This window comes from Nocardia iowensis, from assembly GCF_019222765.1.
Lineage (GTDB): Bacteria > Actinomycetota > Actinomycetes > Mycobacteriales > Mycobacteriaceae > Nocardia > Nocardia iowensis.
The window spans coordinates 2,749,893-2,980,578 of the sequence record NZ_CP078145.1 but is presented as its reverse complement, the minus strand read 5'-3'; the positions used below and the strand labels follow the sequence as shown (position 1 = coordinate 2,980,578).

Here is a 230,686-nt window from a genome sequence, read left to right as displayed (position 1 = left end):
ACCGTAAACGAATCTATGAAAGACATCGACGAGATCTGTTGCACCGGAATCGGACACGAGATACGCCTCAAATTCCGCTGTGCTGACCGGCGTTCCACGACGGGCGCGGTAAAGCTCCCCCATCAGGGCGCGGAGCCGGTCCGCGCCGACCCGTCCGGCGACATCCAGGAAGAAGCGGCTGCCCTCGCCATAGGACAAAGCCGGGGTGGTGCGCTGGAACGGCCGCCGCGAGCAGAGCTCTACCGGCGGCCGGGTGAAATCCGCGGGCTCGGTGCGACTGTCGCCGTCGTCGTGGAAGCTGGTGTACGCCTCGTCCCACCAGCCGTCGGCCTGCGCCGCCGGGCTGATGCCGCGGGCAAACCACGAGTGGAACACCTCGTGATCGAGCGCGTCCGCCGAAGTCGTTGCGGCGGTGGCGTATTCCATGCCGCCGCTGGCACCATGGAAGTAGCACACGAATCTGCGGCCGAGAAATTCGCCATAGGTGTTCTCGAAGTCCGCGAGCAGCGCACGGATCCGAGCATTCAACGCGGGCAAATTCTCCGGACCGCCGACAGGCTTCCAGGTCTCAACCACCACCGAGCGGCGCGACACCGGCAGCACGACGGTCGACGACCGGAACGCCAGCGCGTCGGACGGATGCAATTCGAGCAGCGACGACATCGTGGTGAACCAGGCCGGGAATTGCACCGACCACGCATTGACGCCGACCACCGTCGCCGCACCATTGGTGATGAGCGAATGCGCGATCGTGGTCCCGGTGAGCCGCAGTTCCAACGTCCACGGAAATTGGTCGAAGGGCAGGTTCGACGGAAACCACGCCTCGAGATATCGGCCCGCGTAGAGATCGGACATGCCGAATGACCAGCGGAGCCGGCCGTTCGACCAGTGCAGCACCGGCGGATAGGCACCGCCGAGGTCGGCGGCCGGGGTCGCCAACTGGTAGGTCACGGTGAGCCGGTGCACCGATCCCGCGGCCTGCGTGACGCCGACGACCCGGACCGTACTGTGCGGCCCGGCGCCGACATCGCGCGCGGCGATCTTCGCCGGATCGAGCACCGCGCCGTCGAGCAGACAGGTCCGCACGGATTGGCGCAGATCGAAGATCGGCGACCCGGCATGCGGGCCGACCAGATAGGTCATCGTCGCCTCGACCGATCCGGTGGCGGTCGCGGCGTCCAGGGTGACGACCGCACGCAGGTTCTGAATGTGCATCGGCACCGCGCGTAGGCCGCCGACCTGCGTCGGGGGTGGCGCGTTGGTGAAGTCTGCCAGCATGGTTCCACCATGCGGCCACCACGTGGCCGGGCGCGTCAATATCGCGTAGTCGAGGCGAACTCGGGCAGGCCGACGCGGCGCCGGAGTTCGGCGGACGGCCGCAGCTCGAGTTCGCGCCACAGAGTCGCGGCGAAGACGTCGTATTGCCTGCGGGCCTCAGCGGCGTTGCCCTGGCCGAGATGAGCCTCGATGAGAATCGCATGGGCCGATTCGCGCAATGGCTCCTCGGCGACCACGCGCAGGATCAGATCGATGGCCTGCGGGTGCAGCCGCTGCGCGCAGTACCGGCGCGCCACCGCCTCCAGCGCGTGCAACCGCAGTAGCCGCACCTGTTCGCGGAACAACAGCAGCCAGTCCTCGTCCCAGCCCGGCAACAGTTCGGCGGCGGTGCACAGCATGCGCACGTTCGTCGGCGGGCAGTCGGCGGCGCCGGACAGCAACGCCTCGGCGCGCCGCCGGAAGCAGTCGACATCGACCTCGACATGGTCGGCCAACGTGACCCGTTCGCCATCACCCGCCAGTAGTTCCGGCCCCGCGCGGCGAATCCGCCACAGCGCCGTCCGCAGGCTGGCCGCCGACCGCTCCGGCGACGAGTTCTCCCACAACCGCTCCGCGAGCAACTGCCGCCCGCAATCCTGTCCGGTCATCTTCCGCAGCGCGAGGTAAGCGAGCACGCGTTGCGCGTGCATCGGCAGCACCGCCTTGCGGTCGGCCAGCCGCAGCTCGAATCCACCGAACAAGGACAGTTGCGAGGCAGGCCCGAGCACGTCGACGGGTGCGGATGTACCGCACGGGGGCAGTGGGTCAGGAAGGCTCGGTCGTGCCGCCCATCCCATCATCGCTGATTTCGCTATCCACATTTCCCCCGCCTTTCGGCGAACACACACTCTCGACATCATCAGACCGCACGTCCGGTTTTCTCACCCGAGTAGAGCACTACCTGAATTAGCGGAATCGAGGCGACGGTCTACGATTATCGCTTCCACACATGCGAGCGTTTACGAAGGGGAAATTCGATGGCACGCAAGGTTGTCGTGACACTGGTCGATGATTTCGACGGCAAGTCACCGGCCGAAGAGACGGTGCGCTTCACCTTGGATGGGCTGGCCTATGAGATGGATCTGTCGGCACACAATGCCGAGCGGCTCCGCGGCATCTTCGCGGAGTGGACAGCGGCCGCCCGCAAGGTCGGGCGGGCACCACGGGGTACCAGCAACCGGGTGCGCTCGACGGCCGGGCGGGAGCAGACCGGAGTCATCCGGCAGTGGGCGCGCGAGAAGGGCATCGACGTGTCGAGCCGGGGACGGATTTCGGCCGAGGTCGTCGAGGCGTACCAGAAGGCAAGCCGGTAAGTCCCGGCAAGTCTCAGCCCACGATCCGCCGGATTCGTTCGCGCGCAAGCAATTCGGTCATTTCGGTCAGCGAGTCGGCCAACAGCGGGTGCAGTTCGGCGTGCGCCTGCGCGACGGCGGCGTGGATCACCGCCTGCGGCACCGTCGGGAATTCCGCGCTGAGCCGCTGCGCGGTCATCCGACCGGCGGTCATCGTTTTCGCCCACTGCCACACCAGATCCGGTGCGCTTTTATCTGGCCTGCTCGCCGGCGGCGCCAAGAGACGGATCGCTGCACGACGGTCGGGAAGAGGCATGTATTCCTCCAGAGTCAACATCCGTACGGAGCGAGCCGCGCTTCGGGACCCGAGGAAAGTAGTTGGACTCTACCCCGTCAATGGGACGAGCAAAGATCGATTTCCGCATTTGCTGATGGAATCTCATGTATGGCAACCGGTATCGCAGCACGGTAGTCACAATTGCCCGTTCCCACAGGTCATAGCTAGCGTAGACCGCTGCGCTGCTATTTTCTGATCGCTCGAACTGGACGATTGCCCTATATCTAGATCATGATCATCGTCGGCACTCGGTAAGTCGACGAAGATACTGAATATGCGGCAGCCGGATTCGGCACGTGCCGGATTGTTCATGGCGAGCTGCCGAGGCCCGCGTCTCTCGCCCGGACGATCGCGTTCGCCCGGTCCGCCACGCCGAGCTTCGCGAAGATGCGGGAGAGGTAGTTGCTGATCGTTTTCGGCGCCAGGTTCAGTTCGGCGGCGATCGAGGCGTTCGGCAGTCCCGCGGCGACCAGGGTCAGCACGTCGAATTCCCGGGCGGTCAAGTCCGGGAAAGGGCGAGCCTGGACGGTGGAGCCGGACAGCATGGTGGCGAGTCTGCTGCCGATCTGCGGACTGAAAATCACCCACCCGGCCGACACCGCACAGATCGCGCGCAGGATGTCGTCGCGCTCCGCGGCGTTGCGGAGGTAGCCGCCCGCTCCAGCACGGATAGCGGCGAATACCGACTCGTCGTCCTCGGCCATGCTGAACACGAGTATCGCGACGCCCGGCGCGGACCGCACCAGTTCGCCGATGACGGAACCACTTTCGGGTTGCCGCCACTGACCGAGGATCAGCACGTCCGGCCGGTGCAGCACCGCCTCACGCACCGCACCGTCGGTGCTGGTCTCGGCGACGACGGAGATCCAGTCGACGGAACTGAGCAGCGACCGCAACCCCGCCCGGACGACCGCGTGGTCATCGGCGAGCACCACGGTCAGCCGGCATATTTCGGACAGTGGCGAGCCGATATCGTCGAGTACCGAAATATCGGACCCCAAGGTTCGCTGCTGACAAGCGGACTTGGACAGCACAGTTCATCACCCCCTGGCACAGGCCTCTGCTGGATCCCGGTTCCGTGCACCGAATGAGCGGATCTCTCAGCTGCCTGAGAATGCCCTGGGCAGGGCCCGAAGGGGAAGTTTTCGGACCGCTGACCGAACCCGAAATCGACTGGCCCCCTGCGGCTCTCGACCGACCATTCGGTACAAATAGGTCGCACCATGCTCTTCCCGACGGGTCGGGAAGAATTCCCGGGTCACCAGGGGCCGTACTCCCTGGTCGACCATCGGTGACCGGCACATGCTGACTACTGGAAACCTGACGAAAGGTGAGAACAGTGTCGGTCACAATGGAAATCAAGGATCCATATCTCTTCGAGCGGGTCGCGCTGGTGGAGGACGAGGGCGCAACCGCGGACCGTGTCATGGGCGTACTGCCGTGCTGCAGTTGCGGCGCCTGCTGCCGCTGCTATGCGTGAGTTCGACCTCGGCAGCCTGCCGGCGCTCGGAGTCGGTCTCGGATATCGCAGGGAACTGGACGCCGCGATCATGGCGAACCAGGAGTCGATCGACTGCCTCGAGATCATCACCGAGAACTTCCTCGAGACGCCGGTAGGCGGTCCACTGGACCTACTGCGGGACCGGTTCCCGTTGACACCGCACGGGGTCGAGATGTCGATCGGCACCGAAGGGCCGCTCGACACCGGCTATCTGGACGATCTCGCGGACCTGGTGGCCCGGGTCGACGCACCGTGGTGCAGCGACCATCTGTCGTTCACGCGGGCCGGTGGCGTCTCGATCGGACAGCTGACACCGCTGCTGCGCACGCGGGGAATGGCCGACGAGATCGCGGGCAAAGCCCGACAGGTGCAGGAGCGCGTCGGCACGCCGTTCCTGCTGGAAAACATCACCTATCACCTGGACTTCCCGGCCGAGTTGTCCGAGGCCGAGTTCATCACGCATGTGGTCGAAAAGGCGGGCTGCGGACTGCTTCTCGATCTCACGAACGTCTTCATCAACTCGGTCAATCACCGGTACGACCCGATCGAGTTCCTGAATTCCATTCCGCTGGAACGGGTAGTGCAGCTGCACCTCGCGGGCGGGTACTGGTCGGACGGCACGCTGCTCGACTCGCATTCCGCGCCCGTACCCGGCGAGGTGTGGGAGCTGCTGGATTACCTGGCCGGGCGCGCGCCCGCGGTACGCTGCGTCATTCTCGAACGCGACCAGGAGTTTCCGGACGACTTCGATGAACTCACCGCCGACCTGCGCCGGGCCAGGGCGGCGATCGGTTCGGTGGTGATGGGCGGGTGAGCGGCAGCGGTTTCCAGCGAGCGTTGGCCGAGCTGCTCACCGCCGGAAACGCGCGGACCATGTTGGCTGAGCGGCCCGCTGAGCTCGCCGCCCGGTTCGCGCTCTCCAGGGCCGAGCTGGACCTGCTCGCCGCGGCCGACCGGACTCAGCTGGACGTCAACGTCCGCTCGGTGACCAACAAGCGGCTGGACATGCTGGCGCGGTGTCTGCCCGCGACCCTGTCGGCGGCGGCGCACGAGCACGACTTCCTCGACGAGTTCATCCGTCGATACCCGCCGACCCATGTCGATGGACAGCAGAACCACAAGCGAGTGCTGGCCGAGGGGACGAGGTTTCTCGACTATCTCGTGACCAGTGGCCGAGACGATATGGCCGACCTCGCGAGATACGAGGTGCTGCGCCTGGAGTTGTTGTTCGACCCGGCGGCCACCGTCGCGGCCGAACAGGCGGACGTCACGCTGGGCGGATCGGTGCTGGGCGCGCATGTGCGGCTCGCCGAGTTCGACAGTGACGTGGTGACCCAGCACAACGAGTGGCTGCGCAGTGGCGTCATGCCCGACGGCATACTGGGGGATCCGATTCGAATCGCCTTGGTGAAGATCGCCGGGCGGTCGGCACTGGCGTGCTATCGCCTGGGCGACACGGCCTTTCGCGTACTGCGGTCGGGCGCGCCGTTTCCGCCCGAGGCCGAGGCGGTGGTGCGGTTCGCCCGGCAGGAACGGCTGTTCGAGGGGACGGGCTGATGCGAATCTGCGCGGTGATGAAGTATCCGCCGATCCAGGGTGGGGTGAGCGCGCACTGCTACCGAATGGCTCGGGCGCTCGCCGAACGCGGCCATCAGGTGGATGTCGTGACCAATGCCGACGAGGTCGAGGACGACTATCGGATCTGGTTCGACGACAGCGACTTTCAGCGTTTGGCAGCGACCTTTCCCAATGGCGGTGCGGTGCGGGTGATCGCGTCCGGACAGTGGGAGCGCGCCCGCGCGTACATTCCCGCGGCGAATCCGTTCGCCACCAAGCTCGCCGCACTGGCCACCGAGGAAATTCGGCTGCACGGCGCGGATCTGGTGTTCTCCGCCTATCTGGAACCCTATGGGCTGAGCGCGCATCTGGCCGCGTCGTGGACCGGTGTTCCACACGTCGTCCAACACGCGGGCAGCGACCGGACCCGATTACTCGATCACCCGGAGCTGGGTCAGGCCTACCGGGAAGTGTTGCGGCGCGCGGATCTTGTCGTCGGCGACCGAAATCTGACCGGCCTCGGCATTCCGCCGCACCGGATCGCACCCATGCCGAAGGCTTCGCTGCCGCCGGAGTTCACGCCGGATGGTCCGGCGGCCGACCTGACCGCCCTCGTCGCGCGGTTGCGTGAATCGGCCTGGGTGCGCAACACTTCCCCGCTCGACCCGGCCGTCGCCACCATCGGTGTCTACGGCAAACTCGGCGTCGTCAAAGGATCGTACGACCTGATCGAAGCGCTTGCGCGACTGCGCGGACGCGGGCTGCGGTTCAACTTCCTCGTCATGGCGGGCGGTACCGAGCGCGAGAAGTTCCTCACGGCGGTAGACGAACTCGGGCTCACCGAGGTGACGTGGACACTTCCATTCCTGCCACCTTGGCGAGTGCCCGAGGTGTTGCGGGCGTGCACAGCGGTGTGCGGTTTGGAGCGGAATTTTCCGGTAGAAGTGCACCGGCCGGGGCTTCCGATGGAACTGCTCAGCTGCGGCACCTGCGCGGTGCTGTCCGCGGAAGTGGTTCGTACCCAACCTCATTGGCCGGAGTTGCGGTCCAGTGCGCGGGTAGTCGAAGATCCCCGCGATATCGACGGATTGGCGAAGGTGCTCGCCGAGGTGATCGCGGATCCGGCGGCTGCTGTCGAATTCGGGCGGCAGAGTAGCAAACAGCTTCCGGTGGCGGACGATGACGAACTGGGTGCCGCGTATGCGGCGATGTTCGACGCCGTCGTGCACGGTGGTCCGGCCCAGTCCGCGGACGACGCGGTGCTGCCATTGCTGCGTCGGCACATGCCGATGACGATGGCCCTACTGAACGGACGAGCCGAGCGGCTACTGAGCCGGGTCGCTCCCGTCGGGGTGCAGGATTTCGCGACAATGCTGGCCGAATCGATCGATGACGACGTCGAGCTGGAATATCCCCCCGACACCATTCGCGAAGTTGTCCGCTTCGAGCAGCATCGCCTCTGGCTCGCGGTCGACGCGGACCATGATGCGGTCGATCCTGCCTTTCCCCGCTCGGCGGTTGCTCGGCGACAACCAGACTTCGGCCAGTTGCGGCCGGTTTGCAGCGCGCTGCTCCGGATAGCCGAGTTCGCTCTCGACGTGGATGCGTTGACGGCTCGCGGCGAGATCGTCGACAGCGAGCCATCGGTGTGCGCGTTCCACAAGCGCCCAAGCCTGCGGGGACGCGTATTCCGGCTGACACCGGCGACCCGTGAGCTGCTGCAGCTGTGCGACGGGACACGAACCGTCGAGGAAATCACCGATATCGCCGCGCGTGCGCACGATGCGCCGCCGACCGCCGTACCGGAACTGCTCCGGCGCTTCGCCCTCGATCAGGTCGTGCAGCTGCGGTAGCCGCAGGGCACTCGCGCGGGCGGCTTCCCCAAAGAACGCCACCCGTACCTCACGGGTACGGCAGAATCGGCAGAAGAGTTCCATCTCTATCCGTCGACAATTAACCAGGACTTTGCCCTAACTGGCTTATCCCCCGCTCGTTCCGTTTCGCGCCACAGGGCGTTCACCGCGAATCTATTTTCAACCGAGACCATCGCGGAAGAGTTCTCGCACATTCTCTGCTCTGCACGCCAATCCCATGTCGGATCGAGAGGAATGCTGTGCCCCAGGTAGGTTCGGGTTTCCCCAGAAGGCGATTCATCGGGAGCGCGCTCGGCGCGGCCGCGTTGACCGGCGGGATGCAGGTGCTGCCGTCGGGTATGGCCGAGGCGCTCGCGGCGCCGAGCCGGAAGGGGACCTTGAGTGACGTCGAGCATGTGGTGATCCTGATGCAGGAGAACCGTTCGTTCGACCACTATTTCGGCACGATGCGCGGGGTGCGCGGGTTCGGCGACGCGACCGCCGTCGTCAAGCCGGACGGCCGCAATGTCTACTTTCAACCGGATTCGGGTCGGTCCGACGGCGGCTACCTGCTGCCCTTTCATCTCGATACCGCCGTCGTCGACGGCCAGGACATCGGAGACCTGCCGCACGGCTGGGGCGATCAGCATCGAGCGGTGCGCGGCGGCTGGAACGACGACTGGACCGCGGCCAAAGGCGAGATGACAATGAGCTACTTCACCGCCGCCGACATACCCTTTCACCGCGCACTGGCCGACACGTTCACCGTCTGCGACCACTACTTCTGCTCGGTCCTCGGACCCACCACACCCAACCGGCTCTATCAGTGGACCGGAACCATAGATGCCGCAGGACAATACGGCGGCCCCGCGACCAGCAATCCGGCCAACTACAACCCTGTCTATCGCTGGACCACCTATCCGGAACGTTTGCAGGACAAGGGGATCACCTGGAAGGTCTACGCCAACGACGAGGTAGGCGACGACTCCGGTCGCCACCCCTTCGTCGGCGACTACGGCGACAACCCGCTGTGGCTGTTCGATGCATACCACGACCCGAAGAACACCGAACTCGCCTCGCGGGCAAAGGTATTCGGTGCACAGAACTGGAAGCCCGATTCCGGCCAGGGCAAAAATGTCGCGCACGTGCTGTCGGATTTCATCGCCGACTGCTCCGCCGGGCGACTTCCCCAGGTCTCCTGGGTGGTCGCTCCTTATGGGTACTCCGAACATCCCGCCGCCCGCCCCGCCGATGGTGCCGCCTACACCCACGCCGTGCTGAAAGCGTTGTGGGGGAATCAGAATCTCTGGAACTCGACCGCCCTGCTGATCAACTTCGACGAGAACGACGGGTTCTTCGATCATGTGCCGCCGCCGATGGCACCGCCGGGTACCCCGGGCGAATACGTCAACGGCCAGCCCATCGGTCTCGGACCCCGGGTGCCCATGCTGGTGATCTCACCGTGGAGTCGCGGCGGCTGGGTGAATTCGCAAGTGCACGATCACACCTCGGTGATCCGTTTCCTGGAGAAGTGGACCGGAGTTGACGAACCCAACATTTCCGCCTGGCGCCGCTCCATCTGCGGCGACCTCACCGGGTGTTTCGATTTCAGCGCCGCCGACACCACCATCCCGCTGCTGCCCGATGCCAATGCCCTTCGGGCACAAGCTGATGCGACGCAGAGTTCGCTGCCCAAACCCGCCCCTCCCGCTGCGGGCAGCCAGCGGCCGCCGGAGCAGGAATCAGGGACCAGGCCGGCCCGGCCGCTGCCCTACGCCCCGGTGGTGAACGGAATCCTCGGCCCGGATGGCGCACTGACCACGACGTTCCGCAACACCGGCGCAGCCGATGTGCAGTTGGCGGCGTATCGGGCCGATGGGCGCACCGACGGGCCGTGGCGCTACGACGTGCAGTCGGGAGCCACCGTCACCGATACCTGGAGCGTCCAGAACTACGCCGACAAGAAGTACGGCATCGCGGTACACGGACCCAACCGGTTCCTGTGGCGGCTCGCCGGAACCTCGACGTCGCCACTGGAGGTGACCGCCTCCTACACCCCCGACCTCAAACTGCACCTGTCGATGACGAACAAGGGCAAGGCGCAGGCCACCGTCACCGTGCGGGCCAACAGCTACCGCACCGACGGTCCGTGGACCTTCACGATCGCGCCCGGGCAGACCACTACCGATACCTGGAACGCGCTCCGCTACGGCAGAGGCTGGTATGACCTCTCACTGACCGTGGACGTCGACCCGAGCTATCAGCGGCACTTCCGGGGGCACATCGAGAACGGCCACCCGAGCGTCACCGGCTGATGAGCCACGCGCCCATCGACGGCGTAACTCAGCGGCGGTGCGCCATGTCGTACCACTGGTGTGGCACAGACCAGTCCCAGCACTCCTCCGGCGGATCAGCAGGTTTGGCGGGATTGGCCCGAGACCACTCGAAGTAGGAGCTGGCCGACCCGCCCGCACACGCACCGCACAGGATCAGGCCACGCAGCAGGTGGCGCCATAGCGGGCGAAGTGAGATGTGTCGCCGCATCGCGACCTCCTCGGCAGTGACAGTAGTTCCGCAGAGGCATTGCCTCAGGTGACGGACGATACCGGCGCACTGCTGGGCGCGGACGCAAATCGGTACGACTACCAGAAAAACGCAAAAGCCCCGCACCCAGAGGGTGCGGGGCCTTACCAAGCTGCGTCGATCAGATGGCGCGGACGTCCTGGGCCTGCGGGCCCTTCTGTCCTTGGCCGACCTCGAACTCCACACGCTGTCCTTCTTCAAGGGACTTGAATCCCGAGCCGGACACGGCGGAGTAATGAACGAACACGTCAGCGCCGCCACCGTCTTGTGCGATAAAGCCGAAGCCCTTTTCGCTGTTGAACCACTTCACACTGCCTTGAGCCATGTTTTTACTTCATCTTTTCTGTAGATGAGCCAAGCAAATCACTTCGATAAGCCTGATCTCACTGGACAACCATGTCACGGATCGGCCGGAATCCCTATCGAATACCGCCGTATGTGAGCTAACCGACACTCCACGGCCCGACGCCGAGCCGCCGGGCGACCCTCGGACCCCTCGATCAAGCGATGATCGGGCGGGCCGCACCAATGTGCCAGGGCCGCAATGCTTGCCACGTCATGCGAGCCCGATAACGTTGTGCCCCAGCAATGTTGGCCAGCCAGCCGAATCGGCCGCCGACGACGCCGCCGCGGACGATACTTGGTTGCATGCGGGCCAAAACGCTGGACCAGGTGACTGCGGGCGTCGAGCGTGCCTGTCGCACCGTCTCCGGTGCCGTCGAACTCGAACGCGCTGTCTGCGCGAGCTTGCGCGAGGCCGTGCCCTTCGACGCCTGGTGCGCACTGACCGTCGATCCGGGTTCGGTCCTGCCGACCGGCGGTTGGCATCGCGAGGGTTTGCCGCTCGAGTACATGAATCCGATGCTCGAGATCGAGGCAGGTGGGCAGGACGCCCTCGCGCTGTCCACCATGGCCCGCAGCTGTCGGCGAGCGATGACCTTGACCGCGGCCACCGGCGGACAGCCGGAGCGCAGCAGGCATTATCGGGAGATCCTGGTGCCCGCGGGCATGACGCGGGAGATGCGCGTGCTGTTCGGTGACAATGCCAGTGTGTGGGGTGCGTTGGTGCTGTTTCGCGGCGCGGACGCGCCGGATTTCGCCGACGCCGACGCCCAACTGATCGGCGATGCCACCATTTCGGTGGCAACCGCGATCCGCAGGGAGATGGTCCTCACCGAGATCACCGCCGACGACACCGCCGCCGGACCCGGCCTGGTTCTGCTGGACCGCGACCTGCACCCGACCACCATGTCCTCGGCCGCCGCGCGGTGGCTCACCCAGGTCGATGACGGTATCGACCCGCACCGCGAACTGCCCTTCTGCGTACTGACGCTGGCCCACCAGGCGTGGTCACGTCCAGGCCCCGCCCGCACTCGGATCCGTTCCCGCACCGGCCGCTGGCTCACCCTGCACGCCGAACAGCTCGCCGGTGCCGACGACCAGGTGTCGATCATCATCGAAGCCGCCCGTCCGGTCGAAATCGCCGCCCTCATCGCCGACACCTACCGCCTCACCAGCAGGGAACGCGACGTCGTCGGGCTAATCGCCAGAGGCTTCGCCCGCACCGAGATAGCCCGGCTGCTAACGGTTTCCGCCTACACCGTCGACGACCACATCAAGCGGGTCTTCGGCAAACTCGAAGTCCGCAGCCGGGCCGAACTGACCGCCAAACTCTTCTTCGACCAGCACCTGCCCCGCATCGAGAACGAGGTGCCGATCGGCGGCACCGGTTGGTTCCTGCGCTGATCGCCGTCAGCTCTGCGCCCCGGCGGAATGTCAGGTGGTGCAGTTCTTCTGGGCGTCGACGCGGACCTTGCGGCCGGTGAACTCCTCGAGGATGGCGATGTTCTCCGGGGCGTAGTTCTTTTCGGTGATCTTGTCGGCGTTCGGGCTGCCGAGTTTGCCGCTGTAGGGAGCGGACTTTTCCAGCCAGTAGGCGGTCCGCAGGAACTGGATGAGGACCAGCTCGCGCACCCTGGGCTCGTTCTTGATCTTGGCCCAGTAGTCGGGGTGCCGGTCCTTGGCCACGCGCAAGTACAGCAACAGGTACCTGAGGTTGGTGGCGGCGATATCGCGGGAGTTGCTGGCGCCGATCCCCTTGATGTACTCCTGCACCACGGTGACGGCGGGGAGCCCCATCAGGCCCGCGTTCAGCTCGGCGAGCACGCCCTGCAGCCGGTAGTCGCCTTGCTGCCGGTCCCGCAGGTAGATGTTGTCCATGTCCTGACTGAGTCGGTCCTTGATCAGTGGCAGGATTTCCTTGCGTGGGAAACCACCGTGCAGCGGTATGCCCGTGATCTTTTGCGTCGCATTGATCCACGACGCGGTGTACTTGTCCCATTCGGTCCGCGACCCGTCGAGGTCCCACATGTGGGTTTCCTCGTGGATCGCCACCATCATCGATTCGGCGAACGCCTCGAAACTGCTCGTCTCCACGAACTGGTTCCAGTACGGGTCCTTGGCCTGGGCGATCGCCAACTGCTGCCCGCTCGGCCAGCGCCGTTGGTACATGGCTTGCAGGGTCTGCATCCAGTTCCGGCTGGAGAAGCGCGCTTTCAGGTCGCTGATATCGGCGGTCGGCTGGGAGGGCTCCTCGTAGCAGAAGGGCGCGGCGGTTTGGGCGGGCACGACATCGGCGATGCTCGGCACGGGAGCCGCCATTGCCACGGAACCGGGCCCCAACGACAGCACCAGGCAGGCGGTTACTACGGGCAGACAATACTTACGGTTCACGGGAACCTCATTTCGGAGCAGTCGAGCGGGGGTAGGCAGGCTGTCCTGCTGACGCTGGCTGCGGCAGACATTCCGCTTGCTCGCCGCGCGCGGACGCCGCAGGGCATGACCGAACGAGGAGCGAGAACTGTTGTGCGAGTATGTGTCTCAGCCGACGACCAGAGGGGCCGCCGCCAATTTTCTGAACAACTGACTGAATGATGGCATGAATGCCATCGCCTGCCTCTCCCCAGTGCGAGTGGGGAGAATTCGGCAAAACAGTCAGCGTCAGAAGGTATTCAGCCGGCCCCGATCAGCGCGTCGGCTGGAATGGGCCCGCGGCGTTCGATGGCGAGGTGGGCGGGACAGCCGACGGCGGCTGTGCGCGTAGGACGTTGGCCGCGCCCGCGGCGACAACGCAGAACGCAACGGGCAACAAGAGGGTGACGTTGAGCGGAACGAGGTGGGTCAGCGGTCCGATGATGGCGGGTCCGGCGAGCACGCCGAGGTAGCCGAGTCCGGCGACGCGGGCGACGTTGGCTCCCGCGGCATTTCGGTCGGCATGGCCCGCCGCGCTGAACAGTTGCGGCACGCATCCGGACAGCCCGGCGCCGAACACGGTCCAGCCCGCCAATGCCAGCGGAATCCAGGGCGACAGTGCCGCTGCCGTCAAACCCAGCGCGGCAACGGCGGCCCCGTAACGCAGGACCGCCACCGGCCCGAAGCGGGTGGCGACACGGTCGGCGAGCAATCTGCCGACCGTCATGGCGGTGGCGAAAGCGCCGTAGGCCAAGGCGGCCGTGGCGGCCGACGCGGACAGCACATCTCGCAGATGCAGCGCACTCCAGTCGTTGGCCACGCCTTCACAGAGCATCAGCAGCAGCGCGAGACCGGCGAGCAACCAGATTCGTCGCGGGGTCGCCCGTCGCTGCCCCGCCGGGAAAACCTCGGCGGGACGGGGACTTTCGGGCCGCAGCAGCGCCGGACCGGCCAAAGCGGCACCGGCGAGGCCGAGCAGCGCCGCCGCACCGAGCGCCGCCGCCGGAGTCCAACCCCAGCTGAGGGTGCGGGCGCCGACGAGTGCGGCGAGGACACCGCCGAGCGAGTAGGTGGCATGGAACGCCGACATCACCGACCGCTGGTAACGATGTTCGACCTGGACGGCGTGGGCGTTCATCGCGACGTCCAGACATCCGTTGCCGAAACCGAGCGCGAGCAGCGCGATGCCAAGCGTCCAGGCATTCGGCGACAGCCCCGGCAGGATCACGGCGGCAGCGCACAGTGCCGCACTGACCGGTACAACGACGCGCGCACCGTAGCGATCGGCGAGCGGACCCACCAGCCGCATACCGGTGAAAGCACCCGCGCCGAGCAGCAGCAACAGCCAGCCGAGCGTCGCATGACCGATCCCCACCCGGTGTTCGACGGCGGGGATGTGGACGACCCACATCCCCATCAGGAAGCCGTTCAGCGCGAAAAAGGCGAAGGTGGCCAGTCGAGCGGCCCGCAACGATCTCTGCATGCCTCTGAACATATCGGACATGATTCATGTTCGTAATATTGACTTTCGAACACAGAGAATGTCCAATTGCCCATGTGGCGAGCGTAGATCGACTGAAGCAGATCACCGATGCCGTGCGCGAAGCGGGCCAACTGGGGGTGGCGGAATTGGCCGAGCGCACCGGCGCATCGGAGATGACCATCCGCCGCGACCTGGAGACCTTGGCCGGTCAGGGCGTGCTGGAGCGTTATCGTGGCGGCGCGCGAAGCCTGCTGCTGCGCGGCGACGAGCCGCCCTTCGCCATGCGCGCCCGCGAGGGACTGGACATCAAGCGACGCATCGCCGCCGAGGTCGCCGGATTGATCGCCGATGGTGAGTCCGTCGTTCTCGATAGCGGCACCACCTGTCTCGAGGTGGCCCGCGCCCTGGTGCACCGCCGACTGACCGTGCTCCCCGTGTCGCTGCACGCGGTGAACGCGCTCACCGGCGCACCGCTACTGACGCTGTTGGTACCCGGTGGGACGCCGCGGGCGGGCGAACTCGCGCTGACCGGCCCACTGACCCTCGCGTCGCTGACCGCGCTGCGGTTCGACACCGCGATCCTCGGCTGCTGCGGACTGACCGCAGCCGACGGCCTCACCGCCTACGACCTCGACGATGCCGCCGTGAAACGCACCGCGATCGCCTCGTCGCGTCGGGTCATCGCCGTCGCGGAGGCGGCCAAACTGTCCCGCACCGCCCTCGCGTTCGTTGCCCCCGCCGCCGCATTGCACGCCGTCGTCACCGACGAATCCGCCGCGACCGAGGACACCGCCGCGCTCGCGGCCCTCGGCGTCACCGTCCGGCGGGTGTGAACCCACAGCGCTTGCCTACGCCGCACAGGAGCTACCGGCCCGGTGAACCGTATGGACGTTCTGTGAGAACCGAACGGCGCGGCGCTGTTTGATGCCGAAACCGGAGGGTAGGCGGGGGCCATGACTGTGAGAACGACACATCGCGCCAAGGAGTCGCGTTTCGATCGGGGCACAGCATGGCTCGGATCGCTGGTCTGTGCGGTCCTCACCGCCGGGGTGGTCATCATCAATTCGGTCGGGGCAACCACGACCGCGGGCCTCGGCATCATCTTGGCGCTGGTTCTCGTGCTATGACCGACTAGGCGCGCCACCGGCTTCGGTTCACCGGCCCGCATGGTCGTGTTCACATCGTGTTTACGATGTCCGAATGCTTATTCACGACGCGCCAGGAAGTCAGCCCCCACCCGCGGAGCGAGCGGGTGTGGCGCGACTCCAGGAACGTCGCGTTCGACCGTCGACTATCTGGTGCGGAATTACCGGTGTGGTGCTCGTGCTCGTCGCCGGCGAACTCGTGGCCGCCCACATCAACGCCCTCGGGCCACTGACAAGTCTGTTCCGCGACTATGTCGGCAGACCGAAGTCGGCGAGCACCTCGTGGGCGGGGTTCCTGCTCGCGCTGGTCGGCGTTACGACCCGGGTCCGGGTGATCGCCCTCGCCACGGCGATCGGCATCGACCTGATCTTCGTGGTCATTCGTGCGATCGAAGGCAGGCTGTTCACCGTCGGTAACGGCCCGACCATCGTGCTCACCGCGCTCGCGGTGCTCGCCGCTTGGCGCTGGACCGGGGAACGGCGTCGAACGGCACTGCGCGCCATCGCTTTCGGCGCGCTGCTGATCCTCGCGACGAAAGTCGGCGAGATCTGGCTGGACGTCACCGCGTGGGCCCGGCCGATGGTGCTCGACCCGTATGCGCAACTAGCCGATCACGCGCTCGGCAACCCGGCGTGGTTCGTGGGGCACGCACTGGAGGTGGCGGGACCGGTGCCGCTGAGTGTGGTGCGCTGGGTGTACTTCGAGCTGCCGGTCGCCGCCATCGTCGTTGCCGTCTGGCAGCTGCGCGGCGTGACCACCGGTCCGTGGCCACGCCACCACCTGGTGCGAACGTTCTTGGCGCTCGGCTTGATCGGGCCGCTCTGGTACGTGATCTTCCCCGTGGTCGGCCCGATCCTCGCGTTCGGCCCGCAGGGGCACGGCATGGAACTCGCCGACGTCTGGCCGAATATCATTCCGCCACTGCCGTTCTCGCTCGAACCGATGCCCTTCGACGGCATCACCCCGCGCAACTGCATGCCCTCGCTGCACACCGCGTGGGCACTGTCGCTGTTCATCCACTCCCGTCGCGGCCCGCGATGGCTGCGCTACGGCGGCGCGTTCTGGCTCGTCTGCACCCTCATCGCCACCCTCGGCCTCGGCGCCCACTACGGCGTCGACCTGATCGCGGGCGCCGCACTGTGCCTGACCGTCGAATCCGCCCTGCGCGACCCGGACCGCGGCTGGGGCCAGTACCGCATTCGCGTTGTGGCCCTTGGCATCATCACCTTCGCGGCAACCCTGCTGTCCACCCGCTACCTCGCCCAGCAGATGGCCGAGCACCCCCTGCTCTCCGGCGTCGCTCTCCTCGGCATGCTCACCGCCTTGTCGATCACGTTCTACCTGACCTGGTTCGCCCCGACCCGCCCGTCGAGTTCCCCAGCGCCCAAAGCCGAGTCCGTCGATATGGAGCAACCTGGCCATCCCTGACCAGGTTCCTCGTCGAACTGCCGGAGACAGAAGGATTTTCAGAGTGCGGAGAGTTCGGCGACCAAGTCGTCGAGACCGAGGGAGCCCCGTGACAGCGCGGCCATGTGCCACTTCTTCAGGTCGAAGGTTTCCCCGCGTGCCGTGGCCGCCGCCATAGCCGCCGCTCTACCGCGCAGCCAGGCGCGCTCGCCGAGCTTGTAGCCGATTGCCTGGCCGGGCCAACCGAGGTAGCGGACGAGCTCGCTGTCGAGATGTTCGGGCGGCAGGCCGCAGTAGCGGCCGAAGAATTCCCGCGCGTTGTCCGGCTGCATGGGCTCGCCGGGCCGGTACGGGGAGTCGTCGGGGTAATCGAAGCCGACGTGCAGGCCGATGTCCAAGATCACCCGGAGTACGCGCAGCATTTGCGCATTGAGGTAGCCGAGTCGGTGGCCGGGGTCGGTGAGATAGCCGAGTTCGTCCATCAGGCGCTCGGCGTACAGCGCCCAGCCCTCCATGTTGGCGCTCACACCGCCGATGCTGACCTGATAGACCGACAGTTGGTCGGCCAGGTAGATCCATTGCGCGAGCTGGAGGTGGTGACCGGGGACGCCCTCGTGATACCAGGTGGAGATCAAGCTCCACACCGGGATTCGGGTCCGGCCGAGCGTGGGCAACCAGGTGCGGCCCGGGCGGGTGAAGTCCAGCGAGGGCTGAGAGTAGTAGGGCGCGGCCGCGGTGCCCGGCGGCGCGATCATCGACTCGACCGTCAGCAGCGGCTCGGCGAGATCGAAATGCGTGCCCTGTAGGTCATCGATGGCCCGGTCCATCAGGTTCTGCAGGTAGCTGCGGGCGTTTTCCGCGCCGTCGAGCGCCGGGCCGTGCAGCTCCAGCCACTCCATGGCCTTGATCGGCGTCGCGCCCGGCAGCACCTTGTCGGCCTCGGACCGCATCTGGGCATCGAGATCGTGGAACTGCTCCCATGCCCAGGTGAACGCCTCGTCGAGGTCGAGGTCGGTGCCGTTCCAATAGCGAGACAGACGCTGATAACGCTCTCGACCTACCGCATCGGATACACCGATTACCTTCGGACCGTAGACATCTCGTAGCCAGTCGCGCAGTTCAGCCACGGCGGTCGCGGCGCTGAGGACGGCCGAATTCAGTTCGGTGCGTAGCGATTCCGGGGCTTTGCCGACGAAGTCGCCGAACCAGCCGCCCGGGTTGTCACCCGCCACCCACTCGTCTAGTTGCTGAACCATGGTGCTCACTTGCAAGGGTGCGGCCAGCAGGTCTCGATCGATTCCCTCGGCCAGCGTGGACCGATACTGGGCCAGTGCGAGCGTAACTCGGCTCAGTCGGCGGCCGATAGCGTGCCACTGTGCCTCGGTGTCGGTCGGCAACAGAGTGAACATGTCGCGGACGGCGTGTACCGGGGAGTCCAGGTTGCGGATCGCGCGGAAATGTTCCCCGGCGTCGTACACGGCCAGTTCAGCTGTGAGGCGCTCACGCAGCAGGGTGGCACAGCGCCGCTCGGCCGCGTCCGGAAAACCGCCGACGGGCTCGGCGGCATCGAGCTCGGCGAGAGTCGCACGGGCAAGTGCGGCAGTCGCTTCGAGACCGGCCGGGGAGAGGTCGGGTAGTCGATCGTCGTCGAGGTTGCGTCCCAGCGTAACCGCGACCATGGGATCGAGCTCGGTCAGAGCGTCGACATAGGCGTCCGCGATACCGCGTGCGGTACGGGCCGGATTCGAATCTGTTGTACTCTCGTCCATCTCAACGACTCTGGTCGAAATCTCCGCTCTCTACAAGGTCGGCTGCGCCCGTGTCGGACGGGCCGATCAGTTACCCCGCACCGGCTTTCAGGCTTCGCAATACGCCGCTCGAGCGGCTCAGCCGCACACGGCTCCGTAGGACGCGGAGCCGACGAGCTTCGAATACTTGGCGAGTACGCCGCGGGTGTAGCGGGGCGGCAACGGCTTCCAGCCCTCGGCGCGGCGGGTGAGTTCGTCGGGGTCGATCAAGAGGTCGAGGGTGCCGGCGCCGACGTCGAGGCGGATCTGGTCGCCGTCGCGGACGAAGGCGATCGGGCCGCCGTCGACCGCTTCCGGCGCGACATGGCCTACGCACAGGCCGGTGGTGCCGCCGGAGAATCGTCCGTCGGTGAGCAGCAGCACGTCCTTGCCCAAGCCCGCGCCCTTGATCGCGGCGGTGATGGCGAGCATTTCGCGCATCCCCGGACCGCCCTTGGGACCTTCGTAGCGGATGACCACCACATCGCCCGCGCCGATCGTGCCGTCCTCGAGCGCGTCCATCGCGGCGCGCTCCCGGTCGAAAACCCTTGCCGTGCCAGTGAATACGTCGGAGTCGAAGCCCGCCGACTTGACCACGGCGCCGCCGGGCGCGAGCGAACCTTCGAGGATGGTGATGCCGCCGGTCGGATGGATCGGCGATGTCAGCACCCGCACCACCTTGCCGTCGGGGTCCGGCGGCGCGATCTCGGCCAGGTTCTCCGCAACGGTCCGTCCGGTCACGGTCAGGCAATCCCCGTGCAGCAGACCGGCATCGAGCAGCGCCTTCATCATCACCGGCACGCCGCCGACCCGGTCCACATCCGTCATCACATGCCGACCGAAGGGCTTGACGTCGGCGAGGTGGGGTACCCGGCGGCCGATTCGCGCGAAATCGGCCAGCTTCAGGTCGACATTCGCCTCGTGCGCGATCGCCAGCAGGTGCAGCACCGCGTTGGTGGAGCCGCCGAAGGCCATCACGACGGCGATGGCGTTCTCGAATGCTTCCTTGGTCAAGATGTCCGAGGTGGTGATCCCGCGCCGGAGCAGTTCGACCACCGCCTCGCCGCTGCGCCTGGCATAGCCGTCGCGGCGGCGATCGGTCGCGGGCGGCGCCGCGCTGCCCGGCAGCGACATGCCCATCGCCTCGGCGGCGCTGGCCATGGTGTTAGCGGTGTACATCCCGCCGCACGCACCCTCGCCGGGACAGATGGCCCGTTCGATGGCGTCCACGTCCTCGCGGCTCATCAGTCCGCGCGAGCACGCGCCGACCGCCTCGAAAGCGTCGATGATCGTCACCTCGCGCTCGGTGCCGTCGGCGAGCTTCGCGATACCGGGCAAGATCGAACCCGCGTACAGGAACACACTCGCCAGATCCAGCCGGGCGGCCGCCATCAGCATGCCGGGCAGCGACTTGTCGCAGCCCGCGAGCAGCACCGAACCGTCGAGCCGTTCGGCCTGCATCACCGTCTCGACACTGTCCGCGATCACCTCGCGCGACACCAGCGAGAAGTGCATGCCCTCGTGGCCCATCGAGATGCCGTCGGACACCGAGATGGTGCCGAACTGCATGGGGAAACCACCGGCCGCGAACACACCCTCTTTGCTCGCCGTGGCGAGCCGGGCGAGGGAGAGATTGCACGGCGTGATCTCGTTCCAGGAGGAGGCCACGCCGATCTGGGGCTTCTCCCAGTCGGCGTCCCCCATGCCGACCGCCCGGAGCATGCCGCGGGCGGCGGTCTTCTCGAGGCCGTCGGTGACGTCGCGGCTGCGGGGCTTGATGTCAGGGACGTTCGAATCGTTGGGCACGGTTGCTCATCATCCTCCGGTCCGATCGGCGACACGCCACCGACCAGCCATTGGCCGGTGGTCAGGCGGAATGGGCGGCGGCGAGGAACGGTAGGACGTGGGGAAGTACGTCGGCGGCGCAGTCCCAGGTCGTGACGTGGTCGTTGTCGGGGAGGGAGAAGAAGGGGGTGCCGGTGCGTTCGGCGAAGGTTCGCACCGCGTCGTACCAGAGGTCGCCCGTGCCCGCGTACATGAGCATCGGGACGTCCGAGTCGGCCAGCTGGGCGTGCAGACCCGGCTCGGTGGAGAACGCCGCGTAGTTGGCGCGCAGGGCGGCCGGGTCCGCGGCCTCGATCACCGCGGCCAGCGCCGGGATGGCAGCGATCGAGCCCTGTTCGATCATGGGGTACAGATCCGCGTCGGCGGGGAGGCCGAGGTGTTCGAGCATCAGGGTGGTGGCGGAGCGGTACCCCTCGATGGGGTCGAAGGCGCCTGCGACCAGTCGGGTGAGGCGCTCGGGGGCGTGCACGGCCACGGCGTAGCCGGTCAACGCGCCCAGCGAGTAGCCCCAGTACGCCGCCCGGTCGGCACCGACCTCGTCGAGCACGGCGGTGATGTATTCGGCCCGGCGCGGCAGGGCGTAGGCCGCCGGATCATGCGGCGCGTCACTGGCTCCCAGGCCGAGCGGGTCCAGCACGATCACCGTGTGGGTCTCGGCCAAGGGTGCGGTGTAACCGGCTTCGGTCCAGTGCGCGCCGATCTGGAACATGCCCGGGTGCAGCACCAGCGGCGGTCCGTCCCCGAATACCTCATACGCGATCTTGTGTCCGTTGCTCCGTGCGATGGGCACCCGTTACTCCTTGTCCACTGGCTGGCCGAACTCCTGGACGAGAGTACCGATCTGCGGGCGCTCAGGTCTTGGCATATACCGACCTCGGCGATCCGCCCAATGCCTATCCGATGGGCTGAACGAGATTATTGAATATGCGCTATTGCTATAACAATTCACGACGGTAGGCGGTCGCGCTTAGTGCTCAGCCATTTCCGGATCGGCAAATGGGTAGCTATTAATCCCTGCCCTAGCCCACCAAATCCGCTCTGCGCCAATAAGTTTCACGTCGGAAAACATACCGGTCGCTACTTTTAGCTGGAAACTTTGCCGTGACAATATGTAACCAGGTGGAAATAACGATCCCGGTAAGCTCCGTTTCGAAGAATGGAAAGTCCTTCTTCGAGAACGAGATCGAGATCTGAGGAGAGAACAATGGGTTTGCTCGCCGGTTTGATCGAAGTTGTCGGAAGCGTTCTGCACCTCCTGCTCGGAGGGCTCTGAGTTTCCGGTGCTTGCCCCGTGTTGCGCGGACACGGGGCAAGCCCGCCTCCGCCTTTCCGGCGGGTACGTCAACTATTTCGGCACCCCTGCGACTTCGGTGGGTAGCCCTTCTCCCCGATGGGCGGCAAAAGCTTCGGCGAGGGCCTGGCGATCGAGCTTTCCCCGCGGCGTGCGCGGCAGGCTCGCCAGCGTGAGAACCTGCACCGGCATGCTCGGGCTCGGCAGCGTCACCCGCAGGTGCCGCCAGATGTCCTCGGCGCTCGGCGCGTCGTCGTCCACCACGATCGCGGCGGCGGGCGCCTCGCCCATCCGTGGGTCGGGGACGCCGATGCAGGCGGCCTCCGCGATTCCCGGTATCGCGGTGAGTGCGGCTTCGACGGCGGCGGGTTCCACATTGAGCCCCGCCCGGATCAGCATTTCACTGGCACGGCCGAAGAGCCGCAGTCGATTTCCGACCACCGCGCCACGGTCCCCCACCGACATCCAGCCGTCGACCGGACCGTCGGCCAAGCCGTGCTCGGTGAGATAGCCGTCGAAGAGCATGTCGCTTCGCACGAAAACCAGGCCGTCCCGGATATCCGCTTCGACGCCGTCGAACAGTTCACCCACCGAATTCTGGTCGGTGTCGCCGAGTCCCCGATCGAAGGACACGAAACTCAATTCCGACGCCCCATAGAAATGCACGAGCGACGCGTTCGGCAGAACTTCCTGCAGCGCTTGCCTTCCCGTGCGCGGCCACCGGGCCGCCGAGGACAAAACCTCACGGACACTGCCGAACGGACCGGCACCCGACCGAACCACGTCCCAGGCGATCGTCGGCACCGAATACAGATGTGTCGCACCGTCTTTCAGCGATTGCACGACCGGACGCAGATCCACCGTCGCCCCGCGCGTCAGCGCGTGCAATCCGCCGTACAGGAAATGCGTGTGATCGAGGACACCGGGCACCGAGACGAGATCGCGACAGCCGATATCGAAGGTGGCGTCGGAGCGATCCAGCGTGGTCGCCCACGATCGCTGGTTGCGCACGAATAGTTTTGGCTCACCGGTGGTGCCGGAGGTGATGCCGACCAGCAACTCGGTGTCCGGACCCGCCCGGCCCGCCGTGCCCGCCGATGCCAGCGTGCCCGCCGTCTGGATGGGCCCGTCGAAACCCATTTTCGCCAAGCGGCGGTGTTGCTGCGCCGAAGCCACGACGGCACCGGGCTCGGCGAGCTGGAGCACCCTGGTCAGCTGATTCGGCAACAGATGCCGGTGCAGCAGCACAACACTCACACCGGCGTACGCGGCCGCCGTCACCACGACCAGCGATTCGACATCCGAGGTGGGCAGCACCGCAACGCGATTCATGCCGTCGATACCGGCCGCGACGCGGGTGACGCGCGACCAGAACTCGCCATAGGCGACGCGCTCGCGACCGGACACCACAGCAGTCGACGCCGGATATTCGGCAGCGCGCCGGGCAATGCGCTCGGCAAGCAGCTCACTCATCGTCCACTCCTCTCGCGGCGAGGGCGTCCCCCATCGCGTCCGCGGTGCGCAACGCCCGCACCAGCACCGGCGTCGCCAACGCCGTCATCGACCACTGCAAGCCGCGGGCCCGGCGCGCCTCGCCGACCTCGTGCACGATCCCGGCCAGCAACGGAACGCACCGGATCGCCAGCGCCAGCACGAGGCCGACCCGATCCGGATCGACGCCGAGCTTGCGCAGCGGTCCGAGCGCACGCGTCACGGTATCGAGCAGATCCGTCACCCGGGTGGTCAGCGTGACCAGCGCCGCCAGCGCCACCGAAATCAGTAGCACGCCGCACACGACGACCGCCCGTGCGGGCGAGGTGATCAGCACCTGGAACACGGCGATGATCAGCAACATCCACACCACCGGACGCAGTTGCGCCACAGCGACTTTCACCGGAATGCGGGCCAGCGCGAACAGTCCGGCCACCAGCACGCCGATGATACCGACCTGAATCGGGCTGTGCACGAACACCGTTGCCGCCACGATCGATACGATGAGTAGCAACAGCTTCGCCCCGGCGGGCAGCCGGTGCAGCAACGAGTCCCCCGGGCGGTACAGCCCGATCATTCGACCAGTTCCCGGTAGGCCGGGACGGCGGCGGCCGGGGTGCCGTCGAACACCACCAGACCGTCGTCGATGACGATGACCCGCTCGAAACCGTCCAGCAGCGCCAGCTGATGCGTCACGACGATCACCTGCTGGTCCAGCGCGTCCAGCGCGTCGGCGACCACGCGGGCGTTGCGCAGGTCCAGCAGGGTCGTCGGCTCGTCGGCGATGACCACCTCGGGTTTGCGGATCAGGACCGCGCCGATGGCGAGCAGTTGTTTCTGCCCACCGGACAACAGATGTGAGGGATGGTCGGCGTGCTCGTCGAGCCGGAACCGAACCAGCATCTCCTCGACCCGCGCCGCGACCTCCTGCTTGCTCAGTCCGGTCCGGCGCAGCGAGAAGGCCAGATCCTCCGCGACCGTGGGCATGACGATCTGGGTGTCGGGATCAGTGAATACGAACCCGACCTTGCGCCGCACCTGCGCACCCTTGCGCGCCGCGTCAACGCCGTCCACCGTGACGGTGCCCGACGTCGGCGCCAGCAGTCCGTTGATCATGCGCGCCAAGGTCGATTTGCCGGAACCATTGGCCCCGATGATGCCGACGCGGCGTTCGGAAATACGGAGGTCGATGCCGCGCAATACTTTTCGATCCCCGAAACGGTGACTGACCGAAGAAAAGACGATCTCACTCACGCGATACGCTCCACGAGCATGGCAATCCCTTGCCCGCCGCCGATGGCACAGGCCGCCAGCCCGAGTGCCGGTCCGCCTTCGCGCAGCATCTGACTTGCCAACCGCACCAACAAGATAGCGCCCGACGCACCCCAGGGATGCCCCATGGCGATGGCGCCACCCTGCGGGCACAGCTTGGCATCGTCGAGCCCCAGTTCGTCCGACACCGCGAGCACGACGGACGCGAAGGCCTCGGTGATCTCGATGATGCCGATCTCGGCGAGATCAACTCCGGTTCGCCGCAACAGTTTCCGTATCGCGGGCACCGGCCCGAGGCCTGGGTACGCCGGATCTGATCCGGCCACCGCGGCGCCGACTATCCGTAACGCGGGCAGCCCCGCGGCCAGCGACTCGCTGGTCACCGCCAGCACCGCCGCCCCATCCGAGATGCCGCACGAGTTGCCCGCCGTCGCCGTGCCGTCGGCGCCGAAACTGGGGCGCAGCCGGGCAAGCCGCGCCTCGGTCATGCCGACGCGGATCCGTTCGTCGCGGCGCACCTCGCCGATCGGTACGATCTCCGCCGAGAAATCGGCGGCCGCGGCGAGGGTGTGCGAACGCGCGGCATACGCGTCCTGCCGCTCCCGGCTGATGCCACGAGCGCGCGCGAGATCGTCGGCCGCCACGCCCATGTCGGGATCGGGAAAGCCTTGCGGCGCAAAGGGAGCGCGGGTATAGCGGACCGGCTCGGCGTCCGCGACCGGCGGCCAGAACCGCCACGGCGCGGTGCTCGCCGACTCGACGCCGCCCGCCAGGATGAGTTCGTCGGCGCCGCTGCGCACCCGCACTGCCGCCTGCATCACCGCGTCGAGGCCGGACCCGCACTGACGATCGACGGTGACGCCGGGCACCTGCACGCCGAGACCGGCCCGCAGCGCCGCGATCCGCGCCGGATCGCCACCCGGCCCGAGGCAGTTGCCGAGCACGACATCATCCACTTCGGCGGTAACGCCCGCACCGCGCAGCGACGACAGCACCTCGCGCAGCACCGGGGCCGCCAGGTCGGTCGTCGTCAGCTCGGCGAATCCGTGCTCGGCGTTGCCGATCGGCGTTCGACGCGGCGCGACCAGTACGGGGACCGGGTTCATGCCAGCAAGTCTTTCAGCTGACCTCTGGCCACCTTCCCGCTGGCGGTCTTCGGCAGCGTCGGCAGCGGCACCCAGCGACGGGGCATGGCTTCCTTCATCAGCACTCGGCGCGCCTGCGCACGGACCGCGTCGATCTCGACGCCATCGAGTTGTACTGCGGCCGTGACGATTTCGCCGAACACCGCGTGTGGAGAGCCGATTACCGCCACCGCGGCGACGCCGTCGAGCGTCTCCAGAACGCGCTCGACATCCTCGGCCACCACCGTGGTGCCGCCGACATTGATCGCGGACGTGCCCCTACCGCGGACCGTGAGCTCGCGGTTCGCACCGAGTTCCGCGATATCGCCGACGCCGAACCATTCGGGCGCACCGAGCACGCGGTACGGGGTCCGGACGTAGAGCAGCCCGTCACGAATGTCGGCATCGACACCGTCCAGCAGGCGCAGCGGCTCGGGCACCCGGCGGGCGGCGACGAGCGAAACCTCGGCAGACCCGTAGTACTCGATGATCTCGATGCCGTCCGCGGCCGCTCGCGCACCGTCGTCCAGGGCGATTCCGGCGACGATCGCCGTCCGCAACTTCGGCGCTTTGCGCACCACTTCACGAAGCACCGCCGGTACCGCGTGAACCACGGTGGCCCGCGACGGATCGTCGGTGACGCATGCGCCGCGCCACAGCGCGTGCAACGCACCGAACAGGTGCATCGTCGCGTGTAAGGGACCGGTGATCAGCACCCGGTCCGTGGGTTCGACGCCGGTGATGCTGGTGAACGCGGGGAAGCTGGCGAACCAGGACGCTGCCGTGCGCGCCAGGGGTCGCGGGCGGCCGGTGGAGCCCGACGTCGTCACCAGCAGAAACGCCGACGGCGGAATGCTCACGCGGTCGGGGCGTGCGTCGGGATTCTCGACGATCACCGGGACACCACGGCGCGCCGCGGCGCAGACGCAGATCAGCGCGTCCGGGACCGACAGTGCCGACGCGTCGTAGACCGGCGCGCTCTCCCGTTCGATCCATTGCTCGACGGCACGCTCGAGTTCAGCGTAAGTGTAAGTGCGGCCGTCGAATTCGATGGCAGGCCGATCGCCCGAGCCACCGAGTCCGGGACTACGCACGAATCAGTCCGGGGTACGCCCGGTGCACGCCCTTGGCAACGACCGACGCGACGACAACCTTCGCCAAGTCACCGGGGATGAACGCGAAGTTGGTGGTGACCGCATGCCGGAAGTCGAGATCGGTGCGTAGCAGCAGCCCGATGGTGCCGAACAGGTAGATCACCAGGATCCCGCCGAGCGCGTTGATCAGCAGACCGAGCACCAGCGGGTACTTCGGCAGGATCCGGGCGGTCAGCAAGCCGATGACCAGCGCGGCAGGCACCCACCCGACGAGATATCCGGCGCTCGGTCCCGCCATTGCCGTCAGTCCGGTCCGACCACCCGACAGCAGCGGCAAACCGATCATCGTCAGCGCCAGGAAGACCACTACCGCGGCGGTGCCCTTGCGCTCCCCGAGCACCGCACCGGCCAGGATGACGCCGAGTGTCTGCACCGTGATCGGCACGCCACTGAAGCCGACCGTGATGGCGCCCGGCAGGCCCATCGCCGCGATCAGCGCCGCGAACACCGCGACCTGCGCGATGTCCCGCGCCGAAAAGGCGACCCTCGACCCCCGAGAGTTCTCGACACCGTCCACGACGAACTTCCTCCCGCTACCAGCTTGAACGACGTTCAAGATAGCAGGCGGTCGGACCCGGCTCACCCGCGCACGGCGACCCGATGCCGGTTAATCGTGGGCGTGTATCCGAGCCTGCACCTCGGGCCTGCGCAACGGTGGAACCGACTTCGGCGGAACCCTGCGCTCCGGCAGCTGCGCCAACAGCCTTGTCGTGACCGCCGCGATGTCCGCGACGGCGGCATCGACCGCCGGCTGAGTGGCCGCCGAGATGCTGGACAGCCCCCCGACCTTACGCACGTACTGCAGCGCGGCGGCCTGGATCTCCTCCGGCGTCGCCGCGGGCTCTAGCCCCCGCAGGGCAGTGATGTTTCGGCACATACCTCGAGGCTAATCCGCCACGACTCGCCGCGCCCGCGGAAGATAGCCACCGGTCGGCCTGCTGTCCGCGTTTTCGGAATTCGGCGCGAGACGTTATGCACAGTTGACCCGATCGAACACGTGTCGTAACCATCCGAATAATACTGAACAATCTTCGAATTTCCGCTGCGCCCAACGGGTTCCGCGGCCTACGATCAATATCGATCGAAATGCGCTGTCGTGTAGAAACATTCGCTCGAATGATCTTGCGCCTGGCTTTTTGCCGCCTGCCGACCTGCTTGCACCTATTCCGCCATCGACCGTCCCGAAAGGTCGCGCCATGGCCAATGAGCTGATCCAACTGTTGATCGTGCCCCTCGCTGTCGCGGTCGCGGCGGTCGTCGTCTTGGTGGTCGGCGATCGGCTGCGCCCGGCATCGTGGCGGCAGTCGGCGGAGGACGCGCCGGGCACCATGGTGGTCGACTTGATCAACACCCTCTTCATGGCCGTGGCCGCGTTCGTCGTGGTGATCTGCTGGCAGCAGTACGACAACGCGCACAACCACACCGTCGCCGAGTCCAAGGCGCTCGTCGACGTCTACTGGGCCGCGCACGCCATGCCCGATCCCGAACACCACCGGATACAGGGCCTGGTCCGCGACTACACCGAACAGGTCGTCACCACGGAGTGGGCGGTGATGGACGACGAAGGCACGCTGAGCCAGTCCACGCAGGCCACCCTGGACACCCTGCGGGATGCCGTCATGGCGATCCAATCGTCGGACGCCGACGTCACCGACCTGCGAGCCAGCGCATTGGCCGGCCTCGACACGGTCGCGCAGGCGCGCCAAGACCGCGCAATGGACGCGGAACTCGGCATGCCGGGCTTCCTGTACACGGCGTTGTGGTTCACCACGGTCCTGCTGTTGTTCAGCGCGCTGCTGTCCGGTGTCCCGGTGACCAAGCGCAGTCTCCTGATGATGGCCCTGCTCGGGGTGGTGGTCGGCGCGGCGATTGTCGCGATCTATGGCCTCGATCGACCGTTCTCCGGTGGCAATATCGTCTCGAAAGACGCCTTCGAATTGGCGCTGTCCCGCTACCAGCACATCACCTAGCGGTTCCCCCAGACCGGATATCGACAACGGATGGGAGGCTCGCGGATGGCGCACACCAGAGGACTCGCCCTCGCAACGATGCTGCCCCTCGTCGCGGCATTGCTCGCCGGACGGCCCGATGTCGCGGCCGCCGATCTGTTACCGCCGGAGTGGTCACCCCTCGGCGAGATCGCCACCGGCAGTTCGTCGCCGGGCTCCGCCGCGAACGCAAGCACGTTCGAGGGAAGCTCGTTGGATCTCGGTCCGAGCATTCCGACAGAAAACTATGGCGACCTCGGCACAGGCAGCACAGGCAGTGGCCATACCGCACCGGCGCTCGCTGACGAGGCCGCCGAGGTCGTGGCGGAGGATTCCGAACAGGTGCCGGAACTCGACTCCGGCAGCGTCCGGTCGGCGTGCGCCGGCGGCGTCGCGGTGGGCAGCGCGCTGATCCTCTTCGGCATCGCGACCGGCAGCGGGTTCCGTCCGGGGTCGGCAGGTCTGGGCTCCAGCGCGTCCGGGCTTGGCAGCGCCGCCGTCGGTAGCGCCGTCACCGGTAGCGCGCTGGTCTGCCTGCTGTGGCCGCTCGACAGCGCGCCGCCCGCGCCGGGTCTCCCGCTCCAACTCGATCCGCCGGTTCCCGGCCAGCCGATCCCCGACGTGCCAGTCCTGCCGACTCCCAGCGCGGCCGTCCCACCGGCACCGTCGATCGCGCCGGTGATTCCGGACATTCCGCCCTTGCCGACGCCGCCTCGGCAGACGCGTCTGGAGGCTGCCGAACTGACAGCCGACCCCATTGCCTGGAACATCATGCAACTACTGACGATCATGGTGATAACGATCCTCACCACGGTTCGCGGCATCACCATCGTCAGGCGCAAACATGCCGGATGACGCCGTCAATCGCCGCAACGCCACCATTCGAGGAAACGGGCGAGGGCGGGGGCGTCCGATCCGCGCATCCAGGCGATTCGGATGGCGATTTCGGGCGGATTCGTACCGAAAGGGATGACGACGATATTTTCGTGCGCGATTCGCGTCGCGCGCTTTCGGTCCAGCACGCTGATGCCGGTACCGGTGGAGACCAGGTCGAGGACCTGTTCGGCGTCGGATTCCTCGGCGACCAGGTTCGGGGCGCCGTCGCCCCAGATATGGGCGACGAGTTCGTCGTAGAAGTCCGGACCTGTCCGGCGCGACCAGAGCACTATCGGCTCGTCGACGATGTCGGCGATTTCGACGGTGGCTCTTTCGGCGAGTGGATGCTCCCGCGAGACCACCACCGCGGCTTCCTGAAGCCCGATCAGGTGCGTCTGCACGCGTGGATGCGTGATATTTCCACGCACGAACGCGATATCGACCTCACCCGATTCCAGCAGGTCGAGATTCCACGCGGTCCATCCGGTAATCACCGACACGGCGATGTCCGGGAATTCCTTGCGAAAGTCCCTGATGCGCTGCGAAATATCGCTGTCGGAGCCCGACCTGGTGAAGGCGACCTTCAACTCACCGGCCGTACCGGAGGCGCGAGCACGGACGGTGCGTGCCAACTCGGCGGCCGAGGAGAGAAGTTGCTGGCCACCTGCGTGCAACGCCAAACCGGCCGGTGTCAGCGCGAAGCCCCGGCCCGTACGAGCCAGCAAGTCGACGCCCAGTTCCCGTTCGAGCGCCTTGACCTGCTGAGAAAGAGCGGGCTGGGTGATGTGCAGCGCCTGTGCCGCGCGCCCGAAATGTCGGTGCTCGGCTACTGCTAGGAAGTAGCGCACTCGCCGCAGGTCGTCCACGGGGGCAGCGTAACGAGATAAGAGATGCTTATCAACGCCGAATCGAATACGTATTGGACCTGCCGTTCTCCGCGGCCCGAGACTGTAACCACCGATCAGTCCACATCCGCTACCGCGAGAAGATGCACCGATGCCGACAGTCGCTACCGCCAGAGCCGAAAGTCTTCGTGCCAGGCAAATATCAGATTTCTTCGGGAAACGGGGCCTGCTTTACGCCGTGTTCTTCCTCATGGGCGCCGAAATGTATCTGGTCGCACCGATGTTGCCGGATATCGCCCGATCGTTGCACGCGTCGGTCGCCGCGTCGGCCACCATCGTCACCGCGTACGTCCTCGTCTATGCCGTCGCGGGACCGCCGTTCGGCATCCTCGCCGACCGCTACCCGCGGCGGTGGTCGATCCTCTCGGGTTCGCTCGTCTTCATGCTGGGCAATCTGGCCTGCGCGGCGGCCGGTTCGCTACCGATGTTGGTTGCGGGACGGGGCATTACCGGCCTCGGTGCGGCGATCGCGGCACCCGCGATGTGGGCCTACCTCGCCGAACGCACACCACCACACCAGCGCGGACGGGTGATCTCGCTCGGGGCGAGTGTCTACTCGCTCGGGCAGGTCCTCGGCGTCCCGCTCGGCGCCGCCCTTGCCTCGTCGACCAGTTGGCGGTGGCCGTTCCTCGCCGTGGGCGTGCTGATGATCGCGACGTCGGCGGTGCTGTACGTGCGGCTCGATCACCTGCCTGCGACCGGAACATCGCGCGGCTACCGGGCGCTGGTCGCGCCCTGGGCGCAACCGCGAATCAGCCTGGGACTCATCGCGACCCTGTTCCTGCAGGCGGGCCGCCTCGGCGCGTACACCTTCGTCGGAGTGCTCTTCGCCAAGCGGTTCGGCTTAACTCTCGGCACGCTCGGCCTCGTCGGACTGCTCGTCGGCGCGGCGTCGTTGGTCGGATCATTAAGTGCCGGAACGATTCTGGATCAGCTGCAGCGGCGCGAGACGAGTGGCGTGTTGGTCTCGGTCGTCACCGCCGCGGCATTCGCGCCGTGCGCCGCCGTGGCGTTGAGCACGCAGCACCTGATCGTCGCGCTGGCGGCACTGGCCCTCTGGTGCGTTTTCGGTGGCGCCTTCTACGCCTGCCAGCAGGCATATCTGTCCTCGGCCGACCCGACCCAGCGCGCGTCCGTCGTCGCCTGGAACAACTCGATGATGAACGCGGGCATCGCCATCGGCACCACCCTGCTCGGCACTCTCGCCGTCGGCGGTGCCGCCTTCGCCGGGCTGACCGCCGCCCTCGGCATCGCGGCCGCCCTGGTCGCGGCCGCCCTGCTCGCGCTCCTTCGAAGGGACCGTCAGCCAACATGATTCCCGTGGCCGAGCTACTCGCGGCCGACATCGCGGCATACCTCGCCCTGCGTCAGGCGTATACACAGTAACGGTTTGCCTCGCGTTCATTTTTACGGCATCTTTACGGGAAGGTGTGCCGAAAAGTCTGGTCGGCGAACCGGCCCGGACCGCGGGCCGGGCGGGACGGCTGTGGGGAGATTTCATGTTCGTGACGTTGCGAGACGACAACGGAGTGGGACTCGACTACGTCAACATGGCCCTCGGCTGGGATCCGGTCCGCAAGAACCGATGGTTCGGCGGTGGCAAGGACATCGACCTGAACGCAGCGGCCCTGTTGTTCGCCGACGACAACATCGTGGACGTCGTCTACCACGAACAGCTCACTTCCAGAGACGGCTCGCTGCGGCACCTCGGCGACAGCACCACCGGTGAAGGCGACGGCGACAACGAAATCATCACCGTCGATCTGACCAGATTGACGCCGGAGGTCACCACCGTGTTCTTCATCGTGACCTGCTACACGGGGCAGACTTTCGAGCAGATCGAGAATGCGTTCTGCCGGGTAGTCGACGGCGTATCCGGCGCCGAAATCGCCCGCTACGACCTGACCGGCGGCGGGTCGTACACCGGCCTGGTGATGGGCAAACTGACGCGCTCGGACAATGTTTGGCAGTTCGATGCCATCGGCGAGGGGATCCGGGCGCAGCATCCCGCGGAAGCGGTGGCCCAGTTGAAGACCTTCGTACGGTAGAGCACTACCGGGAATCCACGAACTCATCCGCGCGGGGTGAACTCGGTGAGCGGACGGATTCGGGCTCGACCGGCGAAACACCGCCGAATTCCGTCGCCGGGTTTCTGGGCCGGTGCAGCAGTAGCCAGCCGGTCGCCGCGAGCAGTGCGCCGATAGCGAACAGGGTGTACGCATCGCCGAGGACGAATTGCCAAAGCGCCCAATGGAATTCCCGGCCATCGGTCTGCGGTACGAACCAGACCAGTCCTTGCGGCAGCAGGGGTAGGTCGGGATCCCACGAGCCGACCCGGTCGACGCGCATCGGCCATGCGAACACGAACAGATAGATGACCGCCGGAACCGCGATCCGGATACCGAGCGACCGATGACGCAGCGCATGGACCACCCACATCAGCGCTGGAACGATCCACACCCAGTAGTGCGTCCAGGAGATCGGCGAGGCGAGCAGCATCGCGGTGGCCGCGAGCAGCGCGCCGAGCAATTCGTCGCCGCGTAGATAGGCGATTCGGGCCGCCGCTATCCCGGCGACCCCCAGAATGCCCGCGCAGACGAGCGAGGCGCTGCTGTCCTCCCAGGTAGACCATTGCAGGCGGCCGAACAGTCCGTTGAGCGATTGATTCTGCACATAGGCGAACCCGATCCGGTTCTGCGAGTTCATCGTCGTGGTCCAGAACTGCACTGCCTGCGTCGGCCGATACCAGAAGCCGATGGCGACCGTGGCCGCGAACGCCGCTCCGGCCGCCGCCGCGGCCCGGAACTGACGAGTGATGAGTAGATAGACGACGAAAACCGCGGGCGTCAGCTTTATCCCGGTCGCGATACCGATGAGAATGCCGCGATACCAACGGTTCTTGGGAATGGCGAGATCGGCAAGCACCAACGCCATCAGGATCACGCTGAGCTGTCCGAACTGCAACGTCTGCTGCACCGGCTCCAGCCAGAGCCCGGCGGCGCTGACGGCAATCGTCCTCGCGGCCACACCGAGCCCGCGCCGTCGATGCTGGAGCACGCCGGCACTCCACACGCTAACCGCGAGCGACATCAACGTGAGTACCACGATGCCGGTGCCGACGTAGTTGATCGGAAACCTGGCCAATTCCGCGCAGATCCACGCGGCGAAGACGGGATAGAGAAACGGTAAATTCAGCGGGCCGCGCCCGTCGTACAACAGCTCGGGATGCAACGCCGCCGCCGCGCCGCCCCACAGATAAACCTGCAGGTCGACCTGGTGCCAGTACATATCCCAATTCGGCCGGATGAATTCCAGCCAGGCACCGACGGAAATGCAGGCGAACACGACCGCGGCACCGAGCGCCGTGATCTTGCGCGGGGCACGAGACTTCTCGACCGCACCGGCACCGCGCTGTTCCCCCGTGAGCGGGATGACAGCCATGGAGTTGTTTTTCCTTCATCAGGTGAGGCAACACACGCAGACCAGCAACTGCTTAGCTAAACTAAGAGCAATCATCCTATCACCCACGCCCACCGGTGCGGCCGACCCTGAACAGGCTGACTTGAAAGGTCGCCCAAGGACGCCGCCGACCTGCGCAAACACTGTCGAGGCGGCTCCCCCCACCCCAGTTCTGCGGGCATGACTACGGGCCGTTGCCCAAATATCATCCCGCACAGACAGACTGCTCGTCAGCGCCCCGATAACTGAAGAATGGCGGTCGGCTGGCGAATCGCTCTGACTTCGATGGCGACCACGGGAGGAATCGTCAGTGAACGATGATCGGGCGGGGGAAATTGCGCAACTGGACCACGGACGTGGTGGTTTGCTTGCGTTGGGCACAGCCATGCGATGGTTCCGTGATCCGCTGTCGGTGATGCGGCGGATGGCCGACAACCAGGGACCGGTGGCCGGGTTTCGGATCGGCCTGTTTCCGGCCGTTCTGGTCACCGGGCCCGAGGAGATCCATGAGGTACTCGTCTCCCGCGCCGCGGAATTCCGGCGGGCACGGGTGGTGACGGGAACGCTGTTGCCCGCACTGGGCGAGGGATTGATCATCTCCGAGGGCGAGGTACACCGCACGCAGCGCGCCATGGTCGCGCCGCTGTTCACCGCGCGGCGGGTGCCGAAGTACGTGGACGTGATGGCGACGCGCATGCAGGCGCATCTGGCGCGATGGCAGACGGCGGGCGAGCTGGATCTGCTGGCCGCGGTGCAGGAGATGATGCACGACGTCGTCGCCGGACTGCTCATCGACGAGCCGCTCGATGACCACACCGAGGTCGTCGAGGCGGCGACCAGGATCTTCGACTGGGAAATGCGGGCGATGTCGCGACCGATCGTCGCGCCGTTGAACATTCCGACGAAACGCAACCGCGAGTTCATCCGCGATCTCGGTCTGGTGCGCGACTGGGCCGCGCGGATGATCGACGTGCGCCGCCGTGATCCCGAGGGACGCGACGACATCGTGTCCGCCCTGCTCGCCCGACGCGACCGCGACGGCGCACCGATGAGTGCGGACCGGCTCATCGACGAGGTGATCAACCTATGGGCGGCGGCGCACGAGACCAGCGCCGATGCGATGTTCTGGACGGCGTATGCGCTGTCTCGCCATCCCGGCATCGCCGACCGCGCCAGAGGCGAGGCCGACCACATCCTCGGCGGTGCGACGCCGACGGCCGCCGATCTGCCGCTGCTGCCGTACTGTTTGCAGGTGTTCAAGGAGTCGATGCGTTTGTATCCGCCGTCCCCGGCTTTCCTGCGTGAGGCCGCCTGCGCGACGCGGATCGGGAAGTACGCGATCGACGAGGGCACCATCGTGTTCGTCGCCCCCTACGTGATGCATCGTTCGGCCCGGCACTTCCCGGATCCCGAGGCGTTCGTGCCCGATCGATTCGCTCCCGAGGCGGAGCGGGCCTGGGAGCGACTGTCCTACTTGCCTTTCGGGGCGGGCGAACATGTGTGCATCGGGTCGGCCCTCGCGTTGCTCGAGGGCCAGATCTTCACCGCGCTGCTGCTCAGCGGCGGCACGCTGCACATCGACCGCGACGTTGCGATGAAACTGACGATCAACCTGCGGCCGAAGCGGCGGGTAAGGGCCGTCTACACGGCCAGACCCGCTACGCCGAACCGCGAACTGTCCGGGCTCGAGGCCAGAGAACCGCGATGACCCCACTCTCGCCGTCGCTGTTCAGCCGGACGGCGGCCGCGCTGTCGGGACGACGCGGTCGGGGCTCCTCGGTGGCCCGAGCCGCCGCCGAACAGATCGATCGCATCCTCGCCTTCGCGCTCGGCCTAGGCGTGTGGATATTCGGTGCCGGTGACGCCGCCGAGATCGCCGGGCAGTCGCGGCACTTCCCGGCATGGTGGACCGTGCTGGCCCTGTCCGGTGTGTTCGGCACCGCTCTGCTGCTGGCCGGAACCGCCCTGCGCGCCGCACTGCCCACCGTGCGGAACATAGCCGCCACGCACGCAACGGTTTTCGCCGTGGTCGTCGGGCTCTCCGGATTCGCGGTGCAGCCGGGACAGATCACCGACGACGTGGCGTGGATCTATCGGCTGGTTCCGCTCGGCGGGGTCGCGGCCACGCTGGCCTGGCGGACCCCGGTGACCGCGATCTACCTGGTCGCCGTCGGGGCGCTTGCCGCATCGTCGACCGGATGGGCCACCGGCGACCTCGGCTGGATGGAATTCGCGCTCACCTCGGTGCGGATCATCGGGATCACGATCGCCTTCGTCTACATCACCCAGCTGGCTCGGCGCGCCGCCCGCCTGCTCGACAAGGAGCGGGCGCGAGCACATGACCAGGCAGCGCTCGCGGCGGCGGAGGAGGCCCGCGCCGGCGAGCGGGCGCGATTCGCGGGGGTGATCCACGACAAAGTACTGGCCACCCTGCTCGATACCTCCCGTGGCGGCAGTCCCTCGGTGCTGGCTCGGCAGGCCGATCACGCCCTCGGTCAATTCGCCGCCATCGGACGCGTCAACGAGCTGTGCACCGACCTCGAAGCGATCGAGGCCATCGCACACGAAGCGGGCGCCGCCACCGATACCGAACTGCGCGTTCAGGTCCGGCACGACTGCAACTCGGCCGACCTGCGGATCGACTCCGCCGCGGTGGCCGCGCTCGGCCAGGCCGCCGCCGAGGCCGTCCGCAACAGCGTGCGGCACGCCGCCGTACCCGGGCGCACCGTGGCGCGGCAATTGACCATCGTGGCGCGGGAGTCCGGCATCACCGTTGTCGTCAGCGACGACGGTGCCGGCTTCGACCCGGATCAGGTTGCGGCCAATCGGCTCGGCCTCACGGTCAGCATCGTGGGGCGGATGCGCGAGGCAGGCGGCCGCGCCACCATTGATTCCTGCCCCGGTGCCGGAACCAGGGTCGTACTGGAATGGAACGCCCCCGATGAGACCTGACAACGGCGACCTGAGCCGGCTGCTCAGCGGGCGGCGTTCCACCGTGCTGACGATCATCGCCGTGGTGCTGGCCACCGACGCCGCGGTGATGATCCGCTCAGTGCGCAGGGCCGAGATTCCGATGTCGGTTTCGCTGGTCGCCGCCGCCGCGCTCATCGTTGCCGCCACCGTTGTCGTCGTGCTCGACATGGGGAAACCGATTCACACCTACCCGGCCGTCTTCGTGGCATCCGCGGGGCCGGTCGGTATCTTGATCGCCCATGATCAAGTGACCGCCGAGTTGCACGCGCACACCAGCGTGTGGACCGCTTACATGGCAGGTAGTGCGCTGGCGCTGCTCGTTTTGCGCGGCCGAAATGTGTTGGCCTGGGCGGGAACCGCGGCGACCTGGCTCGCCGTTGTGCTCGCGGCGGGCGGCGAGCCGACCGCGTACGTGCAGGCGGTCGTTCCGCTGGTCAATGTCGCCATTGCCGCGGCGTTCGCCGCGATCATGCGACCGACCCTGCGGTCGCTGCACGAACTCGAGATCGAGTCGACCGCGCGCGCCGCGAAGCACGCCAGGCTCGACGCGCAGAACGCCGAACGCAAACGCCAACTCGACCGGCTCGACCGGCGCGCGCGCCCGATGCTCGAACGCATTGCCGCGGCAGTCCCGTTCCGGCCCGATGAACGGGAAGAATGCCGCCTGCTCGAAGCCGAACTCCGCGACGAACTGCGCGCACCACAGCTGTCCACTCCTGAAGTCCTCGGCGCGGCCCGCGCGGCCCGCCAGCGCGGGATCGAGGTAATGCTGCTCGACGACGGCGGACTCGACGTCGCCTCGTCCCGCATCCGCACCTTGATCCACGACGTCGTCACTCGCGAACTGGACAACACCCACCGAGGACAGGTGACCGTCCGGGTACTCCCGCCAGGACGACCCAACCTCGCCACCGTCCTCGTCGACCAGCCCTGCGGCAACCGCCGAACCGAAATCAACCGCGCCGGAACAGTAACCGTCACCCTCGACCGAACCCCACCCCTGCGAGCAGACGAACACTCCGACGCCCCCAAACCCCGCCGCGCTTGTTGATCGGCACATGATTCCGATTCGGAAATTCGGCGTCGAGGACATGCGGATCATGTTGTCGCAGAACGTCGGAACTGCCGTGATCTTGCCTCGGGCGCTGGGATCGGCTGGAAAAGAACCCGCTAGCCGTCATACCCCTGGATGCGCTGTTAACGAGACATGTTGCGGCTCAACACATCCGGTGCGTCAAATGTTCATCATCGCCGAGCGACTACTGTTGCCAGGTGACCATGTTCACTAGTGGCGCTATTCGGGAATTGGGGAGCGACCCGGAGCGTGCCGTGCTTCGTTTTGGTGAGGAACCGAATCCCAGCCCGGCGCGGGTTGCGCAGCGGGTGTTGTTGGTCGATGGGCAACCTGCTTTCGAGTTGAGTTATTGGTGTGGCACTTGTCCGATGTTGTTCAAGCGACGGGAAGGGGCCCACAAGACGCTGTCGGTGGCAAATCTTGCCGAACAACACGACATCGATCGCCTCACCACCATCCGAGCCGACCTCCCCCGCCCACGCTCGGCACCGCACCATCACCGATCTGGCTTTGCGGACCCGGGCGGCCGTTGATTACGTTCTTACACAACAGGAGACGGCCGCTCGGGCTGCGGCTGCGGCGCGCTCATCGGGGTTGATCGATTGCGACGGCGGTGTAGGGGGTGGTCGGCTCGGGTGGGGTGTTGAAGCGGGCGTTCGGGAGGTACATGCGGCCGCCGAAGGTGGCGACTGTCGACGGTACGTCGAAGCGTGGGTCGGTGATTCGGCGTTGGACGGTGCCGGTCGTGCCTTCGGGGTCGAGGGTGACCATGGCGATCGCGTTGCGGCGGTTCTGCACGACATACAGTGTGCTGCCGTCCAATAGCAGTCCGTCACCATCGGGTACGGCCTCGGTGCCGAGATCGATCTGCCGTGTCGCGCCTGTCGCGGGGTCGACGCGGAACAGGCGGCCGGTCACCGACTGGACGATGATCAGGGCCGTGCCGTCGGGTGTGCGCACGATACCGTTGGCGTTGAATGCTTCTGGCACGTAGGCGATGTCGCCGGTCATCGGAAGTCGCTGCACCGCCTCGAGTCGAGGCAGTGCACCGTCGCTGCCGATGGGCAGGTGGTAGAGCACGGCCGCGCGCGAGTCGGTGAACCACGCACCCGTCGGGGTGAGCACTACATCGTTGACGAATGTGTCCGGCGCCGTTCCGACTTGGTAATTCGCCAACACCGCACCCGTCCAGATGTCCACAACGCGAATGTCGCCACCGGTGCCGCCGGCGACGAACAGTCGACCGCGGTGGTCGATTTGGAGTCCGAGCGCTGGCGTACCCGGGCCGCGGCTCAGGATGTCACCCTGTCCGGTCACCAGGTTGGCGCGATAGATGGAGCCGTCCGCCATGGAGCCGATATAGGCCACCGGCAGCGCCCCGATGGCGATACCTTCCGGCCGGAATCCGGCGGGCAGGGCGATCGTGGTGGGAAACACCGCACCGTCCGCCCTCGCCCGATCCGTGGGTACCAGCACGGTCACAACGAGGCAGGCGAGCGCGAACGAGATACCGAGGACTCGCTTCATTTCATCGTTCTCTCTGTCGTCAGGTCGGCCGGAGTCGGCTACCGGCTCGCGCCCAGCCGCAGGCCCCCCGCGGAACCACCTGCGCTGCTGAGCCTTTCACCCTCGTAGTCTCACCCGCCGCAATCAATCAGTCCAATGCATGTTTGTCACCCCACTGATCTCGATACAAGATTGATCCATGGAGCTCCAGCAGATGCGTTACGTCGTCGCCGTCGCCGAGACGAACAGCTTCACCCGGGCGGCCGAGCGATGCCTGGTGGTGCAGTCCGCCCTCAGCCACCAAATCGCGCGTCTGGAACGGGAATTGGGTGCGCGACTGTTCGAACGCACCAGCCGCCGGGTCCGGCTGACACCGGCAGGTACGGCGTTCCTCCCCGCCGCCCGTCAGTGTCTGGACGCCGCCGAGCGCGCCGCCGCCGAGGTCGCCGCGGCCATCGGCGAGGTGCGCGGACGCCTCGCCGTCGGCGTGATCTCCACCGTGGCCGCGGTCGATATTCCGGCCGCCCTGCGCGCTTTCCACCAGCGATACCCGCAGGTCCGCATCAGCCTGCGCGTCGGCCCGTCCGAGGAGCTCGTCGAGCAGGTCGAGCAGGGCGCGATCGACGTGGCCTTCCTCGGACTGCCGACAACAGCGCGACCCCGAGGCGTCGCCGTCCATGAACTCGCCCGCGACCGATTCGTCGCCGTGGTCGCGCCGGATCATCCCCTCGCCGGGGAACCGGCGGTCGACCTCCGCAGGTTATCCGCCGAGGTATTCGTGGACTTGCCTGCCGACACCGCCGGACGTGCCCATTCCGACCACGCCTTCGCGACGGCTGGCCTCGACCGTGACGTCGCCTTCGAAGTGACCAACGCGGACTTCCTGGCCCGGCTGGTCGGCCAAGGCCTCGGTGTCGCCATGCTGCCCGCCGCGTACGTGCCCCGGCTCACCGGCGTGGTCATCATCGAGGTCACCGACGCACCGGCCCGCGTCGAGTACGTCGCCTGGAGCCGGTCCGGCCCGACGCCGGCGGCGTCCGCCTTCCTCACCATTCTCGACATCGATCAGGCGCGCTAGTCACCCTGCTACGCGCGAAACCCATACGCCTACCGTCGATTCCCCGCCTGGGCGGGCGTTTTGATATCGGTGAGTCCGTTCAAAGCCTGCGGCAATAGGCCCAGATGCAGAACGCCGAGGCGCTGGGTGGCGCGGGTGAGGGCGACGTAGAGTTCGGCCGCGCCGCGCGGACCTTCGGCGAGGATCCGCTCCGGCTCCACGACCAGGACGGCATCGAACTCCAGACCCTTCGTCTCCGACGCCGTCACCGCACCCGGCACACCCGGTGGCCCGATCACCACGCTCGTGCCTTCCCGACCGGCTTCCTCTCGCACGAATTCCTCGATGGCAGTGGCTAGTTCGCCCTCGGTGACCTGCCTGGACCACGGCTGGACGCCACATGCGCGGACTGATTCCGGCGGCTGCACCCCGGGCGCGAACTCGGCCAGCAGCGCGGCGGCGACGGTCATGATCTCCGCCGGGGTGCGGTAGTTCACCGATAGCGACCGGTAGACCCAGCGGCCGGGCACGTACGGCTCCAGCATCTGACCCCACGACGTCGCTCCGGCGGGCGACCGGCGCTGGGCGAGATCGCCGACCACCGTGCAGGATCGGCTCGGGCAGCGCCGCATCAGCACCCGCCAGTCCATTTCGGACAGCTCCTGGGCCTCGTCGACCACGACGTGCCGGTAACTCCAATCTCGGTCCGCGGCAGCACGTTCGGCGAGTTCCCGGGTGTCGCGCTCGACGAAGCGATCCGCCAAGTCCTCGCCGTAGAGCAGATCCTGGGCGAACAGGTGGTCCTCGTCGTCCATCATGTCCTCGCGGCCGACCATGAGGTCCAGCACCCCGGCGGCGTACGCGGCCTCGGCCTTCCGTTCCCGCTCGGCGGCCTGATCGACCGGCTTATCACGGCCGAGTAAATCGATCAGTTCGTCGAGCAGCGGCACGTCCGACACCGTCCACGCGTCGCCATCGGCACGCAACAGCGCTTGGTCTGCGCCTGCCGCCCGCAGCCGTTCGGGGGACGTATATAGCTGTGCCAGTAGGGTTTCCGGCGTAAGTATGGGCCACAGTTCATCGAGCGCGGCGGTGAACTCGTCATTGTCCGCGAGTTCCGCGAGCAGGTCGGCCCGCAACTGCTCCCACGCTTCCCGGTCCGCCCGGGTCAGCCAACCCTGTCCGATCCGGGCTATCGCCCGTTCGGTGAGCACGTACGTGACGATCTCGGCGAACACCGCGCGAGCCTCGTTGTGCGGCCGTCCGCTCCCGCGCGCCTCCTCTCGCGCCCACTCCACGGTCTCGGCGTCGATCCGCACTGTGACGTCGGTCAGTTCGATCGACAGCGGATGCTCAGGAAGCCGCTGCCGATCGGCGACCGCCGCCGCGAGCACGTCCAGGATCTTCAGTGAACCCTTGAGCCGCGCGGCTTCCGGAGTGTCCTCGGCGCTGACGTGCAGCCCGGGCACGAGGTCACCGGTGGTCGTGAACACCACGTTGGTCTCGCCCAGCGACGGCAGTACGTGGGCGATGTGGTTCAGAAACGCCGGGTTGGGACCGACCACCAGCACACCCTGGCGTTCCATCCGCTCCCGCTGGGTGTAGAGCAGGTATGCGACGCGGTGCAGCGCCACCACCGTCTTCCCGGTGCCAGGACCACCCTCGATCACCAGAACGCCTGGGTGGTCGAGCCGGATGATCTGGTCCTGTTCGGCCTGGATCGTCGCGACGATGTCGCGCATTCCGGCACCGCGTGGTGCGTTGACCGCCGCGAGCAGGGCCGCGTCCCCACGCTCGGCGCCATCGGGTCGGCCGAGCACCTCGTCGGTGAAATCGACCACCCGCCGCCCGCGGGTGTGGAACTGGCGGCGCCGACGCATGTTCTCCGGATTCGCGGCGGTGGCGACGTAGAACGCGCGCGACGCCGGTGCCCGCCAATCGAGCAACAACGGTTCGTACTCGTTCGCTTCGTCGAACAGGCCGATCCGGCCGATATAGGTATGTTCGCCCGAAAGGGTGTCCAACCGGCCGAAACACAATCCGTTGTCCGCCACGTCCAGCCGCTTCACCTCTCTGGCCAGCGCGCGCACCTCGACATCGCGCTCCATGGGTGTCCCGCCGTTTCCCCGCAACGCCGCGGTGTACTGACCCTTTACTCGCGCACGCTCGGCGTCGAGCCGCGTGTAGAGCCCGGCCACGTAGCTACGCTCGGACCGCAATTCGTCTTGGTACCGCTGAGTTGGCATGTGCCCCTTACTTTTATCCTGACTCGATGAACCCGCGTGATCACCACCACACGCGCATTCACCACTCCCATTTCCGCAGGTTCTGACCCTAGGCGGGCAATTGTGCGGCATGACCCGGGTCTTGCCGCAAGCCCCCGGGTGCGCTATATGTTGAAAGTGGAAGGAGTAAGCAAACTCCTCTTCCTTCGCTCGTCCGCTCTGGACGGCCCTCAACTCTTATCCTTGCGGCTGACTGCTCGACTTCGAGTAATTCAGCGAACTGCGGCGATCTCGGAATCGGACGCGCGCTGATCGAAAACGACCGCCGACCCCGAGCCTCGCCGAGCCGGATCCCCCGGACGGCGAACGCGGCCCGCAGCACCGAGCTCGCTCCCCCACGGCGACCCTTTTCCCCACTCTCAACTGGGGTTTCACCGAGCCGACGCACCGGCTTAACCTCCGATCATCGGGAGTTTTCCGTCCCTTCGAAGGAGCCGACATGCCCCGCATCTTTCGCGCAAGGGCAGGCCACGTTATCGCGGCCGCCGCCGCTGTGCCTCTCGTTCTATCACTCGCGCTGACCGGGTCAGCGTATGCCGAACCCGGTGCGCCGCCCGGGCCACCGGCCGACTCGAGCCAAGCGCCCGACGTCAAACAGCACCTGGAGAGGTTCCAGGCCATCGCCAACGCCAACGGCCGCACTCGCGCCGCGGGCACGCCCGGCTATGACGCCTCCCGCGACTACGTGGCCGGCGAACTGCGCCGCGTGGGCTACCAAGTGACCTTGCAGGCGTTCACCTTCCAGGCGTTCCGGGAACGGACGACGGCGGTCATGGAGGAGGTCTCGGCCGGGCCCAAGACGTATAAATCGACCCCGCCGGACCGCAGCGAGCTCGGCGACTTCGCCACCGCGACCTACTCGGGCTCCGGCGACAAGCGGGCGACGGCCCAGGGCGTCGACCTCGTCCTGCCGCCCGGCGCGCAGCCGAACACCTCGACCTCCGGCTGCGAGAAGGCGGACTTCGCCAAGTTCACCCGCGGCAACATCGCCCTGCTGCAGCGCGGCACCTGCACCTTCGCCGACAAGGCCCGAAACGCCCAGGCCGCAGGGGCATCCGGCGTGATCATCTTCAACGAGGGCCAGGAGGGCCGTACCGACACCTTCACCGAGCCCCTCGACGAGACCGGCATCACCATCCCGGTGGTCGGCACGAGCTTCGCCGTCGGCAAGGACCTCGCCTCCTCGAAGAACAAGGTCGTCCGGCTGAAGACCGACACCGAAGCCCTGCCCGCAACGACGCACAACGTGCTGGCGGAAAGCAGGCAAGGCAACGCCGACAAGGTTGTGATGGCCGGAGCGCACCTCGACTCCGTGCGCGCCGGGCCTGGCATCAACGACAATGCTTCCGGCAGCGCCGGACTGCTCGAGGTCGCGCTGCAGATGGCCACCACCCAGCCGAAGAACAAGGTCCGCTTCGCCTGGTGGGGCGCCGAGGAACTCGGCCTGATCGGTTCGAGGTACTACGTGTCGAACCTGCCCGCCACCGAGCGCAGCAAGATCAAGCTGTACCTCAACTTCGACATGATCGGTTCGTCGAACTTCGCGTACAAGATCTACAACGGCAGCAGCGGCCCGGCCGGCTCCGCCGCGATCGAGCAGAACTTCAACCGCTACTTCGACTCCCGGAACATTCCGCACGTCCGCACACCGCTCGACGGACGTTCGGATTACGGCCCGTTCATGCGGGTCGGGATTCCGGTCGGCGGCTTGTTCACCGGTGCGGAGGGGATCAAGACACGCCAAGAACAGCAGATGTTCGGCGGAACTGCGGGCCGCCCCTACGACCCGTGCTACCACCGGTCTTGCGATACGACCGCCAATATCAGCGACACGGCGTTGAACGTGAACACCGGTGCGATCGCCGACGCGATGCAGACCTATGCGTCGAGCGATAACCCGCCGAACCGCGGCGCGGCGACGACGTCCGAGCAAACACCTACACACGAGTAAGGATCAGGCTAGGGGGCGGGCGCTTGCCCGCCCCCTAGCCACGTCCGAAACACGGGCTAGCGGGCGACTTGCCGGGCGCGATGGTGATCGGTTTCGCACCGACACGATCCAAATCGTTTGCGGCGCAATGTTTCGGACGGTGATGCGGGGTACTCACTGTAGCGGGTGCAGCGTTGCGCCGACCTGACGTCAACGTCAAAGGACCAGATTCACATGAGCACACGCGACATCACTACCTTGCTGGCGCAGCTGCGCGCCGTCCGCGATCTGACCAACACCGAAATCCAGGTCGCCGAAACACGCATTGCGCAGGCCCGGACGGAGGCGGTGCGCCGCGAGTTGTCCCAGAACGCCGACAACGCTCGCGCCCGCGCCGAAGCCATCGAGGCCGCCATTCGCGAACTGGGCGGCGTCCCGCAGCTGATCGGCCCCTTCCTGGGACGGGCCGCCGCTACGGTCAAGGCGATGGGCGAACAGGCCCAGCCGTTCGACGAGGCCTTGCTCGGCGACCTCAACCTCGAACACCAGCTCCTCGACCGCGCCCGCTACATCAAGGCACTGGCGACCACCGCCCAGCGCTCCGATGTGGTGGCATTGGCGGAGCGGTTGATCACCGCGCACTCGGCGACCGTGGCGTGGCTGACCACTGTCCTGGCCGAGGAGGCTCTCGGCGGCCCGGCCGCATTGCGCCACACCCCACTCCAGACAGCCACCGGCACGGTGGTGAAGCTGGTGACCATCCCGGTCACCTGGTCCGCCCGCGGCCTGGACCGGGCGCTGGACACCTTCCGCTCCACCCCGCCCGCGCTCGGCGAGCTGCTCGCCCGCGGCGCGCACGCGGGTGACGTCGCGGTCAAAACGCTGACCGCCTCCCGCGACGCCGCGCTCCAGACCGCCGAGCAGGTGACCCGTCGCGAAGGTGCCGACGCCGCCGCCGACGCCTTGCATTCGGTCCGCACCGCTACCGGTGTCCTGGAACCGCGGGAGCTGCCGATCGGCGACTACGACGAGCTGAACGTCAACCAAGCCGTCGCCGCGATCCGGGAATTGACCGACCCCGCCGACGTGCGCGCAATCGTCGCGTACGAGGAAGCGAACAAGAACCGGCACGGTGTCGTCTCGGCCGCCCAGACTCGGCTCGCGGCGATCGCCCAGGAGGTCACCGGCCTCAACTGAGGTCTGACCGGCCCGCTCCCCCGGCGTGCGCGCGAAGGTAACTGGGGCATGTGCGGACGTTCGTCGGAACGTCCGCACATGCCGCTGTCCGATTCGCTCAGCGTGCGGCGCTTCGGTATTCCAGCACCAGATCGCGATACTCGGTCGCGAGCCGGTGGCAGTCGCCCGGCCACCTTGCCGAAATGTAGTTGCGGTCCCGGACCGTGAACCCACGGTGCAGGCGAGTCGCGCTATCGCGGTGCGGCAGTAGCGGTCCCCGTTCGAACTGGCTCGGGTCACGCAGTGCGGCAGTGACTTCCGATTGCACGGTCTGCGGATAGGTCCGGTAGTAATCGCCGAGCCGCAACCGCGTCAGATTCCACGCCGACAATTCCAGAGTTGCTGTGACAGCGGTGGTCCGGCGGTCGTAGAGCACCGATCGGCCGGTCCGCGGGTCCTTGGCCCGCGCGGCGAGCAGCACCCCGTGACAGACGGCGGCGACCGGCTTGCCGCCCAGCAGCGCGCGACCGAAAATGCCCTGGGCGACGGTTGATTCGAGCATCGTCTTCATCCCGGGGGCATGCCCGCCGGGCACGACAACGCCCGACACCTCCGCGTCGACGACGTCGGAATACGCGATGGGCGACTGGAAATCGGCATCCTCGCGCATCCGGTCGTAGTCCCGCAGCGCATCCGAACGAGTCATCAGCACTGGCGAAAGCACCGAGAACCCCCGCTCGACCAGCCGCTCATCGGCAAGGGCCACCCGGCCCTCCGGCGTCGCGAACCGGACGGGCACGCCCGCGTCGCGCAGTGCCGCCCACGGCACCGCCGATTCGGTCGGATCGTAATCGCGCTCGGGCAGTAGGAACAGGATCATCTAATGAAGGGTAGCCGTGAAGTTGCCGGTTCAGAGTGGCAATGGCTGCCGACCGGGTCGGGTGCGCCGCCAGGCCACCGCGAGGAAGGCCAGCAGACCGAGTAGCGGCAGGCTGGCGATTGTCCAGCTCAGCGGCAGTGGTGGACCCGGCTGGTCGAGGACTTCCAGACCGTCAAGGGCGCCCTCGCCGTGCCCGAGCGGGCCGTCGAGGGTGAACCGGATGCTGTAGGTGCCTGGATCGTCGATCGCCAGGATGTCCAGCCCCCAGGAGTCGCGTTTGCGGGGATGGCGCACGAACGGCGCGTTGCGGCGCCAGTTCTTGAACGCGGGACCCACCATCCGCAGGGTCCCGGTTTTGTCGGCGATACCCCCGTCCGGCATGAAGGTGAAGTCCAACGACCTCATCGCGCGGATCGGCCAGGTGGAGAACCCGACGGTGAGGTTGTACGGGCCGACCTGGACCCGTTCGGTGTGCACGATGTCGACCGGCGCGTATGCGGAAGCCGGGGCGATCGCGACCAGGGACAGCGTGATCGTGGCGAGCACGGTGATGGCGAACTTACGCAGCGCGATCATCGGACGGCCTCCCTAGCGGGCACCGGCAGCATGCGAGTGAATCGGCCGCCGAGGAACCCGGCGAGCAGACCCAGCGGAATCCCGACGAGGGTGGCGGTGACGACGTCGTTGACCTCGAGGCTCGACATGGCGTGGGTGAGGTGCAGTTGCAGCGGGAAGGTCAGGCCGACCACGACACCGGTCACCAGACCCGCTACCAGCACGATCTTGTTCGCGTCGTAGCCGCGCGTGCGGGCCAACCAGAACAGACCCTCGACGGCGACGGCGGCGACGATCAGGAACATCGGCATGAGGGCGGGCAGCGAAGGTGGCCGCGACCCGAGACCGTCCCGCAGCGGCAGCCCGATCGCCGAGGCATAGGCTTCCGCGGCCCACGGCGAGAACCACCACAGGATCGCCTGCATGCCGCCGAGAGCGACCGCGATGGCGATGGCGGCACCCGGGCGGGCCAGCACCGCCGCGCCGAGGACGAGCAGCATCGGCCCGAACAGCACGATGCCGAGGACGGTCGGATCGACGGGCGGTTCCAGGTTGTTCAACGCCTCGGCGAGGATCGGGGCGAAGGTGATCAGGATCGGGATTGCCAGGACGATGCCGAACTGGCCCCAGCGATGGTCGCGGTGGGCGGCGAAGACCATGATGCTGCCGATCATGGTGAGCGTGATCGAGAGGAACAGTGCCACGTGCGACGGGGTGTTCAGCACCGCGTCGAAGCCGTAGATCGAATGCCACTGCATATCCAGCAGGCCGTACAGCAGGAACAAAGCGGCCCCCGCCCCGGCGACCATGTAGCCGAGCGGTGCGGTGAGGTTACTGCCGAACACGCGAATGGGTGTGCCGCCCATCCGGGGCACCGGCCGTCCCGCGCGTTGCGCGGCGGTGGTGATGAGCACCATGGCCAGGCTGGCGAAACCCGATATGGCGCTACCGGAATACAGGAACAGGTGCGGCAGGGTGAAGAAGGTGTCGGGGCCGACGTCGTTGTGCCACTGGATATCCCAGCTGAGCCCGACCAGCGTGACCGCGGTGCCGAGTAGCACGCCCCATGCGCCGATGCGGGCCGCTGTGCTGTCGTCGGATGTGCCTTCGACGTTCTTCGGTCCGCCACTGTCTGCGGTCGCGTCGGACGGTGCTGAAATATTCATGGCGAGCGGTCCCTCCTGTGTCGTGCTCCTGCGGTTCGTTCTGTGGCGTGTGGTTGTCGGCCGGTCTCAGCCGCCGACCCACAGCGGCAGCGTGAGTTGGTCCACGCCGTGGTGTGCGTCGATCGACAGTCGCAGCTCCCATGGTCCGGTCATCATCAGCGATACCGCCGCGGCACGGAAGCGACCGGACCCGGCGGAGCTCGCGGGAACCGGCGGCCCGGCGTGGCCCATCAGCGGTTGGATCGCCTGAACCTGTACTGCCGCATGGTCGATCGGGGTACCGGCGCGGTCGGTGACGGTGACATCGACAGCAGTGTCGCCGATGCGAAGGCTGTCGATGGTGACGGTGACGAGGTGTTGCGGCGTACCGGCATTCAGTACGACGGGCGCGGGTGAGCGCGGCCAGACCAGCCACCCGATGGCGACGAGCACGAGCACGGCGCCTGCGATGGCGAGAACGCGCAGCGGACGCCGACCGGTGGCGGTCATCGATGGGCCCCCTGCGCCGCCGCAACGTCGAGCACGACCGGAATGGTGAGTACGGTGTAGTTCCGCTCGGCCTGGATCCAGAGCCGGTACCGGCCCGCGACGGGGAACGTGAAGGTGAACGGAACGTCGGGTCCGTACGCGGCCACCGTTTCATCGGGCGGACTCTCGCCGTTGATCGGCGGCATCAGCATGACTCCGCGTCCCGCGGCGGCTTTTCCGCCATCCATCCCCGACATGTCATGGGTGCCGGTCATTTCCGACATGTTGTGCGCGCCGCCCATCCCCGGCATATCCCCCATGGCCTGCATGGTTGTCGGACCCATGGAGTGGGCGTGTCCCCAGATGGCCGAGTTGTGGACGGCCGCGGCGATATCCGTGTCGGCTTCCGGCACCGGGCCCGCCATGATCAGATGGCCGACCATGCCGAGCCACGGTTGCAGATCGGCGGTGTCGCCGACTTCGGCGGTGATGGTGGTGGGTGTTCCGGCGACTGCGGCGGTGGTCCTGACGGTGATGCGGTTGCCGTCGACGACCATCGACGCGCTCGTATCCCCACTCCCGAGATGCAATGGGGCGCTGGGCGACTGGGGCGCGGCCGACGCACCGCCCGGCGTGACCGTTAATCCGGTTGCGGCACGCGCCATTTGGACGCCGCCACCGCGCCGGGCCAACTCGGCCGACAGCGCATAGCGACCGGGCTCCGGCGCTGTCATATGCACTTGGTAGCGGCCGGGCCCGGTCCGAATCGGGTGCAGGTGCGACAGTCCGCCGGACGGGCCGACCACCAGCAGATGCATGAGCGCGCTGTCGTGCACGAGCAGGTCATCCACCAACGCGCCGGTGGCGGCATCGATCAGCACGAGGTCGAAATCGCTCGGCCGTCCGGCTGGCACCGTACCAGCCTCGACGGTGAGCAGCACAGGCGGACGGGAAAAGTCCGAGATCATCGGCTGCGGCACCGAATACGGATCGGTGACGTTGTCCACCGTCGGATCGAGCTGACCGCCGGGCTGCGGCGGCAGCGGCAACGAGGCCGAGAGCAACGCGGCGGTCACCGACACGGCCATCCCCGCCACCATCCCACCGGCCGGAAGCAACGCCCACCCGCTGCGCCGAGCCCGCATCGCCAACAGCACCGAAACCGGAAGCAGCGCACCGGCCACCAGGAAACCCCCGTAGACCAGCCGCTCCGGCGGCGAGGTTACCTGCTCGGGCACGACGAACGGAATCCGCGCCACGCGCACGCCGTCGCCGATCGCGAGTTCCCAAGGGCCGGGCCGATCCATGTCGAGGGTGGCCGAATACATCCCCGGTGTGCCACCGAGTCGCACAACGGCTTCGGCGGTCGGCACACCGGGAGCGGGTAGCCGAGAGCCGGACCCGAGCGCTCCCGTCGGCGTCGCGGCGAGCGTGAGATCGCCTGCGGCAGTGCCAGCGTGGGTGACGACGTCGACGCGCAACGGCCCAGGCACGCTGGTCACCCTGCGGAGCACGATGGTGAGCTCCCGATCGCCGAGGGACTGGGCGACCGAAACATCCGCACCCGCCGCGGCGGAGTCGGCGAACGCGGGTGCCATCCCGGCCGAGACGAGCAGGGTCCACAATCCCGCAACGAGCAGGACGCGACAGCGAACAGCGCGGGCGACAGTCACGCCCGCCATGGTAGGCACCCGAACCGACGAGATCATCACCTCCAGAGGGGATCTCGCCTACCCCGCCGGGGTGATGCGGCTATGGGGATGTTCCCGGACAATACCCCGATCCGAGCCCTCGACCCTGGTCGTCAGCAGCTCGGCGCACCGGATCTTCGATGGAATCCGCTGGGCAACAACCTGATCGGTCACCTTGACAACAGCGTCGCTGTGGCATGCAATATATTGCATGCCGGTCCCGCAGCACGAAGGTCTCGTCGCCAGATCCCTGCTCCGGGAAAACGCCTACCGCGCCATCCGGGACGCCATCGTCGACGGCACCCTCGCCCCCGGCGAACGTCTCAACGACAACGATCTGGTGAAGTGGCTCGGCGTCAGCCGCACACCGGTGCGCGAGGCGCTGATGCGGCTGGAACAGGCAGGTCTGGTGCAGACGAAGCCCGGCCGCTACACCATCGTCAGCCCACTCAACGTGCGCGCGGTCCGCGCCGCCCAGTCGGTCACCACCGCCATGCACGAACTCGCCGTCCGTGAGGCACTGCCCAACCTGTCCGCCGACGAACTGGCCGCCATGCGCGAAGCCAACTCCCGTTTCGCGGATGCCTTGCGCCGCAACGATGTCGATGCCGCGATCACCGCGGACGACGACTTCCATCGCATCCCGGTCACCGCCAGCGCCAACGACGCCATCCGCAGCGTGCTCGAACAGTTCACCCCGGTCTTGCGCCGGGTGGAGCGCCTGCGCTTCTCCTCGCTGAGCGGCCGTAGCTCGGTGACTCAGCACGAGCGCATCATCGCGCTGTGCGAAGCAGGCGATGTCGAAGGCGCGGTGGCAGGCACCAGGGCGAACTGGCAGACGCTGGTGCCACTGCTCGAAAATCTCACGCCCTGAACGCAATAACTCCCCCACCGGCTGCACTGTGAGGAATACCGATGTCTCTCGACACCTTCGAGCGTTACCCCCTGCTGTTCGGACCGAGCCCGGTCCACCCGCTGGATCGGCTCAGCGACCACCTCGGCGGCGCCCGCCTCTGGGCCAAGCGGGAAGACTGCAACAGCGGCTTGGCCTTCGGCGGCAACAAGACTCGCAAACTGGAGTATCTCGTCCACGACGCGCTGAGCAAGGGTGCGGACACCCTGGTCAGCATCGGCGGCGTGCAGTCCAACCACACTCGGCAGGTGGCCGCGGTCGCCGCCAGGGCGGGCCTGAAAGCCGTTCTGGTCCAGGAGAGTTGGGTCGACTGGCCGGACCCCGTCAACGACAAGGTCGGCAATATCCTGCTGTCCCGCATCATGGGTGCCGATGTGCGGCTGGTTCAGGCCGGATTCGGGATCGGCATCAAGGACAGCTGGCGGCAAGCCCTGGAAGACGTTGCGGCGGCGGGCGGTACCCCGTATCCGATCCCCGCGGGTGCCTCCGACCATCCCCTCGGCGGTCTCGGATTCGCCAACTGGGCCTACGAAGTGCAGCGGCAAGAGCGCGAGCTCGGCGTCTTCTTCGACACCATCGTGGTCTGTAGCGTCACCGGCAGTACGCAGGCCGGCATGATCGCCGGGTTCGCGGGCCAGGACCGTCCCCGCCGCGTCCTCGGTATCGACGCCTCGGCAAAGCTCGCCGCGACCCATGCGCAGGTGGCGAAGATCGCCCGTGGCACCGCGGAACTCATCGGCCTCGGCCGCGACCTGCGCGACGACGAGATCATCGTGCTGGACGGCTGGGCCGGTGACCGCTACGGCATCCCAGTCGAGTCCACCCTCGATGCCATCCGGCTCACCGGTCGCCTCGAGGGCATGATCCTCGACCCCGTCTACGAGGGCAAGTCCATGGCCGGTCTCATCGATCTCGTCCGAAACGGTGATATCCCAGCGGATTCCACCGTGCTCTACGCCCACCTCGGTGGACAGCCCGCCCTCAACGCCTATAGCGGCGTCTTCTGTTGATCGCCGCGCTCACCCCGCGCTTGGTGGCGCGGGAACCGGGCACGCGTCCGCGGCCTGCGCCACCACTTGCGCGGCATCAGGGATCGGCGGACGGGCGCCGTCGGCGAAGTCGGTCCCGAGTACCGGTGGTGCCGACTCGAGCGCTTCGTTCTCCGCGGCGGTGAATGCCCGTGCCCTGCTGAGGAATCGCCATCCTTCCGGAGCTTCCACACTGAAGCCCGAGCCCCGCCCCGGCACCACGTCGATGACGAGTTGGGTGTGTTTCCAGGCTTGGAACTGGGTCCCGGATATCCACACCGGTACCGCGTCACGGTCGTCGGACGGCAGGGTGCTCGGCACCTCGCCGACCGCGAGGCGGAGATCGATGATGCCCAGCAGGATGTCACGATCACCGACGATGAACTCCCCCAAGGGATAACACATCGGCGATGATCCGTCGCAGCAGCCGCCGGACTGGTGCATCATCAGCGCACCGTGCACCTCGCGGAGGCGGCGCAACAGCGCCGCCGCCTCCGCGGTCGCGACCAAGCGGGGCGGGGCGACACTCACCGTGTCGTCCGTTCTCGCGGTGCGTGTTCGCCCGGCATCAGAAGAAGCCCATGGCTTTCGGTGCGTAGCTGACCAACAGGTTCTTGGTCTGCTGGTAGTGGTCGAGCATCATCTTGTGGTTCTCCCGGCCGATACCGGACTGTTTGTAGCCGCCGAACGCCGCGTGCGCCGGGTACTGGTGGAAGGTGTTGGTCCACACCCGTCCGGCCTGGATATCGCGGCCCGCGCGATACGCCGTGCCGCCGTCGCGAGACCACACGCCGGCCCCGAGACCGTAGAGGGTGTCGTTGGCGATCGCGATGGCGTCGTCGTAGTCGGTGAACGAGGTCACCGACACCACCGGACCGAAGATCTCCTCCTGGAAGATCCGCATCGAGTTCCGGCCGGTGAAGATGGTCGGCTGCACGTAGTAGCCGCCGTTCAGGTCGCCGCCGAGCATCGCGCGTTCGCCGCCGGTGACCAGCTGGGCGCCCTCGCCCTTGCCGATCTCGATGTAGGACAGCACCTTTTCCAGCTGATCGTTGGACGCCTGCGCACCGATCATCGTCTCGGAGTCCAGCGGATCACCCTGGCGCACCGCCTTTGTCCGCAGCGCGGCCTGGGCAAGGAACTGGTCGAAGATGTCGGCCTGGATCAGCGAACGCGAGGGACAGGTGCACACCTCACCCTGGTTCAGCGCGAACATGGTGAAGCCTTCCAGCGCCTTGTCCATGAAGTCGTCTTCGGCGGACATGACGTCGGAGAAGAAGATGTTCGGGCTCTTGCCGCCGAGCTCGAGGGTCACCGGAATCAGGTTCTGCGACGCGTACTGCATGATCAGTCTGCCGGTGGTCGTCTCACCGGTGAACGCGATCTTCGCGATCCGGTTGCTCGACGCCAGTGGCTTGCCCGCCTCGACACCGAAACCGTTCACGATATTGACCACACCGGGCGGCAGCAGGTCACCGATGATGCTCCACAGGAACAGGATCGAGGCGGGGGTCTGCTCGGCGGGCTTGAGTACTACGGCATTGCCCGCGGCCAGCGCCGGGGCGAGCTTCCAGGTCGCCATCAGGATCGGGAAGTTCCACGGAATGATCTGTCCGACAACGCCGAGCGGCTCGTGGAAGTGGTAGGCCACGGTGTCGTTGTCGATCTCGGACAGCGAACCCTCTTGGGCGCGAATGGCTCCGGCGAAGTAGCGGAAGTGATCGATCGCCAGGGGAATGTCGGCGGCCAGCGCTTCCCGGATCGGCTTGCCGTTGTCCCACGTCTCGGCGATGGCGATCGCGTCGAGGTTCTCCTCGATCCGGTCCGCGATCTTATTGAGGATCACCGCGCGCTCGGCCGCCGAGGTCTTGCCCCAGGCCGGCGCCGCCGCGTGCGCGGCGTCGAGCGCGAGCTCGATATCCTCCGCGGTCGAACGTGCGACCTCGCAGAAGTTCTCACCCGTGATCGGTGTCGGATTCTCGAAGTACTGCCCCTTGACCGGCGCCACCCACTGGCCGCCGATCCAGTTGTCGTAGCGGGATTGAAAGCTCGTCGGGGAATCCGGCGAACCAGGACGTGCGTATACGGTCATCGAAACTCCTTGTGTTCACGGCGGTCCCCCTGTGATCCCCGACACTAGAGTCCCAACGTTGCATCACCGTTGGGAATGACTCACCGTCGGCCAAGCTCCTGATCCAGCATGGCTATCTGTGCGGCCACTTGGGCAGACAGCGACGACTCCGGCTCCAGCGAGGCGAGGTAGGCCGACCATGCGCCACGGTCGTCGCGGCCGTCGACGGTCGCGATCCACCAACCGAGAATCGCGGGGTCCCTGGACTTCAGGACGGCCGCCCGCATCCGCGCCCGCAGCGATTCCCGCACCCGGCCGACCCCAGGTGCCCGCGAAGCGGGCAACAACTGCCCGCGGTACAACGCCACGGCCGCACCGATATCGCCGCGGCGCAAACTCCGCCGCAACTCGCCCACGTCCGAATCGAGTTCCGTCAGTAGCCGATAGGGCCGCGACCCCAGCGCGGTGCCGCCGAGAATCCTGCGGAGGCGCGAGATTTCGGCGCGCACGGTGACCGCGTCGAGATCCCGCTCGTCCAGCAACACGGCGATGTGCTCGGTTGCCAGCCCCTCCGGGTGTTCCATCAGCAGGAGCAAGATCTCCGAATGCCTGCGCGACAAAGCGATTCGCTCGGCGCCGAACAGGAGCGCGGGCCGGGAACCGAGCAGCTCCACCCGCGGCGCCGTACGGACCGACACCGGATGTGCCCGAAGTTCGGACTCGGCGACGGCCACGGTCGCCTTGATGAGCGACAGCACTTCCGGTGCGGCGACGCGCGGACCGCCGGTGATGTCGATCGCGCCGAGTATCCGGCCGGTCGCCGGATCGTGCACCGGGCCCGCCGCGCAACTCCACGGATGGACCAGCCTGCTGTAGTGCTCGGCGCCGAAGATCTGCACGCAATGATCAAGTGCCAGTGCCGTTCCCGGCGCATTGGTGCCGACGGCGGCTTCACTCCAGTCCGCGCCGTCGACGAAGTTCATCCCCGCGGCCCGGTCCTTGGCCGCGGAATCGCCCTCCACCCATAGCAAGCGGCCGTGCGCGTCGCTCATCGCGATCAACAGTCCGGTGTCTCGTGCGTCTTCGACCAGCAACGTCTGCACCACCGGGCGCACCGACGACATCGGATGGGCGCTGCGGTAGCGCTCCAATTCGGTTCCGGTCAGCGAGGTCCGGCCGACCTGCCGGTCCGGATCGATGCCATTGCCACGGCTGCGCAACCAGGACGCCTGGACCACCTGTCGCACCGACGCGTGCGCGTCACCCCGCTCGACAAACGATTCGTGGGCGGCCGACACGTCGGTGCTCACCTGCTCCGCATCCTCGTCCGGACGCAGCGCCACCCACGGATTCGCCCGAGTATCCGTACCGCCGACCACGTATTCCATCCTCCTCGGCAAATCCGCCTCGATCAATGCGCGCACCGCTGCCTGCGATCAAGGGTGCACCAGTTCAGGCGCTTGCGGTCACCGAACGGAGCGAGCCGTCAACGGGCACGTCGAGCCGATGGGGACGGGTTGTGGCGGTCGTGTTTGGCTGTGCGGTGTGAGATCGAAAGTGGTTCGGGTCGGGGTCGACGTCCTCGCGTGGCTTGCCACGCTGACCGGAGCTGCCGGGATCGCGTTGCATTTCAGTCAGTCATCGTCTCGGCTGTTGGTGTTGGTGGCGGCGGGTGCGCCGTACCTGATGAGCTCTGCGCTGGTCGGTGCGGTGGCGTTTGCCGCCGTGCGACGGTGGATCGGTGCGGCGGTCGCGATCGTTGTCGTGGCGGCCGCGGTGTGGACGCAAACCCCGCTGTACACCGGCGACTCCGGCGACTCCGGCGACGGACCCGCGGTGCGGGTGATGCAGGCCAACCTGTTGTTCGACGGAGCTGATCCGCGGGCTCTGGTCGACGAGGTGCGTGCGCGGAACATCGTGCTGCTGACCGTCAATGAGCTGACACCGGCGGGGGTGGAGGATCTCGGCAGGGCCGGGCTCGACCAGTTGTTGCCGCACCGGTATCTCTCGCCGGGCAGGACCGCGACCGGGACCGGGATCTGGAGCAGCTACCCGCTCTCGGAAACCGTCGAGTTCGACGGGTTCGTGCTGAACCAGCTCTCCGCGACGGCAGCCATTCCGGACGTCGGACCGGTCACGGTGTACGCATTCCATCCCGTACCACCCGTGTACGGCACGCACGTCTGGGCCGACGAGCTGTCCCGCCTGCGCGAAATTCTCGACCGATCACCCGCGAGCAGGCCCGCGATCGTCGGCGGCGACTTCAACGCGACCTACGATCACGCGCAGTACCGCTCGATGCTCTCCGGCCGTTTCGGCGACGCCGCCGAACAATCAGGGGCCGGACACCTGGTCACCTATCCGACCGACAAACGCTGGCCGCCCCTGGTCGGGATCGACCACATCCTCGTCGCCGGTGGACGCGCGGTAGCGACAGAGACAGTCGGCCTACCAGGCGCGGATCACCGCGCCCTGGTGGCGCGAATCCACCTGAACCGCGAACGCAAGTAGCCCATCGAGCTCTGGCGACGACTTAGGCTGGTGGTATGCCGATTCAGAAACAGCTCGAACGAATCTTCGTGCGCCTCAACGCATCCCTGTACCGAGTCAGCGGCGGGAAGCTCGGCGGCCGGGTCGGGCAGGCGCCGATCCTGCTGCTGAACACCGTCGGACGCAAATCCGGACAGCGCCGCACCTCACCGCTGCTGTACCGGCAGGTCGGTGACCGCTACCTGATCGCCGGGTCGCATCGTGGCGCCCCGACCCACCCGGCCTGGGTGCTGAACCTGCGCGCCAACCCCGAAGCGGAAGTCGAGATCGGCAAGCAAACCATCCCCGTCGTCGCCACCGAACTGTCCGCCGCCGAGCGCGAGACCGCCTGGCCCCAACTCGACGCCATCTACTCCAGCTACGCCGACTACCGCACCAAGACCGACCGCACCATCCCCCTCTTCGCCTTGACTCCGCGCGCGAACGGCGCTGCCGCCCCGCCGTCCAAGGGCTGAGGGTTCAGCGGTTGTTCGCCAGCCACTGCACGATCTGACGCCAGATCTCGCTGCCCGGGTCGATCACCGCGAAGTGTTCGCCGGGCGCCTCGAGCATGGTGACACGGTCGTTGGCTGCCGCGGCACGGTCGGTGTAATGCCTGCTCATCTCCAGCATGTCCGGCTCATCGTGCAAACCGCACACCACCAGTTGGGGGACGCCGATCGGGAGTCGCGCGATCGGCGATGCCTGCCGGTAGACCTCGGATTCGGGCGAGTAGCGCTGCCCGAGGGCCGCCGCGACCGCGCCGTCGCCCAGGTGGCGATGGTCAGCGGCCCGGAGATCCAGCACGCCCGCCAGACTGACCACCAGCGCGGGCCGCAGGCTCGCGGGCGCGGTGTCGGCGGCAAGGCGGAAAGCCAACTGTCCGCCCGCCGAGTGGCCAAGTACGACGATGCGGTCCAGGTCGAGCCGGCTCGCCTCCGGTGCGGTGGCGATCGCGGCGAACGCGGTCGCGACGTCTTCCGTCGTTGCGGCCCAGTCGGATTCGGCGGGCCGCCGATATTCGACGTTCCAGGTCGCGTAGCCACGCGAGGTGAGGTCGACCGCCATCGCGTCCATCAGATCGAAATCCCACCACGGCTTCCAGTACCCACCGTGGATCAATACGGCCACCGGAAAGGGGCCGGGGCCGGACGGGATTCGCATGTCCACTCGTTGGTAGGGGTGCGGTCCGTAGCCGACCACCGTCGGAGGATGGAACCGATGGAAATACCAGCTGGCCACGGCGTAGCGGAGACCTTCAAGTCCACGCCCGCGGATGTGCACGCGCACGCAGGCGGAACGGTCCAGCTCGCAGCGCCCGAAGTCAACCCGGACGACTCGTCCAGCGGCATCGTCGGGTAATGCGGCCGATCCGGGTACGACAATGAATTCGTCGTCCGGACCGGCGGCGCGAACGGCGGCCGCGAACTCGGCCGCATCCCCGGTCAGCACCACTTCACCGGACACTTCGTGCACGGCGAACGCCTCGGCGAGCAATTCCGCGGCCGTGCGCCAGTGGGTGACCACATCGGGTCCGAAGACGACGTGCAGCTCGCTCACCACGGCCCCATTCTATGACACATACCTAGCGCACGTCACGATAATGTCATACCGTGGGAGCAAGGCAGCACCCGACCAATGGGGATTCTCATGACCGTCGAGCACAATACCCGCGCCCTCGAACACGACATCGTCACCGACTTCAGCTCCCGCATGAGCTACAGCGGCTATCTCGACCTGAACACCTTGCTCAGCGCGCAACACCCGGTCAGCAGGCCGGAGCACCACGACGAGTTGCTGTTCATCATCCAGCACCAGACCACCGAGCTGTGGCTCAAACTCGTCCTGCACGAAACCCGGGCGGCGCGTGCGGGTTTCGACGCCGACGACGTCGGCATCGCACTCAAATGCATTGCCCGCGTGAAGCACATCCAGAAGACACTCACCGAACAGTGGTCCGTGCTGGCGACGCTGACCCCCACCGAGTACGCCCAATTCCGTGGCGTACTCGGGAACTCGTCGGGTTTCCAGTCGGCGCAATATCGAGCCATCGAGTTCATTCTCGGCAACAAGAATGCCTCCATGCTTCCGGTCTTCGAAGCAGATCCCGTGGCGCACAAGGAGTTGCACACGCTGCTGCACGAACCCAGCCTCTACGACGCGTTTTGGCACCATGCCGCGCGAACGGGGCTCGACGTGCCGCGCTCGACGCTGGATCGGGACGTGACGAAGGCCTATGTACTCGATCCCGACCTACTCCCCTTGGTCAAGTCCGTTTACGAAGCGCCCCAGCAACATTGGTCGGTCTACGAGACATTCGAAGAGCTGGTGGACCTAGAGGAGAACTTCCAGCTGTGGCGGTTCCGGCACATGCGCACCGTGCTGCGCACCATCGGCATGAAGCGCGGCACCGGCGGATCCAGTGGGGTCGGGTTCCTGCAGCGCGCGCTCGACCTCACCTTCTTCCCTGAACTGTTCGCCGTACGCACGGAGATCGGACGCTGACACCATGACGACCACACCGCTCGACTTCGCCATGCGCGCACGCGCTCTCGACGAGGCCGATCCGCTGCGTGGATACCCGAGCCGATTTCTGGGCAGCGACGATCCGGAGATCGTCGCCTACCTCGACGGCAACTCACTCGGGCGCCCCACCCGGGCGACCGCCGAGCGGCTCACCGCCTTCGTCGCCGAGGCGTGGGGCGGCCGGCTCATCCGCGGCTGGGACGAGCAGTGGTTCGACCTGCCCGTGACGATCGGTGACCGGATCGGCGCCGCGGTGCTCGGTGCCGCCGCCGGGCAGACCACGATCGGCGACTCGACCACCGTGCTGCTGTACAAGCTGGCCCGCGGCGCCCTCGCGCTGCGGCCAGGGCGCACCGAGATCGTGCTCGACCGCGACAACTTCCCCACCGACCGGTACCTGCTCGAAGCGATCGCGGGCGAGCTCGATCTGACATTGCGCTGGATCGAACCCGAGTTCACCGGCGGCGTCACCGCACAAGACGTCGCCGACGTTGTTTGCGAGCGCACCGCACTCGTCGTGCTCAGTCACGTCGCCTACCGATCCGGATACCTGCTCGACGCCGCCGCCATTTCCGCCGTCACGCACGACGCGGGCGCCATGCTGCTCCTCGATCTGTGTCATTCGGCGGGCGCGGTGGAGATCGAACTCGATTCGTGGGCAGTCGATTTCGCGGTCGGCTGCACCTACAAGTATCTGAACGGCGGGCCGGGTGCGCCCGCGTTCGGGTATGTCCGAGCCGAGCACCTCGCCGATTTCACGCAGCCGATCTGGGGCTGGATGGGTCGGGAGAGTCCCTTCGAGATGGCGCAGGGGTACGTCCCCGCCACCGGCATCCGGCGGATCATCAGCGGCACACCGGCGATCATCGGCATGCTCCCGATCCAGGACACGCTCGACCTGATCGAGGAGGTCGGGATGGCGGCCGTGCGGTCGAAGTCGGTCGCCCTCACCGAATTCGCGCTCGAACTCGCGCGGTCGTCGCTGGTGCCGTTGGGCGTGCGGGTATCCTCACCCACCGACCCAGCCCGCCGTGGTGGCCACGTGACGATCGACCACCCACGATTCAAGGAGATCACCGCGCGACTCTGGCAACGGGGCGTCATCCCGGACTTCCGCCCGCCGCAAGGCATCCGGATCGGCCTGAGCCCGCTGAGCACTACTTTCGCCGAGGTACTCGCCGGAGTGTCGGCTATTCGTGATGAACTCACCACGGATTGACCCCGCCGGGGCCGTCCTCGACGACATCGATTCGCGGCCGGGCAGCGCCACCTCGCTGGCCAGGACCGTACTCGGCGCCTACGTTCGCGACCTCGGCGGATGGATCGCCATCGCCGACTTCGGCGCCCTGCTGGCCGGGCTCGGCGTGCCGGAACAGAGCACCAGGACGGCCGTCGCCCGGCTGAAGAGCAAGGGCGTGCTCGACGCCGAGACGCGAGACGGACGCAACGGATACCGCCTCACCGCCGCCGCCGAAGCGATGTATTCGCGCGGCGACCCTCGAATCTTCGGCTTCCGGCAGATGGCCGATGGCGATGCCTGGCACCTGATTTCATTCGGGATACCGGAATCCCAGCGCCCCGCACGACACCAATTGCGACGCCGCCTGTCCTCGATCGGCTGCGGCACGGTCTCCGCGGGCCTGTGGATCTGCCCGGAATATCTGGCCGCGGAAGCGTCCGCGATCGTCTCGGCACTTGGCCTCGGCGCCTACGTGACATCCTTTCGCGCGACCGATCTTTCGGTCCCCGGCACCCTGCGCGAAGCGGCGACACAGTGGTGGGACCTGCCTGCCCTGGCCGGGCGGCACCGCGCATTCCTCGACCGTCACCGAGGCATCGTCACCCTCGAAAACCTCACCGACCGAAAGGCATTCGACCTATTCGTCCCCCTGCTCGACGAATGGCGCATCATCCCCTATCTCGACCCCGGCCTCCCCGCGACCATGCTCCCCGCCGACTGGCCGGGGCCCGCCAGCGTTCGCCTGTTCGCGGACGCGCAACAGCGTTGTCTGGAGCCCAGCCGACGGTGGGTCCGGTCGAGCATTGCCAGAACCATGGCGGGCTGAGCTCACCAACTTCCCCCCGAAACTGCTGTCTTTCCAACGCCTTTCCGGTCAGCAGGTGGTCGGGCCCGGGTCGGCGCCCGCCAAAACGGCGGTGAGCCATAGCAGCGATGGCTCGTAGCCGATAAGCTCCGCCGAAATATGCTCGGAGGCCGGGATTCTGAAGAAACGAAGGTTTGTGCCCGCGGCGCAGTAGCGCTGGACGACGGGCTCGATGGCGGCGATCGGGACGATCGGGTCGGTGGTGGAGTGCCACATGGCGATCGGGATGTCCGGGGTGTCGGCGTAGCCGAGGCTGTCTTGGTGCAGGACGGCTTGGATGTCGGGGGCGAGGAAGGCTTGCGGGTCCTTCAGGTAGTTCTTCAGTGGGCGCCATGCGCCGGTGGCGGCCGCGGTGTAGAGGCATCGGCGTTCCATATCGTGGACGATGGTCATGCCGTCGTCGGTGAGGTATTTGTCGAGCGGCATCTGGTCGGGGAACTCCCTGGACAAGCCGATCAGCCAGATCCAGCCGACGAAATCGGCTTGCCCCGCAATGCCTGCTCCCGCGTCCATAGCGAACATGGTCATCGCGTGCTTGTCACCGGGCACGCCGCCTTGGGCGCTGCCCTTGATCGGTAGTTCAGGGGCGTAGCTCCGGTGTAGTTCGGCCGCCCAGGCACTGGCGCTGCCGCCGCCGGAATATCCCCACAACCCGATCGCCGAGTCGGCCAGGCCCAAGCCGGCGCGCCGGGTCGCCCGGACGCCGTCGAGCACCATGCGGCCCTCGCTCGGCGCCAGCGTCGTGCTGGTTTTGCCGTTGAAGTCCGGGATCGACACCGCCATGCCCTCGCCGAGGAATTGCAGCAGCAGTTGGGTTTCCTTCATGGTGCCCGCGCGCACGGTATGCGAGGGGTTGCACGCGGGATCCAGACCGTCGATTGCCTCCTGATAGGAGATCACCGGGCGCGACCCCGGTCCCAGCCACGGAATGCCCGGGATCATCACCGTGGTCGCGGTGGTGATCGGCTCATCATGGCTGTTGGTGGAGCGGTACAGGATCTGTTCGGTGTGCACCGGCGGCCACGGCACCCCGAGCAGGTAGCTGGTCACCACGCGTTTGCGGATCACGTCACCGTTGGCGTAGCGATCGAGGTCGGCCGGATCGTCGTACCAGCGGTCGTCCGCGGGCATCGGGACGGGGATGAAGGGGTAGATGTCGGTTTCGCTCGGCAGCGGCGGAAATTGGTTCTCATCGGGCCGGACCGGCCAGGTGGGCTGGCCGCCCACCGGGCCGGAGTCGGGACCGGCGGTCGCCGTCCCGGCAACCGTGAGCGAAGCAGCGAGAGCGAACCCGACAGCGAATGTGGCACAGCGAAAACCGATCACGATCCAGTTCCTTCATCAGGCTTGATGGACAGCAGAGCCAGAAGCCGCCGATAACAGCGGCCGCCAACCGGGACACCATCCGAGCGCCCGATGGACCGGAAGAGTTCCTATTGCACAGGACGGCCGAAGGCCGTGTCACTACGCAACTAGCCAGGATTTGCGCGCCGCCGCTGTGCAAGCTGCATAAACGCGTTGGTAGTTAACTAAGGTGTCGCCGAGCGTAGCGGTTCAACCCGGAACCTAGTCGGGTCAGCCTGTTACGACGGTGCGGGGCGAAACCGCAGATGCTGCCCAGGGCGTAGCTGGGCGAGCAAGTCGACGTCAGGGGTGACCACGACGCCGATCACCGGATAACCGCCGGTGATCGGGTGGTCGGCGAGGAAGACCACCGGCTCGCCACTCGGTTGGACCTGGATCGCGCCGAGCGGCATGCCTTCGGTCGGCAACTCCTTGTCGTTGATCCGTATCAGCGGTGGGCCGTCGCCGACGCGGGCCAGTCGCACGCCGACGCGATCGGCGCGGTCGCTCATCTGCCAGGCACCGGTGAACAGCGACCGCGGATCGGTGAACCAGTCGTCGCGCGGACCCAGCAGAACTCCAACGGTGACAACACCCGAGTTCATCGAAGGCACCGGTGCCACAGCGACATTCGGCCACGGGTACGCCTGCGCGGCGCCGACGCCCAGCGCCACCCCGGCGGTCAACGGATCGGGGCCGAGACCCGCGAGAGTGTCCCTGCTGCGCGAGCCGAGAATCTCATCGACGGCGATGCCACCACGCACCCCGACGTACACGCGCAACCCGGCAGCGGCCATACCGAGCTTCAGCCGCTGCCCGGCCCGCAACGAGATGACCGACGCGTGCGCATGGGCGACCCCGTCCACGGTGATCGGCGCATCGGCACCGGTCACCGCGAGCAGCACCGGCCCTTCGGCCACGAGTTCCAGTCCGCCGAGCAAAATTTCGATGCCCGCAGCATCCTCGGGATTGCCGAGGAGTCGATTCGCCAGTTTCAGTGAACGCCGATCGGCCGCACCGGATACCCCGACACCGATCGAGAACCAGCCGGGCCTGCCGAGGTCCTGAATGGTGCTCAACGGCCCGGGATCGAGGATGCGTAGCGCGGCACGGCTCATTCGAGCGCCGCCTCGGTGAAACGGACTCGGGTGCCCGGCCGCAGCAGGGACGGTTCGGCTCGGCCGAGATCCCACATGCGGACGTCCGTGGTGCCGATGAGCTGCCACCCGCCGGGTGATCGCCGCGGGTAGACAGCGCTGTACCCGTCGGCCAACGCGACCGCCCCCGCGGGCACCGAGGTCCGTGCTTCCGCTCGGCGCGGTACGGCCAGGCCGGGTTCGGCGGTTTCGAGATAGCCGAAACCAGGCGCGAAGCCGATGAAGGCGCATCGCCACAACGCGCGGGTGTGGGCGGTGATTACCTCGCGGACCGTGATACCCAACTGTGCCGCAACACTTTCCAGATCCGGACCGTCGTAACGAACCGGAATCGTGCGGATCTCGTCCGGTTGCGCAGCCGTCCCGATCCCACCGGACGCCTGCGCGCTGCGGAACAGCTCTCGCAGTCGCTGCTCGACCACCCGACAGTCCGCCGTGTCGGTCATCGTGATCAGAACCGTCTGCGCGGCGGGCAGGAAATCGTCTACACCCGAAGGCAACTCGTGGCGAAGCAGGTCGATGAACGCCACCAAGTCGGCGTCGTCATCGGTGGCGACGAGCACCGACCGATCCCCCGCGGGCAGGATCCGCGGCGGCGCCGTCGGCACGGTGATGGCGGACATCCGTTCTCCTTCAGGCTAGTTCGCGACCGCGGGTTTCCGGCAGACCGAACAGCGCGATCACCGCGATCAGATAGCCGAGCGCGCCGAACATCATGGCCCCCGTCAGGCCCAGCGTGGTGGATGCCAAAAAGCCGACAGCAGTGGGAAATATCGCGCCGACCGCGCGGCCGAAGTTGTAGGTGAAGCCCTGCCCGGTGCCGCGCGAGGCGGTCGGGTACAGCTCGGAGAGGAACGAGCCGAAGCTGGAGAAGATGGCCGAGGTGCAGAAGCCGAGCGGGAAGCCGAGGAACAGCACCAAGGTGTTCGCCCCCTCCGGAACCTGGATATAGCCGACCATGAAGATCATCGACAACACGGCGAACAGTTGGATGGTGCGTTTGCGGCCGAGCCGGTCGGCGAGGATGCCACCGGTGACGTAGCCGAGGAACGCGCCGCCGATCAGCAGGAACAGATAACCGCCGGTGCCAACGACATTCAGGTGCCTGCTCTTCTTCAGGAAGGTGGGCAGCCAGGTGGCGAGGGTGTAGTAGCCGCCTTGGACGCCGGTGGCCAGCAGCGAGGCGAACAGCGTCGTCCGGATCAGGTCTCCCCGGAAGATCGTCAGGAACGATCCGGCCCGCTTGCCCGCCGACTCGCGTCGCTGGGTGACCGTCTCGGAATCGGTCAGATTGCGGCGGACCCAGACGATGAGCAGAGCGGGCAGCGCACCGGTCCAGAACAGCACCCGCCAGGCCAGGTCCTCGCTGACGAATTGGAAGACCAACGTGTAGACCAGCACCGCCAAGCCCCAGCCGACCGCCCAGGAGCTCTGCACATAGGCGACCGCCCGGCCCCGGTACTTGGTCTGGGCGTATTCGGCGACCAGAATCGCGCCCGCGGCCCACTCGCCGCCGAAGCCGAGACCTTGTAATGCCCGGAATACCAACAGGGTTTCGAAGTTCGGCGCGAAGCCGCACAGCACGGTGAACAGCGTGTAGGTGGCGACGGTGAGCTGGAGGGTGCGGACCCGACCGATCTTGTCGGCGAGCACACCGGCCAGCGCGCCGCCGAGCGCGGAAACCAGCAGCGTGACCGTCGTCAGCAGTCCGGCCTGGCCGGAGCTGATCATGAAGTACGACGAGATGGCGCCGAGCGCCAGGGGCAGAACCTGGAAATCGAAGGAATCCAAGCCGAATCCGCCGAACGCGCCGATGAAGGCGCGCTTGCCTTTGGCGCTCATCGTGCGGAACCAGTCGAAGGGCTGCGACGTCTCGGCCGGTTCTGCCGGTATGTCCGTGGAAAGGCTCATGGCTGCCTCGCAATGCTCGAGCTCGGTAGAGCGACGTACGTCACAGTAGAGTACGGATCGTAGAACGATTCTGCAATCCTCGAGTGGGATCGTCGGCTGGCAGTTCGATCGGTGGTCTATGCTCGAATGGCGAAGCCACTGGTCCGCGGAGGTTTGGATGACGACACCGGTAGATCGGCCCGATCCCGTCTACGCGGCACTGTCCGAACACAAAGGCCTGCTCGCCCGCTCCAGCCGCAGCTCGCAAACCGCCGACATCGTGCGCGCGAGCATCCTGGACGGATCGTTGCGCCCCGGCACCCGGCTGTCCGAGCCGGATATCTGTGCGGCACTGGGCGTTTCCCGCAACACCCTCCGGGAAGCGTTCCGCTCGCTGATCGAGGAACGCCTGGTGACGCACGAACTCAACCGCGGCGCGTTCGTCCGCATCCCCAGTTCGGAGGACGTCGGGGAGCTCTACCAGTGCCGCCGGATCGTCGAGTGCGCGGCCGTCCACGGCTTCGACCGGGCGACCCAGGACCCGGCCGAACTCGCCGCCGCCCTCGCGCGGGCCGATGCCTGTGCCGCGAAACAGGATTGGACCGGCGTCGGCACCGCCGACATCGACTTCCACAAGGCGATCGCCGCCCTCAACCGCAGCAGGCGCCTGGACCAGATGATGTCGAGCGTATGGAACGAGCTGCGCCTCGTCTTCCATGTGATGGCCGACCCGCTCACGTTCCACGAGCCCTATCTGGCTCGCAACCACGAGATCTACGAGGCACTGATCGCCGGACGGTGCGCCGAGGCCGAGCAGATGCTCGCCGACTACCTCACCGACGCGGAATCCCATATCGGCGCGGCATACGTCAGCGTCGTCGCCTAAACCTCTCACCCATCGAGTGGGTCGGCGCCGGGCTGGACCGGGCTGACACGCGGAGAAAATCTACAGTGGCGACTGTAGACATTCGCGCACAGCTGTTATAAAGTTCATCTCGTCAGTAGAGAAGAAAGTCGCATGGGCCGGGTAGGGGACGAACTTCCCGGAATGAGATGAAGTGACTGAAGGACCCTCCCCTCCGGACGGCTGAAGACAGCGCCACCGGAGGGGAGGGAGACAGACCAGGAAAGGCAGGGAGCGGTGCCCGATTCCGAAGCGCTCTCGGCATTCGGAAATCGCAGTGTTGTTCGATATCGCAGCAGTAGTGGATATCGCAGCGCGTACCGGCATCGCGGCTCCATGAACAGGAGGTGGTCGACAGTCCTGAAGATGCGATCCCCACAGACCCACCTGCAGCATGGGATGTGGGACGACGAAGCCGGTCGCTCTGACCGACATGTGGAATAAAGCCCCCTCACGGCCCCGGCGCTAGCGCCGGGGCCCGATTCTTGTTTCCCAGATAGGTGTTCATGGAACAGACCCATGCCGACCCGGCCACCGCCAACCCCGGTGACAAGCTAGATGACGACGACTACCCCGCCTACAGCATGGGCAGTGCCGCCGATGCGCTCGGCGTCACCCAAGCCTTCCTCCGCGCCCTCGACGCCGCCGAACTGCTGACACCCCAACGCTCCGACGGCGGCCACCGCCGCTACTCCCGCTACCAACTGCGCATCGCCGCCAGAGTCAGAGAACTGGTCGATCAGGGCACCGCACTCGACGCCGCGTGCCGCATCGTCATCCTCGAGGACCAACTCGCCGAGGCCGAGCGCATCAACTCGGAACTGCGCCGAGCTCACGGACGGCAACCCACCGGTGAGGGCCCCGAGATCACCGGCTGACCAGGTAGTCTGCAGCCTCGGCGCCCCGGTCGTATGATCAACTCGGTTACCGCTCTACCCCTATCGACAGCAGCGTAATTGCCACGCCGACATGCGGGTTCGGTTCGTATTGCCAGGCCTGTCGACGGCCGGGAGTTCGAACATCGGGTGGCGCTCCTGCCTCCGGAACGGCTTGTCGCGCAGGTCGTTCAAGGACTCCGAGGAGCATCATGCGTACTGAAGGCGACACCTGGGACATCGTGAGCAGCGTCGGAATGACCGCACTGCAGGTCGCGGCCGCACGCGCGGTCGCGACGCAAGAGCCGGATGCCCTGGTCCGGGACGAATTTGCCGCCCTTTTCGTGGCGGCGGCGGGCGATCCCGACACCAATCTGCTGGTGACCGATCCGACCCGGTGGGCGGACAATCCGCTCACCAGCTTCATCGGACTGCGTAGCAAATTCTTCGACGATTTATTCCTGACCGCGGCCGCGGCGGGAGTGACGCAGGCGGTGATCCTCGCGGCCGGGTTGGACGCCCGCGCCTACCGCCTGGACTGGCCGCAAGGCTCGATCGTGTACGAGATCGACCAGCCCAAGGTGCTGGAGTTCAAACGGCAGGTGCTCGACGAAGCCGGCGCCACCCCCAAGGCGGACCGCCGCGCCGTGGCCGTCGACCTGCGCGACGACTGGCCCGCCGCGCTCATCGAGGCAGGCTTCGACCCGACCCTGCCCACGGTGTGGTCGGCCGAGGGTCTGCTCCCCTATCTGCCGGGCCCCGCGCAGGACGCGCTGTTCGCCCGGATAGATCAACTTTCGGCCCCCGGCAGCAGACTGGCCGCCGAGACCCCGGACAACAGCGTCGATGTCCAGCAGATCATCGACCGCCAGGCGGAACAGTTACAGGGCACGCCCTTGGGCAAGATCGACCTCGCCGCGCTGTTGTATACCGACGAACGCGCGGACCCAGCGGAATGGCTGACCGCGCAGGGCTGGACCACGACCAGCCTGCCATCGATGGAACTGACCGAGCGCTATGACCGGCCACTCACGGCGACCGCCGAACCCTTCGCGCAAATGTTCAACACCATGAGCTACCTGACCGCCGTCAAACCATCCTGAGCCGCTCGGCCAAGGCGGCTGCGCCCGGTCCGGTCAGTAACGGCGCAGCCGCGGGACGGCCCGTCGCCAGCAGAAGCAACGCGCCCGCGGTCCCCTCGACGAGCAGGCCATCGCCGGCGGACCACTCGATGTCGGTCGCGGTAAGGCAATAGCCTGCCAGCCGCTCCTCGATGTGAAACCGACTACCCGTCGCCCACACCCGGTCCAGCGCCGATCGTGCTGCCTCGGCAGGCATTTCGCGGACGACGCCGAGCGGGATCGCGATGTCTTGCCCGTGCACGAGCACGTCCATCAATCGGTCCGCGGGCACCGTGCCGACCGGAGTGAACCGGGAGGCCGCGCCCGCGCGCAGATCCGCGAGCAGCTGATGGGTGGTGACCCGGTCGGCGTGGCGAATGGCCGCGTCCCGCAGGGCACCGTGCACGTTGCCGCGGGCGCGGATCAGGTTGACCAGGATCCAGCCGAGGTTCGCCCGCGTGCACTGCACCACGTGCGCGACGACATCACGGATCCGCCAGTCCGCGCAGAGGGACTGCCGGTCCCAGTCGGACTCGGTGAGCTCGGCGAGCAAGTCGGCCAGGCTCGTTCGCTCGGTGGCGACCGCGCGCCAGATCTGTTCGGTCGTCATGGATTCGGTGTGGTTCACAGGGAGACCTCTCTCGCTCGAGTTCCACTACGGTAGGAACTCCACCCGAGTGGAGGTTCAAGTTCCTGTGACCGAGGACACACATCCCGCTGTCGTGAGTATCGGGGAGCTGTCGCGCCGGACCGGTGTGCCCGTCCGGACAATCCGGTTCTATTGCGACAGCGGGATTCTGGATGCTCGGCGGACCAGCGGCGGTCATCGGAGTTTCGACTCCCCCGCCGCGGTCGACCGGCTGCTGCTCGTGCGCAGGCTGCGCGCCCTGGGTTTAGCGCTGCCCGCGATCATGCGCGTTCTCGACGGGTCCGCATCCATCGGCGCGGTTGCCGCCGCCGAACGCGCCGCGCTCGATACCGAACTCGACACGCTCCGGTGGCGTCGGGCGGCACTGTTCGCTCTCGAGACCGCACCGCCCACCGAGCGCGCCGACCGGCTGGAACTGCTTGCGTCAGTGCATGACCGGAGCGCGATCATCGACACCATCGTCGCTTTCTGGCGGCCGATACTCACCCCACTGCCGCGGCCGGAGTTCGATTCGTTTATCGACATGCACGTGCCGCCGTTACCGAGCGAACCCGGGTCAGGTCAGATCGTCGCCTATGCCGAGCTCACCAGCCTCGCCGCCGATCCTCGCGTCAAAAAGGCGATGGCACAACAGATCTGGCGATCGGACCGCGATCAGGTCGGTGACCGACGACAATTCGTGACCGCACTCGCCGAGGCGTGCGAGGCAGCGGCACCGCTCGTCGCCGCCCGCGAAAAGCCGCGTCCGGGCGCCGAACTCGACCGCTTCGTGCATGCCCACGCCGCAGCTCGGCACCAGCGGGACACGCCGGGGTTCCGCCGCGAACTACTGACCGGCGCAACAGACACCGATCCCCGCCTACGGCACTACTGGCGCCTGACCGCCGAAATCACCGGCACCGAGGAAACAGTGGGCGCGATGCACTACTGGCTGCTCGACGCACTGCGGCAAACAGTCTAGACCGCGGTGGCGCTACCGGTCGCGGCTCGCCGCGGGAGTGGACGTCTTGCGGCTGGTGCGGGCGCGTCGCCGTGCCGCCTGGAGTTCGGCGAGTTCCTGTTCCAGGATTTCGGCGATGCGGAACTGGCCGGTGTCGTGGATTTCCGGAGTCGGGATGACCGGGGCTTCCGCCTTTTCCTCGGTCACGGCCGGTCGCTTGACGGCAGCGGTCGGCGCGGATGCGGTCTGCCGTTCCGCCGACGGCACGGTGAGCTTGTCGGCGGGTGCCGGGGCGGCGGGCTTGCTGGTCTTCGCGGGTGCGGCTGGCTCAGCAGCGACCTTGGTCGAGGTGACCTTGGTGGCCGCCTCGGTGACGGGCTTTGCCGGTGCGCTGGCGGTGCTCGCCGAAACAGGCTTCTTCCCGTCGACATCGGCAGGCGTGCTGCGCTTTTCGGCGTTCGCGGGAGCGCCGGACTTGGTCTTCGCCACAATCGGCGCGCTCTTCGCGACGGTGGCCGTGACGGGCTCATCGGCGGGCACCGGTGTCGCGGCCTTGCGCTCGGAAGTGCTGGGCGCAGTGTCTTTTTCGGTCTTTACCAAGGGCCCCGCCTCGGCCTTGACATCGGCGGCACCGTTCACCGAGCTCACCGTCGCCGCGGCCTTCGGCGGCGCCACCGGCGCGGCGGAACGGAAAGCGGACCGAACCCGAGGACTTTCGGACGCGGCGTCCTCGTCTTCGGGCAGCACCACCGCCGGTTCGATCTCGGGGTCCACCACGGGCTCGTTGGTCGGTCCCGCGTCCAATTCCGCGAGCGGGTCCGGTTCGGCCTCGACGGTCAGTTCGGCAATCGAACTGGACGCCATCACCTCGGCGGCCGAGCGGCGCAGCCGATAGCTGGCGATCGCGGGCAGCGTGCGGCGAATCTGCTCGGCCGGATCGGGCAGGTCGCGGACCTGCTCGGTGGCGCGGTGAATGGCGAGGCCGTAGCGCGCGCTGGCGGCGTCGTGGATGAGCAGCGCGACACCGATCATCACCGGCGCGACGGCATGCACGGCGGCGTCGTACCAATGCTCGGCCCGCAGATACGGGTAGGTGTTGAGGGTGACGGTCAGCGAAAGCAGCGCGACCTCGGCGGCGACCACCTGCTTGCGGTTGTCGACGACACCCCATTCGGCAACCTTGTTCGTGCCGATCATGATGATGATCAGGCAGACGCTGATCATCCCCTCCAGCAGGTAGCTGAACCAGTACAGCGGATCACTCGGCCCACCGGGCGCGATGTTGTGCTGAACATTGACCGCGGACCACAGCATGCCCGCGCCGACGACACCGGCCAGCGCGCGCAGCGACCAGGCCCGGTGCCGATATAGCGAGGCCAATTTGGCATGCGGGCTCGACTCACGGCGCTGAGCGGCAATTGCCTTGCGTGCCACCAGTAGATCTCGCATGTCGGCCTTCTCGATCGCTTCGGTGGTCTGCCTGGCGCGGTCGGCCGCCGCAGCGGCGGCTTGGGCCTCTTTCCAGCGCTGACCACGGTCTTGCCCGCGAATCTTCTCGGCGAGCTCACGTTCGGCTAGCAGCTCGTCCTCGGAGAGCGCTTCGGTCAACGCGGGATCGAATTGGTATGCCAGCCGGCCGCGGGCCTTCTCGACCCGCCTAGCCAGCTGTGTGACCTCGTCCTCAATGGGATGCTGGATGGTCATTTCGGCTCCAGGAGGAGATTCGATGGCAGACAAGTGATCACGCGTGGGAAGGCTACATCGCATTCCCCATCGACGCACCGTTGCCAGCGAAAAGTGTCGATTTGCCGGGTGAATGCGGCGCGTTGCGGCATGTCCACAAGCAGGTCTTCGAACAGGCCGCACGGTCTGTCGCGGCGAGGTAGCGGAAACACGAAATCAGGAACGTTATGCCTTCACTATCACGGGCCTGTCGCGCTCTGCACGATGAAACTCACTGTGGTCGTGGCGCTCCCGCCGATGTTGAGGGTGCCGAATCGATGTGCCCCCGGCACTTGGTAGGCTCCCGCTTGCCCAGTGACCTGTTTGTAGGCGTCGAGCACCATGCGTACGCCGGTCGCGCCAACGGGATGGCCACCGCCGATCAGTCCGCCGCCGGGATTGAGCGGCAGGCGGCCGTCACGCGCAATGTCACCGCCTTCCACCGCCTTCCAGCTTTCGCCGGGTCCGGTGATGCCGAGGTGGTCGATTGTCATGTACTCGGACATGGAGAAGCAGTCGTGCACCTCAACGCCGTCCACCGCGTCGATATCGGGCAGCCCGGCCCGGCCCAGCGCGTCCAGCATCGTCTGTCGCACGTGCGGAAACACATACGGTTCATCGGCGGAGGCGCGCAGCTTCTGCGCCAACGGCAGGCCCGCGGTGCGATGACCCCAGCCGGTGATCACCGCCCGTGTATCGGGTCGTAAGTCGGTGCGCCGCGCCAAGAATCGGTCGGATGCGACAATCAGGGCGGCGGCACCGTCGGTCATCTGACTGCAATCCTGGCGGCGCAGCCGACCGACCACCGGCGGGTTCGCGGTGTCGTCGGCACCGAAGCTGTCCGGGCCATATGTCCAATTTCTGGTCTGCGCAAGCGGGTTGGTGCGCGCATTGGTGATGTTCAGCTCGCTGATCGCGCGCAGGTGCGCGTCGTCGAGGCCGTAGCGCCGGTCGTATTCGTCGGCGACCGCGGCGAACATGCTGGGCCACACGAACTTCGTGTCCACCGCCTCGTGACCGACCCAGGCGGCGGCACCGAGGTATTCCGCGGCCACCGCACCGGGCACGGTCTTCTCCAACTCCGCGCCGATCACCAGCGCGCAGTCGTAGCGGCCGGATTCCAGGTCGGCCATCGCGGCGAGCAGCGCGGTACTGCCGGAGGCGCAGGCAGCTTCGTGCCTGCCCGCCGGGACACCCGACAGCGCGGGCACGACCGTGGCGGGCATGCCGCCGAGCTGCGCCTGGCCGGTGAACAACTGGCCGAACGCGTTTCCGAGGTGGATCACGCCGATCTCGTCCGGAGCGATACCGGTGGCCGCGAGGGTCTGCGCGACTACCACCTCGATGAGGGCGTCGAAGCCCTTGCCGTCTCGGTGCCAGTTGACGGCGAAATCGGTCTGGCTGCCGCCGAGTAGGTGAATGGTGGTGGGGGACATCAGCACTCCTGCATGTCGTCGGTGTCGGTTCGTCAGATCTCGTCGGTGCGCAATGTCGCCCGCAATTCGCGGCGCAACAGCTTGCCGACCGGATTACGGGGCAGCGTCTCGACGATCTCCAGCCGCTCCGGCAATTTGAAGGACGCCACCTCGCGAGCGCGCAGATGCTCGATCAGGTCCGCCAATGTCACTGCCTGGCCGGGTGCGGGAACCACGAAGGCACAACACTTTTCGCCGAGCACCGGATCCGGGTAGCCGACCACCGCCACGTCGGCGACGCCGGGGTGATCGGCAAGCAGCCCCTCGATCTCGGCCGGGGCGATGTTCATGCCGCCGCGGATGATGATCTCTTTGATCCGGTCGACGAAACGCAGATACCGGCCATCCACGCCACACAGCTCGAAAACGTCTCCACTGCACAGGAAACCCTCCTCGTCGAACGGTTCGGACGTCGCGGTTCCCGGCAGATAGCCGCCGAACACCGCGGGCCCCGCCAGCCGCAGTTCGCCGGTCCCGCCGACCTCGGTCACCGTCACACCGGTGCCGACATCGACGAGCTTGACCCTGGTGCTCTCGGCCAGGCGGGTGGACCAGCGGACGCCCGGCGCGCCATATCGCGGCAGGTATTGCGCGCGGATGACCGGATCGGGGAAATCTATTGGCGCCCCGAGCAGGCACACGCCCTCGTTGGAGCCGAAGAAGTTGAGCACCTCGATGCCGAGCTCTTCCTGCCAGCCACGAACCACGCTCGGCGGCAGCGGCGCACCACCGGAACCGACGCGCCGGAGCGAGGACAGCTCCACCGAAGCGCGCAATGCCTCGTTGTGCAGCAGCATCGTCAGCAGCGCGGGCGGCATGCTGGTGTGCGTCACCCGGTGGCGCGCGATCTGAGCGAGGAACACGGGGAGATCCAGCGGCTGGTGTTGCACGAGATGCCCGCCGACGAGCAGCCACGGCAGGAACGACGCCGCGAAGCCTGCCATGTTCACCATCGGAAATGGGTTGAGCAGCACCGACTCCGGGGTGATGTGCAGGCCGTCCTGCACGCCCCACCCCATCGCCACCCAGTCCCCGTGACACCGCGGAATTCCCTTGGGTGCGGCCTCTGTCCCGCTGGTCCAGCAGATGGTGACGCGGTCGTTCACCGAAACGGTCAGTCCTCGAACGTAGGTCCGCAGCCGCTCCCGGTCGGCGGCGGATACCGAGTCGTCCAGCGGGACAGCGTCATCCGGCACTCCAGGACCGAAAGCGAACACGGTGCCTTCGTTGCCCGCCACGGCCAGCGCTTCGCGGGCGAGTTCACGTCCCGACAGCTCGCCAGTGGTGACGATCGCTGTCGCCTCGGCGGCGGTGACGATGCCGGACAGCTCATGCCTGCGGTAGGAGGCGGGCATGGGCGTCGCGACCGCGCCGAGTCGCCACAGCGCGAAGTAGGTGGCGGTCAACGCGATCGAATTCGGTAGCAGGATTGCGACGGTATCGCCTTGGCGGATCCCGTTGCGGTACAGGGCTGCCGCGAGGCCGCCGCTGTACTCGTCGAGCTCACGCCAGGACATGGTCTGGGGTTCGGCTCGGGTCAACGCGGCAAGGTTGGCGGGGTCCGAGATGGCGGGCGCGTCCGGCGCGGCGTCGACTCGGCGCTGGAAGAGCTCCGTCAGTGTGTCGGGTTGCCACCAACCGCGCTCGAGGTACTCGCGCACTTTCTCGGCAGGATGACAAACGTACACAGACGCCCGCTCTTCAGAAGGGGAAACACCTGCGGGGGTCGGGGACTCGGGCATACGCGTTCCTTCAGTTCAAGCGCCGCAGCACCACCGCAGACCCGAGCCCGAGGGCCGCGGGAATGGTGACCAGCGCGTGTTCGCCGCCCGTGCGCTCGAGTGCGTCGAGCGCTTGGACGATCAGGTTGCCGCCGGTCGCCCCGAGGGGGTGGCCGACCGCGAGGGCGCCGCCGGACGGGTTGACCAGCTCCGGATCGATGCCGAGCTGCCTGGCGAGCAGAATCGGTGTGACAGCGAAGGATTCGTTGGCTTCCACCACGTCGAGGTCGGCGGCGGCGAGGCCCGCGCGGTCGAGTGCCAGCCGCGCCGCGGCGGCCGGGGCGGTGAGCAGCGGCGAGCGGACCGCGGCCTGTGCGGTGCCGACGATCCTGGCGATCGGCTGCCGTCCGAGCACCCCCTGCGCACGGCGGCCGCCGACGACCACGGCAGCGGCGCCGTCGGCGAGCTGCGGCGCGGTCGCGATCGTGTGCAGCCCGTCCGCCGGGCGCGGTGCGCCGGGCAGGCGGCGGGCCACCCGTTGCCATGCGGGATCGTCGCCGAACAGGGCGGGCAGCGCGGCGAAGGCGGCGCTGCTCGCGTCCGCGCGGGCGCCCTCATCGGCGTCGAGCAGCACCGTGCCGCCCTTGCGGAACGGCACCACGGACGCCGAAGTCGGTGCGGCGGTGGCCTTCTGGTGGGAGCGCACGGCGTAGGCGTCGAGTTCGGCACGGGTGATGCCGGACGACGCCGCGGTGAGATCGGCGGATACGCCGATCGTGACGAACCCGGTGCGTTCGCCGAGATCGGCGTCGGTGGCGATGGCGGGCCGGTCCGAGAGCATCGGCACCCGGGACATCGACTCCACCCCGCCCGCCACGATCACGTCCGCGTAGCCCGCGGCGACTCTGGCGGCGGCGCTCTCGACCGCGTCGAGGCCGGAACAGCACAACCGGGACACCACGCCACCGGGGACCCGGTCCGGCCAGCCCGCCCACAGCGCCGCCGCGCGGGCAAGGTTCCCGCCCTGCTCCCCCACCGTGGTGCTGATGCCGACGAGGATGTCGTCGATGGAATCCGCACTGATCGAATGGCTTTCGAGGGCGAGGAGCAGTTGCCCGAACAACTCGTAGGGTGCGATCTCGGCGAGGGTGCCCCCAGCCTTGCGGACCCGGGCGCGGGGCAGCCGGATCGCGTCGTAGATGTAGGCGTCAGGCATGGTCGAGCCGCGCGAGGGTATCGAGTGTGTGGTGGCCCGCCGGGTCCTCGGCCGAAGTGGCGGGCACGACGACGATTTCGTCGGTACCCGCCCGGCGATACGCGTCCAGTCGGCGGGCCAGTGCCGCTTCGTCGCCGAACATGCCTACGGCCGCAGGTAATTCGTCGGGCACCGCAACCAGGACTTCGCGCGGATGTGCGCCGCTGCGCGCCAGCCGCACCACCTCGCCGAATCCCGCCTCCTCGAACATGGCGTCGTAGCCGGGTGCGCGCAGGTATCCCACGGCGCCGCGGCGAACACTGGCGAGCAGGTCGGCTGTCGGGTCGGCGGCGGCAGTGACCCAGACCGCGATCGCGGGAGTCGGACGGTTCGCCCGATCGGCCGCCTCGCGCACCAATGTGGCGCACCGCGAAACCTGTTCTGGGGTAACCAAGTTCAGCACCACACGATCAGCGGTCCGGGCGGCCGCGGCCAAGGCGCGGGCACCGAAGGCGGCGACGGTGATCGATGAGTGCGGCGGCGCCAGCCGGAGGCGGTAGCCGGCGGTGCGCTCCACCGCACCTTCGAATTCGACCTTCTCGCCCGCGAGCAGGCCGCGCAGGATGCGGGCCGACTCCGCCAGATGCACTGCGGTGCTGCGCCTTTCCCGACCGTGCCAGCCGCTCACCACGACGGTGCTCGAGCTGCCGATGGCGACATCGACGGACCGGCCGGTGAGCGCGGCCACACTCGCGACCCCCATGGCGATGGTGGCCGGAGTGCGAACATCGACGGCCAGTGGCCCTACGCACAACGGAATTCGCCCCGGGGCCAGGCCGATCGCGGTGGCCACGGCGAAGGCGTCGAACGTCGCCATCTCCCCGACCCACAGCCGGTGATAGCCGAGCTTCTCGGCCGCTTCGGCGACAGCGAGGGCATCCAACGGATCCCGGTCCTGCCAATAGGGCAGGCTGACGCTCAGCAGGTGATCTGTCGTACCCATCTGCGCAGGGGCGCTCACTCGACCGGCTCTGCGGCCGCGCGCATCCGGTCTCCGCTGACCCAGGTGGCGTGGAAACCGAGCGGCACGCGGACCGGCAGGCCGAGCCGGCAGACGGGTCCTGCGGCCAGGTCGGCGGCGTCGTAGATCCAGACCTCGGACAGTTGGGTGTGGCTGTTGAACGCGAACATGGTCAGCCAGGCGTCGTCCTCGTCGCGCGGATCCGGCCGTGGCACTACGGTGAGTTCGCTACCGAAGAATCCGTCGCCGAACGGCTGGGTCTGCTTGGCGCCGGTGTGCAGGTCGTACTTGATCACCGCGTCGAAGAGCATGGTGCTGTCCACCGACAGCCGCATCTGATACGACCAGCGGCCGCGCTGTCCGGTTGTGCCCTGATCGATGGCCGGGAACTCGGTATTGACGTCATCCATGGCCTCTTCGATGGTGGCGCCGGTCCGCATATTGAAGCGGTACCTGTGCAGTGTCGCCTCGGGACGGAGGTAGGCGAGCAATTGCGCAAGCGGGTTGGTGCGGTCCGACACCGGGCTCGGCTTCGACACCCGGCAGACCACCATGACGATCTCGTCGCCGTCCTCCCAGGAATTGACCGTGTGATAGATGTAGCCGGGCGCGGCCTCGAACCAGCGCGCCTGCGCGCCGTCGCCGAGCCGGGGCAACACCGCGAAACGGCTCGGCAGCGTGCGGTCGAAGAACAGCTTGAACCGGCCCGCCGCAGCGGCTTTCGGGTCGTTGTACAGCGGCAGATCCATCAGGATGGAGTAGTTCTCGGTGATCGCCATGTCGTGTGGCAACCGCGGACCGGGCAACTCGAGCCCCGTGTAATGGGTGACCTTGCCGGACGGGTCGGCGACGCCGTAGCGCAGGTACGGCGCATGGATGCCGTAGTCGAAGAAGATGAATTCCTCGGTGCGCTCATCGACTTTGGCATGTGCGGAGACCTCACCGGGCAGTGTGCCGCCGAAGGTGTCGACACCGCGGGTCTCCAGGCTGATCGGGTCCAGCGCATACGGTTTGCCCGCGCGATACCACAGTGCCAGCAGGTTGCCATGGTGGAAGACGACGTCGGTGTTGGCGGAGTTGCGTTCCCGGCGATCGCCCGGCGGGTTGTCGTCCCACGGCTCGATCACACCGCGCCACAACGCCGTTCCGGCGGCGCGCTCGGCCGCGAACTCGGTGGTACGAATGAAGCGGTTGCGGTAAGTGGCCTTGCCGTTCTCGAAATGCACCGCGTGCAGCATGCCGTCACCGTCGAACCAGTGGTAGCGACCGATCGGCGCGAATTGCGGGTTCGGGCCGTTGCGCACATAGACGCCATCGAGATCGGCGGGCAGTTCGCCGTGTAGCACGGCGAGGTCGGTCGCGGTGACCTCCGCGGCGGTGGGGGCGTACGGGCCCGCCAGATACGGGTTGGTCAGCGCTTGCGCGGCCGGTGCGATGAGTTCTTCCTTGAGCGTCACGTCTTACCACCTCCACTACAGTTAATGAAGTGATACGCGTCTCAGCCAGAAGTGTCAAGGATGCCTGGTGGGACGCCTCAGGCGAGGCGGTCGAGTACGGCCCGCGACACCGGTTCGAACCGGACATCGGTGCGCTCGAGCCGGGCATCGCAGCCACGACAACGCAACGCGGGCACCAGCACCGCACCACATTCGCGATGCCGGATGCGCAGGCCCGGTTCGGGCGCTCCTGGATGCGCCAGCTCCGACCAGGCGAGTAGGAAAGCGAATATCGCGAACAGCGCCCGCCCGCGCGGCGTCAACCGGTATTCGCGGCCGGATCCAGTACCGGACCGGCGCAGGATCTCGGCGTCGCAGAGGCGGGACAGTCGCTCGGTCAGGGTGGTCGGTGACATGTCCATGGCCGCGCGGAACGCGCTGAACCGCCGCACACCGGCCAGCGCGAGACCCGTCACGGTGGCGCTCCAGCGGTCCCCGATCGCGGCCATCACCTCATCGAACTGCATATCGGTATGCGCGGAAACGGCGGCACGGGCGCGGCGCCGGCCACTGGACGTGAAGCGCCACAACGCATCGTCGCCGAGGTCGACCTCGGTATCGCGGGCAGTCACCGTGCGGCCGCAGCCGCGGCACATCAGCACCGGCGGTCCCCGATGTCCGCACGCGCCGTGCACCAGGTCCGGATGCAGCGCGCCCTCGGCGGTCCACGCACGCTGCCAGCCCCACACGGAAACCAGGATTTCCCAGGTCGCCAGGCCCAGCTCGGTCAGCAGGTAGTCGAAGCGGTCCGGCGATCCCGGCTGCGGCGTCCGGACCAGCACGCCCGCGTCGACCAGGGCGGCGAGGCGCGCGGTGAGCACGGCGGGCGGAGCGCCGGTGCGTTCGATCCACTGGTTGAACCGGCGGGTGCGGTTCACGAAAGCGTGCCGAAGGATGGTCAGCGTCAGGCGGTCGCCGAGCAGGTCGAAAGTGGCCGCGACGGGGTGCGTGGCGGGTTGCCCGGTGCCGGTCGACTCAGTTGCCATTCGCTCGCACCCCTCCAGCTCTTCGGTCATCTAGTAGCACTTCATTAACTGTAGTGGAACCTGCCCGACTGATACCCCGTCGATCGACACGGTATTTCCTCGCCATCCCACCCTCCTGACCGGGTTGAACCTTGTACCGTCGGGGACCAGATAGCTGACCCTGGACGCGGTGCGATGTGGGTGCGTGCTGCGGACTCGTCATAGACCCGATTACTGCCGAGGAGTCCACATCATGTCCGAAGAGCGCGGCACATTGATCCGCACCGACGTTCCACATTCGGCCCGCATCTGGAATTACTGGATGGGCGGCAAGGACTATTACGAGATCGACCAGATCGTCGGCGACAAAAGTTTGGAGATCTATCCCGACATTCGGACGATGGCTGTGCAGTCGCGGCAGTTCCTGATCCGCACCGTGGGTTTCGTTGCCCACCAAGGCATCAAACAGTTCCTCGATATCGGCACCGGCTTGCCGACAATGCAGAACACGCACCAGGTCGCTCAGGAAATCACACCGGACGCCAAGGTCGTCTACGTCGACAACGACCCGCTCGTGCTCACCCACGCTCGTGCGCTGCTGACCAGCACCACCCGCGAGGGCGTCACGACCTACGTCGATTCCGATATCCACCGGCCGGAGCAGATCATCGCCGACGCCGAGAACATCTTGAACTTCGATCTGCCGGTCGGCGTCATGTTCATGGGCGTGCTCGGCCATGCCGATTCGTTCGAAGAGTCCCAGCGCATCGTGCGCACGGTGCTGGACGCGGTGCCGTCCGGCAGCTACCTCACCCTGTGGGACACCTCGGATGAGAACAAGGCATTCGTGAAACTCTGTGAGGAGTACGCGAAGACCGGCGCCGTGCCTTACAACCCGCGCCCGGCCACGCAGATCAAGGCGGCGTTCGAGGGCCTGGAAATGGTCGAGCCCGGCTTCGTGGAGATCACCGAGTGGCGCGCCGACATCTTTGTTGGCGCGACCACGTCGGTGTACTCATACGGCGCCGTCGCACGCAAACCATGACCTGCTGATCCTCGTCGTGCGGTCGCCGGAGGCGCCTGACAGACTCGCGCGGTGACCAATTCTCGTAATGCGGATGCGAACCAGCTTGCCGCTGATTCGCTGGCGCAAGGTGATCCGACCGGCTGGTTCGAGCGGTTGTACGTGGCGGCGGCCGACGGCGCGGCGGTGGTGCCGTGGGATGCCGCCGAGCCGAATCCATTGCTGGTCGATTGGCTGGAGCGGCATGAACGGGTGGGCGGCGGGATGCGGGCGATGGTGGTCGGCTGCGGGTTGGGGCGCGATGCCGAGCATCTTGCCGGGCTCGGCTTCGACACGACCGCGTTCGATATCGCCGAGACCGCGATAAAGGTTGCGCGAGAACGTTTTCCGTCGTCCAGCGTGAATTACGTGGTGGCCGATCTGCTCGATCCGCCCGCCGCGTGGCTCGGCGCGTTCGACCTGGTCGTGGAGTCGATCACCGTGCAGGCACTGCCGGTGTCGTTGCGCGCCGACGCGACCGCGAACGTCGCGCGGCTGGTGGCCCCCGGTGGCGATCTGCTGGTCATCGCCGGTATCCGCGCGGACGGCGAGCAGATCGACGGCCCGCCGTGGCCACTCACCCGAGCCGAGATCGACGCGTTCGCCCGCGACGGTCTCCAGCCGATCCGCGTCGAGCAGGTAGCCCCCGCCGGACAGCCCGGCTATCCGCGGTGGCGGGCGGTGTTCCAGCGGAGTTGACGTCTCCGGCGGCAAGATGGTGGGGTGACCGATAACGGCGATGGCCGGGCAACGGGCCTGGTCTGGTACGCGGCGTACGGGTCGAACATGCACCTCAGCCGGCTGCGGTGCTACCTCGCGGGCGGCACACCCGAGGGTGGCGCGCGTGCGGTGCCCGGCTGCCGCGATCCGGCCGAGCCCGCGCGCTCGGTGCCGATCATGCTGCCGGGCGTGCTGTATTTCGCCACCGAATCGCTGGTGTGGACCGGCGGGCGGGCGTTCTATGATCCGGACGGGCCCGGCCGGACCGCCGCCCGCGCCTATCTCCTCACCACGGCGCAGTTCTCCGATATCGCCGCCCAGGAGATGTACCGACTGCCCGGCACTGACCTGGATCTGACCGAAGCGATCACCCGCGGCCGCGCGCCGCTCGGGCCGGGTCGATACGAAACGCTCTCGTGCGCTGGGACATTCGACGGCCACCCGATCATCACCTGCACCGCGCCATGGCAGCACACCGACCTTCCGGGTAACTCACCGTCGGCCACCTATCTACGCCACCTGGCCGCCGGTCTGATCGAATCGCACGGCTGGACCGTCGAAGTCACCGCCACCTACCTGGCGACCCGCCCAGGCGCCGATCTCGGCTGGACCCCGGACACCCTCACCGCCCTGCTCACCGGCTGACGCGATCGCCCCTGCCGGGCAGCACAATTCGGCAGGGGCGTCGATGCCCGCGACGACGAGGCAGCGATCACGGCCGAGTCTGATCCGGCGAATCGTCGGGCTGGTAGCCGAGTTTCACATCGTGCTCGACCTCGCCGCCCGCGACGGTGACCTGACTGGTGGCCGGTGGGTAACCGCGGGCGACGACCGTGTACCGCCCCTCGGAAAGATCACTGACGACGTAGCGGCCGTTCTCGTCGGTGCGTGCCGTCGCGGTGAGGTCGCCGGTCGCGTCCAGGATGCTGATCTGAGCGTCCGGGACCACTCGGCCGTCGTCGGTCACGGCCGAGCCGGTGAGTACGGCCATCGGGGCCAGCTCGATGTCGTGGCGGAGCAGACCGGTGTCGGGGACGGTGAGCGTGGTTGCGCTGGGTCGCATGTGCTCGGCCATCGCGACCACTGTGTAGGTGCCGGAGACGATGCCGTGGCAGGTGTACGCGCCGTCGGCGGCGCTGATGGCCGTGCCGACCACTTCGCCGCGCGGGTCGGTCAGGGTGACGGTCGCGCCGGGCAGCGGCGTGCCGCGACCGGCCGACCGGACCACCCCCGACAGCTCGCCGGAACCGAGCAGGGTGAGCTCGATGTGCTGCGCCTCGTGCCCGACCGCGACCGTGACGGCCGCGGGTTGGTGACCATTCGCCGAGACGATCAGCACGTAGCTGCCGGTCTCTGGCACGCCGATCAGGTAGCGGCCCTCGACATTTCCGGTCGCCCGGGACACCTGATGCCCGCGCTGGTCGATCAGCGTGAGCGCGGCGCCGGGCACCGGACGACCGTCTTCGCGACGGATGTGCCCGCCGATCGCGCGTTCGCCGTACTCGCCGAAGCCATCCGACGAGTCGAGCACGGTCACCGTGGAACTGGCTGCCGCCGTGGCGAACTGGTGCGAGCCGTTGCTGTGGTGCTCGACCGGGGCGGGCCTGCCGACGGCGCCTGCCAGCACCGGTTCCGGTTCCGAGAGCACCTGCGCGGCACCCTCCCAGACCTGATCCTCGTCCCAGCTCGACGCCACCACCGGCGGGGTTTTCCGCGCAGCCGCGGGTACCGGATCATCCTGCAGCGGAATCTCTTTCATCAACATCAGCACCAGGCAGGCCAGCAGCGCCACCCCGGCGGCGGCGTAGAACACGCCGTGCATGGCATCGGTGAAGCCGGTCAGGATCGGCACCTGCAACTGCTCGGGCAGGTCCGCGATGCCGCTGGTGTTGCTCTGCATGGCACTGAGTTGCTCGGGGCCGAAGCCGGGCGGCAATTCGCCGCCGAACGCGTCGATGATCTTGTGCGGCAACAGGTTGAACAGAATTGTCAAGAACACGGCGACACCGAGGGTGCCGCCCATCTGCCGGAAGAACGTCGCCGACGCGGTGGACACGCCCATGTCCGACCGCGGGCCAGCGTTCTGCGCCGCGATGATCAACGTCTGCATGCAGCCACCGAGGCCGAGCCCGATCACCGCGCCGTAGGCCAGCGGCTGCCACAGCGGGCTGTCGTAGTGCACCTGCGCGTACAGCGCCGCGCCCACCGCGATGATGAACGTGCCTGCCACCGGCAGGATCTTGTAGCGTCCGGTCTTCTTGGTGATCCGGCCCGCGAGTTGCGAGCCGATGGTGATGCCGAGCACCAGCGGCAACATCAGCAGGCCCGCCTTCGTCGGCGAAAACCCGCGCACCACTTGGAAGTACTGCGGAACCATGGTGATGGCGCCGAACATGGCGATGCCGACGATGAAGCCGCCCGCGATGGTGACGCTGAAGGTCGAACTCTTGAACAGCCGCAACGGAATCAGCGCCGCGTCCTTCATCAGGTACTCGACGAGCACGAACAGCAGCAAGCCGAGCACACCGATGCCGTAGCAGATCAACGCCCGGCGCGAGGTCCAACCCCAGTGTCTGCCTTGCTCGGCGACGACGAGCAGCGGCACCACACAGACCGCCAGCGCCACCGCGCCGAACCAGTCGATGCGATGATGCTGGCGCTGGTGCGGCACATTGAGCACCTTGGCGACCACGGTGAGGGCGAGCGCCCCGACCGGCACGTTCACCAGGAACACCCAGCGCCAGCCGTCGATGCCGCCGAGGGTGTCGTAGTCGGAGAAGAAGCCGCCGAGCACCGGGCCGAGCACGGTGGCCGTGCCGAAGACCATCATGAAATAGCCCTGGTAGCGCACCCGTTCGCGGGCGGGCACGATATCGCCGATGATGGTGAACGCCAACGACATCAAGCCACCAGCCCCGAGGCCCTGGAACGCCCGGAAGCCGGCCAGCTGATACATCGAGGTGGCGAAGGTACAGGCGACCGAGCCGATGATGAACAGCCCGATCGCCGTCAGGTAGAACGGTTTACGCCCGTAGATATCGGCGAGCTTGCCGTACAGCGGCGTGGTGATCGTCGCGGTGATCAGGTACGCCGTTGTGGCCCATGCCTGTTCATCGAATCCGTGCAAGCTGTTGGAGATCTTCACGATCGCCACGCTCACGATGTTCTGGTCGAGGGCGGCCAGGAACATGCCGAGTAGCAGGCCGGACAGGATGGTCATGATCTGCCGGTGCGACAGTGCGGTGCCCTCGACCGCGTCCCCCGGCGGCGCTGCCTGGGTGGTGGAATTCGTCATGTGCGCCCTTATTCTGGTCGGCTGTCTGCCATGTGCCACAAGCGAACTGCTCTGCCAACTGATCTCAGCGTGCAACAGGTCGGCGAGCCTACCGGTGCGCGGCGGACCGGCCAGCGGGCAAGGGGCCGCACCATTTTCACCAGCAGACTGCTTGACCTGCGCAACTAGTTGCTATTGCAAACAATACAGAGCCGCGTCGAGCGGATGCCACCGCGGGTGGGGTTCGCGAAAACCCACGCCGAGATAGCCGCTTGCTATGTAAGGTCTTTCGTGCCTCGCCCCATGCGAGGCGGTTCTGCGGCGCGGGCTGCGGCTCGACGGTCGCAGGCACCGATCCGGCGACAGGGGGAAGCAACGGATGTCACAGAACAGTCCCGCACCGAGCGGTGGCGGGTCGGCTGACTCCACCCACTTCTGGACAAAGGTCGGCGGGGCCGCGGGGGTGGTCGGCGTCGTGGTCGCGGTGATCTTCGGCGTCGTCGCCCAGTGCACGAGTTCGGACTCGCCGTCGACCTCGCCGACCTCATCGATCAACTCCCCTGGCCCCGGTCCCTCCGTGCTGCCGACTACCACCGCACCGCCGCCCCTCGCCTACCGGCAGAACCTGAAGCTGGCCAATGTCGAGGGTATCGACTTGGACACCGGGCAAGTCCACGATCAGAACGTGCTCGGCGTGGACATGAGCCCGTCCAGAACTGCCGACTCCCTCAATGCCATGACCCATGGCGCTGCGCGTTTCGCCATCCCGCGAGACGACGCGGGCAGCGGCCGCGACCGCTGCACGGCGATCCCACCGGCCGCTTGGACCAAAACCCTCGACAACATGTACCACCTGCCTGCCGGCAGTCACCTCTGCGTACAGACCGATCAGGGCAATGTCGCCGACCTCACGCTCACCCATATCCCTTCTGCCGGTGAGCAATACCTCGAATTCGACTTCACCACCTGGCGCACCGGGTAGGCCGTGCCCGGCGCACCAGGTCGAGATCGCCCGGTCCTCGGCCGGATTCAGTGGCCAGGTTCACACACTGCCCGCGTGTTGGCGAGGCAGTCGACCCCGATGTGGCATCGTGACCTGCAAGGTGTCAAGGGTGCTCGCCGGAATTCTGGGTATTCCGCGTAAGTCGTGTCCAGCGACGATGAGTAGCAACGCGGATGAAAGGAGACCGGAGTCGATGCTTTCCGGGCAAAGCGGGCGCACGAGCCTCCTTGGCGGGGGCGGTAGCAAGCCCCTCGACGCCGCGGTCTGGAACTGGCAGGACCTATCGGTGCTGCTGGTCGAGGACGATGAGGCCGATGCCCTGCTGGTCGAGGAGCTGATCGCCGACGGCGCGCCGGGTCTACCGGTGCGGTGGGTGCGGTCGGTCGCCGAGGCCAGGGAGCGACTGGCCGCCGGTCTACCCGACTGCGTGCTGCTCGACCTGCACCTGCCCGACGCCCAAGGACTCGAGGCACTGGCCAGGGTGCGCGAGTACACCGACCAGGTCGCGGTGGTAGTGCTGACCGGCCTCGATCAGGAGCAGATCGGCTTGGCCGCAGTCGCCGAAGGTGCCCAGGACTATCTGGTGAAGGGCCGCATCGAACCCGAGTTGTTCAGCCGCGCGGTGCGTTACGCGATCCAGCGAAAACAGGCCGAGCGCGCCGCCGCGGCGCTGCGGGCCAGCCAGATGCGCGCGCAGGAGAACGCCAGGCTCGAACGCGGCCTGCTGCCGACCCCGCTGCTGCGCGGCGAGCGCTCCGTCGACATCGTCGCGCGCTATCGCCCCGGCCGGGCCAATGCACTGCTCGGCGGCGACTTCTACGACGTGGTGCAACAGGCCGACGGCACCGTGCACGTGCTGATCGGCGACGTCGCGGGGCACGGCCCCGACGAGGCCGCGACCGGGGTGGCCCTGCGCCTGGCCTGGCGCACCCTGGTGCTCAGCGACATCTTCGGTCTTCGGCAGTTGCATCTGCTGGAGGAGGTGCTGCTGGCCGAGCGCACCGGCAAACAGACCTTCGCCACCCTGACCAGCCTGACCCTGCGACCGCACGATCACAGCGTCCTGGTCACCCGGGCCGGGCATCCCGGCATGCTGCTGCGCACCGGCTCGGCGGTGGACTGGGTCGAGGTGCCGGGCGGTCCGGCACTCGGCTTCCTGCCGGGCCGCGCCAACTGGTGCAGCCACGAGATCGCGCTGCCCGTCGACTCGGGCCTGATGCTGTTCACCGACGGCCTGTTCGAGGGCCACACCGACGCGGGTCAGGACCGGCTCGGCGAGGAGGGCCTGCTGGAGTTGGCTCGCACGGTCACCGCTGCCGAGCCCGCCGTGTTCGTCGACGAGTTGATCCGGCGCGCGGAGGAGCTCGCCGAGGCACACGGCGGTTTGGCCGACGACGTGGCGGTCATGTACTTGCAGTGGAATCACCGAAACCTGAATCAGGACAATCGATGACGACGTCTTCCAGAAACCGGTCGCTGGCCGGTCGGCTGACCGTGCAGGGCTGGTTCATGCTGGTCTTGGCGCTCATGGTGATCTTGGTGATCGCCGGCGCCGTGATCGGGGCGCAGCTGCTCACGAAGACCAACAACGTCGCCGACCGACTGGTGGACCGGCTACATCCCGCCGCCGCGGAGACCTACCGGCTGCAAAGTGCGCTGCTCAGCCAGGAAACCGGCATTCGCGGCTACGCGATCGGCGCCGATGCCCAGTTCCTCGCCCCGTATTTCGACGGAAAGCAGGACGAGGCCCGAGCCGCGGGCCGGATCCGCGAGCTGCTCGCCGACCGTCCACAACTGCTCGCCGATCTCGACGCGGTCGAGCGTGCCGCCGACGAATGGCGCACCGGTTACGCCGAACCGCTGGTCGCCAGGGTCTCCATTGGCAGCGCGGTCGACGCCGCCTCGTCGACGCGCGGTAAAACGACGTTCGACCATATCCGCGCGCTGTTCGCCACGCAGAACGCCGACCTCACCGCCGCCGTCGACCGGGACAGCGCGGAGTTGGCACGTACCAGGAACGTTCGCGATACGGCGTTGGGCGCTATGGTCGCCGCCTTCCTGCTGGCCGCGGTGGCGCTGACCATCCTGGTGCGCAAGCTGGTGGCCCGCCCGCTCGACGATCTGGAGGCGGCATCCCTGCGCGTCGCCAACGGCGACTTCGACCATCACATCACCGCGCGCGGACCCGCCGATCTCGCCACCGTCGCGGAGGCGGTGGAGGGCATGCGCCGCCGGGTCGTCGCCGAGCTGGCGTCCTCCCGGGTCCAGGAGGCGGCGCTGGCCGAGCAGACCACCGAGCTGGACGCGCAGACGGTGGAGCTGCGCCGCTCCAATGCCGAACTCGAGCAGTTCGCCTACGTGGCCTCACACGATCTACAGGAGCCGCTGCGCAAGGTCGCAGCGTTTTGTCAGCTGCTGGAAAAGCGTTACGGCGACCAACTCGACGAGCGCGCGATCCAATACATCGCCTACGCGGTGGACGGCGCCAAGCGCATGCAGGTGCTGATCAACGACCTGCTCACCTTCTCCCGGGTCGGTCGCGTCATCGACGGCAACATACCGATCGGTCTTGATCAGACCCTGGACAAGGCGATGACCAACCTCGCGGCGGCGGCCGAGGACACCGATCTGCGGCTGGAACGTCCCGATGAGCTGCCCGAGATCACCGGCGACCCGACGCTGCTGACCATGCTGTGGCAGAACCTGATCGGCAACGCGATCAAGTTCCGCGCACCCGACCGGTCGCCGGTGGTCCGGCTCGATTGTGCCCCGGACGGCGACACCGGTGGCTGGCGATTCTCGGTGTCCGACAATGGGATCGGCATTCCGCCGGAGTTCGCCGAGAAGGTGTTCGTGATCTTCCAACGGCTGCACAGCCGGGAGGAATACACCGGCACCGGCATCGGGCTCGCGCTGTGCAAGAAGATCGTCGAACACCATGGCGGCAAGATCTGGCTCGATACCGAGTACACCGAGGGCACCCGCTTCTGGTTCACCTTGAACTCCCCCGTCGTTCCGGAGAAAACCAGCGCGCCGGACGAAACCAGCTCCCTGGGCGAGAGCAGTTCCTCGGACGAAACCGGCCCGCTTGGCGAATCCGCCCCTTCCGGCGAAACTATCCTGCCGGGCGAAATCAGCCCGTCGAGCCAGCCTGTCTCCCCCTGATCCAGTCTGTCCCCCTGACCCAGCCTGTCTCGCCCCTGACACAGCACCGACCCGCGCAAGGAGATCCCTCTTGACGACCCCCGGCCAGCCCATCGACATCCTGCTCGTGGAGGACGACCCCGGCGACGAACTGATGACCAGGGAGGCCTTCGAGGACAACAAGATCGGCAACACCCTGCACGTCGCCCACGACGGCCAGGAGGCGCTCGACTTCCTCTACCGGCAGGGTGCCTACGCGGACGCGCCGCGGCCGGATCTCATCCTGCTCGACCTGAACCTACCGAAATACGACGGTCGCCAGATTCTCGAGCGGATCAAGGCCGATCCGGAGCTAACGCACATCCCAGTGGTCGTGCTGACCACCTCGGCGGCCGAGGAAGACATCCTGCGCAGCTACAAACTGCACGCCAACGCCTATGTGACGAAGCCGGTGGACCTGGACCAGTTCGTCACGGCCATCAAGCACATCGACGACTTCTTCGTCCAGGTCGTCCGGCTCCCTCGGCAGCGCTGAGCTACCTCCGCGACCTCAGGCCGGGCGGCGCGGTTGCTCCACGGCGAGCGCGTCGTCCACGCTGTTGAACACGCTGAGCAGCTTGTCCAGCCCGGTCACCTCGATCGGCCGACGCACCGGGGTCGACGCCACCACCCGCAGCTGGCCCTGCGGCACCGCCTCGGCGGCGACGAGCAGGACGCTCAGCCCGGCGGAGCCGAAGAACTCCACCTGGGACAGATCCACCACGAGCGTCGCGGGCCGATCGAGCAGCGCCTCGTCCACCGCCGACTGGAATCGCGGCGCGGAGGCCATGTCGATCTCGCCGGTGATGGAAAGAATTCGGATCGAATCTACCGACCGCACTTCGGCTTCCAGTTCCCTGGCCTTCCCGTCGGCGCTCATCGGGCACCCACCCGAATACCCACGCCGCCGAGCACTACGTCCTCTCGGCTCGACCGACCCGAGCTCGCTCCACCAAACCGGTTGCCTGGCATCGCCACTTCGCTACCTCCGACGCGTCGACCCTCCGCCCGCCTGAGCACGGGCCGGAGATGATCCATCGCGTAAAACTACCGTAGGCCGACCCCCGATGCCGCGCCCGCCTCGGCTAGCGGCGCGACTGAGAATTTCGCGGCGAACAGGACTAAGCGGTCATCTGTCGCGGCGATCATGGGGCGCACCTGGGCAGACTCGTCCGGCAATACGCCACGCACGGGTCGCCGAGATCGGTTTCAAGGATGGCAGCAACCGATCAGCGCACTCGGGCGGGCCGTCGATCCTCGGCGAAGTCGAGCTCGAGCGTGACGGGGATGACATCGACCTCGAGCGCCTCGCGCAGCCGGGTCACCGCGTGGCCGAGAATTCTGCGCCGCAATTGGGCTATGTCGGCGGTGGGTTCCGCGGTGACCACCAGGTGCAGTTCGGGCGCGGTGCGCTCGCCGGACAACCAGGCGGACGCCGTCCGTACGCCCTCGTAACTTTCGATATCGGTGGCGACCGGGTCCGCGGCCGTCGACGATTCCAGAATGGTGGTCCCCGCCCATTCGGTGCCGCCGGTACGCCAGGTCACCGACTTGGGCATCCGGAACACCTGCGCCAGCAACCAGCGAAGGCACAGCAGGCCGAGCAGCACGGCGACGGCGACCGCGGCCCACAGCACCCAGGTGGGCGGGGCGGCGGTGCCGGGGACGAGGGTGTCGTCCGACCGCACCCAGCGCAGCCGCCCGTAATGCGCGGCGATGGCCAGGACGCCCGCGGCGAGCAGCAGCAGTCCGGTGAGCCCGAGCATGGTCCGGTTCAATGCGGCCGGGCGGTTGGTTCGGCTCATCCTGTCTCTCCTGTCTTCGGTCCGCGCAACTTGGCTCGAACCCGGCGCACCGGCTGCGGGCCGATCTCCTGGACCCGGCGGGTGAGCGTCTCGCAGATGGCTTCGGGCAGGCCGTCGGATCCGGCCCGGTCGGTCCGAGCGGATACCTTGACCGCTTTGCGGCGCACCTTGATTCGCGCCGCGCTGACGCCGTCCACCGTGCCCGCGGTGCTGCGCAGCGCCGAGCGCAGCCCGCCGCGCGTCACGCCCGCCGATATTCCGTCGTCGGCGGCGAGCGGCAACACCGCCGCCCGGCCCGGCCACAGCGCCAACGCCAGCAGTACGAACCCGAGCGCCGCGGCGGCCACACCAACGACGAGCACCGGCATGTCGTGCCAGGTCAGCCCGTGCAGGTTGGTGGCGACGGTGTCATAGGAGAGGTACTCCCGCGCACCGACCAGACGCTGGATCAGCGACACCGCCACCGCCACGCAGACGGCGAGCACCAGCACGGCGACCACGATCGCCGGGATCGCCCGGCGCGGTCGGCGAATCACCGCACCCTCCTTCCGGTTTCGGTGTCGGTGGTCAACGCGGCCACCACGATGTCGATCCCGGTCACCGCCAGGCCGGTCAGCTCGCGGGTCCGACGGGCCAGGTGCGCGCGGCACGCCTCGGTCACCCGGCCGACCGGTGCGGGGTACCGGATCGGCAGCCGGACATCCAGTGCGGTCCGGTCCGCGAAGACCTCGGCGTCCACCTGCACATCGGCACCAACGCCGGCCACTTCACGGGCGGCCTGCGCGACGATCCGCCGGACCGCGCGCGGCGCGAAGGTGGTGACGCCGGGGTACTCGTCGGCGATCACGGCGGTGGTCATCGCCTGCCCTTGCGCTGTGCCGATTGGAGCAGTCCGGCCAGATCGAGCTCGCCGTCCAACCAACGGCCGACCAGCAGGCCGAGCACGGCGAACAGCAGCACGATGGTGAAGGCGCCGAATCCGCCGAACGCACCGGCGAATCCGAGTGCGAGCCCGACCGCGAGGCAGATCGCTGTGGCACTCATCTACTGCACCCGGCTGCTCGGCGCGGGTTCGTCGTCGTCGCCGGGGATGTACACGTCGTTGACGTTGATGTTCACCTCGACGACGGACAACCCGGTCATCTGCTCGATCGCGTTGATCACATTGCGCCGCACCGCCCGCGCCAATTCGGCGATGGCGACGCCGTATTCGACGACGAGCTCGAGATCGACGGCGGCCTGGGTCTCGCCCACCTCGACCGAAACCCCCTGGCCGATACTGGCGGACGCGCCGGGGATGCGGTCGCGGATGGCGCCGAACGCCCGCGCCGCGCCGCCGCCGAGATCGTGCACGCCGCGCACCTCGCGCGCCGCGAGACCGGCCACCTTCTGCACGACGATATCGGCGATCGTGGTGGTGCCCTGCTCGCTGACCAGCTTGCTGTCCTTCTCGGACGGCTTCTCCGATGCCGAGGATGTCCTACTCGGCTGAGCCTTGTTGTCGGTTGTCTTCTCGGTGGTCGTCGCGCTCATTGCTCCTCCTGTTTTCCCTTGGGGTACAGCGGATATCGGGCTTCATACAGATCGACACCGAGTCCGGCCCGATCGTCACGGGCCACAGGGTGTGAGCTAGGTAACTCCTTCCTCCTTGCCGAAGGCCGCTGAGTCGAGTTCGGCGACGACCAGGCGCAGGCGGGCATCGGACCAATCGGTGCCGGTCAACGCGGTACGCACGGCCGCCGTGGCCTTCTCCAGCAGCGGCGCCAACGGCAGCTGGCCCGCCGCGACCCGCACCTCGACCCGGCCGTGCCCGAGATCGACCGAGAAACCCCGTGGGTCCCACGGCCACCAGGCCGGGCTCTCCGCGCCGAGCGGCGTCGCGGGGCGGATGCCGTCGATCGTGTCCAGCGCCCCGAGAATCAAAGCGATGACCTCAGAACTCACGTTCGCTCCGGTTCGATATCGAGAATGGACACCGACACCTCGTCGACCGTCTGCCCGGTCTGTTCGAACACCACCCGCGAAACCTCCTCTTGCACTGCGTGACCGACCGCCGCTGCCACGCGGTCGGCCGAAATAACCACGTCCACTTGCACACTCAGCGCGCCCGAGGCGCTTCTGCGCACTCGCACGCCCTCCGACGGCGCGGGGTCGGCAACCGTCAGCCGCTGCTTGCCCACCCGCACCAAGGCCGAGACCAGCCCGCGCACACCGGGTTCCAGCCGCACCACGCCCGGCGTCGCGCACGCTGCCTGTGCGGCGACCGCGGCGACGACGGGGGTTTCGATCACCACATCGGAGACAGCATCGGTCGTCATCGTGGCGCTTCTCCCGTTTCGTGGTAGATATCGGCGACGATCAGATCCAGCGCCACCAGCGTGAGTCCGATCTGGGCATCGACTGCGGCGGTGACCCGTTCACGCACGATGGGCAACGCATCGCCGATCGTGGTGTGCCCGAACCGGATAGCGACCGCCAGCTCCACCTCGACCTGGGCCGCCCCGTCCTGGCCCAGCCCGACGCTGCGCACCCGGCAGTTCCTGGCCCGCACGCCGGGCACCGAATCGGCGGCGTAGCGCAACACCGTCGCGACGGCCTGCTCGCTCACCTCGACCGTGCCCGGCAACGGCGTCGGCAGGCTCAGCGTCCGGCCGCGGCGTGCCTCGGCGCGCACCGCGGACATGATGCGCATGGTCAGATCGGGGGGCGCCGGTTCCGGCTCGTCGATCAGCTCCTTGGTCGCCGCGCGCAGCGCATGCAGGCTGTCGCGGGCGGACCGGCAGTGCGGGCAGGTCTTCTCGTGTTCGTCGCCGAGCCCCGCCTCGACCGCGTCGAGCCGATCCCAGACATGTTCGATCTCGCGGCCGCAGGGCAGCCGGTAGTCCTGTTCTGTCGTTCCGTTCACCGCCATGGTTTCATCACCTCGGACAAGTGGGCTCGCGCCCGGGCTATGCGGCCGCGCACCGCCGTCGCATTCACTTCGACGATGTCACCGATCTCCTCGTAGGACAGCCCGTGCACCTCGCGCAGCAGCCAGCAGGCGCGCTGTTCGGGCGTGAGCAGCTGCAGCGCCGCGTTGAGCGCCTCCAATTGCGTGCTCACCTGCACCGCATGCTCGGGCTGGAGGTCCGAGCGGGACGATTCTTTGGTGTCCGGGTCGACCTCGGCCGTGGGCCGACGGGCCCGGATCATGTTCAAACAGCGGTTGGTTGTCATGCGATAGAGCCAGCCGACAAAGGCGCCGTCCTCGTTGAGCTGTGGGAGACGGCGCCAGGCGCCGAGAAATACTTCCTGGACGACGTCCTCGGCGTCCGAGCGGTCGGCGAGCATCTTGACCGCGAGACGAAACATCTGCGCCTGATAGCGCAGTACTAGCTGCTCGTAGGCCCTTACGTCGCCGTCCCGAGCCCTGCTCACCAGGGTCGCATCGTCCGGCGCGGTCTCGGCAACCGTTTCTGTCGTGGTCACAGCACCTCCTCCACCGCTCATCACGTAGACACCGTGGATCGGAAAGCGTCACTGCCAGTATGACGTGATCGTTGTCTCAGTGGTTGCTGCGTGCGCTCCGGTGCAGCCACGTGTCCTTACGACATGCACATCCGACCCGGATGCGCCTCAACACAGCGGAGGATTCGATGTCTCTGAGCGACAAGATCGGCAACAAGGTCGACGAGTTCGGCGGCAAGGCCAAGGAGGCCGCGGGCAACGCGACCGGTGACGACGACCTGCGCGCCGAGGGCAAGGCGGACCAGGTCGAGTCCGCAGTCAAGGGCGCGGTGGACAACGTCAAGGACGCCATCGGTGACGCGGTGGATAAGGCCAAGGGCGCACTGGGCAAGTAGCCCGTTCCGCGCGGCGTGCGGCCGCTGACTCGGCCGCACGCCGCCCGGCTCGAACAGGGGTAGGACAGTGACGGATCATCGACCGACCAGAATCGCCGGGATCGAGCCGGGCACCGCGGTGCTGGCCTCGGCCACGTGCCTGGCATTGACCATCGGCGTAGCCGCCCTGACGCAGTCGGTCGCCGCGACCGTCGCCGCCTGCGCCAGCATTGTGGCGGGACTGGTAATCGTGCTGATCATCTTGCCGCGCCAGACCTGATGCACTGCGCGGCCTGACGAGCCTGTTGCGAGCCGCACCGTTGCGGCCGAACACGCAGGCAACATTCACCATTGAAGTCACCTGACATTGCGTGCCCTCCGGATTTCCGGTCGCACCAGCACTCGATCAGGGAATATCAGCCTTTTGCCGCAGCGGTGTTCGAGCGTTCCAGCGCCTCTTCGATCGCGGCGATGGCGTCGACGGGGGTGCGATTCTGCCCCTGACTGTTCTGTCCCAGCTGCGGCCAGCCGTTGCCGTGGATGCCGTGCAGCTGGATCCAGATTTCGCGAGTCTTGTCCAGCAGCTCGCGCTGTTCCATTTCATTCAATGCGGACATGAATTCCTCCTCTATTGCGACGCCGCATGCCGCGGCGAAATCCTGGGGCGACAGGCCGTTGGCGGCGTTCATGTCGCAATTGCCGAACGGCGGGCAGCCCTCGGGCAGGCCGCCACCCCAGCCCTGACCGTCGGTGTACTGATGCGCGATCTGGCCGGGCAAGTTCGGGTCGCTGCCGTAGCCGGCGCCCACCATTCGCAGGCCCTCCGGGCGGTCGGGCCACATGGTGAAGAAATCGCCTCGGTTGGCGTAGGCGATTACGCGCCGCCGGTCACCGAGCCATTCGGCCACATTCCAGTACGCCGCGTTGATGCCGCCGGATTGATCGCCGCCGGGATTTCCGCCCGATTCGACGTCGATCATCGTGATCATCCGCGGGTGCGGACCACCCATCCGCGCGACCATCTCGCGGTGCGTGTCCACCGTCTCCAGCCAGTTCGGCCGCCAGTAGAAGTAGACGATGAAGCACGCCAAACGGCCGGAATCGACTGCCCGGCAAGCCCATTCGTAGTTCGCGGCGAAGTTCGGATCGCGAAACGTGCCGTCGTTGGAGCGGAAGCTCAAGATTCCGAACGGATAGGAATCGTCGACCGGCGATTGAAAATATGACACGTCTGCGAAAAGACTGTCGACCATGTGATCTCCCTCGATTTCGTCTGCCCGAAATATCCCCCGAGTCGTCGACGCCCTCCCCGGTCCCCGTCGACTCGACGCCGTGAGACGTCGGTGAAACGCGGGTGAAGGGCGGGGGCCGGAGACTCTTCGCGGTAAGCGAGAAACGTCCGGCGCCCGTTCAGCGCGACGGATCAATGCTGTGGCCGACCGGCCCGCCGCGGAAGGCGCCGGTCTGATCAGCGAACCGGGCGTTCCATTTGTCGGACCACGAGCGATAAGGACCACGTGCTCGGTTCGTTGCGTTATCTGCATGGGAGGACAGAGAGTGAGCGAAGCGACGATCGAAAGAGCGGCCATGGGGGGCCGCGGCGTGCTCGAGGGGGCATTTGCCCTGTTGGAGGTGCTCGCGCACGGTGACGAACTGGGTTTGACCCAGCTGGCGTCGGACGCAGGGTTGCCGAAGGCCACGGCCTACCGGCTGCTCAATCAGTTGGTCGTGGAGGGAGCGGTGCAACGCCGCAGCGGCCGCTATCAGATCGGACCCCGGGTGTTCCGGCTCGGGCAGACGTGGCAACCCGCGCGGTTGTTGCGGGCCGCCTCGGCCCGACCGCTGGGGCAGCTGACGGCGGCGACGGATCGGGGTGGTTTCAGCCTGTCGGTGACCGATCGGGGGCACACGATGCTGATCGGCGGTATCGGGCGCGAGATCGATGAGATCTTTCCGCTGCGGGCCGGGGTGCTGCTGCCGCCCGGTACCGCCGCCGAGCAGGCCCTGGCCGTCGGCCGGGCCGATCCCACCCCACCCGAGGGGTTTTCGGCCCGAGAGTGGAACCGCCGACTCGCCGTGACGCGGGAAAGGGGACTCGCTTACGACACCGACCTGAGCCGATTCGGCCTGGCCTGTGTCGCGGCGCCGGTGCGCGGGCCCGCCGGTGAGGTCGTGGCCGCGCTGGCGGCAACGGTGGTCGAGTTGCCGCGGGTCCCGGCGGTGGCCGAGGCGGTACTGCGGGCGGCGGGCTTGGTGAGCGCCAATCTCACCAGGATCTTGCGGTCACAGGGAGTGATCTCGCTCTAACGGGGAGCCGTCAGGGTGTCGTCCAGGCAGTGGGACGACACCCCGACGGCTTGCCCGGTACTCGGTACTCGCGGGCGGCCTCGGCGTCTGATCAGGAGCGCGGGATGCCGCCGCACCAGATTCGGGCGATGGCGCGGGTGGCGCGGATGTCGGCCAGCGGGTCGCCGTCGAGCAGGACGAGGTCGGCGCGCCTGCCTGGCGCGATCGCGCCGCGGTCGGACAGGCCGAAGTGCTTGGCGGGCAATGATGTTGCGGCGCGTAGGGCGTCCACCGGCGGCAGGCCCGCGGTGACGAGCAGTTCCAACTCGCGGTGCAGTGACTCGCCGTGCGGCGGCTGGCACGGGATACCCGGTGTGGCGTTGGCGTCGGTGCCCGCCAGGATTTCGACACCGGCGGCCTGTAGCGCGGCGACGGTGGCCAGACAATCGGCGAACCCCAGAACACCCAAAGCCGTTGCTGTGCCCTGCATCATGACGAGGGTGGGTGCGGCGACGCGGCCCTCGGCGGCCATCCGGCGCACCTCTTCGGCCGGTAGCTGCCCATCCATCGGCACGTGCGTGACGACATCGGCGCCAACGTCCGAGGCGAGCGCGTACGCGCCAAGCGAGGCCGCGTGGGCGACGGTTCGGAGCCCGCGCGCGTGCGCCGCCGCGACCACCGCTTTGGCGGCGGCGGCATCGGGCCCGCCCTTGCCGGGCGCTTCCAGCATGATCTTGATGTAATCCGAGCCTGCCGCGGCGCGCTCGGCGACCATTGCCTCGGCCTCCTCCGGGCCGCGGATGATGGCGTGTTCGGCCATGCCGGGAATCTGCGCGTGCATACCGCCCGCACCGATGATCGGCGTGCCCGCGCTACGAATGTCGGTGGTGCCCAGCTGGTTTCGCAGCGCGGCGAGTTTTTCGGGCGGCCAGATGGTCATGTCGAGCGCGGTGGTGACGCCGTGCGCGGCGAGTTGGTCCAGCGATTCCGGGCCGTGCAGGTGCACGTGGGCGTCGATGAGGCCGGGCAGCAGGACCGCGCCGTGGCCGTCGATGGTGTTGTCGGCGCCGCCGGGATCGGTACCGAGCACCGCCCCGTCGATCACCACCGTCGTCGGATCGGTGAGGCCGTTGCCGTCGAAGACGCGAACGTTGTGCAGGGCGGTCTTACCGGCTGCTGGGGAATCGACAGTCACGCAAACCTCCGGTGCGGTTGTCATGCCGAAGCGGGGCGCCGCCGCCCCGCTAGTGCACGTTAGCCCCTTCCAGCGATCCGGGCACCCGTCACAGGACGGAACAGATGCACTGCGCCTGGATTCGTGACCTACGGTTGATTGACTCGGTGCGTGCGGAGAGGTTTGCCGCCGAGGAACGGGCACGCGCTCGCCGTCCCCCGGTGGCCGGTGCGGCGGCACAGCACACCTTCGGACTCGACTGTGACTCCGGTCGCAGGACTTTTCGATGCGTGCTCGGCGTGTGATCTACTGCTGAGAGGGCACCATCCGGAGTATGACATGCACAGGACGGGTAGTTATGAGTTGGGCCGAAAGCGTGCCGCTGCGGGCCGAGACCCTGCGGGAACTCGGCTCCCACCTTGCCACGCCGAGCTATGACCGGTCTGGAATCGCCACCGGCATAGTGCATTTCGGTGTCGGCGGGTTTCACCGCGCGCATCAGGCAATGTATATCGATCAACTGCTCGAGCTCGGCGGCGCCCGCGAGTGGGGCATCTGCGGGGTCGGCGTGCTGCCCGGCGACCAGCGGATGCGCGATGTGCTGAGGGCGCAGGACGGGCTGTACACCTTGTCGGTGCTGGCATCGGACGGCAGCTGGACCACCCGCGTGATCGGCTCGATCGTCGAATACCTGTACGCACCGGACGACCCCGAGGCGGTGCTGGCGAAGCTGGCCGATCCGGGCACCCGGATCGTCTCGCTCACCGTCACCGAGGGCGGCTACCACTTCTCGGCGACCACCGGCACATTCGACGCCGACGATCCGGACATCCGGGCCGATCTCGCGCCGAATGCGGTGCCCGCCACCATTTTCGGCCTGATCACCGAGGCGCTGGCGCGGCGACGGGCGCGCGGTGTCGCGCCGTTCACCGTGCTGTCGTGCGACAACATCGAGGGCAACGGACACGTCGCGCACGCGACGTTCAGCGCGTTCGCCCGGCTGCGCGACCGCGAACTCGGCGACTGGATAGCTCGGGAGGTGCGGTTCCCGAACTCGATGGTGGACCGGATCACGCCGGTGACACCGCCCGAGGCGACGGCCGAGGTCGCGCGGCGGTACGGCGTGACCGACCGGTGGCCGGTGGTGACGGAACCGTTCGCACAGTGGGTGCTGGAGGATTCGTTCACCCTCGGCCGACCGGATTACGGCGCGGTCGGTGTCCAGCTGGTCGATGATGTCGCGCCCTACGAACTGATGAAGCTGCGCCTGCTGAACGCGAGCCACCAGGCACTGGCGTACTTCGGGTACCTCAGCGGCTATCGGCTCGTGCACGACGCGGCTAAGGATCCGGTGTTCCGCCGATTCCTGTTGCGGTACATGGACATCGAGGCGACGCCGACCTTGCGACCGGTGCCCGGCGTCGATCTCGAGCAGTACAAGCACACGCTGATCGAGCGGTTCGCCAACCCGGCGATCGGCGACACCGTGGCGCGGCTGTGCGCGGACACCTCGGATCGAATACCGAAATGGGTGCTGCCGGTGATCCGGCAACGGCTGGCCGAAGACGGTGAGACCACCTGCGCGGCAGCGGTTGTCGCGAGCTGGGCGCGCTACGCCGATGGCATCGATGAACAGGGTGAGCCGATCGAGGTCGTGGACCGGCTGCGCGACCGGCTGGTCCCGCTGGCCCGCCGGCAACGCGACGACCGCACCGCATTCCTCAGTGAGCGTTCGGTTTTCGGTGACCTGATCGATGAGCCACGGTTCGTGAGCGCCTATGTCGCTGCGCTGGATTCGTTGTACGCCAAGGGTGCCCGCGCCACCGTCGCGGACCTGGCGGGGTAGACCGGAGCCCTGCTCGCGGTGGCGTCGAATCCGCCGAGTGCGGAGCCTAAAGAGGCATGACCCGGGTGACCGCGCGCGTTTCCTCGGCGACGGTGAACCAGATATCGAGGGCCGAGCCCGCCCGGTGGGCGACCAGCTCGACCTGATCGCCGGACTTCAGCGGCTTGGCGTACTCGATGACGGCCCGATGCGCGCCCGACTTCAGGTCGTCGTGGTCGGCGAGGACTTCCTCGACGCCGCTCAGATAGACGGCGTTGTTGACGTGGTCCAGCAGATCGATATCGGTGACGCGCAGCGGGAAGGGGCGCACGTGGACTTCGGGCGAGTCGATGGACGGTGCCGGGTCGGTGAGGGCGGCCTTCCAGCGGAGCCGGTGTTCGGTGGTGCTGGCCAGCATCGGCTCCATGAAGCGGTCGCTCATCCGCGCGGGTACGCCGGATTCGGTGCCGAAATGGATCAGGAAGGCCTCGGTCTCCACCAGCCCGCCGCTGCTGCCGCTGATCTGGACGCGCATATTGCACCAGCGGTTGGACAGTCCGGAGCACCAGCGGCGCAGGGTGACCCGCTCACCGAACTGGATCGGCTTCAGCACGTCGATCACCGTGCGGCGCACCACCCAGCCACGGTGGCTGTCGCCGTCCTCGACGGCGTCCAAGTGCTCGAACCCGATATCTTGCAGGTAGCGGGCGATGGCGTCGAGCCGAAGGCGTTGGTCGCCGTCGGTGTCGGCGAGACGTACCGGCCACCCCGTTTCGAACGGGGTTCCGGCGGTCGGACGTTCCGGCAGCACGCTGGGAATGACCATGCCTCGGATACTGCCAGGTCATGATCACTGCTCGCGCGTCGGCACGCTCGGAGTGTCGCGCATCGCACAGGAGGGTCCAGTTCATCCCGCCACTCGGTCGAGGCCAATTCGGCCCCGAAGGCGGCGCGGACGGTGGGCGGGCTTGAACAAACCTGCTGCGCTAGGCACCCGACGTACTTGCGGTTGACTCTGACACCGTGTCAGGGCATTGGCTGAAGCCATGCACGCATACATCGGTTCCGTCCCGTACTGCTACAGCAATTCGCTAGCCATGATCTTGGGTGATCAGGCACCCCCGGTGGGGGTGATCGAAACGTTGACCGGCGCACCGTTCGGCGCGCAGGTGGAAGACGACACACTGCCGTTCTTCGATCCCGTCGGGTGGCATCCCGAGATCGGCCTGGACGCCGCCATCGACCTGATCGGATGGTCGTGCACGCGCACCGAGGGCGGGTCCGCGACCGAAGCGCTCGACCGGTTGCGCACCGCCTGCGCGCAGGGGCCGGTGTTGGCCGGGCCGGTGGAGTTGGGGCTGATGCTATATCGCCCGAGTGCCGGAAAGGCCGTCGGCGCAGATCATTACGTCGTCGTGCTCGGCGTCGAGGACGACACGGTGCTGCTGCACGATCCGCAGGGGTATCCCTTCGCGACGCTGCCGACGGCGGCCTTCGCCGACTCCTGGCGCGCCGAGGAGGTCAGCTACATCGATACACCGTTCGTCATGCGTTCGGCGTTCGTGCGCGACCGCGTCGTCGCCCCGGTCGACGCACTGGAATCGTCGATGCCGCAAGCCATTCGCTGGCTGAGCGGCGCTTCCGCCGCCATCGGCGAGCTCGCCGAGATGGCCGGGCGGGGACTCGATCCGGCGGCCCGGAACTTATTGGCCATCTTCGGTATTCGGCTCGGCAGCCGCCGCTTGATCGACGCCGCGGCGAATCTGACCATGCTCGGCCGCACCGAGGCCGCCGCCGTCGCCGCCGAGCAATCCCGCATGATCGGCGGTTTGCAGTATCCACTCGTTACCGGAGACGACGCGGCGCTGATCGCCGGGCTGAACCGGCTCGCCCCCGGTTACGACCGACTCCGTGCCGCGCTGGAAGCCTAACTCCGAGCGCTCACGTCTGGCGGCAGGTCGGTTTCCCACCGGATGCCACTGAACAGCGAGGGCGGGGCGCCGAACATGCGGCGGCACACTCGGGTCAGGTGCGCGCTGTCGGCGAAGCCCGCGCGGTGGGCGACCGCGGTCAGGGAGTGACCGGCGGCGAGCAACTCGACGGCTCGCTGGACGCGGAGCCACCGCACGTAAGCGCGGAAGGGCAGACCGAGTTCCGCCGAGAATACGTGCGTCAGGCGACTTTCCGAGAGATGAACTTCGCGAGCCAGGTCATGGAGACGGATGGGGCCGTTGTCGAGACGGGCGGGCACCGTCCGGAGTACATGTGCGACTGCGGGATGAAGCCGGGCGGTCACCGAATGGCCGGTGCCGTCCGGGCTTTCGGACGGTGACGCATCGTGCAACCACGCGTCCGGGTCGAGCGCCAGGGTCGCGCGCACCCAGGCGCGTACCCTGTCCTGCACTCGGCTCGGATCCGCACCGTCGTCGTCTCGAAACCATTCCCCCGCAATGGTTTCGGACGATGCACCAGCGCCGCACAACCACGTGCTTTCGGTATCCAGACCTAGTTCCTCGGCCGCACCCACCCATCCGGCGGCCGCATCGCGCGGCCGCGGTATGCCGCTGAGAACAGCCCCGGCGACCGACTCGGGATCGAAGTGGACCAGCAGACCATCCGCCGCGCCCCGAACAACCGCGTGCGGCACGTTCGGCGGAATAACGGCTGCGCGACAAACCACTTCGTGCCCGAAACCATCGCCGAGCGCGACCTCACCACTACGACCGACGAGCACCTGCACGGTGTGGTGTGCGTGCAGCTCGGCCGTACCGATCGCCCCCGCCAGCACCAGCAGACTGGGTCGCACCACGGCAACGCCTCGCCACCTGGGCGTGTCTACCGCGTCGTCGCCAGCCATGCCCTAAGTGTCACTCCCCAGGCCAGGCCCCGACGCACGCGGTCTCCCCTCGGGCGCATGCGCAGACGCTCCTGTACCGGAAAAGCCCCGAGGCGCGACGGGTCGCAAGCCTCGGGGCTCTTCACGGCACAGCCGAGCGGGTTACTTCTTGCCGCGTTCGCGCTTCTCCCGGACGCGCACCGAGATGCGTACCGGGGAACCATCGAAGTTGAATTCCTCGCGGAGCCTGCGTTCCAGGAAGCGGCGGTAGCTCGCCTCCAGGAAGCCGGTGGTGAACAGGACGAACGTCGGCGGTCGGGTGGTCGCCTGGGTGGCGAACATGATGCGGGGCAGGCGACCACCGCGCATCGGCGGCGGGGTGGCCGCGACCACTTCCTTGAGCCAGGTGTTCAGGCGGCCGGTCGAGATGCGCTTGTCCCACGACTCGAGTGCCGTTTCCATCGCGGGCACCAGCTTCTGCACCGCGCGGCCGGTGTGCGCGGAGATGTTCACCCGCTGTGCCCACGGCACGCGGACCAGGTCGCGATCGACCTCGCGGTCGAGTTGCAGGCGGCGGTCCTCGTCGACCAGGTCCCACTTGTTGAAGGCCAGCACGAGCGCGCGACCGGAATCGGCGACCATGCTGATCACCCGCAAGTCCTGTTCGGTGATCGGCTGCGAGGCGTCGATCAGCATGATCGCGACCTCGGAGGCCTCCAGCGCCGCCTTGGTGCGCAGCGAAGCGTAGAACTCGGTGCCGCTGGCGTTGGACACCTTGCGGCGCAGACCGGCGGTGTCGACGAATTTCCAGATCTTGCCGCCGAGTTCGACGAGCGAGTCGACCGGGTCGACGGTGGTGCCCGCGACATCGTGCACGACCGAACGCTCGTCGTCGGCCAGCTTGTTCAACAGGCTGGACTTGCCGACGTTGGGCTTGCCGACCAGTGCGACGCGACGCGGGCCGGTGCCGCCGGTACCCTCGCGCGGTGTCTCCGGCAGCACGGCGAGCACGTCGTCGAGCAGGTCGCCGGTGCCGCGGCCGTGTGCGGCGCTGACCATGCGCGGTTCGCCGAGACCGAGCGACCACAGCGCGGCGGCTTCGGATTCGACGCGCTGGTCGTCGACCTTGTTGGCGACCAGGATGACCGGAACCTTGGAGCGGCGCAGCATTTTCACCGCGGCCTCGTCGGTCGCGGTGGCGCCGACGACGGCGTCGACCACGAGCAGGATCGCGTCGGCGGTCTGCATGGCCAGCTCGGCCTGCCTGGCCACCGACTGCTGCAAGCCCTTGGCGTCGGGCTCCCAGCCGCCGGTGTCCTGTACGAGGAAACGACGACCGGCCCAGTTGGCCTCGTAGGAGACCCGGTCGCGGGTCACGCCAGGAACGTCCTCGACGACGGCCTCGCGGCGGCCGAGGATCCGGTTCACCAGGGTCGACTTGCCGACGTTCGGGCGGCCGACGACCGCCAGTGTCGGCATGGCGAGGTGTTCTTCCCCGTCGAACTCGCCGTCGAGATCGGTGAGCTCCCAATCGGTTTCGTCACTCCAGATGCCGTCACCGGCGATAACGTCTTCCGTCACTGGGAACCTCCCGTCCTGGTCGTCGAAATCTGCTGCGCGACAACGCGGTACAGCTCGTCGATGACCTCATCCATGTTCAGGTCGCTGGTGTCGACCAGCACCGCGTCGTCGGCCGGACGCAGTGGGGACACCTTGCGGGTGGAATCGAGGTTGTCGCGCCGCTGCACATCGGCGAGCACGGCCTCGTAGTCGTCGCCGCGGCCTTCGGCGATGTTCTGCTGATTGCGCCGATGGGCGCGGGCCTCGGCCGAGGCGGTCAGATAGATCTTGGCGTCCGCGGCGGGCAGCACAACGGTGCCGATGTCGCGTCCCTCGACCACGATGCGCTGTGCGGCCGTGGTGATCTCGCGTTGCAGCGCGACGAGCAGGTCACGGACCTCCGCCACCGCGGAGACCGCGGAAACGGCCTTGGTGACGGCGTCGCCGCGGATCTCCGACGACACGTCCTCACCGTCGAGCTGGATCACCTCACGGCGCGGGTCGGTGCCGATGGACAGTGGCAGCTCCTTGACCGCCGCGGCGATGGCGGCGGCGTCGGTCAGCTCGATGCCCGCACGGAGCACGCGCAGCGTCGCGACCCGGTACATCGCGCCGGTGTCCAGGTAGCGGGCGCCGAGCCGGGTGGCAAGGCGACGCGAGACGCTGGACTTTCCGGTGCCGGACGGGCCGTCCATGGCGACAACGAGCGGACTCGTTCCCGACAACTGGCGCGGGGCCTCGACCGGAATCTCCACACCCATCACAACGACACCGCCTCGTAGAGTTTGCCGATTTCACCGCGACCGAGCACGCGCAGCGTGCCGGGCCGTTGGTCGCCGAGCGCGACCGGACCGATATTGGTGCGCACCAGCCGGGTCACCGGATGGCCGACCGCGTCGAGCAGCCTGCGCACGATGTGCTTGCGCCCTTCGTGCAACACCAGTTTCACCAGGGAACGTCCCTGGCCCAGTTCGAGCACCTGGAAGCTGTCGACCTTCGCGGGGCCGTCCTCCAGCTCGATGCCGTCCTTGAGCTTCTTGCCGATCGACTTGTGCACCTCACCGTTGACCGTCGCCAGGTAGGTCTTGGAGACCGCGTAGGACGGGTGCATGAGCCGGTGCGCCAGGTCGCCGTCGTTGGTGAGCAGCAGCAGGCCCTCGGTGTCCGCGTCGAGACGACCCACGTGGAACAGCCGCTGACCGGCGGCGATGCGCTCGGCGACAATGTCACCGACGCACGGGCGACCGAGATCGTCGGACATGGTGGACTGCCAGCCCTTCGGCTTGTTCAGCACCACGTGCACCAGTTCCTCGCGCACCATCACGCGGGTACCGTCCACCCGGACCACGGCGGTCTGCGGGTCGATGCGCAGGCCCTGTTCGACCACGATGGCGCCATCGACCTCGACGCGGCCCTGCGCGATCATCTCCTCGGCGGCGCGCCGCGACGCGACACCGGCCTTGGCGAGGACCTTCTGCAAACGCTCGCCCTCGCCCCACGGCATCTTGACGTGGCCCGCGGCGGCGGGCGGTTCGACGTGCTGACGCTTGGCGGGCTTGGCGTTGCTGAGCTGCGGGGCCGAATGCGTCTGACGCTGCGGCTTGGGGTTCTTCTTCTTGCCGGTCGGCGCGGACTGGGTCGCCCGGCGCACCGGGATGCCGCCTTGGGCGGGCCCGCGGCCGGTGGAGCCGCCCTGCGCGGGACCGCGCCCGGTGGTGCCGCCTGGCGAGCCCGCCCGAGATGCGCTGCCGCCCTGCGGGTTACCGCGGTATTCGTTGCTGCCTTGGCTGCCGCCGCCGCGGTATGAGTTTCCGCCCTGCGCGGATCCGCCCTCGGTACGCCCGCGATACGCGTTGCCACCGGTACCGGCTTCACTACGGCTGCGATAGCTGTTGCCGCCCTGGGCGGAGCCGCCTTCGGTACGGCCGCGATACGCGTTGCCACCGGTACCGGCTTCACTACGAGGGCGATAGCTGTTGCCGCTCTGCGCGGAGCCGCTTTCCGAGCGGCCACGATAGGAGCTACCACCCTGCGCGGAGCCACTGTCGCTACGGCCGCGATACGCGCTGCCGCCCTCGGTGCGGTCGCGATAGCCGCCGCCCTGTCCAGCGCTGCCGCGATACGCGTTGCCGCCCTGGGCATTTCCGCGCTGGGCGGGTCCGCGCTGGTTGTCTGATTGTGCGGTGCCGCGGTAGCCGCCTTCACCACGCGAAGCGCCGCGCGCGGTCCCCCGTCGATCCGCGTCTCGGGCTGCTCCGCCCCTGGTCGGGGGCTGGTCGCTGCGTTTCCTGCGATCCGGTGTGCCATCTCGGCGAGCGGAAGTATTCATTTTGTCCTGTCAATCCTCGCTGCCGAGGTCCAAGTCGGCCTCAGCGGGTTTTTTCAGCCTGGTGTAACGGGGGTCCGTATCCAGGCTCTCGTTGATCTCATCGATCAGGTCGACGCCCGGGAGCAGGGGCGCCAGTGGCGGCAAGTCGGTCAGCGACGCGAGTCCGATCCGTTCCAGGAACAGCTCGGTCGTGCAATACATCGTCCCGTTGGTTTCCGGGTCGACGCCTGCCTCGGCGATCAAGCCCCGGGCCAGCAGCGTGCGCATCACCCCATCGACATTCACGCCGCGCACCGCGCTGACCCTGGTCCGGGTCACCGGCTGACGGTATGCCACCACCGCCAGAGTTTCCAAAGCCGCCCGCGTCAATTTGGTGCGAGCGCCATCGAGCAGCACCCGTTCCACATATGGCGCGTACTCGCTGCGAGTATAGAAGCGCCAGCCGTCCCCGACGAAACGCAGATCGATCCCGCTACCGCGCGCGGACAGTTCCGCGGACAACTGACGCAGCACCTCGTCCACCCGCTCGGTGGTGTCGTCCAGCGCCGCCGCCAGCTGCTCTACCGGGGCCGGAGCGTCGACAACGAGCAGCATCGCTTCCAACGCGGAGCGGAATTCGTCGTCATCCAGGGGCTCCGGGGTGAACTCCGACACTGTGTTGTCGGCAACTGGTGTCGCGTCGTAGGTGGTGGGGTTGGGAGCGTCGGTTCCTGGAGTCGGGGCGTCAGCGCTCGAGGTCGGGGCGTCGGCATCTGCGCTCAGGTCGTCGACATCCGCCGTGAGCGACGATGCCGAGGCTTCGGGGCACTCGGGCTGGTCGGGGGCTGGCGCGGCGCTCGGAAGTGGCGCGTCCTCGGGGTGCTCGCCCACCGTCGTATCCGAGACCGCGGTATCAGCGATGTCTCTCACCCGTAGTCCTCCTCGATAGTCACGGTGTCCGTCGGCTCGCCGTCCTGAGCGTCGTCGCCGATCCAGCTGACCGACAGCTGGCCGAGCGGGTCCGGCTGGTCGAACTCGATCGTCTTGCCTCGGTACAGCTCGAGCAGCGCCAAGAAGCGCGCGACGATCTCGATCGGCACGTCACAGTCGACGACCAGTTCGCTGAAGGTCGTCCAGCCGCCCTTGCCGCGCAGTTTGAGCCGTTCGAGCACGAGCGCGGCCTGTTCGGCGACCGAGATGGCGTGCGCGTGCAGGTGGTCGAGGCCGACCTTGGGTACCGGGCGGGGCCGGAAGGCCGCCGCGGCGATCGCGGCGAACTCGTGCGCGTCTACTCCCAGCGTAACCTCGGGCAGCAGGTCGGCGAAGCGGTCCTCCAGGCCGACGGCGCGCGGGTAACGCCGCAGCGCGACCGCCTCCAGTTCGCCGAGCAGCTCTGCCACCTGCTTGAACGCCCGGTACTGCAGCAGCCGTGCGAACAGCAGGTCGCGCGCCTCCAGCAGTTCGAGGTCCTCGGCGTCGGTCATCTCCCCCGATGGCAGCAACCGCGCCGCCTTGAGGTCGAGCAAGGTGGCGGCGACGACCAGGAATTCGGTGGTCTGGTCGAGAATCTTGTCCGCCCGCAGGGTATTCGCCGCGCCATCGGGGTAGGTGCCGTCGGACAGCGCGGCCGTCAACGCCTTGGTGTAGGCGATGAACTCGTCGGTCACCTGGTGCAACGCCACCTCGGTGACGTCGAGCTTGCGCGAACTGATCAGCGTCAGCAGCAGGTCGAACGGCCCTTGGAAGTTGCTCAGGCGCAGATGGAATCCGGACTTCTCTTCCTTCGGCGCTGGGTTTTCGGTCGCTGGCGCGGGATCTCCGGTCGCTGGCGCGGGATCTCCGGTCGCTGCCGCGAGGTCTTCAGGCGCTGGCGCGGTATCGCCACCCGCCGCGGTGTCGTCTTCAGACGCCGCCGCTTCCTCCGACGCACCATCGCTCGAAGTCAACCTGTCGGCCTGTTCGTCGGGATCGTCCGGGCCTGCGTCGGCCCGCTCGAGGAGATCACCCGGTGCGGAGCCGCCGATGGCAGACCCCGGGCCGGATGGATGGGTGGTTGCGGGTGGCGCGGGGTCGTTACTGCCGATCACCGGCCGGACCGGTGGATGACTTCCCGCGCCATCGCCCGATATGCTTCGGCCCCACCGGATTTCGGCGCCCACGTGGTGATCGGCTCGCCGGCCACGCTGGCGTCCGGGAACCGGACGGTCCGCGAGATCGCCGCGTCGTAGACCAGGTCGCCGAATACCTCGACGACCCGTGCCATCACCTGGCGCGAATGCAGTAGTCGCGCGTCGAACATGGTGACCACTATCCCGTACAGGCTCAACCGTGGGTTCAGCCGGTCGCGCACCTTCTCCACGGTGTCGTTGAGCAGCGCGAGCCCGCGCAGCGAGAAGTACTCGCATTCCATCGGAATGATCACACCGTCCGAGCACGCCAGCGCATTGACGGTGAGTAAACCGAGCGAGGGCTGGCAGTCGATGATGATGTAGTCGTACCGGTCGCGGATGGGCTCGAGCGCCCTGCCGAGCGACTGTTCCCGGCCGACCTCGTTGACCAACTGGATCTCCGCCGCCGACAGATCGATATTGCTCGGCAGCAGATCCATGTTCTCGACACGGGTCGGCATCAGCACGTCGTCGATCGAGCCCTTGGAGCCGACGAGCAGGTTGTGCACGGTCAGGTCGAGATCATGGTGTGCCACACCCAATCCCGCCGACAGCGCGCCCTGCGGGTCCAGGTCGACCAGCAGCACCTTGCGCCCGTATTCGGCCAGTGCGGCACCGAGGTTGATGGTGGAGGTCGTCTTGCCGACGCCGCCCTTCTGGTTGCACATGGCGACGATGAGGGCGTCGCCGTGCCGGTCGAGCGGCGGCGGATCCGGTACCAGGCGCAGTGGGCGCCCGGTCGGTCCGAGTGCTGCGTCCTCGGGGACGGGTTCGGCCCCGGTGCCCCACAGGGTTTCGGCCGCGGCCTCCGAGTACGGACCCGAGCGCGCACCCGTAAGCGGCTCCGCCCCAGCACCCATCGGCGGCTCTGCCGCTCCGGCTGATGTCACGATCCGCTGCTCCTTATACGTTCCTGCCCGTTGCCTCGCCGAGCGTAGCGAGGCGGATCAGGCCCGACCCTCGCTTTCGTACGGTCCGACTCTCGTTAGACGCTACCGCTTGCGAGCGTGCAAGTGCCGCGACGCGCGCGGCGTGTTCGCGGCACCACACCGGGCCGCGAACAGCAAAACGCTACCTCGTATCCGTCAGCGCCACTCCGGGTCACCATCGAAACGCACGTCGAAGCGGTCGTGCAACTCATCCATGCTGACCCATTCCGCCTCGCCGCGGGCGATCGCCCGAGTTGCCAGAAGTACTCGAACCGGACGATACCCGGTGTCAGCACGGCTAAAAAACTCCGACAATCCGCTTCAGCGGGCGCGGGGATGGGCGGTGGCCCAGACTTCACGCAGCGTGCTCACGGTGACCAGCGTGTAGATCTGCGTGGTCGTCACCGACGCGTGGCCCAGGAGTTCTTGGACCACACGCACATCCGCGCCACCGTCCAGCAGATGCGTGGCGAACGAGTGGCGCAGCGTGTGCGGCGAGACGGCAGCGCCGATACCGGCGCGTTCGGCGGCGGTCTGCAGCACCTGCCAGGCGCTCTGCCGGGACAGCCGCCCGCCGCGGGCGTTCAGAAACAGCGCTCCGGCGTTGCCTTTTCCGCTCGCGGCGAGCAGCGGCCGCCCGCGCACCAGGTACGCGTCGACCGCGGCCAGCGCGGGCCTGCCGATCGGCACCATGCGCTGTTTGCCGCCCTTGCCGTGCAGCACCACGGCGCGTTCTTCGGTGTCCAGATCGTCGACGTCCAAGCCGACCATCTCGGAAATCCGTGCGCCCGTGGAATACAGCAGTTCCAGCAGCGCGCGGTCGCGCAGGCCACGCGGCCCGCCATCGGTGCCCGGCGCGGCTTCGGGATGGTCGGCCGAGCCACCGCCCGCGGCTTCCAGCAACTTCAGCACCTTGTCGTAGGGCAGCGCCTTGGGCAGCCTGCGGCCCGGTGCGGGCGGTTTCACCGCGTGCGCGACGTCGGTGGTGGTCATGCCCTCGGCCGCGGCGAAGCGGTGCAGCCCGCGCACCGCGATGAGCGCGCGGGCCACCGAACTCGCGGCCAGCGGCGGATGTTCGGTGCCACCTGTCCGCAACGCCATGGTGAACTCGGCGACGTCGGCCTCGGCCACCTGATCGAGCGCGGTGATGCCACGCCCGGTCAGGAAGTCCAGATACCGGCCGAGATCACGCCGGTACGCGCCGAGGGTGTTGCGCGCGACGCCGCGCTCGACCGCGAGATGGTCGAGGTAGGCGTCCAATTGCCGGGCGAGCACCCCGCCGCCCGTCAGCCCGTGGACTTCTCGGCCGCCTGGCGGCGCAGAAAAGAGGTGGACATACCGGGCCACGGCGCATCGGCGGGCCGTAGCTCGGCATTGCCCGCACGGGCCGCGGCGAGCGCGAGGACACCGGCGACGGCGGTCGCGTTGACGATCTCCCCCGCGAGTGCCGCGCGCACGGCCTGCTCGACCGGCATCCGCACGATCTCGAGGTCGGCCTCCTCGAATTCCGGCTCCGGCTGGTCGGTTTCGTACAGTCCGCTGGCGCAGTACACCCGCAACGCCTCGTCGGTGAACCCCGGCGAAAGTGCCACATCCACCAGCACGGCCCAGTCCCTGGCGGCCAGCCCGGTCTCCTCGGCGAGCTCGCGCCGCGCGGCGACGAGCGGATCCTCGCCGGGTAGATCGAGCAGACCGGCGGGCAGCTCGAGCAGCCGCCTGCCGATCGGGTGCCGGTACTGGTTGATCAGCACCACGTTGTCGTCGTCATCGATCGCGGCGACGGCAACGGCGCCGTGATGCTCGATCACTTCCCGTTCGACGACCTGCCCGCCTGGCATCCGCACCTGGTCCAGCCGCAACGCGAGGATCGCGCCGCTGTAGACGGTCTTGCTGGATACCGTCTCGAAATCGTGGCTGCCCGGTTCGGCAGTGCCACTGTCCTGCGTCATCGCCTCAGGCCTGGTCCGCCGCGGCGGCGAACTCCTCGTCCGGGATGTCCACCGGAAGTCGCTCGGCCAGCTTGTATTTCAGCGCCGCCGCGACGAGCGCCGCGAACAGCGGGTGCGGGCGGGTCGGGCGGCTCTTCAGCTCGGGGTGCGCCTGAGTGGCGACGAAGAACGGGTGCACGTCGGCGGGCAGTTCGACGAACTCCACCAGGTGCCCGTCCGGCGAGGTGCCGCTGAACTGCAGCCCGCTCTCGGCGATCTTGTCGCGGTAGGCGTTGTTCACCTCGTAGCGGTGCCGGTGCCGTTCGGAAACCTGCTCGCTGCCATAGGCCTTGGCGACCACCGAACCCTTCGCCAGGGTGGCCGGGTAGGCGCCCAGCCGCATGGTGCCGCCGAGATCGGCCTCACCGGCGACGGCCTGCTCCTGATCGGCCATCGTCGAGATGACGGGATGCGGTGTGTCCGGCTCGAATTCGGCCGAGTTGGCCTCGACCAGACCCACCGACCGCGCCGCCTCGATGACCACGCACTGCAAACCGAGGCACAGTCCCAGCAGCGGAATGCCGCGCGCGCGGGCGTAGCTGATGGCGCCGACCTTGCCCTCGATGCCGCGGATGCCGAAGCCGCCGGGGATCAGCACCGCGTCCACGTCACGCAGCGCGGCTTGCGCACCCGCCGGGGTCTCGCATTCGTCCGAGGGCACCCAGCGAATCTGGACCTTGGCGCGCGAGGCGAAACCGCCCGCGCGCAGCGCCTCGGTGACCGACAGATAGGCGTCCGGCAGGTCGACGTACTTGCCGACGAGCGCGACCTCGACCGTCTCGCGCGGCGAGTGCACCCGGTCGAGCAGATCGCCCCACACGGTCCAGTCCACGTCACGGAACGGCAGCCCGAGCTTGCGCACCACGTAGGCGTCGAGGCCCTCGCGATGCAGCACCCGCGGGATGTCGTAGATCGACGGCGCGTCCGGGGTGGAGATGCAGGCATCCACGTCGACGTCGCACATGAGCGCGATCTTGCTCTTGAGCGCCTGCGGCACCTCACGGTCGCAGCGCAGGATCAGCGCGTCGGGCTGGATGCCGATATTGCGCAGCGCCGCCACCGAGTGCTGGGTCGGCTTGGTCTTGAGCTCGCCGGAGGGAGCGAGGTAGGGCACCAGCGAGACGTGCAGGAAGAAGACGTTGTCCCGGCCGACGTCGTGGCGGATCTGGCGGGCCGCCTCGAGGAACGGCTGCGACTCGATGTCGCCGACGGTGCCGCCGATCTCGGTGATGACCACATCCGGGGTCTGTCCGTGCGAGTCCGGCGCGCTCATCGCGACCACCCGGCTCTTGATCTCGTCGGTGATGTGCGGGATCACCTGCACCGTGTCGCCGAGGTATTCGCCGCGGCGCTCCTTGGCGATGACCGTCGAATAGATTTGCCCGGTAGTCACATTCGCGTCCCGGGTCAGGTCCCTGTCCAGGAACCGCTCGTAGTGGCCGACGTCCAGATCGGTCTCGGCGCCGTCCTCCGTCACGAAGACCTCTCCGTGCTGGAAAGGATTCATGGTGCCGGGATCGACGTTCAAGTACGGGTCGAGTTTCTGCATCGTGACGCGCAGTCCACGCGCCGTCAGCAGCTGACCGAGGCTGGAGGCGGTAAGACCTTTACCCAATGAGGAGGCGACTCCACCGCTGACGAAGATGTGCTTCGTGGCCGTTCGCGCCTGATTCCGTGTATGACCCACGGGTCTTCACGGTAACACGGATCAGCCGTCAGGAACTAACGCCACGCACGTTTGCTGTTAGTTGGCCGCGTGGCCGCGGCGTGTTCGCGGCCCCTGGAAGTCTCGCGTCCGAGCGGACGAGACTTGCGACTTCGTCGCGTGCGCTTCGTCCACTCGGACGCGAGACGGGCCGCGAACGGCGCTCGCAGAACTCGCGCGTGGTGGCCGGTAGTGCTTGTCAGCGTGGCATGGCGGCGAGGGTCAGCGAGGTCGCCTTGGCGCCGGTGCCATAGCGGCCCGTGCCGCCGTTCAGCTGCTCGCCCAGCGCGAGCACGGTGGTGACGCGGCCGATTTCCCGATCGAGGTTGTCGACGGTGCTGACCGCGGTGGCCAGGGCACCGTCGGAGCGGACGACGGCGAGCGGCCCCGGATTCTCGGCCGCACCTGAGCGGCCGGCCAGCACGACGCCCGCGCCGCGCCCGCGCAGGGCGCCGGCGAAGCGGGCGATGTTCGCCCCCTGACTGTTCTCCGCGGACTTGGCGCCGTTGCCGGTGATCACGACCGCCGACTGGGCCGGGTGCACCGGGGTGTCGCCGTAGGCGAGGAAGCCGCCGCCGCGCATGGTCTCCAGGACCAGGCCCAGTTCCTGCGGGGTGCCGCGGATTTGCCCGTTGCCCGGATCGAGCAGCATGACGAGCCCGAGCAGGTCACCGGCCATGCTGCCCTGATCGACTGCGCCGGTGCGCAATTGGGCGCCCGCGGGGATGACGTTGGTGACCGTGGTGCGCATCCGGTCGCCCTCGGTGGCATCGACGAACGCGTCGGTGAGCGCGATCCGTCCGGTGATCGTGGCGCCCGCGGTTTCCAGCGACTTGGTCACGCCTTCGATGTCGGCGGGGTCGGCGTCGGGGGTGGTGAATACCGCGACGCTGCGGTCGGCCAGGGTGCCGCCGAGGATGCGTCCAGCGTTTCCGGCGATGAAGCGGTCGGCGGAGTTCAGTTGATCGGTGAGGCGCCGGTTCTGCTCCGACACCGTGTCGACCTGCTGGCGCAGGTCGGTCTTGTCCGCACGTAAACCCGATAGCAGATCCGCCGCCAGCGTCTGTGAGCCGAGCACCACGCCGATGGCGAGGGCCAGAAAGATCGCCACAATCGAGATGGCGTGCTGGCGTAGCGAAATCATCGTTCTCCCTTGGTCATTTAGGGCCGGCGCCGACTAAGCCCTGCGCCCACAGCGCGAATCGGTTCCAGGTGTCGGCGGCCCACGTCATGGCATCGGTGCCGCTGTTCGAGGCGAGCAGCACCACGATCACCGCGATCAACGCGGCCAGCACCACCAGCGCGATGCCGATGCCGGACACCCGATTTCGGTACAGCGTGGCGACCGCTTTGGCGTCCATCAGCTTGGTGCCGAGCTTGAGCCGGGTCAGGAAGGTGGCCGGGTTGCTCTCCCGGCGGCTGCGATCGAAGAAATCGTCGAGCGTGGCGGCGGCGCCCGCGGTGACGATCAGCGACGCGCCGTGGTGGTGGGCCAGCAGCAGCGCCAGGTCGGCGGGCGAGCCGGTGGACGGGAAGGTGGTCGCCCCGATGCCGAGGTCCTGGATGCGTTCCAGGCCCTTGGCGTGGCCGTCGGTGTCGGCGGGCAGGATCACCTCGGCGCCGCATTTCAGGGTGCCGCTGGTGATCTCGTCGGGATCGCCGACGATGAGGTCGGGGCGGTAGCCTTGCTTCATCAGCGTGTCCGCGCCGCGGCCAACGCCGACCATGATCGGCACGTACTCCTTGATGAACGGCTTGAGCCGCTTCAGATCGTCGGCGTGGTCCGGGCCGTCGGCCACGACGACCACATGCCGGTGCTTCATCGACAGTTCCAGCTCGGGCACCCCGATGCCGTCGATGAGCAGCGCGCTCTCGGTGCGGATGAACTCGATCGTGTTGCCCGCGAACGCTTCCAGATGATCGGCCAGTCCGTTGCGCGCCTCGATCATTCGCTCGGCGATATCGGAGTCGGTCAGCTCGATGCCCTTGACCAGGACCTCGGGCTCCTTCTTGATCACCTTGTCGGCATAGACGACGCCCTCGTCGATGCGGACCTTGACGCCGTCCTTGATCTTGCTGAACGCGTCCGAGCTCACCGTGTCCAGCAGCAGGATGCCGTTCGCCACCAGCACTTCCGGGCCCAGATTTGGGTAGCGGCCGGAAATCGACGGCGAGGTGTTGATCACCGCGACCACGCCCGCCTCGACCAGTCGGTCCGCGGTGAGCCGGTCCAGGTCCATCTCGTCGAGCACGACGACATCCCCCGGTCCCACACGTTTCAGCAGGCGCCGGGTGTTGCGATCGACCCGGGCTATCCCGGTGCGGCCGGGCAGCGTTTCGGTGTTCCTCGACAACAACGCCAGCATCTTCATGGCCCCGATGCTGCACGCAAACCCTCAACCGTTGGTGGAGGCGCGCCGTATCACCTACCACATTCGTCACTGTGACCACAACGACACGACTTGCGACACGCTGGACAACATTGTTGAACCTTCGAGCAATCGACGCCGAGCCGCCAAACGTGGCGGGCGTCACATCATGACCACTTATTCGCGCGTCTAACGAGCGAGACCGCTACCGTTTCGTTACCGTCTATCGAACTATCGACATTTCAGCGGGACGCAAACGGAGAACAACAGCGTGATGTGCTTCGAGGCAACTGTATACACCGGGCCAGTGTGCCGAAAAGCCGACATATCGCCTGTTGATTCACGTTCAGGGCATTCCGGACACCTTCCGGCTTTGCGGTGGGCACCTCGATGAGCACACACCCCTTGCGCGGCGACGCACTGCGATTCATGCCCGATCGCCACAATTCAGACAAATCTCAGCAAAGTTACGGCTACTCAACAAGTGCCGGGCCGTGGCCGCTGACCGATAGTCCGGCTCCACGCAAACGCCGCGGGGGCAAGCATCGGATGCCCCCACCACCGACCGCACTGAAGGGCCGCGCCGCCATCGTCGCGGTCGCCGCGGGCGCCTTCGTTGCCGCCGGGCAGACCCTCGCCTCCAGCAGTGGCCATCCGCCGTCCCCCACGGTCGAACCCATGGCGCTCGACCAGCGACAGGCGGTGGACACCGCGCCGACCACGGTCGAACCAGGGCTACTCCCCGAGAAACCGGCCGACCTCGGGCAATTCAGCGACATGCTGCACAACGGCAGCAAGGTCGCCGACGAACTGTCCGCGGCAGCCGCGTCGAAGCTGCGCCCGCTGTTCGTCAAGTTCACCTCCGGCACCTTCACCTCCGGCTACGGGATGCGCTGGGGCGCATTACATGCCGGCGTGGACGTGGCCGCGCCCATCGGCACCCCGATCGTCGCCGTCGAGGACGGCACCGTCATCAGCGCGGGCCCGGCCAGCGGATTCGGCATGTGGGTGCGCTTGCTCGGCGACGACGGCACGATCACCGTGTACGGCCACATCAACACCGCGCTGGTCTCCATCGGGCAGCACGTCACCGCGGGCGACGAGATCGCCACCGTCGGCAACCGCGGCGAAACCACCGGACCGCACTGCCACTTCGAGGTCTGGCTCAACGGCACCGACCGCATCGACCCGCTGCCCTGGCTGGCCACCCGCGGCATCGCCCTCGGCCCCGAACGCGACTGAGACGCAACTTCCCATGCCTCGATCGAACTGTCTGTGACGCCCATAACACACGGGCACAGTGCACACAGGTGATACCTATATGCTGCCGGTCACAGGTAACTCGAAGAGGAGACCCCATGGCCAGCACCACTGTCGACGCCGTCATCGCCGCCCCGCGCGAGGTCGTCTATCGGCTCTTCGCCGATCGCGAGAGCATCAGCCCGTACCTGCCGATCCAGGTCAAGCTGACGAAGCCGGGACTGACCGAGCGGGAAGGGGTCGGCGCACAGCATCTGCTCGGGGTGGGTCCGGTCGGCGTCACCGAGGAGATCACCAAGCTGGTGCCGGGTGAGCGGATGGAATACAAGATCGTCAAAGGCGCGCCGGTGAAGCGGCACGTCGGCGTCGTCACCTTCACCGATGCCGACAACGGCACGCTGGTCTCCTACACGATGGAGTCCGAGCCGAGTCTGCCCGTGCCCGGCAAGGTGCTGGAGTTCGGCTTGAAGAACCTGATCACCCAGTTCATCAAGGCCGCGCAGCAGGCCGTGCGTTAAACGGTCGCTCCGGATTTCTCGGCACGCGCGGTGTCCAGCAGTTCCTCCGCGTGCGCCCGGCCGGTCTCGGTGTCGTCGAGACCGGCCAGCATGCGAGCCAGTTCGATGACCCGCTCGTCCTTGGTCAGCGCGCGGACGCCGCTGTTGACCTTGCCCTTGCCGTCATCGGACTTGTCGACCACCAGGTGGGTGTCGGCGAAGGCCGCGACCTGCGGCAGGTGGGTCACGACGATCACTTGGTGGGTGCGCGCGAGCCGGGCCAGCCTGCGGCCGATCTCCACCGCGGCGCGCCCGCCGACGCCGGCGTCGACCTCGTCGAACACCATGGTCGCGCCGTGATCGGAGCTGGCGAGCACTACCTCCAGGGCAAGCATCACCCTGGAGAGTTCACCGCCGGACGCGCTCTTGCTCAACGGAAGTGACTGCGCCCCCGAGTGCGCGGACAACCGGAATTCCACCTCGTCGATGCCGGATGACCCGGCGTGCACATCTTTTCCGTCGATATTCAGCGGCGCCGAGTCCTGCGGTCCCGCGGGCATCGGCCGCACCTCGACCTCGAGCCTGGCCTTACCCATGGCCAAACCCCCCAATTCGGCACTCACCGCCGAGGCGAGCTTGCCCGCCGCCTTCTTGCGCGCGGCACTCAGTTTGCGCGCCGCCTCCCGCACCCGCTCGGCCGCGATGTCGACCTCGGCCGCCAAGGCCGCCAATGTTTCCTCCGAGACATCGAGCGAGCCGAGCCGGTTGCGCGCATCGTCGGCCCAGGCGATCACGCCGTCGATGTCCGGCGCGTACTTGCGGGTCAGCGACTTGAGCTCGGCCTGCCGGGTGAGCAGCGAGTCCAGCGCGCCGGGATCCGACGGCAGATCCGAAAGGTAGCCACTGAGTTCGGTGGTCAGGTCCACCACCACCGCGATGGCCTCACCGAGCCGGGGCCCGAGGGCGGTCAGCGCGGGATCGTCGGCCGAGTCGATGCGGGCACGGGCGGTACCGAGCAATTCCAGTGCGCCGGAACCTTCTTCGGGCGAATCGACGGGACCGGCGAGCGCGTCGTGCGCGGTCGCCGCGGCCTCGCGCAACGAGTCGAGGTCGCTGAGCCTGCGGACCTCGTCCACGATCCGCACGTCCTCGCCGGGTTCCGGTGCGATGGCGTCGATTTCGGACAGCGAATGCTGCAGCCGGTCCGCCTCCTGCGCCAATTCCCTGCTGCGCGCGGTCCGTTCGAGCAGTTCGGTGCGGGCGTCCAGCCAGGATCGGCGCTGCACACCGTATTTGCGCAGCAGCGGGCCGACCGTGTCGGCGGCGAACTGGTCCAGCGCGGACAATTGCTGATCAGGGCGCTGCAATCGCAGCTGATCGTTCTGGCCGTGCACCGTCAGCAGCGGCGCGGTGAAATCGGCGAGCACCGAGGCAGGCACGCCGCGCCCACCAAGATGCGCGCGGGACCGCCCGTCGCTGCCGACCGTGCGGATCGCGATGATGCTGCCGTCGTCATCCTGTTCGGCCGCAGCCGCTTCCAGCACCTGCGCCACGTCCGCGCGGGCCGCCGCGTTCACGTCGTCGACGGTGAACCGGCCCTCCACCACCGCGCGTGCGGCGCCGAGCCGGACCCGACCCGCATCGGCCCGCGCACCGCTCAGCAGGTGCAGGCTGGTGACCACCATGGTCTTGCCAGCGCCGGTCTCACCGGTAAGAACAGTGAGACCTTCATGGAATTGCGCGGTAGCCGTGGAAATGACGCCAAGGCCGTCAATCCTGATCTCTGTCAGCATTTGTGCCCTCCGTTCCCCGTCGGCCCCGCCAGCCTGTCACGGGCAATTGGAACTTGCGCACCATCCGGTCCGCGAACGGCGCGGAATCCAACCGCACCCAACGCACCGGTTGGGCGCCGCGAACCGCTTCCAGCCTGCCGCCGCGCGGTAGCTCTAGGGTGCGCCTGCCATCCAGGAAAACTATCGCATCATGGCCGGTCGCCACGCATTCCACGGCGATCCTTGACTCCGGACTGGTCACCAGCGGTCGCGCGAACAGGGCATGGGCATTGCTCGGAATCACCAGCAGCGCTTCGAGTTCCGGCCACACCACCGGACCGCCCGCGGAGAACGCGTAGGCGGTCGAACCGGTGGGGGTGGAGATCAGGATGCCGTCGCAGCCGAACGCCGACACCGGCCGCCCGTCCACCTCCAGCACCAACTCCAGTACGCCCATCCGCGAGGCATTTTCGATGCTCGCCTCGTTGAGCGCCCAGCCGGTCTGCACCACCTCGTCCTCCACCCGGACGGTGACGTCGATGGTCATCCGGTGCTCGATGCGGTAGTCGCCCCGAACCACGTGCGCCAGTGCCTCGTCCAGATGCTCCGCCTCGGCCTCGGTCAGGAAACCGATGCGGCCCAGGTTGATTCCCAGCACCGGCACCCCGGCTTGGCGGGCCAGTTCGGCGGCGCGCAGGAAGGTGCCGTCGCCACCGAGGACAAGCACCATCTCGCAGCCGAGAGCCGCGTCCGGTGCGTGTTCGACGACCCGCACCGGATAGCCGCCCGGCTCGGTCTCGAATCGGGTGCTGTCCGCCTCGTCGGCGAGCACCCGCAGGCAGATGCCCGCGTCCGCGAAGATCTTCGCCACCCGGTGGGCGGTCTCGATGATCTCCGCCCGGCCCGGATGCGAGACCAGCAAGATCTCCCGGCCACCGGACCTCGTCGGGGCGTTCACTGTGGACCCTCCTCAACCGCACGCTCGACGAGAGTCGCGACTCGCTCACCGTCGTCTTCCGGCTGCCCGTCCTTGCGCAGCCACACGAAGTATTCGACATTGCCCGACGGACCGGGCAACGGGCTCGCCACGACGGCCTCGGTCCGCAGGCCGAGCGCCGCGGCCGCGGTAGCGACATCGCGGACCGCCTCGGCGCGCAGCGCCGGGTCACGCACCACGCCGCCGGAACCCACGCGTTCCTTACCGACCTCGAACTGGGGTTTCACCATCGGCAGCAGGTCACCACCCGGCGCGGTGCACGCGGCCAGCGCGGGCAGCACCAGGCCGAGCGAGATGAACGACAGGTCACCGACCACCAATTCGACTGTGCCGCCGATCGTTTCCGTGGTGAGGTTGCGCACATTGGTGCGATCGACAACGCGCACCCGGTCGTCGTTCTGCAGCCGCCAGATCAGCTGGCCGTAGCCGACATCGACCGCGATCACCTCACGGGCGTCGCGCGAGAGCAGCACGTCGGTGAAGCCGCCGGTCGACGCGCCCGCGTCGAGGCAGCGTTTGCCCGCGATGGTGAGCCCGGCGGGTTCGAAGGCCGCCAGTGCGCCGAGCAGCTTGTGCGCGCCGCGCGAGGCCCAGGACACCTCGTCGGGTTGGTCGCGCACCAGCAGCGGCGTGCCGGCCTCGACCGCGGTCGCCGGTTTCACCGCGACCGTTCCAGCTATCAGGACGCGACCGGCGCCGATCAGCTCGACCGCGTGTTCCCGCGATCTCGCCAATCCGCGGCGAACCAGTTCGGCGTCCACGCGCGCGCGTCTGGCCACCTCAGATCTTGTCCACCGTGGCCAGTGCCTGCACGAGGACGTCATGTGCCTGCTCGAGGATGCGCGCGCGGCGGGTGATGTCGGTGCCGGTTTCGGCGCCATCGGCCGTCGGGTTCACGCCCGGCCAGTCGGTGCGGGTGGTGAGTTCGGTGAGCAGGCCGTCGATCTCGCCGCGAATGCGCTCCGGGTCGGCCGGCTCCGGACGCCCTGGTGCGCCCGGCAGATGCTGGCCGGGCAGCGGGGCCCCTGGGCGGGGGCCGTTCGCGCCGGGGTGCGTGCCGGGGCCGGTCGGGCGGGGCATGGGAGTAGTCATCGTGGCGTCAACGCTATCGGATTTCCGTACCAGACGCGCGTACCGTCACGGCTCGTCCCGGGTTGCGCCGCAACCGATCGGCCAGGTCTGCGGCGAGGTCGCTCGCGTCGCTGTCCGATTCGGCGGGTACCGGCGGGTGGTTCAATGCGTCCAGTGAGTCGGCGACGTAGGTGGGGATGAACTCGGCGGACGCGCCTTTCAGCTCGTCGAGGGTGCTGACGCCGGTCAGCACCAGCAGCGATTCCAGGCCGACAGTGTTCGCACCTTCGATGTCGGTGTCCAGCCGGTCCCCCACCACCAGGGCGCTGCGGGTTCCGGCGCGCACGAGCGCGTCTTCCAGCAGGGGTGCGTAGGGTTTGCCCGCCACGATGGGTTCGCGGTCGGACGCGGTTCGCAAGGCCGCCACCATCGAACCGTTGCCCGGCGCGAGGCCGCGCTCGTTCGGCAGCGTTCTGTCGGTGTTGGCCGCGACCCACAGCGCGTCCGCGCGCAGCGCGTAGGCCGCTTCGGCGAGGTCGGCCCAGCAGGTGTGCGGTGAATGTCCTTGCACGACAGCGGCGGGTGCGGTGTCGTCGAAGCGGCGGATCGGGCGCAAGCCCACCGCGGTCACTTCGGCGGCGAGGTCGTCGGTGCCGACGACCAGTACTGTCGCGCCCGGCGCCAGCCGTTCGGCGAGCAGCCGTGCGGCCGCCTGCGCACTCGTCACCACGTCATCGGTTGTCGCGGGGTAGCCGAGCTCCGCCAAGTGCCCCGCGACCGTCTCCGGCCCACGGCTGGCGTTGTTCGTGACATACATCAGCCGCTGTGCGGACCCTCCCTCGGCCAACGCCTCCGGCGCACCCTCGATCACCGCGTGCCCGCGATACAGGGTCCCGTCCAAATCCAGCAGCAAGGCTTCGTAGCGATCTCGTAGCCGCTCCACACCACTCTCCGTGTCACCGATCGGCACCGTGCCGAACACCCGAACCCTACTGTGCGGCGAGCGGGACATGACGGTGGGTTCTCTCGCGATTGGTCACCGTCATGTCCCGCTCGTTGGCCTCAGGCGGTGATGCAGTTGCCTTCGCCGTCGGCTTTGCCGGGGGTTTGGAAGACGCCGGGCACGGTGCAGTACGTGTCCTTCGGGAGGGGGACGAAGCGGACGGTGTCCTGGCCGGGCTCGTGGCAGGTCGCCGTGGCGGGCAGAGTTCCCGGAAGGTAGATGCTTTCAGTGGGCTCGAGGCCCTGCTGCTCGCACGCCCGCTTGACCTCCTGCCCGTAATCGTACGGCTCCGCATTGGCCGAAACGGTGCTCAACGCGGTCAACGCCGCGGCAGCCAAGCCAACGAACGCAGTGACCCGGACACAACTCATCGAATCTCCTTCACATCAGACCGCCCTGCGACATGCCGCTGAAAGTCGGCACACCCGTAGCGATTTCGCCACGAGAACAGTACGCGGTCCACGTCGACGCGACCCGACATTCCGAACCATCCGGCTGGCATGCTCGATGCACCACCGAGCTTCACACGGCGGGTCGTTACTCCGTACCCCGAGCAGCCCTCTGAGGGACATCGAGGAAGACGATGCCCGCCCGAAGTCCCCGATGCACCCACGAGGTGCAGGTGACGGTCACGGTCCGCCACGACGGCGCGGGCGATGGGCGGAGCGCATCGGTTCGTGCCGCGTCGGCGGTTCGTCCATAGTCGGGAGCCGCCAGTTCGACTACAGGTTCAGGCCGTCCGAGGACCGCGACAACGGCGCGGGCGCTGAGCGGGGGCGCAACGATCCGCGCCTGGTTGCCGGTTCGCTGTTCAGACGGGATGCCGGGCTGTTGGGCTACAGTTCGAGGTTGTCGCCGGTGAGTTCTTCGGCGCGGTCCTCTGCGTCGGTTTCGCCGTCGACGTCGGCGGCAGCGGCGTTGAGGAACCAGGTGAGGCCCTCGGCGGTGCGGCCTGCGGCGACCAGAGCGTCGGCGTAGGCGTAGAAGAGGCGGGCCGCGGCGGAGCCGGTGCGGGAGGGGTCGAGTTCGGAGGTTTGCAGGGTGACTACGGCCTGATCGTATTCGCCGAGGTCCATCCGGGCACCGGCGACGACGATGCGCAGCTCGGTGGCCTCGTCACCGGTCAGGGCGCGGGCCTCGTCGCTGCGGCCGAGTTCGATGGCGCGTTCGGGGCGGCCGAGGCCGCGTTCGCAGTCCGCCATCACGGCGAGCAGACCGGAGCCGCCGGACATGCGGCGGGCGGTGCGCAGCTCGGACAGCGCTTCCGCCCATTCGCCCGCGTGGTAGGCGGTGACGCCTGCGGTTTCGCGAACCACCGCGATGCGGCCCGCACGTTGCCGCGCGGCGCGCGCGTGGGCGAGGGCCAGACGTGGGTCGTCGTCGATCAGTTTGGCCGCCATCACCAGATGGCGGGCCACCGCTTCGGCGTTGGACTTGTCCAGGCTCAGCAGGTCACGCCGGACAGCGGGTTCCAAGTCGGCGGGCTGCACGTCATCGGGGAGGTCGGGTTCCTCGGGACGCGGCGGACGCCGGTCCTGCGACCGATCGCCACCGGCACCGCTACGCGCCCCTTCGCCGCCACGACGCCGATCGTCCGGCCCGTTGCCACGCGAATCGTTGCGATCGAACCCACCACGGCCGGAATCGCCGCCGCGATCACCCGAGCCGCCCCGGTTGAAACCGCCGCGATCACCGGAACCACCCGAGTCGCCACCGCGTTTGAAACCGCCGCGCTCGGCGGACCCGCCGCTGCGATTGAAGCCGCCACGATCGTCCGAACTACCACCGCGATTGAATCCGCCACGGTCACCGGAGCCACCGCTGCGGTTGAAACCGCCACGTTCGCCTGAGCCACCACGTCGGTCACTGGAACCGCTGCTGCGGTTGAAACCGCCACGCTCACCGGAACCGCCGGAGTCGCCACCGCGTTTGAAACCGCCGCGCTCAGCAGAGCCGCCGCCGCGGTTGAAGCCACCACGCTCGTCCGATTTGCCGCCGCGGTTGAAGCTACTGCGGTCGTCGGAGCCGCCGCGATTGAAACCGCCACGGTCGCCCGAGCTACCACCGCGCTCAGCGGACCCGCCGCTGCGGTTGAAACCGCCACGCTCACCGGAACTTCCGCGCGGGCCGGAGTCGCTGCGCCCACTCGAACCGGTACCACGGTCGAAACCACCACGGCCGGAATCACTGCGTCCACCCGAATCGCCGCCACGGTTGAAACCGCCACGGTCGCCGGAGGCACCCTCACGTTTGAAGCCACCGCGCTCACCCGAGTCGCCAGTACGGTTGAAACCGCCACGGCTACCCGAATCGCTGCCACGGTCGGCACCGCCGCGCTCGCCGGAACCACTTCCACGGTTGTAACCGCCGCGCTCGCCGGAGTCACCGCCACGGTTGTAACCGCCACGTTGACCGGAGTCACCGCCACGATTGAATCCGCCACGGTCGCCCGAGCCGCCGCTACGGTTGAATCCGCCACGGTCGCCTGTGCTACCACGTGAGCCGGAATCGCCACTTCGGTTGAACCCGCCGCGCTCGCCGGAGCCTGAACGGTCGCCTGAACTGCCGCGCTGGGCGGAATCGCCGCGCTGGCCGAATCCACCGCGTCCGGCGGAATCGCCGCGACGATCCGATCCGCTGCGGTCGCCGGAACTGCCGCGCGAGCTGGAGGCGCTGCGGTCGCCGGAGTCGTTATTTCGCTTGAAGCCACCGCGGTCGCCGGTTCCGCCACGCGGGCCGCTTTCGCGGTCGGGGCGGTTCTTGGACGCGTCTCCGCCGGCTCCACCGCTGCCCTGAGAGGGGCGATCGGATCCCTCGCCGCGCCGGAAGGACTTCCGGTCGTCGTTCTGTTCCGACACGGTGATCCCTTTCTGAGGTCCGCAAGAGGTGGTCGGGGGCCCCACAAATTGAATCACGTGTCATGGTGGGGGCACTGACACGGCGATGTCGTCCGGCACGGCAAGGTGCTGAAACGACGATAGGGGACCCAGAATCTGGGTCCCCTATCGTGAAGGATGTTCCGGCGGTGTCCTACTCTCCCACACCCTGTCGAGTGCAGTACCATCGGCGCTGGCAGGCTTAGCTTCCGGGTTCGGAATGGGACCGGGCGTTTCCCTGCCGCTATGGCCGCCGTAACTCTATGAAACTGTCCACACTCCGTGTCCCAGGTTCACCAGGGGAGGGAAAATGCTCAGGGGCCTGCGGCCCCTGAAACCCCACCTCGAACCCGTGGACACGGATCAGTGTGTGTTGTTTCAGATACTGCACAGTGGACGCGTAGCTTCTTTGTTGGTAAGTCCTCGGCCGATTAGTACCAGTCACCTACACCCGTTACCGGGCTTCCAGTTCTGGCCTATCAACCCCATGGTCTGTGGGGGGCCTTAACCACTCGAAGGTGGTGAGAAACCTCATCTTGGAACAGGCTTCCCGCTTAGATGCTTTCAGCGGTTATCCCTTCCGAACGTAGCTAACCAGCGGTGCTCCTGGCGGAACAACTGGCACACCAGAGGTTCGTCCGTCCCGGTCCTCTCGTACTAGGGACAGCCTTCCTCAAGTTTCTGACGCGCGCGGCGGATAGAGACCGAACTGTCTCACGACGTTCTAAACCCAGCTCGCGTGCCGCTTTAATGGGCGAACAGCCCAACCCTTGGGACCTACTCCAGCCCCAGGATGCGACGAGCCGACATCGAGGTGCCAAACCATCCCGTCGATATGGACTCTTGGGGAAGATCAGCCTGTTATCCCCGGGGTACCTTTTATCCGTTGAGCGACACCGCTTCCACTTGCCGGTGCCGGATCACTAGTCCCGACTTTCGTCCCTGCTCGAGCTGTCGCTCTCACAGTCAAGCTCCCTTGTGCACTTGCACTCGACACCTGATTGCCAACCAGGCTGAGGGAACCTTTGGGCGCCTCCGTTACATTTTAGGAGGCAACCGCCCCAGTTAAACTACCCACCAGGCACTGTCCCTGAACCAGATCATGGTCCGAGGTTAGAAGTCCAATACGATCAGAGTGGTATTTCAACGATGACTCCACAAACACTGGCGTGCCCGCTTCACAGTCTCCCACCTATCCTACACAAACCGTACCGAACACCAATACCAAGCTATAGTGAAGGTCCCGGGGTCTTTTCGTCCTGCCGCGCGTAACGAGCATCTTTACTCGTAATGCAATTTCGCCGAGTCTGTGGTTGAGACAGCAGAGAAGTCGTTACGCCATTCGTGCAGGTCGGAACTTACCCGACAAGGAATTTCGCTACCTTAGGATGGTTATAGTTACCACCGCCGTTTACCGGGGCTTAAATTCTCAGCTTCGCGCCGAAGCGCTAACCGGTCCTCTTAACCTTCCGGCACCGGGCAGGCGTCAGTCCGTATACATCGTCTTACGACTTCGCACGGACCTGTGTTTTTAGTAAACAGTCGCTTCTCTCTGGTCTCTGCGACCACCCCCAGCTCAGGAAGCAAGTCCCGTCACCGGTTGTGGTCCCCCTTCTCCCGAAGTTACGGGGGCATTTTGCCGAGTTCCTTAACCACAGTTCTCTCGATCGCCTTAGTATTCTCTACCTGACCACCTGTGTCGGTTTGGGGTACGGGCCGTGTACCAACTCACTAGAGGCTTTTCTCGGCAGCATAGGATCACTGAATTCGCCTCAATCGGCTACGCATCACCTCTCAGGCCATATGAACGGCGGATTTGCCTACCGTTCGCCCTACAGGCTTACACCAGTACAACCACTGACTGGCCCAGCTACCTTCCTGCGTCACCCCATCGCTTGACTACTACCAGCCGGGGTCATGTGCAGCCACATCCGGCTCCCCGAAGGGAGTCCATCCGCTTTTGGACACTTAGCACAACTGATTCATCATGGGCGCGGATACACGGGTACGGGAATATCAACCCGTTGTCCATCGACTACGCCTGTCGGCCTCGCCTTAGGTCCCGACTCACCCTGGGCGGATTAACCTGGCCCAGGAACCCTTGGTCATTCGGCGGACGAGTTTCTCACTCGTCTTTCGCTACTCATGCCTGCATTCTCACTCGCGTCACCTCCACAGCTGGTTCACACCGCTGCTTCCATGGTGACACGACGCTCCCCTACCCATCCACACCACTGGACACACCCCCGCAGGAATGTGCCGGTGTTAAGCATGAATGCCGCGGCTTCGGCGGTGTACTTGAGCCCCGCTACATTGTCGGCGCAAAATCACTTGACCAGTGAGCTATTACGCACTCTTTCAAGGGTGGCTGCTTCTAAGCCAACCTCCTGGTTGTCTTCGCGACTTCACATCCTTTTCCACTTAGTACACGCTTAGGGGCCTTAGCCGGCGATCTGGGCTGTTTCCCTCTCGACTACGAAGCTTATCCCCCGCAGTCTCACTGCCACGCTCTCACACACCGGCATTCGGAGTTTGGCTGATTTCGGTAAGCTTGTAGGCCCCCTAGACCATCCAGTAGCTCTACCTCCGGCGTGAAACACGTGACGCTGCACCTAAATGCATTTCGGGGAGAACCAGCTATCACGGAGTTTGATTGGCCTTTCACCCCTACCCACAGCTCATCCCCTCAGTTTTCAACCTAAGTGGGTTCGGGCCTCCACGACGTCTTACCGTCGCTTCACCCTGGCCATGGGTAGATCACTCCGCTTCGGGTCTAGAACATGCGACTCAAACGCCCTATTCGGACTCGCTTTCGCTACGGCTACCCCACACGGGTTAACCTCGCCACATGCCACTAACTCGCAGGCTCATTCTTCAAAAGGCACGCCATCACCCACAGCCGACCAAACGACTCGCAGGCTCTGACGGATTGTAAGCGCACGGTTTCAGGTACTATTTCACTCCCCTCCCGGGGTACTTTTCACCTTTCCCTCACGGTACTAGTCCGCTATCGGTCACCAGGGAGTATTCAGGCTTACCGGGTGGTCCCGGCAGATTCACAGCAGATTTCACGGGCCCGCTGCTACTCGGGTACTCACTACAAGAGCCGTCAGGTTTTCGTCTACGGGATTCTCACCCTCTACGACAGGCCGTTCCAGACCACTTCGACTAACCCAACGGTTTCTGACTCCCGCTTGGCTCGGCAGAACCAAGAAAGTGAGCCCCACTACCCCACATACACAACCCCTGCCGGGTATCACATGTACATGGTTTAGCCTCATCCGCTTTCGCTCGCCACTACTCACGGAATCACAATTGTTTTCTCTTCCTGTGGGTACTGAGATGTTTCACTTCCCCACGTTCCCTCCACACACCCTATATATTCAGATGCGGGTAACACGACATCACTCGTGCTGGGTTTCCCCATTCGGAAATCCTCGGATCTCAGCTCGGTTGACAGCTCCCCGAGGCTTATCGCAGCCTCCTACGTCCTTCATCGGCTCCTGGTGCCAAGGCATCCACCGTACGCTCTTAAACACTTACTAACAAAGATGCTCGCGTCCACTGTGCAGTTCTCAAACAACACACAAAGCTGAAACCCTCTGCAGCACCAGCCAGAACTCTCGCCCTGCGGTATGACTACGGAATCAACCTTGTCGTTATCTTGCCCAGAGAAACACTCGCGTGTTCTCTCAGGACCCAACAGTGTGCCGATATATCTCCGAACGGTCAGCCGTGACGGCCAACCGCAGTTTCGAAGAAGTAGTCAGTGTTCCACCCATGAGCGTCCGCCGGATGACGTATGCATCCGAAACGGTCTCTGCCAGAACAACACTCCCACCTGTGTGGGCATGTCTGGAGATGTGCTCCTTAGAAAGGAGGTGATCCAGCCGCACCTTCCGGTACGGCTACCTTGTTACGACTTCGTCCCAATCGCCAATCCCACCTTCGACGGCTCCCTCCCACAAGGGGTTAGGCCACCGGCTTCGGGTGTTACCGACTTTCATGACGTGACGGGCGGTGTGTACAAGGCCCGGGAACGTATTCACCGCAGCGTTGCTGATCTGCGATTACTAGCGACTCCAACTTCACGGGGTCGAGTTGCAGACCCCGATCCGAACTGAGACCGGCTTTAAGGGATTCGCTCCACCTCACGGTATCGCAGCCCTCTGTACCGGCCATTGTAGCATGTGTGAAGCCCTGGACATAAGGGGCATGATGACTTGACGTCGTCCCCACCTTCCTCCGAGTTGACCCCGGCAGTCTCCTGCGAGTCCCCGCCATTACGCGCTGGCAACACAGGACAAGGGTTGCGCTCGTTGCGGGACTTAACCCAACATCTCACGACACGAGCTGACGACAGCCATGCACCACCTGTACACCGACCACAAGGGGGCCTACATCTCTGCAGGTTTCCGGTGTATGTCAAACCCAGGTAAGGTTCTTCGCGTTGCATCGAATTAATCCACATGCTCCGCCGCTTGTGCGGGCCCCCGTCAATTCCTTTGAGTTTTAGCCTTGCGGCCGTACTCCCCAGGCGGGGTACTTAATGCGTTAGCTACGGCACGGATCCCGTGGAAGGAAACCCACACCTAGTACCCACCGTTTACGGCGTGGACTACCAGGGTATCTAATCCTGTTCGCTACCCACGCTTTCGCTTCTCAGCGTCAGTTACTTCCCAGAGACCCGCCTTCGCCACCGGTGTTCCTCCTGATATCTGCGCATTTCACCGCTACACCAGGAATTCCAGTCTCCCCTGAAGTACTCTAGTCTGCCCGTATCGCCTGCAAGCTTAAGGTTGAGCCCCAAGTTTTCACAGAAGACGCGACAGACCGCCTACAAGCTCTTTACGCCCAGTAATTCCGGACAACGCTCGCACCCTACGTATTACCGCGGCTGCTGGCACGTAGTTGGCCGGTGCTTCTTCTACAGGTACCGTCACTTTCGCTTCGTCCCTGTCGAAAGAGGTTTACAACCCGAAGGCCGTCATCCCTCACGCGGCGTCGCTGCATCAGGCTTTCGCCCATTGTGCAATATTCCCCACTGCTGCCTCCCGTAGGAGTCTGGGCCGTGTCTCAGTCCCAGTGTGGCCGGTCACCCTCTCAGGTCGGCTACCCGTCGTCGCCTTGGTGGGCCGTTACCCCGCCAACAAGCTGATAGGCCGCGGGCCCATCTCGCACCGATAAATCTTTCCACCAACCAGCATGCACTGGAAGGTCATATCCGGTATTAGACCCAGTTTCCCAGGCTTATCCCGAAGTGCGAGGCAGATCACCCACGTGTTACTCACCCGTTCGCCGCTCGTGTACCCCGAAGGGCCTTACCGCTCGACTTGCATGTGTTAAGCACGCCGCCAGCGTTCGTCCTGAGCCAGGATCAAACTCTCCGTTGAAGACTCTCGAAACACTCCGAAGAGCGAATCAGAAATATCTAACTAGAGTCCGAAAACCTAGCAAAACAAAACGCCAGCAAAAAGTATTTGCTGACTAAATGTCCAACCTCATCAACCGGGGGGTATGAGAGGCCGGAACCAATAAAATAATTGGCACTGACATTCATCGACACACTATTGAGTTCTCAAAGAACACACGCACACACTTCAGTCCCGGCGCTAACCGGTTCGTCTGTGAGGCAACTTTTCCAGCCTAACCGGCCTCCTGCGCAGAGTCAAGTCCGCATCAGTTGTCCAAGATCTTGCTGGTGGCCAGGCGCTCCCCGTACTACCTCGTTTCCCGGTCCATCCGCTCAGCGTTTCCGCTGGGCTTCTCGGCTCCGGGTCGGTGTCCGTGTCGCTCTGACTTGAACTAAGTTACGCGGCGGATAACGCTACGTCAAATCCGCTGTTCGAGCTGGCGTTTCCCCAGGTCAGAGGGCCGGATTCGGAGCCGAGGCGGGCTTGAATCACATGGATGTGACTCAAGCCACCGCGATCTTCATGCACCTGCCCGCAGTACCCCCGCGAGGTTCTTCTTGCCACGCCGCAACACCAGCCAGCGTCCGTGCAGGTAGTCGCTGTCGGCAGGGGTCCAGTCCAGATCCGAGACCCGCTCGTTGTTCACCGACGCTCCGCCTTCGTTCACCGCTCGCCGGGCCGCACCGCGGCTTTCGCTGAGTCCGGTCGCGACGAGCAGATCCACGATCGTGCTCGGTTCCCCCGCCGCCAGTTCGGCCACCGCGGCTTCGCGCAGCGCCGCACCCAACGTCGGCTCGTCCAATTCGCGCAACTCACCGCGACCGAACAACGCCTGGCTGGCCAGCTGCACCGCGCGCGTGTTCGCCTCCCCATGCACCAGCGTGGTCATCTCCGCTGCCAGTCTGCGCTGCGCTTCCCGCGCGTGCGGTCGCTCGGACGTGGCCACTTCCAGTTCCGCCAGTTCCTCGCGCGACAGGAAGGTGAACCAGCGCAGGTACCGCATCACATCGGCGTCGGCGGTGTTCACGAAGTACTGGTACCAGGCGTACGGGCTGGTCATTTCGGGGTCGAGCCACAGGCTGCCGCCACCGGTCGACTTGCCGAACTTCTTGCCGTCGGCGGAAGTCACCAGCGGAACGGTGAGCGCGTGCACCGACGCTCCGTCGACCCGCCGGTTCAGTTCGACGCCGGCGATGATGTTGCCCCACTGATCGGAACCGCCGACCTGCAGCGTGCAGTCGTAGTTGCGGCGCAGCTGCAGGTAGTCGTTCGCCTGCAACAGCATGTAGCTGAACTCGGTGTAGGAGATGCCTTCACCGTCCAGGCGCCGCTTGATGGTGTCGCGCGCCAGCATGACGTTCACCGAGAAGTGCTTGCCGATATCGCGCAGGAAGTCGACCGTGGACAGCTGCCCGGTCCACTCCATGTTGTTGGCGATCACCGCGCCGGTCGGCGAGTCATCGAGGTCGACGAACCGTTCCAGCTGCGAGCGGATGCGCTGCGCCCATTGCTGCACGGTGTCGGACGAGTTCATGGTGCGTTCGCCGACGTCGCGCGGGTCACCGATGAGTCCGGTGGCGCCGCCGGCCAGCACGATCGGCCGATTTCCCGCGCGCTGGAATCGCTTCAATGCCAGCAGCGGCACCAGATGTCCGGCGTGCAGGCTGGGCGCGGTGGGATCGAATCCGGCATAGACGGTCAACCGTCCCGCGTCCAAGGCCGCGCGCAGGGCGTCCAGGTCGGTGGACTGCGCGATCAGTCCGCGCCAGGTCAATTCGTCGATGATGTCGCCGCTCACGGTGTCCCATCTTTCCGCACGGGTAGTAGGTGCCTCGAGTGCGCCTCAGTGTGTCGGCGTTCTGCCCGCAGGTCGAGCGAATTTGCGGCGTCCTAGGCGGCGAATCCTCGGACGAGGATGTCCACCGTCAGGGTGAAGCGGGATTCGAAATCCAGGCCCGCGCCCGTGGTCAGCGATTCGGCCAGCAGCGGATAGCTGTCCGGGTCCGCTTCGGCCGGTGTGTTGTCGGCCTGCTCGTGGCCCGGTGTGGTCCCGGCTTCGGCGAGCGTGTGGCCGATGACGAACGTCATCACGGCATTGATGATGTCCATCGCCCGCCCCAGCGGCACGCCCTGATCACACATCACCGCCAGGCCGGATTCCAGAATCCGGTAGGCACCGGGCGAGTTGACCGGCCTGGTCGCGAGGATGCTCAGCGTCGCGGGATGGGCGAGCAGCGTCGCGCGCAGTCCGTGCGCCATCGCGGTCACCGCCGCGGGCCACGGCCGATCTCCGGCGGGCAGCAACTCCCCCATCGATCGCTCCAGCAGTCGCTCGACCATGCCGTCCAGCAGCGCGGCCTTGCTCGGGACGTAGTGATAGAGACTCATGCCGTCGACACCCATCGCCGCGCCGAGCTTGCGAGTGGACAGGGCGGTGAGCCCGTGTTCCCCGACGAAAGCGATCGCCGCGTCGAGGATCTTCTCCCTGGTGAGCCCGGCGCGCGGCCGGGACCGTCGATCAGCCACGGACACATCCTGCCAGATTTTTCTTGCACTGCAAGAAAACCTCGCCTACGGTTTATCTTGCACTGCAAGATAACTGGAGAGGTCACTGAAGATGCTGATCGCAGCCCTGTCTCGCCGCCTCAACGACGGTGTCGACTACGCAACCTTCCGCAAAGCGTGGATCCCTGACGAATTGGTCCCCGGCGACCCGCGCACGCGGGTCATCAGCGCACTGAACATCGAGGATCCGCGCGAACTGTTCACCCTCGCCGTGCTCGAGAACACCGAGCCCGCCGACATTCCGGTGTGGCTGGAGCGGATCGCGCCGATCGAGGCCCGCCGCTACGAACGGATCAGGCACCTGGTGAGCGAACCGACCTTGAACGCCGTTTACCAGGTGATCGCGGAAGACGATCTCGGCCAGCCCATTACGGACTGACCTCGACCGGCAACGCAGCACGACGATCGGCGGAGGCGAAGTCCGCCGATCGTCGGCGTTATGTTCAGGAAGCCTCGGCGCGCGGGGCGCGCGGACTGCGCCGGTAGGTGGAGACCGCGGGTGACGACGGGAGCCAGAACCGCCATGCCAAGTCCGCCGCGGCGCTCACGCCGACGCGTGGACCACTGGCGATCTGCTTCGCGGCGACGGCATCGCCGAGTTCGAGCCGGATCGGCGAGGATGCGTCGAACAGCGGAGTTCCGTAGTCGCTCAACGAAATTCCCAGCGCACTGCCCAGATTTCCCGGCCCCTTGGCCAGGTCGGTATCGGTGCGCGCGGTGCGGCGTCGGGCGCGCGCCTCGTCGATCCCGGCCACCACCTCACCGGATCGGATCAGCACAGCGCTGGCCGCGCCGTCCGGCCCGCTCGTGACATTGACGCAGGTATGCATGCCGTAGCTGAGGTACACGTACAGCACCCCGGCCGGGCCGAACATCACCGCGTTGCGCTTGGTTCGCCCGCGCCCGGAATGCGACCCCGGGTCCGGCCACGGTCCGGCCGGATCACCTCCGTAGGCCTCGACCTCGACGATCCGGACGCCGACCGGCCCGGACCACAGAATGGACCCCAGCAATCGACGGGCGGCAACGGGCGGCTCCACGGCTAGTTCATCGGCACACACACCCGCCATTGTCCAAGATGGCTCAGACGTGGCCCTTCAGGCTCCTGCGGTGACCATCAGCCGAGGGCGTCCAGTCCCAGGTACAGACCCTTAAGTTTGTTCGGGTTCACCTGGAAGCGCAGGTTCTGGATGCGGCCGTCGACGAGGTCGTAGGTGAACGCGGCGATCGGGTTTCCGTCGATGAGGGCCAGCGCGCCGAGTTCGCCGTTGATGTGCGCGGGCTCGAGCACGAAACCCGCGGCGATCGGCTTGGCGAGCACACCGAGGATCCAGCGAGCCACATGATCCGGGCCGTGCAGCGGTCGCCGAGCCGCCGTCACCACCCCGCCGCCGTCGGACCACGCGGTCACATCGGGGGCGAGCATGTCCATCAGCGCATTGATGTCACCACCGGAGCAGGCGGCCATGAACTGCGCCGTGATGTGCTCACGTGCGGTCTTGTCGGTGTCGAAGCGCGGGCGCCGGGACTGCACGTGCGCGCGAGCGCGGTGCGCGATCTGGCGGATGGTCGGTTCGGGGCGATCCAGGGTGTCGGCGATCTCGGCGTGCGTGTAGCCGAATACCTCACGCAGCAGGAAGACCGCGCGTTCGATGGGACTCAGGGTTTCCAGCACCACCAGCATCGCGGTGGAGACGGTGTCGGCCAATTCGGTCTCCTCGGCGATATTCGGCGTGGTGAGCAGGGGTTCGGGCAGCCAAGGCCCGACGTAGCTTTCGCGGGTGGCGCGGGCCGAGGTCAGCCGGTTGAGCGACAGGTTGGTGACGGTGCGTACCAGGTAGGACTTCGGGTACTGCACCGTCGTCTGATCGGTCTCGTTCCACTTCAGCCAGGCGTCCTGGAGGACGTCTTCCGCGTCGGTGACGGTGCCCAGCATCCGATACGCGGTGGCGAACAGGAGTCGCCGGTGTTCGAGAAAGGGATCCTGCTGAGCTGTTACGTCAACCATCGGCTCATGCTCTCAGTTTTCCGTGGGTACGTGTCTTCCGGGATGTCAGCGGGCGTTCCGGGCCACTGGGTGAGGCGATGCCGACCCAGCGGCCGCGGCGTTACGCGGTGGCACGTCCGCCTTTCGACGGCGTGACCGAGACGGCCATCTTCTTGCTGAGCCGGAAGACCGGCAGCGGGCTCTTGCTGACGCTCTCCTTGTAAATAGCGGCCACCCGCCCGGCCAGGTAGAACCGGCGCGGCGTTTCGTCGTACTTGGTGAACTGAATCACCGCGTCCTTGCGACCCAGGCTCACCGGCTGATGGAAGTAGCCGAACCGGAACGGACGCAACGGCTTTCCCCGCAACTGGCGGGCAATGACGTCGGCGGTGTAGGCGGCGGTCGGCATGCCGCTCTGGCAGGTGCCGTGCAGTTGCCCCCAATCCATGCGGACGGCGGCGGCGTCGCCGACCGCGTGAATGGTGGGGTGCGACAACGACTTCAGCGTGGCGTCGACGATGATCAATCCGCGCGCGTCGGTGGCGATGCCCGCCTGTGCGGCGAGCGGGGAAACGCACACGCCGGTGGTCCACAGCGTCAGATCCGCGGGTACCAGTGCCCCGTCGGCCAATTCCACCGCGTCGGGCAGCACCTTGGTGACGGCTTGGCCGACCTGCCTGGCCACCCCGAGACGGTCCAGTGCGCGCCGCAGATATGCGCGTGCTTTGTCACCCATCATGGCCCCGGGCTCCCCGGTGCTGATCAGGGTGACGCGCAATCCTGGGTTGGCCTCGGCGATTTCGGTCGCCGCCTCGATGCCGGTGAGCCCGCCACCGCAGACCGCGACCGAACCGCCATGGGCCGCAATAACATTCAAGCGCTCGGAGAATTGGTGCGCCGTTCGCGGATCGTTGAGGGTCCAGGCGTGGTCGGCCGCACCGGGGACGATGCTGGTGTCGGTGCTGCTACCTAGGGCGTACACCAGCTCGTCGTAGGGCAGGGTGACCGTGTCGTCGACCACCACGTGCTGGGCGGCCGGATCGAGGGAAGTGACCCAGCCCTGGACGAATTCGACGCCGGTTCCGGTCAGGATGTCCGCGATGCGGTGCTCGGCCAGGTTCTGACCGGCGGCGATCTGATGCATGCGCAGGCGTTCGGTGAATCGCGCCGACGGATTGACGATGGTAATGCGCACGTTCAGCTTCCGCGTGCGCCGAGCCAGCCGTACCGCGGTCAGCATGCCGGTGTAGCCGGCGCCGAGGATGACGATCCGATGTTCGGTGTTCATGGTGTTGCTCCAATGGTCCGGTCACCTCAGTTGGTGACGACCATGGGACAACCGCCCCGTGGCGGGCGTGACAGGCCGCTGATGTGATACGAGTCACATTCGCGTCAGCTCTTGCCCATCGCCTCGGTGCGGATCAGCTGAAGCAAGCTCGGGTTGTCCGTCGTGGTCGCGACGCTGACGATCTTGCGCACGAACCCGTCCTCCTCCGCCAACCGGAGCAGGCTTGCCGCCAGGTCGATGCGCGCGGTGTAGCGCCGGTCCGCCTGGCCTTCGACCATCGTGTAGTCGGTGACGGCCGGGAGCTCGTACAGCCCACCCGGGCGCACGATGGTCCACTCGAGATCGGTTGCGGCGAGCAGAGATTCCATGCGCCGCATGTCGTCGTACAGGGTCTTGCCCATCACGCGCGTGACATAGGGCTGCAGCACGCGATTGAACAGAAACCCGGCGTCGGCGTAGCGCTGCGGAGCTACCGCGTTCGACGAAACCACCGCGATCCGCCGGATGTTGTTGCGGTGCATCGCGGCAACGATGTTGGCGACACCGACAGAGTAGGTATCGATCGGCTCCTTGCTGTAGGGAACGCCGAGGGTGGAGAGCACCACATCGGCGCCCGCGACGGCGACGTCGAACGAATTCGCTTGCCGCACATCGCCACCGAAGACGGTCAGCCGGTCGTGTTCGATCGGGAACTCGTCCGGTCGGCGGGTGACGGCCACGACGTCGTGGGCCGCGGCGAGTGCTCGACCGGTGAGCAGGCGGCCGGTGGGTCCGTTGGCTCCGAAAACGACGATGCGCATGGTGGTTCCTTCTCGAGAGTGTCGCGCCGCCCGTTCATCCGGGCGCCGTATCATATGAGAACCGTACCAACTAATATGAGAGTCATACAATATGAACGACGTAACAAAGGCGGATGCCCGCCGACATCGTCGCTCCGCCAACGCGGTCAAGGCGTCGCTGCGCGACCTGAACACCCAGCTGGCGCTGCTCAACCGGCAGTTCGGCGCCCAGGTCGAGCTCAAGGACGCCGACTGGAATTGCCTCGACCTGGTCGACCGGCACGGACCGCTCACGGCGAGCGCACTGGCCAGACTCGCCGGGTTGCATCCGGCGACGATGACCGGCGTGCTCGACCGACTGCAGCGCGGCGGCTGGATCACTCGCGAGCGCGACCCCGCGGCCACCGACCGCAGGGCGGTCACCATCCGGGCCACCCGCGAGCGCAATGCCGAGCTCTATCGGGTGCTCGCGGGGATGAACAACCGGATGGACGAACTCTGCGACCGTTACACCGACGCCGAACTGGAGCTGATCGCGGACTTCCTGCGGCGCACCGCGGTGGCAGGACACGATTCGGCCACCGAACTCGGCGGCGCGTGACACCCGACCCCGGTGCGGCAGCACGGAAGTCAAGGGTTGAGCCAGGGGCGAAATGGGGACGCTCCCGGATGTGTTGAGGCCCTGCCGATTTCTACCGTCTGAGAATGGTCTCGGTTACCCGGCCGCACAGGTGGCGACGGTTGTTCATCGTTCTTGCCTCGTTCGTGGCGCTACTCGCGCTCGCGATCGGCGGCGGTGTCAGCCTGGTGTATGTGAATGCGGCCGTATCGACGGTCGGCAGTACGCAATTCAGCAACGAGCTCGCCATTCCACCGCTGGCCCCGTCGCGGCTGCGACCGGACGGGACGCGCGAATTCGAGCTCGAGATGCGTTCGGGACGAACGGAATTCCGGCCGGGACAGGCGACCGAGACCTGGGGATTCAACGGCGCCTACCTCGGCCCGACCTTGCGGGCCAGGCGCGGCGAGCAGGTGGCGGTCACCGTCCGCAATCAGCTACCGGAAGCGTCGACGGTGCACTGGCACGGCATGCATCTGCCCGCGGCCATGGACGGCGGGCCGCACCAGATGGTGCGGGCGGGCGCCACCTGGACCCCGCGATGGACCGTGGACCAGCCCGCCGCCACGCTCTGGTACCACCCACATCCGCACGGCGCGACCGAAGAGCACGTGCGGCGCGGACTCGCGGGAATGTTCTTGCTCGATGACGAGGTATCCGAATCTCTGCCGCTGCCGAGGAATTACGGCGTCGACGATCTGCCGGTCATCGTCCAAGACGTCAAGTTCCGTGGCGCCGAGCTCGATTCGTCACATGCGATCTTCCGCGATGTCGGGTTTCTCGGGGATCAGACCATGGTCAACGGGACGCTGACGCCGTACCGCACGGTCGGCGACGAACTGGTCCGGCTGCGCCTGCTCAACGCCTCGACCGCGCGCACCTACACCTTCGGTTTCGCCGACCAGCGTCAGTTCTCGTTCATCGCCACCGATGGCGGCTTGCTGGAACACCCGATCGCGCTCGACCGGTTGCAGCTCTCGCCGGGCGAGCGAGCCGAGATCGTGGTACGCGTGCGGGCGGGCGAGCGAACGGTGTTGCGCAGCAACAAGCTCGACGCCGGACTCGGCTTCTGGACCCAGCGTTTCGCGGGCGGCGACGACACCTTCGACGTCCTCGAACTGCGCGCCGCCGACACACTACGATCCGCACCTGAACTTCCTGCGGCACTTGCGCTTCCGTCCACTCCGGACGGCTCCGACGCGGTCCAGGAACGCCGCTTGAAGATAAATCTCGCGGGCATCAACGGCAAACCGATGGCCATGGACCGGATCGATCTCACTGTCACCCGCGGCACCACCGAAACCTGGATCGTGCACAACAACGACGGCATGCCGCACAACTTCCACATCCACGATGTGCAATTCCGAGTGCTGACCAGAAACGACGGCCCGCCACCCGCCGAACTCACCGGCCCGAAGGACACCGTCTTCCTACCGCCCGACGCCACGGTGAAGCTGGTCTTGCGCTTCGACGGGCCCGCCGACCCGAAGGTCCCCTACATGTACCACTGCCACCTGCTGTGGCACGAGGACCAGGGCATGATGGGCCAATTTGTGGTGGTCGAGCCGGGCGGAGCCGCCGGAACACCACCCCGCGACCACGGCCACTGAGCCAGAACTCGAACTTCCTCTTGCCACCCGGGCACGCTCGGGCTAAATTCATCACACAGTGAATTCAACACTCGATGAATTGAGGCGACCATGTCGCGAGCAAGCTCATCGCCCGCTGTCGAGGTGCGGAACCTGACCGTGCGGCGCGGCGGACGTGAAGTGCTGCATGATGTTTCGTTGACGATTCCGCGCGGGTCGATCACCGGGTTACTCGGTCCGTCCGGGTGCGGGAAGACGACGCTGATGCGCAGCATTGTCGGCACCCAGATCGTGGCATCCGGGGAGATCTCGGCGCTCGGTCGGCCCGCGGGGTCGGCGGAGCTGCGGCGTCGCATCGGCTATGTCACCCAGGCGCCCAGCATCTACTCCGATATCAGCGTGCACGAGAACGTCGCGTATTTCGCCGCGCTCTATGGTCGCGAGCGCGCCGCGACCGACGACGCGATCAACGCGGTCGGCCTGATGGAGCACGCGAATCAGCGCGGCGACGAACTCTCCGGCGGGCAGAAGACCCGCGCCTCGCTGGCCTGCGCGCTGGTCGCCGAGCCCGAGCTCCTGGTCCTCGATGAACCCACGGTCGGCCTCGATCCCGTACTGCGCGTGGATCTGTGGAAGAAATTCCGCGAATTGGCGGCCAATGGAACCACTTTGGTGGTGTCCAGCCATGTGATGGATGAGGCCGAGCACTGCGACCGGCTGCTGCTCATGCGCGAGGGCAGCCTGCTCGCCCAGCTCAGCCCCGACGAACTGCGCGCCGAAACCGGCGAGGAGAACCTCGAACGTGCCTTCCTCGCACTGATCACCACCGGACGTGCGGCATGAACACCGACCCCGTGTTCAGCCGACCACCCCGAAACCGTGCCCGCGCAACCGCGTCACCGAGTACCAGGCAGGAAGCATGACCAGCACACTCGAATCGCCCACCCGACGAAGCCCCACGCTGCGCCCGTACGTGGCGACGACCACCCGGATCCTGCGCCAGCTGCGCAACGACCACCGCACCGTCGCGATGATCCTCGTCGTCCCCGCATTGTTGATGACGTTGCTGTACTTCATCTATCGAGATACACCGACCAACCCCCTGAATCCGGTGCCGCTGTTCGACCGGGTCGGCATCAGCATGCTCGGCATCCTGCCGTTCATCGTGATGTTCCTGATCACCGCCATCGCCATGCAGCGCGAACGCACCTCGGGCACGCTGGAGCGGCTGCTCACCACGCCGCTGGCGAAACTAGATCTGCTCGGCGGCTACGGCACCGCGTTCTCGCTGGCCGCGGCGGCGCAGGCGGCGGTGGCCTGCCTGGTGTCGTTCGGCCTGCTCGGCCTCGACTCGGCGGGCAATCCCGGCTGGGTGGTGCTGATCGCGGTGGTCGACGCGGTATGTGGGGTCGCGTTGGGTCTGCTGGCAAGTGCCTTCGCGCGCACCGAGTTCCAGGCGGTGCAGTTCATGCCGGTGGTGGTGGCGCCGCAGATCTTCCTGTGCGGCTTGCTCGTTCCACGCGGGGAGCTGCCCGGCTGGCTGGAGGCGATCAGCAATGTGCTGCCGCTCAGTTACGCCGTCGATGCGCTGCAACAGGTTTCGGTGCAGCCGAACGCCACCGGCGCTATGTGGCGCGACCTGGCCGTCGTCGCGGGCTTCGCGGTGGTCGCCCTGTGCCTCGGCGCGGCAACGCTGCGGCGGCGCACCCCGTGACGGCTGGTAACGGATCGCAGGCCGAGGATCGTCCCGCCCGCACCGGGCGCAGGCCGGGACGGTCCGGCGCACGCGAGGCGATTCTGCGGGCGGCCCGCGCCCGGTTCTCCGAGGCGGGCTTCGACAAGACGTCCATCCGCTCCGTCGCCGGAGACGCAGGCGTCGACCCCGCGCTGGTCCACCACTACTTCGGCACCAAACAGGAGTTGTTCGCCGCGGTGGTCCAGCTGCCGATGGATCCCGAAATCACGCTCAGGGCAGTCGATTCCGCACCCCTCGACCGGCTCGGTGAAGCCATTCTGCGGGCCGTCCTCGGCGTGTGGGACTCCCCGGCGGGCGCGGGCATCGTCGCGATGGTCCGCAGCATCATCGCGGGCGGCGACACCGCACTGGCCCGCTCGTTCCTGCTGGAGATCGTCCTCGAACGAGTTCGCCAGCGCATCGCCACCCCCGCGGACGACGGCCGCCTCCGCGTGGCCCTGGTCGCCTCCCAGATGGTCGGCCTCCTGATGACCCGCAAAATCGTTGAACTGGAACCGATCCCGTCGGCGACCATCGAGGAGGTAGTCACCGCCGTCGCCCCCAACCTCCAGCGCTACCTCACCGGCGAACTATGACCAACAAGCGGGACATCCGCGAGGCGAACACCGAGTGGCCCCGCCAGGATGTCCCGCTCGCCGTGGGTCAGGCTTCGGCCGACTGGGCGATGAAGTCGGCGTGTTCGGCATCGGTGACGTCGCGGGCCTCGTCGATCAGCAGGACGGGGATGCCGTTGTCGATGGGGTATGCGCGGCGCAGGCGTGGGTTGTAGAGGACGGTGCCTTCGGTGGCGCGGACCAGCAGTAGCGGGCCCTTGTCCTGGGGGCAGGCCAGCAGGCTCAACAGCGTGGCGTCCAAGGTGGTGTGCTCCGGCATGAACGAGAACCTACCCGATGATGGGGTCCGGCTCGGTCGGCGGTCGGCGGCGGAACGAGATGTGACGGTGGCCGAAGTAGCTGGCAACGGCGACCAGACCCATCACAACGACCGCCGCCGGCTTGTCCGGGAAGTGCCAGACCGAGACGGCGAGCTCGAGCAGCGCCATATTCAGCAGCAGCCCACCGGAATTGACCGCGACGAACCGCAGGAAGTCGCGCAGCAGATGCCCGCGCACCCGGAACACCAGTGTCCGGTGCAGCACGAACGCGACAACAATGCTGACACCGTAGGCGGCGGCCACCGCGACCGACGGCGGCACGTTGTCACCGAGCACCGCCAGCCAGACCACGGTCATCCCGATGCCCATGGCGGTGTTGAATCCGCCGACCGCCGCGAACGCGACCTCCTGTCGGCGCACCAGCCGCAGCAGCGGTCCGGGCTTGGCCTGTTCGGTGGGCCCGAGCGCGTGCGCGGGATCGCTGGCATCGCCGGCCTGCTCACCGGCACCCGCGGCCGGTCCGTCGGCCGCGCGCAACGAACGCGAAGCTCGGGTCACCACGGCCTCATCGGTGCCCGTAAACGCCTTGCTTTGGTCATTGTCGAATTCCACCAGGCGCCCACCTCCAGTCGCGACAGGCACTCTATCGTTCGCAGCGACCGGCTGATCGGCGGGCGCACCGAACGCGCCTTCGCGACGGAGCGGGTGCGCGCGAACCCGACGGCTCACCTCCGCGGATCGTGTCGCGGTGCGGCGGGCCGAGTCACCGGTTCGTATCCACGAGGTCGGACGTCGGCGCAGTCGGTTCGCCGGTGCCCGCCGCCGTGTCCGGCCCGTCGTCGCCACGACGCCGTCCCCGCAAGAACGCCCACTGCAGCACGCCGACACCGACCAAGCCGAGCAACGCCGACGCGGCGCCGAGCTGCCAGCCGGGCGGGCGCCAGCTCAACTCCAGCTCACCGTCCGTGGTACCGGCCGGGATATCCACCGCGACAAACGTTTTCGCGACGAGCCTGGTCGGGATTTCGCGGCCGTCGATGGTCGCCCGATAGCCGGGCCAGCCGAGCCGCGCGAACACCACCTGGCCCCCGGTCGCCGAATTCACCCGAACCCGGCTGGTCCAATCGGTTTCCGACGCCGAGGCCGCGGTAACGCCCGCCGCGGCGGCGACCCGGCCGTTGCGGGTCGAGATCAGCCCGTCCACCCGTTCCAGCACGGAAATCTGCTGCTCGTGCCCCGGGTAGTCGACCCATTTCCAGCCCTCCGGCGCGGGTTGATTGCGCGCGTCGGGGTACAGCGCGCGTTGCAGCACGACCCGGTCGACCTTCATCAGATCGACGATCGTTTTCCCGGTGGTCGGTTCGACCGCGAAGGCCCGGCGGAACGCGTCGGGGCACACGCTGGTGTCCCACAGCATGCACAGCATTTCGCCGAACCAGAAGTGTCCGTTCGGGGTGTAGCCGCTGACGTAGGTGAGCTCCAGATCCTTGGCGTAGTTGCCGAAGACGAGCGAACCGTAGGCCCCCTGCAGGTTCTTCTGCGCGGGCGGGATCGGCCCGCGGTCGGCGAGTTGCAGGGTGGTGCCGGTGAAGTCCGGGAAGGCGGCCTTCATCTCGGACCGCTTCTCCGGCAGGTTCCAGCTCATCGGCGTCGGCTGCACGGCGCGCACCTGGAGGTAGGCGATCGGGAACACCGCGACGAGCGTCAGCACGCAGGCCGCGACCATCCCCTTCGTCCGGCCGAGCCACACCACCGCCGCACCGAGCGCCGCTACCGAAACCACCGCGACCACATGCCAACCCAGCTCGCGCGGCGCCGCGGAGAACGAGCGCACGAACAACAAACCGATCAGCACACCCGCCGCGACGCCACGCCGCCGCCAGCCGTCGAAGGTGGCGTAGCGACCGAGCAGCACGCACACCAGCACCAGGAGTCCGAGCGCCACCATCGGCAGCACCCGGGCAGGCCAGCGCAGCGGACCGATGGTGCCCGGCCCCGCGGTCCACATCAGCGCCATGATCGCGAACAGCGCGATCGCGCTGAATTCCCGCCAGTTCTCGCGCGCCTTGCGCCAATCGATGAACGCCAGCGCCGGAATCAGAAACCAGGCGATGTACACCACCGGCATCGGCTGCACATAGCCCCACCAGGAGTTGTACGCGGGCAGCGTGCTCGGCAGGCTGGCGTTCAGCGATTCCGACCACGGCACGGTCAGGAACTGGTCGTTGTTGATCTGCGCGGTGCCGCGCCAGGTCACCTTCGCCGACAGCATGCTCGGCAGGTAGGTGGCCAGTCCCGCCAGTGCGGCGAATCCCGCGGCCGCAAGCAGCCGCAGCGACGGCGCCCACTTGCGTTGGTAGACAACCTCGCCCACGGCCACGGCGCCGATCATCAGACCGGCTTCGACCGCCGGAAAGATGTACTGCACCGAGATCGCCAGGTACAGGAACACGAACGTCGGGATCGGACCGCTGCGGCCGCGCGCGTAGCGGACACCGGAGGCCCAGGCGTGCGCCAGCCACGCGGTGCCGACGAAGGCGGTGTACCAACTGGCCTCGTCGAAGAACAGCAGCCAGCCGGTGAACGGAATCGAGATGCCCGCCACCGCGGCCCACGGAGCGCTGGAACCGTATTCCAGGCAGATCCGGTACACGCCGAGGCCGAGAACGATCGCGAAGATCAGCTTGACCACCGTGGCGTAGAGCGCGACGTTGTCCACCGAGGGCGCGATCAGATCGATCAGCAGCTGCGGCGGATTCAGCAGACCCGCCTCTTCGATGGTGTAGTTACCCGCCATCCAGTGCTCAGGGATCATCGCGGGGAACTGCCCGTCCCGCAGGCGATTCCCGAGCATCACCCACAGCGGGGCGTACTGCGACTCGGTGTCGTCGGTGTAGAAATGCCGGACGTTGGCCAGCAGAACGGCCAGGTAGCCGACTATCACACCGAGTGCGGTTATGAAGCCCCACTTGTACACGTCCCGCCGGGCGAGGGCGCTGCTTTCCACCACGAGTTCCAGACCCTACCCGGCGGCGGGCTGCTCCCGCGCCCGCCGCCGCGACCGCACCGCCAGCCACTGCAGCACACCGATGCCCGCCAGTCCGGCGGCCGCCGCGCCGATGCCGATCTTCCACCCCGGCGGACGCCAGGTCAGCACCAGCTCGGCATTCTGGGTGCCAGGGGGAATATCAACGGCGACAAAAGATTTCGCCACGGTGGTGATCGGGACCTGGTTGCCGTCGATGGTGACGCGGTAGCCGGGCCAGCCGAGCCGGGAGAACACCACGCGCCCGCCGTTCGGTGCGCTCACCCGCACCCGGCTGGTGGTGTCGGTCTCCGAGATCGACGTCGCGGTCACGTTCTTCGCGTCCGCGACCCGGCCGTTGACGGTGGAGATCAGACCGTCCACCCGTTCCAGCACCCAGATGTATTTCTCATGTCCTGGGTAGTCGACCCATTTCCAGCCGTCCGGCGCGGGCTGGTTGCGGACGTCGGGGAACAGTGCGCGCTGCAGCACCACGCGATCCAGTTTCATCAGATCGACCAGGGTCCGCCCGGTGGTCGGCTCCGGAGCGAACATCCGCCGGTACGCGTCCGGGCAGACGCTGCTGTCCCAGCGCATGCACAGCAGCTCACCGAAGTAGAAGTGACCCGTCGGGGTGTAACCGTTGACGTAGCTCAGCTCGAGCGATTTGGCGTAGTTACCGAAAACCAAAGAACCGTAGGCGCCTTCGAGGCTGTTGTCCCCCGGCTGGAGCAGGCCACGCTCGGCGAGTTGCAGCGTGGTGCCGGGGAAGTCCGGGAACGCGGACTTGGCCTCGGAGCGGTTCGTCGGCAGGTTCCACGTCATGGGTGTCGGCTGCGCCGCGTGCACCTGGAGGAAGGCGATCGGGAACATCGCGACGATCGCCAGCACGCATGCCACAGCGACGCCCTTGGTGCGATCCAGCCATACCACCGCGGCACCGAGCGCGACGATCGCGGCGGCCGCGAGCACATGCCAGATCACGTCGTGCGGGTCGGCGGAGAACGACCGCACCCACAGCAGCAGGATCAGCAGCCCCGCGGCGATACCGCGATTCTTCAGATCTCGGGTCGTGCCGTAGCGCCCGAGCAGCACACACACCAGCACCAGCAGCCCGATGGCGAGCATCGGCAGCACCCGGACCGGCCAGCGCAACGGACCGATGGAACCCGGCCCCGCCGCCCACATCAGCATCATGACCGCGAAAAACGCGACCCCGGACAGTTCCCGCCAGCTGTCCTTGGCCCGGCGCCAATCGATGAAGGCGAGCGCCGGAATCAGGAACCAGGCGATATAGGTGACCGGCATCGGCTGCACGTATCCCCACCAGGAGGTGAACGCGGGCAGCGAACTCGGCAGGCTGGCATTCAGCGATTCCGACCACGGCACGGTCAGGAACTGGTCGTTGTTGATCTCCATGGTGCCGCGCCAGGTCACCTTCGCCGACAGCATGCTCGGCAGGAAGGTCAGCAGCCCGGCCAGCCCGGCGCAGCCGCCCGCGATGGCCAGTCGCGCCACCGGCAGCCATTTGCGTTGGTGGACAATCTCGCCCACCGCGACCGCGAGCAGCATCAGCGCCGCCTCGACCGCCGGAAAGATGTATTGGGTGGAGATGGTCAGATACAGGAACACGAAGACGGGGATCGGTCCGCCCTGTCCGCGCGTGTAGCGCACCGACGACGCCCAGGCGTGCACCAGCCACGCGGTGCCGGTGAGCGCGGTCATCCAGCTGGCCTCGTCGAAGAACAGGAAGAACCCGGACAGCGGGAACGCCACACCCGCCACCGCCGACCACGTGGGCCTGCCGCCGTAGGCGAGGCAGACGCGATAGACGCCGAGCGCGGCGATGATCGCGAAGATCAGTTTGACGACGGTGGCGTAGACCGCCATGTTGTCGACGGACGGCGCGATCAGGTCGATCAGCAGCTGCGGCGGGTTGAACAGGCCCGCGTCGTCCATCGTGTTGTTGCCCGACATCCACCGCTCGGGCACCAGCACCGGGAAGGTGCCGTCCCGCAGGGCGTCGCCGAGGCCGACCCACAGTCCGGTGTACTGGGATTCGGTGTCGTCGGTGTAGAAGTGTCTGGCGTTGGCGAGCAGCACCGCGATGTATCCGAAGACCACGCCGACGGCGGTGATCAGGCCCCAGCGGTATACGTCGCGCCGCGACGCGCCAGCGGGAGCATCGAGCTCGGCGGCAGCAGCGGCATCCCCCTGCTCGACCGGAGCGTCGGTCGCGGTGGCAGCGGGCGCGTCAGCCCGGACGCGAGCGTCGGTCTCGGTAGATGCGGCGGGCCTGGTCACCACGGCCGCCCCGTCCGGCCCGGTATGCGCCACGACCTCGGCCGCATCGGCCCTCGTGACCTCGGCGGACCCTGGGAGCGCCACCCTCGACCCTGCACTATCCGTCACGAGTTCCAAACCCTACACAGCAGTGTGGCGCTTGGCATCCGGCCACCGACGCGGTGAAGATGGGATGATGCGCGCGCCCGGATTCCGCAACCCGCACCATGCTAAAGTTCTGGGCGGCTCGGGCCCTGCTGTCCAGCGGGGAGTACCGGCACGCACCGTCATCGAAAGTCGATCCAGCTGATGCCGATTCCCTCCACCCGCACGCCCCGCCCCGCCGCGGCCACCTCGAACGGCCGGCCCGACCGGCCGCACGTCGTGTCCGTGGTCGTGCCGATCTATCGCGGCGAGGACACCATCGGCGGACTCGTCGCCGAACTGCACGAACTGACCCACCCCACCGTGACCCCCGGCGGCACCACCTTCGCGGTCGACGAGATCATTCTCGTCCACGATCACGGCCCCGACCGGTCCGATGTGGTGCTGCAGGAGTTGGAACAGGCCTACCCCGAGGTGCGCACCATCTGGCTGAGCCGCAACTTCGGGCAGGACGCCGCGACGATCGCGGGCATGTCGGCCGCCCGCGGCGACTGGATCGTCACCATGGACGAGGACGGCCAGCACGATCCCCGATACATCGGCGTCTTCCTGGACGCGGCGCTGGCCGAGCGCGCCGAACTGGTCTACTCCAAGCCGAGCAACACCCGCCCGCACGGCTTCCTTCGCAACCTCACCTCACGCAGCGCGAAGCTGGTACTGGCGACGGTGTTCGCGTTCCCGGACTCCACCCGGTTCGAGAGCTACCGGTTGATCCGCGGCGCCATCGGCCGCCAGCTGGCCGAGGTCGCCTCCAACGGGGTGTATCTCGATGTCGCGCTGACCTGGGTGGTCGGCTCGGTGGCCCAGGTGCCGGTGGTGCTGCGCGCCGAGGGCCGCGAGGAATCCGGTTACAACTATCGCCGCCTGTTCTCGCTGTTCTGGAAGATGGTGCTGTGCAGCGGAACTCGCGGCCTGCGCCTGGTCAGCCTGCTCGGCGTCACGCTGGCGCTCGGCGGCGGGCTGATCGCCGCCGTCATCGTGTACGAGGCCCTCACCACCGACAACTGGGCGCCGGAAGGCTGGGCGTCGATGATCGTGGTGTTGCTGCTTGTCTCCGGCGCGATCCTGTTCTCGCTCGGCCTGATCGCCGAATACCTCGGGGTGGCGTTGCATATCCTCGTGGGTAAACCGCTGTATCTGACCGTCGATTCGCCGACGCCGCGCCCCGCCGAAAACACGGCGGCGGCCCGGGAACTGACCACCACCACCGCCGACAGGGGGAACGACCGGGTTGAGCACTGACCGCGTCATTTTCAGCCGCCCGTTCCGGGCCCGCCGCGAATTGGCCAATCTGGAAGCCGTGCTCGGCTCCGATCACAGTCACGGCGACGGACCGTTCACCGCGGCCGCGACCGCGAAGCTGAAGGTCATCACCGGCGCACCACACGCGCTGCTGACCACCTCGTGCACCTCCGCATTGGAGATGGCGGGGCTGCTGCTCGAACTCGGCCCGGACGACGAGGTGATCGTCCCGAGCTTCGCGTTCACCTCCACCGCGACCGCCATGGCGCTGCGCGGGGCCACCTGCGTATTCGCCGATATCGACCCGGAAACCGGCAATCTGGACCCGGAGTCGGTGGCGGCCGCGGTCACCGAACGGACCAAAGCCGTGGTGGTCATCCACTACGGCGGCGTCGCCGCCGACATGGACCGACTGCTGGCGCTCGCCAACACGCACGGCTTCGCCATCGTCGAGGACAACGCGCACGGCCTCGGCGGCCGGTGGCGCGATCGCCCGCTCGGCACCATCGGCACGCTCGGCACGCTCAGCTTCCACGACACCAAGAACGTGCACTGCGGTGAGGGTGGCGCGCTGCTGCTCACCGACGAGATCCTGATGGCGCGGGCGGAGATCATCCGGGAGAAGGGCACCGACCGCGCCCGCTTCCTGCGCGGCGCGGTGGACAAGTATTCCTGGCAGGACATCGGCTCCAGCTACCTGCCCAGCGAGCTGAACGCGGCCGTGCTTGACGCTCAGCTCGCCGAATTCGACACCATCCAGGCCGGACGGCACCGGGTGTGGAACGCCTACGCCGCCGCGCTGCCGGAGTGGGCCGCCCGCAACGATGTCCGGCTGATGACGGTGCCCGCCGACCGCGAACACACCGCACACCTGTACTACCTGCGCACCCCCACCGAGGAACGCCGCGACGATCTGATCGCCCACCTGCGTGCGCGCGGCGTGTCGGCGCCGTTCCACTATGTGCCGTTGGATTCCAGCCCGGCCGGACTCAAGCTCGGCCGGACCCCCCGGCCGTGCGTGCGCAGTGCCGAATTCTCGGGAACCGTTGTGCGCCTGCCATTGTGGCCGGATCTCACCGACGCGCAGATCGCGCGCGTCGTCGAGGCCGTCACCGACTTCACCGTCTGACCAAGGCCGACTTCACCGTCTGGCCACGGCCGGGTTCGACTGGCGGCACGCGGGGTTCGACCGGCGGCACGCGGGGTTCGACCGGCGGCACGCAGGCCGCCGGTCGCTCACGACGCGTCGAACACGTACAGCTTCTCCCGGCCGCCCGCGATCAGCGACCGCCGCACCACGCGCGATTCGTAGCGGCGGACGAAGTCGTCCAGCGTCGCCTCGGTGAACCGGTGCGCCTGGACGCCGTCACCGGCGTTGGTGAAACGCTGACCGATCGTGGCGAGCACTCGATTGTCACTGGTGGCCATGTTGCGCACCGGTTCCGCAATGATCACCTGCTTGCGGGCGGCGGTCAGCATCCGGTCCAGCACAGGCGCGGGATCGGGCAGGAAGTGGTAGAGACTCGCCTGCATCACGAGATAATCGGCCTCGGGCAGCGGGGCGTCGGAATGCAGGTCCCACACCTTGCCGTGCCCGCCCGCCTTGGTTAGCTTGGCGACGAAACCATCGTTGCGATCCAGGCCGGTGTAATCGACCGACTTGCGGCGCAGATAGCGGGTGTACAACGTCGCAGGCCCGCAGCACAGATCGACCACACTGGCGCCCGCCGGCACGAGCGCTTCGACAGCGCGATACCGAGCCGTGTAGTGCCTGCCGTACAACGCGCGGATCAGCAACTCGTAGACGGTGGCGTTGCGGTAGATAAGGCTGGTACGCACCAAGTTCCCCTGAACAATTCGGACAGCAACGTCAGCGTGGGATGCTACGGCGCAGGCGGCGTGCGCGCGCGACCGGGTCGAACCGCCGGACGTGGTGAATCCGGCGGTTCGGCAACCTGATTCGGTGCGTCAGCTGTCGCCCAGGATCTTGGGCGCGTCTTCTTCGGTCAACACCTCGTAGGTATCGGTCTCCCGGTTGTACCACCAGGTGTCGGCGCCAGGCTCGGGGCGTCCCGCCGCCTGCACCGCGCGGGTGGACGGGCGGTAGGAGGAACTGCGTGGGATCTCGTCGACCACATAGACCAGATCGGGCCGCTGGGCGGGGTCGAGCGCGCGCAGCGCCTCGGTCACATCCTTGGGCTCCAGCCGGAAACCCTTGCGCACGCTGACCGCGGCCACGGCGATGCAGTGGTCACCCACCTCGAGGCCGTAGGCGACCTCCATATCGACCGCCGTGATGTCGTTGAGCACATCGACGATCGGCTGCCCGAACACCGGCCCGCGCGGCGTGCGGATGACGGTGTCCTTGCGGTCGATCAGCCAGTAGTCGCCGTCGCTGTCGCGGCGGAACAGATTCTCCGTCGGCATCCACGAGTCGCCGGGCGCGAAGACACCACGCAGGCCGCCCGCGGAGATGTCCACCCCTTCGGAAGCCTTACCGAGCAGCAGCCCGACCTCGTTGTCCGCGCACCGCCGCGCGTAGCCCGAGTCGTCGAGCAGGATCTGCTCGGTGATCGGGTCGTAGGCGACCAGTTCCACCCTGGCGGTGCCCGGCACCGGCCTGCCCTTGCAGCCGCGCTTGGCGCCCTTCACGTTGGCCAGCACCACGTCGCCCTCGATGGAGGCGTAGAACTCCACCACCCGGGCCGGGTCGAACTGCTCGGTGGTGCGCCGCCACAGCCCGGCGGGCATGCCGGAGCCGATGAACAGCCGGATCGGGTGGCGGTGCCCGACCGGGAACACCTCGGCGTCGAGGATGTCGCGCAGCATCGTCCAGGTGTAGGTGACCACGGTGACGCCGTAGCGGTGCACCTCCTCGGCGAACTGCGCCGGGTCCAGCGAACGTGCCAGCGCGATCCGGCTGCCGCCCGCGATCGCCCCGCCGAGACTCACCAGCAGGCCGGACGAATGATGCAGCGGCGCAAGGCAATACACCGTGTCCCTGCGGTCAAGGTCGGCGGTGGTCGCGGTGCCGAAGGCGGACAGCGCCCAGCGGTGGTTGGTGATGTACTTGGTCTCCAGCCGGTCGCCGGTGCCGGTGACGAGCACGAACGCCAGCTCGCGCGCCAGCCCGGGATCGGGCCGGTACCAGCCGGGCAGCTGCACCCGAGCCGGATCGATCTGCTCGAGGTCGATCACCTGATCGCTCAACGGAATGTCGAGGGTGCGGGTATCGCCGCCGCCGAGCACGAGCACCCGCGCACCGGTGGTCACCGCGTGCCGCAGGTTCTCCGGGTCGGCGACGACGGTGTCGACGCCGGTGAGTTCGAGGGCACGCGCGAGCTCGCTGCCGGGGGCGAGCAGCACGGCCACCGCACCGAGCCGGGACAGCGCCGCCACCGTCGCCAGCGCACTGGGGCGGGTCTCCATGATCACGCCGACCCGCATCGCCGGCCGGATGCCGACCGAGACGAGCCCGCGCACCACATTGTCGATGCGGACGTTGACCGCGGCGTTGGTGTGCACCCGATCCTCGAACAGGAACAGATCCTTCAGCGGGGCGCGCCTGCCTTGTTCGGCGATCAGCCGGCCCAGCGAGATGCGGGTGTGCGGCTGGATCATGCCGAGCCGGGTCAGTCTGGGCAGCGCCCGTGCGGCCTCGCCGACCAGTTCCACCGAACCGCGCATGGTGTTGTTCGCGATGCCTTCCAGCGCCTTGCCGACACCCGCGCCCGCCTCGGCCAGGGTCGCGGCGGTGTGCACGACGCGGGTGGCCGCCGAGCGCGGCCGGTTGGCGTCGACGTGCTCGGCCATCGGGTAGATCTCCGGCGGCAGCGGCTTGTCGCGTTCGAGCGAGTCGACCCACTGGCGCACCAGCGGCCAGGTGTGGTTGGTCGCCGTGCTGCCCGCCACCAGGCCGAAATGCCCGGCGACCAGGGCCGCCTCGTAGACCTCCGCGTTCGGGGCGGCCCGCACGATGCCGCGCACCGCCGCGGGCTGGCCGATGTCGTCGACCTCGCCGACGAATGCGAGGATCGGGCACTTCAGCTCGGCCAGCGAGACCGGCTGATCGCGAATGACGAAGCCACCCAACATCAATCGGTTGTGCGCCACGAACTGCTTGAGCAGATCCGCGGCGGCAGGACCCGCGTAGCCGACCCAGCCGTCACTGTTGAGGAACCGGCGCTGGCGCTCCTTGGGCAGCAGCGCCTCGCGATCGTGCAGCTGGCGCAGGAAGTCGATCCTGGCCTTGGCGGTCTTCATCGGGTCGAGCAGTTGGAAGCCGATGCGCACCATCGAGTCGGTGATCGGCAGCCGGGTGACGACGTGGTCGGCCAGGAAGTCGGCGACATCGGAGACCATCCCGTAGGGCAGGCCGAACGGCATGCCCGCGACGATGTCGACGGGGCTGCCGAAGGTCACGATGCTCTGCACGCCCTTGCCGGACCGGTAGGCGGCGACCTGGTAGGCGAACATGCCGCCCTGCGAGTAGCCCATCAGGTGCACCGTGCTGCCGGTCGCCTCGGTCACCGCGTCGATCGCGCTGCTCACCGCGAGGACATGGTCGGCGAGGTCCCGCTGCCAGCCGCCCTCCTCGCTGGCAGGCGAGCCGAAATCGACTACCCAGCAATCGATTCCGCCGCGGTGCAGGATGCCGACGGCGCCGTCCTCTGCGTTCACGTCCCAGATGTCGGCGTTCACCATCAGCGGCGGCACCAGCAGCACGACGGGTCGCCCCGGGACGATGTCGTCGGGGAAGTAATGCCGCAGCCGGTACATCCGCCTTCGCTCCACGATCTCGAACGGAGACGACTCGACATCGTGGGTCAACCCGCCGAAGCGGATGACCTCGAGGCCGTTCTGCGCGGTTGCCATCAACCGCTGCACCGATCCGACCAAATCCTTCGCACTGAACTTCAAAGTCGCTCCTGGCCCTACCCTAGAACGTGATCCTCATCCTCCGCGTACTCCGCCGAAGGGAATGCCCTTCCGGCCCCCGAAAGGTACGCCACGATGTTTCAGACGAGCTTCCCATACCGCCTATCCATTATGTGTCCGCTGTGACACGATCCATGCGTCGCCCGACGTCAAAATTACCGGCAGGTACGCCGTCGGCGGACGGCCGACATTGCGGGACAACCGGCTGGTCGGTATCCGGCCCCGGACGCCGGGCCGCGAGCCGCTCCGACATCACCTCACCCAGTCAGGCGTAATCGCCGTTATGCCCATTCGGCGGCGTGTCGCGACCATCTCCGCGTGATCTTCCAAATTCCGCTGCGGAAGCCCTGATTCGCGGCCTACCATAAAACCATCTGGAACGCACTGTCGCGTAACGTAATTCGCTCGGAACAGTAGCTCCACAGGCCGCACACAGCCTGTCTATTTGTTGTGCACAATTGTCGACGCTGAACATCACACCATCGACCGGCTCGGTGACAATCTCGAGGTGAGGACGTCGCATGACCATCGAAACGTCAGCTCAAGCACAAACCAACGGCCGTAAGAGCCTCAGTACCACGGCGGCCCACCAGCTTTCGACCACCACCAAAACCGAACCGCAGATGCAGGGCATCACCTCGCGGTGGCTTACGCGGGCACTGCCATGGGTGCAGGTCAACGGCGGTGTCTACCGGGTGAACCGGCGCCTGACGTACGTCGTCGGCGACGGCACCGTCACCTTCGCCGTCAATGGTGGCAAATGCCGCGTTATTCCCCGAGAGCTCACCGAAATTCCGAAGTTACGCGGCTTCGACGACGAGGACGCGCTGCGTTCCCTCGCCGACCGTTTCGAACAGCGCGACCACGAACCAGGAACGGTGATCGCCGAGTTCGGCAATCCGATGGATCAGCTGATCCTGATCGCGCACGGCAAGCTGAACAAGATCGGTTCCGGACACTACGGTGAACAAACAGTGGTCGGTCAGCTCGCCGACGGTGACTATTTCGGCGACGCCACCCTCATCGATGGGTCGGCCATTTGGCCGGTAACCGTCAAGACCACCACCCCGACCACCCTGCTGGTGCTGCCCAAGCACGCGCTCGATCAGGCGCTCGACGCCACGCCTTCGCTGCGGGAGTATTTGGCGCGGGTTGCCGCAGCGCCGACCCCACCGCAGAACAAGCACGGCGAGGCGAACATCCAGGTCTCCTCGGGTCACGCCGGCGAGCCGCAGCTGGAAGGGACCTTCGTCGACTACGACGCCGCCCCACGAGAATACGAACTCAGCCTCGCGCAGAGCGTGCTGCGCGTGCACACCCGCGTCGCCGACCTGTTCAACGACCCGATGAACCAGGTGGAGCAGCAACTCCGGCTGACCATCGAGGCGCTCTACGAGCGGCGCGAGAACGATCTGGTCAACAATCCGGACTTCGGCCTGCTGCGCAACTGCGATCTCAATCAGCGCATCTACTCCCAGTCGGGCCCGCCGACGCCGGACGACATGGACGAGCTGCTGAGCATGCGGCGCAGCACGAAACTGTTTCTCGCACACCCGAAAGCGATCGCCGCGTTCGGCCGGGAATGCAACAAGCGTGGCCTCTATCCCGACCCGGTGGAGGTGGACGGGCATCGGGTGCCCGCGTGGCGGGGCGTGCCGATCTTCCCCTGCGGCAAAATTCCGGTCAGCGAAGAACAGACCACGTCGATTCTGGCCATGCGCACCGGCGAGAAGGACCAGGGCGTGGTCGGTTTGCACCAGACCGGCATACCCGACGAATACGAGCCGAGCCTCAACGTCCGGTTCAAGGGCATCGACGACCAGTCGATCATGTCCTATCTGGTCAGCTGCTACTACTCGGCGGCGGTGCTGGTGCCCGACGCGTTGGGCGTGCTCGACAATGTCCTGGTAGCCCGGCAAGCGGACTGACCGGGGGGATGAGCCATGTCGGTGCTCTCCCGCGCGGCCGCGCCGCAGGCCACCCATGAGGTGGCCGTCGCCGTCGCCGCGCTCCTGACAGACCTGCGCACCACCGCGCCGCGCCAGCTGTTCGGGGATCCGCTGCAAGCGGATGGCGCTGCCCTACAAGAGGTTTCATCCGACGCAGCGGTAGCCGATACCGAAGCCGTTTCCGCCGGGACGGCGCAGGGGGCCACCCCGACCCGCGTACCGTTGGGGCCCACCGGATTGGGCACGGCTTCGGCATTCATCCGTAAGACAACGCCGATTATCACCGAGGAGCAAGCGATCCCCGATGGCACGTCGCCACACACCTCCTCGGATCAGCCTGCGGCCGCCAGATCAGCGCGAATCCCCCCGGGGCCTACGGGATTGGGCACCGAATCGTATTACTTCCAGCGTGCCGAAGCCCCGATTCCACCGCTGTATTGTCCGCCACCGTTGCGTGACGACCCGGTACTCGCGCAGGCGGTCAACGACGGAATCGTGGCGTGGGCGAGGGAAATCGGGCTCTACGAGGGTCGCCTGGACGAGTTACGCGACGCGGACTTCGGGCGCCTGATCATGCTCGCCCATCCGGATTGCGGCGATCCGGATCGGCTGCTCGCGGCAGCCAAATGCGCGGTGTCCGAATGGTCGGTGGATGACTACTACTGCGAGGAGGATGCCGACGATCGAGCGCCCGACGGGACGCCGTCTAGTGCGGAAGCCGAGCTGGGGCCCCGACTGGAATTGGCCGCCGCGGCAATAGATCCCGTTCATCTCCCCGTGCGCTACGCCGCACAGCTGGAGCAGGCGCTGGACGCGGATCCGATCCTGCGGGCCTTTCGCACCTCCTTCGAACACCTCGCGCACTACGCGACCCCGGCCCAGCTGGCCCGGCTACGCACCGAGATAGCTGGGTGGTTCATCGCGCTGGGCGCCGAGGCGGGCTGGCGAACCGCCGGGCGGATGCCGCCGGTGTGGGAGTACCTCACCAACCGTCAACCGCACAGTTTCCTACCGTGCATGGCACCGATCGATGTGGTCGGCGGTTATGAGCTGCAGGCCGCCGAATACACCGACCCACGGGTCCGCCGGGTCGTCACCACGGCGGCGCTGGCCAGTCAGATGGTGAACGACCTCTACTCGATGGCGCGCGAAGACCGTTCGGACGGAAGGGAATTCAATCTGCCGACGGTGCTTGCCGCCGAGGAGCGCTGCTCGCGGCGCGAAGCGGTACTGCACACCGCCGCCGTGCACGACGAACTGGTGCACCGATTCGAAGCCGAGGCGGCACCGCTGGCCGCGGCGGGCTCTGCCGAACTACGCCGCTTCCTCGGCGGACTGTGGGCCTGGATGGGCGGCAACCGCGCCTGGCACGCGGACAGCAAACGCTACAACGAATCGCATTGAGCAGCACCGCAACCTGAGTACTTCCGCGACGAGAGGGGTTGATCTCCGATGACCACGTTCGACTCGGGCACCGATGCCGTGCTCCGTACCAGCTACCAGAAGGCCGTTGCCGCGTACTGGAACAACAACCCCAACGACGACCGCGTCAACACCAAACTCGGCGAGGTGGACGGGCTCTACCACCACCACTACGGCATCGGCGCGCCCGATCCGTCCGTGCTGACCGGCCCGGAAGAGACCCGCCAGGAGCGAATCGTCGAGGAACTGCACCGACTGGAAACCGCCCAGGCCGCGCTGCTGCTCGACCACCTCGGCGACATCCGCCCCGACGACCGGCTGATGGACGGCGGCTCCGGCCGCGGCGGCACCAGTTTCATGGCCAACCAGCGCTTCGGCTGCCAGGTCGACGGCGTCACCATCTCCGAATATCAGGTCCGTTTCGCCAACGAGCAAGCCGTCCAGCGCGGCGTTGCCGACAAGGTGCGGTTCCATTTCCGGAACATGCTGGAAACCGGGTTCGAGCCGTGGTCGATGCGCGGCATCTGGACCAACGAGACCACCATGTACGTCGATTTGTTCGACCTGTTCCACGAATTCGCCCGACTGCTCGAACCCGGCGGCCGCTATGTGTGCGTTACCGGCTGTTCCAACGACGTGACCGGTGGCCGCTCGTCCTCGGTCAGCTGGATCGACGCGCACTACGGCTGCATGATCCATCCGCGCAGCGAATACTTTCGCGCGATGGCCGAGAACAACCTGGTGCCGGTCGACGTGACCGACCTCACCGCGGCCACCATCCCCTACTGGGAGCTGCGCACGAAATCCGAGCTGGCGACCGGCGTCGAGCGGCCGTTCCTGACCGCCTACCGGGAGGGCAGCTTCCAATACCTGCTGATCGCCGCCGATAAGGTGGGCAGGTGACCGACACTCTCGCCCAGCCGATCACCGACCGCGAGGCCCTGCCCGTCGAGCTCGTCGACGATGAGGGCAACGCGATCGGCACCTGCCCGGTATCGCAGGCGCATCAGTCACCGGGACAACTGCACCGCGCGTTCTCGGTGCTGCTGTTCGACAACGCCGGGCGAGTGCTGTTGCAGCAGCGTGCCGCGGTCAAGACCCGCTTCCCGTCGCAGTGGGCCAACACCTGCTGCGGCCATCCCGCGCCGGGCGAGCCCGTCGTGGCGGCGGCCACCGTTCGCCTCGCCGAGGAGATGGGGTTGGCGACCACCCTCACCGAGGTGGGCGTCTACCGCTATCACGCCGAGGATGCGGCGACCGGTCGCGTCGAGTTCGAATGGGACCACGTCCTGGTCGGGCTGCTCGCCGCCGGTTCCCCTCGGCCCGATCCGGCAGAGGTCGCCGCCTATGTGTGGATCCAGCCGGACGCATTGCGGGACGCACTGACGGATGATCCGGACGCCTACACGCCGTGGTTGGTCGGCGTCCTCGACGTCGCCGAGCAAGCGCTCACCGGGCGGTCGCCGCGCTGAGCCGACCCGCGCCGGTGCGGACGCCGGGGCCGAGGCAACCACCGATCATCGCCGGGGTCATCTCGTAGTCGGCGGTGATCAAGACCCGGCTGCCCTGGCCGAGCCCGGCGACCACGTCCAACGTGCCGACCGTCGGCTGCTGGGCAGTCACCGGCCACGGGCCCCACAGCCTGCTCGTCTCGCCGTTCGACCAGAGCACGTCGACGGTGATCGGGCCGTCCGCCGGAAACATGCAGTGCGACGTCGCGACGTGCGTGCCGGTGAAGGTGCCGCCGGTGATGCCATCGGGGCCGCCCGTGCAGTCGCGGAGCACACCGACGGAGGTGAACGTGAGCTCGCGCGGCGTCATGTCGATCGCGCCGTCCATTGCGGTCCAGCGGAACTCACCGTGCGCGCAGCTACCCCCGGGCGGTAAGGCGGATGCCGCACCGATGCCGAACGGGACGAGGACTGCGGCAAATACGGCCGCGGTTGCGGCGATCTTCGCCAGCTTCAACACTCCGGTACCTCTTCTCGCGGGCGGGCCCTTTCGAGCGACCTGCGGGCAGCCGCTAGCGATGGACCTGCGGGAACGGTGGAGCCGAGCAGGGTGAGAATCCCACACCGTCCTTGCTCGTCTTGGTCCGACACACTTGTCGGTGAGTCGGGACTTGAAGACGTGCCGACGTGCTTTAATGCGCATATCTACGTAGGAACATGCGATTAATCCTGAGAGAACTCATAGGAACGGCACAGGCTATGACCAGGTCGGCCTTGCATTGTGGGAGGTGTTGAGGTTCGCGGCGAAGTGAGGTGCGCAATGGTGGAAGTCGAAGTCACCGGTACGACCGTGACGATCCAGGTGCTCGGTGGGCATCAGGTGCTTGCTTTGCGTGAGCACATCACCTTCGATCTGGCGAACATCACGGCGGTGACGAGGGCCGAGGTCGATCGGCGTCCGCCGTGGGTTCGGGCGCCGGGCACCTTCTTCCCCGGCGTGATCGCCGCGGGGACATTCCGCGGCAAGGGCCGTAAAGAGTTCTGGGACACCCGATTCGACGGGCGCGCGCTGCGCATCGAATTGGCCGGTACCGACTTGACCCGGATCGTCGTCGATGTCGACGATCCCGATGCCGCACTCCAGATGCTGAAGACCGCCGTCGCGGCTTGAATCTCACGTTGCCGATCGGAGCATGCTGGCGGCTAGATCGGTGTGTGACGCTCAGGAAACGTCTCTCCTAGAACCGGCCGTCGCGTGGCCGGGGTATTCACGAGCCCTCGGCACGACGTGCGATTCTGGATCGGGATACGTACTACAGAGAGTTTCCGATGACGGTTTCGGCAGCACAGTTCGTAGATCGCCGGTTCGCGACCCTGGTCGCCGAGTTCGACCGGCTCTTCCGGCGACCCACCGACGGCGGCGGGGCGCTCGCCGTCTACCTGCACGGCGAGCCGGTGGTCGATGTCTGGGCCGGTTACGCGCGACCGCAGGTGCCGTGGGCGCGCGACACCGTGGCCATGGCCTATTCCACCGGCAAGGGTGTGGCCAGCACCGTGCTGCACCGGCTTGCCGAGCAAGGCAAGGTCGCCTACGACGAACCGGTCGCGACGTACTGGCCGGAATTCGGGGCCGCGGGCAAGGAGCGCATCACCGTTCGCGAATTGCTCACCCACCGTGCGGGATTGCATCGGCTGCGTGGCCTGCTGCCGGGTGCGTTCGACCGGTTCTTCGACGATGCGGCCGTGACGGCGGCGCTGGCCGCGGCGGAGCCGGATCCGCGACGTCTGGTCACCAGCGGCTATCACGGAATCACCTTCGGGCACTTGGTCGCCGAGCTGATCCAGCAGATCACCGGCACCGAATTCACCGAGGTACTGCGTACCGAGATCGCTGAACCGCTTGCGGCGGAAGAACTCTGGTTCCGGGTACCGGAGGCCGAGCGCGACCGCATCGCCACCAACTTTCCCCGGCTCACCGTCGCGGGAATGAGCTGGGAGAACAGCTCCCGACTGCTCGGCAGGACCAGGTTCGCGGCCGCCATGGACACCACCCCGAAAGGCTTTGCCGAGCTGGTTTCCGATCCGCGCCTGCATGATTCGGTGATGCCCGGCGTCAACGGCGTCTTCTCCGCCCGCTCCTTGGCCCGCCTCTACGGCGCACTCGCCAACGGCGGACAACTCGACGGATACCAGCTGCTGCGCCCCGAAACCATCACCGCCATCAGCGAACGCCAGATCTTCACCCCCGATTACGTTCTCGCCCTGCGCATCCCCTGGGCCCTCGGCTACCACGCCGTACCCATGAAACCCTCCAAAGCCGACCCCATCTCCGCCTTCGGCCATTTCGGTCTCGGCGGCTCCGGCGCCTTCGCCGACCCCGTCACCGGCATGTCCCTCGGCTTCGTCACCAACCGCCTCGGCGGCCGCCTCACTCCCCTTGGCGACGCCCGCCTAGCCCGCCTCGGCGCCCTCGCCCACAACCTCGCCAAGGCAGCTTGACCGGGCGGGACATGGCCGCGGCATCGTCCGGGTGGTCGAGTGCGGAGGGGTTCCGCCGGGGAATCGTGGGACGTATTGAGGGTGGGATGGCAGCATGGGCGGCATGGAGTTGGTCGGGATGGAACGGATCGTGGCGGCTGCGGAGTTGCTGGGGCCGGTGATTCGGAAGACGCCGGTCGTGGCGTCGCGGGTTTTGTCGGGACGTGCGGGGGCGGAGGTGACGCTGAAGTGCGAGAACTTGCAGCGGACCGGGTCGTTCAAGCCGCGCGGCGCCTATAACCGGATTGCCAATCTTCCGGCAGAGGACCGCGCTCGCGGAGTGGTTGCCGCGAGTGCGGGCAACCACGCGCAGGGGGTGGCCTGGGCAGCAACCTCACTGGGGATCACCTCGACGGTGTACATGCCGGTCGGTGCCTCGCTGCCGAAGCTGGCCGCCACCAAGGCGTACGGGGCCGAGGTGCGGCAGGTGGGTGAGACCATCGACGAGGCCTTGGATGCGGCCCTCGAGTTCGCCGACCGCACCGGCGCGACGCTGATCCATCCGTTCGACCACCCGGACATCGTGGCCGGGCAGGCGACGGTGGCGCTGGAGATCCTGGAACAGATCCCCGACGTCGGCACGGTGATCGTGCCGACCGGTGGCGGCGGGCTCATCGCGGGCATCGCGGTGGCGATGCATCATCTGGCACCGCAGGTCCGGGTGATCGGGGTGCAGGCGGCGGAGGCCGCGGCCTGGCCCGGCTCGCTGGCCGCGGGCAAGCCGGTGCGGGTCGGGCGGATGTCGACGATGGCCGATGGTATTGCCGTTGGGCAGCCGGGCCAAGTGCCGTTCGTGCACGTCGCCGAGCATGTCCCGGCAATGCTGACCGTCGACGAGGATTCGCTGTCCAAGGCACTACTGCTGTGTCTGGAGCGGGCGAAGCTGATCGTCGAGCCCGCGGGCGCGGCGGCGGTCGCCGCGCTGATGAGTTGCGCCGCAACGGATCTCGAGATGAAAGGCCCCGTCTGCGCGGTACTGTCCGGCGGCAACATCGACCCGCTGCTGCTCACCCGCTTGATCGGCCACGGTCTGAGCGCCGCAGGCCGCTATCTCGCGGTCCGCGTGACGATCTCCGACCGACCTGGCGGCCTGAGCGCACTCCTCGCCGTCGTCGGCAAAACCGGCGCCAGCGTCGTAGACGTCTCCCACTCCCGCACCGGCACCTGGCTAGCCCTGGACGAGGTAGAAGTCTCCCTCACCCTCGAAACCCGCGGCCCCAACCACCGCGACGACGTCCTCACCGCCCTCGACAACGCCGGCTACTCCGTCCGAGTAGAGGACTAACCCCACCCACAACCCGAACGGGACATCACCGCACCAAACATCAAGTAGGCCCACCGTCATGTCCCCCTCGGCCACACCACCTGCACCGAACGGGACGCGGCTGTGGCAAACGTCGAGTGGGTGCCGTGATTTTCTGGTCGGCGAACGGGTGGGCCGAAGGGCCGACCGCGACGGGTGTCGCGGTCGGCCACCCCTCATCGGGCCGTCAGCATTTGCGTTTGTAGAAGTACTTCGAGTTGGCTTCCATGTCCGACTGGGTGATGGCGATCATGTCGGTCTGGATTTTTCTGGTGACCGGCTTGCCTTCGATGGCGGCGGCGGCCTGGTCGACGCCCTTGGCGCCGATGCCTGCGGGGTCCTGGGCGATAAGTGCTTGCACGGTACCGGCTTTCAGGTCCTCGACCTGTTTGGGGCTCGCGTCGAAGCCGACCAGTTTGACCTGGCCGAGCTTGTTCGCGTTGCGCAGGCCGGTGGCCGCGCCCTCGGCCGAGCTCAGGTTGGTGGCGAAGATGCCTGCCAGGTCCGGGTGGGCGGCCAGCGTCGCGGTGACGATCGACGCCGCTTGGGCCGCTTCGTTGTTGTTGTACTGCACGCCGAGCGAGCGAATGCCGGGGTAGTTTTTGACCGCTTCCTCGAAGCCCTGCGCCCGCGCGTCCGTGGTCGACGTGCCCGCCTTGGTATTGATCACCAGCACGGGACCCTTCTCCCCCACCAGCTTCGCCAGGGTCTGCGCCGCGAGTTCGCCACCCTTCTTGTTGTCCGACGAAATCGACGCCGCCGCAACGGAAGTGTCGTCGAGCGCGGTGTCAACCTCGACGATCTTGATGCCGGAGTCCTTGGCCTGCTTGATCGGATTGGCCATGGCGGTGGCGTGGGTCGGCGCGATCAGGATGCCGCCGGGCTTGTTCGCCACCACCCCGGTCAACACCGGCGTCTGCGATCCGGCATCGAATTTGGTCGGCGCCTGCGTGTCCAACTTGTAGCCGAGCTTCGCCGCCTGTTCCTGCGCACCGCACTGCATCGAGATGTAGAACGGCTCGTCGGCAACGCCGGGAATCAGCACCAGCTTCTTGCTGTCGTTACCACCCGAATCCCCCACCTGCCCACTACACGAGACCAGCAGCGCGCCGACCGACACCACCGTGCCGATCATCATCGCGGTCCGCTTCATTTGGCTACCTCCGCCATAGTGTGTTGTTTCCTATTTCCGATCGCGGGCCCGGCGGCGCAGCTGGTCGAACCAGACCGCCGCGACGAGGACCACGCTCACCGCGATCGGCTGCCAGAACACCGGCACCTGCGCGATGACGAAACCCTTCTTCAGCACCGACGGGATGAACACGCCGATCACGGTGCCGACGATCGAGCCGACTCCGCCGAAAAGGCTGGTGCCCCCGATCACTACGCCGGCGATCGCGTCTAGATTGTCGGTGGTGTGCCCGCCGATGGTGGTGGTGCCGAAGTAGGCCAGGTTCATGAAGCCCGCCAGACCGGCGAGCACACCGGTGAGCAGATACACCGTCACCAGATGCCGGGTGACCGCGATGCCGGAGCGGCGAGCGGCCTCCTCGTTGGAGCCGATCGCGTAGGTGTAGCGGCCGAAACGGGTGGTGTGCAGCACCCACGCGGCGACCACCGTGACCACGGTGGCGACCAGCACCAGGTTCGGCACGCCGCCCAGCGTGGTACCGAAACCGAGTGTGTCACGCAGGTTTTCGGGCACCGTCCGGGTATCGACACCACCGGTGATCAGTTGGGCGGCGCCGAGCGCGGCGCCGAACGAGCCGAGCGTGACGATCAACGGCGGAATCTTGGCCTTGGCCACCAGCAATCCGTTGAGCAGCCCCCAAACACCGCCTCCCGCAACGGAAAGCAGGAAACCGATGCCGATGATCCCCCAGCCCGCACCGGTGGCATCCTGGTCCGGGCTCAGCCACTCCATGGATTTCGCGCCGATCACGCCGGAAAAGATCAGCACCATGCCCACCGAGAGATCGATGCCGGAGGTGATGATCACGAACGTCATCCCCACCGAAAGCACCAGCAGCACCGAGGTTTCGATCAACAACGTCTGGAAGGTGAACCGGGTGGGGAAGGCGTCGGGCCGGATGACGCTGAACACGATGCACAATGCGACGAGAACGACGCCGATCCACACCGTACTCGCGCCTAGAAGCCGTTGCAGGGCAGTGCGTTCGGGCAGTTCCGGCCCGCCATTGCCGTTGACCTCGACGGACATGACCTCACTCATGCCTGCGCCTCGCTGACGCTCGGCTCCGGCATGTGCGATGCACGCGGTAATATGATTCGTTCGCTACGCTCACTCATGCGACATCCTGTGTCTTGCGGTAGTTCGAGGCGATGAGCGCGGCGCGCTGGTGGCTCATGCCGACCCCTCCTGTGACAGCGCGCCGGTCATGGCGCCCACCAATTGCTCGAGCGTGGCCTCCGCCGCGGTGAACCGAGCCACCCGCCTGCCGAGCCGAAGCACTTCGATGCGGTCCGCGACCGCCAATACCTCCGGCATGTTGTGGCTGATCAGCACCACAGCGATGCCCTGATCACGGACCCGGCGGATCACCTCGAGCACCCGCTCGCGCTGGACCACGCCCAGCGCGGCAGTCGGCTCGTCCATGAACACGACCTTGCTCGCCCACATCACCGCCCTGGCCACGGCGACGCTCTGGCGCTGCCCACCGGACAGTGAGCCGATCGGCACGTCCGCGCTCTGCAGGGTGACGCCGAGACGCCGGAAGTGTTCGACCGCTTGGGCGCGCATGGCGGTCCGGTCAAGCATCCCGAGCTTGCCCGCCAAGCCCTTACGCACCAGTTCGCGACCGAGGAAGAGGTTCGCGGCCGGGTCGAGGTCGGGAGCCACCGCCAGATCCTGATACACGGTTTCCACGCCGAGTTTCCGCGCGGCCGTCGGCGTATTCAGTACCACCTGCTTGCCGTCCAACAGAATTCGGCCGGAATCGGGCTGTTCGGCACCGGAAAGGCATTTCACGAGTGTGGATTTGCCCGCCCCGTTGTCACCGATCAAGGCAACGACTTCACCGGCACTCACCTGAAAGTTCGCGCCGCGCAACGCCTCGACGCCGCCATAGCGCTTCACCAGTGCATCGGCCTGCAACGCGACGGCGGATCCGCCCGTCGAATCGGCTTGGGTAGCGGCATCGTCCGAGGTCATCGGCCACATCCGCGCGCACACAGCCGAGCAAACGTCCAGTCCATCGCCCGATGCTACGTTCGGCCCAGCGTCTCATGGGACGTATTCGGCAAAATGCAGGCGGCGCAACGCCGCCCCGCTTTCCGCGGTACGAAAACAATGCACTCAACGCCCGTGCCGACAGCTCATCGGGTAGTGGATCGCGAATCCGCTGGATTCGAACGGCGAAAGTAGCCGTCTTTCGCGGGAACCACCAGCCCCATACCGCGCCAAAGGAAATGCACGGATTCCGGTCACCGCATCAGAACGCGCATCGAGGTGTGCCGATGGTGTCGGTCCGCTAGCTCAGTGCTCGCCGCCGAGCTCCAGCGCGAGTACCCCGATGATCACCAGCCCGATCCCACCGACCTGGATCAAGGTCAGTCGCTCATCCAGGAAGAGCACTCCGATGATCGCGATGGCGGCGACACCGACCGCCGACCAGATGCCGTACGCGACACCGATCTGCATGCCGCGTTTCAACGCCTGCGACAGGAACCAGAACGCTGCCCCGTAGCCGATGACCACGATGATCGACGGAACGAGCTTGGTGAATCCGTCGGAAATCTTCAGCGAAACAGTTGCGGTCACCTCGGACGCAATGGCAAATGCCAGCAGAAGCAGGGTCATGGCGGCAGCGTAACTTCAGCTCAGCCAGGCGCGGAGCTCGGCTGTGGTGCCGGCGATTTCGCTGAGTTGGTGGGTGACCTGGGTGCCTGCTGTGCCGCCTCGGGCGTTGCGGGAGGCGATGGAGCCCTGAACGGTGAGGACCTCGCGGACCTTCGGGGTGAGGGCCGGGTCGATGGCGGCAAATTCTTCGTCGGTGAGGTCGGCCAGGCCGACGCCGCGGGATTCGGCCGCGCGGACGCAGGCACCAGCCGCCTCGTGCGCGACACGGAAGGGAACGCCCTGGCGGACGAGCCATTCGGCGATGTCGGTGGCGAGCGTGAAACCGGCGGGGGCGAGTTCGGCCATCCGGTCGGTGTGGAAGGTGAGGGTGGCGACGAGGCCCGCGATGGCGGGCAGCAGCAGCTCCAGTTGCGCGACCGAGTCGAACAGGGGCTCCTTGTCCTCCTGCAGGTCACGGTTGTAGGCCAGTGGCTGCGCCTTCAGAGTGGCCAGCAGACCGGTGAGGTTGCCGATGAGCCGGCCCGCCTTGCCGCGGGTGAGCTCGGAGACGTCCGGGTTCTTCTTCTGCGGCATGATCGAGGAGCCGGTAGACCAGGCGTCGGCGAGCGTGATGTAGCCGAATTCCGGTGTGCTCCACAGGATCACCTCTTCAGCCATGCGGCTGAGGTCGACACCGATCATGGCCAGCACGAACGCGGCCTCCGCGGCGAAATCGCGCGAGGAGGTGGCGTCGATCGAATTCGCCGCGGACGCATCGAAATCCAGTTCCGCGGCGATCGCCTCCGGGTCGAGTCCGAGGGACGAACCGGCCAACGCACCGGAACCGTACGGCGACACCGCCGCCCGCTTGTCGAAATCGCGCAGCCGGTCGATATCACGCAGCAGCGGATGCGCGTGCGCCAGCAGATGATGCGCCAGCAGCACCGGCTGCGCGGCCTGCAGGTGCGTCTTGCCCGGCATCACCGCATCCGGATGCGCGCCCGCCTGCGCGACCAGCGCGTCCACCACGTCGAGCACACCGACCGCGACCCGGCGGACGCCGTCGCGCAGCCACATCCGGAACAGCGTGGCCACCTGGTCATTCCGGGAACGTCCGGCCCGCAGCCGCCCGCCGAGCTCCGCGCCGACCCGTTCGATCAGCCCGCGCTCCAGCGCGCCGTGCACGTCCTCGTCGGAGTCGGCGGGGGTGAACGCGCCCGAATCCACGTCCGCGGCAAGCTGATCCAGCCCCGCCAGCATCGCGGCAAGGTCGCTCTCCGAGAGCAGCCCGGCCTTGTGCAGCACCCGCGCGTGCGCCTTGGACGCGCGAATGTCGTACGGCGCCAGCACCCAGTCGAACTGCGTCGACTTGCTCAGCGCCGCCATCGCCTCGGCCGGTCCGGACGCGAATCGCCCGCCCCAGAGCGCACCGGTATTCGTGCTGCCGCTCTGCGTCATCGTGTGCTGTCTCCTCGGATTGCGGTGATCAGTGAAGGCGCCGCACTCGGTTACTTCTGGTTCAGATCCCGGCGCGCGGCGACCTTGGAGGACAGTCCGTGGATCTGGACGAAGCCCTTGGCCAGCGACTGGTCGAAGGTGTCGCCCTCGTCGTAGGTGGCCAGGTTGAAGTCGTAGAGCGACTGCTCGGAGCGACGGCCGTTGACGATCGCGTTGCCGCCGTGCAGCACCATCCGGATGTCACCGGAGACGTGTTCCTGGGTTTCGCCGACGAACGCGTCCAGCGCGCGCTTGAGCGGCGAGAACCACAGGCCGTCGTAGACCAGCTCGCCCCAGCGCTGCTCGACCTGCCGCTTGTACCGGCCGAGTTCGCGCTCGACGGTGACGGCCTCGAGCTCCTGGTGCGCGGTGATCAGGGCCATGGCGCCGGGCGCCTCGTAGATCTCCCGGCTCTTGATGCCGACGAGCCGGTCCTCGACCATGTCGAGGCGGCCGACGCCCTGCCGCCCGGCGCGGTGGTTCAGCTCGACGATCGCCTCCAGCACGCTGACCTGGCGGCCGTCGATGGCGACCGGAATGCCCTTCTCGAAGGTGACGATGAGCTCGTCCGGCGCCTCGAAGTTGACCGTCGGGTCGGCGGTGTAGTCGTAGACGTCCTTGGTCGGCGCGTTCCACAGGTCCTCGAGGAAGCCGGTTTCCACCGCGCGACCCCACACGTTCTGGTCGATCGAGAACGGGGACTTCTTGGTGACGTTGATCGGCAGCGCGTTCTCCTCGGCGAAGGCGATGGCCTTCTCCCTGGTCCACGCGTAGTCCCGGACCGGGGCGATCACCTCCAGGTCCGGCGCGAGCGCGCCGATGCCGACCTCGAAGCGCACCTGGTCGTTGCCCTTGCCGGTGCAGCCGTGCGCGACGGTGCTCGCACCGTGGAACTTGGCCGCCTCGACCAGGTGCTTGACGATGAGCGGGCGGCTGATCGCCGAGACCAGCGGGTAGCGGCCCATGTAGAGCGCGTTCGCCTGGATGGTCGGCAGGCAGTAGTCGTTGGCGAACTCGTCACGCGCGTCGACCACGATCGCCTCGACGGCGCCGCAGTCCAGCGCTCGCTGGCGCACCACGTTCATGTCCTCGCCGCCCTGGCCCAGGTCGATGGCCACGGCCACCACCTCGGCACCGGTCTCCTTGCCGATCCAGCTGATCGCCACGGAGGTGTCCAGCCCACCTGAGTAGGCGAGTACGACGCGTTCGGACATGGTCTGTGTGCTCCTCGGTTTCGATGCTTGGCTACGAAAATACGGACCGGCTTCCCGCCACAGCGGCCCGCGCGTCCTACAAATGATTATGCATGATGATGCAAGCCCATTCACAACGGGGGTCCGGCGGGTCCCCCGCGTGCCGCGAATCGTTCGCGAAAGTCACTGCCCATCAAGCGAATTACACCCTTGGCGAGCCTTCCCGGTTATGCGACCCTGAGAGCGGAAACCTTCGGGGCGGGCAGAAGGACGGACACCATGTTGCAACTCATCGCGGGAGAATTCAGCATCCTCGCCAACGACGTCCTCGACGTCGGCCGCGCGATCGTCGACCTCATCCAGGACGCCATCGACCTGAGCACGCCACGCAACAACCGGCCTGGTGGCGGCGGGGATTACCCGTTCTCCTGACCCGCTCCAGCGGCCGCACGGCCACCGTCAGGCGATCTCTTCGATCTTGGCGGCCAGCTCGGCCCCGGTCAGCGGCTCGCGAGCGATGACGGCAATGGTGTCGTCGCCCGCGATGGTGCCGACGATATACGGCAGCGCGGCCCGGTCCAGTGCGCTCGCCAAGTAGTGTGCGGCACCGGGCGGCGTGCGCAGCACGGCGATATTGCCGCTGGCGTCGGTGGACACCAACAGGTCGCCGAGGAGCTTGGCGAGGCGATCGGTGCCGCCGGTGACACCCCTGATGGGGTTGCCGTCCTCGGGGACCACATAGACGCCCGCACCACCGTCGGCGGCGCGCAGCTTCACCGCGCCGAGCTCGTCGAGGTCACGCGAGAGGGTGGCCTGGGTGGTTTCGATACCCTCGGCGGACAGCAGCGCCGCCAGCTCGGTCTGGCTGCGCACCGCGTGCGCCGTCAGCAGCTCGACGATGCGAGACTGCCGCCCGGCCCGCGTGCGGGCGATCTCCGGACCGGCCTTGCCCGGCTCACTCACGACTGCGCCTCGCTAACGCTCGGCTCCGTCGTGCGTGCGCACACTGTGTCGATGGTTCGCTCGCTACGCTCCCTCACGACTGCGCCTCGCCAACGCTCGGCTCCGTCGTGCGTGCGCACACTGTGTCGATGGTTCGCTCGCTACGCTCCCTCACGCCCCACCATCACTTCTCTTGGCCAGCAACCACACCAGCAGCGCCTTCTGCGCGTGCAGCCGGTTCTCCGCCTCGTCCCACACCACGCTGTGCGGACCGTCGACCACCTCGTCAGTGACCTCCTCGCCACGATGGGCGGGCAGGCAGTGCAGCACGACGGCGTCCGGCTGCGCGTATCCGAGCAGGGCGCTGTTCACCTGGAACGGGCGGAACGGACCGACTCGGTCCAGGCCGTCGTTCTCCTGGCCCATCGAGGTCCAGGAATCGGTCACCAGTGCGTCCGCGCCATCGGCCGCCGCGATCGGATCATCGGTCAAGGTGATAGTGGCGCCGGTCTCGGCGGCACGCTTGCGAGCCGCTTCCACGATCCACGGCAGCGGCTCGAACCCCTCCGGCGCCGCGATGGTGACGTTCAATCCCGCGGTGACGCCGCCGAGCAGCAGCGAGTGCGCCATATTGTTGGCGCCGTCGCCGAAGTAGGTGAGGTTGCGCCCCACCAGGTTTCCCTTGCGTTCGGCGAGGGTCTGCAGGTCGGCGAGCACTTGGCACGGGTGGAACTCGTTGGACAGCGCGTTCACTATCGGAACCGTTGCGGTGACAGCCATTTCGTCGAGCCGGTACTGCTCGAAGGTGCGCCACACGATCGCATCGACGTAGCGCGACAGCACCCTGCCCGTGTCGCCGAGGGTTTCCTCGCGGCCGAGCTGGGTGTCGCGTCCGTCCACCACCACCGCGTGCCCGCCGAGCTGGGCGATGCCCATCTCGAAGGAGAACCGGGTGCGGGTGGAGTTCTTCTCGAAGATCACCCCAACGCCGCGCGGACCCTCCAGCGGGCGCTGCGAGAACGGCACGCGCTTGAGTTCGGCTGCGAGGGTGAGGATTTCGGCTTGCTCAGCCGGGCTCACATCGTCGTCGCGGAGGAAATGCCGGACTACCGGTGCTGATGTCCCCGCACCGTGTGCTGAAGTCATTGCGCCGCAGCCTCCTTCGCGTCTTGGGTCGCCGCGTCCAGAATGTCCGGCAGATCGGCGACGAAATTGTCGGCTTGCGTTTCGGTGAGGATCAGCGGCGGCGCCAGCCGAATGACGTTGGGCTTGGCCGGATTCACCAGATATCCGGCGGCCCGCGCGCGTGCTTCGACCTGGGCGGACACGTCGTCGGTGAGCACGATCCCGAGCAGCAGCCCGGCCCCGCGCACCTGGTCGATCAACGGATGCTCCAGCAATTCGATGCCGTCGCTGAGCCGCTTGCCGACCGACTCCACGTGTGCGAGCAGGTCCTGCTCGTCGATGGTGCGCAGCACCGCGAGCGCGGCCGCCGCACAGACCGGGTTGCCACCGAAGGTGGTGCCGTGCAGGCCGGGCGTGAGCAGCTCGGCGGCCTGGCCGGTGGCCAGCACCGCGCCGATCGGCAGTCCGCCGCCGAGCCCCTTGGCGAGGGTGATCACGTCGGGCACGATGCCGACGGCCTGGTGCGCGTAGAACTTTCCGGTCCGGCCGATGCCGGTCTGCACCTCGTCGAGCACCAGCAGCGCGCCGTGCCGCGCGGTGATCTCGCGGGCCTTGGCCAGGTAGTCGAACGGTGGAACGACAACGCCGCTCTCGCCCATCATCGGCTCCAGGAACACCGCGGCGGTGTCCTGGTCGACCACCGCTTCCAACGCGGCGGCGTCACCGTAGGGCACGTGCACGACACCGGGCGGCATCGGCTCGAACGGCGCCCGCTTCGCCGCCTGTCCGGTGAGCGCGAGCGCGCCCATCGTCCGGCCGTGGAACGCCTCGTCGCAGGCGATGATCTTGCGCCGTCCGGTCAGCCGCGCGATCTTGAACGCGGCCTCGTTGGCTTCGGTGCCGGAGTTGCAGAAGAAGGCTCTTCCGCTGTGTCCGGCCTCGGAGGAGCCGTCGCCGAAGTGCGCGAGCAGCCGCTCGGCCAATTCGATGGCCGGTTCGTTGGCGTAGAGATTGGAGACGTGGCCGAGCGTGCCGAGCTGCTGGGTGACCGCCGCCAGGATCGCCGGGTGCGCGTGACCGAGGCTGTTGACCGCGATGCCGCCGAGGAAATCGAGGTAGCGGTTGCCGTCCGCGTCGTAGACCACCGCGCCCGCGCCGCGCACCAGCGCGATCTTGGGGGTGCCGTAGTTGTTCATCATGGCGGCGGACCACCGTTTCCGCAGTTCTTGGTCTGTGCTCATTGTCGCGTTCCGTCCAGCGAGCCTGCCCCATTCGAGGACGGGACAGGCGTCACCATCGTTCCGATTCCTTCTCCGGTGAACAGTTCCAGCAGCACGGCGTGCGGGACGCGCCCGTCGATGACGTGCGCGGTCGGCACCCCGCCTTGTACGGCGCGCAGGCAGGCTTCCATCTTGGGCACCATGCCCGCATCCAGGCGCGGCAGCAACTCCGCGAGTGCCGCGGTATCGATGCGGGTGATCAGCGAGGACCGGTCGGGCCAGTCGGTGTAGAGGCCTTCGACGTCGGTCAGCACCACCAGTTTCTCGGCGCCGATACCCTCGGCGAGCGCGGCGGCGGCGGTGTCGGCGTTGATGTTGTGCACCACACCGTCGATGTCCGGCGCGATGGTCGACACCACCGGGATGCGGCCGGCGTCGATCAGGTCGAGCACGGCGTCCGGGTTCACCTCGGTGACGTCGCCGACCAGTCCGATGTCGGTCGGCTCGCCGTCCACCTCGACCATCCGGCGGGTCGCGGTGAACAGGCCCGCGTCCTCACCGGAGATGCCGACCGCGTACGGGCCGTGCGCGTTGATCAGTCCGACCAACTCGCGACCGACCTGCCCGAACAGCACCATGCGCACGACATCCATCACCTCCGGCGTGGTCACCCGGAAGCCGCCGCGGAATTCTCCTTGCAGGCCGAGCCTTTTCAGCATGGCGCTGATCTGCGGGCCGCCGCCGTGCACCACCACCGGGTGCACGCCGACGGTGCGCAGGAACGCCATATCGGCGGCGAACGCCCGCTCGAGTTCCGCGTCGACCATCGCGTTGCCGCCGAACTTCACGACCACGATCTTGTCCCGGAACTTCTGCAGCCAGGGCAGCGCGTCGGCCAGGACGTGTGCCTTGTCCAACGCCGAAAGCTCGTGGCCGAGTTGGCTTGTCATGAGCTGTAGGCCGAATTCTCTTCGACGTAGCCGTGCGAGAGGTCGGTGGTGCGGATGGTGGCCGCGGCGTCACCGACGTTCAGGTCGATCAGCACCTCGATGTCGGCGCCGGACAGGTCGACGTCCCGGGCGCCCGGTGCACCGACGCCGTCGACACACACCGGGTTTCCGTTGAACGACACCGAGATCCGATTCGGATCCAGGGTGACCGGTGCCATGCCGACCGCGGCCAGCACCCGACCCCAGTTCGGGTCGGAACCGAAAAGTGCTGTCTTGACCAGACTGTCGCGGGCGACGGTGCGCGCGGCGGCCACCGCCTCGTCTTCGCTGACCGCGCCCGCGACGGTGACCAGTACCCGCTTGGTGACGCCCTCGGCGTCGGCCATCAGCTGGGCGGCCAGGTCGTCGCAGACCGCGAGAACGGCGGCATCCAGCTCGGACTGGCTCGGGGTGACCTCGCTGGCGCCGTTGGCGAGCAGCAGCACGGTGTCATTGGTGGAACAGGAGCCGTCGACGTCGAGGCGGTCGAAGGTGCGCTTCGTTGCGTTGCGCAGCGCCTGATCCAGTTGGTCTGCGGTGGCAGCGGCATCGGTGGTGAGTACCACCAGCATGGTGGCCAGCGACGGGGCGAGCATGCCCGCGCCTTTGGCCATGCCGCCGACGTTCCACTTGTCGCGGTGGTGGAATGCCGCTTCCTTGGGCACCGTGTCGGTGGTCATGATGGCGTGGGCCGCGTCCAGTCCGCCGGACAGGCCGCCGCCCATCTCGTGCACGATCTCGGTGATCGCGGGGACCAGCTTGTCCATCGGCAGCCGGTCGCCGATCAAACCCGTTGAGCAGACGGCGATCTCACCGGCACCGGTCTCCGAACCCCAATTACTCAGTGCGGCAGCGAGTTCTTCGGCGGTCTTGTGCGTGTCCTGGAAACCACCTGGCCCGGTGCACGCGTTCGCACCACCGGAATTGAGGATCACCGCGCGCAGCCGTCCGCCGGTCAGCACCTGCTGCGACCACAGCACGGGGGCGGCCTTCACCTTGTTGCGGGTGAATACGCCCGCCGCCGCGTACTCCGGGCCCTCGTTGAAAACCAGTGCCAGGTCCGGCTTTCCGCTGGCCTTGATGCCCGCGGCGATGCCAGCGGCACGGAAGCCGAGCGGGCCGGTGACGCCCTGGTTCCGCACCAGCTTGCCGGTGTCGCTCGATGTCGCGGCGGATGTCGTCACGGTGCCACTCCTACGGTGGAAAGTCCTGCGGTCTCGTCGAATCCGACGGCCAGGTTCATGGATTGCACCGCGGCGCCCGCGGTGCCCTTGGTCAAGTTGTCGATCGCGCCGATCACCACGAGCAGGCCCGCGGCGGCATCCACCGCCACCTGCAAAGTGACGGCGTTGGAACCGAGCACCGCACCGGTCTGCGGCAGCGCGCCTTCCGGCAGTAGGTGCACGAAAGGTTCGTCGGCGTAAGCCTTTTCGTAGACGGCACGGGCCTGCTCGGCGTCCACCTTGACGGGTGCGGTGCAGGTCGCCAAAATGCCGCGCGGCATCGGCGCCAGCACCGGGGTGAACGACACGGCGACGTCCATCCCACCGGCGGCCTTCAGGTTCTGCGCGATCTCCGGCGTGTGCCGGTGCGCGCCCGCGATGCTGTACGCCCGCGCCGAACCCATCACCTCGGAACCGAGCAGACCGACGTCGAGCTTCCGACCCGCGCCCGAAGTACCGCTCACCGCAACGACATTCACGGTCGGTTCGATGATTCCCGCCGCGACCGCGGGGGCGAGCGCGAGACTGGCCACGGTCGGGTAGCAGCCGGGCACCGCGATCCGGGTGGCGCCGCGCAGCTTGTCCCGCCCGCCGGGCAGCTCGGGCAGGCCGTACGGCCAGCTGCCCGCGTGCGCGCTTCCGTAGTACTTCTCCCACGCTTGCGCGTCGGTCAGCCGGAAGTCGGCGCCACAATCGATGATCACCGTCGACGCGGGCAGCTGCGCGGCGATGGCCGCGGACTGCCCGTGCGGCAGGCCGAGAAACACCACATCGTGCCCAGCCAGCTCGTCGATGTTCGTCGGCGCGAGCACACGGTCCGCCAGTGGCAGCAGCTGCGGCTGCAATTCGCCGAGCGCGCTGCCCGCATTCGCGCCCGCCGTCAACGCCCCGATCACCAGGCGCCCCGCGCGATACGCCGGATGCCCCAGCAGCAGACGCAACACTTCCCCGCCCGCGTACCCACTCGCCCCGGCCACCGCGACCCGCAACACGGGCCCGGTCGGTTCCGGCGCGTGCACCGAATCAACCATGTGATGATTATGCACGACTATGCAAGCTCATTCACAAGGTGGTCCCCAACGATTCGGTCGCACGGCGAAACCCAACACTTCCTGGCCTTGATACCCGAGCAGGCGGGCTGCAAACACCCACTCAACTGCGCGGTCGCCATGCGCTATCATTAGAACATGCGTTCGAACGGAGCCTTTGAGGAGCAGGTCAGCGCCCTGGAGCGGGCGGTCGCGGGGCTGCGCGGGCTCGACGTTTCGCGGGCTACCGAGGAGGAGTTGGTGGATCTGTTGGATCGGCTGGAATCGGGGGCTCGGATGCTGGCGGGGCTTATCGGGCGGGTGGCTTATCGGCTTCGGCAGCTGCGGGATCTGGCGTAGCGGCGAGGTGCAGTTCGGACGGTTCGATGGCTAGCAGGCTGTGTAGACCGGATTCGCCCTTCGGGGTGACGCGGATGGCGCGGCCGGTGCCGACTCGGGTGATCCACTCGAGTTCGTGGAGGCGGCGGCAGAGCTGCGCTCCGGCGGCGCCGCCGAGATGAGTGCGGCGTTCGGTCCAGTCGAGACAGGGGCGTGCGAGGGGACGGCGGGTGTTGTGCAAGGCGGCGGGGCGGACCCCCAGTGGGCCGGTCAGCCAGGCCAGACCCGCTTCGGTGAGGGCGAAACCGCCGTCTTGGTCCAGGAGAGCTCGGTTGATCATGGCGTCGGTGATGGCCACGCCGAGGCGGCCCGCCAAGTGGTCGTAGCAGGTGCGGCCGCGAGCCAACGCCGCGGCGGCGGTCGAGGTGCGGAGATTGGTCACGACCGGACGGGGTGGGTCGAGATGGGTGACCATCGACTCCAGCAGTTCGGCCACCTGCGGGCCCGCCAGTTGGACATAGCGGTGGCGACCCTGCCGACGTTCGACGAGCAGGCCGCCGTCGAGGAGGCGGTTCAGATGTTCGGTCGCGGTGGAGGGGGCAACGCCGGCGTGCCGGGCGAGTTCCCCCGCGGTCCAGGCGCGGCCGTCGACGAGTGCGAGGCACATGTCGGCGCGGGTGCGGTCGGCGAGCAAGGCGGCCAGACCGGCTAATTCGGCTCCACGAGATGACACCACCCCATGATGGTGCGCGATTGTTTCGGCGGCGACCGAAACGACCCGGGGATACGGTCACGGCATGAATCGGACAGTTCCTGAGATCACCGATCCCGATCAGGTGCGCGCCACCTTGATCGGCGCACCGGTGCCCGCCGTGCCGTCGGTGGCCGCACCGGTCGGCATCGCTTGGCTGCGCGCCCATGTGCCTCGCTTCTGCGATGGCGCCGAGCACCAGCGGCTGCGCGCACTGGTCACCGCGGAGCTGGACCGCCTCTCCCCTGCCGATCTGCGCGAGCGGGCGCGCATTGCCGACGGCCCGCTGCCCCATGTCCGCGCATTGGCGCAAGCCCTTGGAATGCAAGACATTTCCGTGGATGCAGTGGCGCTGGTCGCTGCCCACTATCAGCCGTTCGAGCCCGATGACCCCGCAGCCGACGAAGCCGTGGCGGCATTGGTGGCGGCCTGCGGCGGTGCGGCCGACGATGCCACGGCGGCACGAATCTGCCTGCTGGTGCAGGCTTGTGCCGCGACAAGCGCACTGGTCACCAACGCTCGACAGCTGGACGCGGACGGCACCGCCGAGGAGATCATCGCGCGCACCATGACCGAGAACCCGCCGCTTCGCTCGACCAGACGGGTCGTCGACGGCGAGGTCGTCGAGCTCGACATGCGGCACCCCGGCCTCGGTTTCGGTGCGGGCCCGCATGCTTGCCCCGGTCGAGAACATGCCATCGCCATCGCCGCCGGAATCATCGAGGGGTCCAAATGAACAAGACGAAGGTCTTCCACGAACTGCACCACGGCGACGGTCCCCTGGTCCTGCCCAACGCCTGGGACTTCGGCTCCGCGGCTGTCCTTGCGGCCGAAGGGTTTCCGGCGATCGGCACCACCAGCCTCGGCGTTGCCGTCGCAGCGGGACTCCCGGACGGAGCCGGAGTCACCGGCGAGGCGACCCTGGCGCTGGCCCGCTTGCTCGCCCGACTGCCGGTGCCGGTGACGGTCGACATCGAAGGTGGCTTCAGCGAAAGCCCCACCGCTGTAGGCGAATACACGGCCCGATTGGCCGAACTCGGTATCGCCGGAGTCAATCTGGAGGACGGCCGCACCGAAACCGCACTGGCCGAGCCGGATCACCAGTCCGAGCTGATCGCGGCGATCAAGACGCGCACACCGGAGCTCTTCGTCAATGCCCGAGTAGACACCCACTGGCTGAAGCTGGACACCGACGCCACCCTCGCCCGAGCCGAGCAGTACACCGCGGCAGGCGCCGACGGCATCTTCGTTCCCGGACTCACCGATCCCGACGAAATCGGCAGGCTGGTCGCCGCGATCCCACTGCCCGTGAACATTCTGTACTCACCGACCGGCCCATCCCTCGCAACCCTCACCGACCTGGGCGTCCGCCGAGTCAGCACCGGTTCCCTGCTGTACCGCACCGCATTGGCAGCGGCCGTCGAAGCCGCCCGCGCCGCCCGCGACGACACACCCCTCCCCCGCCAACCCCCCACCTACGCCCGAATCCAAGCCCTAACCTGACTCACGAACGGGACATGGCGGAGTTAAACGCCATCCCGGGAATCGGTGGGTGTCGATTCTTCGGGGGGTGGTTCGTGTAGAGGGTGAAGGCGACAGCGGGTCGCCCTTTCCGAAGGAGCAGACATGGACAGAATCACCGCCGTTCCGACCAACGTCACCTACTTGCGCGGATGAGGAGGGAGCAACCGATGAAGCAATACCTGCTCAGCATCTACCAGCCCGACGGCGACGACGTGCCCGACAATATCGACGAGATCATGCGTGATGTCGACGCGGTCAACACCGACATGCGGGCCGCGGGCGCCTGGGTGTTCGCGGCGGGACTGCATGCCCCGAGCACCGCGACGGTGGTGCGCGCCAAGGACGGTGACGTGCTGGTCACCGACGGCCCGTACGTCGAAGGCAAGGAGCACATCGGCGGGTTCACCATCATCCGAGCCGCCGATCTCGACGAGGCGCTGAAGTGGGGGCGCCGACTGGCCGAGGCGATCACCCTGCCGATCGAGGTCCGCCCACTGCAGGACGGCGTATGCACGTAGCCGTGACCACGGCGGTGATCGAAGAAGTGTTCACCGAACACTACGGCCGCGCGGTCGCCAGCCTGGTCCGCGTCTTCGGTGACATCGGTGTCGCCGAAGACGCGGTGCAGGACGCGTTCACGGCCGCGGTGGCGCGCTGGCCCGCCGACGGACTACCGCCGAGCCCGCCGGGCTGGATCATCACCACTGCCCGAAACCGCGCGATCGATCGGCTCCGCAGGGAGGCCGCTCGCGCCGACCGGCACGCACAGGCCGCGTTGCTGCACGCCGACAACGAACCCGCGGCGGAGGGCGCGGTGCGCGACGACCGACTGCGCCTGATCTTCACCTGCTGCCACCCCGCGCTGGCCCGCACCGCGCAAGTGGCGCTGACCCTGCGGCTGCTCGGCGGGCTGACCACCGCCGAGATCGCCCGCGCTTTCCTGACAACGGAATCGACTATGGCGCAACGACTTGTCCGCGCCAAGGGCAAAATTCGTGACGCCCGCATCCCCTACCGAGTGCCCGCCGACGCCGACCTCCCGGCCCGGCTGCCCGCCGTCCTCGCCGTCATCTACCTGATTTTCACCGAAGGCCACACGGCCACCTCCGGCGAACGACTCGTCCGCGCCGACCTGTGTGCCGAAGCGATCCGCCTCGGCCGGCTGCTCACCGAGCTCATGCCCGACGAGCCGGAAGCCGCCGGGCTACTCGCCCTCATGCTGTTGACCGAGGCACGCCGAGCCGCTCGCATCAGCACGGATGGATCCCTGGTGCCGCTACCGGAACAAGACCGCGGCCGGTGGGACCGAAAGCTCATCGCGGAGGGCCACACCATCGTCCGAGAGTGCCTGCGCCGCAACCAACCTGGGCCATATCAGATCCAAGCCGCCATCAACGCCGTACACACGGACGCACCGATCGCGGCGGCCACCGACTGGCCGCAGATCGTTCGGCTCTATGACCAGTTGTCCGCGCTCGCGCCGAGCCCGATCGTGGCGCTGCACCGAGCGGTCGCGATCGCCGAGGTGGACGGACCCGAGGTGGCACTGGCGCTACTCGACGATCTCGCTCTCGAAAAGTACTACCTGTACCACGCGATTCGAGCCGATCTCCTCGAACGCCTCGGCCGCACAACGGAAGCCGCGCTCGCTTTCGAGGCGGCCATCGCCCGTACCCAGAATGCCGCCGAGCAAGCGTTCCTCATGCGCCGGCGCGCATCGATGGGCGACCGCGGCTGAGTGCCGCCTACCCGGCGACCGCCCCCGCCGTTTCGGGCGGTCCAGCCTTCTCGACGCCGCATATCGGCCAGCAACTCCCCTTTGTTGACTACCATCAATACCAGCGGCTGATGGCCGAAAGGGGTTCGCCATGTTCGAACGATTCTCCGATCAGGCCCGCCGGGTCATCGTGCTGACGCAGGAGCAAGCGCGCGAGCACGGCCACGACTTCATCGGCGCCGAGCACATGCTGCTGGCCATCCTCCGCGCCTGCGAGATCGGCTCCGCCGCCACCACGGCGCGCGCCCTGGCGCAGCTGGGCATCGATCCGGCGGCGGCGCGGGCCAAGATCGCGCTGACGCACGGACCATCGGAACCCAGCGCGACCGGCAACATCCCGTTCACCCAGCAGGCCAAGAAGGTGCTGGAGAACAGCCTGCGGGAAGCCCAGGCGCTCAACCACGCGCATATCGAACCGTCCCACCTGCTACTCGCCCTGACCAGCGTCGCCGCCGACGACCCCGATACGCCGCTCGGCACCGCCCGCGCCACGCTCGGCTTCTCGCACGACGACCTGCGCAAAGCCTTACGGACCGTCACGGAGTCCAGGGACGAAGTCCCCGAAGCACTGCCCTACTCGCCGCAGGCCACCACGGCACTGGCCCGCGCCGACGTCGAAGCACGCGAATCCGGTAGTTCCAGCATCGATGCCGGGCACGTCCTGCTCGGCCTCCTCACGGTGGACGACGAGATAGTGCATCCCGCACTACGCGCGCTGGGCGTCGATCCGCAGCAGCTCACCGCCGAAGTACTTGCCCGGCAACCCCGACGCGACTGACCGAACAGCCACTACGGCCGAGCACCCCTAGTGCTTCTGCACCACTCGTTCCCCCTGGCCCGGCTTCCAGATGGTGATCTCCAAGTGGTCGCCGACCGCTTCGACAGAGGAGGCGCTGCTCAGGTCGGCGGTGTAGAAGTGGTCGAAATCCTTGCCACGGATATCGAACCCGGTCTCATCGAAGAGTTGTTGCGCGAACCGCACATGGACATCCTTGTCGGGCAGGTCCACGACGGTGCCGAACAGTTTGGCGTCACCGTCGCCGACCATCGTGTCGACGGTGGCGGTGTGCAGGCAGAACCGCGGGTCGCGTGCCAGGTCGCGAAACTTGGTGGTGCCCGGCATACCAACGATCACCAGCATGCCCTCGAAGATTCGCGGTTCCACCGGGCTGATCCGCGGGAATCCGTCCGAACGGAGTGTGCCGAGCATGCAGAGGTTGCCGGTGGCGGTGTGCCTGCGCACGAAGATCTCGGAGATTCGCGGGGCTTCTGCGGTGAACTGGCTCCAGGTGGTCATGTCGTCGACAGTACGACCCAACCTTGACATCTTCTGTCACGTTTTCTGGCTAATCTCGAACCATGCGAGCAAGTCGATTGGTGCAGCTGCTACTGATCCTGCAAACGCGCGGGCGGTCCACGGCGGGTGAGCTCGCGAAGGAGCTCGAGGTGTCGGTGCGCACCGTCTATCGCGACGTTGAGGCGCTGTCGGCGGCGGGCGTGCCGGTGTACAGCGAGCCGGGCCGGGCGGGTGGCGTGCAGTTGGTGGACGGCTACCGCACGCGATTGACCGGCTTGACCACCGACGAAGCCGACGCGGTGCTGCTCGCCGGATTGCCCGGCGCCGCAGCCGATCTCGGTCTCGGCACGGTGCTGGCGACAGCGCAACTCAAAGTGCTCGCCGCGCTGCCGCCCGAATTACGCGGTCGGGCAACCCGAATCGCCGAACGGGTGCACATCGACGCGCCGGGCTGGTTCCACCGCCACGACGAGACGCCCACGCTGAACACCGTCGCCGACGCGCTCTGGCACGACCGCAGGCTGCGGGTGCGGTACGGGCGCAAGGACAAAATCGTCGACCGCCAACTGGATCCGCTCGGCCTGGTGATGAAGGCGGGCACCTGGTATCTGGTCGCACGGGACGGCGCGGCGGTCCGCTCCTACCGGGTCAGCAGAATCATCTCCGCCGAGCCGACGGGTGAATCCTTCGACCGCCCCTCGGATTTCGACCTGTCGGCGCATTGGTCAACGGCGGCGGACGATTTCGCGCAATCGATGCTGCGTGTGCGCGCCCGCTGCCGAGTCGCCGCCTCGCATGTGCGGCTGCTGCGGTTGGTGAATGATCCGGCCGCGTTCGCGGCGGCGTTGGCCTCGGCGACCGAGCCCGATGCCGAGGGGTGGGTCGAGCTGACCGTGCCCTCGGAGTCGTACGAGGTGCTCGCCTCCGGCCTGCTGCCCCTCGGCGAGTACGCCGAAGTGCTCGAACCACCCGAACTACGGGCGCGGCTGGCGGAAACAGCCGCGCGGATGCACGCGCGCTACAACACGACCACCTCTTAGGACAGCTCCGTTCCTAATGGCCTGCCATTCTGGACCACATGTTGGAGACCTCGGCGCGGCTGCTCAAACTCCTCGCCCTGCTGCAGACGCACCGCGACTGGACCGGAGCCGAACTGGCCGAACGTCTCGGCGTCACCGGTCGAACGGTGCGCCGCGACGTCGACCGGCTGCGCGAGCTCGGCTATCCCGTGCACGCCACCCAGGGCACCGGCGGCTACCGGCTCGGCGCGGGCGCGGCGCTGCCGCCGTTGCTGCTCGATGACGACGAAGCGGTCGCGGTGGCGGTCGGCCTGCGCAGCGCGTCCGATGGGACGGTGGCCGGGATCGAGGAGTCGTCGCTGCGCGCACTGACCAAATTGGAGCAGGTTCTCCCGCCACGGCTACGCCACCGAGTCCGCACCTTGCGTGGCGCCACCCTCCGGGTCGGCACCCCTGGCGACGCGGTCGAGCCGGACACCCTGATGGCCGTCGCCGAAGCCTGCCAGCGCCACGAACGCCTCCGCTTCGACTACCGCGCACATGACGGCGCAACCAGCCGCCGCGAGGTGGAGCCGCACACCCTGGTCCACTTCAGCCGCCGCTGGTACCTGGTCGCCTGGGACGTCGACCGCGCCGACTGGCGCACCTTCCGCGCCGACCGCCTCACCCCGCGCATCCCCACCGGCCCCCGCTTCACCCCCCGCGAACCGCCGGAAGGCGATGTCGCTGCCTACCTTTCGAAACAACTCTCCACCGGCGCCTGGCCGCACCGGGCCACCGTCCTGCTGCACAAATCCGCCGAAGCCGCCACCGACAACATCTGGCCCGGCATGGGCGCCCTGGAACCGGTCGACGCCGACACCTGCCAGCTCCACCTGGGCGCCGAGACCCCCGAAGCCCTGGTCTGGATGATCACTGCGGTAGACATCGACTTCACCCTGCTGACCGGTCCCCCAGAACTGGTCGCCGCCTTGCGAATCCAAGCCACCCGCTGTAGCCGCGCGTTGCGCAACTTTCCCCAGTAGCGCACACGCCTTCCTCAGCAGCTCCAGTCGAGCACGGGGGCAAGGGATTTGGCCTGAACCGAGGCAGGGATCAGGCGTACGACGGTGTTACGCAGGGCCACCGCAGGAGACCACGACAGCTGGGCGATGGTGCCGATCCGGCGGGAGCGCGCGGCGATCATCTGGGTGCGAGGGCGGCGTTGTTTGTCGTAGCGGGAAAGGTCGGGATCTTCGGTGGCCACTCGGGCGAGAACGACGGCGTCTTCGAGCGCCTGGCAGGCGCCCTGGCCGAGATTCGGAGTCATGGCGTGGGCGGCGTCGCCGAGCAGCGCGATGCGGTCGGCGACATAGGTTTTCAGGGCGGGGATGTCGTAGAGATCGTGTTTGAGGACAGCGGATTCTTCGGCGGACGCGAGCAGGGTCGGAATCGGGTCGTGCCAGGCGCCGAAGCGGCGGCGCAGCTCGGCCAGGCCGCCGCCGGGCGTGCCCGCTGGCATGTTGGCGGTGGCGAAGCAGTAGACGCGGCCGTCCGAGAGGGCCCCGAAGCCGAAACGTTCGCCGCGGCCCCAGCTTTCGCCGATGCCGGTGATCGGCTTGGTGGGTGTGACCACCAGTCGCCACGCCGTGTAGCCGCTGTAGCGAGGGACGATGTCGCCACAGACCGCGCGGCGCACGACGCTGTTGATGCCGTCGGCGCCGACAACCAGGTCGCCGGTGCAGCTTCCGGCGGAGTGCACCACGGTGCCGTCGGTGCGCGCCTCGGTCACCGAGATGCCGGGGCGCAGTGCCGCTTCCGGGAGTGCGCTGCGCAGGACGTCCAGCAGGTCGGCCCGATGCATCATGATCGGGCTGCCGAATCGTGCGCGGACGGTGTCCGCGTCGACACGGGAGAGCCACCGTCCCTTGCTGTCCCGGATCCCGGCCGAGCCCTCTTCGACCGCCCGGGCCCGCACCTCGTCGCCGAGGCCGAGCGCGTCCAGGGCGCGAAGCGCGTTCGGCCACAGGGAAAGTCCCGCACCGACCTCGGTGATGCTGGGCGCCCGCTCCAGCACTTCCACCGCCCAGCCGTGCCGGGTCAATGCGACGGCGGTGGCCAGACCGCCGATGCCGCCGCCGACGATGATCGCCTTGGACATCGGGCAACTCCTCCCTCTCGGATCGTCACGAGCGTAAGCCGTGGCGCGGCGATCCGATGCGCCCGATGCCCGCGACGCTCAGCTGACGATCGCGAACAGAATCGCCGCTACCGCGAAACTCACCACCGACAGGATCGTTTCCAGCACGGTCCAGGTTTGCAAAGTCTGCTTCACGGTCAGATTGAAGAACTTCGCGATGATCCAGAAGCCGCCGTCGTTGACGTGGCTGAGGATGATCGAGCCCGCGGCAATGGCCATGGCGATCAACGCGATCGACATCTGCGAATAGTTGTGGCTCGCCACCAGCGGCGCGACGATGCCGCCGGTGGTGACGATCGCGACCGTCGCCGAGCCCTGCGCGATGCGCAGCCCACAGCTGATGATGTACGCGAGCACGATCACCGGCAGCCCGGCCGCCGACATGGTGTCGGCCAAAGCGGTGCCGATTCCGGTGGCGGAGATGACCTTGCCGAAGAAGGCGCCCGCGCCGACCACCAGCAGCAGCATCCCGACCGGCCGCAGCGATTCCGCGGTGAGCTGGCTGAGCTCCTGCACGGTGGACCCGCGCCGCACCCCGAGCAGGTAGAACGCGATGAGCACCGCGATGAGCAACGCCACCGCGGGCGTGCCGAAGAACGTCAGCACCTGCAACAGCTGAGAGTCCTTGTCCAACATCTGGGTACCGAAGGTGGCGCCGAGAATCAGCACCAGGGGGACGGCGATGATCGCGCCGATCAGCCCGACCGACGGCGGTGCGGCGGTGACGGTCTTCGTGGCGACGCCACCCGATCCGTCGGCGTCCCGCTCCCCCTCATCGGGAGCGGGTGCCGTCTCGTCCTCCTTGCGAACGAGGAATTCGTCCGGCACCTCGACGTGGATCCGCTTGCCGATGTAGCTGCCCCACACGATGCCCGCGGCGACGAATCCCGGCAGGCCGCAGACGAATCCCATGAGGATCAGCCAGCCGAGACTCACCCCGAGCAGACCACCCAGCGCCACCGGCCCGGGGTGCGGCGGCAGGAACGCGTGCGTCATCGACAGTCCGGCCAGCATCGGCATCGCGTACAGCACCAGCGAACGTCCACCACGCTTGGCGGCCACGTAGATCAGCGGCGCCAGCACGAAGATGCCGATGTCGAAGAACACCGGGATGCCGAAGATGAGACCGAGCAGGCCCATCGCGACCGGGGTGCCCTTCTCGCCGAACAGGTTCAGCAGCTTGCCGGTCAATACATCGGCGCCACCGGATCGTTCGAGGATCGCGCCGAGCACCGTGCCGAGGCCGATGATCACGGCGATGTGACCGAGGATGCCACCGAATCCGGTCTCCAGCAGTGAATCACCGGCCTTGATCGCGGTGCCGACGATCTTCGACACCGGTAGCCCGGCGGCGAGCGCCAGCGCGAGTCCGGTGAGCAGCAGCGCGATGAACGGCTCCAGCTTGACCTTGATGATGGCGAACAGCAGCACGGCGATTGCGAGCCCGCAGAGCACAAGCAGCCCCGGGGTGGTGGTGCGCAGCCAGTCGACGGTTGCACCCATGGGTGGACCTCTCAATTCATGGATCGAACGAACGATGCCGCGCGGGTGGCGATTTCGGACCAGCGGCCCGCGGCGACATCGGAAGGGGCGACAACGTCGGTGCCCGCCGTGACGGCGACAGCGCCCGCGGCAAGGAATTCGGCGGCATTGCCCGCGTTGACGCCACCGGAAGGGATGAGCGCCACATCGGGGAAAGGACCACGCAGGTCCTTCAGGTAACCGGGGCCGAGGGCCCGAGCGGGGAAGATCTTCACCGCGGCCGCACCGAGTTCGAGGGCGGTGAGCACCTCACTCGGCGTGAAAGCCCCCATCACGACCGGGATGTCGTGCCGTGCGGCCACCGCGGCGACATCGACCCGCAGGCCGGGCGTCACGAGGAATTGCGCGCCGCTATCGATGGCGGCTTTGGCTTGCTCCCCGGTGAGCACGGTGCCGACGCCGAGCACGGCACCTTCGGCGGCGGTGGCCGCGGCCAGATAGCCGAGTACACCAGGTGTGGTGAAGGTGAGCTCGAGCGCCCGAATACCGGACGAGGCAAGCGCTTCGGCTAGGGCGACCGGGTCCGGAACCTCCGGAGCGCGAACCACGCTGAGCACGCGATCGGCCCGGATGACCGCCATGGCTGAGTTATTCGGCGGTGGGGTGGTCAATATGTCTCCTTCCGCGAGGCGTCCATCCGCAACGCGCGACCGGCGAGAGTGCCGGTTGGCGTGCCGTTTTCGATGGCGAACTCGCCGTTGACCAGGACGTGCCGGATACCGCGCGCCTGCTGTTTCGGGTGGTCGAAGGTCGCGGCATCCGCGATGGTGGCCGGGTCGAACACGACCAGATCGGCGGCGTACCCGGTGCGTACCCGGCCGCGATCGCGCAGCCGCAACCGATCGGCGGGTCGGCCGGTCAGGTGGTGCACGCAGTCCTCGAGTTCGAGCACGCCGAGGTCGCGGACATAGTGGCCGAGATAGCGCGGGAAAGTGCCCCAGGCGCGCGGGTGCGGCCGGGCCGGCGCGAGCAGCGCGTCGCTGCCGCCCATGTGCCCGGGGTGCACCATGATGGCGCGCACGTTCTCCTCGTGCCCGACGTGCTGCAGGATGCTGGTCGCGAGCTGGTCGCGGCGCAGCAGGTCGAAGAACACCTCGACCGGGGCCATCCCGCGCTCGGCGGCGATCTCGTCCACCCGCTTACCGACGTACTCGTCCAGTTCCGCGTTGCCGACGCCGCTGATTTGGATGGTCTCCCATTCGACGGTGACGCCGTGGCAGCCGTCGGACCCGTTCACGTTCACATCCGCGGCTATTCGCGCACGCGTCGCAGGATCGTCGAGGCGGGCGAGTGCCGCGTCCGGCCCGCCGGACATGGCCCAGCTCGGCAGCAGCGCCGACAATGTCGTCGCGCCAGGCAGATACGGGTAGGTGTCCAGCGTGATGTCGCAGCCCTCGGCGCGGGCCGCGTCGATCAAGGCCAGGAATTCCGGTGCGCGGCCGCGATTCACGTGGAAGTTCATGGTGGCGTGGGTGAGGTGCAGCGCGCATCCGGTGGTCCTGGCCAGCGCGATCATCTCCGCGTATGCCTCGAGCGCGCCCGCACCGTAGGAGCGGGTGTGCGGCGCGTAGAACCCGCCGAACTCGGCGACCACCTCGCACAGTGCGGCCAATTCTCCGGTGTCGGCGTACATTCCGGGCGTATAGGTGAGCCCGCTGGACATGCCGACCGCGCCCTCGCTGAGTCCCTGCCTGAGCAGTTCCCGCATGCGCTGGATCTCGTCCTCGGTCGCCGGGCGCTGATCCGCGCCGACCACGAGCAGCCGCAGCGTCCCCTGCGGCACGAGGTAGGCGGCATTGGGCGTGATTCCCCGGTCGAGCCGATCCAGGTACTCGGCCACGGTGCGCCACGCGAAGTCGAGATCGGTGGGATTGCCGTTCCACCCGGCGATTTGCCGCCGCACCACGGCGAGGGTGGCGTCATCGATCGGGGCGTAGGACAGTCCGTCCTGCCCGATGACTTCGGTGGTGATGCCCTGGCTGATCTTCGGGAAGTGCCCCGGCTCGGTGAGCAGATGCAGGTCCGAATGAGCGTGCATGTCGATGAAACCCGGGCACAGCACCGCGCCCGGCCTCGCATCGATGATCCGGTCGGCGGCGGCAATGCTGCCCGGGTCGGCGATTCGGGTGATCCGCCCCTGTTCGACGAGCACGTCACCGCGCACCCGCGGCGCACCGGTGCCGTCGACGATGTCGATATCGCGAAAAAGTATGTCGGTCATGGTCATCGGCTCGTCAGAAGAACGTGTGCAGGAAGTCGACGACCCGCGGCGACGGTGCGTCGGCGTCATCGATCACCGGGACGAGCCGCCATTTGTCGAAGGCGGTGCACGGATGGGAGAGGCCGAGCCGCACCACCGCGCCGACCGGCAGCCGGGTGTCCGCGGGCAGGCGCAGGAACGTGTGCTGGTCATTGAGCGCGGATACGGTGGCGGCCGGGTCGAGCGGCGAACCTTCCGGTCCCGCAACGCGTTGCGGGACCGGAAGACCCTCATCGAAGGGCAGATCGCGCCTGCCCGCGTCCAGCAGCGCCAATTCCGGCTCCGGGCGGGAAAGGACGCGCGCCCAGCCGTGCATGGCCGAACGGAGTGGCTTGGCACTGTGCGCCGCGGTGAACGGCGAGATGCCCGCGTAGAAGCCGTCGTCGTGAATGATGTACGCCCCGGAACGCAGTACGACCGAGGTCGGAATCCCGTGTGCGCCTTCTTCATCGGCGAGGGCGGCCAGGCGCTCGACGACCAGATCCGGGTAAGCGCTGCCGCCCGCGGTCACGATCGCACTGTCCGAATATCGTCCGGCGGCGGCGAGTTCGCGGTGCAGGCGAGCGAGTTCATCGAGGTAGTGGCGCACCGTGTCGGTAGCCGCCGGTGTGCGGTCGTGCGCGAGCGCGCCCTCATAACCACCGACTCCGGCGAGCGTCAGCCGGGCGGCCTCGGTCACCGCGGCCGCGACGGCGTGCGCCTGTTCGACGGTGCGGGCCCCGGTACGGCCGTGTGGCCCACCGAGTTCGACCAGGACGCGCACCCGGGCCGAGCCGGGGGCCGAGCGCAAGTGCTCGTCCATCAGCGCGACCGTCTCGACGCTGTCCGCCCAGCAGACGAACTCGAAGGCCGGATCATTCGCCAATTCCGCCGCGACCCAGTGCAATCCGACGGGATCGACGAGCGCGTTGGCCAACAGCACGCGGCCGACGCCGAACGAACGGGCGACCTGCACCTGCCAGATGGTGGCCAGCGTGATCCCCCAGCTGCCCGCCGCCAGCTGTTGCGCCCACAGTTGCGGCGCCATCGTCGTCTTGCCGTGGGGCGCGAGCTGCACGCCCGCGGCGCTCGCCCAGTCGGCCATAACGGCGACATTCGCCTCCACCGCCGACCGGTCGATGGTCAGCAGCGGCGTCTCGAACTGATCGAGACGCGGTGCGGTGGCGAGGAATTCACGCACGGTGCGACCCCAGGCAGCAGGCGGCAGCCCTTTATGCTCCGGACCGAGCATCCGGTCTCCGAGTCCTGCTACGACGTCGTCGTCGATCGCCACGGCGTTCCTTCCCGCGAATTCACAGCTCAGGCATAGCCTTTTGCTATTGCATATTTTGCAATGCTTGTTGCGCATCGTGTTTCGTGTGGCTATTCTGCACGTGATGGCCGGTGGCCGCAAGCACAGGAGGGAGATCGGTGTGACGTGGCCTACGTCGACCCGCCCACGGGCGGTAACCGTCGGCGAGGGACTTGCCGTGCTGGTGGCACAGCCGGGCCCGCTGGAGGAGTCGGAGACCTTCGAGCGGACCGCGGGCGGCGCGGAGGCGAATGTGGCCACCGTGCTGCCGCAACTGGGCGTCGAGACCGCGTGGCTGTCGCGAGTCGGCGATGACGGGTTCGGCCGATACCTGGTGGCCCACCTCGCCGAACGCGGGGTCGATGTGTCGGCGGTCGTCACCGACCCCACCCGGCCGACCGCGGTGTACGTCAAGGAGCGCGGCAGCGGCTCGGGCAAGGCGACCGACCTGGCCGAGCGGGTGAGCCGAATGCTGTACTACCGCACGGGTTCCGCGGCAAGCGCGCTCTCGCCCGCCGACTTGGCCGCGACTGCGGCGGCCCGGCTGCTCGCGCAGTGCGACCTGGTCCACTTCACCGGCATCACCACCGCGCTGTCGGAGTCGGCGACCGAACTCACCGAGGCGCTGCTGACCCTCCCCCGCCCCGGCAGGCTGGTGAGTTTCGACCTGAACTTCCGGCCCGCGCTGTGGGCCGGGCGCATCGAGGCCGCCGCCGAGGTGCTCGCGCGCCACGTGCGCGGCTGTGACGTGGTCTTCCTCGGCGCCGACGAAGCCGGTGCGGTATTCGGCACCGACGACGCCGACGCATTGCGCGCGCTGTTCCCGGAACCGAACCAGCTCATCGTCAAGAACGATGCGCACACGGTCACCGGGTTCGCCGGTGACCAGCGCGTCGAGGTGCCCGCGCTCGGGCTGGAGGTCACCGAACGGATCGGCGCGGGCGATGCGTTCGCAGGCGGCTATCTCGCCGCGCTGCTGCACGGCAGGCCATTGGCACAGCGGCTGCGATTCGGGCACCTGTGCGCCGCCGCCGCACTGACCGGCACCGGTGACGGCGCCGAGCTGCCCGCCCCCGCGATCTTGGAGCAACTTGCCGCCGTGGACGAAAATGCTTGGGCCGAGCTGCATTACAACAACACCGTCATCCAGAATGTGGCCTCATGAGTCACCTTGAAGTCAGCGAGACGCAGTCATGAGTCAGAGTTTGTCGCGCGCGTTGACCATTCTCGTTGCCCTTGGCGAGGATTCGCGATCGTTGGACCAGCTGGCCACCCAGCTCGGCGTGCACAAGTCGACAGTGCTGCGGCTGCTGCAGACGATGGAGGCGCAGCGCTTCGTCACCCACGACAGCCAGCACCGATACGTGCTCGGGTCGCGACTGTTCGAACTGGCCAACCGCACCCTGGAGCAGCGCGATGTGCGCACCCTCGCGCGGCCGCACCTGAGCGCCTTGAACGCCGACACCAAGCAGACGATCCATCTGGCCACCTACGAGTCCGGCGACGTCATCTACATCGACAAACTCGACGCCACCCAGAGCGTGCGCATGTACTCCCGAGTGGGCCGTCCGGCGCCGCTGCACTGCACCGCCGTCGGCAAGGTGCTCATCTCGTCGCTGCCCCGCCCGGAATGGCGGACCATCGCCGAGAAGATCGACTACCACCCGTTCACCGAACGAACCATCCGCACCCCCGAGCGCTACCTGGCCGAGCTGGAAAAGGTTGCCGCCCTCGGCTATGCGGAAGACCACGAGGAACACGAGAGCTTCGTCAACTGCATCGGTGTTCCGGTGCGCAACGGCACCGGCGCGGTGGTCGCCGCGGTCTCCATGTCGGTGCCGGACATGCTGCTCGACCACGACCAGGTATTGGCCGAACTGCCGCGGGTTCGCGCCGCTGCCGACGCCATCTCCGCCGAACTCGGCTGGATTCCCGGCCGAACCACCGCCACGAAAGGCTGACCCATGAGTGACAAGATCGCCATCCGCACCACCGACGCGCCCGCGCCCGCGCACACCTTCTCCCAAGGCGTGCGCAAGGGACCGTTCGTGCAGGTCTCTGGACAGGGTCCGGTGGACCCGATAACCAACGAATACCTGTACCCGGGCGACGTTGCGGCACAGACCATCCGGACGTTGCAAAATGTGAAGGCGATCGTCGACGCGAGCGGGGCGACGTTCGACGATGTGGTGATGCTGCGTGTCTACCTGACCACCCGCGACGACTTCGGCGCGATGAACGAGGCCTACGGCGAGTTCGTCAATGCCAATACCACCGGTGACGTATTGCCCAGCCGCACAACCGTGTTCACGGGACTGCCGCGCGAGGAAATGCTCGTCGAGATCGACGCGATCGCGATCGTCACTGAATAAGACGAAGCAGCCGCCCCGCCCCAGATGTGGGCGGGGCGGCCGCAGCCGCGTCGCGTAGTCAGCCGCGACGCGGAACCTCGGGCCGACTGTGGCCCATGGGCTTTGCAGTCGGCTATTCCCGCTCTCAGCCTTCCGCGGTCGGTCCACTACCTGTGGCAGCGTCGGTGGTGGGTGTCCCCGCGGAGCCGACTTTCTTGGCCGCGGAGGTCTTCTTGACCGCAGCTGTCTTCTTGGCCGCGACCGTCTTCTTCGCTGCGGTTGTTTTCTTCGCTGCGGTTGTCTTCGCTGCGGCGGTCTTCTTGGCCGCGACCGTCTTCTTGGCGGCGGTCGCAGTACCTGTCGCTTTCTTGGCCGCGACCGTCTTCTTCGCCGCAGCCGCGGTGCCCGTCGCCTTCTTGGCCGCCGCCCCGGAGCCCGTCTTCTTGGGCTCGCCCGCCGAGGCAGCCTGCTTGTCCTGACTCGCGGCTGCTGTCTTCCTCGGCTTACGCGCGGTCGCAGCCTTCGTGGGCTCGCCCGCGGCGGCCGCCTTCCTTGGCGCGGCTTTCCTCGGCTTGCGCACGGCGGCAGCCTTCTTGGGCTCGTCCGCAGGGACCGCAGCCGCACCCACAGTCGATTCCTCGGGCTCGCTTGCCGCGACGCCGTCCGTCACCGCGCTCGCGTTGACAACCTCTTCTGAGGGACCCGTGACAGGAGCTTCCTCCGGCTCGCCCGCGACGGTGCCTGCCTCGGAAGTAGCTTCGACCACCGCCGTTTCCGGTTCGAACTTGTCCGCCGCGACGGACTTCACGGGCCCCGCCGCAGCAACCGCTTCCTCGGCATCGGCAACAGCTGTAGCGGTTTCCGGCTCAACCGCCGGAGGAACCTCCAGCGGCTCGGCTGCGGGGACGGCTTCCGCCGCGTCGGCCACGCTGACGGTCTCATCGTCCGTCGAAGCTGCTTTCTCAGGCGCGTCCGCAGCGACCGCTGCCGTGGAATCGGGGACGGCGACAGCTGCTTCCGGCTCCGCCACTGGAGCGACGTCCAACGACGCAGCTGCGGGGACGGCTTCCGCCGGATCGACAACGGCGACATCTTCCGTCGCCTCATGAACCACAGCTGCTTCCGCAGGCTCGTCCGCAGCGACAGCTTCTTCCGAATCAGTGTCAGCGGCAGCAGTTTCCGGCTCAGCCACCGAAGCAACATCCGACGACGCAGCTACCGGAACGGCTTCCTGCTCGGCAACCACGGCAACGGCTTCGTCGTCCGCGGAAGCTGTTTCCTCGGGCTCGTCCACGACGACCGGTGTCGTCGCAACCGCCACCGCAGCAGCTTCTTCCGGCTCCTCCGCAGCGACGGCCTCCTTCGAGTCGTCAGCAACGGCTTCGTCCAAAACGTCCGTCGAGACTCCACCGACAACGCCCGCGCCCGGGATCGCGTCGAGCAGTTGGCGGGTGTACGCGTCGGCGGGTGCGGTGAGCACCTGCTCGACCGGACCTTGTTCCACCACCCGACCGTCCCGCATCACGACTACATCGTGGGCCAGCGCCCGGACGACGGCCAGGTCGTGCGAAATGAACAGGTAGCTGACTCCGAGCCGGTCTTGCAGTGACGACAGCAGCGTCAAGATCTGGTCCTGCACAAGGACATCCAGTGCCGACACCGCTTCGTCGCAGACGACCAGCCGCGGCTCGATGGCCAGGGCGCGGGCGATCGCGACACGCTGCCGCTGACCGCCGGACAGCTCGTTCGGGTAGCGCTGTGCGAGCGCGGCGGGCAGCGCCACCTGGTCCAGCAATTCGGCGACCCGCTTACGACGGGACTCCCGGTCGCCGATGCGGAAGGCGCGCAGCGGCTCGGTGATCAACCGCTCGACCGTCCACATCGGATCCAGTGACGCATAAGGGTCTTGGAACACCGGCTGCATCGCCAGCCGCGCCGCGCGCAGCTGCGCACCCTGCTGCCCGACCATCTCGACGCCGTCCAACCGGATGGTGCCGGAGGTGGCGGGCACCAGGCCGAGCACCATCCGCGCGGTAGTGGTCTTTCCCGATCCGGACTCGCCGACGATCGCGGTCGTGCGGCCGCGACCGATGGTGAACGACACGTCGTCGACCGCGCGCAACACCCCACCGCGACCGCGGATCCGGTACTCCTTGCTGATACCGGAAACCTCCAGTATCGGAGCCGCTTTATCGGCGCTCTCGACAACCTTGGTCACCGCGACTTTGCCGTCGGCGGCCTTGTCCAGGGCAACCTTGCCATCGGCGTCAGCGGCGACGGTGTCGCTGCGTCGCGGTCCGATGAGCGCGGGCGCCGCCGCGACCAGCCGCCGCGTGTAGTCCTCCTGCGGATCGGTCAGCACCTGGCGCGCCGGACCGGACTCGACGATCCGGCCGTCCGACATCACCACCACCCGGTCCGCCCGCTCCGCCGCGAGTCCCAGGTCGTGGGTCACCAGCAGCAGCGCGGTGCCGAGCTCTTGGGTCAGCTTCTCCAGGTGGTCCAGGATCTGCCGCTGCACGGTCACATCCAGTGCCGAGGTCGGTTCGTCGGCGATCAGCAGATCCGGGCGGCAGGCCAGGCCGATGGCGATCAGCGCGCGCTGCCGCATACCACCGGAGAACTCGTGCGGGTACTGCCGCGCCCGCCGGGCCGGCTCCGGCAGTCCGGCTTGGCCGAGCAGTTCGATGGCCCGTTCCTTTGCCGCGCGCCGCGTGCAAATCCGGTGCGCCAGCAGGGTTTCCGAGACCTGACGGCCCACCCGGGAGACCGGGTTCAGGTTCGACATCGGGTCCTGCGGCACCAGCCCGATATCTTTGCCGCGCAACTGGCGCAGCCGCTTCTCGTCGGCATGGGTGATGTCCTCCCCGCGCCACCGGATGCTGCCACCGGTGACCACACCGGAGCCGGGCAGCAGGCCCATGATCGCGTGTGCCAGTGTCGATTTCCCCGAGCCGGAGGCACCGACCACCGCGACCCGCTCCCCCGGCTGGATGACCAGGTCCGCGCTCCGCACGGCGGTCACGTCGCCGAAGGACACCCGCAGATCGCTGATCTCCAAGAGTGTGTCGGTCATTGCAAAAGCTCCTTCAGCGCCGTGTCTTCGGGTCGAGCGCGTCCCGCAGGGCGTCGCCGAAGAGGTTGAATCCCAAGCAGATGATCGCCAGCGCCACACCGGGGAAGATGCCCGGCCACGGGGTGCGGAGCAGATACTGCTGTGCGTCGGACAGCATGATGCCCAGGCTGGGCGCGGGCGGTTTGATGCCGAGCCCGAGGAAGGACAGGATCGCCTCGCCGAGCACCGCCGTCGGCATGATCACCGTGGCCTGCACGATGATCGGCGCCAGCGAGTTGGGCAAGATGTGCTCTCCGAGGATGCGCCAGGACGGCACGTCCATGGTGTTCGCGGCGAGCACGAAGTCGGTTTCCTTGAGCCGCAACGTTTCCGCGCGCACGACCCGCATCATGATCGGCACCTGCGAGATGCCGATCGCGATCGCGGCCTCGGTGAGTCCGCCGCCGTTGATCGCGGTCAGGCCGACCGCGATGATCAGGAACGGGAACGCGAGCAACACATCGGACAGCCGCGACAGCACCGCGTCCAGCATCCGCCAGTACCCGGCCAGCAGGCCGAGCGGCACCCCGATGGCGACCGCGCAGAGCACCGACAGCGCGCCGACCTCGAGCGAGGCACGCGTGCCGTACAGCACCCGGGAGAAGATGTCGCGCCCCAGATCGTCTGTGCCCAAAAGGTATCCGACGGTACCGGGCTGCTGGAACGGCGTCGGGAAGTGCACCTCGGAGGGTGAATAGGGCGCCAGCCATGGCGCGAACACCCCGACGAAGATCACGATCAGCAGCAGTACCGCGCCGACCATGCCGAGCGGGTTGTGCCACAGCTGGCGCAGCACCCGCCCACGCACCGCGGCCAGCGGCGGAGTTTGGACCGCGGTTTCGACGCCGGGACTGGTTTCGGCGACCGGAGTATCGGTGACTGTCATTGCGCCCTCCCGGACACTCGCACGCGGGGGTCGATCACCGTGTACAGCACATCGACCAGCAGGTTGATCACGATGTAGGACGCGGCGATCACCATGACGACCGCCTGGATCACCGGGTAGTCGCGGGTGAACACCGAGTCGAGGGTGAGCTTGCCCATGCCGGGCAGACTGAAGATGCGCTCGGTGACCACCGCGCCCGCGATGAGCCCGCCGAGCTGCAGGCCGACGATCGTGGTGACCACGATCAGGCTGTTGCGCAAGCCGAATCGGAAGATGACCGCGCCGCGGCTGAGCCCCTTGGCCCGCGCCGTGCGCACGAAGTCGGCGGTCAGCGTCTCCACCATCGACGACCGCGTCTGCCGCTGCACCACCGCCGCGTGCGCGAGACCGAGGATGATCGCGGGCAAGGTCAAGAAGTAGAGGCCGCGCAGCGGATGCTCGAACGGCGACACGTACCCGGAGGCCGGGAACCAGTTGAGCTTCACCGACAGATACAGCACGGCGAGGATACCGACCCAGAAGGTGGGCACCGACAACGCGACCAGGGAGAACCCGTTGGCGGCCCACTCCGGCCAGCGGCCGCGATACACCGCGGCGAGCACACCGCCGATCACCCCGGCCAGCACCGCGATGAGCATCGCGTACACCGCGAGTTGCACGGTCACCGGCAGTGTCGTGCCGATCATGTCCATGACGGGCGTCCCGGTGCGGATCGACCGCCCGAAATCACCGCTCAGCGAGTTCTTGACGAACTCCAGATACTGCACGAACACCGACTGGTCCAGGCCGAGTTCGGCGCGGACGGCGGCGATGGCCTCCGGATTGGCGTCCTCGCCCGCCAGCGTCGTCGCCGGATCACCGGGCAGCGCCCGCACCCCGAGGAAGACCACGATCGAGGCGAGCACCAGCGTCACCGCGGACTGCCATAGCCGATGGAACACGTACTGCAACATGGATTTTCAGCCCTTCCGATCCGCGACGAACGCGGCCTTGCCGAGCCGCACTGCGCCGTCGGCGTACACCTCGATGCCCGTGACCCACGTCGAGTGCACGGTCAAGTTACGCAGACGGTAGGTGTAGATATACGGGTTCTCCCGTTGGATGAATCGCACCGCCTGCTCGTACAGGGCGCCGCGCTGCGCGGCGCTCGTACTGTGCGCGGCCCAGCCGAGGAGGTCGTCCAGGGTGGGCGAGTTGAATCCGCTGTAATTACCGTTCGAGCCGGTGGTGAGGAACCGAGAGGTGTTGCCGTCCGGGTCGATACGGCCCGACCAGCCGAGCAGCAAGGCCTCGTAGGTGCCCTTCTTCTGCGCGTCCAGCATGGTCGAGTACTCGGCGGGCACGATCTTCAGATCGAAGCCGCCCTCGGCGACGCTGTCCCGCAACGCCTGTGCGTACTGGAGCTGATCCTGGACGTTCATCACCTGGATGGTGACCGGATACGGGATCTGCACGCCCGCCTCGGTGAGCAGTTCCCTTGACCGCTGCGGATCGAACAGGGGGCAGGCGGTACTGGCGCGGGTGGCGTACGAGGTGCGCGGCGCGATCGGCCCGCAGGCAGGCTCGTACCAGTTGTTGAATACCTTCTCGACCAGTGCCGGGCGGTCGGTGCTCAGCGAGAATGCCAGCCGGACCCGTGGATCCTTCGCGATCGCGGTATTGATCGGCTTGATCGGTTTACCCGCGCCGTCGACATTGCCGATATTGATATACAGGCCCTGGAAGCCGAACGATCCCGACTGCAGCACGCGCAGCTGCGGATAATTGGCCAGCGCGTCCACGTCCTGCGGCGAGATGGTGTCGGCGACCTGAATGTCACCGGACCGCAGATTCGATGCGCGCATCTTGGGATCGGCCATGATCCGATAGGTGATGGTGTCGAAGTGCACGTTCTTCGCGTCGTAGTACAGCGGGTCGCGCGCCACCGATATGGAGGTCTGCGGTACCCGCTTGACGAATTTGAACGGCCCGACGCACACCGGGTGATCGCCGAAGTTCTTGTCCCGCTCCTTCAGCGCGGCGGGCGACATGATCATTCCGGCGCGGTCGGCGAGCGCGGCGGTGATCGGCGCGAACGGCTGCGAGTATTTGATCACCACGTGCGACGCGTCGGCGGCCTCGATATCCTCGATCGCACCCATCTCACCGGTGCGCTGGGAGCCTTCCATCTTCCAGTGCCGCTGCAAGCTCGTCTCGACCGCCGCCGCGTTGAACGGTGTGCCGTCGGCGAATTGGATACCGGTGCGGACCGGAATGGTCACCGTCAGCCCGTCGGGCGAGATGTCCGGCAGCGCGGTGGCCAACTGCGGCACCAGGTTTCCGGACGAGTCGTTGTCGTAGAGCTTCTCGCAGACGGTGCTCATCACGTAGCGCATATAGAGCGAGCTGGACGTGGTCGGGTCGAGCTTGTCGGGATCGTTCGACAGGCCCATCACCAGATCACCGCCCTCACGCACCGGCTGCGTACCAACGGGCGTGCCGTAATCGTCGACGTGCGTCGCGGGCGGGGTCGGATGTTGCGTCGGTGCGCAGGCAGCGAGGACGGCGGCGACGACACCGAGGACCGCCATCCGAGTGGAGCGAACGAGCATGCGCTACAACATACTTCAACATGCTGTATTTTTCGCATCCACCATTCATTTTCGTGCATTGTTCTCTTTAGCGCCACTACCGGAAATGACGGCGACCTGAAAAGGGTACGGGAAATAGCGGTCCGGCGATTCCGGACCGCTATTCCTGTTCGGTGTGCAGCTGCCGTTGCGCGGCGCGCTTTTTCAGTTCTTCGGATCCGTGAAGGCGGCCTTGCCGAGTCGCACGACACCGTCGGCGTAGCCCTCGATGCCGGTCACCTGCGTGCTGTGCACGGTCAGCAACCGTTTCCGGTAGGTGTAGAGGTACGGGTTCTCCTGCTGAATGATCTGGGTGGCCTGGCCGTACAGTTCGGCGCGCTGCGCGATATCGCTGGTGCGTGCGGCCCTGGCCAGCACGTCGTCGAGTGCGGGTGAGCTGAAACCGCCATAGTTGGCGCCCGAGCCGGTGGTCAGGAACCGGGTGATATTGGCGTCCGGGTCGAGTCGGCCCGACCAGCCGAGCAGCAGGGCCTCATAGGTGCCGCGCTTCTGCACATCCAGCAGCGTCGAGTATTCGGTGGGCACGATTTTCAGGTCGAAGCCACCCTCCGCGACATTGGCCTGTAGCGCCTGGGCGTACCGGAGTTCGTCCTGCGTGTTGCTGACCTGCAACGTGATCGGATAGGGCAGCTGCACACCCGCTTCCGCGAGCAATTGCCGCGACCGCTGCGGATCATAAGCGGGGCAGGCGGTTCCGGCGGGCGTGGCGAAGGTGCTCTTCGGCACGATTGCCGAGCACGCGGGCTCGAACCAGTTGTTGAACACGGTATCGACCAGTGCCTGCCGATGGATGCTCAGCGAGAAGGCCTGCCGGACACGCGCATCCTTGGCGAGCGGGGTGTCGATCGGCTTGGCGGGTTTGCCAACGCCGTCCACGTTGCCGATGTTGAGGTAAATACCTTGGTAGCCGAGCGAACCCGTTTCCAGCAGCCGGAGATCGGGGTCCTTGGCCAGCGCGTCGACATCCTGCGGTGAGATGGTGTCGGCGACCTGGATATCACCGGAGCGCAGGTTCGCCGCGCGAATATTGGCGTCGATCATGATCCGGTAGGTGATCTTGTCGAGGTGCACGTTCTTCGCGTCGTAATACAACGGGTCGCGCTCGACGATGATCGAGGTCTGCGGGATGCGCTTGACGAATTTGAACGGCCCGACGCACACCGGGTTATCGGCGAAGTTCTTACCCTCGCCCTTCGCGAGTTCGGCCGGCGACATGATCATCCCGGCCCGGTCGGCGAGCGCGGCGGTGATCGGCGCGAACGGCTTCTTGTATCGGATCACCACCTGCGACGGGTCAGCCGTCTCGATACCGGCGATCGGACCCATCTCGCTGGTCCGCTGCGAGGTCTTCATGGTGAGGTGCCGTTGCAGGCTGGTCTGCACCGCGGCCGCGTCGAACGGTGTGCCGTCGGCGAACTTGATTCCGGTGCGAACCGGAATGGTCACGGTCAGCCCGTCCTCGGAGACGGCGGGCAGCGCGGTGGCCAACTGCGGCACCAGGTTTCCGGCGGCGTCGTTGTCGTAGAGCTTCTCGCAGATCGAGTTCATGACGTAACGCGTGTAGAGCGAGCTCGAGGTGGTCGGGTCGAGCTTGTCGGGTTCGGCGGACAGGCCCATCACCAGTTCGCCGCCCTCACGTACTGGCTGCGTACCCACGGGCGTGCCGTAATGATCTGTGTGCGTTGCGGTTCCAGCGGGGTGCTGTACCGGTGCGCAGGAGGCGAGCGCGACGGCGGTGACGCCGAGCACCAGCATCCGCGTGAAGCGAGCGAGCATGCGCTACAAGATACTTCAAGGTTTCGCACTTTTCTCGCCGGGTAATCATTTTCGTAGATTGTTCTCTTTTTCGTCATCGTACGAAACGGCGCGAACGAAAAAAGGGTACGAAAAATAGCGATCCGGCATTATCCGGACCGCTATTCCCATTCGCTGTGAAGTTATCGTCCCGCGGCGTAGCCCTGCATGCCGCGTGGATTGGCCCCCGCTGAAAGTACACCGTTTTCCCGGTCGCGAGCCACCGCGCACAGCCGGCCTTCCGACCACGGATCGCCCACCGTGACGCGGTGACCACGTCGTTCCAGGTCGGCGATGACCTCGGTGCCGATCCGCGACTCGACGAAGACCTGCCCCGGGCTCATCGCGCGCGGGTAGAACGAACCGGGGAAGCTTTCCTGATGCCAGTTCGGCGCGTCGATGGCGCCCTGCAGATCGAGCCCGCCACGCACCTTTTCCCGCATGGCGACGGCGAGAAAGAAATGCAGGCTCCATTGATCCTGTTGATCGCCGCCCGGCGTACCGAACGCCATGACGGCCTCGCCGTCGCGCAACGCCAGCGACGGGCTGAGGGTGGTGCGCGGACGACGACCCGGCTGTAGCGAATTGGGTAGGCCCGGTTCCAGCCATGCCATCTGTAGTCGGGTGCCGAGTGGGAAACCGAGTTCCGGCACCACCGGATTGGATTGCAGCCAGCCACCACTCGGGGTCGCTGCGATCATATTGCCCCAACGGTCGACGATATCGAGCTGACAGGTATCGCCGCGGGTCGCGCCGGAGGTGGCCACCGTCGGCTCCCCCGCACCGAGCGGAACCTCCGTGGCGCCAATGGAATTGGTCTGTGCGTAGGCACTCAATCGCGGCCGCTGGCCGTCCGGGCTGCCGGGCCGCAGTTCGTAGGACGCCTGCGGTCCGATCAGCGCGCTGCGCTGGGCGTTGTACCAGGGCGACAACAGCGTCGCGAGCGACACCTGCGTGCTGTCGCCGTACCACGCCTCCCGGTCGGCCATCGCGAGCTTCGAGCCCTCGATCAGGGTGTGGTAGTACTCCGGCGTGCCGTATTCCAGCCGTTCCGGCAGCAACGCCAGTTGCTGCAGCATGACCGGTCCCTGACTCCACAGGCCCGGCTTCGCGACGGTCCATCCGTTCCAGGTGTAGGTGACCGGATTCTCGTACGAGGCAGCGAAATTCGCGAGATCGTCACCGGACAACGCGCCAACGTGCCGCTCACCGGAGGTGTCCATGGTCGGGCACGCGGCCATCTTGACCAGTGCCTCGGCGATGAACCCTTCACGCCAGATACGCCGCGCGGCTTCGATCTGGGCGTCCCGATCCGCACTCGCCGCCTCGGCTTCGGCGATCAGTCGCCGCCAGGTCGCGGCCAACGCCGGATTCCGCAGCAGCGCACCGGCGGCGGGCGCCTTGCCGTCGCGCAGGTAGACCTCCGCGGAACTTGTCCACTCGTTCTCGAACAGCTCCTGGACCGTCTGCACGGTCTCGCCGATCCGTTCGACCGCCGGATGTCCCCGCTCGGCATTGCCGATCGCATACGACAGCACCTCGGCGAGTCGCTTGGTGCCGTGATCGCGCAGCAGCACCATCCAGGCATCGAACGCACCGGGCACCGCGGCAGCCAGCGGACCGGTGCCGGGCACCAAGTCCAGGCCGAGCGCGTTGTAGCGGGCGATCGACGCACCGGCCGGTGCCGGGCCCTGACCGCACAACACTCGCGGCGGCAGCCCCGCGGGTGCGAGGATGATCGGCACCTCCCCGGCGGGACCGTTCAGGTGCGGCTCGACCACGTGCAACACGAACCCCGCGGCGACCGCCGCGTCGAATGCGTTGCCGTCGTCCTCGAGTACCGCCATCGCGGCGGCCGAGGCGAGCCAGTGGGTGGACGACACCATCCCGAAGGTGCCCTGCAAGGTAGGACGCGTGGTGAACACCAGCCGAGTATCTCCCTACACCGGTACGTACGTCCAAGACATCTATGGCACCAAACCGATAGTCTTTGGTTATGGAACGTAGGCAGTTGGAGTACTTCGTCGCGATCGTGGAACACGGCGGGTTCACCCACGCTGCGCGCGCTTTACGGGTAGCTCAGCCGTCGCTGTCGCGGGCGATCGGCAAGCTCGAGCGCGAGCTCGGGGTGGCGCTGTTCCACCGGGTCGGCCGCAATGCCGTCCTCAGCAATGCCGGCGAATTCATGGCCGATCGGGCGCGGCAGGTGCTGCGTGATCTGGACGCGCTGCGGGCCGCCGCGCAGGCGGTCGGCGCGGGTGTCGTCGGCCGGGTCGACGTGGCGGCGACCTCGTCCTCGACGCTGGAGCCGGTGATCAGCACCATCGCCGAACTGCGCGAGCACCACCCCGGCCTGACCGTCGGCACCTGGTCGGCCCTTTCGGCGGCGGAGGTGGTCGCCATGGTGTTGCGCGGGCGTTGCGAGGCCGGCGTGTGCGGTAGCGCGGAACGACCCGCGGGCCGGGGCTTGGTGGCCCATCACCTGCGCGACGAACAGTTCCTGCTCGTCGCGCCGCCGGGCACCGAGATCGGCAGCAACGGCACGGTGACGCCAGAAGACCTGCGCGGCATGAGTTTTGTGATCACTCAGCCCGCCACCGCCGTCCGGGCCCGCTTCGACCGGCTCGCCGCCACCGTGGGCGAACTGCATATCGCCGCCGAGGTCGGCGACCGCAGCGTCGTGCTGCCGATGGTGCTGCGCGGCATCGGCGCGGGCCTGATGCCCGACGGCTGGCACGACCTGGCCTGCCGCGCGGGCGCGGCGGTCTATCGATTCGACCCGCCGGAGAAGCTACCGCAGTGGCTGGTGCACCGCAGCGGGCCGCTCACCGCGGCGGCGCAGGCATTCGTCGATACCACGCTGAGTGCTGCCGAACGGGCGCGATCAGCCACCGCATGACCGGTGACGTCGTCTGACCGCGCCCGTCGGGGCGAGGGTTTCACTAGCCCGAGTTGCGCAACGCCGTGGCGAGACCGTTCATGGTCAGCAGGATGCCGCGCTTGACCAGCTCCGAGTCGTCGCCCGCGCGGAGCCTGCGCAACAGCTCCACCTGCATCTGGTTCAACGGCTCCAGGTACGGGAAGCGGTTGTGGATCGATTCGGCCAGTGACGGGTTGTCGGCGAGCAGGTGATCGTTGCCGGTGATCGCGGCGTGCATGCGGATGGTCCTGGCATGCTCGTCGCGGATCATGCCGAAGATCTGCTCGCGCAGCGCCGCGTCCTCGACCAACTCGGCGTAGCGGGCGGCGATGTCGAGGTCGCTCTTGGCCATCACCTGGGCCAGGTTCGACAGCACGGTGCGGAAGAACGGCCAGCGGCGGTACAGATCGGTCAGGGTCGCCAGCCGGTCGGGGTCGCCGCCGATCCACTCCGCCAACGCGGTCCCGGTGCCGTACCAGCCGGGCAGCATCACCCTGGCCTGGCTCCAGGACATCACCCACGGGATGGCGCGCAGATCCGATACCGAGTTGGTCGGTTTGCGCGAGGCGGGCCTGCTGCCGATGTTCAGGTCGCCGACCTCGGCCACCGGGGTGGACTGCCGGAAATACTCGACGAATCCCGGTGTTTCGTGCACCAGTCGCGAGTACGCCGCACGGGCGCGGGCGGCCAGGTCGTCCATGATCTCGTAGGACGGTTCGGCGTCCGGACCGAGTCCTTCCACGTCGAACAGCGTCGATTCCAGCGTGCCCGCGATGAGCGACTCCAGGTTCCGATGCGCCGCACCGGGTTCGGCGTACTTGGCGGCGATCACCTCCCCTTGCTCGGTCAGCCGCAGCGAACCGCGCACGGCGCCCGCTGGCTGGGCGAGGATGGCGTCGTAGCTGCGGCCGCCGCCGCGACCGACGGTGCCGCCGCGACCGTGGAACAGCCGCAACCTGATTCCGGTCTTGCGCGCCACCTCCACCAGATCGAGTTCGGCCCGGTACAGCGCCCAGTTCGCGGCCAGGTACCCGCCGTCCTTGTTCGAATCCGAGTACCCGAGCATCACTTCCTGCCGCATCCCGCGCGACGCGACCAGGTCCCGATACACCGGAATATCCAGTGCCGCGGCCAGCGTCGCCGCGCCGGCATCGAGGTCCTCGATCGTCTCGAACAGCGGAACGATGCCCACCGAACAGGTCGGCGGCCCGGCCAACTCGCCGGGATCGAGCAGCCCACCCTCCTTCAGCAGCAGCGCCGCCTCCAGCATGTCGCTGACCGAGGTGCACATGCTGATGATGTAGTTGGGCACCGCCTCGGCGCCGAAGGTATCCACCACATCGCGTGCGGCACAGACGATGTCGACTTCCTTGCGGGCCAGCTCGCTCAGCCGGGCATACGGGCCGAGCAGCGGGCGGCGGGTGCGCAGCTCGGCCGCGAGCAACTCGACGCGCTGGTGTTCGGGCAGGCTCGGGTAGTCCGGATGCACACCGGCCCAGGCCAGTAGCTCGGCGACCACCTGCTCGTGTACCTCGGAGTTCTGCCGCATGTCCAGGCCCTGCAGGTGGAAGCCGAAGGTCTCGATCGCGTGCCGCAGTGCGGCGAGGCGGTCGTCGGCGAGCAGGCCGTCGCCGCTGGCGCGCAGCGAGGCGTCCACCGCGTCGAGATCGTCCAGCACCGCCTGCGGTGTCGGGTACGGCGGCGCGCCGACATCCAACCCGTTGCGCGGCACCTCGCCGAGCGCGCGCCGGGCGGTCGCCGTCAGCCGACCCCGGATGGTGTGCAGCGCACGGCGATACGGTTCGTCGGCGTGGGCGGCCGGATCGGGGTATCCGGCCTCGGCCAGCGCGGCCACCGCGGGCGTCACCGGAACCAGCCGAGCCGACAGCGCCAGCGCCTTCTCCAGCTCTACCAGGTCGCGCAGATACCGGGTGAAGGCGACCGTCGCCGCTTGATGCCCGGCCTGCCGAACCACATCCGCTGTGACATAGGGGTTTCCGTCGCGGTCGCCGCCGATCCACGAGCCGGGCCGCAGGATCGGGCGCGCCAGCAGTTCCGCGCCCGGCCAGCGGGAGCGCAGTGCCGCACGCACTTCCGCGTTGATGGCGGGGATCACGTCGAACAGGGTGAGCTCGTAGTAGCGCAGGCCCACCGAGATCTCGTCCTGGATCCGCAACCGCGCCAACCGGATCAGCGCGGTGCGCCACAGGCTGAGCACCTGCCGACGGATCTGCTGCTCGAATTCGGTGCGCTCCCGCTCGGTTTCGGTGTAGCGCTGGCGCAGCCGCATCAGCTCGGTGATCCGGGTCTGCACATCGAAGACGGTGCGGCGACGGGTCTCGGTCGGGTGCGCGGTGATCACCGGCGACACCAGCGCGTCGGCCAGCAGGTCGGCCACCTCGGCGCCGTCCAGCGCGGCCGCGTCCAGCTTGCGATAGGTGGCGGCCAGCGAGGAGTCCTGCGGCGGCTCACCGGCCGCCTGGTGCGCCTTGCGGCGGCGGTCGCGCTGGATGTCCTCGGCCAGGTTGGCCAGCAGCACGAAATAGCTGAACGCGCGGATCAGCGGCAGCGCGACCGCGATATCGACACCGTCGAGCATTTCCGCGACCGCGCTGCGCTCGACCTCCGCGCGCCGCACCCGGAACGCCTCGATGCGCACCCGTTCGATGAGGTCGAACACCTCGGGGCCCTCGTGGTCACGGATGGTGTCGCCGAGTACGCCACCCAGAAATCGGATGTCGTCGCGTAGCGGTCTAATGGCGTCCTGTTGCGTCTCGCTCGTCGATTCGCCCATGATCAGACAGTATTGCGGTCGGCCCTGCGTTGGTATGCGACGGATCCCACACCGTGTCGTCGGGGCGGCGGTACCGTGACTCGGACGGCACCGCATCGCTCGTGAGGACGACCATGGCCGAGAACAGCCCCCATGACCGCGTCTCGCTAACGCGCACCGGCCGATTCGTGCATTTCGCCAGCACGCGGTTGACCGCGATCAGCCGGTTCCATGGCCGCGTCCACAGCAGCCTGTACCGCAGGTTCGGCGGCTCGATGTTCGGAAAATGGCTGGGCCGTCCGGTGTTCCAGCTGACCGTGATCGGACGGAAGTCGGGCGAGCCGCGGTCGGTGGTGCTGATGTTGATCCGTGACGGCGATGATCTGCTGGTCAGCGGTTCATTCGGCGGGAATCCGAAGCCGCCGAACTGGTGGCTCAATCTGGTGGCCGCTGGCGGCGGCGAGGTACGCGTCGGCCGGGAGAGCTGGCCGGTGACCGCCAGGGTGGTCACCGACCCCGCCGAATACGACGAGCGCTGGCGCACCTTGGCGGCCCAGTATCCGGATTTCGAGACCTATCAGGCGCTCACCTCGCGGAAGTTGCCGATCGCGGTACTGACCCGCGCCGGGTGATCCCCGGGCAGTCCCCGGGGCCTACCCGATCGGTAGGTCAGCCGAGCACCTGGGAGAACCTGAGGTGATTGCCCCACGGGTCGCGCAACCCGCAGTCGCGCATGCCGTAGGGCTGCGTGACCGGCTCCTGGGTGACCTCGACGCCCGCGTCGCGCAGCCGGGCGAACGTCTCGTCGACGGCCTCGGTGGTGAAGATCAGCGTGCCCTGCGCACCGCTCGCCAGCCGGGCCCGCGCCGCCTCGCGCGCCTGCTCGTCCGGCACCATTTCGGGCACCTCGAGCAGGAACTCCAGCCCCGGCTGCGCGGCGGGTCCGACCGTCAGCCAGCGAACCCCGCCGAACGGCAGATCCTGCCGCACCTCGAGCCCGATCACATCCCGATAGAACTCGAGCGCCCTCTCCTGGTCACCGACCAGCACAGCGACGTGGGTAAGTGCGAGGTCCTTGCCGTTGCTCATTGCATTTTCTCCTTCGTTAAGCGGGACAACACTACTGACGGCGGAGCCGAGCGGGATTCATCGGCTACGTCGGTGTTCGTGGTCACAGGCCAGAATTATGGCCGAAGCCGGGCTTCGGTTCAGCGCTTCGGCCAGTACCAAGGCGGCTGGTCCAGCCTGCCTTGGCCGGCGATGGTCGTCGCGCCGTTTTCCTTGACCAGTTCGATGGTGTGCAGCTCGTCGGCGCTCTCGGTCAGTGCGGCGACCAGGGGCTGGGCGTGGGTGACCACGACGACCTGGGTGTGCTCGGCGACGGTGGCGATGAGCTCGGCGAGCGGAGTGAGTAGTTCGGGGTGCAGGCTGGTTTCGGGCTCGTTGAGGACCAGAAGTTCTGGTGGGCGCGGGGTCAGTAGGGCGGCGACCAGGAGCAGGTAGCGCAGGGTGCCGTCGGAGAGTTCGGCGCCGCCGAGCGGGCGCACCAGGCCGCGCTGGTAGAGGGCCAGCTCGAATCTGCCGTCGCGGTCGATGATTTCGACCTCGCTGCCCGGGAAGGCGCGGTCGACGGCCTGGTCGAGGATGTCCGCGTCGCCGATCTCGCGGATGGTTTGCAGGGCGGCCGCCAGGTCCGCGCCGTCGTGGCCGAGGACGGTGGTCCTGGTTCCCACCTGCGGCGCGCGGGCCGGTGCGTCGACGTCGGTGCGCAGGTGGTCGTAGAAGCGCCAGGATCGGATGCGCTCCCGCAGGATCAGCAGGTCCGGGGCGCTCTGCGGGTCCGCCAGTTCGCTGAGCATGCTGTCGAACGGTTGCAGCGCGTGCGGGACCATCGCCCAGCCGCCGTTGTCGTCGCGTAGTCGCACCACCGGCCCGCCGCGCTCCGCCAGCAGGGTGGCGGGGCGCAGAACCGGCCCGGCCCAGACCGCCTCGGTCTTGATCACCGGGTCGAGGTTGAACATGGAGGTGGCATCGGGCACCGGCATGCCGAGTTCGGCGGCGTAGCCGAAGTCTTCGCCGGCGAAGCCGACGCGCACTCCGATCGGATCGAGCATGGCGGTTCCGTCGCCGAGGCCGCCCTGTCCCGCCCACAGGGTCGACGCCACGCCGCCTTCCCGCGCCAATGCCGCGATGGCACCGTTCCGCGAGAAATCCGCCAGCAGCCGCAGCGTCCGATACAGGCTGGATTTGCCGCTGCCGTTGGCGCCGGTCACCACGTTCAACCGACCCAGCGGCATCGCCAGCTGTCGTAACGACCGGTAGTTCTCGACAGCCAGCGTGCGCAACATGCCCCAAGGCTAACGATCCGCTACGACAGGTGGCCCGCTACAACTGCCGGATCACCCGCGCCGGATTACCCGCCGCGAACACGCCGGATGGCAGATCGCGGGTGACAACGCTGCCCGCACCGACCACGGTGTCGTCGCCGACGGTGACTCCGGGGCACACGATGACGCCGCCGCCGAACCAGACGTTGTCGCCGATCCGGATCGGCGCCGCGGTTTCCCACCGCTGCCTGCGCAATTCATGGTCTTGCATCGGATGCAGGGCCGTGAGTAATTGGCATCGTGGCCCGATCGACACGTCGTTGCCGATGCTGATCGGCGCGCAATCGAGCAGGATCGCATCGAAATTCAGGAAACTGTTGGTGCCGATCTCGATCAGATAACCGTAGTCACACTGGAATCGCGGCCTGATCCACGATCCCTCGCCGAACTTTCCGAGCAACTCCCGTAACACCGCGTCGCGCCGCTCGCGCTCGTCGGCTTCGCTCCGATTGAACTCATCGCACAACCGCTGCGCCCGCAGCCGCTCCGCCTCCAGCTCCGGATCATTGTCCCGGTACAACTCCCCGCGGAGCATCCGCTCCTTCATCTCACCCACCCACGCCACCCTAGCGAGCGAACGGGACACGGCGGCGGCAGCCGTCGAAAGCTGCCGCCGCCGTGTCCCGTTCGGCGAGAATTCTTACGCAGGCAGGCCCTGCACCGATAGCCGGTGGAAGAGGACCTGTTCTAGTAGGGCGACGAGGACTTCCTTGACCGAATCACGGTCGCGGGCATCGCATTCCAGGACGGGAATCCAGTCCTCCAGTTCCAGTGCCTCACGGACCTCGGCGAGGTCGAAATGCGTGCCATTGTCGAAGCGGTTGACCACCACCACGAATGGCGTTTGCTTTTCCTCGAAATAATCCAGCACCGGATAGCAGTCGTCGACCCGTCCGGTGTCGACCACGATCACCGCGCCGAGCGCGCCGTCGACCAAGTCGTCCCACAGGAACACGAATCGGTCCTGGCCGGGCGTGCCGAACAGGTAGAGAATCAGCGAGCGGTCCAGCGTGATTCGGCCGAAGTCGAGCGCGACGGTGGTCTGCGTCTTCTCCGCGCGCCGGCCCGGATCGTCGATGCCGATCGCGACCTCGGTCATCGCGGCCTCGGTGACCAGCGGCTCGATCTCGGAGATCGCGCCGATGAATGTTGTTTTGCCGACGCCGAATCCACCGCTGATCACGATCTTCACCGACGACGGCATAGTCGGAGCGGGCGGCGGGGTGCTCATGTCAGAGTGCCCGTACAAGGTCCCTGATCCTCTCGATGGCAGCGGTAGACAGTTTGTCGGCTTCGCGCACGGTCGCGTAGCCCCCGGCGACGAGGTCGCTGACGACGACCTTCGCGACACCGACGGGAACGCGCAGCGCGGTACCGATTTCGGCGATGGAATGCGGCTGCTGGCACAACTGCACCACGGTGCGCTGTTCGAACTGCAGCGGTGCCGAGAGCGCCGAAGGCGGCGCCTGCACCAGGGTTTCGATGCGCAAACCGTCCATCAACGGCGTAGTGCGCCCCGCGGTGACGACAAAGGGACGCACAAACTGTTCATCACTGTCGACAAGTTCTTCGGCCGGAGCTTCTTGGCCTGGACGGTCCGGATCGAACCACCCGAACATCTGGTTCATCGGGATCATCCGCGGGTCCGGCAGCCGCGGCCGGTCAGGATCTCTCATCTTCGCAACGTCTCTCGCAACTCGGAAATCAACGTCGGGTCAAGGAGCGACCCGGCGCGCTCGGCAAGTACGGCCATTTCGTAGCCGACCAGACCGACATCGCAACTGCCGTCGGCGATTACGCCGAGGCAGCTGCCGTCACCCATGGCCGAGACGAGCAGGAAGCCCCGCTTCATCTCGATCATGATCAGTTTGAGCCCGTCGAACGAGTAACTGCGTGACGCGCTCTTGGCGAGGCTGGCCAGACCGGACACCATGGCGGCGAGCCGGTCGGCGGAGGTCCGGTCCAGACCGTCGGACATGGCGATGAGCAGTCCGTCCGAGGAGACCGCCACGGTGTCGCGCACGCCGTCGGTCTCCCGGACGAAGTTCGCGAGCATCCAGTTGAAGGTGTGCGGGTCAGCGCTCGGCAAGTGGGTGGTCACCGGTTCTCCTCTGCGATGGTCTGGTTCGGCGCCGTGTCGTCGGCGCGGGTGTCGTGGTCGCGGGCACCGACATACGGCCGGGTGGACGACGGCGCGGGCGGGGCGCCACGCTCGTGTCCGGCCCGGAACGACGAAAGCATGCTACGGGTTTCCTCCGGCGAGCGTTCCGGAATCGGTGCACGATCCGGACGCTCGGTGGTGCCGGTGGTGTCGCGCCGCGACTCGGTGCCCGGCGCAGTGCCCGCGGTGCGAGACTTCTTGTTGCGCTTGACAAGTCCGTTCCGCGTGGTGCGCGGCCCGGACGGAGCGGCGGCCGCGCCATTGATTTCGCCTTGCGCACCGTGAGATTCGGGCAGACGCCACATGGTCCCGGTATCGGTCACCAACCGGTCCTCGTAAACCGGTGGGGTGGAAACGAATTGGGAGTACGCGGAGGTCGGCGGCCCGGAATCCGGCGTGCTGTGCGCCGGCCCGGTGGCGTCGTGCCGTTGCGGCTCGCTGCGCGGTACCGTTCGCTGCGGGCCGGTCCGCGGGTCATCGGTGACCGAGCCGTGGCTCGCGCCATTGCGCTCGCTCGCCGAAACCGTCGGCGCGGCATGGGCGGGACCACGCATGCTCGGCGCGATGGGATCGGGTGCGGTGCTGCCGAGGATCTCGGCGGTGGACACCGAGGAGCCGTTGCTGCTCGGCCCGGATTCCAGTGCGGCGACGCTGTTGGTCTCCGAATCGGCGCCCCACGACCGCTCCAGCCCGGTGCCGGAGATCTTGGCCTGCACCGCGGCGGGCCGCTTGTCCTGTTCCTGGACAAGCAATTCCAACGGCAGCGACATCCGCGCGACGATGCCGCTGACGGGCGAAACGTTCAGTTCGACGGCGATGCCGAGCCGCTCGGCGAGCCGACCGACCACGTAGTGCCCGAGGTAGCGAGTCGGCGCGACGATGAAGTCCTGTTCGCCGCGCAGCCTGGCGTTCGACTGGGCCAGCTGGTCGTGCGGCATGCCGACACCGTGGTCGACAACGGCGAGCAGATACCCCTGCGGCACCCGGCGCCCATAGATCTCGACTTCGAGATCCGGTGGCGAGAAGGCGAGTCCGTTCTCGATCAGCTCGGCCAACATGTGCGCGAGCTCGCTGACCACCGCGCCGGTGATGAGCACATCGTCCACCCGGCGCAGCACGACCCGGCGGTAATCGTCGACCTCGGAAAGACCGGCCCGGATCACGTCGCTCAACGCGATCGGCTGCGCCCACCGGCGCGGGCTCGCCTCACCGACGAGCACCAGCAGGCTTTCGGCGTTGCGGCGCATGCGGGTGGCGAGGTGGTCGAGTTCGAACAGGTTCGACAGACCCTTGGGATCGAGTTCCTCGCGCTCGAATTCACTGATCAGGCCCAGCTGGCGGCGCACCAGGTTCTGGTTGCGGCGGGCCAGGTTGGCCATCGACTCAGTGGTGTTGCGGCGCACCAGCGCCTGTTGCGAGGCGAGTTCGAAGGCGGTGGTCTGCACGCGGTCCAGCGCGCCTGCCACGGCGGCGATTTCGGTACTCGCCCCCGGCGGTGCCTGCACGGGCGCGGGCGCTTCCGGGCGGCTGTCGTCGGCCCGCGACCACGCCTCGATGACCTCGGGCAGCCGCCGCGATGCCACGTCGTCGGCCTCGCCCGCCAGTGCGGCGAGCGGGCGCACGATGGCGCGCACCGAGGTGATCACCAGCGTGATCATGGCGGCGATGGCGATCACGGCGGCGACGATGAAGCCGATCAGCTTGGTCGCGGCGGCGTTGCGCAGGTCTTCGGCGCGCGCCTGCACGTCTTCGCCCACCGCCTGCTGCACCGTGCGCTGTTCATCGAGGACGCTGGACATCTGCGTCCACCAGGTCATCGGGTCCACCTCGCGCACCAGCGGTCCATCGCTGGAGGCGATCGCGATGTTCTCCGATTGCTCTGCCCTGGTGGCGTTGTCGCTGAGCATCGCGGCGTCCAGCTTGGCTTGCTGGCTCTTGGTCGCGTAGCGGGAGAACGCGGCGAGACCGGCCAGTTTCGTGGAGCGAATCTCCATGAACTGCTGGTATTCACCGCCGTTGAACCGACCGGCGGTAAAGACGCCGTTGAGGAAGCCGCGCTCCTTGTCGACCTCCTCCTTGGCCGCGCCGAGCGCATACAGGGCCTGCAGTCCGCGCTGGATCTGCGGGTCGCGTGCCTGGTCAAGGCCGAGCGCGAGGCGGTTCAGCGCGCTCACGGCATCGGTGTAGAACTGGAAGACAACCTGCCTGCTGACCCGGCGCGAGTCGATCTGGGTGCGGGTGTTCGCCAGCAGATTCAGCTGCCCGAGCGCCGCGCGCACCTGATCGGCGCCCGGTGCGTCCGCGGCTGCGGCTGCGGTGAGCACGCCGAGGGCGGAGTCGAGCTTGCCACGCTGGTCGAGCAGCGGCTGCTGCAGGCGGTTGTCGCCGCCGAGCAGGCCGTTGCTCAGACCGAGTTCGCGCTGGATCTGGTTGGTCAGGTCCTGCACGCTCAGCGCCAGCGACACAGCCTTCACCGTGTCGTTGGACTCGCGGTAGTCCGAAACCTCGCGGAACACAGTCACACCGAGCAGCGCGAGCACCAAAATCAAGGCGAGAGCCAGAATTCGGGTCAGCTGGCCGCCGATGGTGCGCGGCCGTACGATTCCCGCCATTTTGCCGCTGGGCAACCCGAGGGCGTCCGCAGATTTGAGATCCGGTGTGTCCCCGGGCTTTGGTTGCCGTAGACGTGAACGCACCAACCTGCTACTCCTCCGAAAAGCCGGCCGTGACAGCTCCACGACGAGCGCACGGAAAGTCTCCGAGCAAAATCCCATATGCCCGGTCCTGCGTCAACTCGGGGGCCGTGGATCCGTAACTTTGTTCATACTTTTCAACCCAGGCTTCAACCCGTTGCTACCAACTGTCCAGTTTGGGACCGGAAATGGCGCGGCCGAGGTAATATCCCGCCACTTCAGGCGGGGCTTTCCGGCGAGCAGTCGATCGACGAGCATCGGCCCGAAATGGCGTCCGGCGTTAGCCGATCCGTTGCTCTCGGCGCATCTCGCGCGGCGTTCACCGCGGCCGCCACCCGCCGGTGTGCGCGAAGGTAACCGAACATAGCAGCTACCACTCAGCAAGTGACACGCGGTGGCTAAGCGTCGCCGAGAATCGCGAGTACCTTCTCGGACAGGTAGAACGGTTCGAGCCGCTCCCGAATCAGCTTGGCCAGCACGCCGTTGCGCTTCGCGCCGTCGATGACCGCGGGGCCGTAGCGCAGGATCTCGGTGGTGATGTCGGCACCGGTCAAGCCGAGCTCGGGCAGCATGGCCGCGAGCGTGTAATCGCCGTACTTGGTGAAGAATACGTCGACACATTCGTCGACGAGCAGGCCGAAGTATTCCTTCTCCCGAGTGGTGATCGCGATTTCGTAGCAGATCAGTACCAGCTCGTTCAGGTCCCGCTGCGACAGATAATCGCGCAGACCGCTGACCGGCTCGTCGGCATGCAGATCCCAGAATTCCATGGCGGCATCGTGCACCGGTGCGTCGCGCAGCATTTCGCGGATCGCGTTGTTGGTGCGCTTGAGCGCGAAAACCGCGCCCTTGCCCGCCATGTCGCCGATGAAGGTGCTCTCCGTCGCCTTCCGCGCGGTCTTGGCCGCCGACTGGCCCATCGAGATCAGCGAGGAAACACCGGGGATTTTCCCGGCCATCTGCTTGTTGGCCTCCATGAAGTCGGAGATCAACTTGTCGACGAACTTCGACGCGACGGTGGCGACCAGCGGGCTCTCGGTGAGCCGGTCCAGAATGCGTTCCTGGGCCTGGTGCATGCCGAAGATCTTTTCCAGCAGCGCCTCGACCGGTTCGCGGTCGACTACCTGACCGAGGGTGTAATCGTTGTTGTTCGCGATGTGGTCGTAGATCGAATCCGCGAAAACCCCGACCATGTCGGCGATCACGGGACTGCCGCCGATCAGGTCGATGATCGTCGAGACGGTCTGCTTGGCCTGATCGACCTCGACGACATCGCGGAAGATCAAGGTGTCCGCGACGCCGAGCACCGACTCGACATCGCGGGCAATGACTTCCGCGAACCGGTCGCCGGTCACCTCGGCCAGCACGAACTCCACCTGGGCATCGAGTAGCCGTTCGGCAATCTCACGCGGCTCTGTCATCGCGGTTCCACCCATCACAGTCGAAGTACGGTGCGCCCGGCCAGGTTACGGTCCCGATGTTTCGGTGTCGTTGCCGTGCAACGACTTCCGAATCTGGTCCAGGCGCTCACGCGCGGCTTTCTCGCGCGCGTCCCATTGCTCGTCGGCGCTGCGGCCCGCCGGGGTCTGCTGGTCGAGCTCGCTCATCCCCTGCGCGGTGCCGAAGCGCTGCTCGACCTTATCGCGAACTGACCCCCAAGTAGGGACGCCGGAAGGCGAATATCCACCCGTCTCGGTCGGTGCCGTCGCACCGGTCGGCGGTACCGGTACCGGCGGTACCGCGGATGTGCCTCCGACCTGCCCGGATACATCGTGCAGCTGCGGTGCGTCATGCACGGATGTGGGCATCGTGGTAGGAGTCACACCACCGACCGTCTTCGCATCACCGGTTTCGAGCAGCCCGAGCAGTGCCGCGTGCACGACCTGGAAACCGGGACGTTCCGCGGTGGCGACCAGCAATACGCCGACCAATTCCTTATCGGACAGCGCGGCTAAACGGGCCGCGATCTCGCTGTTTTCAGTCATACGCCCAGGCTACGCAGCCAGCAGGGCGTCGGCTTATTGCCGGACGAGGGCACCGGCCCAGTCACGTACCAACGCGAACCAGGCGGCGCCGCCGACCATGATCAGGTCGTTGTGCCCCGCACCGGGGAAGATCTCCAGGCGTTTCGGTTCCCGCGCGGCGGCGTAGAGGCGTTCGGCGTGCCGCAGTGGCAGGAGTTCGTCCTGATCACCGTGCATGATCAGGACCGGGGTGCGCAGCGTGCGGATGCGGCGTTCGTTGGGGTAGGCATCCGGGACGAAGGGGCGCGGCAGGAACGGGTAGACCGATCTGGCGGCGTCACGGAGGCCGGAAAAGGTCGACATCAGCATCAGACCGGCCGGTGGGTGCGCTTGGGCGAGTTCGAGCATGACGCCGCCGCCGAGCGATTTCCCCAGGTAGAGAACACGGTTCGGATCGACACCGGGTTGTTCGAGCAGCACCTGCCGCGCGGCCCGCGCGTCGAGATAGGTGCCGCGCTCGGTGGGCCTGCCGGTGCTGCGCCCATAGCCCCGATAGTCGAACGCGAGCACATCGAACCCCGCCTCGACGAGCAACGCGAACAGCGGCACCCGATCACCGATATTGCCCGCGTTGCCGTGCGCGAACAGGATGTGCCCGACCGACTTCGGCGCGGGCAACCACCACCCGTGCAACGTCTCCCCATCCGCCGTGCCGATGGACAGATCGGCATACTCCATCCCCAGAATGGCAGGCGTCTGCACGATCTGCCGATCCGGCAAATAGGTCAACGCGTTCAGTATCGAACTGGCCGGGTGTCGCATGCCTAAGTTCTTACCCCTCCCCCGCCGATGCGCGACACTCGGCTCACATGACCCCCGAAACCGCCAGCTCCGCTGGGTGAGCCGCGCACCGTTCGTGTCAGCCGCACACCCCGTATGGCGGGTGTGCGGCCGACACGGAGGGCGGCTCGGGGTCAGGCGCGGAGAACCGCGCCTACGGCGTCGGCAGCGGCGGCCACCGCGGCGTCGCGGGCGGCGCTTGCCTCGTCTTCGGTGAGGGTGCGGTCGGTGGCGCGGAAGCGGAGGGCGTAGGTGAGGGATTTGCGGCCCTCGCCTGCTTGGGCGCCCTCGTAGACGTCGAACAGGGCGATGTCTTCGAGGAGGTCGCCGCCGCCGGTGCGCAGAGCCGATTCGACGGCGGCGGCGGGGGTGGCCTTCTCGACGCTGATCGAGACGTCCTGGAGCACCGCCGGGAATGGGGAAATCGTTGGGGCCGGGCGGGATTCGAGCAACGGCAGGGCGTCGAGGTCGAGTTCGACGGCGCAGGTGCGCGGCGGTAGGCCGGAACGTTCCAGCACGGCGGGGTGCAGTTCGCCCGCGTAGCCGACAACCGCACCGTCGACGAGCAGTTCGGCGCAGCGGCCGGGATGCCAGGGCAGTTGAGCGGCGGGGCGGCGCTCGAGCGTGACGCCCGCCGCGTCGGCGACGATGTCGGCCAGGGCGAACGCGTCGGCGGCCTCGGCCGGACGGCCCTGGCCCCACGGTCCACGCGGTTCGCGGCGGCCGGTGAGCACGGCCGCGACGTGCACGGGCTGCGCGGGCAGCGAGTCGAGTAGTTCGGTGATCTGGTCGTCGGTGGGGCGACGATCGACCGGCAGCGCCTCGACCGGATGCACGTTCTCGCCGGGCAGCACCACCTGCGCGATGCCGTAGATGGTGAGGTCACGCGCGCCACGAGAGATGTTGCGGGCGGCCACTTCCAGCAGTCCGGGCAGCAGCGTGGTGGCCAGCTCGGAGCGCTCGACATCGAGCGGGTTCAGCACCCGGGTGGTCGCCCGGCGCGGGTCGTCGGCGTCCAGACCCCAGGTGTCGAAGACACCGGCGGACAGGAATACCGGCGCGGGCACCTCGACGGCACCGGCGAAGGCCAGCGCCCGGCTGACCGCGCGGCGACGACGCTGGGTCGCGGTCAGCCCACGCCCGGCGGGCGCGGTGGGCAGCACGGACGGGATCTGCTCGAGCCCCTCCAGCCGGAGCACCTCTTCGACCAGGTCGGCGGGCTGGGCCAGGTCCGGTCGCCAGCTCGGCGGGGTGACTTCCAGCTGGCCGTGCCCGGTGGTCTCGTCGACGGCGACCTCGACGAGGCAGCCGATCTGAGCCAGCCGGCGCGCGGAGGTACCGGTCGGGTAGACGACACCGGCGACCCGGTCGGCCAGGTCGATGTCCATCCGGATCGGCGGCGCGGGCGGCACCGGGACGCGGACGTCGGTGAGCGCGGGTTCGACAGTGCCACCGGCGATTTCGGCCAGCAGGTGGGCGGCTCGGTCGAGCGCGGCCACATTGATCTCCGGGTCGACCACCCGCTCGTACCGCTTGCCCGCCTCGGACACCAGCTTGTGCCTGCGCGCGGTGCGGTAGACGAGCAGCGGGTTCCAGGTGGCGGCTTCCAGCACGACATCGGTCGTCTCGGTGCCGATCTCGGTGGTCGCGCCGCCCATGATGCCTGCCAGCGAGATGACGCCGGAATCGTCGGCGATCACCACGTCCTCGGCGTCGAGCACGCGCTCGACCTCATCGAGGGTGCGCAGCGTCTCGCCCTTGTTCGCGGTACGCACCACCAAGCCGCCGTTCAGCTTGCCGCCATCGAAGGTGTGCAGCGGCTGGCCCAGTTCGAGCATGACGTAGTTGGCGACGTCGACGGCCGCCGAGATGGGCCGCACGCCGGACAGCAGCAGCCTGCGCTGTAACCACCAGGGGCTCACCGCGTTCGGGTCGATGCCGGTGACCCGGCGCACGGCGAAGCGGGTGCACTTGGATTCGGGTTCGAGCCGGACCGGCCAGGCGTCGCGCTCGTCGTCGGGCAGGGTGCGCACGGCGGGGTCGGCGTAGTCGAGGTCGAAGCCGCAGGCGAGTTCGCGGGCCAGGCCGCGCACCGAGAAGCAGTAGCCGCGGTCCGGGGTGATGTTGAGCTCGATGACCGTATCGTCCAGGCCGAGCAGCTCGTTCGCGTCCGCGCCCGGCTCGGCGGTGCCCGGCTCGAGCACCAGGATGCCGGAATGGTCCTTGCCGATGCCGAGTTCGGCGACCGAGCAGATCATGCCATTGGAGACGTGCCCGTAGGTCTTGCGCGAGGAGATGGCGAAGCCGCCGGGCAGCACACCACCGGGCAGCACCACGACGACCAGATCGCCGACGGCGAAGTTGGTTGCGCCGCAGACGATCTCCTGCAACTCGGGGTTGCCGACATCCACCTTGCAGAAGCGGATCGGCTTCTTGAACTCGGTCAGCTCGGTGATCTCGGCGACCCGGCCGACGACCAGCGGCTTGTCGATGTCACCGGAGACCGGCTGAAGTTTGTCCACCTCTTCGACCTCGAGCCCCACCCGGACGAAGCCCGCGTCGAGCTCTTCCGGCGTCACCGACCAGTCGGGGTTGGTGCGCTGGATGATATCGGTCAGCCAGGACTGCGCTACTCGCACTTGACGTTTCGCTCTCTCGATCGAAGGGAGTTCTCGGTTGGACCCAACTCAGGACCGGACGCCGAACGGCAGCGTGAAACGCACGTCGCCCTCGACGATGTCGCGCATGTCCGGGATGCCGTTGCGGAACTGCAGGGTCCGCTCCAGGCCCATGCCGAACGCGAACCCGCTGTACACCTCGGGATCGATCCCGCTGGCGATCAGCACCTTCGGGTTCACCATGCCGCAGCCGCCCCACTCGACCCAGCCCGCGCCGCCCTTCTTGTCCGGGAACCAGACGTCGACCTCGGCGGAGGGCTCGGTGAACGGAAAGTAGTTGGGGCGCATTCTGGTTCGCGTATCCGGCCCGAACAACGCCCGGGCGAACGCGTCCAGCGTGCCGCGCAGGTGCGCCATGGTCAGGCCCTTGTCCACGGCCAGCCCCTCCACCTGGGAGAACACCGGGGTGTGCGTGGCGTCGAGCTCGTCGGTGCGGAAAGTGCGGCCGGGGCACACCACGTAGATCGGCAGCTCGCGTTCCAGCAGCGAGCGCACCTGCACCGGGGAGGTGTGTGTACGCAGCACCTGCCGCGAACCTTCCGGCGCGATGTGGAAGGTGTCCTGCATGGTGCGGGCCGGATGGTCGGGCAGGAAGTTGAGCGCGTCGAAATTGAAGTGCTCGGTCTCCACCTCGGGGCCTTCGGCGACCTCCCAGCCCATCGCGACGAACACGTCGGCGATCTGCTCGGAGATGACGGTGATCGGGTGGCGCGCGCCGACCGGCTGGCGACGGGCGGGCAACGTCACGTCGATCGCCTCGGCCACCAGCACCGCCGCGTCGCGCTCGGCGAGCAGCACCGCGCGGCGGGCCTCGAACGCCTCGGACACCCGGGCGCGGGCGATATTGACCCGCTTGCCCGCATCGGCCTTCTCGGTTTTCGGGAGGCTGCCCAATGCGCGCTGGGCGAGCGCGAGCGGGGCCTTGCCGCCGAGGTGCTCGGTTTTCGCGACCGCGAGCGCATCCAGGTCGGCCGCAGCGGCAAACGCCTTCTCGGCGGCCGCCGCCGCAGCGGCCAGTGCCTCCTCGGTCAGCGTCGCGTTCTGCTCGACTGCGTCGTTGTCGTCGGCCACGATGGTTCGACTCTCCCCTGGGGATCGGTTCGCGGGTACGGCTCGTTCCCTACCCACATTGCTGCTGGTGGAATCCTATTGGATGCGCCATATCCGATTCACGCGGATTCCCCGCCACGCCCCGGCAACCCCATTCCGCCGCACAACAGCGGCCAAATTGCGACGATGGTCACAGCATCACGGGTTGTTCCCCGAGCGCGGGGCAACGCCTGAGAATCACGGAGGTATCCGGGGACATGAGCACCTCGAAAATGGCCGTCACCGTTGGATTCAGCAGCCTCGTCGCGACAGTGAGCCTGCTGGTTGTCACCCTGCTCAGCAGCGGAACGGCGGCGGCCAACCCGCCGGGACCGAACCCGTACGCCTGGCTACCCGGTTGGTTACAGGACATCATCTTCTGCGTCTTCTACGGCTACTGCGGCTGAACCTGTCGCACCACCTGTGCCAGTCGCACCCCTCGTACGCCATTCGTCGTATGCGACTGGCACAGGTCGGGCTAGGCGGGTGTGATCCGGCTTGGCAGCAGGAGTGAGATCACGGCACCGGCCCCGACGATGGCGGCACCGGCCCAGATCGCCGGAACCAGGCCGTCGACGTAGGCCTGCGGGCTGAGAAACGAACCGCGCGAGGCGAATATCGACGCGAGCACGGCGACGCCCATCGCGATACCCACTTCGCGCAGTGTGCTGTTGGTGCCCGAGGCCATGGCCCGGTCGTCCGGCGCGGCACTGGCCATCACCACCGTGGCGCTCGGCGTAAGGATCAGTCCCATGCCGACCCCGGCGAGCAGGAACGGTCCGATGAAGGGGCCATAGTCGACGTCGACGGTGGTGATCGCCGCCATCCACCCCAGCGCGACCGCCAGCATCAGCTGACCGGTCACCAGCAGCGCCCGCGCGCCGACCCGGTCGACGAGCAGTCCCGCGATCGGGGCGACCACCATCGGGGCCATGGTCCACGGCATGGTGCGGAGGCCGGATTCCAGCGGGCTGTAGCCCTGCACCACCTGGAAGTACTGGGCCAGCAGGAAGATCGAGCCGAAGACACCGGCGGAGAAGGTGAAGCTGGTGGCATTGCCGATCCCGAAGGCACGCGACCGGAACAGCCGCAGCGGCAACATCGGATCCGGCGTCTTCAGCTCCCACGCCACCAGCGCCGCCAGCAGCACCGCGCCACCGATCAGTCCGGACAGCACGGTGACCGAGGTCCAGCCGTCATCGGCGCCATGGATCACCCCCCACACCACCGCGAGCACACCGCTCGCCGACAAGACCAGACCGACTAGGTCGAGCCGCCTGCTGCCGCCGTACGACTCGCGCAGCACCCGCGCCGCGAACGGCAGCACCGCGAGGCCGATGGGCACGTTCAGCCAGAAGATCCACTGCCAGCTCAACCCGTCCACCACGACACCGCCGACCAGCGGCCCGACCGCGACGCCGAGTCCGGCGATGCCGCCCCAGATCCCGATGGCCATGTTTCGCATGCGCTCGGGCACCGCCGCCGACAGCAGCGTCAGGGACAGCGGCAGCACCGCGGCCGCGCCGAAACCCTGAACGACCCTGGCGGCGATCAACATCCATGGCTCCGTGCTCAGCGCACAGGCCGCCGAGGCCACCGTGAACAGCGCGATACCCGCCAGGAAGATCCGGCGGCGGCCGAGCCGGTCACCGATCGCCGAGACGGTGAGCAGCAGCGAGGCGAAGGCCAGTGTGTAGGCGTTGACGAACCACTGCAGATCGGTCAGCGAGGCGCCGAGTTCGGTGCGAATCACCGGCAGCGCGAAGGTCACCACGAGGTTGTCCAGCGTGACCATGAACATCGGGATGCCGACCGCGGCCAGCACGGCCGCGAGCATGCGTCCGCCGACGGGTTTTCCGGGTGCGACGGTGGGCGACGAGGCGGCAGGTTCGAGGGTTTCGGTCATGTCCAGCCTTTGTTGTAATTGACTGATAACTAACAGCTCGAAGAGTATGCATCGACTGATAACATGTCAACGCGGGGCGGAATTCGAGTGAACGGAGTGCAGCACCATGACGAGTTCGTCCAGAGTCCGGATGACCGCCACCGAACGCGGTGAGCAGGTGCTCCGAGCTGCCGTGTCGGCCTTCGCCGAATCCGGCTACGCGGGCACCCGGACCGACGAGATCGCCAGGCGCGCAGGCGTTTCCCAGCCGTATGTGATTCGACTCTTCGGTACCAAACAGCAGTTGTTCATCGCCGCGATGCATCGCGTGTGCGATCGGATCGAGGAGATCTTCCGGTCGGCGCGGCAGGCCGCGGACGCCGATGCGACGCCGGAGCAGGCGCTACTCGCCCTCGGGCGCGGTTACGACATCTTTCTGGCCGAACGGGAATTGCTGCAAGTCTTCCTGCACGGCTTTGCCGCGAGCGCGGACCCGGCGATCGGCAATGACGTGCGCGCCCGCTTCGGCAAGGTTGTCGAGCTGGTTCGCGAGCTGACCGGCGCGCCGACGTCGGAGATTCGTCGTTTCATGGCTACCGGAATGCTGCTCACGGTCATGAGCGCGATGCAGGTGGCTGGTCCCGATGCGGTTCCGGCGCCGTGGGCGTCCGAGATCCTGGCTGATCTTCTACTGGCCGCCGAGGCCTGATCGGCACCGTTGCCTGCGCGGGAGCTATTCCGCGCGAGCGGTTTTGGCGTGCTGCACGCGGGAGCTCGCGTAGAGGCAGATCGAGGCGGCGGCGGCGAGATTCAGGCTCTCGGCCCGGCCGTGGATGGGGATGCGAATGCGATGGTCGGCGCGGGCGGCGACGGCCGGGTCGAGGCCGTGTGCCTCGTTGCCGAACAGCCAGGCGATCGGTCCGGTGAACAATTGGTCGGCCTCGTCCAGATCGACCTCGCCGTTCGCGGCGGTGGCCAGGAGCGTGATGCCTGCCGCGGCAAGCGAATCCAGTGTGCCGGCGACATCGCGGTGGCGGGCGATGGGGACATGGAACAGGCTGCCCGCGCTGGCGCGCACGCATTTGCCGTTGTGCGGGTCGACGGTGTCCCCCGCCAGCACCACACCATCGGCTCCGACGGCGTCGGCCACCCGAATGAGGGTGCCCGCGTTGCCGGGTTCGGCGATCTCGACCGGCACGGCCAGCATGCGCGGGTTGGTCGCGAGCACCTCGGCCAGCGGCACGTCGATCAGTTCGCAGACCGCGACAAGCCCTGGCGCGGTGACGGTTTCGCCGAGTTGTGCGGCGGCGCGGTCGCTGACCAGCGTGGCGCGCACGCCCATCCCAACGGCTCCGGCGACCAGTTCGTGTTCGCGGGCTGCGGCACCGGCGGAGTAGAACAGCTCCCGCACCCGTCCGGTATCCAGGGCGGCCGCAACGGAATTGGCGCCCTCGGCGAGGAAGAGTCCGGCCTTGCGGCGCTGGACGCCGCGATGCAGCTTGACAGCGGAAACGACCCGTGGATTGCGCTCGGAGAGCGCGTCCACGGGTCGTTCCGAGGGGTGTCCGTTCGTCACGTAATCCTGGCTCAAGCGGCCGGGGCGTTGACGTCCTGAGGCAGCGCGGCCTTGGCGATCGCGACGAGACCGGCGAAGGCATCGGCGTCGGAGACGGCGAGCTCGGCGAGGTTCTTGCGGTCCACCTCGACACCAGCGGCCTTCAGGCCCTGGATGAGACGGTTGTAGGTGATGTCGTTCAGCCGCGCCGCGGCATTGATGCGGGTGATCCAGAGCTTGCGGAAGTCACCCTTGCGCGCCCGGCGGTCCCGGTAGGCGTAGGTGAGCGAGTGCAGCTGCTGTTCCTTGGCCTTGCGGTACAGCCGCGAGCGCTGGCCGCGGTAGCCCTTGGAGGCCTCGAGGATGGAACGACGCTTCTTTTGAGCGTTGACGGCCCTTTTGACGCGTGCCATGGGTCAGTCCTTTGTCGATCTAGGGGGCGCATGCGGGCACCCGGCGATTGTCAGTTCGGTCGGCGTCCGGAATCCGGAACGCGGTTGCTGGCTGGTCTCTCTCAGAGACCGAGCAGCCTCTTCACGCGCGGGACGTCGACGGACGCGACGGCCTCCGTGCCATCCAGACGACGAGTCCGGCGGGTGGACTTGTGCTCGAGCAGGTGGCGGCGGTTCGCCTGCTGGCGAAGCAGCTTGCCTCGGCCCGACACCTTGAATCGCTTCGAGGCACCGCTGTGGCTCTTCATCTTCGGCATGGATTCCTCATATCTGTCTCGTCCCGGCGGTCCTCCCGGACCGCCGGCTCTTATCGGTATTACTGCGGCGGGTTGGCCTGCTCGGCCGGAGCCGCGGCGGGCGCGCTGTCTGCGGGCGCGGCCTCAGCGGGCGCGGGGCTCTGCTGCGCAGCGGGCTGCTGCGGCCGCGGAGCTGCGGACTCCTGCTGTGCCTTCACTCGCGTCTTCGCACCCTTGTGGGGTGCGAGGACCATAGTCATGTTGCGACCGTCCTGCTTGGCCGAGGTCTCGACGAACCCCAGGTCCGCCACGTCCGCGGCGAGCCGCTGCAGCAGCCGGTAGCCCAGCTCGGGCCGGGACTGCTCGCGTCCGCGGAACATGATGGTGACCTTGACCTTCGACCCGGCCTCGAGGAAGCGCATCACGTGGCCCCTCTTGGTCGCATAGTCGTGGTCGTCGATCTTCGGGCGGAGCTTCTGCTCCTTGATCACGGTCTGCACCTGGTTCTTCCGAGACTCGCGCGCCTTCTGCGCCGTCTCGTACTTGAACTTGCCGTAGTCCATGATCTTGCAGACCGGCGGACGTGCATCCGGAGCGACCTCTACGAGATCGAGATCTGCCTCCATGGCGACGCGTAGTGCATCTTCAACACGCACGATCCCAACCTGCTCGCCGCTGGGTCCGATCAGTCGAACCTCGGGAACACGGATGCGATCGTTGATGCGGGTCTCAGTGCTGATGGGGCCTCCTAGGTCAAGCGGTGTCGTCAGGACGACCGCGCGCAATAACTGCAACCCCTTTTCAACACAAAAGCCCCGGAGCGGTATTCCGCGTCGGGGCCCGATGTCGACCGGTCATCGCCCGCGAAAAGCATTCGCGTTCGACCTCGTGCACGCGGTTCTCGTGAGAGAACCCCGGCACAAGAAACCCGCCTCCGAGAAGGCGGGTGACCGGACCGTTTGACCTGACGATCGCTCGTCGGCAACGGTGGGAGTCGGGCTCCACTTATCAGCCCCAGGCTCGAAATCTTGGAAGAAGACACAACCAGGGGCGGTCGTCAGCGGTCAGTCTAACATTCCGTTCGGCTATCGCCGAATCGCGGTAAATGGCTTGCCCGTCCGCAGCGGGCCTGCCAGGCTCCCCCGGTGTCGACTTCACGCTGTGACCTGCTGCGATGGCAATTCGAATTCACCTGGGCGCTCGCCGAGTTGCACCTGGGAGTACTGGCGGCCGAGGACTTCCTCTGGGCGCCCGCCGACCCGCATTGGACTGTACGCCCCGATGCCGACGGCGCGTGGCGGCCGGACTGGGCCGACACCGAACCCGACCCCGTGCCCGTCCCGACCATCGGCTGGCTCAGCTGGCATATCGGCTGGTGGTGGAGCGCGGCCATCGACCAGCTGGCGGACCGGACGGCAGCCGCCCCCGAGGACGTGCCGTGGCCCGGCGATGGTGTCGCGGCCGTGGCGTGGCTGCGTGAGCTGCGAGACACCTGGTTGCGCGTGCTCGATGACCTGACCGAGGCCGAATTGGACCGTCCCGCAGCCTTTCCATGGCCGGCCGAGGCGGGTCTGACCGTTGCGCACCTGATGAGCTGGGTGAACTCGGAGCTGATGAAGAACATCGCGGAGATCGGCCAACTCCGGCTGCTCCGAGCCACGTCGCTAACCTCGTAGCCATGACAGAAGAGCTCGACAACTCCGTGCGCGAACTGGCCGACATCCCCGCGGTGGAGGTGATCAGCCGGGCCGCGGTGATGCTGATGAGTTCGGCGGCGGAGAAGCTCGGGCTCGCGGACGAGGATCCGGAAACCAGTACGCGGCGCGATCTGGACGAGGCGCGCCGGGTGATCACGGCGCTGGCGGGGCTGGTCACGGCTTCGGTGGAGTACCTCGGACCGCACGCGGGGCCGATCCGCGAAGGGTTGCAGTCCTTGCAGCGGGCTTTCCGGGAGGCGTCGGCGCATCCGGACGAGCCGGGTAAGGGGCCGGGCGAGAAGTACACGGGGCCGGTCTACTGAACCGGCCGTACTGACTGACCGCGCCTCGAGCTCGGCACATGCAGGTGATTTCTTTCCCGGTGGGCAATTTTGCCCACCGGGCAAGTTTTTCCGGTAGGCTGAGTGCATGCCGGATGAGGAAGTGCTCGGGCTTCGCGAACGCAAGAAGCTCGATACCCGCATGGCGCTGAGTGACGCGGCGCTGCACCTCGCCTTCGAGCGCGGGCTGGACAACGTCACCCGCGACGACATCGCGGCACGCGCCGGGGTGTCGGTGCGCACCTTCAACAACTACTTCACCGGCAAGTACGACGCGCTCGCCTACCGACAATCCGAGCGAATTCGGCGCAGCGTCAAGGTATTCCGGAATCGCCCCACGGACGAACCGCTCTGGACCTCGATCACCGAGGCACTGCTGGAGCCGCTGGCGGCCGACAGCGACCAGCTCGTCGTGCCGAGCCCCGCGCAACTTGCCGAGATACGAAAGCTGTTCACCGTTCCCGAGCTGCGCTTCGCGATATCCAAAGAGGTGTCCGACGATTGGCTCGCGGCGATCGCGGCGCGCACCGGGGCCGACCCGTTGCGCGACACCTATCCACGCCTGGTGGTCGGCATGATCAGTGCCGTCGCCGAGGCGGTCATGGTGGCGTACGCGCACGCCGACCCGCCGGTGCACATCACCACCTTGCTCCGCCGCGCCCTCGCCGAAGTCGCCACGGGCCTGTCCGAACCCGCGCGCTGACCGCAGCGCATCGACAACCACAACATCGGACAAACCACAACATCTAACGAGGGGTGTATTTGCCATGCCCGAAATACCTGTCGACGTAGTCATTTCCGGCGCGGGCCCGAACGGGCTGATGCTCGCGGGTGAACTCGCGCTGGCCGGGGTGCGGCCGATCGTGCTGGACGAACTACCCGCGCCGAGCACCGAACCGAAAGCGAACGGCCTTGTCGGCCAGGTGGTTCGGCTGTTGGACATGCGCGGGCTCTATCACGAGTTCGGTGGCGCACCCGGTGCACCACAACCGCTGCCGCGCTATATGTTCAGCGGGCTGCCGCTGTCGTTCGGCGAGCTGACCGACAACCCGATGTACGTACTGCCGATTCCGCAGCCGAAACTCGTTCGGCTGCTGGAGAAGTGGGCAGTCGGGCTGGGCGTGGATGTTCGGTGGGGGCACCGCATGACCGAGCTGACCCAGCAGGACGGTGGCGTCGAGCTCGCGATAGCCGGGCCCGAAGGGACCTATCGCCTCGACACCACGTTTCTGGTCGGCGCGGACGGCGGCAAGAGCCGCGTCCGCAAGCAGGTCGGGATCGAGTTTCCTGGGCACACGGCGACGGACGGTGTCTGGCGGATGGGGCACGCGTGGTTGCCGGATGAGCTGCGGACCGCGGACGGTGGCGTCGAGATTCCGGGGTTCGGCCGACTTCCCTTCGGGCACAATCGCCTCGAACGCGGCGGGTTTGTCTTCGCCGAGCTCGAACCGGGTCGGCCGATGGTCGCCAGCCTCGAGTTCGGTGGCGCGCCGGTTCCGGAAGGGACTCCGATGACCGTCGAGGAACTGCGCGCCAGCCTGCGGCGGGTACTCGGCGTCGACCTGCCGATCGAAGCGCCACGCGGGCCGGGCCCGCACGCGTTGCGCCGCATAGACAATCAGAACACCCGGCAGGCCGAGCGCTACCGGGCGGGCAACGTGTTCCTCGTCGGCGATGCCGCCCATGTGCATTCCGGGGTCGGCGGGCCGGGCCTCAACCTCGGCTTGCAGGATGCGGCCAATCTCGGCTGGAAGCTCGCCGCGGCGATAAACGGTTGGGCCCCACCAGGATTGCTGGATACCTACCATGCCGAACGGCACCCCGTCGGCGTTCGCGTCATGATGAGCTCGCTCGCGCAAACCGCCCTGTTCGCGCCGGGCCCGGAGGTGACCGCGGTGCGCACCCTCCTCGGTGAACTGCTGCAACAACCGGAGAACACCGCGTACATCGCGCGCCTGATGTCCGGAGCTGACACCCGCTACGAGACCGGTGTAGAGCACCCGCTCGCCGGGCGGATGGTGCCGGACCTCGTCGTCGAAACCGCGGATGGCCCACGGCGAGTCGCCGAACTGCTACGCAAGGCACGCCCCCTACTACTCACGCTCACCGGCGCCGCGACCTACGCCGACATTGCGGCAAACTGGCACGACCGCGTCGACACCGTCGCCGCGACCACCGCCGACGCACCCGCCGCAGCACTGCTGATCCGACCGGACGGGTACGTAGCATGGGCGGCCGACAGTGCCGAACAGTCCAACTCCAACCACCTACGCGAAACACTGACCCGCTGGTTCGGCTCCCCGCAGAACTGACCCGCCCCATCGGGTACTTACCAGCCCACTGATCAACCCACCGCGCATCGATTGGCCTGCCGCGCACCGATTGTCTCGCAGCGCGCGGGTTGTCCGGCCGCGCACCGGCTCGCCAGCAAGCTCCTGCGCGGCGGGGCAATTCGTGCGCGGGGTGTGCGGTGCGGTCGGCTACTGAGACGGGGTTCGGTTCGCGTGCTCGTCGAGGAGGAACTTCGAGACCACGTCGGTTTGCCCGAGGATGGCGTGTCCGACTTCGGGTAGCACGTGCACTGTCGCGTTCGGAACGCACCGGCGCACGCGCTCGGCGGTGCCCGCGGAGTCGAACATGACGTCGCGGGCACCGACTATCACCAGCATCGGCATGGTCAGTCCGCGTAGTGCGTCGTCCGGGAACACGGGCAGTCGCTCGGTGCGCGGCTTGAACTGCGTGAAGATCAGTACCACCTCATCGAGGGCCTGCTCGGTTACCGGCGTGTCCAGGCCCGTCACGATGCGCGCGGTGCGGCGCAGGCCGCGTCGGCCGAAGAGGCGGAGCAACAGCGCTTTCGGGAGCCAGCCCAGCTTCTGCGCGCCGATGCCACCGGGGCACAGCAGGGCGAGCCGGGTCACCCGTCCCGGCCTGCGGATGGCGTAGTCCAGCGCCACCCAGCCACCGAGCGAGGTCGCAACGATCGAAATCGTGGTGAGCCCAAGGCCTTCCAGTACATCGTCGAGCCACGACGCGAGCCGATCGGAATCCAAGGGCGGGCGCGTCGGCGCGCTCGCGCCGGGCTCGCCGGTCATGTCGACCGCGTAAGTGCGGAAATGTGTTGCCCAGGAGCCGATGTCGCCGCGCCACATGGTCGTGTTCGCGCCCGAGCCGTGCAACAGCAGTACCGGCGGTGCGTCCTGCGGTCCGGAGACGACGACGAAGGTTTCGCCTTCCCGGGTCGGCACCCGCACGTGCTCAGCGGGAACCGGCCAGCTGCGCAGTAGCTCTTGGTAGCGCTGCCGGATCGCGCTTGCGCCGTTCTCCGATTTGTAGATAGTGCTCATGCCGCCGCCTCGCTGATACTCAGCTCCGCCATGACCACGAGGGTGGTGTCGATGATCCGCTCACTCATGAAGCGAGCACCCCTTCCATGTAGTCGAACAACCGTGCCGTGTCCGAAAGACTGCCAAGGACAATGACTTTCATGCGCGCCCGGTCCGCGTCGTAGACCGTCTCGACCCGCAGCGGCTCGGCGTCGCCCGACCGGGTGTTGGCCGCGCCCATCAAGAGGGAGGTCAAGCGGTCGGCCGTCTCCCGGCTGACCGCGTCGACCTGCACGATGCTCGACACCTCGGCGTGCCGCCGCCGCCGAGCCGTGTCCCGGACCGGCTCGGGCACCGAACGCCCGGTGAACGCCTCCAGATCCTCGTGCGCGATCCGGTACTGCTTGCCG

Annotated in this window: 209 protein-coding genes, 3 rRNA genes and 4 pseudogenes (2 of these 216 only partly in view); 79 read left to right on the top strand and 137 right to left on the bottom strand. The window is 67.3% G+C overall.

Going from position 1 to position 230,686, the window contains the following annotated elements:
* Both KV110_RS13715 and KV110_RS13710 read right to left on the bottom strand, forming a co-directional pair.
* A protein-coding gene (locus KV110_RS13715) for a gluzincin family metallopeptidase (protein ID WP_218476425.1) crosses the window boundary here: on the bottom strand, positions 1–1,278 show its 5' portion. Its footprint begins 441 nt before the window's first position; 1,278 of the gene's 1,719 nt are visible here — the first part of the coding sequence; the start codon lies at positions 1,276–1,278; the stop codon falls past the left edge of the window.
* Between the two features lie 35 nt (positions 1,279–1,313).
* Entirely contained in the window at positions 1,314–2,138 is an 825-nt protein-coding gene (locus KV110_RS13710) for an AfsR/SARP family transcriptional regulator (protein WP_246634514.1), read from the bottom strand.
* 156 nt (positions 2,139–2,294) lie between these two features.
* On the opposite strand from KV110_RS13710, the gene KV110_RS13705 reads away from it, so the two are divergent.
* On the top strand, positions 2,295–2,630 hold the full coding sequence (locus tag KV110_RS13705; RefSeq protein WP_218476424.1) for a histone-like nucleoid-structuring protein Lsr2: 336 nt from the start codon (positions 2,295–2,297) through the stop codon (positions 2,628–2,630).
* A 13-nt stretch (positions 2,631–2,643) separates the two neighbouring features.
* Here KV110_RS13705 and KV110_RS13700 read toward each other — a convergent pair whose 3' ends face one another.
* Positions 2,644–2,823 carry a three-helix bundle dimerization domain-containing protein gene (locus KV110_RS13700; RefSeq protein ID WP_218476423.1) on the bottom strand — a complete coding sequence of 60 codons (180 nt, stop codon included), beginning with the start codon at positions 2,821–2,823 and terminating at the stop codon, positions 2,644–2,646.
* 431 nt (positions 2,824–3,254) lie between these two features.
* Positions 3,255–3,980, bottom strand: coding sequence for a LuxR C-terminal-related transcriptional regulator (locus KV110_RS13695; RefSeq protein WP_218476422.1), 726 nt, complete (start codon positions 3,978–3,980; stop codon positions 3,255–3,257).
* Positions 3,981–4,418: 438 nt separating this feature from the next.
* Between KV110_RS13695 and KV110_RS13690 the strand changes: the two genes are divergently transcribed.
* The 4 genes from KV110_RS13690 (at position 4,419) to KV110_RS13675 (ending at position 10,172) form a co-directional block, all read left to right on the top strand.
* Positions 4,419–5,261, top strand: coding sequence for an MbnB/TglH/ChrH family RiPP precursor modification enzyme (locus tag KV110_RS13690; protein WP_218476421.1), 843 nt, complete (start codon positions 4,419–4,421; stop codon positions 5,259–5,261).
* Entirely contained in the window at positions 5,258–6,004 is a 747-nt protein-coding gene (locus KV110_RS13685; protein ID WP_218476420.1) for a hypothetical protein, read from the top strand. The genes KV110_RS13690 and KV110_RS13685 overlap by 4 nt, the downstream gene beginning before the upstream one ends.
* The gene (locus tag KV110_RS13680) at positions 6,004–7,857 is read left to right on the top strand and encodes a glycosyltransferase (protein ID WP_218476419.1); all 1,854 of its coding nucleotides are present in this window, start codon (positions 6,004–6,006) and stop codon (positions 7,855–7,857) included. Before KV110_RS13685 ends, KV110_RS13680 begins: the two co-directional genes overlap by 1 nt.
* Positions 7,858–8,117: 260 nt before the next feature.
* Positions 8,118–10,172, top strand: coding sequence for a phosphocholine-specific phospholipase C (locus KV110_RS13675; RefSeq protein WP_218476418.1), 2,055 nt, complete (start codon positions 8,118–8,120; stop codon positions 10,170–10,172).
* 28 nt (positions 10,173–10,200) lie between these two features.
* On the opposite strand, the gene KV110_RS13670 is transcribed toward KV110_RS13675, so the two are convergent.
* Together KV110_RS13670 and KV110_RS13665 are read right to left on the bottom strand one after the other, a co-directional pair.
* Positions 10,201–10,401, bottom strand: a complete 201-nt coding sequence (locus KV110_RS13670) for a hypothetical protein (RefSeq protein WP_218476417.1) — start codon at positions 10,399–10,401, stop codon at positions 10,201–10,203.
* Between the two features lie 160 nt (positions 10,402–10,561).
* Positions 10,562–10,765, bottom strand: coding sequence for a cold-shock protein (locus tag KV110_RS13665; protein WP_107655522.1), 204 nt, complete (start codon positions 10,763–10,765; stop codon positions 10,562–10,564).
* Between the two features lie 323 nt (positions 10,766–11,088).
* Between KV110_RS13665 and KV110_RS13660 the strand changes: the two genes are divergently transcribed.
* Positions 11,089–12,186, top strand: coding sequence for a helix-turn-helix transcriptional regulator (locus KV110_RS13660; RefSeq protein WP_218476416.1), 1,098 nt, complete (start codon positions 11,089–11,091; stop codon positions 12,184–12,186).
* A 30-nt stretch (positions 12,187–12,216) separates the two neighbouring features.
* Here the strand turns inward: KV110_RS13660 and KV110_RS13655 are convergent, their stop codons facing one another.
* Positions 12,217–13,173 carry a hypothetical protein gene (locus KV110_RS13655; RefSeq protein WP_218476414.1) on the bottom strand — a complete coding sequence of 319 codons (957 nt, stop codon included), beginning with the start codon at positions 13,171–13,173 and terminating at the stop codon, positions 12,217–12,219.
* A gap of 292 nt (positions 13,174–13,465) precedes the next feature.
* On the bottom strand, positions 13,466–14,674 hold the full coding sequence (locus KV110_RS13650) for an MFS transporter (RefSeq protein ID WP_218476412.1): 1,209 nt from the start codon (positions 14,672–14,674) through the stop codon (positions 13,466–13,468).
* Between the two features lie 74 nt (positions 14,675–14,748).
* On the opposite strand from KV110_RS13650, the gene KV110_RS13645 reads away from it, so the two are divergent.
* The 3 genes from KV110_RS13645 (at position 14,749) to KV110_RS13635 (ending at position 17,248) form a co-directional block, all read left to right on the top strand.
* Positions 14,749–15,507, top strand: coding sequence for a DeoR/GlpR family DNA-binding transcription regulator (locus KV110_RS13645; RefSeq protein WP_246634513.1), 759 nt, complete (start codon positions 14,749–14,751; stop codon positions 15,505–15,507).
* A 120-nt stretch (positions 15,508–15,627) separates the two neighbouring features.
* Positions 15,628–15,801, top strand: coding sequence for a hypothetical protein (locus KV110_RS13640; RefSeq protein ID WP_218476409.1), 174 nt, complete (start codon positions 15,628–15,630; stop codon positions 15,799–15,801).
* A gap of 73 nt (positions 15,802–15,874) precedes the next feature.
* Positions 15,875–17,248, top strand: coding sequence for a phosphatase PAP2 family protein (locus tag KV110_RS13635; RefSeq protein WP_218476407.1), 1,374 nt, complete (start codon positions 15,875–15,877; stop codon positions 17,246–17,248).
* A 38-nt stretch (positions 17,249–17,286) separates the two neighbouring features.
* On the opposite strand, the gene KV110_RS13630 is transcribed toward KV110_RS13635, so the two are convergent.
* The 10 genes from KV110_RS13630 to KV110_RS13585 all read right to left on the bottom strand — a co-directional run bounded on the left by KV110_RS13630 (position 17,287) and on the right by KV110_RS13585 (position 28,068).
* The gene (locus tag KV110_RS13630; RefSeq protein WP_218476405.1) at positions 17,287–18,996 is read right to left on the bottom strand and encodes a DUF885 domain-containing protein; all 1,710 of its coding nucleotides are present in this window, start codon (positions 18,994–18,996) and stop codon (positions 17,287–17,289) included.
* A 117-nt stretch (positions 18,997–19,113) separates the two neighbouring features.
* A complete protein-coding gene (gene ilvD, locus KV110_RS13625; RefSeq protein WP_218476403.1) occupies positions 19,114–20,820 on the bottom strand; it encodes a dihydroxy-acid dehydratase in 1,707 nt (568 codons plus the stop codon).
* A gap of 61 nt (positions 20,821–20,881) precedes the next feature.
* Complete coding sequence (locus KV110_RS13620) at positions 20,882–21,649, bottom strand: alpha/beta fold hydrolase (RefSeq protein WP_218476401.1); 768 nt, start codon at positions 21,647–21,649, stop codon at positions 20,882–20,884.
* 555 nt (positions 21,650–22,204) lie between these two features.
* On the bottom strand, positions 22,205–23,623 hold the full coding sequence (locus KV110_RS13615) for a class I adenylate-forming enzyme family protein (RefSeq protein WP_218476399.1): 1,419 nt from the start codon (positions 23,621–23,623) through the stop codon (positions 22,205–22,207).
* A complete protein-coding gene (locus KV110_RS13610) occupies positions 23,616–24,218 on the bottom strand; it encodes an energy-coupling factor transporter transmembrane component T family protein (protein WP_218476398.1) in 603 nt (200 codons plus the stop codon). The genes KV110_RS13615 and KV110_RS13610 overlap by 8 nt, the downstream gene beginning before the upstream one ends.
* Positions 24,215–24,895, bottom strand: coding sequence for an energy-coupling factor ABC transporter ATP-binding protein (locus KV110_RS13605; RefSeq protein WP_218476397.1), 681 nt, complete (start codon positions 24,893–24,895; stop codon positions 24,215–24,217). Before KV110_RS13605 ends, KV110_RS13610 begins: the two co-directional genes overlap by 4 nt.
* Positions 24,892–26,019, bottom strand: coding sequence for a thiolase family protein (locus KV110_RS13600; RefSeq protein ID WP_218476396.1), 1,128 nt, complete (start codon positions 26,017–26,019; stop codon positions 24,892–24,894). Before KV110_RS13600 ends, KV110_RS13605 begins: the two co-directional genes overlap by 4 nt.
* Positions 26,016–27,131: a class I adenylate-forming enzyme family protein gene (locus tag KV110_RS13595; RefSeq protein WP_218476395.1), complete on the bottom strand. Its 1,116-nt coding sequence runs from the start codon at positions 27,129–27,131 to the stop codon at positions 26,016–26,018. Before KV110_RS13595 ends, KV110_RS13600 begins: the two co-directional genes overlap by 4 nt.
* On the bottom strand, positions 27,124–27,708 hold the full coding sequence (locus tag KV110_RS13590) for a biotin transporter BioY (protein ID WP_218476394.1): 585 nt from the start codon (positions 27,706–27,708) through the stop codon (positions 27,124–27,126). The genes KV110_RS13595 and KV110_RS13590 overlap by 8 nt, the downstream gene beginning before the upstream one ends.
* 90 nt (positions 27,709–27,798) lie before the next feature.
* Positions 27,799–28,068 (bottom strand): DUF2277 domain-containing protein, encoded by a 270-nt coding sequence (locus tag KV110_RS13585; RefSeq protein ID WP_218476393.1) that lies wholly within the window; start codon positions 28,066–28,068, stop codon positions 27,799–27,801.
* 319 nt (positions 28,069–28,387) lie between these two features.
* On the opposite strand from KV110_RS13585, the gene KV110_RS13580 reads away from it, so the two are divergent.
* Positions 28,388–29,161 (top strand): bestrophin-like domain, encoded by a 774-nt coding sequence (locus KV110_RS13580; RefSeq protein WP_246634512.1) that lies wholly within the window; start codon positions 28,388–28,390, stop codon positions 29,159–29,161.
* 45 nt (positions 29,162–29,206) lie between these two features.
* The gene (locus tag KV110_RS13575) at positions 29,207–30,034 is read left to right on the top strand and encodes a hypothetical protein (protein WP_218476392.1); all 828 of its coding nucleotides are present in this window, start codon (positions 29,207–29,209) and stop codon (positions 30,032–30,034) included.
* Between the two features lie 5 nt (positions 30,035–30,039).
* Here KV110_RS13575 and KV110_RS13570 read toward each other — a convergent pair whose 3' ends face one another.
* Positions 30,040–30,921 carry a LysR family transcriptional regulator gene (locus tag KV110_RS13570; protein WP_218476391.1) on the bottom strand — a complete coding sequence of 294 codons (882 nt, stop codon included), beginning with the start codon at positions 30,919–30,921 and terminating at the stop codon, positions 30,040–30,042.
* A gap of 130 nt (positions 30,922–31,051) precedes the next feature.
* Here KV110_RS13570 and KV110_RS13565 point away from each other — a divergent pair, with 130 nt between their 5' ends.
* Both KV110_RS13565 and KV110_RS13560 read left to right on the top strand, forming a co-directional pair.
* Positions 31,052–32,275: an MFS transporter gene (locus KV110_RS13565; protein ID WP_218476389.1), complete on the top strand. Its 1,224-nt coding sequence runs from the start codon at positions 31,052–31,054 to the stop codon at positions 32,273–32,275.
* Positions 32,276–32,390: 115 nt separating this feature from the next.
* Positions 32,391–33,008: a TerD family protein gene (locus KV110_RS13560; protein WP_246634511.1), complete on the top strand. Its 618-nt coding sequence runs from the start codon at positions 32,391–32,393 to the stop codon at positions 33,006–33,008.
* 4 nt (positions 33,009–33,012) lie between these two features.
* On the opposite strand, the gene KV110_RS13555 is transcribed toward KV110_RS13560, so the two are convergent.
* Positions 33,013–34,401 (bottom strand): glycosyltransferase 87 family protein, encoded by a 1,389-nt coding sequence (locus KV110_RS13555; RefSeq protein WP_218476387.1) that lies wholly within the window; start codon positions 34,399–34,401, stop codon positions 33,013–33,015.
* A gap of 328 nt (positions 34,402–34,729) precedes the next feature.
* Here KV110_RS13555 and KV110_RS13550 point away from each other — a divergent pair, with 328 nt between their 5' ends.
* From KV110_RS13550 to KV110_RS13540, 3 genes are read left to right on the top strand one after another with little or no spacing between them, the layout of a single operon-like run.
* The gene (locus tag KV110_RS13550) at positions 34,730–36,127 is read left to right on the top strand and encodes a cytochrome P450 (RefSeq protein WP_218476385.1); all 1,398 of its coding nucleotides are present in this window, start codon (positions 34,730–34,732) and stop codon (positions 36,125–36,127) included.
* Positions 36,124–37,371, top strand: a complete 1,248-nt coding sequence (locus KV110_RS13545; RefSeq protein WP_218476383.1) for an ATP-binding protein — start codon at positions 36,124–36,126, stop codon at positions 37,369–37,371. The genes KV110_RS13550 and KV110_RS13545 overlap by 4 nt, the downstream gene beginning before the upstream one ends.
* On the top strand, positions 37,361–38,443 hold the full coding sequence (locus KV110_RS13540; RefSeq protein WP_218476382.1) for a hypothetical protein: 1,083 nt from the start codon (positions 37,361–37,363) through the stop codon (positions 38,441–38,443). The genes KV110_RS13545 and KV110_RS13540 overlap by 11 nt, the downstream gene beginning before the upstream one ends.
* Before the next feature lie 609 nt (positions 38,444–39,052).
* On the opposite strand, the gene KV110_RS13535 is transcribed toward KV110_RS13540, so the two are convergent.
* Positions 39,053–39,994, bottom strand: a complete 942-nt coding sequence (locus KV110_RS13535) for an SMP-30/gluconolactonase/LRE family protein (RefSeq protein WP_218476380.1) — start codon at positions 39,992–39,994, stop codon at positions 39,053–39,055.
* Positions 39,995–40,172: 178 nt separating this feature from the next.
* Between KV110_RS13535 and KV110_RS13530 the strand changes: the two genes are divergently transcribed.
* Entirely contained in the window at positions 40,173–41,051 is an 879-nt protein-coding gene (locus KV110_RS13530; RefSeq protein ID WP_218476379.1) for a LysR family transcriptional regulator, read from the top strand.
* Positions 41,052–41,080: 29 nt separating this feature from the next.
* Here KV110_RS13530 and helR read toward each other — a convergent pair whose 3' ends face one another.
* Positions 41,081–43,276 carry an RNA polymerase recycling motor ATPase HelR gene (helR, locus tag KV110_RS13525; RefSeq protein WP_218476378.1) on the bottom strand — a complete coding sequence of 732 codons (2,196 nt, stop codon included), beginning with the start codon at positions 43,274–43,276 and terminating at the stop codon, positions 41,081–41,083.
* Positions 43,277–43,754: 478 nt separating this feature from the next.
* Here helR and KV110_RS13520 point away from each other — a divergent pair, with 478 nt between their 5' ends.
* Positions 43,755–45,266, top strand: a complete 1,512-nt coding sequence (locus KV110_RS13520; RefSeq protein ID WP_218476377.1) for a M28 family metallopeptidase — start codon at positions 43,755–43,757, stop codon at positions 45,264–45,266.
* A gap of 213 nt (positions 45,267–45,479) precedes the next feature.
* Positions 45,480–46,442, top strand: a complete 963-nt coding sequence (locus KV110_RS13515) for a ferritin-like domain-containing protein (protein ID WP_218476376.1) — start codon at positions 45,480–45,482, stop codon at positions 46,440–46,442.
* A gap of 97 nt (positions 46,443–46,539) precedes the next feature.
* Here KV110_RS13515 and KV110_RS13510 read toward each other — a convergent pair whose 3' ends face one another.
* The 5 genes from KV110_RS13510 to KV110_RS13490 form a co-directional block, all read right to left on the bottom strand.
* Positions 46,540–47,301 (bottom strand): type 1 glutamine amidotransferase domain-containing protein, encoded by a 762-nt coding sequence (locus tag KV110_RS13510; protein WP_218476375.1) that lies wholly within the window; start codon positions 47,299–47,301, stop codon positions 46,540–46,542.
* 30 nt (positions 47,302–47,331) lie between these two features.
* Positions 47,332–47,877 (bottom strand): hypothetical protein, encoded by a 546-nt coding sequence (locus KV110_RS13505; RefSeq protein ID WP_218476374.1) that lies wholly within the window; start codon positions 47,875–47,877, stop codon positions 47,332–47,334.
* Entirely contained in the window at positions 47,874–49,022 is a 1,149-nt protein-coding gene (locus tag KV110_RS13500) for a hypothetical protein (RefSeq protein WP_218476373.1), read from the bottom strand. The genes KV110_RS13505 and KV110_RS13500 overlap by 4 nt, the downstream gene beginning before the upstream one ends.
* Before the next feature lie 66 nt (positions 49,023–49,088).
* Positions 49,089–49,511, bottom strand: coding sequence for a FixH family protein (locus KV110_RS13495; RefSeq protein ID WP_218476372.1), 423 nt, complete (start codon positions 49,509–49,511; stop codon positions 49,089–49,091).
* Complete coding sequence (locus tag KV110_RS13490) at positions 49,508–51,163, bottom strand: hypothetical protein (protein ID WP_246634510.1); 1,656 nt, start codon at positions 51,161–51,163, stop codon at positions 49,508–49,510. Before KV110_RS13490 ends, KV110_RS13495 begins: the two co-directional genes overlap by 4 nt.
* Positions 51,164–51,392: 229 nt before the next feature.
* Here KV110_RS13490 and KV110_RS13485 point away from each other — a divergent pair, with 229 nt between their 5' ends.
* The gene (locus KV110_RS13485) at positions 51,393–52,055 is read left to right on the top strand and encodes a GntR family transcriptional regulator (protein ID WP_218476370.1); all 663 of its coding nucleotides are present in this window, start codon (positions 51,393–51,395) and stop codon (positions 52,053–52,055) included.
* Positions 52,056–52,096: 41 nt separating this feature from the next.
* On the top strand, positions 52,097–53,104 hold the full coding sequence (locus KV110_RS13480; protein WP_218476369.1) for a 1-aminocyclopropane-1-carboxylate deaminase: 1,008 nt from the start codon (positions 52,097–52,099) through the stop codon (positions 53,102–53,104).
* A gap of 9 nt (positions 53,105–53,113) precedes the next feature.
* Here KV110_RS13480 and KV110_RS13475 read toward each other — a convergent pair whose 3' ends face one another.
* The 3 genes from KV110_RS13475 to KV110_RS13465 all read right to left on the bottom strand — a co-directional run bounded on the left by KV110_RS13475 (position 53,114) and on the right by KV110_RS13465 (position 56,581).
* A complete protein-coding gene (locus KV110_RS13475) occupies positions 53,114–53,653 on the bottom strand; it encodes a DUF779 domain-containing protein (protein WP_218476368.1) in 540 nt (179 codons plus the stop codon).
* A gap of 37 nt (positions 53,654–53,690) precedes the next feature.
* The gene (adh, locus tag KV110_RS13470; protein ID WP_218476367.1) at positions 53,691–55,214 is read right to left on the bottom strand and encodes an aldehyde dehydrogenase; all 1,524 of its coding nucleotides are present in this window, start codon (positions 55,212–55,214) and stop codon (positions 53,691–53,693) included.
* Between the two features lie 80 nt (positions 55,215–55,294).
* Positions 55,295–56,581, bottom strand: a complete 1,287-nt coding sequence (locus KV110_RS13465) for a sigma-54-dependent transcriptional regulator family protein (RefSeq protein WP_218478441.1) — start codon at positions 56,579–56,581, stop codon at positions 55,295–55,297.
* Between the two features lie 157 nt (positions 56,582–56,738).
* On the opposite strand from KV110_RS13465, the gene KV110_RS13460 reads away from it, so the two are divergent.
* Together KV110_RS13460 and KV110_RS13455 are read left to right on the top strand one after the other, a co-directional pair.
* On the top strand, positions 56,739–57,704 hold the full coding sequence (locus tag KV110_RS13460; RefSeq protein ID WP_246634508.1) for an endonuclease/exonuclease/phosphatase family protein: 966 nt from the start codon (positions 56,739–56,741) through the stop codon (positions 57,702–57,704).
* 35 nt (positions 57,705–57,739) lie between these two features.
* Positions 57,740–58,198, top strand: coding sequence for a nitroreductase family deazaflavin-dependent oxidoreductase (locus tag KV110_RS13455; RefSeq protein ID WP_218476365.1), 459 nt, complete (start codon positions 57,740–57,742; stop codon positions 58,196–58,198).
* A gap of 4 nt (positions 58,199–58,202) precedes the next feature.
* Here KV110_RS13455 and KV110_RS13450 read toward each other — a convergent pair whose 3' ends face one another.
* Positions 58,203–59,285 (bottom strand): alpha/beta hydrolase, encoded by a 1,083-nt coding sequence (locus tag KV110_RS13450; protein ID WP_246634507.1) that lies wholly within the window; start codon positions 59,283–59,285, stop codon positions 58,203–58,205.
* 87 nt (positions 59,286–59,372) lie between these two features.
* On the opposite strand from KV110_RS13450, the gene KV110_RS13445 reads away from it, so the two are divergent.
* Genes KV110_RS13445 through KV110_RS13435 form a run of 3 tightly spaced genes read left to right on the top strand, consistent with a single transcriptional unit; the run spans position 59,373 to position 62,314 of the window.
* The gene (locus KV110_RS13445; RefSeq protein WP_218476364.1) at positions 59,373–60,227 is read left to right on the top strand and encodes a tryptophan 2,3-dioxygenase; all 855 of its coding nucleotides are present in this window, start codon (positions 59,373–59,375) and stop codon (positions 60,225–60,227) included.
* 4 nt (positions 60,228–60,231) lie between these two features.
* Positions 60,232–61,467 carry a kynureninase gene (locus KV110_RS13440; protein WP_218476363.1) on the top strand — a complete coding sequence of 412 codons (1,236 nt, stop codon included), beginning with the start codon at positions 60,232–60,234 and terminating at the stop codon, positions 61,465–61,467.
* Complete coding sequence (locus tag KV110_RS13435) at positions 61,448–62,314, top strand: PaaX family transcriptional regulator (protein ID WP_218476361.1); 867 nt, start codon at positions 61,448–61,450, stop codon at positions 62,312–62,314. The genes KV110_RS13440 and KV110_RS13435 overlap by 20 nt, the downstream gene beginning before the upstream one ends.
* 48 nt (positions 62,315–62,362) lie before the next feature.
* Here KV110_RS13435 and KV110_RS13430 read toward each other — a convergent pair whose 3' ends face one another.
* The 4 genes from KV110_RS13430 to KV110_RS13415 form a co-directional block, all read right to left on the bottom strand.
* A complete protein-coding gene (locus tag KV110_RS13430) occupies positions 62,363–63,679 on the bottom strand; it encodes a lipase family protein (RefSeq protein ID WP_246634506.1) in 1,317 nt (438 codons plus the stop codon).
* A gap of 257 nt (positions 63,680–63,936) precedes the next feature.
* Positions 63,937–64,815 carry a 5-oxoprolinase subunit C family protein gene (locus KV110_RS13425; protein ID WP_218476359.1) on the bottom strand — a complete coding sequence of 293 codons (879 nt, stop codon included), beginning with the start codon at positions 64,813–64,815 and terminating at the stop codon, positions 63,937–63,939.
* Positions 64,812–65,477, bottom strand: a complete 666-nt coding sequence (locus KV110_RS13420) for a 5-oxoprolinase subunit B family protein (protein ID WP_246634505.1) — start codon at positions 65,475–65,477, stop codon at positions 64,812–64,814. Before KV110_RS13420 ends, KV110_RS13425 begins: the two co-directional genes overlap by 4 nt.
* Positions 65,478–65,487: 10 nt before the next feature.
* Positions 65,488–66,765 (bottom strand): MFS transporter, encoded by a 1,278-nt coding sequence (locus KV110_RS13415; protein ID WP_218476357.1) that lies wholly within the window; start codon positions 66,763–66,765, stop codon positions 65,488–65,490.
* 157 nt (positions 66,766–66,922) lie between these two features.
* Between KV110_RS13415 and KV110_RS13410 the strand changes: the two genes are divergently transcribed.
* From KV110_RS13410 to KV110_RS13400, 3 genes are all read left to right on the top strand, one after another.
* Positions 66,923–67,630, top strand: a complete 708-nt coding sequence (locus tag KV110_RS13410; RefSeq protein WP_218476355.1) for a GntR family transcriptional regulator — start codon at positions 66,923–66,925, stop codon at positions 67,628–67,630.
* A gap of 524 nt (positions 67,631–68,154) precedes the next feature.
* On the top strand, positions 68,155–68,526 hold the full coding sequence (locus KV110_RS13405; protein ID WP_393540692.1) for a helix-turn-helix domain-containing protein: 372 nt from the start codon (positions 68,155–68,157) through the stop codon (positions 68,524–68,526).
* A 209-nt stretch (positions 68,527–68,735) separates the two neighbouring features.
* On the top strand, positions 68,736–69,626 hold the full coding sequence (locus KV110_RS13400; RefSeq protein WP_218476353.1) for a class I SAM-dependent methyltransferase: 891 nt from the start codon (positions 68,736–68,738) through the stop codon (positions 69,624–69,626).
* Here KV110_RS13400 and KV110_RS13395 read toward each other — a convergent pair.
* A complete protein-coding gene (locus tag KV110_RS13395; RefSeq protein ID WP_218476351.1) occupies positions 69,613–70,254 on the bottom strand; it encodes a maleylpyruvate isomerase family mycothiol-dependent enzyme in 642 nt (213 codons plus the stop codon). The two genes, KV110_RS13400 and KV110_RS13395, sit on opposite strands and share 14 nt — an antisense overlap.
* 85 nt (positions 70,255–70,339) lie before the next feature.
* Between KV110_RS13395 and KV110_RS13390 the strand changes: the two genes are divergently transcribed.
* A complete protein-coding gene (locus tag KV110_RS13390) occupies positions 70,340–71,254 on the top strand; it encodes a MerR family transcriptional regulator (protein WP_218476349.1) in 915 nt (304 codons plus the stop codon).
* A gap of 12 nt (positions 71,255–71,266) precedes the next feature.
* Here the strand turns inward: KV110_RS13390 and KV110_RS13385 are convergent, their stop codons facing one another.
* The 7 genes from KV110_RS13385 to KV110_RS13355 form a co-directional block, all read right to left on the bottom strand.
* Positions 71,267–72,937, bottom strand: coding sequence for a hypothetical protein (locus KV110_RS13385; RefSeq protein ID WP_218476347.1), 1,671 nt, complete (start codon positions 72,935–72,937; stop codon positions 71,267–71,269).
* A gap of 218 nt (positions 72,938–73,155) precedes the next feature.
* Positions 73,156–74,391 (bottom strand): acetyl-CoA acetyltransferase, encoded by a 1,236-nt coding sequence (locus tag KV110_RS13380; RefSeq protein WP_218476345.1) that lies wholly within the window; start codon positions 74,389–74,391, stop codon positions 73,156–73,158.
* A 32-nt stretch (positions 74,392–74,423) separates the two neighbouring features.
* Positions 74,424–76,091: a class I adenylate-forming enzyme family protein gene (locus tag KV110_RS13375; RefSeq protein WP_246634504.1), complete on the bottom strand. Its 1,668-nt coding sequence runs from the start codon at positions 76,089–76,091 to the stop codon at positions 74,424–74,426.
* A 91-nt stretch (positions 76,092–76,182) separates the two neighbouring features.
* Positions 76,183–77,367 (bottom strand): thiolase family protein, encoded by a 1,185-nt coding sequence (locus KV110_RS13370; protein ID WP_218476342.1) that lies wholly within the window; start codon positions 77,365–77,367, stop codon positions 76,183–76,185.
* Positions 77,360–78,349, bottom strand: coding sequence for an LLM class F420-dependent oxidoreductase (locus KV110_RS13365; protein WP_218476340.1), 990 nt, complete (start codon positions 78,347–78,349; stop codon positions 77,360–77,362). Before KV110_RS13365 ends, KV110_RS13370 begins: the two co-directional genes overlap by 8 nt.
* A 14-nt stretch (positions 78,350–78,363) precedes the next feature.
* Positions 78,364–79,824, bottom strand: a complete 1,461-nt coding sequence (locus tag KV110_RS13360; RefSeq protein ID WP_218476337.1) for a carotenoid oxygenase family protein — start codon at positions 79,822–79,824, stop codon at positions 78,364–78,366.
* Between the two features lie 77 nt (positions 79,825–79,901).
* The gene (locus tag KV110_RS13355; RefSeq protein ID WP_218476334.1) at positions 79,902–80,849 is read right to left on the bottom strand and encodes a winged helix-turn-helix transcriptional regulator; all 948 of its coding nucleotides are present in this window, start codon (positions 80,847–80,849) and stop codon (positions 79,902–79,904) included.
* A gap of 232 nt (positions 80,850–81,081) precedes the next feature.
* On the opposite strand from KV110_RS13355, the gene KV110_RS13350 reads away from it, so the two are divergent.
* From KV110_RS13350 to KV110_RS13340, 3 genes are read left to right on the top strand one after another with little or no spacing between them, the layout of a single operon-like run.
* Positions 81,082–81,873, top strand: a complete 792-nt coding sequence (locus KV110_RS13350; RefSeq protein WP_218476332.1) for an SAM-dependent methyltransferase — start codon at positions 81,082–81,084, stop codon at positions 81,871–81,873.
* A gap of 51 nt (positions 81,874–81,924) precedes the next feature.
* Positions 81,925–82,590, top strand: coding sequence for a class I SAM-dependent methyltransferase (locus KV110_RS13345; protein ID WP_218476331.1), 666 nt, complete (start codon positions 81,925–81,927; stop codon positions 82,588–82,590).
* A gap of 24 nt (positions 82,591–82,614) precedes the next feature.
* Entirely contained in the window at positions 82,615–83,256 is a 642-nt protein-coding gene (locus tag KV110_RS13340; protein WP_246634503.1) for a histone deacetylase, read from the top strand.
* A 67-nt stretch (positions 83,257–83,323) separates the two neighbouring features.
* Here KV110_RS13340 and KV110_RS13335 read toward each other — a convergent pair whose 3' ends face one another.
* Positions 83,324–85,906, bottom strand: coding sequence for an MFS transporter (locus KV110_RS13335; protein ID WP_218476329.1), 2,583 nt, complete (start codon positions 85,904–85,906; stop codon positions 83,324–83,326).
* 358 nt (positions 85,907–86,264) lie between these two features.
* On the opposite strand from KV110_RS13335, the gene KV110_RS13330 reads away from it, so the two are divergent.
* From KV110_RS13330 to KV110_RS13315, 4 genes are all read left to right on the top strand, one after another.
* Positions 86,265–86,867, top strand: a complete 603-nt coding sequence (locus KV110_RS13330) for a hypothetical protein (RefSeq protein ID WP_218476327.1) — start codon at positions 86,265–86,267, stop codon at positions 86,865–86,867.
* 214 nt (positions 86,868–87,081) lie between these two features.
* Positions 87,082–88,341, top strand: a complete 1,260-nt coding sequence (locus KV110_RS13325) for a PP2C family protein-serine/threonine phosphatase (RefSeq protein ID WP_218476326.1) — start codon at positions 87,082–87,084, stop codon at positions 88,339–88,341.
* Positions 88,338–90,053: a sensor histidine kinase gene (locus KV110_RS13320; protein WP_218476324.1), complete on the top strand. Its 1,716-nt coding sequence runs from the start codon at positions 88,338–88,340 to the stop codon at positions 90,051–90,053. The genes KV110_RS13325 and KV110_RS13320 overlap by 4 nt, the downstream gene beginning before the upstream one ends.
* 70 nt (positions 90,054–90,123) lie before the next feature.
* The gene (locus KV110_RS13315; RefSeq protein ID WP_218476322.1) at positions 90,124–90,567 is read left to right on the top strand and encodes a response regulator; all 444 of its coding nucleotides are present in this window, start codon (positions 90,124–90,126) and stop codon (positions 90,565–90,567) included.
* Between the two features lie 15 nt (positions 90,568–90,582).
* Here the strand turns inward: KV110_RS13315 and KV110_RS13310 are convergent, their stop codons facing one another.
* The 10 genes from KV110_RS13310 to KV110_RS13265 all read right to left on the bottom strand — a co-directional run bounded on the left by KV110_RS13310 (position 90,583) and on the right by KV110_RS13265 (position 95,344).
* Complete coding sequence (locus KV110_RS13310) at positions 90,583–90,951, bottom strand: STAS domain-containing protein (protein ID WP_218476321.1); 369 nt, start codon at positions 90,949–90,951, stop codon at positions 90,583–90,585.
* A 349-nt stretch (positions 90,952–91,300) separates the two neighbouring features.
* Positions 91,301–91,876 carry an alkaline shock response membrane anchor protein AmaP gene (locus KV110_RS13305; protein WP_218476319.1) on the bottom strand — a complete coding sequence of 192 codons (576 nt, stop codon included), beginning with the start codon at positions 91,874–91,876 and terminating at the stop codon, positions 91,301–91,303.
* On the bottom strand, positions 91,873–92,412 hold the full coding sequence (locus tag KV110_RS13300; RefSeq protein WP_218476318.1) for a DUF6286 domain-containing protein: 540 nt from the start codon (positions 92,410–92,412) through the stop codon (positions 91,873–91,875). Before KV110_RS13300 ends, KV110_RS13305 begins: the two co-directional genes overlap by 4 nt.
* Positions 92,409–92,735 (bottom strand): Asp23/Gls24 family envelope stress response protein, encoded by a 327-nt coding sequence (locus tag KV110_RS13295; protein WP_218476316.1) that lies wholly within the window; start codon positions 92,733–92,735, stop codon positions 92,409–92,411. The genes KV110_RS13300 and KV110_RS13295 overlap by 4 nt, the downstream gene beginning before the upstream one ends.
* The gene (locus tag KV110_RS13290) at positions 92,732–92,920 is read right to left on the bottom strand and encodes a hypothetical protein (protein ID WP_218476315.1); all 189 of its coding nucleotides are present in this window, start codon (positions 92,918–92,920) and stop codon (positions 92,732–92,734) included. The genes KV110_RS13295 and KV110_RS13290 overlap by 4 nt, the downstream gene beginning before the upstream one ends.
* Positions 92,921–93,409: an Asp23/Gls24 family envelope stress response protein gene (locus KV110_RS13285; protein ID WP_218476313.1), complete on the bottom strand. Its 489-nt coding sequence runs from the start codon at positions 93,407–93,409 to the stop codon at positions 92,921–92,923.
* 96 nt (positions 93,410–93,505) lie between these two features.
* Entirely contained in the window at positions 93,506–93,820 is a 315-nt protein-coding gene (locus KV110_RS13280; protein WP_218476311.1) for a hypothetical protein, read from the bottom strand.
* Complete coding sequence (locus tag KV110_RS13275; protein ID WP_218476309.1) at positions 93,817–94,194, bottom strand: Asp23/Gls24 family envelope stress response protein; 378 nt, start codon at positions 94,192–94,194, stop codon at positions 93,817–93,819. Before KV110_RS13275 ends, KV110_RS13280 begins: the two co-directional genes overlap by 4 nt.
* Positions 94,191–94,787 (bottom strand): Asp23/Gls24 family envelope stress response protein, encoded by a 597-nt coding sequence (locus tag KV110_RS13270; protein WP_218476308.1) that lies wholly within the window; start codon positions 94,785–94,787, stop codon positions 94,191–94,193. The genes KV110_RS13275 and KV110_RS13270 overlap by 4 nt, the downstream gene beginning before the upstream one ends.
* A complete protein-coding gene (locus KV110_RS13265) occupies positions 94,778–95,344 on the bottom strand; it encodes an RNA polymerase sigma factor (RefSeq protein ID WP_218476306.1) in 567 nt (188 codons plus the stop codon). Before KV110_RS13265 ends, KV110_RS13270 begins: the two co-directional genes overlap by 10 nt.
* 167 nt (positions 95,345–95,511) lie before the next feature.
* Here KV110_RS13265 and KV110_RS13260 point away from each other — a divergent pair, with 167 nt between their 5' ends.
* Positions 95,512–95,718, top strand: coding sequence for a CsbD family protein (locus KV110_RS13260; RefSeq protein ID WP_218476305.1), 207 nt, complete (start codon positions 95,512–95,514; stop codon positions 95,716–95,718).
* 67 nt (positions 95,719–95,785) lie between these two features.
* Positions 95,786–95,977 carry a hypothetical protein gene (locus KV110_RS13255; protein WP_218476303.1) on the top strand — a complete coding sequence of 64 codons (192 nt, stop codon included), beginning with the start codon at positions 95,786–95,788 and terminating at the stop codon, positions 95,975–95,977.
* A gap of 136 nt (positions 95,978–96,113) precedes the next feature.
* Here the strand turns inward: KV110_RS13255 and KV110_RS13250 are convergent, their stop codons facing one another.
* Positions 96,114–96,950 (bottom strand): hypothetical protein, encoded by an 837-nt coding sequence (locus tag KV110_RS13250; RefSeq protein ID WP_218476301.1) that lies wholly within the window; start codon positions 96,948–96,950, stop codon positions 96,114–96,116.
* 304 nt (positions 96,951–97,254) lie between these two features.
* Between KV110_RS13250 and KV110_RS13245 the strand changes: the two genes are divergently transcribed.
* On the top strand, positions 97,255–98,004 hold the full coding sequence (locus KV110_RS13245) for a helix-turn-helix domain-containing protein (protein WP_218476300.1): 750 nt from the start codon (positions 97,255–97,257) through the stop codon (positions 98,002–98,004).
* A gap of 91 nt (positions 98,005–98,095) precedes the next feature.
* Here KV110_RS13245 and KV110_RS13240 read toward each other — a convergent pair whose 3' ends face one another.
* On the bottom strand, positions 98,096–99,178 hold the full coding sequence (locus KV110_RS13240; protein ID WP_218476298.1) for an amidohydrolase family protein: 1,083 nt from the start codon (positions 99,176–99,178) through the stop codon (positions 98,096–98,098).
* A 355-nt stretch (positions 99,179–99,533) separates the two neighbouring features.
* Here KV110_RS13240 and KV110_RS13235 point away from each other — a divergent pair, with 355 nt between their 5' ends.
* The gene (locus tag KV110_RS13235; RefSeq protein WP_454189820.1) at positions 99,534–101,003 is read left to right on the top strand and encodes a mannitol dehydrogenase family protein; all 1,470 of its coding nucleotides are present in this window, start codon (positions 99,534–99,536) and stop codon (positions 101,001–101,003) included.
* Between the two features lie 46 nt (positions 101,004–101,049).
* On the opposite strand, the gene KV110_RS13230 is transcribed toward KV110_RS13235, so the two are convergent.
* Positions 101,050–101,808, bottom strand: a complete 759-nt coding sequence (locus KV110_RS13230; RefSeq protein ID WP_218476295.1) for an acyl-[acyl-carrier-protein] thioesterase — start codon at positions 101,806–101,808, stop codon at positions 101,050–101,052.
* Positions 101,809–102,028: 220 nt separating this feature from the next.
* On the opposite strand from KV110_RS13230, the gene KV110_RS13225 reads away from it, so the two are divergent.
* Entirely contained in the window at positions 102,029–102,913 is an 885-nt protein-coding gene (locus tag KV110_RS13225) for a hypothetical protein (RefSeq protein WP_218476293.1), read from the top strand.
* On the opposite strand, the gene KV110_RS13220 is transcribed toward KV110_RS13225, so the two are convergent.
* The 12 genes and pseudogenes from KV110_RS13220 to steA form a co-directional block, all read right to left on the bottom strand.
* A complete protein-coding gene (locus tag KV110_RS13220) occupies positions 102,910–103,791 on the bottom strand; it encodes a helix-turn-helix transcriptional regulator (RefSeq protein ID WP_218476291.1) in 882 nt (293 codons plus the stop codon). The genes KV110_RS13225 and KV110_RS13220 overlap by 4 nt on opposite strands.
* A 189-nt stretch (positions 103,792–103,980) precedes the next feature.
* On the bottom strand, positions 103,981–105,399 hold the full coding sequence (gene der, locus KV110_RS13215) for a ribosome biogenesis GTPase Der (RefSeq protein WP_218476289.1): 1,419 nt from the start codon (positions 105,397–105,399) through the stop codon (positions 103,981–103,983).
* Positions 105,396–106,139 carry a (d)CMP kinase gene (gene cmk / locus KV110_RS13210; RefSeq protein ID WP_218476287.1) on the bottom strand — a complete coding sequence of 248 codons (744 nt, stop codon included), beginning with the start codon at positions 106,137–106,139 and terminating at the stop codon, positions 105,396–105,398. The genes der and cmk overlap by 4 nt, the downstream gene beginning before the upstream one ends.
* A pseudogene (locus tag KV110_RS41415) lies at positions 106,139–106,999 on the bottom strand (pseudouridine synthase); the annotation flags it as partial. The pseudogene KV110_RS41415 and the gene cmk, both read right to left, overlap by 1 nt.
* Before the next feature lie 717 nt (positions 107,000–107,716).
* Entirely contained in the window at positions 107,717–108,361 is a 645-nt protein-coding gene (gene scpB / locus KV110_RS13200; RefSeq protein WP_218478434.1) for an SMC-Scp complex subunit ScpB, read from the bottom strand.
* Between the two features lie 251 nt (positions 108,362–108,612).
* Positions 108,613–109,446, bottom strand: a complete 834-nt coding sequence (locus KV110_RS13195; protein ID WP_218478432.1) for a segregation and condensation protein A — start codon at positions 109,444–109,446, stop codon at positions 108,613–108,615.
* Positions 109,447–109,769: 323 nt separating this feature from the next.
* Positions 109,770–110,744 (bottom strand): ParA family protein, encoded by a 975-nt coding sequence (locus KV110_RS13190; protein ID WP_425518165.1) that lies wholly within the window; start codon positions 110,742–110,744, stop codon positions 109,770–109,772.
* Between the two features lie 360 nt (positions 110,745–111,104).
* Positions 111,105–112,058, bottom strand: coding sequence for a site-specific tyrosine recombinase XerD (gene xerD, locus KV110_RS13185; RefSeq protein ID WP_218478428.1), 954 nt, complete (start codon positions 112,056–112,058; stop codon positions 111,105–111,107).
* Between the two features lie 11 nt (positions 112,059–112,069).
* The gene (locus KV110_RS13180) at positions 112,070–112,732 is read right to left on the bottom strand and encodes an NUDIX domain-containing protein (protein WP_218476283.1); all 663 of its coding nucleotides are present in this window, start codon (positions 112,730–112,732) and stop codon (positions 112,070–112,072) included.
* Positions 112,733–112,736: 4 nt separating this feature from the next.
* On the bottom strand, positions 112,737–114,458 hold the full coding sequence (gene pyrG / locus KV110_RS13175; protein ID WP_218476281.1) for a CTP synthase: 1,722 nt from the start codon (positions 114,456–114,458) through the stop codon (positions 112,737–112,739).
* A gap of 217 nt (positions 114,459–114,675) precedes the next feature.
* Entirely contained in the window at positions 114,676–115,620 is a 945-nt protein-coding gene (locus KV110_RS13170; protein ID WP_218476279.1) for a copper transporter, read from the bottom strand.
* Between the two features lie 13 nt (positions 115,621–115,633).
* Positions 115,634–116,848, bottom strand: a complete 1,215-nt coding sequence (steA, locus tag KV110_RS13165; protein WP_218476277.1) for a putative cytokinetic ring protein SteA — start codon at positions 116,846–116,848, stop codon at positions 115,634–115,636.
* Between the two features lie 513 nt (positions 116,849–117,361).
* On the opposite strand from steA, the pseudogene KV110_RS13160 reads away from it, so the two are divergent.
* Together KV110_RS13160 and KV110_RS13155 are read left to right on the top strand one after the other, a co-directional pair.
* Positions 117,362–118,087: pseudogene (locus KV110_RS13160) on the top strand (M23 family metallopeptidase); the annotation flags it as partial.
* A 116-nt stretch (positions 118,088–118,203) separates the two neighbouring features.
* Positions 118,204–118,623 (top strand): SRPBCC family protein, encoded by a 420-nt coding sequence (locus KV110_RS13155; protein ID WP_218476273.1) that lies wholly within the window; start codon positions 118,204–118,206, stop codon positions 118,621–118,623.
* Here KV110_RS13155 and recN read toward each other — a convergent pair.
* The 12 genes and pseudogenes from recN to KV110_RS13095 form a co-directional block, all read right to left on the bottom strand.
* Positions 118,620–120,395 (bottom strand): DNA repair protein RecN, encoded by a 1,776-nt coding sequence (gene recN / locus KV110_RS13150; protein WP_218476272.1) that lies wholly within the window; start codon positions 120,393–120,395, stop codon positions 118,620–118,622. The genes KV110_RS13155 and recN overlap by 4 nt on opposite strands.
* Positions 120,373–121,332: an NAD kinase gene (locus KV110_RS13145; protein WP_218476271.1), complete on the bottom strand. Its 960-nt coding sequence runs from the start codon at positions 121,330–121,332 to the stop codon at positions 120,373–120,375. The genes recN and KV110_RS13145 overlap by 23 nt, the downstream gene beginning before the upstream one ends.
* Entirely contained in the window at positions 121,329–122,150 is an 822-nt protein-coding gene (locus KV110_RS13140; RefSeq protein ID WP_218476269.1) for a TlyA family RNA methyltransferase, read from the bottom strand. The genes KV110_RS13145 and KV110_RS13140 overlap by 4 nt, the downstream gene beginning before the upstream one ends.
* Before the next feature lies 1 nt (position 122,151).
* Positions 122,152–122,463, bottom strand: coding sequence for a hypothetical protein (locus KV110_RS13135; protein WP_343224177.1), 312 nt, complete (start codon positions 122,461–122,463; stop codon positions 122,152–122,154).
* Between the two features lie 13 nt (positions 122,464–122,476).
* A complete protein-coding gene (locus KV110_RS13130; RefSeq protein ID WP_218476267.1) occupies positions 122,477–123,385 on the bottom strand; it encodes an HAD-IIA family hydrolase in 909 nt (302 codons plus the stop codon).
* Between the two features lie 119 nt (positions 123,386–123,504).
* Positions 123,505–123,816, bottom strand: coding sequence for a hypothetical protein (locus KV110_RS13125; RefSeq protein ID WP_218476266.1), 312 nt, complete (start codon positions 123,814–123,816; stop codon positions 123,505–123,507).
* 465 nt (positions 123,817–124,281) lie between these two features.
* A pseudogene (locus KV110_RS41410) lies at positions 124,282–125,271 on the bottom strand (tetratricopeptide repeat protein); the annotation flags it as partial.
* A gap of 1,191 nt (positions 125,272–126,462) precedes the next feature.
* Positions 126,463–126,579: ribosomal RNA gene (gene rrf / locus KV110_RS13115) — 5S ribosomal RNA — on the bottom strand.
* 153 nt (positions 126,580–126,732) lie between these two features.
* A 23S ribosomal RNA gene (locus KV110_RS13110) occupies positions 126,733–129,866 on the bottom strand.
* 329 nt (positions 129,867–130,195) lie between these two features.
* Positions 130,196–131,714 (bottom strand): 16S ribosomal RNA (locus KV110_RS13105).
* The 16S, 23S and 5S rRNA genes sit together here, the layout of an rRNA operon.
* A 541-nt stretch (positions 131,715–132,255) precedes the next feature.
* On the bottom strand, positions 132,256–133,533 hold the full coding sequence (tyrS, locus tag KV110_RS13100; protein WP_218476262.1) for a tyrosine--tRNA ligase: 1,278 nt from the start codon (positions 133,531–133,533) through the stop codon (positions 132,256–132,258).
* A 92-nt stretch (positions 133,534–133,625) separates the two neighbouring features.
* Positions 133,626–134,261 (bottom strand): TetR/AcrR family transcriptional regulator C-terminal domain-containing protein, encoded by a 636-nt coding sequence (locus tag KV110_RS13095; protein ID WP_218476260.1) that lies wholly within the window; start codon positions 134,259–134,261, stop codon positions 133,626–133,628.
* A 91-nt stretch (positions 134,262–134,352) separates the two neighbouring features.
* Between KV110_RS13095 and KV110_RS13090 the strand changes: the two genes are divergently transcribed.
* Entirely contained in the window at positions 134,353–134,679 is a 327-nt protein-coding gene (locus tag KV110_RS13090; protein ID WP_218476258.1) for a hypothetical protein, read from the top strand.
* A 64-nt stretch (positions 134,680–134,743) separates the two neighbouring features.
* Here KV110_RS13090 and KV110_RS13085 read toward each other — a convergent pair whose 3' ends face one another.
* From KV110_RS13085 to KV110_RS13070, 4 genes are all read right to left on the bottom strand, one after another.
* Positions 134,744–135,370, bottom strand: coding sequence for a DNA-3-methyladenine glycosylase (locus KV110_RS13085; RefSeq protein ID WP_218476256.1), 627 nt, complete (start codon positions 135,368–135,370; stop codon positions 134,744–134,746).
* A 47-nt stretch (positions 135,371–135,417) separates the two neighbouring features.
* Positions 135,418–136,308, bottom strand: a complete 891-nt coding sequence (locus KV110_RS13080; protein ID WP_218476254.1) for an RNA polymerase sigma-70 factor — start codon at positions 136,306–136,308, stop codon at positions 135,418–135,420.
* 100 nt (positions 136,309–136,408) lie between these two features.
* Positions 136,409–137,575 (bottom strand): NAD(P)/FAD-dependent oxidoreductase, encoded by a 1,167-nt coding sequence (locus KV110_RS13075; RefSeq protein WP_218476251.1) that lies wholly within the window; start codon positions 137,573–137,575, stop codon positions 136,409–136,411.
* 104 nt (positions 137,576–137,679) lie between these two features.
* A complete protein-coding gene (locus tag KV110_RS13070) occupies positions 137,680–138,375 on the bottom strand; it encodes an NAD(P)-dependent oxidoreductase (protein ID WP_218476249.1) in 696 nt (231 codons plus the stop codon).
* Between the two features lie 91 nt (positions 138,376–138,466).
* Between KV110_RS13070 and KV110_RS13065 the strand changes: the two genes are divergently transcribed.
* The 5 genes from KV110_RS13065 to KV110_RS13045 all read left to right on the top strand — a co-directional run bounded on the left by KV110_RS13065 (position 138,467) and on the right by KV110_RS13045 (position 142,893).
* Positions 138,467–138,955 carry a MarR family winged helix-turn-helix transcriptional regulator gene (locus tag KV110_RS13065; protein ID WP_218476247.1) on the top strand — a complete coding sequence of 163 codons (489 nt, stop codon included), beginning with the start codon at positions 138,467–138,469 and terminating at the stop codon, positions 138,953–138,955.
* Positions 138,956–139,059: 104 nt separating this feature from the next.
* Entirely contained in the window at positions 139,060–140,583 is a 1,524-nt protein-coding gene (locus KV110_RS13060; RefSeq protein ID WP_218476245.1) for a multicopper oxidase family protein, read from the top strand.
* Between the two features lie 90 nt (positions 140,584–140,673).
* Complete coding sequence (locus KV110_RS13055; protein WP_218476243.1) at positions 140,674–141,405, top strand: ABC transporter ATP-binding protein; 732 nt, start codon at positions 140,674–140,676, stop codon at positions 141,403–141,405.
* A gap of 76 nt (positions 141,406–141,481) precedes the next feature.
* Entirely contained in the window at positions 141,482–142,276 is a 795-nt protein-coding gene (locus KV110_RS13050) for an ABC transporter permease (protein ID WP_218476241.1), read from the top strand.
* The gene (locus KV110_RS13045; RefSeq protein WP_218476239.1) at positions 142,273–142,893 is read left to right on the top strand and encodes a TetR/AcrR family transcriptional regulator; all 621 of its coding nucleotides are present in this window, start codon (positions 142,273–142,275) and stop codon (positions 142,891–142,893) included. Before KV110_RS13050 ends, KV110_RS13045 begins: the two co-directional genes overlap by 4 nt.
* 67 nt (positions 142,894–142,960) lie before the next feature.
* On the opposite strand, the gene KV110_RS13040 is transcribed toward KV110_RS13045, so the two are convergent.
* From KV110_RS13040 to KV110_RS13025, 4 genes are all read right to left on the bottom strand, one after another.
* On the bottom strand, positions 142,961–143,191 hold the full coding sequence (locus KV110_RS13040) for a Trm112 family protein (protein WP_218476237.1): 231 nt from the start codon (positions 143,189–143,191) through the stop codon (positions 142,961–142,963).
* Between the two features lie 10 nt (positions 143,192–143,201).
* Positions 143,202–143,804 carry a GtrA family protein gene (locus tag KV110_RS13035; protein WP_343224176.1) on the bottom strand — a complete coding sequence of 201 codons (603 nt, stop codon included), beginning with the start codon at positions 143,802–143,804 and terminating at the stop codon, positions 143,202–143,204.
* A 151-nt stretch (positions 143,805–143,955) separates the two neighbouring features.
* The gene (locus KV110_RS13030; RefSeq protein WP_218478421.1) at positions 143,956–146,199 is read right to left on the bottom strand and encodes a hypothetical protein; all 2,244 of its coding nucleotides are present in this window, start codon (positions 146,197–146,199) and stop codon (positions 143,956–143,958) included.
* Between the two features lie 15 nt (positions 146,200–146,214).
* On the bottom strand, positions 146,215–148,341 hold the full coding sequence (locus tag KV110_RS13025; protein ID WP_246634727.1) for a YfhO family protein: 2,127 nt from the start codon (positions 148,339–148,341) through the stop codon (positions 146,215–146,217).
* Between the two features lie 468 nt (positions 148,342–148,809).
* On the opposite strand from KV110_RS13025, the gene KV110_RS13020 reads away from it, so the two are divergent.
* Together KV110_RS13020 and rffA are read left to right on the top strand one after the other, a co-directional pair.
* Positions 148,810–149,907, top strand: a complete 1,098-nt coding sequence (locus KV110_RS13020) for a glycosyltransferase (protein ID WP_218476236.1) — start codon at positions 148,810–148,812, stop codon at positions 149,905–149,907.
* Entirely contained in the window at positions 149,897–151,036 is a 1,140-nt protein-coding gene (gene rffA, locus KV110_RS13015; RefSeq protein WP_218476235.1) for a dTDP-4-amino-4,6-dideoxygalactose transaminase, read from the top strand. Before KV110_RS13020 ends, rffA begins: the two co-directional genes overlap by 11 nt.
* Positions 151,037–151,143: 107 nt before the next feature.
* Here rffA and KV110_RS13010 read toward each other — a convergent pair whose 3' ends face one another.
* A complete protein-coding gene (locus KV110_RS13010; RefSeq protein WP_218476233.1) occupies positions 151,144–151,746 on the bottom strand; it encodes a class I SAM-dependent methyltransferase in 603 nt (200 codons plus the stop codon).
* A gap of 129 nt (positions 151,747–151,875) precedes the next feature.
* Positions 151,876–154,827, bottom strand: coding sequence for an acyl-CoA synthetase (locus KV110_RS13005; RefSeq protein ID WP_218476231.1), 2,952 nt, complete (start codon positions 154,825–154,827; stop codon positions 151,876–151,878).
* A 539-nt stretch (positions 154,828–155,366) separates the two neighbouring features.
* Between KV110_RS13005 and KV110_RS13000 the strand changes: the two genes are divergently transcribed.
* From KV110_RS13000 to idi, 4 genes are read left to right on the top strand one after another with little or no spacing between them, the layout of a single operon-like run.
* Positions 155,367–156,773 (top strand): family 2B encapsulin nanocompartment shell protein, encoded by a 1,407-nt coding sequence (locus tag KV110_RS13000; RefSeq protein WP_218476230.1) that lies wholly within the window; start codon positions 155,367–155,369, stop codon positions 156,771–156,773.
* Positions 156,774–156,788: 15 nt separating this feature from the next.
* Entirely contained in the window at positions 156,789–158,198 is a 1,410-nt protein-coding gene (locus tag KV110_RS12995; protein ID WP_218476228.1) for a family 2 encapsulin nanocompartment cargo protein terpene cyclase, read from the top strand.
* A gap of 48 nt (positions 158,199–158,246) precedes the next feature.
* Complete coding sequence (locus KV110_RS12990) at positions 158,247–159,119, top strand: geranyl diphosphate 2-C-methyltransferase (protein WP_218476226.1); 873 nt, start codon at positions 158,247–158,249, stop codon at positions 159,117–159,119.
* Complete coding sequence (gene idi, locus KV110_RS12985) at positions 159,116–159,688, top strand: isopentenyl-diphosphate Delta-isomerase (RefSeq protein ID WP_218476225.1); 573 nt, start codon at positions 159,116–159,118, stop codon at positions 159,686–159,688. The genes KV110_RS12990 and idi overlap by 4 nt, the downstream gene beginning before the upstream one ends.
* Here idi and KV110_RS12980 read toward each other — a convergent pair.
* Positions 159,666–160,187: a hypothetical protein gene (locus tag KV110_RS12980; protein ID WP_218476223.1), complete on the bottom strand. Its 522-nt coding sequence runs from the start codon at positions 160,185–160,187 to the stop codon at positions 159,666–159,668. The genes idi and KV110_RS12980 overlap by 23 nt on opposite strands.
* Positions 160,188–160,487: 300 nt before the next feature.
* Here KV110_RS12980 and KV110_RS12975 point away from each other — a divergent pair, with 300 nt between their 5' ends.
* The 3 genes from KV110_RS12975 (at position 160,488) to ilvA (ending at position 163,490) form a co-directional block, all read left to right on the top strand.
* A complete protein-coding gene (locus KV110_RS12975) occupies positions 160,488–160,838 on the top strand; it encodes a hypothetical protein (RefSeq protein ID WP_218476222.1) in 351 nt (116 codons plus the stop codon).
* A 158-nt stretch (positions 160,839–160,996) separates the two neighbouring features.
* Positions 160,997–162,166 carry a serine hydrolase domain-containing protein gene (locus KV110_RS12970; protein WP_218476221.1) on the top strand — a complete coding sequence of 390 codons (1,170 nt, stop codon included), beginning with the start codon at positions 160,997–160,999 and terminating at the stop codon, positions 162,164–162,166.
* Positions 162,167–162,260: 94 nt separating this feature from the next.
* Positions 162,261–163,490 carry a threonine ammonia-lyase gene (gene ilvA, locus KV110_RS12965; protein ID WP_218476220.1) on the top strand — a complete coding sequence of 410 codons (1,230 nt, stop codon included), beginning with the start codon at positions 162,261–162,263 and terminating at the stop codon, positions 163,488–163,490.
* Between the two features lie 205 nt (positions 163,491–163,695).
* Here the strand turns inward: ilvA and KV110_RS12960 are convergent, their stop codons facing one another.
* From KV110_RS12960 to KV110_RS12935, 6 genes are all read right to left on the bottom strand, one after another.
* Positions 163,696–164,661, bottom strand: coding sequence for an ABC transporter substrate-binding protein (locus KV110_RS12960; protein WP_218476219.1), 966 nt, complete (start codon positions 164,659–164,661; stop codon positions 163,696–163,698).
* 30 nt (positions 164,662–164,691) lie between these two features.
* A complete protein-coding gene (locus tag KV110_RS12955; RefSeq protein ID WP_218476218.1) occupies positions 164,692–165,741 on the bottom strand; it encodes an ABC transporter permease in 1,050 nt (349 codons plus the stop codon).
* A gap of 132 nt (positions 165,742–165,873) precedes the next feature.
* Positions 165,874–166,680, bottom strand: a complete 807-nt coding sequence (locus KV110_RS12950; RefSeq protein ID WP_218476217.1) for an ATP-binding cassette domain-containing protein — start codon at positions 166,678–166,680, stop codon at positions 165,874–165,876.
* 324 nt (positions 166,681–167,004) lie between these two features.
* Entirely contained in the window at positions 167,005–167,328 is a 324-nt protein-coding gene (locus tag KV110_RS12945) for a DMT family transporter (RefSeq protein ID WP_218476216.1), read from the bottom strand.
* Between the two features lie 15 nt (positions 167,329–167,343).
* A complete protein-coding gene (argH, locus tag KV110_RS12940; RefSeq protein WP_218476215.1) occupies positions 167,344–168,765 on the bottom strand; it encodes an argininosuccinate lyase in 1,422 nt (473 codons plus the stop codon).
* Between the two features lie 50 nt (positions 168,766–168,815).
* Positions 168,816–170,018, bottom strand: coding sequence for an argininosuccinate synthase (locus KV110_RS12935; protein ID WP_218476214.1), 1,203 nt, complete (start codon positions 170,016–170,018; stop codon positions 168,816–168,818).
* A 258-nt stretch (positions 170,019–170,276) separates the two neighbouring features.
* Between KV110_RS12935 and KV110_RS12930 the strand changes: the two genes are divergently transcribed.
* Positions 170,277–170,429: a hypothetical protein gene (locus KV110_RS12930; protein WP_218476213.1), complete on the top strand. Its 153-nt coding sequence runs from the start codon at positions 170,277–170,279 to the stop codon at positions 170,427–170,429.
* Positions 170,430–170,456: 27 nt separating this feature from the next.
* Here KV110_RS12930 and KV110_RS12925 read toward each other — a convergent pair whose 3' ends face one another.
* The 6 genes from KV110_RS12925 to argC all read right to left on the bottom strand — a co-directional run bounded on the left by KV110_RS12925 (position 170,457) and on the right by argC (position 176,527).
* The gene (locus tag KV110_RS12925; protein WP_246634502.1) at positions 170,457–170,960 is read right to left on the bottom strand and encodes an arginine repressor; all 504 of its coding nucleotides are present in this window, start codon (positions 170,958–170,960) and stop codon (positions 170,457–170,459) included.
* Positions 170,961–171,110: 150 nt separating this feature from the next.
* Positions 171,111–172,085, bottom strand: coding sequence for an ornithine carbamoyltransferase (gene argF / locus KV110_RS12920; protein ID WP_218476212.1), 975 nt, complete (start codon positions 172,083–172,085; stop codon positions 171,111–171,113).
* The gene (locus KV110_RS12915; protein ID WP_218476210.1) at positions 172,082–173,305 is read right to left on the bottom strand and encodes an acetylornithine transaminase; all 1,224 of its coding nucleotides are present in this window, start codon (positions 173,303–173,305) and stop codon (positions 172,082–172,084) included. The genes argF and KV110_RS12915 overlap by 4 nt, the downstream gene beginning before the upstream one ends.
* Complete coding sequence (gene argB / locus KV110_RS12910; RefSeq protein ID WP_218476209.1) at positions 173,302–174,234, bottom strand: acetylglutamate kinase; 933 nt, start codon at positions 174,232–174,234, stop codon at positions 173,302–173,304. Before argB ends, KV110_RS12915 begins: the two co-directional genes overlap by 4 nt.
* Positions 174,231–175,457 carry a bifunctional glutamate N-acetyltransferase/amino-acid acetyltransferase ArgJ gene (gene argJ / locus KV110_RS12905; protein ID WP_218476207.1) on the bottom strand — a complete coding sequence of 409 codons (1,227 nt, stop codon included), beginning with the start codon at positions 175,455–175,457 and terminating at the stop codon, positions 174,231–174,233. Before argJ ends, argB begins: the two co-directional genes overlap by 4 nt.
* On the bottom strand, positions 175,454–176,527 hold the full coding sequence (argC, locus tag KV110_RS12900) for an N-acetyl-gamma-glutamyl-phosphate reductase (RefSeq protein WP_218476205.1): 1,074 nt from the start codon (positions 176,525–176,527) through the stop codon (positions 175,454–175,456). Before argC ends, argJ begins: the two co-directional genes overlap by 4 nt.
* A 156-nt stretch (positions 176,528–176,683) precedes the next feature.
* Between argC and KV110_RS41770 the strand changes: the two genes are divergently transcribed.
* Positions 176,684–176,884, top strand: a complete 201-nt coding sequence (locus tag KV110_RS41770; protein ID WP_218476203.1) for a hypothetical protein — start codon at positions 176,684–176,686, stop codon at positions 176,882–176,884.
* Here KV110_RS41770 and KV110_RS12890 read toward each other — a convergent pair.
* Positions 176,835–177,596: an ArsR/SmtB family transcription factor gene (locus KV110_RS12890; protein ID WP_246634501.1), complete on the bottom strand. Its 762-nt coding sequence runs from the start codon at positions 177,594–177,596 to the stop codon at positions 176,835–176,837. The genes KV110_RS41770 and KV110_RS12890 overlap by 50 nt on opposite strands.
* A gap of 64 nt (positions 177,597–177,660) precedes the next feature.
* On the opposite strand from KV110_RS12890, the gene KV110_RS12885 reads away from it, so the two are divergent.
* The 5 genes from KV110_RS12885 to KV110_RS12865 all read left to right on the top strand — a co-directional run bounded on the left by KV110_RS12885 (position 177,661) and on the right by KV110_RS12865 (position 181,693).
* The gene (locus KV110_RS12885) at positions 177,661–178,350 is read left to right on the top strand and encodes a cytochrome P450 (RefSeq protein WP_218476201.1); all 690 of its coding nucleotides are present in this window, start codon (positions 177,661–177,663) and stop codon (positions 178,348–178,350) included.
* Complete coding sequence (locus KV110_RS12880) at positions 178,347–179,117, top strand: isocitrate lyase/PEP mutase family protein (protein ID WP_218476199.1); 771 nt, start codon at positions 178,347–178,349, stop codon at positions 179,115–179,117. The genes KV110_RS12885 and KV110_RS12880 overlap by 4 nt, the downstream gene beginning before the upstream one ends.
* Positions 179,118–179,305: 188 nt before the next feature.
* Positions 179,306–179,656: a YciI family protein gene (locus KV110_RS12875; RefSeq protein ID WP_218476197.1), complete on the top strand. Its 351-nt coding sequence runs from the start codon at positions 179,306–179,308 to the stop codon at positions 179,654–179,656.
* A complete protein-coding gene (locus KV110_RS12870) occupies positions 179,647–180,876 on the top strand; it encodes an RNA polymerase sigma factor (RefSeq protein ID WP_218476195.1) in 1,230 nt (409 codons plus the stop codon). The genes KV110_RS12875 and KV110_RS12870 overlap by 10 nt, the downstream gene beginning before the upstream one ends.
* A gap of 130 nt (positions 180,877–181,006) precedes the next feature.
* Positions 181,007–181,693, top strand: coding sequence for a Clp protease N-terminal domain-containing protein (locus tag KV110_RS12865; protein ID WP_218476193.1), 687 nt, complete (start codon positions 181,007–181,009; stop codon positions 181,691–181,693).
* 27 nt (positions 181,694–181,720) lie between these two features.
* On the opposite strand, the gene KV110_RS12860 is transcribed toward KV110_RS12865, so the two are convergent.
* Complete coding sequence (locus tag KV110_RS12860; RefSeq protein ID WP_218476191.1) at positions 181,721–182,212, bottom strand: pyridoxamine 5'-phosphate oxidase family protein; 492 nt, start codon at positions 182,210–182,212, stop codon at positions 181,721–181,723.
* 62 nt (positions 182,213–182,274) lie between these two features.
* On the opposite strand from KV110_RS12860, the gene KV110_RS12855 reads away from it, so the two are divergent.
* Together KV110_RS12855 and KV110_RS12850 are read left to right on the top strand one after the other, a co-directional pair.
* The gene (locus tag KV110_RS12855; protein ID WP_218476189.1) at positions 182,275–183,252 is read left to right on the top strand and encodes a helix-turn-helix transcriptional regulator; all 978 of its coding nucleotides are present in this window, start codon (positions 182,275–182,277) and stop codon (positions 183,250–183,252) included.
* 38 nt (positions 183,253–183,290) lie between these two features.
* Positions 183,291–184,256 carry a helix-turn-helix transcriptional regulator gene (locus tag KV110_RS12850; RefSeq protein WP_218476188.1) on the top strand — a complete coding sequence of 322 codons (966 nt, stop codon included), beginning with the start codon at positions 183,291–183,293 and terminating at the stop codon, positions 184,254–184,256.
* Between the two features lie 14 nt (positions 184,257–184,270).
* Here the strand turns inward: KV110_RS12850 and KV110_RS12845 are convergent, their stop codons facing one another.
* The 5 genes from KV110_RS12845 to KV110_RS12825 all read right to left on the bottom strand — a co-directional run bounded on the left by KV110_RS12845 (position 184,271) and on the right by KV110_RS12825 (position 190,443).
* Complete coding sequence (locus KV110_RS12845; RefSeq protein WP_218476186.1) at positions 184,271–185,371, bottom strand: FAD-dependent monooxygenase; 1,101 nt, start codon at positions 185,369–185,371, stop codon at positions 184,271–184,273.
* Positions 185,372–185,449: 78 nt separating this feature from the next.
* A complete protein-coding gene (locus tag KV110_RS12840) occupies positions 185,450–186,913 on the bottom strand; it encodes a GntP family permease (protein WP_218476185.1) in 1,464 nt (487 codons plus the stop codon).
* Between the two features lie 11 nt (positions 186,914–186,924).
* Positions 186,925–187,533, bottom strand: coding sequence for a bifunctional 4-hydroxy-2-oxoglutarate aldolase/2-dehydro-3-deoxy-phosphogluconate aldolase (locus tag KV110_RS12835; RefSeq protein ID WP_218478413.1), 609 nt, complete (start codon positions 187,531–187,533; stop codon positions 186,925–186,927).
* A gap of 26 nt (positions 187,534–187,559) precedes the next feature.
* Entirely contained in the window at positions 187,560–189,173 is a 1,614-nt protein-coding gene (locus KV110_RS12830; protein WP_218476183.1) for an N-acyl-D-amino-acid deacylase family protein, read from the bottom strand.
* 13 nt (positions 189,174–189,186) lie between these two features.
* Positions 189,187–190,443: a type III PLP-dependent enzyme domain-containing protein gene (locus KV110_RS12825; RefSeq protein WP_246634726.1), complete on the bottom strand. Its 1,257-nt coding sequence runs from the start codon at positions 190,441–190,443 to the stop codon at positions 189,187–189,189.
* 127 nt (positions 190,444–190,570) lie between these two features.
* Between KV110_RS12825 and KV110_RS12820 the strand changes: the two genes are divergently transcribed.
* From KV110_RS12820 to KV110_RS12810, 3 genes are read left to right on the top strand one after another with little or no spacing between them, the layout of a single operon-like run.
* Positions 190,571–191,668 carry a sugar kinase gene (locus KV110_RS12820; protein WP_246634500.1) on the top strand — a complete coding sequence of 366 codons (1,098 nt, stop codon included), beginning with the start codon at positions 190,571–190,573 and terminating at the stop codon, positions 191,666–191,668.
* A gap of 28 nt (positions 191,669–191,696) precedes the next feature.
* Entirely contained in the window at positions 191,697–192,464 is a 768-nt protein-coding gene (locus KV110_RS12815; RefSeq protein ID WP_218476179.1) for an IclR family transcriptional regulator, read from the top strand.
* A gap of 3 nt (positions 192,465–192,467) precedes the next feature.
* Complete coding sequence (locus KV110_RS12810; protein ID WP_218476178.1) at positions 192,468–192,875, top strand: RidA family protein; 408 nt, start codon at positions 192,468–192,470, stop codon at positions 192,873–192,875.
* Positions 192,876–194,268: 1,393 nt separating this feature from the next.
* Here KV110_RS12810 and KV110_RS41400 read toward each other — a convergent pair.
* From KV110_RS41400 to KV110_RS12780, 6 genes and pseudogenes are all read right to left on the bottom strand, one after another.
* A pseudogene (locus KV110_RS41400) lies at positions 194,269–195,930 on the bottom strand (ABC transporter ATP-binding protein); the annotation flags it as partial.
* A 13-nt stretch (positions 195,931–195,943) separates the two neighbouring features.
* A complete protein-coding gene (locus KV110_RS12800; protein ID WP_218476174.1) occupies positions 195,944–196,855 on the bottom strand; it encodes an ABC transporter permease in 912 nt (303 codons plus the stop codon).
* Positions 196,852–197,808: an ABC transporter permease gene (locus KV110_RS12795; RefSeq protein WP_218476172.1), complete on the bottom strand. Its 957-nt coding sequence runs from the start codon at positions 197,806–197,808 to the stop codon at positions 196,852–196,854. Before KV110_RS12795 ends, KV110_RS12800 begins: the two co-directional genes overlap by 4 nt.
* 6 nt (positions 197,809–197,814) lie before the next feature.
* Positions 197,815–199,446, bottom strand: a complete 1,632-nt coding sequence (locus KV110_RS12790) for an ABC transporter substrate-binding protein (protein WP_218476171.1) — start codon at positions 199,444–199,446, stop codon at positions 197,815–197,817.
* A 183-nt stretch (positions 199,447–199,629) separates the two neighbouring features.
* Complete coding sequence (locus KV110_RS12785) at positions 199,630–201,261, bottom strand: ABC transporter substrate-binding protein (RefSeq protein WP_218476169.1); 1,632 nt, start codon at positions 201,259–201,261, stop codon at positions 199,630–199,632.
* Between the two features lie 161 nt (positions 201,262–201,422).
* The gene (locus KV110_RS12780; protein WP_218476168.1) at positions 201,423–203,204 is read right to left on the bottom strand and encodes a gamma-glutamyltransferase family protein; all 1,782 of its coding nucleotides are present in this window, start codon (positions 203,202–203,204) and stop codon (positions 201,423–201,425) included.
* A gap of 71 nt (positions 203,205–203,275) precedes the next feature.
* Here KV110_RS12780 and KV110_RS12775 point away from each other — a divergent pair, with 71 nt between their 5' ends.
* The gene (locus KV110_RS12775; protein WP_218476166.1) at positions 203,276–204,178 is read left to right on the top strand and encodes a LysR family transcriptional regulator; all 903 of its coding nucleotides are present in this window, start codon (positions 203,276–203,278) and stop codon (positions 204,176–204,178) included.
* 43 nt (positions 204,179–204,221) lie between these two features.
* Here KV110_RS12775 and ppc read toward each other — a convergent pair whose 3' ends face one another.
* Positions 204,222–206,993, bottom strand: coding sequence for a phosphoenolpyruvate carboxylase (ppc, locus tag KV110_RS12770; RefSeq protein ID WP_218476164.1), 2,772 nt, complete (start codon positions 206,991–206,993; stop codon positions 204,222–204,224).
* Between the two features lie 113 nt (positions 206,994–207,106).
* Here ppc and KV110_RS12765 point away from each other — a divergent pair, with 113 nt between their 5' ends.
* Positions 207,107–207,604, top strand: a complete 498-nt coding sequence (locus tag KV110_RS12765; protein WP_218476163.1) for a nitroreductase/quinone reductase family protein — start codon at positions 207,107–207,109, stop codon at positions 207,602–207,604.
* Between the two features lie 37 nt (positions 207,605–207,641).
* Here the strand turns inward: KV110_RS12765 and KV110_RS12760 are convergent, their stop codons facing one another.
* From KV110_RS12760 to pheS, 12 genes are all read right to left on the bottom strand, one after another.
* Complete coding sequence (locus tag KV110_RS12760; protein WP_218476161.1) at positions 207,642–208,061, bottom strand: VOC family protein; 420 nt, start codon at positions 208,059–208,061, stop codon at positions 207,642–207,644.
* A 119-nt stretch (positions 208,062–208,180) separates the two neighbouring features.
* Positions 208,181–209,320, bottom strand: a complete 1,140-nt coding sequence (locus KV110_RS12755; protein ID WP_218476159.1) for an AAA family ATPase — start codon at positions 209,318–209,320, stop codon at positions 208,181–208,183.
* Positions 209,321–209,357: 37 nt separating this feature from the next.
* Complete coding sequence (locus tag KV110_RS12750) at positions 209,358–209,915, bottom strand: sugar O-acetyltransferase (RefSeq protein ID WP_246634499.1); 558 nt, start codon at positions 209,913–209,915, stop codon at positions 209,358–209,360.
* 84 nt (positions 209,916–209,999) lie between these two features.
* Entirely contained in the window at positions 210,000–210,563 is a 564-nt protein-coding gene (locus KV110_RS12745) for a GTP-binding protein (protein ID WP_218478409.1), read from the bottom strand.
* 28 nt (positions 210,564–210,591) lie between these two features.
* On the bottom strand, positions 210,592–211,035 hold the full coding sequence (locus KV110_RS12740; RefSeq protein WP_246634498.1) for a DUF742 domain-containing protein: 444 nt from the start codon (positions 211,033–211,035) through the stop codon (positions 210,592–210,594).
* A complete protein-coding gene (locus KV110_RS12735) occupies positions 211,032–211,460 on the bottom strand; it encodes a roadblock/LC7 domain-containing protein (protein WP_246634497.1) in 429 nt (142 codons plus the stop codon). The genes KV110_RS12740 and KV110_RS12735 overlap by 4 nt, the downstream gene beginning before the upstream one ends.
* Entirely contained in the window at positions 211,457–214,132 is a 2,676-nt protein-coding gene (locus KV110_RS12730) for an ATP-binding protein (protein WP_218476157.1), read from the bottom strand. Before KV110_RS12730 ends, KV110_RS12735 begins: the two co-directional genes overlap by 4 nt.
* Before the next feature lie 479 nt (positions 214,133–214,611).
* Positions 214,612–215,634 carry a hypothetical protein gene (locus tag KV110_RS12725; RefSeq protein ID WP_218476155.1) on the bottom strand — a complete coding sequence of 341 codons (1,023 nt, stop codon included), beginning with the start codon at positions 215,632–215,634 and terminating at the stop codon, positions 214,612–214,614.
* Between the two features lie 45 nt (positions 215,635–215,679).
* Positions 215,680–216,198, bottom strand: coding sequence for a hypothetical protein (locus KV110_RS12720; protein WP_218476154.1), 519 nt, complete (start codon positions 216,196–216,198; stop codon positions 215,680–215,682).
* Between the two features lie 33 nt (positions 216,199–216,231).
* A complete protein-coding gene (locus KV110_RS12715; RefSeq protein ID WP_218476152.1) occupies positions 216,232–216,999 on the bottom strand; it encodes an alpha/beta hydrolase in 768 nt (255 codons plus the stop codon).
* Positions 217,000–217,151: 152 nt separating this feature from the next.
* A complete protein-coding gene (pheT, locus tag KV110_RS12710) occupies positions 217,152–219,656 on the bottom strand; it encodes a phenylalanine--tRNA ligase subunit beta (protein ID WP_218476150.1) in 2,505 nt (834 codons plus the stop codon).
* Between the two features lie 48 nt (positions 219,657–219,704).
* Positions 219,705–220,766: a phenylalanine--tRNA ligase subunit alpha gene (pheS, locus tag KV110_RS12705; RefSeq protein ID WP_218476148.1), complete on the bottom strand. Its 1,062-nt coding sequence runs from the start codon at positions 220,764–220,766 to the stop codon at positions 219,705–219,707.
* Positions 220,767–221,002: 236 nt separating this feature from the next.
* Here pheS and KV110_RS12700 point away from each other — a divergent pair, with 236 nt between their 5' ends.
* The gene (locus tag KV110_RS12700; protein WP_218476146.1) at positions 221,003–221,191 is read left to right on the top strand and encodes a hypothetical protein; all 189 of its coding nucleotides are present in this window, start codon (positions 221,003–221,005) and stop codon (positions 221,189–221,191) included.
* Between the two features lie 71 nt (positions 221,192–221,262).
* Here KV110_RS12700 and KV110_RS12695 read toward each other — a convergent pair whose 3' ends face one another.
* The gene (locus KV110_RS12695) at positions 221,263–222,690 is read right to left on the bottom strand and encodes a DHA2 family efflux MFS transporter permease subunit (protein WP_218476144.1); all 1,428 of its coding nucleotides are present in this window, start codon (positions 222,688–222,690) and stop codon (positions 221,263–221,265) included.
* A 106-nt stretch (positions 222,691–222,796) separates the two neighbouring features.
* Between KV110_RS12695 and KV110_RS12690 the strand changes: the two genes are divergently transcribed.
* A complete protein-coding gene (locus KV110_RS12690) occupies positions 222,797–223,378 on the top strand; it encodes a TetR/AcrR family transcriptional regulator (RefSeq protein WP_218476142.1) in 582 nt (193 codons plus the stop codon).
* Positions 223,379–223,402: 24 nt separating this feature from the next.
* Here KV110_RS12690 and KV110_RS12685 read toward each other — a convergent pair whose 3' ends face one another.
* The 4 genes from KV110_RS12685 to infC all read right to left on the bottom strand — a co-directional run bounded on the left by KV110_RS12685 (position 223,403) and on the right by infC (position 225,706).
* Positions 223,403–224,215, bottom strand: coding sequence for a TrmH family RNA methyltransferase (locus KV110_RS12685; protein ID WP_218476140.1), 813 nt, complete (start codon positions 224,213–224,215; stop codon positions 223,403–223,405).
* A gap of 41 nt (positions 224,216–224,256) precedes the next feature.
* The gene (gene rplT, locus KV110_RS12680; RefSeq protein WP_218476138.1) at positions 224,257–224,637 is read right to left on the bottom strand and encodes a 50S ribosomal protein L20; all 381 of its coding nucleotides are present in this window, start codon (positions 224,635–224,637) and stop codon (positions 224,257–224,259) included.
* Positions 224,638–224,738: 101 nt separating this feature from the next.
* Positions 224,739–224,933, bottom strand: a complete 195-nt coding sequence (gene rpmI / locus KV110_RS12675; RefSeq protein WP_040689021.1) for a 50S ribosomal protein L35 — start codon at positions 224,931–224,933, stop codon at positions 224,739–224,741.
* Between the two features lie 59 nt (positions 224,934–224,992).
* Positions 224,993–225,706 carry a translation initiation factor IF-3 gene (gene infC / locus KV110_RS12670; RefSeq protein WP_218476136.1) on the bottom strand — a complete coding sequence of 238 codons (714 nt, stop codon included), beginning with the start codon at positions 225,704–225,706 and terminating at the stop codon, positions 224,993–224,995.
* A gap of 351 nt (positions 225,707–226,057) precedes the next feature.
* Between infC and KV110_RS12665 the strand changes: the two genes are divergently transcribed.
* The 4 genes from KV110_RS12665 (at position 226,058) to KV110_RS12650 (ending at position 229,262) form a co-directional block, all read left to right on the top strand.
* The gene (locus KV110_RS12665; protein ID WP_246634496.1) at positions 226,058–226,588 is read left to right on the top strand and encodes a DinB family protein; all 531 of its coding nucleotides are present in this window, start codon (positions 226,058–226,060) and stop codon (positions 226,586–226,588) included.
* 2 nt (positions 226,589–226,590) lie between these two features.
* Entirely contained in the window at positions 226,591–226,932 is a 342-nt protein-coding gene (locus tag KV110_RS12660) for a DUF1844 domain-containing protein (RefSeq protein ID WP_107655315.1), read from the top strand.
* Positions 226,933–227,038: 106 nt separating this feature from the next.
* Positions 227,039–227,653 (top strand): TetR/AcrR family transcriptional regulator, encoded by a 615-nt coding sequence (locus KV110_RS12655; RefSeq protein WP_218476134.1) that lies wholly within the window; start codon positions 227,039–227,041, stop codon positions 227,651–227,653.
* A 64-nt stretch (positions 227,654–227,717) separates the two neighbouring features.
* Positions 227,718–229,262: an FAD-dependent monooxygenase gene (locus KV110_RS12650; RefSeq protein WP_218476133.1), complete on the top strand. Its 1,545-nt coding sequence runs from the start codon at positions 227,718–227,720 to the stop codon at positions 229,260–229,262.
* 168 nt (positions 229,263–229,430) lie between these two features.
* Here KV110_RS12650 and KV110_RS12645 read toward each other — a convergent pair whose 3' ends face one another.
* Both KV110_RS12645 and KV110_RS12640 read right to left on the bottom strand, forming a co-directional pair.
* Positions 229,431–230,297, bottom strand: a complete 867-nt coding sequence (locus KV110_RS12645) for an alpha/beta fold hydrolase (RefSeq protein WP_218476131.1) — start codon at positions 230,295–230,297, stop codon at positions 229,431–229,433.
* 64 nt (positions 230,298–230,361) lie between these two features.
* A protein-coding gene (locus tag KV110_RS12640; protein WP_218476129.1) for a helix-turn-helix domain-containing protein crosses the window boundary here: on the bottom strand, positions 230,362–230,686 show its 3' portion. It continues 107 nt past the right edge of the window; only the last 325 of its 432 coding nucleotides appear in the window; the start codon falls outside the window, past its right edge — the gene reads right to left on this strand; it ends in the stop codon at positions 230,362–230,364.

Coding starts and splice junctions, on each gene's coding strand:
- KV110_RS12715 (WP_218476152.1), bottom strand. CDS start 216,999: ATGCGACACCCGGCCAGTTCGATACTGAACGCGTTGACCTATTTGCCG.
- KV110_RS13270 (WP_218476308.1), bottom strand. CDS start 94,787: ATGGCGGTGAACGGAACGACAGAACAGGACTACCGGCTGCCCTGCGGC.
- KV110_RS13640 (WP_218476409.1), top strand. CDS start 15,628: ATGACTGTGAGAACGACACATCGCGCCAAGGAGTCGCGTTTCGATCGG.
- KV110_RS12935 (WP_218476214.1), bottom strand. CDS start 170,018: ATGTCCGAACGCGTCGTACTCGCCTACTCAGGTGGGCTGGACACCTCC.
- KV110_RS13225 (WP_218476293.1), top strand. CDS start 102,029: ATGCACGCATACATCGGTTCCGTCCCGTACTGCTACAGCAATTCGCTA.
- KV110_RS13710 (WP_246634514.1), bottom strand. CDS start 2,138: ATGTGGATAGCGAAATCAGCGATGATGGGATGGGCGGCACGACCGAGC.
- KV110_RS13380 (WP_218476345.1), bottom strand. CDS start 74,391: ATGTCCCCCACCACCATTCACCTACTCGGCGGCAGCCAGACCGATTTC.
- argH (WP_218476215.1), bottom strand. CDS start 168,765: ATGACGCAGAGCGGCAGCACGAATACCGGTGCGCTCTGGGGCGGGCGA.
- KV110_RS13295 (WP_218476316.1), bottom strand. CDS start 92,735: ATGACCACCGCCGTGATCGCCGACGAGTACCCCGGCGTCACCACCTTC.
- KV110_RS12745 (WP_218478409.1), bottom strand. CDS start 210,563: ATGCCGTCGTCGGTGAAGATCGTGATCAGCGGTGGATTCGGCGTCGGC.
- KV110_RS13260 (WP_218476305.1), top strand. CDS start 95,512: ATGTCTCTGAGCGACAAGATCGGCAACAAGGTCGACGAGTTCGGCGGC.
- KV110_RS13465 (WP_218478441.1), bottom strand. CDS start 56,581: ATGGAATACGTGGTCGGCGGTACGGATACTCGGGCGAATCCGTGGGTG.
- KV110_RS13155 (WP_218476273.1), top strand. CDS start 118,204: ATGGCCAGCACCACTGTCGACGCCGTCATCGCCGCCCCGCGCGAGGTC.
- KV110_RS13230 (WP_218476295.1), bottom strand. CDS start 101,808: ATGGTCATTCCCAGCGTGCTGCCGGAACGTCCGACCGCCGGAACCCCG.
- KV110_RS13555 (WP_218476387.1), bottom strand. CDS start 34,401: ATGGCTGTCATCCCGCTCACGGGGGAACAGCGCGGTGCCGGTGCGGTC.
- KV110_RS12690 (WP_218476142.1), top strand. CDS start 222,797: ATGACGAGTTCGTCCAGAGTCCGGATGACCGCCACCGAACGCGGTGAG.
- KV110_RS12870 (WP_218476195.1), top strand. CDS start 179,647: ATGCACGTAGCCGTGACCACGGCGGTGATCGAAGAAGTGTTCACCGAA.
- KV110_RS12775 (WP_218476166.1), top strand. CDS start 203,276: ATGGAACGTAGGCAGTTGGAGTACTTCGTCGCGATCGTGGAACACGGC.
- KV110_RS13615 (WP_218476399.1), bottom strand. CDS start 23,623: ATGAGTGAGCTGCTTGCCGAGCGCATTGCCCGGCGCGCTGCCGAATAT.
- KV110_RS13700 (WP_218476423.1), bottom strand. CDS start 2,823: ATGACCGCCGGTCGGATGACCGCGCAGCGGCTCAGCGCGGAATTCCCG.
- KV110_RS13540 (WP_218476382.1), top strand. CDS start 37,361: ATGAGACCTGACAACGGCGACCTGAGCCGGCTGCTCAGCGGGCGGCGT.
- KV110_RS12875 (WP_218476197.1), top strand. CDS start 179,306: ATGAAGCAATACCTGCTCAGCATCTACCAGCCCGACGGCGACGACGTG.
- KV110_RS12915 (WP_218476210.1), bottom strand. CDS start 173,305: ATGAGCACAGACCAAGAACTGCGGAAACGGTGGTCCGCCGCCATGATG.
- KV110_RS13075 (WP_218476251.1), bottom strand. CDS start 137,575: ATGAACACCGAACATCGGATCGTCATCCTCGGCGCCGGCTACACCGGC.
- argC (WP_218476205.1), bottom strand. CDS start 176,527: ATGGTTGATTCGGTGCACGCGCCGGAACCGACCGGGCCCGTGTTGCGG.
- KV110_RS13480 (WP_218476369.1), top strand. CDS start 52,097: ATGTCTCTCGACACCTTCGAGCGTTACCCCCTGCTGTTCGGACCGAGC.
- KV110_RS12755 (WP_218476159.1), bottom strand. CDS start 209,320: ATGTTGCGCACGCTGGCTGTCGAGAACTACCGGTCGTTACGACAGCTG.
- KV110_RS13680 (WP_218476419.1), top strand. CDS start 6,004: ATGCGAATCTGCGCGGTGATGAAGTATCCGCCGATCCAGGGTGGGGTG.
- KV110_RS13335 (WP_218476329.1), bottom strand. CDS start 85,906: ATGACGAATTCCACCACCCAGGCAGCGCCGCCGGGGGACGCGGTCGAG.
- KV110_RS13050 (WP_218476241.1), top strand. CDS start 141,482: ATGACCAGCACACTCGAATCGCCCACCCGACGAAGCCCCACGCTGCGC.
- KV110_RS12765 (WP_218476163.1), top strand. CDS start 207,107: ATGGCCGAGAACAGCCCCCATGACCGCGTCTCGCTAACGCGCACCGGC.
- ilvA (WP_218476220.1), top strand. CDS start 162,261: ATGGGCGGCATGGAGTTGGTCGGGATGGAACGGATCGTGGCGGCTGCG.
- KV110_RS12850 (WP_218476188.1), top strand. CDS start 183,291: ATGTTGGAGACCTCGGCGCGGCTGCTCAAACTCCTCGCCCTGCTGCAG.
- KV110_RS13690 (WP_218476421.1), top strand. CDS start 4,419: ATGCGTGAGTTCGACCTCGGCAGCCTGCCGGCGCTCGGAGTCGGTCTC.
- KV110_RS13575 (WP_218476392.1), top strand. CDS start 29,207: ATGGCGCACACCAGAGGACTCGCCCTCGCAACGATGCTGCCCCTCGTC.
- KV110_RS13330 (WP_218476327.1), top strand. CDS start 86,265: ATGTCACAGAACAGTCCCGCACCGAGCGGTGGCGGGTCGGCTGACTCC.
- KV110_RS12660 (WP_107655315.1), top strand. CDS start 226,591: ATGACAGAAGAGCTCGACAACTCCGTGCGCGAACTGGCCGACATCCCC.
- KV110_RS13495 (WP_218476372.1), bottom strand. CDS start 49,511: ATGACCGCCACCGGTCGGCGTCCGCTGCGCGTTCTCGCCATCGCAGGC.
- KV110_RS12975 (WP_218476222.1), top strand. CDS start 160,488: ATGGTGGAAGTCGAAGTCACCGGTACGACCGTGACGATCCAGGTGCTC.
- KV110_RS13520 (WP_218476377.1), top strand. CDS start 43,755: ATGCCCCGCATCTTTCGCGCAAGGGCAGGCCACGTTATCGCGGCCGCC.
- KV110_RS12655 (WP_218476134.1), top strand. CDS start 227,039: ATGCCGGATGAGGAAGTGCTCGGGCTTCGCGAACGCAAGAAGCTCGAT.
- KV110_RS13440 (WP_218476363.1), top strand. CDS start 60,232: ATGACGACCACACCGCTCGACTTCGCCATGCGCGCACGCGCTCTCGAC.
- KV110_RS12955 (WP_218476218.1), bottom strand. CDS start 165,741: ATGAGTGAGGTCATGTCCGTCGAGGTCAACGGCAATGGCGGGCCGGAA.
- KV110_RS13365 (WP_218476340.1), bottom strand. CDS start 78,349: ATGGGTACGACAGATCACCTGCTGAGCGTCAGCCTGCCCTATTGGCAG.
- KV110_RS13610 (WP_218476398.1), bottom strand. CDS start 24,218: ATGATCGGGCTGTACCGCCCGGGGGACTCGTTGCTGCACCGGCTGCCC.
- rpmI (WP_040689021.1), bottom strand. CDS start 224,933: ATGCCGAAGATGAAGAGCCACAGCGGTGCCTCGAAGCGATTCAAGGTG.
- KV110_RS13000 (WP_218476230.1), top strand. CDS start 155,367: ATGACCATCGAAACGTCAGCTCAAGCACAAACCAACGGCCGTAAGAGC.
- KV110_RS13415 (WP_218476357.1), bottom strand. CDS start 66,765: ATGAGCCTTTCCACGGACATACCGGCAGAACCGGCCGAGACGTCGCAG.
- KV110_RS13090 (WP_218476258.1), top strand. CDS start 134,353: ATGCTGATCGCAGCCCTGTCTCGCCGCCTCAACGACGGTGTCGACTAC.
- KV110_RS12960 (WP_218476219.1), bottom strand. CDS start 164,661: ATGAAGCGGACCGCGATGATGATCGGCACGGTGGTGTCGGTCGGCGCG.
- KV110_RS12810 (WP_218476178.1), top strand. CDS start 192,468: ATGAGTGACAAGATCGCCATCCGCACCACCGACGCGCCCGCGCCCGCG.
- steA (WP_218476277.1), bottom strand. CDS start 116,848: ATGAAGATGCTGGCGTTGTTGTCGAGGAACACCGAAACGCTGCCCGGC.
- KV110_RS13065 (WP_218476247.1), top strand. CDS start 138,467: ATGAACGACGTAACAAAGGCGGATGCCCGCCGACATCGTCGCTCCGCC.
- KV110_RS12825 (WP_246634726.1), bottom strand. CDS start 190,443: ATGCTCGGTCCGGAGCATAAAGGGCTGCCGCCTGCTGCCTGGGGTCGC.
- cmk (WP_218476287.1), bottom strand. CDS start 106,139: ATGGGTGTGGAGATTCCGGTCGAGGCCCCGCGCCAGTTGTCGGGAACG.
- KV110_RS12835 (WP_218478413.1), bottom strand. CDS start 187,533: ATGGCGGTCATCCGGGCCGATCGCGTGCTCAGCGTGGTTCGCGCTCCG.
- KV110_RS12645 (WP_218476131.1), bottom strand. CDS start 230,297: ATGAGCACTATCTACAAATCGGAGAACGGCGCAAGCGCGATCCGGCAG.
- KV110_RS13135 (WP_343224177.1), bottom strand. CDS start 122,463: ATGACTACTCCCATGCCCCGCCCGACCGGCCCCGGCACGCACCCCGGC.
- KV110_RS12865 (WP_218476193.1), top strand. CDS start 181,007: ATGTTCGAACGATTCTCCGATCAGGCCCGCCGGGTCATCGTGCTGACG.
- KV110_RS13505 (WP_218476374.1), bottom strand. CDS start 47,877: ATGATCGCGCTGCGTAAGTTCGCCATCACCGTGCTCGCCACGATCACG.
- KV110_RS13405 (WP_393540692.1), top strand. CDS start 68,155: ATGGAACAGACCCATGCCGACCCGGCCACCGCCAACCCCGGTGACAAG.
- KV110_RS13320 (WP_218476324.1), top strand. CDS start 88,338: ATGACGACGTCTTCCAGAAACCGGTCGCTGGCCGGTCGGCTGACCGTG.
- KV110_RS13705 (WP_218476424.1), top strand. CDS start 2,295: ATGGCACGCAAGGTTGTCGTGACACTGGTCGATGATTTCGACGGCAAG.
- KV110_RS12785 (WP_218476169.1), bottom strand. CDS start 201,261: ATGCTCGCTCGCTTCACGCGGATGCTGGTGCTCGGCGTCACCGCCGTC.
- KV110_RS12860 (WP_218476191.1), bottom strand. CDS start 182,212: ATGACCACCTGGAGCCAGTTCACCGCAGAAGCCCCGCGAATCTCCGAG.
- KV110_RS12695 (WP_218476144.1), bottom strand. CDS start 222,690: ATGACCGAAACCCTCGAACCTGCCGCCTCGTCGCCCACCGTCGCACCC.
- KV110_RS12950 (WP_218476217.1), bottom strand. CDS start 166,680: ATGACCTCGGACGATGCCGCTACCCAAGCCGATTCGACGGGCGGATCC.
- KV110_RS13370 (WP_218476342.1), bottom strand. CDS start 77,367: ATGCCTGACGCCTACATCTACGACGCGATCCGGCTGCCCCGCGCCCGG.
- KV110_RS13515 (WP_218476376.1), top strand. CDS start 45,480: ATGAGCACACGCGACATCACTACCTTGCTGGCGCAGCTGCGCGCCGTC.
- KV110_RS13660 (WP_218476416.1), top strand. CDS start 11,089: ATGCGGGCCAAAACGCTGGACCAGGTGACTGCGGGCGTCGAGCGTGCC.
- KV110_RS13500 (WP_218476373.1), bottom strand. CDS start 49,022: ATGAATATTTCAGCACCGTCCGACGCGACCGCAGACAGTGGCGGACCG.
- KV110_RS13125 (WP_218476266.1), bottom strand. CDS start 123,816: ATGAGTTGTGTCCGGGTCACTGCGTTCGTTGGCTTGGCTGCCGCGGCG.
- KV110_RS13355 (WP_218476334.1), bottom strand. CDS start 80,849: ATGGCAACTGAGTCGACCGGCACCGGGCAACCCGCCACGCACCCCGTC.
- ppc (WP_218476164.1), bottom strand. CDS start 206,993: ATGGGCGAATCGACGAGCGAGACGCAACAGGACGCCATTAGACCGCTA.
- KV110_RS12930 (WP_218476213.1), top strand. CDS start 170,277: ATGTTGCAACTCATCGCGGGAGAATTCAGCATCCTCGCCAACGACGTC.
- KV110_RS13545 (WP_218476383.1), top strand. CDS start 36,124: ATGACCCCACTCTCGCCGTCGCTGTTCAGCCGGACGGCGGCCGCGCTG.
- rplT (WP_218476138.1), bottom strand. CDS start 224,637: ATGGCACGCGTCAAAAGGGCCGTCAACGCTCAAAAGAAGCGTCGTTCC.
- KV110_RS13665 (WP_107655522.1), bottom strand. CDS start 10,765: ATGGCTCAAGGCAGTGTGAAGTGGTTCAACAGCGAAAAGGGCTTCGGC.
- KV110_RS12730 (WP_218476157.1), bottom strand. CDS start 214,132: ATGGCGGGAATCGTACGGCCGCGCACCATCGGCGGCCAGCTGACCCGA.
- KV110_RS13420 (WP_246634505.1), bottom strand. CDS start 65,477: ATGTCCGCCATCACCGTGCCGACGGCGCCGCCGCGGATCCTGCCCGCG.
- KV110_RS13325 (WP_218476326.1), top strand. CDS start 87,082: ATGCTTTCCGGGCAAAGCGGGCGCACGAGCCTCCTTGGCGGGGGCGGT.
- KV110_RS12800 (WP_218476174.1), bottom strand. CDS start 196,855: ATGACAGTCACCGATACTCCGGTCGCCGAAACCAGTCCCGGCGTCGAA.
- KV110_RS13385 (WP_218476347.1), bottom strand. CDS start 72,937: ATGACCATCCAGCATCCCATTGAGGACGAGGTCACACAGCTGGCTAGG.
- KV110_RS13485 (WP_218476370.1), top strand. CDS start 51,393: ATGCCGGTCCCGCAGCACGAAGGTCTCGTCGCCAGATCCCTGCTCCGG.
- KV110_RS13600 (WP_218476396.1), bottom strand. CDS start 26,019: ATGAACCCGGTCCCCGTACTGGTCGCGCCGCGTCGAACGCCGATCGGC.
- KV110_RS13250 (WP_218476301.1), bottom strand. CDS start 96,950: ATGGTCGACAGTCTTTTCGCAGACGTGTCATATTTTCAATCGCCGGTC.
- KV110_RS12840 (WP_218476185.1), bottom strand. CDS start 186,913: ATGGGTGCAACCGTCGACTGGCTGCGCACCACCACCCCGGGGCTGCTT.
- KV110_RS13305 (WP_218476319.1), bottom strand. CDS start 91,876: ATGAGCCGAACCAACCGCCCGGCCGCATTGAACCGGACCATGCTCGGG.
- KV110_RS12885 (WP_218476201.1), top strand. CDS start 177,661: ATGAATCGGACAGTTCCTGAGATCACCGATCCCGATCAGGTGCGCGCC.
- KV110_RS13400 (WP_218476353.1), top strand. CDS start 68,736: ATGCGTACTGAAGGCGACACCTGGGACATCGTGAGCAGCGTCGGAATG.
- KV110_RS13350 (WP_218476332.1), top strand. CDS start 81,082: ATGTCCGAAGAGCGCGGCACATTGATCCGCACCGACGTTCCACATTCG.
- KV110_RS12650 (WP_218476133.1), top strand. CDS start 227,718: ATGCCCGAAATACCTGTCGACGTAGTCATTTCCGGCGCGGGCCCGAAC.
- argF (WP_218476212.1), bottom strand. CDS start 172,085: ATGACTTCAGCACACGGTGCGGGGACATCAGCACCGGTAGTCCGGCAT.
- KV110_RS13585 (WP_218476393.1), bottom strand. CDS start 28,068: ATGTGCCGAAACATCACTGCCCTGCGGGGGCTAGAGCCCGCGGCGACG.
- KV110_RS13535 (WP_218476380.1), bottom strand. CDS start 39,994: ATGAAGCGAGTCCTCGGTATCTCGTTCGCGCTCGCCTGCCTCGTTGTG.
- KV110_RS13290 (WP_218476315.1), bottom strand. CDS start 92,920: ATGAGTGCCACAGCGATCTGCCTCGCGGTCGGGCTCGCACTCGGATTC.
- KV110_RS13510 (WP_218476375.1), bottom strand. CDS start 47,301: ATGATCCTGTTCCTACTGCCCGAGCGCGATTACGATCCGACCGAATCG.
- KV110_RS13455 (WP_218476365.1), top strand. CDS start 57,740: ATGCCGATTCAGAAACAGCTCGAACGAATCTTCGTGCGCCTCAACGCA.
- KV110_RS41770 (WP_218476203.1), top strand. CDS start 176,684: ATGCGTTCGAACGGAGCCTTTGAGGAGCAGGTCAGCGCCCTGGAGCGG.
- KV110_RS12995 (WP_218476228.1), top strand. CDS start 156,789: ATGTCGGTGCTCTCCCGCGCGGCCGCGCCGCAGGCCACCCATGAGGTG.
- KV110_RS13060 (WP_218476245.1), top strand. CDS start 139,060: ATGGTCTCGGTTACCCGGCCGCACAGGTGGCGACGGTTGTTCATCGTT.
- KV110_RS12760 (WP_218476161.1), bottom strand. CDS start 208,061: ATGAGCAACGGCAAGGACCTCGCACTTACCCACGTCGCTGTGCTGGTC.
- KV110_RS13395 (WP_218476351.1), bottom strand. CDS start 70,254: ATGACGACCGAACAGATCTGGCGCGCGGTCGCCACCGAGCGAACGAGC.
- KV110_RS13445 (WP_218476364.1), top strand. CDS start 59,373: ATGACCGTCGAGCACAATACCCGCGCCCTCGAACACGACATCGTCACC.
- KV110_RS13085 (WP_218476256.1), bottom strand. CDS start 135,370: ATGGCGGGTGTGTGTGCCGATGAACTAGCCGTGGAGCCGCCCGTTGCC.
- KV110_RS12725 (WP_218476155.1), bottom strand. CDS start 215,634: ATGACAGAGCCGCGTGAGATTGCCGAACGGCTACTCGATGCCCAGGTG.
- KV110_RS12990 (WP_218476226.1), top strand. CDS start 158,247: ATGACCACGTTCGACTCGGGCACCGATGCCGTGCTCCGTACCAGCTAC.
- KV110_RS13630 (WP_218476405.1), bottom strand. CDS start 18,996: ATGGACGAGAGTACAACAGATTCGAATCCGGCCCGTACCGCACGCGGT.
- KV110_RS13650 (WP_218476412.1), bottom strand. CDS start 14,674: ATGCAGAGATCGTTGCGGGCCGCTCGACTGGCCACCTTCGCCTTTTTC.
- KV110_RS13635 (WP_218476407.1), top strand. CDS start 15,875: ATGCTTATTCACGACGCGCCAGGAAGTCAGCCCCCACCCGCGGAGCGA.
- argB (WP_218476209.1), bottom strand. CDS start 174,234: ATGACAAGCCAACTCGGCCACGAGCTTTCGGCGTTGGACAAGGCACAC.
- KV110_RS13080 (WP_218476254.1), bottom strand. CDS start 136,308: ATGGTTGACGTAACAGCTCAGCAGGATCCCTTTCTCGAACACCGGCGA.
- KV110_RS12855 (WP_218476189.1), top strand. CDS start 182,275: ATGCGAGCAAGTCGATTGGTGCAGCTGCTACTGATCCTGCAAACGCGC.
- KV110_RS13180 (WP_218476283.1), bottom strand. CDS start 112,732: ATGACGCAGGACAGTGGCACTGCCGAACCGGGCAGCCACGATTTCGAG.
- KV110_RS13580 (WP_246634512.1), top strand. CDS start 28,388: ATGGCCAATGAGCTGATCCAACTGTTGATCGTGCCCCTCGCTGTCGCG.
- KV110_RS13055 (WP_218476243.1), top strand. CDS start 140,674: ATGTCGCGAGCAAGCTCATCGCCCGCTGTCGAGGTGCGGAACCTGACC.
- helR (WP_218476378.1), bottom strand. CDS start 43,276: ATGCCAACTCAGCGGTACCAAGACGAATTGCGGTCCGAGCGTAGCTAC.
- KV110_RS12815 (WP_218476179.1), top strand. CDS start 191,697: ATGAGTCAGAGTTTGTCGCGCGCGTTGACCATTCTCGTTGCCCTTGGC.
- KV110_RS12720 (WP_218476154.1), bottom strand. CDS start 216,198: ATGACTGAAAACAGCGAGATCGCGGCCCGTTTAGCCGCGCTGTCCGAT.
- KV110_RS12790 (WP_218476171.1), bottom strand. CDS start 199,446: ATGCTCGTTCGCTCCACTCGGATGGCGGTCCTCGGTGTCGTCGCCGCC.
- KV110_RS12880 (WP_218476199.1), top strand. CDS start 178,347: ATGAACAAGACGAAGGTCTTCCACGAACTGCACCACGGCGACGGTCCC.
- KV110_RS12945 (WP_218476216.1), bottom strand. CDS start 167,328: ATGACCCTGCTTCTGCTGGCATTTGCCATTGCGTCCGAGGTGACCGCA.
- KV110_RS13425 (WP_218476359.1), bottom strand. CDS start 64,815: ATGAGCCGTGCCGCGCTACGCATCCTCGATCCCGGGCCGTTGAGCACC.
- KV110_RS12970 (WP_218476221.1), top strand. CDS start 160,997: ATGACGGTTTCGGCAGCACAGTTCGTAGATCGCCGGTTCGCGACCCTG.
- KV110_RS13435 (WP_218476361.1), top strand. CDS start 61,448: ATGAACTCACCACGGATTGACCCCGCCGGGGCCGTCCTCGACGACATC.
- KV110_RS13275 (WP_218476309.1), bottom strand. CDS start 94,194: ATGACGACCGATGCTGTCTCCGATGTGGTGATCGAAACCCCCGTCGTC.
- KV110_RS13565 (WP_218476389.1), top strand. CDS start 31,052: ATGCCGACAGTCGCTACCGCCAGAGCCGAAAGTCTTCGTGCCAGGCAA.
- KV110_RS12700 (WP_218476146.1), top strand. CDS start 221,003: ATGAGCACCTCGAAAATGGCCGTCACCGTTGGATTCAGCAGCCTCGTC.
- KV110_RS12830 (WP_218476183.1), bottom strand. CDS start 189,173: ATGACCGACATACTTTTTCGCGATATCGACATCGTCGACGGCACCGGT.
- KV110_RS13410 (WP_218476355.1), top strand. CDS start 66,923: ATGACGACACCGGTAGATCGGCCCGATCCCGTCTACGCGGCACTGTCC.
- KV110_RS12845 (WP_218476186.1), bottom strand. CDS start 185,371: ATGTCCAAGGCGATCATCGTCGGCGGCGGCATCGGCGGTCTGGCCACC.
- adh (WP_218476367.1), bottom strand. CDS start 55,214: ATGACCGTATACGCACGTCCTGGTTCGCCGGATTCCCCGACGAGCTTT.
- KV110_RS13020 (WP_218476236.1), top strand. CDS start 148,810: ATGCCGATTCCCTCCACCCGCACGCCCCGCCCCGCCGCGGCCACCTCG.
- KV110_RS13530 (WP_218476379.1), top strand. CDS start 40,173: ATGGAGCTCCAGCAGATGCGTTACGTCGTCGCCGTCGCCGAGACGAAC.
- KV110_RS13285 (WP_218476313.1), bottom strand. CDS start 93,409: ATGAGCGCGACGACCACCGAGAAGACAACCGACAACAAGGCTCAGCCG.
- KV110_RS12795 (WP_218476172.1), bottom strand. CDS start 197,808: ATGTTGCAGTACGTGTTCCATCGGCTATGGCAGTCCGCGGTGACGCTG.
- KV110_RS12740 (WP_246634498.1), bottom strand. CDS start 211,035: ATGAGAGATCCTGACCGGCCGCGGCTGCCGGACCCGCGGATGATCCCG.
- KV110_RS13170 (WP_218476279.1), bottom strand. CDS start 115,620: ATGATTTCGCTACGCCAGCACGCCATCTCGATTGTGGCGATCTTTCTG.
- KV110_RS13040 (WP_218476237.1), bottom strand. CDS start 143,191: ATGCCGGAGCACACCACCTTGGACGCCACGCTGTTGAGCCTGCTGGCC.
- recN (WP_218476272.1), bottom strand. CDS start 120,395: ATGCTGACAGAGATCAGGATTGACGGCCTTGGCGTCATTTCCACGGCT.
- KV110_RS13670 (WP_218476417.1), bottom strand. CDS start 10,401: ATGCGGCGACACATCTCACTTCGCCCGCTATGGCGCCACCTGCTGCGT.
- KV110_RS13070 (WP_218476249.1), bottom strand. CDS start 138,375: ATGCGCATCGTCGTTTTCGGAGCCAACGGACCCACCGGCCGCCTGCTC.
- KV110_RS13310 (WP_218476321.1), bottom strand. CDS start 90,951: ATGAGCGCCGACGGGAAGGCCAGGGAACTGGAAGCCGAAGTGCGGTCG.